The following is a 227,811-nucleotide window of genomic DNA, read 5'->3' on the forward strand; positions in this document are numbered from 1 at the left end:
CCGACACCACTGCCGTCGCCCCAGCGATCTCGATCACGGTGACCGTCTGTCCTGCCTGGATCACCTGCGTCTCGTCCAACGCCCGCGCCGACCACAGGTCGCCGTCGATGCGCACCCTTCCACCGTGGACGTCCACTGTGGATTCGGCCACCGCCCGCTTGCCCACCAGGGCGTCCACACCGGTCTTGATCTCCAGCGGGTGGCTCAGCCGGCGCTTGAGCGCCGGGCGCGCGACGAAGATCAGTCCCAGGCCCAGCACGGCGAAGACCGCGGCGTCCACCACCAACGACGCGCCCAGCGCGGAGGCCGCGGCAGCGCCCAGTGCTGCGGCCCCGAGCATCACCAGGACGAACTCGCCGGAGAGCACCTCGGCAGCGACCAGCAGCACCCCGGCGATCAACCACAGCAACGCGGGCGTCATGCCCCCATGGTGGCAGACCGCGCACCGCGGCGAGAGCAGTCGCGTCCGGCGTGATCAACGCGTGATGCGGTTCAGCGCTCCGGCGAGTCGGCCGTCACGAAGTCGATGAGCCGCTCCACCGCGCCCAGCAACGGCGGCTCGACGTCGCGGAAGCCGGACACCGCGGCCAGCACCCGACGCCACCCGTCGGCGGGCTCGCCCCACCCCAGCTGCGCGCACACCCCGCTCTTCCAGTCGACACCGCGCGGCACCCGGGGCCAGGCGTCGATCCCGAGCACCCGCGGCTTCACCGCCTCCCAGACGTCGACGAACGGGTGGCCGGTGACGAGCACGTGCGGATCGTCGATGGCCTCCACCAGCCGGGACTCCTTGCTCCCCGGCACCAGGTGGTCGACCAGCACCCCGACCCGGCGGCCCGGTCCCGGGCCGAACTCGGCGAGCAGGCCGGGCAGCTCGTCCACGCCGCCCAGCGGCTCCACCACCACGCCCTCCACCCGCAGGTCGTGGCCCCAGATCCGCTCCACCAGCTCGGCGTCGTGCAGGCCCTCCACCCAGATGCGGCTCGCCCGGGCGGTGCGCGCCCGCAGCCCCTCCACGCGCACCGAGCCCGACGCCGAGCGCCCGGGCCCGCGCGGCGCCGCGGCGCGGACCGGGACCAACGTCGCCGGCTTGCCCTCGTGCAGGAACGCCGCCGGGCGCATCGGGAACACCCGCTGGTTGCCGTGCCGGTCCTCCAGCACCACGGTGTCCTTCTCCACCCGCACCACCGCGCCGCAGAACCCGCTGGCGGGGTCTTCGACCACCAGCCCCGGTTCGGCGGGGACCTCGGGCACCTTCGTGCGGCGCGGACCCGCGAGGACGTCCTTGCCGTAGTCAACCGAACGCACGAGGCCTGACGGTAGTCCGATCGGTGGACGTGCGGGGTGCGGCGCGCCGCGCGGAGCGGATCACACTCGCCCTCCCCCGACGAGCGCCGCGCGAGCGGATCCGTACCCTTTCTCCACGTGCCTTGCCCAAGCGCCACGATGGTTGTCTGGACGTCCGCCTGGCTGCACGGTGCAGCCGCCTCGGACGACGTGCTCGACGCCCTGCAGACCTGGGCCGAAGCGCAGGAAGTCCGCGCCGCTGACGAGGACCTGGCCGCGCGCCTGGAGCTCCCCGGCCCCGACGACACCCCCGCCGGTCCCGCGCTGCTGCTGGCCGCGCTGCGCAAGGCCGGGGCGTCCAACGGCGAGCTCGTGCTGCCCATCCCCGGCGACGCCCGCGGACTCGGCGGGTCGAGCCCGTTCGCGAAGCTGGCCATGCGCACCGGCGAGGCCGTGGTGCTGCCCAACGCCGGGCTGGGCCTGGTCCCCGAACGCGTCGCCGAGGGGATCCTGCGCTGGACCGTGTTCGGCGTGGGCGAGCTGCCGCCGTTCGAGCACCTGCCGATCGGCGAGGCCGAGCACGGCATGGCCTCGGCGATGCGCGAAGCCGCCACCGCGCTGATCGAACTCGGTGTCGCCAAGCAGCGCCCGGGGGTGCGCGAGGAGATCGCCGCGACGGTGGCCTCCCGGCCGGCCCCCGACTGGCCCGCGGACGTGCCGCAGCGCACGCTGCGCATCCTGCAGCGCGCCGCCGAGGTCGAGGCGATCCTGTGGGTTGCCACCGACGACTCGCCGGGCGGGGCCCTGTCCGCCTCGGCGATCCGCGCCCGCACCGACGCGCTGCGCCCGCTGTTCGACGCCGTCCGCGCCGCCCGCCGCGCCTCGGTCGCCGAGATGGTCCGCGTGCTGTCCGAGCGCGCCACCCGTTCCTGATCCTCCCGGGGGGGGGGACGACCGACCTCGCGCCCAGGCCCGGCCCGCGCCGCCGAGCGGGCGGGCCGGGAGCGCTCAGAGCAGGAACGAGAACAGCGGCGAGCCCGGCGAGACCTGCTCGATCTGCAGCGGGGAGTCCTTCATCCGCCGCAGCAACCCCTCCAGCTCGTCGACCCGGTCCAGCTCGATGCCCACCAGCGCCGGGCCGGTCTCCCGGTTGTTCTTCTTGACGTACTCGAAGGCCACGATGTCCTGGCCGTCGTCGAGCACGTCGTCGAGGAAGTGCCGCAGCGCGCCCGGCTCCTGCGGGAACGTCACCAGGAAGTAGTGCCGCAGGCCCTCGTGCACCAGGGAGCGCTCCACGACCTCCCCGTAGCGGCTCAGGTCGTTGTTGCCGCCGGAGACCACGCACACCACCGGGCCGCGCACCGGCCGCTCCAGCGGCAGCCGCGCGGCGGCGCTGGCCAGCGCCCCGGCGGGCTCGGCGATGATGCCCTCGGTCTGGTAGAGCTCGATCATCTCGGTGCACACCGCGCCCTCGGGCACGGCCACGACCTCGTCGACCAGCTCCCGCACCACCTGGTAGCCCAGGTCACCGACGCGCCCGACCGCGGCGCCGTCGACGAAGGTGTCCACGCTGGGCAGCGCGATCGGCCCGCCGTGCTCCAGGGCGGCGCGCATGCTGGCGGCCCCGGCCGGCTCGGCGCCGACCACCCGGGTCTCCGGGAAGTGCTCCTTGAGCCACAGCACGATGCCCGCGAGCAGCCCTCCCCCGCCGACCGGCACGATCACCGTGTCCAGCGGGCCCTCGTGCTGCTCGGCGATCTCCAGCCCGACGGTGCCCTGCCCGGCGATGGTGCGCGGGTCGTCGAAGGGGTGCACGTAGACCGCGCCGGTGCGCTCGCTGTCCTCCCGCGAGGCCCGGCTGGCCTCGTCGAAGGAGCTGCCGACGATCACCGGCTCCACCCAGTCGCCGCCGATCTCGGCGATGCGCCGCCGCTTCTGGCGGGGCGTGTTGGCCGGCAGGTACACCCGGCCCTCGATCTCCAGCTGGCGGCAGGCGAAGGCCACCCCCTGCGCGTGGTTGCCGGCGCTCGCGCACACCACGCCGCGCTCCCGCTCCTCGGGCCCGAGCGAGGAGATGAGGTTGTAGGCGCCGCGCACCTTGTACGAGCGGCAGACCTGCATGTCCTCGCGCTTGAAGCGCACCGGGACGCCGAGCTCGCCGCTCAGGCGGGCGCTGAGCTCCAGCGGCGTGCGCTTGACGACGTGTCGCAGGCGGGTACCGGCACGGAAGATCGCTGCGGGGTTCAACTCGTCGGCCACTTGGCGATACTAAAGGCGCAGGTCGCTGCGCGTGCGCTCGGGTGCTGCCGGTCACGCGGGCGCGCACTGGCACCGTGGGGGGAGCCGATGGCCGGGGCAAGGCCCGTCGTGGTGGGCGTGGACGGCTCGCCGCCGTCGCTGCGGGCCGCGCTGTGGGCTGCCGACGAAGCGGCGCGGGTGGGGCGACCGCTGCAGGTGGTGCTGGTCAACGACGCCCCGTCCCGGGAAGCGCGCGCCGAGGTCGACGCCGACGACGCGGCCGAGCGGTGCCGCCGGGCGCACCCCGGGCTGGCCGTCCTCGCCGAGGTCGCCGCCGGCCACCCGGCCCAGGAGCTGGTGCGGCGCAGCGAGGGCGCGTCGGTGCTCGTCGTCGGCTCGCACGGGCACGGGGTGTTCCGCGAGGCCCTGCTCGGCTCGGTGGGCACCTCGGTGGCGACGCACGCCCGCTGCCCGGTGGTGGTCGTGCGCGGCACGCCCCGCTCGGAGGGGCCGGTCACCGTCGGGGTGGACGACTCGCCGGGCAGCCAGGTGGCGCTGCGGCACGCCTTCCGCTGGGCGGCCGACCGGCGCGCCGGGCTCGTGGCGGTGCAGGCCCTGCCGGACGCGCACTTCACCGCCGGGGTCTACCCGCCGCTGGACCCGCAGGAGATCCGCACCCGCGCCGACCTGCACCTCGCCGAGCAGCTCGCGGGCTGGTGCTCCGAGCACCCCGACGTGCGGGTGCACCGCCACGTGGCCAACCAGCACCCGGTCGAGGCGCTGTGCTCGGTCGCGGAGGACGCGCAGCTGCTGGTCGTGGGCCACCGCGGGCGCGGCGGGTTCGCCGGGCTGCTGCTCGGCTCGGTGGCCGGTGGTGTGCTGCACCACGCCCCGTGCCCGGTGGCGGTGGTGCGCACCGGGTGAGGGCGGTCACTCCGGTGGCTGCTGCCGCCAGACCGCTGCGTAGCGCGCGGCGGCGTCGGCGTCGCGCTGCCGGCGCACGGCCGAGCCGTGGCCGGGCGGGAAGCCGTAGCGGACCAGCCGCGCGTCGACGCTGTCCACCGAGTTGGTCAGCACGATGCGGACCACCACGAGCAGCCCCAGCAGCAGGGCCCCGGCCGCGATCGGCCACGCCCCGCCGAGCAGGCCCAGCGCCGCGAACAGCACGATCCCCAGCGGCGCGACCTGGACCAGCCCGCGGACCACCACCCTCAGCACCCAGGTCCGGCAGGTGGCGTCGTGCAGCACCCAGTCGCGGTACTGCTCGGGCAGGCGGCCGCCGAACTGGTAGGACAACCACCGCACGGGGCCGGGACGCTTGACGGACACGCGGACAGCTTACGTGTCGCGCTCGCCGGCTCCAGCAGCGCGGTCCGGCCGCACCGCTGTCCACACTGGAGCCCGCGAGGGCTTCCGCGCGCCCGTTCGACGTGGCATATTCGCGCGGTCATCGAGCCGACCGCGGGTCAGCGCGGGGGAAGGATCAGCTGCATGTTCAACGTCGATGCGGTCCGGTTGGTCGGAGGCGACATCGAGCTGCCCAGGATGATCCCGGTCGAGCAGCGGTTCGCCTCGACGGTGGTCGAGGACCTCGAGGGCACCATCCGCAGCCAGGTCGCCGAGCACGACCGCACCCACCCGGTGAGCGGCAAGCGGATCGCCATCACCGCGGGCAGCCGCGGCATCGCCCAGCTCGACCGGATCGTCGCCACCCTGGTCGACGCGCTGGCCGGCTGCGGCGCCAAGCCGTTCGTGGTGCCCGCGATGGGCAGCCACGGCGGGGGGACGGCGGCCGGCCAGCGGAAGGTGCTCGCCGAGTACGGCGTGACCGAGGAGCGCATCGGTGCGCCGATCGTGTCGTCCATGGAGACCGTCGTGGTCACCGAGCTGCCGGACGGCACGCCGGTGCACATCGACGCCGAGGCGGCGCAGGCCGACGGGATCGTGGTGCTCGGCCGCGTCAAGCCGCACACCGACTTCCGCGGCACCCACGAGAGCGGCCTGGCCAAGATGATCGCCATCGGGCTGGGCAAGCACCGCGGGGCCACCACCCTGCACGCGCACGGCTTCGAGAACTTCCACTCCCTCATCCCAGCGGTGGCCGAGGCGGCGCTGCGGGTGGTGCCGGTCGAGTTCGGCATGGCGGTGGTGGAGAACGCCTACGAGCAGGTGGCCCGGCTGGAGCTGGTGCCCACCGACGTGCTGCTGGAGCGCGAGGCGGAGCTGCTGGTCGAGGCCAAGCGGCTGATGCCGAAGCTGCTGGTGTCCGACATCGACGTGCTGGTGGTCGACGAGATCGGCAAGGACATCAGCGGGGCCGGGATGGACCCCAACATCACCGGCCGCGCCCCGGTCAACTCCGAGCACTTCCGGACCGTGCCGATCAAGCGCGTGGTGGTGCTGGGGCTGACCGAGCACACCGGCGGCAACGCCTGCGGGCTCGGCATGGCCGACGTGACGACCCAGCGCTGCCTGGACCAGATCGACTTCGGCTCCTTCTACACCAACTCGCTGACCTCCGGGGTGCCCGACGGCGCCCGGATCCCGATGGCGCTGGCCAACGACCGGGACGCGATCGTGGCGGCGCTGCACATGTCCCGCGGCCCGCACGACCGCCCGGCGAAGGTGGTGCGCATCCGCAACACCCTGACGATGCCGCGCATCGAGGTCTCCGAGGCCTACGCGCAGGAGGTCGCCGACCACCCGGACCTGACGGCGCTCGGGGAGCCCCGCGACTGGGAGTTCGACGCCGACGGGCGGCTGGAGCCGCTCCCCGCCCTGCACTGACCGGCCGCGTGCCTCGGCCCCCTGTCCGCGCCGCGGGGGATTGATTTCGCTCTACACTGAAGCCACAGAGCCCACGAAACGGTCGCTGCTCGTCGACCCGCCGACGGGCAGCGACCGCCCTAGAATCGAGAGGTTCTCCCTCGGCGCGAAGGAGAGGACCGCCATGCCTCCGCTGACCACCGAGCGACTGGTCATCCGCGAGTGGACGACCAGCGACTCCGACGTGCAGGCCGCGCTGGCGCTCTACGGCCGACCAGAGGTGACCGAGTGGCTCACCCCGGCCGTCTCCAACGTCGCCGACCTCGCCGCGATGCGTGCCGTGGTGCACGCGTGGACCGAGGCGCAGCCCAACCTCGTCCCACCGACCGGCCGGTGGGCGATGCAGCGCCGGTCCGACGACGTCGTGGTCGGCGGGCTGGTGCTGCGGATGCTGCCGCCCTACGACCACGACCTCGAGCTGACCTGGCAGCTGCGCCCCGAGGCGTGGGGCCACGGCTACGCCACGGAGGCCGCGACCGCGCTGCTGCGCTGGGCCTTCACCTACGACATCGACGCGGTGTTCGCGCTGACCCGCCCGGACAACACGCGGGCGATCTCCACCGCGCAGCGCATCGGCATGGAGTGGGTCGGCGAGACGACGAAGTACTACGACACCCTGCTGCAGGTCTACCGGATCCGGAAGAGCGACCTGCCCGGCGCCGCCGAGGAGGACTAGCGCCGGTCACGACCAGGTGATCACGGCGCGTCGCCGGAACACGCCGCGATCGGATGATCTGCTCGCGGCCGCGAACGGTGAGACCCTGAGGCGGATCATGCCCCACCGCCTGGACCACTCCGCCGGAGGGACCGTGCCGCCCCAGACCAGGACGCCCGACCGCCGCCCGCACCCGCCGCGCCGACCGGTCGCACGGCGGCCGGGTTCCGGGGCGCGCGTCGCGGTGACGGTGCTGTCGCTGCTCGTGCTGGCGGTGACCGGGTACGGCTGGAGCCACTACCGGGACCTGCTCAACGGGCTGGCCACCAGCGACGTCACCGACGGCGCCGGGGCCGACGGGGCCACCGACATCCTGCTGGTGGGCATGGACAGCCGCACCGACGCGCACGGCAAGCCGCTGCCCGCGGAGGTGCTGCGCGAGCTGCACGCCGGGGCGAACGACGCGGCGCTGACCGACACGATCATCCTGCTGCACATCCCCAACGACGGCTCCAGCGCGGCCGGGTTCTCCTTCCCCCGCGACTCCTACGTGTCCATCCCCGGGCACGGGCAGCACAAGATCAATTCCGCGTACTCCCGCGGCAAGCAGGCCGCCATCGCGGAAGCGACCCGGCGCGGCACCACCGACCCGGCGCAGCTGGCGCGCGAGGGCGACGACGCCGGCCGCAAGCTGCTGGTGCGCACCGTCGAGCGGTTGACCGGCGTGTCGATCGACCACTACGCCGAGGTCAACCTGCTCGGCTTCGCCCGCATCACGGAAGCCGTCGGCGGCGTCCCGGTGTGCCTGCGGGCGCCGACGCGGGACAGCTACTCGGGAGCGGACTTCCGCGCCGGGCCGCAGACCATCTCCGGCCCCGAGGCGCTGGCCTTCGTCCGGCAGCGGCACGGGCTGCCGCGCGGGGACCTCGACCGCGTGGTGCGCCAGCAGGCCTTCCTGTCCGGGCTGACGCAGTCGATGCTCTCCGGCGGGGTGCTGGCCAACCCGGCGCGGCTGCAGGAGCTCATCGACTCGGTGCAGGACTCGGTGGTGCTCGACCGCGACTGGGACGTGCTGGCCTTCGCCGAGCGGATGCGCGGGCTGGCCGGGGGCGCGGTCCGGTTCACGACCATCCCGATCGAGGACGCCGACCACGACACCCCGGACGGCCAGGCGATCCTGGTGGACCCGCGCGCGGTCCGCGCGGCGGTCACCCGCAGCACCGACCCCTCCGCGGCACCACCGCCGCCGTCCGAGGTCGCCGGGCCGGCCACGGTGGACGTGCTCAACGCGACGCGGAACCCGGGCCTGGCCAAGCGGGTGCGCTCGGAGCTGTCAGGTCGCGGCGTGGAGGTGGGCCGGGCAGGCAACACCGGGGCCCGTGCGTCCTCAGTGGTCCGCTACGCGCCGGGGGCCGCGGCCACCGCCGACCAGGTCGCCGCGCTGCTCGGCGGGCTGCCCACCGAGCGGGACGCGTCCCTGCCGCGTGGTCGCGTCCAGGTGCTCCTCGGCAGCGACTACCGGGGTCCCGGGGCACCGCGGTTCGCCCCGCCTGCCGCGGTCGCGCTCGACGGCCCGGCCCGGCAGCAGAGCACCAGCACCCCACCGGATCCCGGGACGATCACCGCGGACGGGATCCCCTGCGTGAACTGAGGCGGGTCGGTGGTGAGGCAGCCCCCTCGCCCGTCCCACCACCGACCAGCCGACTGGTGGCTCCCCTCAGCGGCCCGGCCGCCGGTCCGTCGGCACGCGCACCGCGAACGGCACCGGTGCTGCCCGGTCCACGGACAGCCCGCGAGGGTGTCGCCCAGACCTCTGCGCCAGCGGCGCGGTGCCGGTCGTCTCCCGGACCGGCGGCTGGGAGCTCGACGGCCCCAGCACGGTCCAGCGCCCTCGTGCGCTGGGGTCTGGAACGTCCCACCGCTGGTGAGACTACGCGGCGCCCCGGAGCCCCGCGACCCACCAACGCGCCTGCGCTGGGCGGCCGCGCAGGGGGAATCACCGGTCCGTGGCGCCGGTTTTCACTCGATGCGTCGACTCGAGTGGCGCTGCTCTCATCTGACCACATCGGAGCCTGCGGACGCGTCGGTGCGAGCCGGGCTGCGGTAGCGTGCTCGCGTGCCCGAACCACCACCCTCCCCCGCAGCCGCCTTCCAGATGCTCCTGGAGGGCAACCGGCGGTTCGTCCACAACGACGTCCAGCACCCGAACCAGGACGCCGACCACCGCGCGTCGCTGGCCCCGGGCCAGCGCCCGTTCGCCGTGCTGTTCGGCTGCTCCGACTCCCGGCTGGCCGCCGAGATCATCTTCGACCGCGGCCTCGGTGACCTGTTCGTGGTGCGCACCGCCGGTCAGATCACCGGCCCGGAGGTGCTGGGCAGCATCGAGTACGGCGTCGGTGTGCTCGGCGCGCCGCTGGTGATCGTGCTCGGCCACGACTCCTGCGGCGCGGTGACCGCGGCCCGCCAGACCGTGATGGAAGGCTCGGCACCGCCGGGGTTCCTGCGCGACATCGTGGAGCGGGTGACGCCGAGCGTGCTCGCCGCCCGCGCCGACGGCAAGACCGAGGTCGACGAGATCGTCGACGTGCACATCCAGCGCACCACCGACCTGCTGCTGGAGCGGTCCACGTTGCTGGCCAAGGAGGTCGAGGCGGGACGCTGCGCGGTCGTCGGGCTGTGCTACCGGCTCACCGACGGCACCGTCCGGGAGGTCGGCCACCACGGGCCCGTCGCTCACCGCACCGGGTCGTAGGGCGTCAGGTCGATCCCCGGGGCGGCGCCGCGGGCCAGCCGGGCCGCGACCGCGCCCGCCCAGGGGCCGACCGTCAGTCCGGAGGCGCCCAGGCCGTTGACCACGACCAACCCGGCGACCTGCGGCACCGCGCCGAGCAGCGGGCGGTCGTCGGGGCCCACCGGGCGGAACCCGATCCGGGTCTCCACGTGCGTGGCGTCGGCCAGCCCGGGTGCCACGGCCAGCGCTTCGCCGAGCACCTCCGCCACCCCGGCGGCGGTGACCCGGTGGTCGAAGCCGGTTCCGTCCTCGCGGGTCGCGCCCACCACGACCCGGGAGTCGTCGAAGGCCAGCAGGTAGTGGCGCGTGCGCGGCAGCACGACCGGCCAGCGGGTGGTGTCCACGCCGGGCAGCCGCAGGTGCACGATCTGGCCGCGCTGCGGCGCCACCCGGACCCGCACGCCCAGCGGCTCCAGCAGCTGCGGTGACCAGGCCCCGGCGGCGGCGACCACGGCGTCCGCCCCGACGAACTCCTCGCCGACGCGCACACCGCGGACCGCGCCGTCGGCGACCACCGAGGCGGTGCCGTTGACGAGCCGGGCACCGCGCCGGAGCGCCGCGCGCCGCAGCGCATCGCGCACCGCCCGGCCGTCCACGCGCGCCGCCCCGGGGATGTGGACCGCCGGGCCGTCGTGCCGCAGGGGCGGGAACATCTCCCGCGCCCGCCGGGCGTCGACCAGCTCCACCGCACCGGCCACCTCAGACCCCGCGGCCCGCCGCGCCACGTGCTCCACCGCCTCGTCGGCCTCGGCCCGCGAGACCAGGCGCAGCGCGCCCACCCGGCGGTAGCCGAGATCAGTCTCGCCGTCGGCGGCCAGCGCCGCGACGAGCTCCGGGTAGTGCTCGGCCCCGGCGGTCGCGATCCGCAGCCAGTCCGGGTCGTCCACCCGGGACGACCACGGGCAGATGATGCCCGCGCCCGCCGAGGTCGCGCGGCCGGGCGCGGGTGAGTCCACCAGGACCACCTCGACCCCGGCCCGGGCCGACTCGTACGCCGCTGCCGCACCGGCGATGCCGCTGCCGACGACCACCACGCGCATGTCGCGCTCCTCCTCCGGTCACCGCCCCACTGGGGCCACGACCAGGGAACCAGACGCGATCTCCCCGGAACACCGCCGGTGCGGGCGCTTCGAGCGGCCGGAACGGGCTGGTCACGTTAGCCTTCGGGGGCACGATCCGGGCGAAGGGAATCCAGCCGCGTGACCGTCGAGCCGCGTCGAGTGCTGCTGATCAGCGCGACCATCGGTGAGGGGCACAATGCGACCGGCCGGGCCGTGGCCGAAGCGGCCGGCCGGGTCTGGCCGGGGTGCGAGGTCGGCTGGGTGGACGCGCTGCGCGCGATGGGCCGCTGGGTGCCCGCCGCGTTCAACTGGATCTACGTCACCAACGTCGAGTCCACCCCGTGGCTGTACGACTTCTTCTACGACTCGCTGTGGCGGTACCGGTGGTTCGCCAACGCCTCGCGCCGCTTCGTCGGCGCCTGGAGCGGGCGGGCGCTGCGGCGCACGATCGACGAGCACGACCCGGACCTGGTCGTGTCGACCTACCCGCTCGGGACCGCGGGGCTGGACTGGCTGCGCCGCCGTGGTGGGCTCGACGTCCCGGTGGCGGCCGTGGTCTCGGACTTCTCCCCGCACCCGTTCTGGGTCTACCCCGAGATCGACCTGCACTACGTGATGAGCGAGGCGAGCCTGCGGGAGATGCGGCGGGCCGAACCGGACGCGGTGGGCGCGGTGTGCGTGCCCCCGGTGGTCTCGGCGTTCCGGCCCGGCGACCGGGGTGCCGCGCGCCGCAGGCTCGGGCTCGACGAGTCGGGCTTCACCGTGCTGCTGTCCTGCGGCTCGCTCGGGTTCGGTTCGGTGGAGCGGGCGGTGGACGCCGCGCTGCGGGTGGAGGGGGTCGGTCAGGTCGTGGTGGTCTGCGGGCGCAACGAGGCGCTGCGGCAGCGGTTCGCCGGCCGCGCCGAGGACCGGCTGGTCGCGCTGGGCTGGGTGGAGGACATGCCGGCGCTGGTGGCCTGCGCGGACGTCGTGGTGACCAACGCGGGCGGGGCGACGGCGCTGGAAGCGCTCGCGTGCGGGCGGGCGGTGGTGATGTTCGAGCCCATCGCCGGGCACGGGCGGGCCAACGCCGAGCTGATGGCCGACGCGGGCCTGGCCGAGCTGTGCCCGCGCGCGGACGACCTGACCGCGACGTTGCGCCGCTGGGTCGCCGCACCCGAGGAGCTCGCGCAGCGGGAGCACCAGGCGCTCAAGCACTGCCAGGTCGCGGACTTCGACGACCAGGTCGCCGCGCTGGCGCACCTCCCCCGGCACCGCGGTCGCCGGCCGCTGCGGCCGCAGGACGCCTTCTTCGCCCACGCCACCACACCCGTGGTGCCGCAGCAGACCGGTGCCGTCCTGCTGCTCGAGGGCGACGACCGCTCCGCGCACGACTGGTGCGAGCTCCTCGCCGACCGGATCGAACGGCGGGCCGGGCGGTTGCCGATGCTCACGCGGCGCCTGGTGCGGCGCCGGGCCCGGTGGCCGCAGTGGGTCCAGGACGCGGCCCTCGACCCCGCCGACCACCTGCGCTGCCGCGAGGTCCGCGACGAGCGCGCCGCGGCCGCGGCCCGCGAGGAGTTCTTCCGCACGGCGGTGCGCACCGACCGGCCCCCGTGGGAGCTGGAGGTGCTGCGCGAGACCGGGTCTGGCCGGGTGTCGGTCCTGGCGAAGCTGCACCACGCGCTCGGCGACGGCGTCGCGGTCACCAGCACGCTGCTGCGGTTGCTCACCGACGGTCCGCACCCGGTGCCGGCTGCGGACCGCGGGGACCGGCCGAGGTGGGTCCGGCGCGCGGGGACGGTGGCGCGCGGACTGGTCAGCTTGGCCGCGGCCGGTCCGGCACCGGCCAGCCCCTGGAGCGGGCGCAGCACGGCCGCCCGGTCGTTCAGCGGCCTGGAGCTGCCCGCCGCTGAGGTCCGCGCGTGCGCGCGGGCTCGCGGTGTGAGCAGCACGGCCCTGCTGCTCGGGGTGCTGGCCGAGGCGCTGCACCGGGCGCTGCCCGCTCCGGCGCCGGGCCAGCGGTTCCGGGTGATGGTGCCGCGCACCGCGCGCACCGGGCGGGGTGGCGTGGGCACCGAGGCGCCGGGGAACCACACCGCGTCGCTGGCGCTGGACCTGCCGGTCGGTCCGATGCCGGTCGAGCAGCGGCTCGCCGCGGTGGCCGCGGAGCTCGGCAGGCCGGACCGGACCGGTCAACCCGCCGCGGCCACGGCCGTGCTCGCCGCGCTGGGCCTGCTGCCCGCGCCGCTGCACGCCTGGGTGGTGCGCCGGATCTACCACCGCCGGTTCTTCAGCGCCGTGGTGTCGGTGCTGCCCGGGCAGCGCCGGCCGGCGCGCATCGGGTCGGCGCGCATCGCCGGGGTGCTGCCGGTGCTGGCGCTGGCCGACGGGGTGGGACTGGCGGTGGGGGCGATCGGCTGGGGCGACCGCATCGGGTTCGGGGTCACCACGGACACCGGACTGGCCCCGCCCGCCGAGGTGCTCACCGAGCACCTGCGCGCGGTCTGCACCGAAGTGCGGGCAGGTGATCCGCGGTGAGCACGGACGCCACGGTGCTGGCCATCGCCGTTCCGACCGCGGTCGTCGGGGCGGCCAGCTTCGGCTTGGCCAGCGCGATCCAGCACCGCGTCACCAAGCAGGTGCCCCGGGTGCGCACCCTCAACCCGCGGATGCTGCTGGCGCTGGTCCGCAAGCCGATCTGGGTGCTGAGCATCCTCACCGTGATCGTCGGGCTGTCGCTGCAGGTGGTGGCGCTGGCGTTCGGGCCGCTGGTGCTGGTGCAACCGCTGCTGGTGACCTCGGTGCTGTTCGGTGCCGCGTTCGCGGCGTGGATGGCGCACCGCAAGATGGACCTGGTGCTGGCGCTCGGCGGGCTGGCCTGCGTCGGTGGGCTGTCGGCGTTCCTGGTGCTGGCCCGGCCCTCGGGGCACAGCAGCGACTTCACCGGGGCGCCGGTGCTGCCGCTGGCGCTGGCGCTCGGCCTGCTGGTGCTGGTCTCGCTGGTGGCGTCCTGGCTGGTGCCCGGTGAGGCCGGGGTGATCGGCATGGCGGTGGCCACCGGCGTGTTCTACGGGGTGACCGCCGGGTTGATCAAGGTGGTGGCCGGGCAGGTCCGCTCCGGCGGGGTGGTGGAGCCGTTCCAGCACTGGACGCTGTACGCGGTGTGCGTGATCGGGCCGATGGGCTTCCTGCTCAGCCAGCAGACCTTCCAGCGCGGCCGGTTGATCTCGCCGTCGCTGGCGGTGATCACCACGGTGGACCCGCTGGTCGCGGCCGCGATCGGGGTGAGCTGGCTCGGCGAGACCCTCGAGTCCTCCCCCGCCATCCTCACCGGCGAGCTCGTCGCGGTGGTGGTCATCGTCGTCGGCATCGTGGTGCTGACCCGGCGCGGCGAGCAGCTGCGGCGGGCGCTCGACCGCAGCGACGGGGGCTCGGAGGAGCCGACGTGGGGATGACGCTGCGCGGGCGGACCGCGCTGGTCACCGGCGCGTCCTCCGGCATCGGCGCGGCCACCGCGGCCGAACTGGCCGCCGCCGGGTGCCAGGTGGTGCTGGTCGGCCGCGACCAGCGCCGGCTGGCCCAGGTCACCGCGCGCACGGGCGGGCTGGCCCTGGCCGCCGAGCTGACCGACGCCTCCGGGCTGGACCGCGTGGTCACCGCGGCACGGCGGGTGGACCTGCTGGTGCACTGCGCGGGGATCGGGTGGTCCGGTGACCTGGCGTCGATGTCCGCCGAGCAGGTGGAGGCGCTGACCGCGGTGAACCTGACCGCGCCGGTGCTGCTGACCAGCGCGGTGCTGCCGGAGCTGCGGCGCAGGCGCGGCCACGTCGTGTTCGTCTCCTCGATCGCGGCCGTCGGGGTCCGCGGCGAGGAGGTCTACGCGGCGACGAAGGCCGGGGTGCGGGCGTTCGCCGAGAGCCTGCGCCGCCTCGACGGCCTCGGGGTGACCACGGTGCTGCCGGGCGCGGTGCGCACCCCGTTCTTCGCGGGCAGGCGCTACGACCGGCGGTTCCCGCGCGTGCTCGCCCCGGAGGAGGTCGCCGCGGCGCTGGTCCGGGGCGTGCAGCGCGGCCGGGCGGAGGTGTTCGTGCCCGGGTGGCTGGCGGTGCCCGCCCGGTTGCAGGGCGCGCTGCCCGGGGTGTTCCGGGCGCTGGCCCGCCGGTTCGGCTGAGCGTCAGCTGCGCAGCGCCCGGATGGACTCGCGCAGCGACGCCGTGGTGGCCAGCACCGCGGTCGGTTCGTAGCCGCAGTGGGCCATGCAGTTGGCGCAGCGCGGGTCGTTGCCGCGCCCGTAGCGCGACCAGTCGGTCTCCTCCAGCAGTTCGCGGTAGGTGGCGGCGTAGCCGTCGCTCATCAGGTAGCAGGGCCGCTGCCAGCCGTAGAGCGAGTACGACGGGATGGCCCACGCGGTGCAGCGGAAGTCGACCTTGCCCTCCAGGAAGTCCAGGAACAGCGGCGAGTGGTTGAACCGCCACCGCCGTCGGCGGCCGTCGGCGAAGACCTTGCCGAACAGCTCGCGGGTCTCGGCGACCCCCAGGAAGCGCTCCTGGTCCGGGGCCTTGTCGTAGGCGTAGGCCGGGGACAGCATCATCCGGTCGACCTGGAGGTCGTTGTTGAGGAAGTCCAGCACCTCGATCACCGACTGCGGGGTGTCGGAGGTGAAGAACGTGGAGTTCGTGGTGACCCGGAACCCGCGCCGCTGGACCTCCTTGACGTTGTCCACCGCCTGCGCGAACACGCCCTTCTTGCACACCGAGGCGTCGTGCCGCTCCTCCAGCCCGTCGATGTGCACCGCCCACGCGAAGTACGGCGAGGGCCGGAACCGGTCGATCTTGCGGGGCAGCAGCAGCGCGTTGGTGCACAGGTAGACGAACTTCTTGCGCTTGACCAGCTCCTCGACGAGGGTGTCGATCTCGGGGTGCATCAGCGGTTCGCCCCCGGCGATCGACACCACCGGGGCGCCGCACTCCTCCACCGCGGCGAGGGCCTGCTCGACCGGCATCCGCTGCTTGAGCACGTCCGCCGGGTGCTGGATCTTGCCGCAGCCGGCGCACTTGAGGTTGCAGGCGAACAGCGGCTCCAGCTCCAGCGTCAGGGCGAACTTCTCGCGGCGGGCCAGCTTCTGCTTGAGCAGGTGGGCCCCGACCCGGACGGCTTGGCGCAGCGGGATGCCCATTCAAGACACCTCCTCGGGTGCGTGGTGGTTCTCCGGGGCCGCGGTGCGGCTCCACCGGGACAGGCAGGCGCCGACGGCGTGCAGCCGGGCGAGCGCGGCCAGCGCCCGCCGCGGTGTACCCGGGCTCAGCAGCGGCTGGTCGGCGGTGTCGAGCACGACCCGCACCACGGCGGTGCCCCGCGGGCCCGCGGCGCGCGCGAGCACCGCGGACTCCATGTCGACCGCGAGCGCGCCGGTGCGGGCCGCCTCCGCCCGCTGCGGGCCGTGCACGAGGTGCCGGGTGGTGAGGACCGGTCCGCAGCGGACCGGGAACCCCGCGCGGTGCAGTTCCGCGGCCAGCACCGGGGCGGCGTCGCAGTGCACCGTCCCGTCCTCGCCGCGGACCTCGTCGGCGACCACCACGTCGCCGCTGCGGATCCCGGCGCCGACGCCGCCGGCGAGGCCGGCCACCACGAGCAGGTCGAAGTCCGCGGCGGCGAGCTCGGCGGCGCGGCGCGCGCTGCGCCGCGGGCCGGGACCGGTGCGGTGGACGAGTTCGCGGCCGAGCGCCGCCCGCAGCGCGCGGGCCTCGCACCGCAGCGGGGCGCAGACCACCAGACGTACCGGCATCGTCACTCCCCCGCCCGGACGTACCTGCCGAGGGCGGTCAGCGGGAAGATCACCCGGTACAGGTGGTAGTTGATGTAGAAGTCGCCGGGGAACCCGGTCCCGGTGAACTGCGGCTCGTCCCAGCCGCCGTCGGCCCGCTGGGTCCGGGCGAGGTAGTGCAGCCCGCGCTGGACCGCGTCGGTCCGGTGCCGCCCCAGCGCCAGCAGCGCCATCAGCGCCCACCCGGTCTGCGACGGCGTGGAGTCGCCGCGGCCGATCCACGCGGGGTCGTCGTAGGAGCGCAGGTCCTCGCCCCAGCCGCCGTCGGTGTTCTGGTGCCGCTCCAGCCACCGCGCCGCGCGCCGCAGCGCCCGGTGCTCGGGGGTGAGCCCGGCCTTGACCAGCGCCGGGACCACGGCGCCGGTGCCGTAGACGTGGTTGGCTCCCCAGCGGCCGAACCAGGAACCGTCCTTCTCCTGGTGCCGCAGCAGCCACGTCACGCCGCGCCGGACCACCTCGTCGTCGTGGCCCAGCGTGGCCAGCGCCTCGACCACGTGCGCGGTGACGTCGGCCGAGGGCGGGTCGATCACCTCGCCGAAGTCGCAGAACGGCAGCTTGCGCACCAGCTGCCGGGTGTTGTCGGCGTCGAACGCGCCCCAGCCGCCGTCCGCCGACTGCATGCCGCGCAGCCAGCGGGCTCCGCGCTCGATCGCGGCCTGCACCGCCTCCCGGTTCGGGTGGTCCACGCGGTTGAGCGCCAGCAGCACCTCGGCGGTGTCGTCGACGTCCGGGTAGCGGTCGTTGTCGAACTCGAACGCCCAGCCACCGCCCGGGGGCAGGTCGGGGCGGCGCACCGACCAGTCGCCCTCGATGCGGATCTCCTCGGCCAGCAGGAAGTCGGTGGCCCGGCGCAGCGCCGGGTGCGCGCTGGGCACGCCCGCGTCGCGCAGCGCCTGCACGCCGAGCACGGTGTCCCACACCGGGGACTGGCAGGCCTCCAGCCGGCGCACCACGCCGTCCGGGGTCTGCTCCCGGACCAGGAAGCGCTCCAGGCCGTCCAGGCCCTGGCGGACCACGGGGTGGTCCAGCGGGTAGCCGAGCAGGTGCAGCGCGAGCAGCGAGTACACCCACGGGGGCTGGATGCCGCCCCAGGAGCCGTCGGCCTCCTGCCGCGCCACGATCCACTCGGCGGCGCGCAGCATCGCGTGCCGGCGCAGGGAGCGCAGCGGGCGCCGGTGGTAGCGGTGCAGCAACCGGTCCAGCACGGTGAACGCGTAGTTCCAGGACCACGCGGGGCGCGTGGACGGGCGGGGGCGGCCGGTGCGCAGCTCGCGCACCGTGATGCCCAGCTCCCGCTGCGGCCGCAGCGTGCACACCACGGTCAGCGGCACCACGGTCTGGCGGGCCCAGCACGCCCAGTCCGCCACGTTGAGCGGGAACCAGCTGGGCAGCAGCACCACCTCCGGGGGCATGGCGGGCAGCTCGTCCCAGGACCACTCACCGAACAGCGCCAGCCAGATGCGGGTGAACACCCGGGTGGCCTCCAGCCCGCCGTGCTCCAGGATCCAGGCGCGCGCGGTGGCCATGTGCTCGGCGTCGACGTCGTCCCCGGCCAGCTTGAGCGCGGTGTAGGCCTCGACCGTGGTGGACAGGTCGCCCGGCCCGCCGTGGAAGGTGGCCCACGTGCCGTCGCGCCGCTGCTGGGAGCGGATCCAGCGGGCCGCCTGCTCGGTCTCCACCGCGGTGCGGATGCCGAGGAACTGCCGCAGCAGCAGGTCCTCGACGTCCATGGTCACGTTGGTCTCCAGCTCCCCCTTCCACCAGCCGTCGGGGTGCTGCAGGGACAGCAGGTGGTCGCGGGCGGCGACCATCGCGGTCCGCGGGTCGGGGACCACCACCGCGCGGGTGGGCTGCTGCAACTGGTCGGTCAAAGCTTCCTCCGTACGACGAACTCGGCGAGTGAGGTCAACGCCTCGGTGACGTCCTGCGGGCCGCGCGGCAGGTGCTCAGCGGCCGCGTCGAGCCGGCGCCGGCACTCCTGGCGGGTCCAGTCCGCCGAACCGGCGCGCTGCACCATGTCGGCGGCTTCGCGCAGCTGCTGCTCGGTGAGCGGTCCGGGTTGGGCGTAGAGCTCGCGCAGCCGGTCGCCGGCGCTGGTGCCGGAGTTCAGCGCGTGCACCACGGGCACCGACTTCTTGCGGGCGCGCAGGTCCGACAGCACCGGCTTGCCGGTGACCTCCGGGTCTCCCCACAGGCCGAGCAGGTCGTCGACCAGCTGGAACGCCATCCCCAGCTCGGTGCCGAAGGCGCGCAGGCCGACCACGGTGTCCTGCGGGGCACCGGCGGTGAGCGCGCCGATGGAGCTCGCGCAGGCCAGCAGCGCGGCGGTCTTGTCGTGCGCCATGAGCAGGCACTCCTCCAGCGAGACCTGGTCGCGGTGCTCGAAGTCCAGGTCCGCGGCCTGCCCGGCGATGAGCACGCGGGTGGTGGCCGACAGCGCGCGGGCCGCCGCGGCGGCGTGCGGGGAGCTGGACCCCAGCAGGACCTCGGTGGCCAGCGACAGCAGCGCGTCGCCGGCCAGCAGCGCGGCGGGTCTGCCGAAGACGGTCCAGGCGGTGGGCCGGTGGCGGCGGGAGGTGTCGCCGTCCATCACGTCGTCGTGCAGCAGGGAGAAGTTGTGCACCAGTTCCACCGCCGCGGCGGCGGCCACCGCGTGGTCGGGGGCGCCGGGCGGGCGCGCGCACTGCGCCGACAGCAGCACCATCGCCGGGCGCAGGGCCTTGCCACCGCCCCCTTCCGCGGTGCCGTCCACCCCGCGCCAGCCGAAGTGGTACTCGCACACGCGGCGGGTGTCCGGGTCGAGCCGGCCGATCGCCTCGCGCAGCACGGGGTCGACCGCCTCCCGGGCGGTGAGCAGGACGGGCGGCAGGACGGTCGTCATGCGGTCACCTCCACGCTCTGTCGCCGGTGCAGGTCCGCGGCCACCACCGCGGCGGCGCGCGCACCGCTGCGCACCGCGCCCTCGGTGGTGTCCGGCCAGCCCGTGCCCGTCCACGCCCCGGCCAGCACCAGGCCCGGCAGCGGGGTGCGGGAGTCCGGGCGCAGCGCCGCGGTGCCCGGTGCCTGGCGGAAGGTGGCGTGGGGTTCGCGGGTGACGAAGAAGTCGAGCAGCCGCGCCTGGCGGGCGCGCGGGAAGAGCTGCTGCACCGCGGGGACGAACCGCGCGCGCAGGTCGGCGGTGCGCACGTCGAGGTGCTCGTGGGCGGCCGACAGCGACACCGCGAGGTACTGGCCCCGCGGTGCCCCGGCGACCGCGGTGCGGTCGAAGACCCACTGCAGCGGGGAGTCCAGCACGGCGGCCATCCGCAGCCCGGTGACCGGGCGGTCGTAGTGCAGGTGCACGTTGACGATCGGCGCGGCCGACAGCCGCCGCCACTGCGCGACCCCGGGCACCGGCAGTTCCGCGAGCAGCGCGGCGGCCGCCTGGTGCGGCACCGCCACGACCACCGCGTCCGCGGCGAACTCCTGGCCGCGGTCGCCTTCCTTGGCCAGCACCCGGTAGCCGGCTCCAGCGCGCCGGACGGCCCGGGCGCGGCACCGCACGCGGACCTCGGCGCCGGCGGCCCGCAGCGCCCGGTGGGCGGCCTCGCCGTGCAGCTGCGCCAGCGGGGCCCGCGGGACGCCGATGTCCGCGCTGTCGCTGCGGTCCAGCACTCCGGTGCGGAAGACCTTGGCGGCCAGCGACATCGAGGCCTCGTCCGGGACGGCGTTGAGCGCTGCCACGCCGAGCAGTCCCCACAGCGCGGTCACCGCGCGCGGTGATTCCCCGTGCCGGCGCAGCCAGTCGCCGAGGCTGAGCTGGTCCAGGGCGGGGTCGTCGGGGTCGAGCGCGCGCAGGGCGGTCGCGGTCCGCGCCACCCGCGCCCGCTGTCGCGCGCTCAGCTGCCGGTACCCCAGCAGCACGGGCAGCAGGTGGCCGGGCGCCGGCAGGTCCCAGCGGCGCAGCAGCGCGCCGCGGCCGCCGGGGCTGAGCACCGGGACCTCGAAGCGGCGCTGCAGGCTGACCATGTCCTGCGCCCCGATCCGGCGCAGCAGGTCGCGGTAGGCGGTGTAGCAGCGCAGGAAGACGTGCTGCCCGGTGTCGACGACCAGCTCGCCGCGCTGGAAGGAGTAGGTGGCGCCGCCGAGCCGCGAGCGGGTCTCCAGCAGCTGGACGGCGAAGCCCGCCTCGGCCAGGTCCAGGGCCGCGGTCACCCCGGCCAGCCCGCCGCCGACCACCACCACGCGCCCGCGGTTCACGGTGCCATCCCCGCCAGGGAACGTGCCGCGACCCCGGCCTTGCGCCATCCCGACAACGAGGTCCGCTGGTCCAGCGCCGCCGCCGGGTCGGCGGCGATCCGCGCCAGCAGCTCGTGGTAGATGCCCGCCATCGAGGCGCAGCACGCGCGGCTGCGCCGGTCGAGCATGGGCAGCAGGCGCATCCCCTCGCCGTACCACTGCTCGGCCCGCGCGGCCTGGAAGCGGATGAGCGAGGCCCAGCGCTGCCGGTCCTCGACCAGCCCGTCGCCCGGTTCCAGGCGCACCCCGAAGCGCTCCAGGTCCTCGGCGGGCAGGTAGACGCGCCCGTTGAGCTGGTCCTCCCGGACGTCGCGCAGGATGTTGGTCAGCTGCAGCGCGACGCCGAGGGCGTCGGCGCGCCGTTCGGCGGTGGCCCGGTCCTGCGCGCCGAACACCCCCAGCGAGAGCCGGCCGATGGACCCGGCCACGCACCGGCAGTAGTGCAGCAGCTCGTCGAAGGTGCGGTAGCGCGCACCGCGCACGTCGGCCTCGCAGCCGTCGATCAGCTCGTCGAAGGCCGCCAGCGGCAGCGGCATCCGGGTGGCCGCGTCGGCGAGCGCGACCAGCACCGGGTCGCTCGAGCCGGTGCCCGCCGCGTGGACGTCCGCGCGTGCCTGGGCGAGCCGCCGCAGCTTCTCCTCGCGGGGCAGGTCGCCGTCGCCGATGTCGTCGACGCGGCGGGCGAAGGCGTACACCGCCGACAGCGCCCGCCGCTTCGGGCCGGGCAGCAGGCGGATGCCGTAGGAGAAGTTGCGCGCCTGCTCCCGGGTGATCCGCTCGCACTCCAGGTAGGCGTCGCGGACGCGCGTCGACCCGGTCACCACGCGCCTCCCATCGCGAACAACCGCCCCCACTCGGCGAAGGTCCGCCGCTTGCTCGGTCGCACGCCGTGCCCCAGTGGGTCGTGGTGGGCCGCGGCGAAGGCCGCCGCGGTGGCCCGCCCGCCGGCCACGTACCCGGCCACGGCGATGCGGGCGGTGCCGGACAGGCGGCCGACCAGCGGGGCCCCGGCCTCGAGCATCCGCCGCGCCCGGTCCACTTCGTACTTCACCAGCCCGCGCAGCCGGGTCGGGGCGCGGGTGGCGACGAGGTCCTCCTCCGTGCAGCCGAACAGCCGCAGGTCGTCGGTCGGCAGGTAGACCCTGCCCTGGCGGTGGTCCTCGGCGATGTCCTGGCAGTGCTCCAGCAGCTGCAGGGCGCTGCAGATGCGGTCGGAGAGCTCGATGAGCGCGGGCTCGGCCCGGCCGAAGACGTGCAGCACGGCCTCGCCGACCGGGTTGGCCGACAACGCGCAGTAGTCGAGCAGGTCCTCGAAGGTCTGGTAGCGGCGCACCTGCTGGTCCTGCCGGTTGGCCTCGATGAGCTTGACCAGCACGTCGAACGGGATGCCGCACTCGGTGACGGTGCCGGTCAGCTGGCGCAGGATCGGGATGCGCGCGGCGCCCTGGTAGGCGCGGCGGAGGTCGACCTCCAGCAGGTCCAGCAGCGCGTAGCGGTTGCCCGGCGCCTCGTCCCCGGCGAAGTCGACGACGCGGAAGAAGCCGTAGAGGGCGCGCAGGTGCCGTCGCAGGCCGCGCGGCAGGATCCGGGAGGCGACCGGGAAGTTCTCCGACCGCATCCGCGCGAGCACCGCCGCACTGCGCGGGAAATCACCCGAACGTGCGACATCGTTCGGGTGGCTCGGTTCCTCCCCGGACAACGTGCCGTCGGGCAGCGACAGGACCATCGACCCTCCTCCTATCCGTCGGTCAGGAGGCGCAACCGGCATCGTATGAGCAGCGGTGGTGCACCGCAGGGCGAGTGACCGCGGGACGAAATCCCCTTCATCGAGCCGGTGTTCGAACCCGGACCGCGCTGCCGAGATCCACAGTGGACGAGTGATCGAACCGGCCACAGTGGACCAGCTTCGCGCCCTGCCGGACCGCGCGCCGCGCCGCCGGGACGACTCCCGCGCACCGGCACGGCATTCGGGTGGCGGGCATTGACATCCGGTCACGGGTGCCCAGACCGTTGATCCCGCAATCACGGTCCGCAGGTCCACGACGAAGGGAACGCGCCGTGATCGGAGCCGGCCAGACGCCGGACCCGCCCTCCCCTCCTCCGGCACACCCCCGCGCCACCCCGCCGCTCGGCGGCCGAACCGGCCCGCCGCGGGGACCGGTCTGAAGGAGTCGACGGGCTGCGCCGCGCGAGTGCCCGGCGGTCCGGTCCCGGCGCGCGGCCCGGCTCGGCCGATCGGGTTCTCCTCACCACCGCCCGCACCGACCCCGGCCGTGCGCTCGTTCGTGGACCTGCAGGCACCTCGACGCCGGAGGGATGCCGGATGCACCGGGAACCGCCCGCCGCACGCGGCCCGATCGCCGACGCGCTGCTGCAAGCCGGACTGCTGGTGGACTTCGCGGTGCGCACCGCCGGGGCCGCCGCCCGGACCGTCCGCCGGGCGCGGTTCAACGTCGGGGAGTTCCTGCGGCAAGCGACGTTCCTGGCCTCGGTCACCACCCTGCCGGCGCTGCTGGTGACCATCCCGCTGGGCGTCGTCGTGGCGCTCAACGTGGGTTCGCTGGCCGGGCAGCTCGGCGCCCAGGGCTACGGCGGCGCGGTGGTGGCGTTCGTCATCGTCGGCCAGGCCGCCCCGCTGATCTGCGCGCTCATGATCTCCGGCATCGGCGGCTCGGCGATGTGCGCGGACCTCGGCGCCCGCACGATCCGCGAGGAGGTCGACGCCCTGGAGGTGATGGGGCTGCCGGTCGTGGAACGGCTGGTCGTGCCCCGGGTGGTCGCCGCGGTCGTGGTCAACGCCCTGCTGGCCTGCATCGTGCTGCTCGTCGGCATCAGCACCACGTTCCTGTTCCAGGTGCTGGTGCTCGGCGACGCGCCGGGGGCGTTCCTGCGCACCCTGACCCAGTTCTCCCGCGTTCCGGACTTCGTCGTGGCGCTGGTCAAGGCCGCGGTGTTCGCGGTGCTGGCCGCGCTGGTGTCCTGCTTCAAGGGGCTCACCACCAAGGGCGGCCCCGGCGGGGTGGCCACCGCCGTCAACGAGGCCGTGGTGATCTCGTTCGTGCTCGTCTTCGTCGCGAACGCGGTCATCACCGAGCTCTACCCGGTCCTGGTCCCGGCGAAGGGCGACTACTGATGGCGGCTCGGCAACGCACGAGGTTCGCGGTGGACCTGCTGGCCGCCGCGGGTCTGCACTTCACCTGCTACCTCAAGGCCCTCTCCGGTGTCCCGCACGCGCTGGCGCGCTACCGGCGCGACGTGGCGCGATTGGTCGGCGAGATCAGCCTCGGATCGGCCTCGCTGCTGGCCGGGGGCGGCACGATCGGCGTGGTGTTCGCGATGTCGTTCGTCTCGAGCACCCAGGTCGGCCTGGAGGGCTACCGCGGGCTGGACCTGCTCGGCCTGTCGCCGATGACCGGCCTGGCCGCCGCCGTGGTCAACACCCGCGAGATCGCGCCGCTGGTGGCCAGCATCGCGCTCGCCGCCAAGGTCGGCACCGGCTTCACCGCGCAGCTGGGGGCGATGCGCATCTCCGAGGAGATCGACGCCCTGGAGGTGATGTCGGTGCGGTCGCTGCCCTACCTGGTCAGCACCCGGGTGGTGGCGGCGTTCCTCTCCGTGGTCCCGCTGTACCTGGTGGGCCTGTTCGCCTCCTACCTGGCCACCGGGGTCGCGGTGGTGCAGCTCAACGGCGTCTCCGAAGGCACCTACAACTACTGGTTCCGGCTCGTGCTCACCGCCGACGACGTGTTCTTCTCGCTGGTCAAGGCCGTCGCCTTCGCGGTCGTGGTGACGCTGGTGCACTGCGCCCACGGCTACTTCGCCAGCGGCGGCCCGGACGGCGTGGGCAAGGCGGCCGGGCGCGCGCTGCGGACCAGCATCGTGACCATCACCGTCGCCGACGTGCTGCTGAGCATCGCGTTCTGGGGCGTGCGGCCGACCGTGCCGGCGTTGGGGACGTGACCATGATCGAGCCGCTGGGGACCCGAGCACGCCGGACGCTCGCACTGCGCGGGACGGCGGGCCTGCTGGTGCTGGCCCTGGTGGCGGTGCTGATCGTCCTCGGCGGGGCGGGCGCGCTGCGCGCGAAGCCCGAAGTCACCACGGTGCTGCCGGCCGAGGCCGGGCTCATCCGGCCGGACACCCCGGTGCAGTTCCGCGGGGTGCGGGTCGGCCGGCTGGCGGCGGTCGAGCCCAGCCTCCACGGCTCCCGGCTGACGCTGCGGGTGGAACCGGACAGCGTCGCCCGAGTCCCGAGCGGCGTGCGGGTCCGGCTGATGCCGCGCACCGTGTTCGGCGACCAGTACCTCGACCTCGTCGCCCCGGCGACCCCCGACGGCACGACGCTGGCCCCCGGCACCGAGCTCGCCGCCGACGACTCCCGGCCGACGATGCAGCTCTACCACGCCTACAGCCGCCTCCACGAGCTCGTCGACTCGCTGCGCCCGGCGCAGCTGCAGGTCGCGCTCGCCGCCCTCGCCGAGGCGCTGCGCGGACGCGGCGAGCAGCTGGGCGACGTCCTCGACGACGCTGCGCAGCTCACCGCGGACCCCCCGCTGACCGGCGACGACCTGGCCGACCTCACCGCGCTGGCCGAGGACGTCGCCGCCGCGGCACCGGACGCGGTGCGGGCGCTGGACGACGCCGTCGCGCTGTCCCGCACCGTCGTGCAGCGGCAGCAGGACATCGGCGACCTGCTCGGTGCCGGGCTGGCGCTCACCGAGCAGGCGCAGCGGTTCGTCGACGCCAACGGCCGGCGGGTCGTCCAGCTGGTGCGCTCGACCGACCCGGTCGCCGGCGTGCTGGGTCGCCACCCGGACGCGGTGCGCCGGAGCGTGGACGGGGTGGACGCCTTCCTCGACGGGGCGAACCGCGCGCTGTCCAGCGGGCGCTTCCGGATCCGGCTGTCCCTGACGCTGCACCGGCCGTACCCCTACGGACCCGAGGACTGCCCGCGCTACCCCGGCGCCGCCGGGCCGAACTGCCGCGACGCCCGACCGCGCGGGCCCATCGGCCCGGTCGGCGGGCCGCAGGAGCGCGAGGCGCTGCGCCGGCTCGCGCCGCTGCTGCCCGGACGACCGCCCGCCACCGACGCGCTGGGGCTGCTGCTCGGCCCGATCGTGCGCGGAACGGAGGTCGTCACGCCGTGAAGCCCGCTCTCCAGTTCGCCGCCTTCGTCGTCGTGTCGCTGTTCTGCGGCGTGGTCGTGCTCAACACGCTCACCGACCCGGTGACCGGCCGGACGGTGCCCTACCGCGCGGTGTTCACCGACGTCACCGGGCTGCAGCCGGGAAGCGAGGTGACCGTGGCCGGGGTCCGGGTGGGGACGGTGACCGCGGTCGCCGCGCGCGACGGGCTCGCCGAGGTCGACTTCGAGGTCCTCGCCGAGCAGCCGGTCCCGGCCACCGGGCTCGCCGTGATCCGCTACGCCGACCTCACCGGAGCTCGCGCGCTCACCCTGACACCCGGGCGGGGCGGGCCGCCGCTGCCGCCGGGCGCGACGATCCCGCTCGAGCGGACCCGGCCCGCCCTGGACCTCACCGCGCTGCTCAACGGGTTCAAGCCGCTGTTCGACACGCTCGAACCCGCGCAGGTCAACCAGCTGGCCGGCGAGATCGTCGCGGTCTTCCAGGGCGAGGGCGGCACCGTGTCCGCGCTGCTGAGCAGGATCGTGTCGCTGACCAGCACGGTGTCCGCCCGCGACCAGGTGCTCCGAGAGGTGGTCGACGACCTGGGCGCGGTGCTGGGCACGCTGCAGCAGCGGCGCGAGGACCTGCGCGCGCTCGTGGACGGGCTCGGGCGGCTGGCGGCGGAGACGGCGGCCAGCCGGGAGTCGATCGCCGCCGCCGTCGACAGCGGCGCCGAGGTGGCCGGCTCGCTCGCGGACCTGCTCGACGGCCTCGGGCCGGAGCTGTCCCGCGACGTGCGCTCGGCGCGGGAGGTCACCGCGATGCTGGTGCGCGAGCAGGCCCAGATCGACGGCGCCGTGCAGGAGCTGCCCGCGTTCCTCAACACCCTGGGCCGGGCGGCGAGCTACGGGTCCTGGGTCAACGTCTACCTCTGCAACCTCAGCGTGTCCGTCGACCGCGTGCAGGTCGACCTCGGCGCGGGCCCGCACTCGGGGGTGTGCCGATGAGGAAGGTCCTGCTCAACGGCGCGGTCGGGGCGGTCGTGGTGCTGCTCGTGCTGGCGGCCTCGGCGACCGTGCCCCGGCTGCTGTTCCGGTGGCGGACCGACGAGTACCACGCCGAGTTCGCCAACGCCGCCGGGCTCACCGAAGGCACCCAGGTGGTGCTCGCCGGGGTGCCGTCGGGCCGGGTGACCGAGGTCGCGCTGGCCGGGGACCGGGTGCGCGTCACCTTCCGGCTCGACGACGCGCACACCCTGGGCGGGGCCACGCGGGCCGCCGTCAAGCTGCGCACCGTGCTGGGCACCCGGTACCTCAGCGTGGACACCGCCGGCCCCGGCCGGCTCGCCCCCGGCGGGACGATCCCGCTGGAGCGGACCTCGGTGCCCTACAGCCTCGACGAGCTGCAGGCCGACGCCCAGTCCACCGCCGACGGCCTCGACCTGACGGCGCTGCGCGCCATGATCCGCTCGGTGGAGGAGGTGACGCCGCAGGACCCGGAGCTGCTGGGGCGCGCCCTCGACGGGGTGGCGGCGGCCTCGGCGGTCCTCGGTGACCACCACGCGCAGCTGCAGGGCCTGCTGCGCAGCACCCGCACCCTGACCACGACGCTGGTCGAGCAGCAGGACACCCTGGTGGCGCTGCTCGGCGACGCGCAGCTGGTGGTCGACACGCTCCAGCAGCGCCGGGCCGTGGTGCGGCAGCTCATCACCGACGTGCACACCGCGGTCGACCACCTGCACCGGCTGGCCGTGGACAACCGCGACGTCCTGGACCCGCTGCTGGCCGACCTGCACGCGCTCACCGACTCCCTGGAGCGCAACGACCGGGCCATCGACGCAAGCCTGCAGCGGATCGGCCCGGTGGGCCGCTACCTGGCCAACGCCAGCGGGAACGGGCCGTGGGTCGACGTCTCGGCCCCGCTGGGCCCGGTCCCCGACAACGTGCTGTGCGCCGCCGGACTGCTCGAGGGGTGCCGATGACCCGTCAGGCCGTGATCGTCTGCTGCGTGCTCGCCGTGCTGGTCACCGGCGGGTGGTTCACGCTGCTCGGGCCGCGACCCCGGCTCGAGGTGGCCGCCGACTTCACCTTCGCCGACGGGATCTTCCCCGGCAGCCGGGTGGCGATCCTCGGGGTGCCGGTCGGGCGGGTGGAGTCCGTGGAACCGCGGGGCGCGACGGTGCGGGTGCGGATGAGCGTGCCCGCCGACACCGCGCTGCCCGCCGACGCGCACGCCCACATCATGAGCCCGGCGATCATCAGCGACCGCTACGTCGAGCTCGGGCCGGCACACACCGGCGGTCCAAGGCTGGCCGACGGGGCGCTGATCCCGGTGGAGCGCACCCACTCCCCGATCCGCTTCGACCAGCTGGCCGCGTCGCTGGACACGCTGCTGGCCGCGCTCGGCCCCACCGCGGGGGACCCCGGGGTGCTCGACCGGCTGCTGCGCAGCGGGGCGGACTCGCTCGGCGGGCGCGGGCCGCAGCTGCGCGCTGCGATCACCGAGCTGTCGCGGGCCAGCGAGGTGCTGGCCGACGGCAGCGGCGACCTGGGGCCGGTGCTGGACGACCTCGACCAGCTGGTCCAGCTGCTGGTGCAGCACCAGGACACGGTGGACGCGCTGGCCGCCGCCACCGCGCAGGCCGGGGCGGACTTCCGGGAGCAGCAGGCCGAGACCGGTGACGCGCTCACCCGGCTGTCCGAGGTCTTGGTCGTCGTCGACGACCTCGTGCGGCGGCACGGTGACCAGCTCGGCGGCGACGTCGAGCAGCTGAACCGCCTCGCCGGCACCCTGGCGTCGCGGCAGCAGGAGCTCGCCGAGGCGCTGGACACGATGCCGCTGGCGATGGACAACTTCACCCGCGCCGTCACGCCGGACGAGCGGCTGCGGCTGCGGTTGTCGGTCTCCAGCAACCTCAGCCAGCTGGACGCCACCGCCCGGCTGTGCCGCGCGCTGCCGCTGCCGCTGTGCACCGGGGCGGGCATCACCAACCCGGTCTCGTTCCCGCCGGACATCGATCCGCTGCGCGCGTTGCTCGGAGGTGACCGGTGAAGCGCCTGGCGTTCGGGGCCGTGCTGCTGACCACCTCGTGCGGGCTCGGCCTGCAGGACCTGCCGCTCGGGGCGGGCGGGTCCGGCTACCAGGTCACCGCGGTGTTCAGCGACGTCGGCCGCCTGCCGATGGGCGGCGCGGTGCGGCTGGGCCAGGCCGTGGTGGGCCGGGTGTCCGGCATCAGCACCGAGGACTTCCACGCGCTCGTCGAGCTCGACCTCGACCCGGGGGTGCGGTTGCCGGCCGGCACCACGGCGCGGCTGGAGCTCTCCTCCCCGCTGGGCGAGGAGTTCGTGGTCCTGCGCCCACCGGCCACATCGGACGGACCGGTGCTCACCGACGGCTCGGTCATCCCGCTCGAGCAGACCGCGCGCGGCCCGGACGTGGAGAACGCGCTGGCCGCGGCGAGCACCCTGCTCAACGGCGCCGGGCTCGACCAGGCCCGCACCGTCGTCACCGAGCTGAACACCGCGCTCGGCGGCCGCGAGCAGCAGGTCCGCGACCTGCTGGAGCAGTTGGAGGGCGACCTCGGCTCCCTGGACCGGCACCGGGCCGAGATCACCCGGCTCATCGACTCGGTGCACGCGACCTCGCAGCACCTGGCCGAGGCCCAGGCCTCGCTGGACGAGGCGATGACCGGGGCGCGGCCGGCGATCGACGTGCTGCTGGCCGAACGGGACCGGTTCACCGCGCTGCTGGACAGCACCGCCAGGCTGAGCACCGCCACCGCCGCGCTGGTGGACGCCACCGACGAGTCGCTGACCCGGCAGGTCGAGCAGGTCCGGCCGGTGCTGGACGACCTGCGCTCCCTCGACCAGGACCTGGCCACCACCACCGGGTCGCTGCGCCGCTTCTTCGACCTGCTCCAGCAGGCCACGCCCGGCGACCACGTGCTGTTCGACGGGGCGCTCGACGTGCCGGGCACGGTGGCGCAGCTGCTCGCCCCCGGGACGCCCCTGCCGCCGCCCGCCTCCGGCGGCGTCGACTCGATCCTGCGCGGAGGGACCCGGTGAACCGCCGCCTCGTCCTGGCCCAGCTGGCGCTGTTCCTGGTGATCAGCGTCGCCTGCACCTCCTACGTGATCACCAACGTCGCGGGGCCGGGAGCGCTGCGCAGCCCGGTCCGGGTCACCGTGCGCACGCCCGACGCGGCCGCGATCGCGCCGAGCTCGCAGGTCACCTACCGGGGCGTGGTCGTCGGCACCGTCTCCGAGGTGCGCCTGGACCCCGGCGGGGCTGCGGTGGAGCTCGCGCTGCACCCCGGCACGCTGGTCCCGGCCGACAGCACCGCGGTGATCAGCACGGCCACTCCCCTGGCGCTGCAGACCGTGGACCTGCAACCCGCCAGCGACTCCGGGCCGTACCTGCACGACGGCAGCACCATCGACGCCGCGCGCACCCGGCGCCCGGTCCCGCTGGACACCCTGCTGGTGCACTTCACCGAGCTGAGCGAGCAGCTCCGCCCGGACGACGTCGCGGCGGTCACCGAGGCGCTCGCCACCGGGCTGGCGGGCACGGGTCCCGAGCTGACCCGCATCCTGGACGGCACCGCGGTCCTGCTCGACACCGTCCGCGAGCACCGACCGCAGCTGGACCGGCTGGTCAGCAGCAGCCGCCGGCTGACCGGGCCCGACGGCGACCGGATCCGCGAGCTCGCCGCCGGGCTGCGCTCGCTGGCCGGGCAGGTCCGCGAGCACCAGCCGCAGGTCGAGCAGCTCCTCGACACCGCACCCAGCACCACCCGGCGCCTCACCGACCTGTTCGCCCGCACCGACCCGGCCACCACGGCGCTGCTGGGCAACCTGGTCACCACCGGCCAGATCGTCACGGTCCGCGGCCCCGCCCTGGACCAGCTGCTCATCTCGCTGCCGCAGGCGCTGTCCGGCCTGGGCGGGGTGGTGCACGGCGACGCCGCGGACCTCCACCTCGTCGCCACCCAGGGCCCGATCTGCGCCAGCGGGACGGAACGCCGCTCGCCCACCCGCGTGGAGCCGCGCGAGGCGGACCTGCGCTGGCACTGCCCGGCGGACCGACCGGACCTCAGCCAGCGCGGCGCGGCGAACGCCCCGCGCCCGGCGATGACCACCTACGACCCGGCCACCGGCGACACCCCGGCAGGTCTGCAGCTCGGCACCGCGGGCGGCCAAGCCACCGTCCTCGGCCCGCGATCCTGGTATTCCGTTCCGCTGCAAGGAGTCCGCTGATGACCGACAGCTCCACCGGCACCACGCTGCTCCGCACGCTCGTCCGCCACCGCGGGGTGCTGACCGCCCTCGTCCTGGGCCTCGCCGTCGTCGCCGCGCTGGTCGTCTCCGTGGTCCAGCTGCAGCAGGCCCGCGCGGTCGACGAGGCGCGGCGCACCGCGCTGGACGCGGCACGCACCTACGCCGCGGACCTGGCCACCTACGACTTCACCGACCTGGACCGGAACTTCGCCACCGTCACCGCCAACGCGCACGGCCGGTTCGCCGAGCAGTACCGGGAGATCAGCACGAGCCTGACCGAGCTGATCAAGCAGAACCGCGCGGTGTCGAGGGGGACGGTGCTCGCGGCCGGCGTCGCCGAGGCCGATCAGCAGCGCGCCGTGGTGACCCTGTTCGTCGACCAGGAGATCACCAACGTGAACAACCCCGAGCCCCGCATCGACCGCAACCGGATGCAGATGACCCTGCTGCGCGTCGAGGACCGCTGGCGCATCGAGGACATCCAGCTGCTCTAGCCCACCGGTCCACACCGGACCGGTCCAGTGTGGACCGTCCAGGTCCCCGGTCTCAGCAGAGGACGCGGTCGCGGACCCGATCGCGGACGCGGGCGCGGACCGCGCTGATCGCGCGGTGCAGCGTCTCCCGCGTGCCGAAGCCCCCGGCCTTGGTGATCACGTGCCCCGGGTGCGGTTCGGTGCGCGCCAGCACCACGCCCGGTTCGAGCTCGTTGAGCAGCCGCAACCCGGTGACCCCGCGGCGGCTCAGCACCGCCCGGGCGGTCTCGCCACCGGTGAGCACCAGCAGCGACGCTCCGCTGGCCGCGGGCGCGCACACCTCGGCCAGCGCGGTGTTCAGTCTCCGGGCCACGCTGGGGTCCACCGGTCCGTCCACGGTGACCACGACGTCGCCGGTCTCCAGCGCGTCGCGCACCTGCTCGGACATCCGGGCCAGCGCGGCGGCGTTGGCGTCGAGCAGGTTGCGCACCGGCAAGCGCCGGACGTGCGGCACGTGCTCGGCCAGGAACTCGGCCTGCTCGCGCGCGACACCGCTGGCGCTGCCGACCACGGTGAGCGCGTGCCCGTGCACCGGCTTCGGCGGTTCCACCTCGCGCCCCGGCCGCAGGTGCTCGGCGAGGGCGTCGGCCAGACCCGCCGCACCCACCCAGCGCGGCTGGCGCGGTGCGGCCATCCCGGCGGACACGACAGCGTGCAGGTCGCACTCCGCCACGGCGTCGCAGACCACGACGTCGGCCTCGGCGAGCAGGGCGCTCAACCGCTCCCGCAGCGCGCGGACGTCACCCCGGATGGAGGCGAGCGCCACGTGCTTGACCGTCAACGGCTCGAGCGCCGAGGCGATGTCCGCCGGTGGCTGGCCCGGTTCCGCGGCCCACGCCTCGGTGTGGTGCAGGGGGACCCCGTTGACGTGCACGACCCCGCCGAGCACGGTCCGGCCCATCGCCGGCGCGGCCGGGCACACCAGCACCCCGGCGCCGTCGGCGTGCGCCACGAGCTCGCCGACCTCGGCGGCGAGGTTGCCGCGCAGCGTCGAGTCGACCTTCTTGAACACGACCCGGCCGTCGGCGTGGTCGCGCAGCACCGCGGCGACCCGCTCCGCCGCCGTCTGCGGGGCCACGTGCCTGCTGTCGGTGTCGGCGACGAAGACTTCGGCGTCCCCGATGTCCTCCAGCGCCAGCAACGTGCGCATTTCGCGCAACGCGAAGGGGACACCGGAGTCACCGGCACCACTGAGGTCGTCCGCCACCACCAGCACTCGCGATCCCATGGTCACCTGCTCTTCTGTGCGCCACAACCCGTTTCGGCCACCCGCCGCTCCCCCACCGCGCCGACGCGGATCACCATAGACACGTCTGCGCGATTCGCGCAATGCTGCGCCCTGCCGCGTTCGGAACACGCAACGGCAGCGGGGCTGATCGGATCACGCACCTACCCTGCGGTAAGGTCTTGCACCCGGCGGCGGGTCCCCTCCCACGCGGCACGCCTCCGCCGCCTGCAGCGAGGCCCAGCGGGCCTCCGGCCGCGACGCAACAGGAAGAGCTTCGACCAGTCCCACACTGCGCCCACCGTGGAGGCGCCTGACGCGCCGTCCGGTCCCCGCGGCGCTTCCCACCCTCCCCTGACGTCCGGACGTCCAGCGCCCGCAGTCGCGCGCCCGGACCGGGGAGCCACGCTTCTGGAGTTTCCCCACCATGGCGCGAACCAGCTCGCCATCGTCCCCGCCGGACCGCCTCGGCACCGTCTTCTACACCTCGGTCGCGCTGTGCGCGGTCTTCGTGCTGTGGGCGACGCTGTTCACCGACAGCCTCGGCGCGGCCACCCAGGCCGCGCTGGACTGGATCACCGGCACCTTCGGCTGGGTGTACCTGCTGGCCAGCCTCGCCGTGTTCGGGTTCCTGCTGGTGCTGGCGTGCAGCCGGTACGGGCGGATCCGGCTCGGCGCGGACAGCGACCGCCCGGAGTTCGGCACGGTCAGCTGGCTGTCGATGATCCTCGCCGCCGTGATGGGCATCGGGCTGGTCTCCTACGGCGTGTCCGAGCCGATCACGCACTTCGTCGACCCGCCGCACGACCTGGCCGAGCCGGGCAGCAAGCACGCGGCCGTGGTCGCCATGCAGTACTCGTTCTTCGACTGGGGCCTGCACGCCTGGGCGATCTTCGCGGTGTTCGGCATCGCGCTGGGCTACTCGACCCACCGCAAGGGGCGCACCGGCCTGATCAGCCCGATGCTGCGGCCGCTGTTCGGCGCCCGCGTCGACGGCCCGCTCGGGAAGACCGTGGACGTGCTGGCGATCTTCGCGACGCTGTTCGGCACCACCACCTCGCTCGGCCTGGGCGCGCTGCAGATCAACGGCGGCCTGGCCCGCGTGTTCGGCCTGCCCGGCGGGACCGCCACCGAGATCGTGATCATCGCCGTGGTCACCCTGCTGTTCACGCTCTCCGCGATCACCGGCCTGCACAAGGGCATCCGCTTCCTCAGCGAGTCGAGCATGGGACTGACCGCGGTGCTGTTCGGCTTCGTGCTCGTGCTCGGGCCGACCGGGTTCGTGCTCAACCTGCTCGCGGAGTCGCTGGGCCAGTACGTCGGCGACTTCGTCCCGATGAGCCTGCGCACCGGGACCTTCGGCGAGCTCGGCTGGATGCAGAGCTGGACCTACTTCATGCTGGCCTGGTGGATCTCGTGGGGCGCCTTCGTGGGCGTGTTCCTGGCACGCATCTCGAAGGGCCGCACCATCCGGGAGTTCGTGCTGGCGGTGCTCGGCGTGCCCAGCGCGGTGTTCTTCCTCTGGTTCGCCACCTTCGGCGGGGCGGCGATCTTCCACGACTCCTTCGAGGGCGGGCAGATCGCCCAAGCCGCGGCCGCCGACTCGAACAACGCGATCTTCGCCATGCTGGAGACGCTGCCGTGGCCCGCGGTGACCTCGGTGATCGCGATGCTGCTGGTGGTGCTGTTCTTCGTCTCCGGCGCCGACGCCAACACCTACGTGCTGAGCATGCTCTCCTCCGGCGGCGCGGCGCGGCCCCGGACGTCGGTGCTGGCGCTGTGGGGCGGGCTCACCGGGCTGACCGCGATCGTCCTGCTGCTCGCCGGGGGCCTGGACGCGCTGCAGGACACGGTGATCGTCATGGCGGCGCCGTTCGTGCTGGTGATGGTCGGCCTGGCGGTGTCGCTGTGGAAGGAGCTGCGGCAGGACCCGCTGGTCTCTCCCGAGCGGGAGCCGGAGCTGGTCGCGCCAGGGCCGAAGGACCCGACGATGTGATTTCCACCGTGCGCACCGTGCCCGGCGGGACCGGACAGCGCCCCGCCGGGCACGTGCGCCACAGCGGCCCCGGAGGTCACGGAACCGCCGGATCCCGCCGTTCCGCCGGGGTCTATCGTGGGTCGGGCAGCCTGCGAGCAAGCGACGTTGGGAGCCGCCATGGCTGAACCGCACGGCATCGACCACTACGACGCGACCTTCGTGCGCGACCTGGTGTGGGCGCAGCGCTTCCGCGAGCAGCTCGCGGACCTGCCGACCACCCCCTGCGAGGAGTCCGAGCAGGTCGACTGAGCGTGCTCACCCGGACTCGGGCGGTTCCTCGTCTGCGGTGATACCGGCGGGCAGGTGCTCGGAGAGCAGCTCCAGCAGCTGGTCCACGTCGACCGGCTTGGTCAGGCACTCAGTGGCACCGGCGGCCAGGCTCTGCTCCCGGTCGCCCTTCATCGCCTTCGCCGTCACCGCGATGATCGTCAGGTCCCGGTAGCGCGGCATCTCCCGGATGAGGCGGATCGTGGCGTTGCCGTCCATGTCCGGCATCATCACGTCCATCAGCACGATCATCACGTCGCCGTGCTGCTGCAGCGCGTTGAGCCCGGCCACGGCGTTGTCGGCGTGCACCACCTGCAGCCCGTGCTGCTCCAGCAGGGTCCGGATCGCCTGCACGCTGCGCTGGTCGTCATCGACCACCAGCACCTTCTCCCCGTTGAAGCGCGGTGCGGTGTGCTGCTCGGGCTCGCTCGGGCGCCGCCGGTGGTGGGGGCGCTCCTGCCGGAGCAGTTCGGTGGAGCGCATCGGTGGGTCGATGCCCTCCGCGGAGACGTCGATGCTGATCTCGGCTTCGCTCGGCGGGTGCGTCCGGGTGACCGGCCGCTCCGGAGCCGCCGAGCCCGTCGTCGCGGGGGCCCCGTCCTCGACCGGCAGGTAGAGGGTGAAGGTGCTGCCCTGGCCGGGTTCGCTGCGCACCTGCAGCTCCCCGCCCAGCAGCGCGGTGAGCTCCCGGCTGATCGACAGGCCCAGCCCGGTGCCGCCGTACTTGCGCACCGTCGTGCCGTCCACCTGCTGGAACGCCTCGAAGATCAGGTTGAGCTTGTCCGACGGGATGCCGATGCCGGTGTCGCGGACCGAGAACGCCAGCCGCTGCTTGGCCCGCCGCAGGTCCTTCTCGGTGACCTCGGTGGGCTGGGCCAGCCGGATCCGCAGCTCGACCCGACCCTTGTCGGTGAACTTCACCGCGTTGGACAGCAGGTTGCGCAGGATCTGCTCCAGCCGGCTGCGGTCGGTGCGCACCGTGGGCGGCGCCGACGGCGACACGACGACCTCGAAGTCCAGTCCCTTGTCCGCCGCCAGCGGCTGGTACAGCGACTCGACGTGCGCGGCGAGGTCGGCCAGCTCCACGTCCTCCGGCAGCAGGTGCATCTGCCCGGCTTCCACCTTGGACAGGTCGAGCACGTCGTTGATCAGCTGCAGCAGGTCCGACCCGGCCTGGTGCACCGTCTTGGCCAGGTCCACCTGCTGCGGGGTGAGGTTGCCCTCCATGTTGTCGGCGAGCAGCTTGGCCAGGATCAGCACGCTGTTGAGCGGGGTGCGCAGCTCGTGCGACATGTTGGCCAGGAACTCGGACTTGTAGGCCGAGGCCTGGGACAGCTGCCGGGCGCGCTCCTCGAGCTCCTGCCGGGCCTGCTCGATCTCGATGTTCTTGAGCTCGATGTCGCGGTTGCGGCTGGCCAGCAGCGCGGCCTTCTCCTCCAGCTCGGTGTTGGACCGCTGCAGCTCGGTCTGCTGCTGCTGCAACTGCTCGGAGCGGGCCCGCAGCTCGGCAGCCAGGTGCTGGGACTCGGCCAGCAGCGCCTCGGTGCGCGAGTTGACCAGGATGGTGTTGACGTCGACGCCGATGGTCTCCTTCAGCCGCTCCAGCAGGTCCAGGTGCAGCGCGGTGAACTCGGTGACCGAGGCGAGCTCGATGACGCCGAGCACCTCGCCCTCGAACAGCACCGGCACGATCGCCACGTTGCTCGGCGACATCTCGCAGAGCCCGGTGCTGATCCGGATGTGGTCGGGTGGCGCGCCGTTGACCACGATCGACTTGCGGTCGACCGCGACCTGGCCGACGAGCGATTCGCCCAGCTCGAAGCGCGGTGGGGCGTCCTCGCCCCGCGGGCGGCCGTAGGTCGCCGTGCGCTCCAGGACGTCCCGGCCGTCCTCGTCGGTCCGGCGCAGGAAGAACCCGGCGTACTGGGCCGACACCAGCGGTGCCAGCTCGCTCAGGATCAGCCGCGCGAGGGCGTCCAGGTCGTGCTGGCCCTGCATCAACGCCGACACCCGGGCCAGGTTGGTCTTGAGCCAGTCCTGCTCCTGGTTGGCCCGGGTGGTCTCCTTCAAGGTGTTGATCATCGCGTTGATGTTGTCCTTGAGCTCGGCGACCTCGCCGGAGGCGTCCACGGTGATCTGCCGGGTCAGGTCGCCTTCGGTGACCGCGGTGGCCACCTGCGCGATGGCGCGGACCTGGGTGGTGAGGTTGCCGGCGAGCCGGTTGACGCTCTCGGTGAGCCGCCTCCAGGTGCCGGAGACGTCGGCCACCTCGGCCTGGCCGCCGAGCTTGCCCTCGGTGCCGACCTCGCGGGCCACCCGGGTGACCTCGGAGGCGAAGGCGGAGAGCTGGTCGACCATCGTGTTGATGGTCGTCTTCAGCTCCAGGATCTCCCCGCGGGCGTCCACGTCGATCTTCTTCGACAGGTCGCCCCGCGCCACCGCGGTGGTCACCTGGGCGATGTTGCGCACCTGGTTGGTCAGGTTGCGGGCCATCAGGTTGACGTTGTCGGTGAGGTCCTTCCAGGTGCCCGCGACGTTGGGCACCCGGGCCTGGCCGCCGAGGATGCCCTCGGTGCCGACCTCGCGGGCCACCAGGGTGACCTGCTCGGCGAAGGCGCGCAGCGTCTCGACCATCCCGTTGATCGTCTCGGCCAGCGCGGCGACCTCGCCCTTGGCCTCCACGGTGATCTTCTTGGACAGGTCGCCCCCGGCCACCGCGGTGGCCACCTGCGCGATGCTGCGCACCTGGTTGGTCAGGTTGTCGGCCATGATGTTGACGTTGTCGGTCAGGTCCTTCCAGGTGCCGGCCACGCCGTGCACCCGCGCCTGGCCGCCCAACTTGCCCTCGGTGCCGACCTCGCGGGCCACCCGGGTGACCTCGTCGGCGAACGCGGAGAGCTGGTCGACCATCGTGTTGATGGTGTTCTTCAGCTCCAGGATCTCCCCGCGGGCGTCCACGTCGATCTTCTTCGACAGGTCGCCCCGCGCCACCGCGGTGGCCACCTGCGCGATGCTGCGCACCTGGTTGGTCAGGTTGCGGGCCATGAAGTTGACGTTGTCGGTGAGGTCCTTCCACGTGCCCGCGACGTTGGGCACCTCCGCCTGACCGCCCAGCCGCCCCTCGTTGGCCACCTCGCGCGCCACCCGGGTGACCTCGCCGGTGAACGCGGAGAGCTGGTCGACCATCGTGTTGATGGTGTTCTTCAGCTCCAGGATCTCGCCCGAGACCTTGACGGTGATCTTCTTGGACAGGTCGCCGGCGGCGACGGCCTTGGCCACGTGGGAGATGTCGCGCACCTGCCCGGTGAGGTCGGAGGCCATGCCGTTGACCGCGTCGGCCATCTCCCGCCACGTGCCCCGCAGACCGGGCACCTCCACCTGGCCGCCGAGCTTGCCCTCGGTGCCGATCTCCCGCGCGATGCGGATGATCTCATGGGAGAACACCGAGAGCTGGTCGAGCATCTCGTTGACCGCGGCGCTCAGCCCGGCCATCTCGCCGGGCAGCTGGCCGTCGGTCCCACGGCGCGGCATCCGCTGCGTGAGGTCACCGCGGGTCAGCGCGGCCAGCACCCGGTTGAGCTCGGCCATCGGGGCCAGCAGGTTGCCCAGCACGCCGTTGACCGAGTTCGCCGCCACCGCCCACCCACCCTGGCCGAGCCCGTCGAGGTCGATCGGCTCGATCGGCCAGTCGCCGCGGTCGGCGGCGGCGCTGACCCGCTGGAGCTCGCTGACGAGCACCTGGTTGCGCTCGGCCAGTTCGTTGAACACCGTGGCGATCTCACCGACCAGACCGCCACCGGCGGGCAGCAGGCGGCGCCGGAAGTTGCCGTCCCGCAGCTCCCGCATGGCCATGACGAGCCTGGTCAGCATCGCGTCTTCGCTCATCCGCGGCGCGGCCACCAGTTCCGCGGCCGCGGCCTCCGGCGGTCGTGTCGACATCACGGCCCTCCCCGCCGCGCTCAGCGCTTGCCGCGCGAATCCCGGTCGAGTCGCAGTTCGGTCGCCAGCACGGCCGCTTCGCTGCGGTGCCGCATCGACAGCTTGGCCAGCATCTGTGACACGTAGTTCTTGATGGTCTTCTCCGCCAGGAACATGCGCTTGGCGATCTCGCGGTTGGTGAGCCCCTCACCGATGAGCTCCAGGACCTCACGTTCGCGCGAGGTCAGCACGCGCAGCGGGTCCGCCTTCTCCTGCTCCTTGCGCAGCCAGGCCAGCATCGCCTCGGTCTTCTGCGGGCTCAGCAGCGACTCGCCGGCACCGGCGGTGCGGATGGCCTTGACCAGGTCCTGGCTGACCACGCCCTTGAGCACGAACCCCGCGGCACCGGCCATGATCGCGTCCATGAGGGCGTCGTGGTCGTCGAACGAGGTGAGCATGAGGCAGCGCAGCCCGGGCAGCTGCGACTGCAGTTCCCGGCACAGCTCCACCCCGTTGCCGTCGGGGAGACGCACGTCGAGCACCGCGACGTTCGGGTCGGCCTTGGGCACCCAGGCCAGCGCCTCGGCGACGCTGGCGGCCTCGCCGACCAGTTCCAGGTCGTCCTCCGCGCCGACCAGCGCAGCGATGCCGCGGCGGATCACGTCGTGGTCGTCGACCACGAACACCCGTGTCGTCATCTCGTTCCCCCCTTCGCCCTGGTCACCCGAGGAGGGCACTGACCAGGATAGAGAGCGCGCCGGGCGGGCGCTCCCCGAAGCGCAGGGCGCAGCGCCCGGCCGCACCGGCCGGGTGCTGCGCCTCGGTCGTCATCGGGCCGCGTAGACGCTCTCGACGAAGTGCGCCAGCTGGTCGTCGGTGAGGTGGCGGGCCAGGTCGGCCTCGCTGATCATGCCGACCAGCCGGTGCGCGTCGATCACCGGGACCCGGCGGATCTGGTGCTGCTCCATCATGTCCAGCACCGCACTGACGTCCGATCCGGCCTCGACCCAGTACGGCTTGCCCTGGGCGAGTTCACCGGCCTTCACCTCGGCCGGGTTGCGGCCTTCCGCGCAACACCGCACGACGATGTCGCGGTCGGTGATGATGCCGTGCAACCGGTCGTCCTTCCCGCAGATCGGCAGCGATCCGACGTTGAGGTCGCGCATCATCCGCGCGGCCGTGTACAAGCTGTCGTCCTCGTTCACGCACTGGGCGCCTGCGTGCATGATGTCGCGCGCGGTGGTCATGTCGATCCCTCCGGAGACGGGGCAGGGTGCCCTCGCTGTACCCCGCCCCGCCGGAGACCGAAACCGCTCCGCCGGCGCCGGTCAGAACCGGTCCGGCGAGAGGAAGGCGCGGTCCGGGTGGGCGGCCCCGGACAGCACGTCGGCCACCACCGCCGCCATCCCCGGCGCGTACTTGAAACCGCGCCCGGAGTGCCCGGTGGTCACCACGACCCGGTCGCTGACGCGCCCGACGAGGGGACGGCCGTCGGTGGTGTAGAGGTCGGTGAAGGCGTCGGTGCGGATCGGCTCCGGGTGCAGGCCGGGCAGCAACTCCCCCACCGCTGCGGCGATCCGGTGGACCTCCTCCGCGCTGTGCCGCCGCTCCACGGCGTCCGGCGCGGGCACCGGGTGCGCGGTGACCGCACCGGCGACCTTGACCATGACGTCGTCGACCGTCGGCACGCCGTAGACGTGCAGCGCGCCGCGGTGGTGGATGAAGATCGGGAACCTCTCGGGCCGGTAGGCGTCGATGTCGTCGGTGCCGAACCAGCTGAGCAGCACGCGGTGCGACTGGACGACACCGGCCAGCCGGTCCGGCAGGAACCGCCCGGACCACGACCCGGCGGCGACCACGACCTGCCCGACCCGGTGCGTCGCGCCGCCCGCGGTGCGCACCTGCACCCCGTCGTCGTGCTCGACGAGGTCGGTGACCTCGGTGTGGCGCAGCACCGCGGCCCCGGCCCGCTCGGCGACGCGGGCGGCGCTGAGCACCGCCTGCTCGCAGCGCAGGAACCCGGCCTGCTCGTCGAGCACGGCGACCTCGCCGTCGCCGAGGGCGTGCTGCGGGTAGCGCTCGGCAGCTTCGGCGGCGCTGAGCACGCGCACCGGCACCCCGGTGGCGCGGGCGTTGGCGAGCAGCCCGGCGATGTAGTCGCCGTCGGCGTCGCCGATCGCCAGTCCGCCGCACTGGGTCAGGATCCGCGCCCCGGACTCGTCCTCGAGCTCCCGCCACAGCCGCAAGGAGTCCCGCAGCAGCGGCACGTACTCGCGTCCCTCGGCGTAGGCCAGCCGGAACAACCGGGTCTCGCCGCCGACCGCGCCCCGGTCGTGCCCGGGCGAGAACTGCTCGAACGCCAGCACCGGGACACCGCGCCGGGCGAGCTGCCAGGCGAGCATGCTGCCCATCGTGCCGGTGCCGACGATGCCGACCTCGGCGTCCAGTCCGACTGCGCTCATGTGCCGCCTCTCCTCCGGGTTGGGTGCTGCGTGTCGGTCGGGGTGCGGTCAGAGCACCTTCGACAGGAACGACCTGGTGCGCTCGTGCTGCGGTGCGGCGATGACCTCGCGCGGGTCGCCGCGCTCGACGACGGTCCCCTCGTCCATGAACACCAGCGTGCCCGCCACTTCCCGGGCGAATCCGATCTCGTGCGTCACCACCAGCATGGTCATGCCGTCCGCGGCCAGGTCGCGCATGGTCGCCAGCACCTCGCCGACCAGCTCCGGGTCCAGCGCCGAGGTCGGTTCGTCGAACAGCATCACCTTGGGCCGCATGGCCAGCGCCCGGGCGATGGCCACGCGCTGCTGCTGCCCGCCGGACAGCTGCGCGGGATAGGCGTCCTCCCGCGCGGCGAGCCCCACGCGGTCGAGCAGGCCGCGCGCCCGCTCGACCGCCTCGTCGCGCGGTTCGCCCCGCACCCGGCAGGGCGCTTCCACGAGGTTCTCCAGCACCGTCAGGTGCGGGAAGAGGTGGAACCGCTGGAACACCATGCCGATCTCGGCGCGCTGCCGGGCGATGTCGCGTTCGGGCAGTTCCACCAGCTTGGTGCCGTTGCGGCGGTAGCCGATCCAGTCACCGTCCACCCGGACCTCGCCGGCGTCGACGCGCTCGAGGTGGTTGATGCAGCGCAGCAGGGTGGACTTGCCGCAGCCGCTGGGGCCGATGAGGCAGCAGACCTCGCCCCGCTCCACGGTCAGGTCGACGCCGCGCAGCGCCTGCACCGGGCCGAACGACTTGCGGACGCCCTTGAGCTCGACCAACGGGCTCATGCCGTCGCTCCCTTGCCGTAGTGGCGTTCCACGTAGTGCTGGACGACGGTGAGCACCGACGTCATCGCCAGGTACCACAGCGCGGCGACGATGAGCAGCGGCATGGTCTGGTAGGTGCGGGAGTAGATCACCTGCGCGCTGTGCATCAGGTCCATCGCGCCGAGGACGCTGACCAGCGAGGTGTTCTTCAGCGTGGCCACCGTCTGGTTCGCCGTCGGCGGGACGATGATCCGCATGGCCTGCGGCAGGACGATCCGGCGCAGGATGTGCAGCTTCCCCATGCCCAGCGCCTGCGCCGCCTCGGTCTGCCCGCGGTCGACGCCCAGCAACCCGCCGCGCACGATCTCGGCCATGTAGGCGCCCTCGTTGAGCGCCAGGCCGAGCAGCGCGGCGACGAACGGGGTGATGATGACGTTGGCGTTGCCGGACAGCAGCACCGGCCCGAACGGGACCTTCAGCTCCAGCACCGGGTACAGCGCGGAGAGGTTGAACCAGAAGATCAGCTGGATCAGCAGCGGGGTGCCGCGGAAGAACCAGGTGTAGGCGGCTGCGGCGCCGCTGATGAGCGTGCTGGTGGACAGCCGCATCACGGCCAGCACGATGCCCAGCAGCAGGCCCAGGACCATGGTGAGCGCGGTGAGCTCCACGGTGAGCAGCGCGCCGGCGGCGATGGAGCGCGCGGTGAGGTACTGGGCGACGACGTCCCACTCGTACTGCTCGTTGGTCAGCAGGCTGTGCACCAACCCGGCCGCGAGCAGCACGAGCACGGCGGTGCCGACCGCCCGCCAGGGCCGGCGGCGCTTGACGATCACCAGGTCGGGGCCACCGACCGCGGAGTCCACTGTGGTCATCGGTGCTCCTGGCTCTCGGGGACTTCCAGGACCGGCTCGGGCACGGCGTTGGCGGTCATGCCCCACCGGAAGAAGATGTGCTGGTAGCTCCCGCCCGCCATGAGCGCGCGCAGCGCGGCCTGCACGGCCGGGGTGAGGTCGGAGCCCTTCGGCAGGCCGATCGTGATCGGGCTGCGGTTGAGCTCGCCGATCACCTCGAAGGAGTCCGGCGCCTGGGTCCGGGCGTAGGCCAGCACGGGCGAGTCGGCGAACACCGCGTCCACCCGGCCGCTGTCGAGCTGCAGCAGGGCGTCGTTCTGGCTGGGCAGCACGACCGGTTCGATGGGGTCCTCGCCGCGGCAGGTGGCGGCGTCGAGCTCCGGCAGCCGCTGGGACTCCTGGATCGACCCCTGCTGCACGGCGACCTTGGAGCCGCACAAGCGGTCCGGTGCCAGCCCGAGCGGGTTGCGGGCCTTGACCGCGACGCTGCTGCCCCAGCTGCCGTAGCGCACCATGTCCAGCGCCTCCAGCCGCTTCGCCGTCGGCGACATGCTGGAGATCGTCAGGTCGTAGCGCCGTGCCTGCAGGCCGGGGATGATCCCGTCCAGCGGGACGTCGTGCAGCACCACCGGGATGTCGAGCACCCGGCCGATCGCGCGGGCCAGGTCCGGGTTGAGGCCGACGATGGTGGTGTTGTCCTCGGCGTAGAACTTCGTCGGCGCGCTGGAGACGTTCATGACCACGTGGAGGGCACCGGCCTCGCGGACGCGGGCCGGGAGCAGCGCGGCGGCGACCGGATCGGGGGCGAGGCCCTCGAAGGTCTCCAGCACGGGCCCGGCGGCGGTGCCGGGGGCGTTCTCGTCCGGGGTGCTGCACCCGAGGACGGACAGCACCGCGAGCAGCGCGACGAGGACCCGGAGACGGCCGGTCGACGCGTGCGGCATGCGGGCTCCCGGAGGCCGGTGGTGCCTGGGTGGCGAAGGTGCCCGAATGCTCGCCGCGCGGACAGGCGGAAGCAAGGCCCGCCAGCACCACTGATCTCGGCGGCGTGCCCCAGCAGGTCTTGCGCTCGGCTCCTGGACAGCGCGGTCAGAAGGTGCGCATGAACCGGTCGAAGGCGGCGTTGGCCGAGGCCCACTCCAGGGTCAGCATCTCGGTCGGCACGCCCGGGCGCGGCTCGGCGTCGACCGTGACCGCGAAGCCCGGCCCGGAGACCCGGCGGCGCAGTTGCACCAGGTGCCCGCCGGCGGAGCGGCCCAGCCGCTCGCCGTTCTCCTTGGTCCGGACCTCACCTGGCTGCAGGTCGGCCGCGTTGAACTCCGCCATGCCCCTGTTGTAACCCACTCCGCGCCCCGCGGCACTCCCCCGCACGCGGCGGTGCCCGCCGGACACGGGGTCCGACGGGCACCGGACGGGGACTCGCGCTAGTCCTGCGGCGCGGCGGGGATGCCGCTGCGGAAACCGCGCAACCGCAGGCTGTTGCCGACCACGAACGCCGAGCTGAACGCCATCGCCGCGCCGGCGATCATCGGGTTGAGCAGCCCGGCGGCGGCCAGCGGCAAGGCGGCCACGTTGTAGACGAACGCCCAGAACAGGTTGCCCCGGATGGTGCGCAGGGTCCGGCGGGACAACCGGATGGCGTCGGCCGCCAGCCGCAGGTCGCCGCGCACGAGGGTGAGGTCGCTGGCCTCGATCGCGACGTCGGTGCCGGTGCCCACGGCCAGGCCGAGGTCGGCCTGGGCGAGGGCGGCGGCGTCGTTGACCCCGTCGCCGACCATCGCCACCACCTTGCCCTCGGACTGCAGGCGCTTGACGACGTCGACCTTGTCCGCGGGCAAGACCTCGGCGACGACCTCCTCGATGCCGACCTCGTCGGCCACCGCGCGGGCCACGGCCTCGTTGTCGCCGGTGAGCAGCACCGGGGTCAGGCCCAGCTCGCGCAGCTGCGCGACGGCCTCGGCGGAGGTGGGCTTGACGGTGTCGGCGACGACCAGCACGGCGCGGACGGCACCGTCCCAGCCGACGGCGACCGCGGTGCGACCCCGCTCCTCGGCCGCCGCCTTCGCCCCGGCCAGGTCCGCGGGCAGCTGCAGGCTCCACTCGGCCAGCAGCGCGGCGCGTCCCACGAGCACCGCCCGCCCGTCCACGACGCCCTGCACGCCGAGGCCCTCGACGTTGCTGAAGTCCTCGACCGCGGGCAGCTCGCCCACGCGCTCCTGCGCCCCGCGGGCGATGGCCTGGGCGATCGGGTGCTCGGAGGCGTGCTCCAGCGCCCCGGCCAGCCGCAGCACCTCCTCGGCGTCCTCCCCGTCGGCCACGTGCACGTCGACCAGCGCCATCTGGCCGGTGGTGACGGTGCCGGTCTTGTCCAGCACGACGGTGTCGACCCGGCGGGTGGACTCCAGCACCTCCGGCCCCTTGATGAGGACGCCGAGCTGGGCGCCGCGCCCGGTGCCGACCAGCAGCGCGGTCGGGGTGGCCAGGCCGAGGGCGCACGGGCAGGCGATGATGAGCACGGCCACCGCCGCGGTGAACGCCGCCGTCGGTGTCCCGCCGGAGAGCAGCCAGAACGCCAGCGTGCCCAGCGCCAGCACGATCACCGCCGGCACGAACACCGCGGAGATCCGGTCCGCGAGCCGCTGCACGGCCGCCTTGCCGGTCTGGGCCTCCTCGACGAGCGCGGCCATCCGCGCCAGCTGGGTGTCCGCCCCGACGCGGGTGGCCCGCACCACGAGCCGACCGCCCGCGTTGACCGTCGCGCCCACGACGCCGTCGCCGGGCGCGACCTCGACCGGCACGGACTCGCCGGTGAGCATGCTGGCGTCGACGGCCGAGCGGCCCTCCTCGACCACGCCGTCGGTGGCGACCTTCTCGCCGGGGCGGACCACGAACCGGTCGCCCACGGCCAGCCGCTCCACCGGGACGCGCACCTCACGCCCGTCGCGCAGCACCGCGACGTCCTTGGCGCCCAGCTCCAGCAGGGCCCGCAGCGCCGCGCCCGCCCGCCGCTTGGAGCGCGCCTCGAAGTACCGCCCGGCCAGGACGAAGCTCGTCACGCCCGCGGCGACCTCGAGGTAGATCGCCCCGTCCCCGCTCGTCCGCCCGACGGTCAGCTCGAACGCGTGGGTCGTCCCGGGCGTCCCGGCGGTGCCGAACAGCAGCGCGTACAGCGACCACGCGAACGCCGCCAGCGTGCCCATCGAGATGAGCGTGTCCATCGCGGCCGCGCCGTGCCGCAGGTTGGCCCAGGTGGCCTGGTGGAACGGCCACGCGCCCCACAGCACCACCGGGGTGGCCAGCACCAGCGAGGCCCACTGCCAGTGGGGGAACTGCAGCGCCGGGACCATCGCCATCGCGACCACCGGCACCGACAGCACCACCGACACCAGCAGCCGCAGCCGCAGCGAGCGGGTCGGGTCGTCGGCCTCCTCCGCGCCCTCCTCGTCCCGCACGGGCAGGGTGGCGCGGTAGCCCGCGGCCTCGACGGTGTCGACCAGCTGCTGCGGGTCGAGCCCGTCGGGGACGCTGACGGTCGCCTTCTCGGTGGCGTAGTTGACGGTGGCCTGGACGCCGTCGAGCTTGTTCAGCTTCCGCTCGATCCGCGCTGCGCACGAAGCGCAGGTCATCCCGCTGATCGCCAGTTCGACCTGCCGCCCGGCGACGGGAGCGGAGTCGTGCACCTCGGTCATCTGCCAGTCACTTCCTCACGATCAGCGGCCCGCGGCTCACGAGGCCAGCTGGTAGCCGGCCTCTTCGACAGCAGCGCGCACCTGGTCGGCGCTGACCTCCCGGTCACTGGTGACCGTGACCGCCCCGGTGGGCAGGTCGACCTGGACGCCGGTCACGCCCTCGATCGCGCCGACCTCCTCGGTCACCGAGAGCACGCAGTGCTGGCAGGTCATGCCGGTCACGGTGTAGGTCGTCTGGCTCATCCGCGTTCACCTCTCCACGCTCCTGCGCGCCACGGGGCGCGCCCACACGCCCTTTATACCCTAGGGGGGTATGGGGGTCAAAGCCGGGAGCCAGGTGCGACACGGCCCTGACCAGGGCTACCGGCGAGCGCGGGGCGCGGTTGGCATGCTGGGAGCGACCGAGGACGCCGACCGGCGTCGAGCACCACCCGCCCACGGAGGAGCACAGTGAGCACCGAGGCCGAGCACCCGACGCACGATGCCGGTCAGGCCTCCACCCAGCCGTGCCGCACGGCCACCTGGGTGAGCTTCTGCCGCACCTGCAGGATCTGCTCGGCGGTCATCGTCGGCGACGCGCTCAGCAGCGACTCGGTGATCAGGTCGTGGAACTCCTTCGCGGAGAGCACGTCGAAGAGCTCCTCGTCGGCCGACTCACCGGACCGCTCCGCGGCCTGCCGCACGATCCGCACGTGGGACGCCTTCGGGCCGCGGTCGCTCTCCTCCAGGTCGAACTCCACGACCACACCCGGAGCGACCAGCCGCTTGTCGAAGGTCAAGTCGTTGACGTGGATGAACACGTCCTCGCCGCCCACCTCGGGGGCCACGAACCCGTAACCGCGGACCTCGTCGAACCGAACGACCTTGCCCGTAACCATCAACCAGTTCCCACTTCCGCAACGCACCCCGCACCCCGTTCACGGGGACGCGGCATTGTACCGCCGGGGACCACGGCCGCGCACCCAGTCCACAGAGGACGCCGCGGGCGGCGGCAACCGCTCGATCGGCGGATAGGTCCCCCGCGCACGACCGCACACAATGCCTGGGACCTGTCCCGACCGCGGGGAGCTGCTGCATGGACGCCTACGACGTCGTGGTCATCGGTGCCGGGTTCGCCGGACTCGTCGCCGCTCGCGAGCTGGCCCTGCGCGGGCACGCGGTGGTGGTGCTCGAAGCGCGCGACCGCATCGGCGGGCGGACCTGGACCGACGAGCGCTGGGGCCGCCGCCTGGAGCTGGGCGGCACCTGGGTGCACTGGCTGCAACCGCACGTCTGGAGCGAGATCACCCGCTACGGCCAGCGCATCGAGCCGAGCCCGTCGTCGCAGACCGTGCTCTGGGTCGCCGACGGCGCGGTGCACCGGGGCAGCCCGGCGGAGTTCGACGCGCTGATCACCCCCGCCATGGACCGGTTGGCGCAGGACAGCCGGACCTGGTTCCCGCTGCCGTACGAGCCGCTGCACCGCAGCGACCTGGACCGCATCGACCAGCTCTCGGTCGCCGACTACTTCGCCGGGCTCGACCTCTCCCGCACCGAGCGCGAGGTGACCACCGGCGTGTGGGCCGAGCACTTCAACGGCCCGGCCGCGGTCTCCGGGCTCACCCAGGCCATGCGCTGGTGCGCGGCCGCCTCCGGCGACTGGCAGCTGCTGCACCAGGCCACCGCCAGCTACCGGCTCACCGAGGGCACCGCGGCGCTGGCGAGCGCGATCGCCGCCGACGGCGGGGCCGAGGTCCGGCTCGGCACACGGGTCACGGGCGTCTCCCACGACACCGGGGGCGCGACGGTGAGCACCGCCGACGGCGCCCGGTTCTCCGCCCGGCAGGTGATCTGCACGCTGCCGCTCAACGTGCTGGACAGCATCGACTTCCAGCCCGCACTCCCCGCGGCCAAGCTGGCCGCCGGCGCCGAGCGCACCGCCTCGCAGGGGCTCAAGACCTGGATCCGGGTGCGCGGGGAGGTCGCGCCGTTCACCGCGTACGCGCCCGACGTCCACGACCTGACCTGGGTGCGCACCGAGTGCACAGTGGACGGCGACAGCGTGCTGGTCGCCTTCGGTCCCCGCGCCGCCGACCTCGCGCCGGACGACGCCGAGGGCGTCACCCGCGCCCTGCGGACCTGGCGCGACGACCTGGAGGTGTTCGACGTCACCGGGCACGACTGGATGCGTGACGAGTTCTCCCGCGAGACCTGGCCGATGCAGCGGCCGGGCCAGCTGACCCGCTACCTGGCTGCCCTGCAGGAGCCGCACGGCCCGGTCCGCTTCGCCGGCTCGGACGTCGCCACCGGGTGGGCCGGGTTCATCGACGGCGCGATCGAGAGCGGCCTGCGCGCCTCGCGGGCCGCGCACGAGGTGCTGCGCGGCCCGCGAGGCTGACCGCTCACACGCGCGGGAGCGGGATGCCGGGACGCTCCGAGGAGGCAGGTCCGTTCTCGACGTAGTCGGCGGCGAACCGCATGCCCGCCTGGTACGCCTCGACCCGCGCGCGGCCGATCTCGGCTTCGATGTCCTCGGGGTTGAGCTCTTCGGCCAACGATCGCACTTCCGCCAGGCGACGGTTGGTCACCTCGTCCATGTCCGCTCCTGTCCTTCCGCATCGGCTCACCCCTGATCCTCGCCACTCCCGGCCGGGTCTGCACGATCGGGTGGCCGACCGCGGCAGGACCGACCCCGACGGCCCACCGAGAGCGATCGCACGATCGCGCTCGGTGACCGCCAGGGTGTCCGGGCCGGGGTCGGCTGGCGCACACCGTCCTCGATCTCGAGCAGGCGTTCGGCGAGGATGAGGCCGCAAGGCCGAACCGCTGCGGCACCGCGCGTGCCCACGAGCAACGGAAGCGACTGATGAACAACGCCAAGGGCAGGGTGGACCTGGACGTCGTCGGGCACACCGCGTGGATCACCATCGACAACCCGGACCGGCGCAACGCGATGACCGCACGCATGTGGCGGCAGGTCCCGGAGCTGCTGACCGCGGTCGCCGAGGATCCCGCGGTGCGCGTGGTGGTGCTGACCGGCGCCGGGAGCACGTTCTGCGCCGGGGCGGACATCTCCGAGCTGCCGGAGATCGAGGGGGCGGCGGAGAACCCGACGGTGGCCGCCGAGCAAGCCCTGCTGAGCTGCCCGCTGCCGACCATCGCGCTGGTCAACGGGCTGTGCGTGGGTGGTGGCTGCCAGCTGGCCGCGGCGTGCGACATCCGGGTCTCGGCGGCCTCAGCGGAGTTCGGCATCACCCCGGCCAAGCTCGGCATCGTCTACCCGCCGTCGAGCATCGCCCGGCTCACCGAGCTGGTCGGGCCCTCCGCGGCGAAGCTGCTGCTGTTCTCGGCGGACTTCGTCGACGCCGCGCACGCGCAGCGGATGCGCCTGGTCGACGAGGTGGTCGACGACCCGCGGGAGCGCGTGGAGCAGCTCGCGGCGACCATCGCCTCCCGCTCCCAGCTCACCGTGCGCGCCTCCAAGGAGCTGGTCGACCTGGCCCACCGCGGCCTGCCCCTGGACGACGCGGCCGCCCGGTGGCAGCGGACGTCGGCCGAGGCCGGTGAGAGCGCCGAGGGCATCGCCGCGTTCCTGGAACGCCGCCCGCCGGAGTTCCCCTACGGCCGCTGACCGGCGTCCACATCGGACCCGCAGGCGGTACCGTGGTCTCCCGGACCGGCGGCTACGTCGAGGGGAGTAGGCGGATGTCCGCTTCCGAGCCGACTCCCTCCGGGGACGGATCGAGCAGACTCGGGCGCATGCGGGTGGTGCGGGAGTGGAGCGCGGACGTGGCCCTGGCCGCGGAGGTCACGCTGGTCGGGCTGGTGGGCACGGCCGCGGCGGACCGGTGGTCGGGGACCGCGCTCCGGCCGGTGGACGCCCTCGGCTTCGGCCTGGTGGCCGCTGCGGGCGTGAGCCTGGTGCTGCGCCGGCGGCAGCCCGCCGTCACCGCCGGGGCAGTCGCGGTGTTCGTCGCCGCCTACCTGCTGCTGGGCTACACCTACGGCCCGGTCCTGCTGTCGCTGGTCGTGGCGGTCTACTCGCTGGCCCGGCACCGGCCGCTGACCACCTCGGTACCGGTCGCGCTGGGGGTGCTGGCGGTTCTGCTGCTGCACGTGGTCGTCCCCGGCTCGCGCCTGCCGGACCTGCTCGGGGTGGTCCCCGGCTCGGCGTGGGTGGTCGTGCCGTTCGCCGTGGGCAGCGTGGTGCGGGTGCAGCGCGAGGCGGTGGCGCGGGAGCGGGCCGAGCAGCTGCGGCAGCGCGTTGACGACGAGCGGTTGCGCATCGCGCGGGAGGTGCACGACGTCGTCGGGCACGGCCTGGCGGCGATCAAGATGCAGGCCGACGTCGCGCTGCACGTGCTGGCGAAGAAGCCCGAGCAGGCGCAGGTGGCGCTCGAGGCGATCAGCCGCACCAGCAGCGAGGCGCTCGAGGAGCTGCGCGCAACCCTGGCCGTGGTGCGCCGGTCCACCGAGCACGAGCCGGGCCTGGCGCGGCTGGACGAGCTGCTGCGGCGCATGCGCGAGGCCGGGGTGACGGTGGAGTTGAGCACCGTCGGCCCGGAGCGCCCGCTGCCCGCGGTGGTCGACCTGACCTGCTACCGCGTCCTGCAGGAATCGCTGACCAACGTGCTGCGGCACAGCACCGACAAGCGCGCCGAGGTGACCGTCGAGTACGCCGAGGACGCGGTCGTCCTCACCGTCACCAACCCGCTGCCGGGATCGCCGGACGGGGGCGGCGGGCTCGGCCTGCCCGGCATGCGGCACCGGGTCGAGTCGCTGGGTGGCGAGGTCACGGCCGGACCGACCGCGGACCGCACCTTCACCGTCCACGCCCGCCTGCCCACCGGAGGGAACCCGTGATCTCCGTGCTCATCGTCGACGACCAGGACCTGGTGCGCATCGGGCTGCGCACCCTCATCGACAACGAAGACGACCTGGTCTGCGCCGGGGAGGCTGCCGACGGCCTGGCCGCGGTGGCCGCGGCGCGCGAGCACCGTCCGGACGTGGTGCTCATGGACGTGCGGATGGCCGGGGTCGACGGCCTGGAGGCCACCCGGCGGATCACCGCCGACCCCGACCTCGCCGCGACCAGGGTGATCGTGCTGACCACCTTCGAGATCGACGAGTACGTCTTCAGCGCGCTGCGCGCCGGGGCCAGCGGATTCCTGCTCAAGGACACCACCCCGGTCGAGCTGCTGCGGGCGATCCGGCTCGTGGCCGCGGGCGATGCGCTGCTCGCGCCGTCGGCGACGCGCAAGCTGGTCCGCGAGTTCGTCTCGATGCAACCGCGGACGCGCCGCCCGCACCCCCAGCTGCACACGCTGACCGAACGCGAGCGGGAGGTGCTCGGCTTGGTCGCCGAGGGGCTCAACAACGAGGAGATCGCCGAGCGGCTGGTGGTCAGCCCGGCCACCGCGCGCACCCACGTGAGCCGGGCGATGGTCAAGCTCGGTGCGCGCGACCGCGCCCAGCTCGTGGTGTTCGCCTACCAGTCCGGTCTGGCCGACTAGCGACGGCGTCCACAGTGGACCGATCTCGGGTCGGAGCGGATCGCGGAAACCGGCTGCGCCGCGACGAAGCACGGTGCCAGAATCCGGGCGTGTTCCTGAGCCTGACCACCACGCACCGACCGGCGACCGACCTGGGTTTCCTGCTGCACAAGCACCCCGGGAAGGCGCAAGCGTTCCCGGTGGCCGGCGGCACCGCGCACGTCTTCTACCCCGTCGCCGAGCCGGACGAGTGCACCGCCGCGCTGCTGCTGGACGTCGACCCGGTCGGCCTGGTGCGCCGCAGGCACCACGACTCCTCCGCCCTCGGCCGGTACGTCAACGACCGGCCCTACGCCGCCGGGTCGCTGCTCGCGGTGGCCCTGGGCTCGGTGTTCCGCACGGCGCTGAACGGGCGGTGCGACGCGCGGCCCGAGCTGGCGGCCACCCCGGTCCCGCTGCGGATCAGGGTCCCCGCGCTGCCCTGCCGCGGCGGCGCTGACCTGGCCGTGCGGTTGTTCGAGCCGCTGGGCTGGCAGGTCGAGGCCGCACCGGTCCCGCTGGACCCGCACGTGCCGGCGTGGGGCGACTCGCCGTACGTGGACCTGCGGCTGTCCGGGCAGCTGCGGGTGTCCGAGGCGCTCAACCACCTGTACGTGCTCATCCCGGTGCTCGACGACGCCAAGCACTACTGGGTCGGCAGCGACGAGGTGGACAAGCTGCTGCGGGCCGGGGACGGCTGGCTCGCCGAGCACCCGGAGCGGGAGCTGATCAGCGAGCGCTACCTCGCGCACCGCCGGTCCTACGTCCGCTCCGCCCTCGCGCAGCTCGCCGACGAGACCGGCGACGCCGAGACCGAACTGGACAACGCGCTGGCCGACCCGGTGGTGACGGCCCTGGACGACGGTGCGCCGCTGGCGGCGCAGCGGCGCGGCAGCGTGCTCGCGGTGCTCAAGACCAGCGGTGCGCGCCGCGTGCTGGACCTGGGGTGCGGCGGTGGGGCGCTGCTGGCCGACCTGCTCCGGGAGCCCTCGTTCACCGAGGTCGTCGGCGTGGACGTCTCGGCGCGGGCCCTGGAGGTGGCCGACCGCCGGTTCCAGCGGTTGCCGGAGCGCCAGCGCGCACGGCTCGTGCTGCGCCAGTCCGCGCTCACCTACGTCGACCCCGAGCTCGCCGGTTACGACGCCGCGGTGCTCATGGAGGTCGTCGAGCACGTCGACCCCACCCGGTTGCCCGCGCTGGAGCACGCGGTGTTCGCCGCCGCCCAGCCGCGCACCGTCGTGGTGACCACCCCGAACGTGGAGTACAACGTGCGGTTCGAGAGCGTGCCCGCCGGGCGGTTCCGGCACCCCGACCACCGCTTCGAGTGGACCCGGGCGCAGTTCCAGCAGTGGTGTGCCCGCGTCGCCGAGCGCCACGGCTACACCGTCGAGCAGCTGCCGGTGGGTCCGGTGGACCCACAGGTCGGCGCGCCGACGCAGCTGGCCGTGTTCACCAGGGCGGAGGTGTCCGCATGAGACTGTCCATCCCGGACATGTCGCTGGTGGTGCTCATCGGTGCCTCGGGGTCGGGCAAGTCGACCTTCGCCCGCACCCACTTCGCGCCGACCCAGGTGCTCTCCAGCGACTTCTTCCGCGGCCTGGTCGCCGACGACGAGAACGACCAGTCGGCCACCGCCGCGGCCTTCGACGCGCTGCACCACGTCGCGGGCAAGCGGCTGGCCGCCGGCCGGCTGACCGTGGTCGACGCGACGAACGTGCAGCGCAGCGCGCGGGCCGGCTTGGTCGAGCTGGCCCGGAAGCACCACGTGCTCCCGGTGGCGATCGTGCTCGACCTGCCCGAGTCGGTGTGCCGGGCGCGCAACGCCGAGCGCCCGGACCGCGACTTCGGGCCGCAGGTCGTGCGCAGGCACCGCGCCGAGCTGCGGCGGTCGCTGAAGTCCTTGCCGCGCGAGGGTTTCCGGCGGGTGCACGTGCTGCGCAGCGTCGAGGAGGTCGAGGCGGCCCGCGTCGAGGTGGAGCCGCTGCTCAACGACAAGCGGTCCGAGACCGGGCCGTTCGACGTGATCGGCGACGTGCACGGATGCCGCGCGGAGCTGGAGGCGCTGCTCGGCGAGCTGGGCTACGTCATCGAGCGGGACGCCGAGCAGCGTCCGGTCGGCGCCCACCACCCGGACGGCCGGCGGGCGGTGTTCGTCGGCGACCTGGTCGACCGCGGCCCGGACACGCCCGGCGTGCTGCGCCTGGTGATGGGCATGGTCGCGGCCGGCACCGCGCTGGCGGTGTGCGGCAACCACGACGACAAGCTGGCCCGCGCGCTGCGCGGACGCGACGTCAGCACCGGCCACGGGCTCGCCGAGTCGCTCGCGCAGCTGTCGGCCGAGCCGCCGGAGTTCCGCGAGCAGGTCCAGCGGTTCTGCGGCGAGCTGGTCGCGCACTACGTGCTCGACGGCGGCAAGCTCGTCGTCGCGCACGCCGGGCTCCCCGAGCGCTACCACCGCCGCGCGTCCGGCACCGTGCGCAGCTTCGCGCTCCACGGCGACACCACCGGCGAGACCGACGAGTTCGGGTTGCCCGTGCGCCACCCGTGGGCCGAGGAGTACCGCGGCGAGGCGACGGTGCTCTACGGCCACACGCCGGTGCCCGAAGCCGAGTGGGTCAACGGCACGATGTGCCTGGACACCGGCTGCGTGTTCGGCGGCAAGCTCACCGCGCTGCGCTACCCCGAGCGCACCGTGGTGTCCGTGCCCGCCCAGCACGTCTGGTACGAGCCGGAGCGACCGTTCCTGCCCGCTGACGCGCTGCCGCCGTCCGCGGAACCGGCGTCCCGGCGCGAGCCGCACGTGCTCCACCTCGACGACGTCGCCGGGCGGCGGACCGTGCAGACCCGGCACCACGGGCGGATCACCGTCCAGCCCGAGCGCGCTGCCGCGGCGCTGGAGGTGATGAGCCGGTTCGCCATCGACCCGAGGTGGCTGGTGTACCTGCCGCCGACGATGGCCCCGGTCGCCACCTCGAAGCGTCCCGGCGTGCTGGAGCACCCGGAGGAGGCGTTCGCCGGGTACCGGGCGGCCGGGGTGCAGGAGGTGGTGTGCGAGGAGAAGCACATGGGCTCCCGCGCGGTCGTCCTCGCCTGCCGGGACGACGCGAAGCACCGGTTCGGGATCGAGGGCACCGGGACGGTGCACACCCGCACCGGGCGGCCGTTCTTCGCGCCCGAGCAGGAGGCCGAGCTGCTCGCCCGGGTGCGCGCGGCGGTGGGCTCCGCAGGGCTGTGGGACGAGCTGGGCAGCGACTGGCTGCTGCTCGACGCCGAGCTCATGCCGTGGAACGCCAAGGCGGAGGCGCTGATCACCGACCAGTACGCCGCGGTCGGGGCGGCGGCGGAGGCGGCGCTCCCACCCGCGCTGGAGGCGCTGTCGGCCGCGGCCGAGCGAGGCGTCGACGTGTCCGCGCTGCTGGAGAAGACTCGGGCTCGCGCGGACAACGCCGCCGCCTACCGCGAGGCCTACCGCCGCTACTGCTGGCCCACTGACGGTGTGCGCGGGGTCCGGCTGGCGCCGTTCCAGCTGCTGGCCACCGAAGGCCGGACCTACCACGACCGCGACCACCGCTGGCACCTGGAGCTGGCGGACCGGCTGGTGCGCGCCGACCCGGAGCTGTTCAGCCCGACCCGCTGGATCGCGGTGGACACCACCGACCCGGAGTCCACCGCCGCCGGGATCGCCTGGTGGGAGGAGCTCACCGGCGCCGGCGGTGAAGGTGCGGTGGTCAAGCCGGCGGCCGGCCTCGTCCGCGGGCAGCGCGGTCTCGTGCAGCCGGGGGTGAAGGTGCGCGGGCGGGAGTACCTGCGGATCATCTACGGCCCCGACTACACCGAGCCGGACCACCTCGACCGGTTGCGGCAGCGGGACCTCGGCCGCAAGCGCGGCCTGGCGACCCGTGAGCACGCGCTGGGGCTGGAGGCGCTGGAACGGCTGGCGCGCGGCGAACCGCTGTGGCGGGTGCACGAGTGCGTCTTCGCTGTGCTGGCCCTGGAGTCCGAGCCGGTGGACCCCCGGCTGTGACCACCGGCTAGTGGAGGTCGCGCAGCAGGCGCTTGAGGACCTTCCCGGAGGGGTTGCGCGGCAGTTCGGTGCGGAACTCCACCTGCCGGGGCCGCTTGTAGTTCGCCAGGCGGTCCCGGCAGTGCGCCAGCACCTCCTCCGCGGACAGCTCCCCGTTGGCGACCACGAAGGCCTTGCCCACCTCGCCCAGCCGCTCGTCGGGCACGCCCACGACGGCCACGTCCGCGACCCCCTCCAGCCGGGCCAGCACCTGCTCGACCTCGGCCGGGTAGACGTTGAACCCGCCGCAGATGTACATGTCCTTGAGCCGGTCGGTGATGGTGAGGTACCCGCGCTCGTCCAGCCGCCCCACGTCGCCGGTGTGCAGCCAGCCGTCGCGGTCGATCGCCTGCGCGGTGGCCTCCTCGTCGTCGAGGTAGCCGAGCATCACGTTGGGCCCGCGCACCTGGACCTCGCCCGCTTCCCCGGGCGGCAGCGGGGTCCCGTCGCGGTCGACGACCCGGACCTCCAGCCCGGAGGCGGCGCGACCGCAGGTGCGGGCCACCGTCTCGTCGTCGTCCTCGGGCCGGCACATCGTCGCCACGACCGCTTCGGTGAGCCCGTAGGCGGTGAGCACGGTGTCGAAGCTGAGCTCCTGCTGCATCCGCTCCACCAGGACCACGGGGACGGTGGCCGCGCCGGTCACCGCCAGCCGCAGGCTGGACAGGTCGTGGCGGTCGCGGTCGGGGTGGTCGAGCATCGACTGGTAGATGGTCGGCGGCCCCGGCAGCACCGTGACCCGCTCGGACTCGACGCGGCGGAGCACCTCGGCGACGTCGAAGGTGGCCTGCGGCAGCAGCGCGGCGCCGCGCAGCAGGCAGACGAGGATCCCGGCCTTGTACCCGAAGCTGTGGAAGAACGGGTTGATGACCAGGTAGCGGTCGTCGCTGGTCACCGCGGCGCGCTCGGCCCAGGACCGCGCGACGCCGAGCGCTTGGCGGTGCGCGCTCATCGCGCCCTTGCTGCGCCCGGTGGTGCCCGAGGTGAACAGGACGTCGCTGACGTCGTCGGGCCGCACCGCGGCCGCGACCTCGTCAATCCGCGACGCGGGAACCTGGGCGGCCAGTTCCTCCAGCTCGTCCCAGCGGCGGGTGCCCGCGACCGGTTCCAGCTCGCCCTCGACCGGAACCCGGATCGTGGTGCGCAGCTGGTCGAGCGGACCACCGTTGGCCTCGCGGACCTGCTCCAGCCGGTCGACGCCGAGGAACTCCCCGGCGACCACCAGCGCCCGGGCCCGCGACCGCCGGAGGACGTCGAGGCTCTCCGCGCCGGTGAACCGGGTGTTGATCGGCACCAGCGCCGCGCCCGCGTACAGCGCTCCGAGTGCGGCCAGCACCCAGTGGTGGGTGTTCGGCGCGCACACCGCGACGCGTTCGCCGGGCTGGAGGCCTTCGGCGATGAGGGCGCGCGCGACGGTCCGCACCCGTTCCCGGAGCTCGGCGAAGCCGATCCGGACGGGGCCGTCGAGCACGGCGTCGGAGTCCGGGAAGCGCTGCGCGGCGAGGTCGACGGCGGCGGGGATGGTGAGCGGATCGGTCCCGGGCACGCGATCACCTCCAAGCAGGTGCTTGGTAAGCTAACCTCCCGAGCGCTTGCTTGGCCAGCCACCGCGGTGGATCGCCCGCCAACGGCCCACTCGCCTACTGCCCGATGGGGACGGGGTCGGACCAGGGCGTCTCCGCGATCCTGTTCCTGCCGTCCCAGAGCTCCACCTGGAAGCGCAGCCGGCCCTTCTCGCTCAGGTCCTGGTCGCAGTCGACCGGGTTCCCCGTGGAGTTCGTGTCCTCGCACTCCACGACCTTGCCGCCGACGGCCTTGGCGACCGTCTTGACCCACAGGCCGTCCTTGTTGGTGTCGTGCGCGACCAGGTGGTCCCCGACCGCCTCGAAGCACCCGGTGCCGCGCTGCTCGCCCTGGTAGGTGAGCGTCGTGCACCACCGGGTCTGCACCGGCGTGGCCGGCACGGTCTCGGTGTCCCCGCCCGGTTCGGTCTCCGCCACCGGCTGCTCCGGCGGCGGGGCGGAGGTCGCGGGCGGCGGGGTCGACGCGGGCGGTACGGCCACGGGCGTCGACACCTCGACCGGGACGGGCTGCCCCTGCTCGGTCCGCATCCCGGTCGCGACGGCCACCGCCCCCGCGGCCACCGCGAGCAACCCCACCCGGCGAGGACGTACGGCCAGCGGGCCCGGCGGGGTGCGGCGGCGACCGGCGGCACGGCCGTCACGCTGGTCAGCGCCTGGCGGGCGGCCCGCGCCAGCTGACCGGCGCTGGCGTAGCGGTCGGCGGGCTCCTTCGCCATGCCGCGGGCGACGACGCGGTCGAACTCCCGCGGGACCTCGCCGCGCACCGCCGTGGGCAGCGGCGGCGGCTGGTGGAGGTGCGCGTTGACCAGCGACGCCGCGGTCTCCCCGCTGAACGGCTTGGCGCCCGTGAGGCACTGGTAGAGCACGCAGGCCAGCGAGTACACGTCCGCCCGGTGGTCCACCGGACCGTCGTCGAAGCGCTCCGGCGCCATGTAGGCCAGCGTCCCGACGGCGTAGCCGGTGGAGGTCAGCTTCTCCGAGGCGCGCAGCGACGCGGCGATGCCGAAGTCCACGAGGTAGGCGAAGCCGTTCGGGGCGACCAGGATGTTCGACGGCTTGACGTCGCGGTGCACCAGGCCTTCCGCGTGCGCGGCGTCCAGCGCCTGCGCGACCTGCTCCACGATGGCCACCGCGTCCGCCGGGCGCATCGGACCGTGCGCGGCCAGCAGCGAACCGACGTCGCTGCCTTCGACCAGGCGCATGTCCAGGTAGAGCCGGCCGTCGATCTCGCCGTAGGCGTGGATCGGGATGACGTGCGGTTCGCGGAGCCGGCCGGCCGCGTGGGCCTCCCGCTTGAACCGGTCGCGGAACTCCTCGTCAGCGGCGAGGTCCGCGGCGAGCAGCTTGAGCGCGACGACGCGGTCGTGCCGGGTGTCGTAGGCGCGCAGGATCTCCCCCATGCCGCCCCGGGCGATCGAACCGTCCACCCGGTAGGGGCCGAACTGCCACGTCACGCGCACTCCTCAGACCGACGTCCGGGGCATCCTAGTGGGTCGCCCCACCCATCCCGCACCCTGACGTCCCGTGGCCACCGGTGGTGAACATTCCGCTACGAAATCGGCACCCCTGGTGCGTTCACCGCAACCGACTTGCTACAAGAAGTGGATCATGAACAACCCGGCTGCGGAAAGGACCGGTGCTCCGATGTCGAGCGAGGCGACGGACGCACGCAAGATCGATCGCGGGGAGGAGCTGGGCGGCTGTCCGGTCAGCCGTGGCGCCGACGGGGTCTGGCGGATCCGGGGCCACGCCGCAGCGCGCGCTGCGCTGCGCAGCACCGACACCGTCCAGGCGGGGCTCGGCGTGGAGACCGTGGAGAAGATGCCCGCCAAGATCCGACGCCCGGTGCTCTACCGGGACGGTCCGGAGCACCGTGAGGACCGGCGGCAAACCGCCAAGTACTTCACGCCGCGCCGGGTCGACGAGGCCTACCGGGGCATCATGGAGCAGGTCGCCGACGAACAGCTCGACACGCTGCGCCACCGCGGCCACGCGCAGCTGTCCGAGCTGAGCTTCAACCTCGCCATCAAGGTGGCGTGCGAGGTGATCGGGCTGACCGAGAGCCGCCCGGGGCTGGCGCAGCGACTGGAGCGCTTCTTCCCCGAGGAGTTTGGCGAACCCGGCTTCACCAGCCTCAACGGCCTGTACTGGGTGTGGCGGCAGGCCACCAACTGGTCGAGCATCTACCTCAACGACGTGCGCCCGGCCGTGCGCGCCCGGCGCAAGCAGCGCCGCGACGACCTGATCTCGCACCTGCTCGACCAGGGCTGCACGTCGGCCGAGATCCTCGGCGAGTGCATCACCGTCGCCGCCGCGGGCATGGTCACCACCCGGGAGTTCGTCAACCTGGCGGCGTGGCACCTGTTCACCGACGACGCGCTGCGCGAGCGCTACTGCGCCGCCGAGGAGCCCGAGCGGATCGCGATCCTGCACGAGCTGCTGCGGCTGGAACCGGTGGTCGGACACCTCAAGCGCCGCGCCACCGCCTCGATCGAACTGCCCGGCGAGGACGGCGAGACCGTCACCGTCCCGGCCGGCGAGGTGATCGACATCCAGGTCACCGCCACCAACACCGACCCGAGCGCGTTCGGCGACGAGCCGCTGGCGGTGTGCCCGGGGCGCCCGCTCACCGACGCCACGCCGCCAGGGCTGTCCTTCGGGGACGGTCCGCACAAGTGCCCGGGCTCGAACATCGCGATCCTGGAAACCGACGTCTTCCTCAGCAAGCTGTTCGCCCTGCCCGGCGTCAGCATGCGCACGCCACCGCGCGTGTCGTTCAACGACGCGATCAGCGGCTACGAGCTGCGCGGCATGGTCGTCGAACTCCAGTGACCGGCGCGGTGGGGGCGACCCCGTGCTCGGGTCGCCCCCACCGTCCACTCAGGACTCCTTCGTCTCCCCTCCGGACTCCTCCGCTTCCCCTCCCTCGGGGACGGTGATGGGGCGCAGGCGGGCCCAGGTGAGGAAGGCGGCGGCGAAGACGAGCATGCCGATGCCGGCCCAGAGGTTGATGTTGACACCTGCGGACTTCTCCGCCTCGGGCTGGACGAGGCCGACGGCGACCAGCACCACCCCGTAGACGGCGAACAGCAGCGCGATGACCGAGCGGATGTCGAACGCACCCGCGGTGCGCGCGGAACCTGAAGACATGGCTCGTGGACCTCCCGTGTCAGGCGAAGACGATGTTGAGCACGACCACCAGCACCAGCGCGATCCCGGCCAGCAGCCCGGGCCGCCGGTACCAGCCGGCGTCCTCCCCGCTGGTGGAGGCCTGCAGCTGCGCCTTCGGCGTCAGCGAGTACACCAGCCCGGCCAGCTCCGCCTCCGGCTTCGGCCGGGTGGCCAGGCTGACCACCACACTGACGGCGATGTCGACCACGAACGCCACCCCGGCCCCGACGAAGCTGGCGCCCTGTCCGGGCAGGTCGATCACCCCGGACTCCGACATCGCGAACACCACCACCGCCGCCGCGGTGCCCAGCACCAGACCCGACCAGCCGGCGTGCGGGGTCATCCGCTTCCAGAACATGCCCAGGATGAACGTGGCGAACAACGGCGCGTTGAAGAACGAGAACAACTGCTGCAGGTAGTCCATCAGGTTCGAATACCCCGAGGCGATGAACGCCGTGCCCACCGCCGCCAGCGTGGCCCCCACCGTGACCCACCGGCCCATCCGCAGGTAGTAGCCGTCGGCCCGGTCCCGCACCACGTAGGACTGCCAGATGTCATAGGTGAACACCGTGTTGAACGACGACAGGTTCGCCGCCATCCCCGCCATGAACGACGCCAGCAACCCCGCCAACGCGACACCGAGGATCCCGTTGGGCAGCAGGTCCCGCATCAACAACAGGATCGCGTCGTTGTAGTCCACCGGCGCCCCCTCCGGCGCCCCCGCCTGCTTGTAGGCCCCCAGCTCCGGGATCACCACCGCCGCGACCATCCCCGGGATGATCACGATGAACGGGATGAACATCTTCGGGAACGCCCCGATGATCGGCGTGCGCTGCGCCGCCGACATGCTCTTCGACGCCATCGCCCGCTGCACCTCGACGAAGTTCGTCGTCCAGTACCCGAACGACAGCACGAACCCCAGACCGAACACCAACCCCACCACGCTCCAGAACGGGTTGGCGAACCCGGTCAACTCCGTGCCCGGCCACGCCGACAGCTGCTCACCCCCACCCGGACCGGCCGTGACCTTCTCCACCAGCCCCTGCACACCACCGACCTTGACCAACCCCACGATCGTCAACGGCAACAACGCCGCCACGATCACGAAGAACTGCAACACCTCGTTGTAGATCGCCGCCGACAAACCCCCCAACGCCGTGTAGGACAACACGATCGCCGCCGCGATCAACACCGACACCCACAACGGCCACCCCAGCAACGCGTTCACGATCGACGCCAACAGGTACAGGTTCACCCCCGCGATCAACACCTGCGCCACCGCGAACGAGATCCCGTTGACCAAGTGCGCCGCCCGACCGAAACGCCGCAACATGAACTCCGGGACACTGCGCACCCGCGACCCGTAGTAGAACGGCATCATCACCACGCCCAGGAACAGCATGGCCGGCACCGCACCCACCCAGAAATAGTGCATCGTCGGCATCCCGTACTCCGCACCATTCGCCGACATGCCGATGATCTCGATCGCACCCAAGTTCGCCGAGATGAACGCCAACCCCGTCACCCACGCCGGCAACGCACGACCCGACAAGAAGAAATCCAGACTCGTCGACACCGCACGCCGCGCCAAGTACCCGATCCCCAGCACGAACACGAAGTACAACGCCAACAACACATAATCGACGGCATTCGCGTCCAGCAGCTGGCCTTCGGCCAGCACCGACGCGCTCGCCCACGCGTGAGCGTCCACAGTGGTCCCTCTTTCCAACCGCGACGGCGCCGCGCGATCTCGGACCCCACCGGGAAGCGCGGACCGAGCCGAGCAGCACCATCCGCAATATGTTGTCCGCAGCAACTTAACACCGGGGACTCGCGGGCAACAGCGTCCTGAAACGATCAAGAAAGGGCCGTGACCGCATCGCAACGCGGCCCTGCAGGGGCCGGCTCAGCGGCTGGCGAGGACCTGCTCGAAGGCGAGCTCCGCGGCGCCGAGCAGCTTGCCGTCCGCGCCGAGCGAGGAGGTGACGAGCTTGGTGCCGCCCATCGCGCGGCTGACCAGGCTCCGCTCCACCAGCAGTTCGCCGACGTGGTCCAGCAGCGCGCGCGGCAGCGCGGTGAAGAGGTCGCCCAGCACCACCAGCTGCGGGCTGAGCAGGTTGACCACGTTGCACAGCCCGATGGTCAGCCACTCGGCGAAGTCCCCCAGCCGGTCCAGCACTTCGTCCGGGTGCTGCGCCAGCGCGTGCAGTTCGGCGACGATCACCCCGCGCGGCGAGTCCTCCGGCAGGTCCAGCGCCCGGCTCAGCGCCCGCTCCCCCACCTCGGTCTCCCAGCAGCCCCGGCTCCCGCAGTAGCACTCCATCCCGTCGGGCCGCACCACCATGTGCCCGAGCTCGCCGACGTACCCGCCGCTGCCACGCAGCGGCACGCCGCCGGAGATGATCCCGCCGCCGACCCCCACGTCGGCTCCCACGAACACGGCGTCCGTCGCACCCCGCGCCGCGCCCCGCAGGTGCTCGGCGAGCACGCTGAGCTCGGCGTCGTTGCCGACCTCCACCCGCCGGTCCCCCAGCGCCTCGGACAACCAGGCCCCCAGCGGCACGTCGGTCCAGTGCAGGTTCGGCGCCTCGCGCACCATGCCGTCCGAGCGGCGCACGACGCCCGGCGCGGACACCCCGACCGCGGCGAGCTCGACGCCGGCCTCCTCGATGAGCACCGCGCTGTTGTCCACGATGCGCGTGAAGACCTCGTCCGGCGTGCGCGTGGAGGGGCGCAGGCTCCAGCTGCACCGGTTGAGGATCTCCCCGCCGAAGCCGATGAGGGCCATCGCCACCTGCTCCACCCGCACGTCCACCGCCAGCGCCACCGCGGCGTGCGGCTGCGGCAGCACCAGCAGCGAGGGTCGTCCCGCCCCGCTGCGCCGGGCGGGCAGCCGTTCGACGACCAGCCCGTCCCCGACCAGCTCGTCGACCAGGGTCTTGATGGTGCTGCGGTTCAGGCCCATCTCGGAGGCCAGCGCGGCCCGGGTGCGCGGGCCGCTGATGTGCAGCCGACGCAGCAGCACGGCCCGGTTGTGCTGGCGCACTTCGTCGGGCCGCGCTCCCGCGGTTGGCGTGGTACTCACCTGGGCTGCGTCCTCCGCCTGCTCTTCCTCCACCGTCCGCACAAAGCTCTAGCACAACCTCCGGTCCGGTGGCGCGGAGCGCCGCGGGTGTCAACGGTCCTGCTGCGTCGTCGAGCGGCGCCGGGACAGCGCGTCCACCCCGGCGGCCGCGACCAGCACCAACCCGGTGATGATGTTGACCGGGGCCGCTTGGAAGCCGAGCAGGTTCAGTCCGTTCTGGACGGTGGCCAGCACCGCGCCGCCGAGCACCGCGTCCTGCAGCCGGCCCTTGCCGCCGAACAGCGAGGTGCCGCCGATCACCGCGGCTCCCACCGCGAACAGCACCAGGGTGCCGCCCCCGGCGCTGCCGTCGACCGAGCCGACCTTGGAGGTGTGGACGATCGCGCCGACCGCGGCGACCGCGGAGCAGATGACGAACGCGCTCATCCGGACCCGGGAGACGTCCACCCCCGCCCGCAGGGCGGCGTCGCGGTTGTCGCCGACCGCGCGCAGGTGCCTGCCGAAGCGGGTGCGGTCCAGCACGTGGGTGCCGGCGACCAGCAGGGCCAGCACCAGCGGCACCACCAGCGGCACTCCCCGGATGGAGGCCAGCTCCGGGTGCGGGGAGCGGTCCAGCACCAGCAGGTAGGTGGCCAGCCCGCCGCACCCCAGCACCGCCACGACCTTCGCCACGACCAGCGCGGTGGGCGGGGCGACCAGGCCGTGCCGCAGCCGCACCAGGTGCCGGCGGCCGACGACCGCGGCGTACCCGGCCCCGCAGACCGCGAACAGCGCCCAGCTGGCCACCGGACCGAGACTGCCGTTGGCGACGGCGAACAGCTCGGGGCTCTCGCGGACCGAGATCGTGCCGTCCGGCCCGACCAGCTGCAGCACCACGCCGGACCAGGTGATGAACAGCCCGAGGGTGACGATGAACGACGGGATGCGCACCTTCGACACCGCGAAGCCCGTCACGCACCCGATCGCCGCCCCCGTGCTCACCGCGAGCAGCACCTCCAGCCACGGGTTCGCCCCGAACCCGCCGACGAGCAGCACCAGCGCCACCGCGGACAGCGCCGCACCGAGCCAGACCCGCAGCAGCAGGGCGAGCAGCGCCGCCCCGGCCAGCGCCAGCGCGAAGGCGGCGAACACCGCCGGGCCCATCGCGCCGAGCAGGTTCCCGTCGTGCTGGAAGTGCAGCGCGAGCACGGCCGCGGCCACCCCGGAGGCGGTGCCGGCGGACAGGTCGATCTCGCCGATCAGCAGGACGTGGACCAGCCCCATCGCGATGATGGTCTGCCCGGCGCCCTGCTGCAGCAGGTTCGCCAGGTTGTGCAGCGTGAGGAAGTCCTCCGACGACGCGGCGAACAGCACCAGCAGCACGACCAGCACGACCAGCGCGGGCAGGCGACCGAGCTCGCCGCGGCGGACCCGCGCGACGTAGTCGCGCACCGCCTCCCGGGTGTCGCGGGAGGTGGTGTCGATGCCGAAGTCGGTGGCCGGGCCCAGCGTGCGTTCCGTGGTCATGATCGCTCCTCAGACGGCGGCACCGGGGCGGGCCAGGCCGAGGTCGCCGGAGCGCCCGGCGGTCATCAGCTCGACCACCTGGCCGTGGGTCAGGTCGCGGGCGGGCAGTTCGGCGGCCATCCGGCCCAGGTACAGCACCGCGATGCGGTCGGCGACCTCGAACACGTCGGACATGTTGTGGCTGATCAGCACCACGCCGAGACCTTGCTCGGCCAACCGGCGGACCAGGTCGAGGACCTGCCGGGTCTGCGCGACGCCGAGCGCGGCGGTGGGCTCGTCGAGCAGCACGACGCGGCTGTTCCACAGCACGGCCCGGGCGATGGCGACCGCCTGCCGCTGGCCGCCGGAGAGCGTGCCGACCTTCGCGCGCACCGATCCGACGGTGCGCACCGACAGCGACCGCAGGGTCTCCCGGGCGGCCAGCTCCATCGCGGTCTCGTCGAGCAACGCGCTCGGACCGCGCTCGCGGCCGAGGAACATGTTCTGCACGACGTCGAGCTCGTCACACAGCGCGAGGTCCTGGTAGACGGTCTCGATGCCCAGCTCCACCGCGTCACGCGGTCGCCGGACCTGCACCGGGCGGCCCTCGAACAGCACCTCGCCGCGGTCGATGCGGTAGACACCCGCGATGCAGCCGACCAGTGTGGACTTCCCGGCGCCGTTGTCGCCGATGAGCGCGGTGACCTCACCGGCCCGCACCGTGAAGTCCACCTCGCGCAGCGCGCGGACCGGCCCGAAGCTCTTGTCGACCCCGCGCAGGGCCAGGATCGGTTCGTGCATCCCGCGCTCCTCTCAGCTCGCGATGCCCAGCTGCCGGCAGGCTCCCGCCAGCTCGCCGCGGCAGATGTCCTCGGCCCGCACGCGGCCGGGGCCGAGCACGGACCTGATGTCGTCCCGCGTGATCAGCTGCGGAGCCAGCAGCACGGCCTTGACCTCGCGCCCGGTCGCCGGGTCGCGCACGCGGTGCCCGGCCAGCGCGTCCGCCGCGGCGCGGTCGCCGCGGACCAGGGCACCGGCCAGCTCGGCGGTGACCTCGGCCTCGGTGTGGATCGGCTTGAACACGGTGGCCGCCTGGTGGCCCTGCAGGATCGCGCGCAGCCCGTCGACGGTCATGTCCTGGCCGGTGACCGGCACCGATCCGGCCAAGCCGTGCTTCTGCAGCACGGTGATCACCGAGGCGGCCAGGCCGTCGTTGGCGGCCAGCACCCCGTCCACCCGCCCGCCGTTGGCGGTGAGCAGCTGCTCGAAGACCTGACCGGCGGCCTGGTTGTCCCAGCCCTCGACGAACCGGCTGCTCACCAGCCGCAGGTCGCCCGCGGCGTAGCGGGGTCCGAGCTCCTCGACCTGGCCGCGGTGCACCAGCGCGGCGTTGTGGTCGGTGGTGGAGCCGCCGACCTCGATCACCTGCGCGCCGGGGCGGTCGCGCAGCGCGTCGGCCAGGGCGCGGGCCTGGAGCCGGCCGACCTCCTCGTGGTTGAAGCTGACGTAGTAGTCCGCGCTGCCGCCGACGCTGAGCCGGTCGTAGTCGATCACCGGCACCCCGAGCTGCTCGGCGCGCTGCTCCACAGTGGCCCCGGCGTCGCCGGACGGTGCGGCGATGACCAGCACCCGGACCCGCTGGCTGAGCATGCCGTCGGCGATCTGGGCGAACTTCTGCGCGTCGCCCTGCGCGTTCTGCACGATCGGTTCCAGGCCGCGCTCGCGCAGCTCCTCCTCGAGCACCGGCTGGTCGACGTGCGCCCAGCGCGCGGACGTGGCGGTCTCGGGCAGGATCACACCGACGCGGGGCGCGTCGGCGGCGACCGGCGCGCTCGCCGGGGACGGGGGCAGGGCGTTGTTGCCGCAGGCGGCGAGCAGCAGGCCGAGCCCGCAGGCCGCAGCGGTCCACACCGCAGGCGTTCTCCGCATCGAGAAGCCTCTCCCACACCCGGTCCAACCCAGCACCCCCGAACGTCGCGGGTGCGGGCACGCCGCACAACACCGGGCACCGCGAAGTTGACCTGATCGATGCAGCCCGGTGACTTGATCGATCGAGGAGATCTTCCCCTCCCTCGATCCACTGCTATGTTGTCGGCTGCAACATATCCGGTGCGCCTCCTCTCCCGCCACCGGACCGCCGCTCACCGCACGGCGGCGCACCGCCTCACGCCCCTGATCCGGAGTGATCCGCACGCAGAGGAGTACGTCCATGACACGTCTGTTGCGCAGCAGACCCCGCAGAGCCGGGTTGCTGCTCACCGCAGTGGCCTGCGCCGCCGCGGCCGCCACCCCGGCCGTCGCCGAGCCGACGCCGGTCTACCGCGACGCGAGCCGGCCGGTGGCCGACCGGGTCGAGGACCTGCTGTCCCGCATGTCCCTGCAGGACAAGATCGGCCAGATGACGCAGGCCGAGCGGGAGGCCGCCGACCCGGCCGCGGCCGCCGAGGCCGGGATCGGCTCGATCCTCAGCGGCGGCGGGTCGGCCCCCACGCCCAACACCGCCGAGTCGTGGGCCGACATGTACGACGCCTACCAGCGCGCGGCGTTGAACACCCCGCTGGGCATCCCGATCCTCTACGGCGTCGACGCGGTGCACGGCCACAACAACGTGCACGGCGCCACGATCTTCCCGCACAACATCGGGCTCGGCGCCGCCAACGACCCCGAGCTCGTGGAGCGGATCGGCCGGGCCACCGCCGAAGAGGTCGCCGGCACCGGGATCGACTGGGACTTCGCGCCCTGCCTGTGCGTGGCGCGCAACGACCGGTGGGGGCGCACCTACGAGTCCTTCGGCGAGACCCCGGAACGCCCGACGGCGATGGCCTCCCTCGTCACCGGCCTGCAGGGGTCGTCGCTGGACGGTCCGGCGTCGGTGATGGCCACCGCCAAGCACTACATCGGTGACGGCGGCACCACCGGCGGCGAGGACCAGGGCAACACCGAGATCGACGAGGCCGAGCTGCGCGCGGTGCACCTGCCGCCGTTCAAGGCCGCCGTCGAGCGCGGCGTCGGCTCGGTGATGATCTCCTTCAGCAGCTGGAACGGCGTCAAGATGCACGTCCACGACTACCTGATCAACGACGTGCTCAAGGGCGAGCTGGGCTTCACCGGTCTGGTGGTCTCGGACTGGCAGGGCATCGACAAGATCGACGGCGAGGAGGGCTTCACCGCCGCCGAGGTCCGCGACTCGATCAACGCCGGCCTCGACATGATCATGGTGCCCTACGACTACCAGGAGTTCATGGACCTGCTGCGGCAGGAGGTCGAGGCCGGCCGGGTCCCGATGTCGCGCATCGACGACGCGAACCGCCGCATCCTCACCAAGAAGTTCGAGCTCGGCCTGTTCGAGAACCCCTTCACCGACCGCAGCTTCACGCCGACCGTGGGCAGCCCGGAGCACCGGGAGCTGGCCCGCCAGGCGGTGCGCGAGTCGCAGGTGCTGCTGAAGAACGAGGGCGGCGTGCTGCCGCTGCCCAAGGACAGCGGCAAGATCTTCGTCGCGGGCAAGAACGCCGACGACATCGGCAACCAGAGCGGCGGCTGGACGATCAGCTGGCAGGGCGAGAGCGGCCCGATCACCCCGGGGACCACGATCCTGGAGGGCATCCGGCAAGCGGTCGCCCCCGGCACCGAGGTGACCTACGACCGCGACGGCAACGGCATCGACAGCAGCTACTCGGCGGCGATCGCGGTCGTCGGCGAGACCCCGTACGCCGAGGGCGAAGGCGACCGGCCGGAGGGCATGGGCCTCGACGAGGAGGACCGGGCGACCCTGGCCAAGCTGCAGGAGTCCGGCGTGCCGGTGATCGTGGTGATGGTCTCCGGCCGACCGCTGGACATCGCCGCCGAGCTGCCGAACTGGGACGCGCTGGTGGCCGCCTGGCTGCCCGGTACCGAAGGCGCCGGTGTCGCCGACGTCCTGTTCGGCGACCACGAGCCGACGGGCACGCTGCCGATGACCTGGATGGTCAGCGCCGACCAGCAGCCGATCAACGAGGGTGACGGCAAGTCCCCGCTGTTCCCCTACGGCTACGGCCTGACCTACTGATCGGACCGAGCGCGACGGGCACCTCCCGGGCCGGCGGGAGGTGCCCGTTCGCGTGCGCGCCCGCCCGGCACCACGCCCGTTCCACCACGTCCGTGGTGGCGCCCCGGCTGAGCCGGTTCTCAGCTCTCAGCGACATGTCGGTGATGCGCGCCGAGCTGCCGGCGCTCACCGGCACGGTGACGGTGGACAACGCCCTCGGACTGCCCGCGCTGCCGGGCGACGACGCGGCACCGCTGCTCACCGACGGGACCGAGCGGTTCCAGGTGTGGGCCGACGGCCAGGGCCGCCACCGCGTCTCGGCCCCCTCCCCCGTCGGCGAGCAGACCGTGGTCGACGACGGCACGACCACCTGGACCCGGGACTCCAGCGAGCGGTCGGTCCCCCGCACCCCGCACCGGCTGGGTCGTCGGCAGCCTGGCGGGGAACGCGCTGGTGACCTCCGACGGCCGGGTCGCGGTCGGTGCCGTGCCCGTGCAGGTCCTCGTCGCCGCGCTGGGTGAGGCGCGGTGACCGTCGCGGAAGCGGTGGCGTCGCCGGCGGTCGCGGGCGGTGAGCTCGCCGCCCGCACCACCTGGCTCCGCACGACCTACGGGCACACCGTCGCGGTCGCCGGCGTCGACCTCGCGGTAACGCGCGGCGGCGTGGTGGGGGTGCTCGGGCCCCACGGGTCGGGCAAGACCACCACGATCCGGATGCTGCTCGGGCTCACCGCGCCCACCTCGGGGACGGTCGAGCTGCTCGGCCACCGGCTGCCCGAGCACGCCGGCCGGGTGCTGCCGCGGGTCGGCGCGCTGGTGGAGGGGCCGGGCTTCCACCCGTTCCTGTCCAGTCGGGAGAACCGAGCACCCGCTGGTGGTCGTGGTCGCCACGATGAGCGAGCTGATCACCTTCGGCGTGCTGAGCACCGTCCCGGCGCTGGACTGGCTGCGGCCGGTGCTGATCACCACCGACTGGTCGGCGGTGCTCGACGTGCTGCGCGACCCGATCAGCGGGAACGGCATGCTCACCGGTCTGCTGCGCGCCGGGTGCCACCTCGTCATCGGGGTGTCGACGACCGTGGCCCGCGTGGTCACCGAGGACGCCTGAGGGTTCAGCGCAACACCGCGCAGATCTCCAGCCAGGCCGCCTTGAGCAGCAGGCGGGTCGTGCTCGGTCGCCGCCACGAGGTTCGCGTCGAGCGCAGCCGGTGCAGGCGCACGTGAAACCTTCCGTTCGCTGGGTCGAGCGCGCCGGCGCTGGACCCCGTTCCCCGACGCCTGGCAGGACCCCGTTGTCCCGCCAGGCCGCACTCGGCCGGGAACGCGTCCCGTCCGTTCCGTGCGACCGATACCTTGCCCGTTGTCGGCCGGTCGGGCAAGGAGGCACCGCCAGCCGGGTGCCCGTCCTTGCCCGTCCGGGCGCCGCGGGGTCATGCTCGGCTGAGCGATCGTTCAGGGCCGAGGACGACGACGCACCCGCCGAAGCAGAGGAGTGCGACCGGATGGACGAGGACCGCCCGCAACTCGACGCCCTCATCATCGGAGCCGGTTTCGCCGGCATGTACATGCTGAAGACGTTGCGCGACAGGGGTTTCCGGGTGCACGTCTACGAACGCGGCGGCGACGTGGGCGGCACCTGGTACTGGAACCGCTACCCGGGCGCGCGCTGCGACGTCGAGAGCCTCTTCTACTGCTACTCGTTCTCCGAGGAGCTGCAGCAGGAGTGGCAGTGGACCGAGCGGTACCCGGCGCAGCCGGAGATCCTGCGCTACGCCCGCCACGTCGCCGACCGCTTCGACCTGCGGCGCGACATCACGTTCCGCACCGAGGTCCGTTCCGCCGCCTACGACGAGGCGCGCGACCAGTGGGTGGTGCGCACCGACGACGAGGAGCTGACCACGCGGTTCCTCATCACCGCCGTCGGTTGCCTGTCGGCCGCTCAGACGCCCGACTTCCCCGGCATCGACGACTTCCGCGGCGAGGCCTACCACACCGCCGACTGGCCGCACGAGGGCGTGGACCTCACCGGCAAGCGGGTCGGCGTCATCGGGACCGGCTCGTCGGGCATCCAGGCCATCCCGGTCATCGCCGAGCAGGCCGCGCACCTCACCGTCTTCCAGCGCACCGCGCAGTACAGCGTTCCCGCGCACAACCGCCCGCTCACCGACGAGGAGCAGCGGCAGGTCAAGGCCCGCTACGCCCAGCTGCGCGCCGAGGCGCTCCGGACGCAGGCCGGGATCCTCTGCGAGCGGCACGAGGTCAACGCGGTGGACGTGCCGCGCGAGGAGCTACAGGCCGAGCTGGAGCGGCGGTGGCGCCTCGGCGGCCTCACGTTCTGCGCGGCCTACCAGGACACGCTGGTCGACCCGGCCGCCAACGAGCTGTTCGCGGAGTTCGTCCGCGACAAGATCCGCTCCATCGTGCACGACCCGGACACCGCCGAGCTGCTGTGCCCCCGGGACTTCCCGATCGGCACCAAGCGGATCTGCGTGGACACCGGCTACTTCGCCACCTACAACCGGCCGAACGTGTCGCTGGTCGACGTCCGCCGGAACCCCATCTCGGCCATCACGCCGACCGGGTTGCGGGCCGGTGACCGGGAGCACGAGCTCGACGTGATCGTGTTCGCCACCGGCTTCGACGCGATGACCGGGCCGCTGACCCGCATCGACATCCGCGGCTCCGGCGGGCGGCGGCTGGCCGACGAGTGGGACGCCGGGCCGCGCACCTACCTCGGCCTGGCCTGCGCGGGCTTCCCGAACATGTTCACCATCACCGGGCCGGGCAGCCCGTCGGTGCTCAGCAACATGATCGTGTCCATCGAGCAGCACGTGGAGTGGATCGCCGAGCACCTCGAGCACCTGCGGGACAACGGGGTCCGGCGCAGCGAGGCGGACCCGGAGGCGCAGCGCCAGTGGTCGGCGCACGTCGACGAGGTGGCCGCCGAGACGCTCTACCCGCGTGCCGCGTCGTGGTACATGGGCGCGAACGTGCCCGGCAAACCGCGGGTCTTCATGCCCTACGTCGGCGGCGTCGACGTCTACCGGGACATCTGCGACGACGTGGCCGCGAACGGCTACCGGGGGTTCCGGCTGGCCGGTTGACCCGGGTCGCCGCGGTGACGACGTGTGTCCACTGAGGACCAGACCGCGCCGTCCGCCCGAACTCCCCGGGCTGGAGCGGGACGAGCGGACCCTGGTCGAGCGATCTCGTGCTGCCTAGGGTGGGTGCATGACCGACCGATCGACTCCCCCGGTGTTCACGAAGGTGCTGCCGCTGCTGACGTCCGCGCCGGAGCACCCCGACCTCGGCCGCGGCTACCTGGACCTGCTCGGGGGCCAGGAGGGACCGGCGCCCGGGCCGATCCAGTGGTTCTGGGAGACCGGCTTCGGCTCCGCCTTCTACGACCGCCTGCAGCAGCTCGGGCGCCGGGCGCTCCCCGGCTGGTTCCAGCTGCCGGCCCGCACCCGCCCGCCCGCCGGGGGCCGGGTGCTCGACATCGGCTGCGGCCCGGGCAACGTCACCGCCGCGCTGGGCCGCCAGGTCGGCCCGGACGGGCTGGCGATCGGCCTGGACGTCTCCCGCCCCATGCTGGCCCGCGCGGCCCGCACCGAGACCCGGGACAACGTCGGGTTCGTCCGCGCCGACGCACGCGACCTGCCGTTCCCGGACGGGACCTTCGACCTCATCACCAGCATGGCCGCGCTGCAGCTGGTCCCGGGCCCGGAGCACGTGCTGGCGGCGGCGTGCCGCGCCCTCGCCCCCGGCGGCTGGCTGGCGGTGATGACCCCGACCCCGCACGGCGGTCTGCTGCACGCGGCGTCGCGGATGACCGGTGGCCGCCTCGGGTTGCGGTTCTTCGACCCCGACCGGGTCGCCGAGCTGCTCGACGACAACGGGATGCGGGCCGTGCACACCCACCAGAGCGGCCCGGTGCTCTGGATCAGCGCCCAGCGCCGCAGCTGACGGCCTCGCCGCGGTCGCGGACGCGCAGGACCGGGCCGGGTCAGGGCTCCTCGGCGAGCGCGGTGTACCGCTCGATGAGGCCGTGCAGCACGGCGCGGGCCTCCGCTCCTTCGACCGAGGCCGCCAGCAGCACGTCGAAGAGCCGGTGGAAGCGGTCCAGGTCCTCGGGGTCGGTGACGGTCATCTCGGTGTTCACCGTCTCCACCAGGACCAGGTCGTCGATGATGACGAACCCGTGCTGCGGCACCACGCGCAACCGCACGTCCATCGGCAGCACCGCCAGGCGCAGCGTCGACATGCCCGCCAGCGCCAGCAACCGGTCGAGCTGCCCCACCATCACCTCCGGTGGGGCGATCGGGTGCCGCAGCCCCGCTTCCGCGCAGATGACCTCCACCTCGGTCCCCGGGCGGTAGAGCACCTCCTGGCGGGCCATCCGGCGCTCGACCGACTCCGCGACGTCCCGCTGGTTCTGGTGCAGCACCGCCACGGCCTCGAACACGTGCCGCGCGTACTCGGCGGTCTGCACCAGGCCGGGCACCATCGCGATCTCGAACAGCCGGATGCGCTCCGCGTCCTGCTCGAGCTGCCTGCCGTACTCCTGCCGGGCCCGGTTCCCGGAGCGCAGCTGGCGCTTCCAGCTCGCCGCTTCGAGGCGGATCTCGCGCAGCTCCTGCCGCAGCTCGGCCTCGACCGCCTCGTCCGCACCGACCACCCGGCAGTAGACCACCACGTCGGCGTCGGAGACCGATTGGTTGGCCGTCTCGATCCGCGAGACCTTCGACGGGGTCCAGCCGGCCCGCTGCGCGAACTGCTTGCCGGACAGCCCCGCTTCCACGCGCAATCGCCGCAAGGCGTCGCCGAACGCCAAGCGGCGGGTGTCGAAGTCACTCACCGGCGCCTCCCGATCACCTCGTGCCGGTAAGCGAGCAACGGCACCGCGTGCTCGCACGCGGTGCCCCACCATCTGAGGTAGCGGTTCACCTCCTCAGGACTGGCGATGATCTCGCTGCCGGCGAACTGCTGGTCCTCGAAGTGCATCAGCGCGACCCGCGCCTCGTCGAAGATCCAGAAGTCGTGCGTGGGCAGGCCCAGGGAGCGCGCCCGGGACTCGGGGAGCACCCGGACGTCCTCGCCTGCGGCGACGTTGGCCTCCCCGACCTCCAGCTGCCAGCGCTGGTACTCGGTGGGTGGTTCCCGGAAGACCCGCACCCGGGCGATGGACCGGCCCTCCCGGGTCGCCGCCGCCACTTGGTCCAGCCAGGGGCGCAACCACGCCAGGTCGTCCGGTTCCCCGGCCCGCCAGCGCCGCCAGGGTTCGGCCTCGGCCGGTTGGCGGTAGGTGCCCTGGCACTCCCACCGCCACGCCCGACGCCGGAACGAGCGCAGCAGTTCGTCGAACTGCGCGCCCGGTAAGACCCAGGAGGAACTCACGGTGCCGCCTTCGGCACGAAGACGTCGAGCAAGGCCGCCGGTACCTCCACCGCCGTCTCGTGATCGGGCAGGCCCCGTTCGCGCAACGCGGCCAACGCTTCCGGATCGGTGACCTTGTAGCCCTGGACGACGTAGGTGCCCTGGTCTGTGCTGTACAGCGTGGGGCAGGTACCGGCGTGGGACGTCGTTCCCCGGAAGGTCAGCTTCACCCTGTTCCTCCTAGTTCGGAAGATTCCTGCATCGTCCGTGCAATACGTGCATTCGGTCAAGGGTCGGAGCGCGCCGCAACTCGGACAGCCGAACCGGGTGACGCGCGACTGCCGTGATCCACTCGGCCGTTCGGTGGGAATCACGGCGAGATTGCACGAATTGCTTGAAATGCGTCCCGGGGCCTTCCCATACTGATCGTCGTCCGGGGGTGTCAGGAGACTGAGAGGCGGGCGAGCACGTGAACATCAGCCGGTTCCCGATGGGCACGATCCCCCTCCCGCCCGCCTCTCGCCCGGCCCCGCTCACCCGGGGAGCAGCGGCGTGATCGGGCTGCAGCAGGCCGAGCGGCACTACTGGTTGCCCGCGCCGGACCCGGACACGGGCGTCTTCGAGCGGCACGCCTTCCCCGGCCGCCGCTGGGAGGGCCAGCCGACGGGCGTCGCCGTGTGCGGTGCCCAGGTGGCGATGGCCGTGCCCAGCGAGATGGACTGGCGTACGGCGCCGACGTGCATGCCGTGCAACGACGTCCTGCGGAACCGCCCGACCGCGTCCTGACGCGGTCGGCCCACGAGCCTCCGGCCCGGTGTTGAACCCCGACTCGCACCGGGCCGGACCTTCCAATCCACAGTGGACGCCGAACCCGGCGTTCCCCACCTCTGAGCGGACGCCTGCGCGCCTCCGACGGGCGCCCCAGTGCCGCCACACCGTGCGGCTGCCGTCCGAGACGCACGACCGCGCGGGGCCGCCGACCGGCCCGATCAGACATCCAGTCCGAACTGGACGGGAAGGTCGGCCCTCCACCCGAGGAGCCGCCACCTCCGGACGTGCCTCGGCAGCACCATCAGCTTCCCGTGCGCGAGACCGTACGGGAGGGCCGCGATCGCCGTCCTCGACCGCGGCCGCCTCACCCTCGTTTCCCCAGGGGTGCGTCTAATGGGTGATCGCACACTGCGGCCATTAGATCAGTTCCGCCTGTGCGCGTCAAGAAGTCCACTATCATCGGCGGCATGAGACCTCGCTTGCCGCTCATCGGCGAGCCGCTGGCCGTGGACCTGGTCAACACCAGGGCGGTCATCTCGGGCGACCAGATCGACATGATGGGCACGCCCGAGAAGCTCCAGGAGTGGTTGACGCGCCAAGCCGACCGGATGCCCACTCCTCACCAGGCATCGCCCGACGAGGAAGACCTGGCCGCCGTGCACGCGGTGCGCGAGCACGTCGCGCGCACGCTGTCCGCGGTGCGGCGCGGCAAGCGCCCGCCGGCCGACGCGCTGCGCGGGCTCAACGAGGCGCAGCGGGCCGCTCCAGGCATCCGGAGGCTGAGCTGGCGCAACGGCTCGGTGGTCAGCGCCGTCGACCGGCCCGGCAAGCTGGGGCTGCGCGTCGCCGCCGAACTGGCCGAGGCCGCCGCCGAGCTGCTCACCGACCCGATCATCGAGCTGCTCCGCGAGTGCGAGGAGCCGAACTGCGTGATGCTGTTCGTCGCGAGGAACCCCCGGCGCCGCTGGTGCTCGGCCGCCATCTGCGGCAACCGGGTGCGCGTGGCCCGCTACTACCGGCGCCACAAGGCCGCTGTCTGACGACCGGCGTGGTCCGGATCGCCGCCGCGGGCGGCCGTCGGTCGTCCGTGACACCGCCCTCCGGCCAGTAGGCTGCCCCGGCGAGCGACGCAGGAGGGGAGCCGATGCCCAGGACCACCGGCGCCGACGACGCCACCACCGACCGCCTCCCCCGCCCGCTGCCACCGCTGGCGCGGACTCCCGTCCTGGTGCTGGCTTCGCTGGTGGCCCTGCTGCTGGTGCTGCTGGCACCGCGCTACGACCTCGTCACCGACGAGCTCTACTTCCTGGCCGCCGGCGAGTACCACCTGGACTGGGGCTACGTGGACCAGCAACCGCTGGTGCCGCTGCTGGCCGCGGCCCTGGACACCGCGTTCCCCGGATCGCTGGTGGCGTTCCGCTTCCCCGCCGCGCTGGTCACCGCGCTCGGCGTGGTGCTCACCGCGCTGCTCGCGCGCGAGCTCGGCGGCGGTCGCACGTCCCAGGTGCTGGCCGCGACGGCGTACGCGCTCTCACCGTGGCTGCTGGTCAACGGCCACTGGCTCACCGCGTCCACGGTGGAACCGCTGCTGTGGACGGCGGTGCTGTGGCTGGTGGTGCGGTGGGTCCGCTCGCTCGGCCACGGCGTGCACCGCGACCGGCTGCTCCTCGGCGCCGGGGTGGTCGCCGCCGTCGCGATCCAGACCAAGTTCCAGGTCGTGGTGCTGTGCGCGGCACTGCTGCTGGGCGTGGCCATCGCCGGTCCGCGCGCTCTGCTGGCCCGCCCGGCGCTGTGGGTGGCGGCGGCGATCCCCGCGGTGGCCGCGGTGCCCGCGCTGTGGTGGCAAGCCGCCCACGGCTGGCCGGTGCTGGAGATGGGCGCCGCGGTCGACCGCGAGAACGACCGGCTCCTGCTGGTGCCCACCGCGCTGTTCTACGCGGGCGTCGTGCTCGGTGCGGTGCTCTGCTGCTGCGGGCTGGTCCGGCTGCTGCGCTCCCCCGCGTTGCGGCCGTACCGGTTCCTGGGCTGGACGGTGGTGGCGGTGCTGGGGTTCTTCCTGATCACCGGTGGGCGGCCGAACTACCTGGCCGGTCTGTTCGGCGTGCTGTTCGCCGCGGCGACGGCCGGGGCGAAGCACCCCGGTCGCGCGGTCCTGTGGCCGGTCTGCGCCCTCTCCGCGGTGCTGCCGCTGGCGATGCTGCCGATCTACCCGCTGGACCTGCTGGCCCGCCACCCCGAGTTCCCGCACTACCCGCGGCTGTACGAGACCGGTTGGCCGGAGCTGACCGACGCGGTGGCCCGCGCCCACCGCTCGCTGCCACCGGAGCAGCGCCGCCGGGCGGTGGTCGTCGCCGAGACCTACTACCTGGCGGCGGCGCTCGACGTGCGCGGCCGCCAGGCGGGTCTGCCGCGGGTCTACAGCCCGCACCGGGGCTACTGGTTCTTCGGTGCCCCGCCCGCCGACGCCGACGTCGTGCTCTACGTCGGCGGGCGGTCGCTGTCCGGTCTCTTCAGGCGGTCGCAGCGGCTCGGGACCGTCGAGTCGGAGCTGGAGAACGTGGTGCGCGGCACCCCGATCACGCTCTACCAGGACCCCGAGCGACCGTGGCTCGAGCTCTGGCCGCAGCTGCGCACCACCTGACCGCTCACCGCGGCGGCCACGGACCGCTGGGCGGCCCCGGGGGCTGCGGTGGGCGGGGCGCCGCAGACGGCGGCGCGGGCGGACGCGGCGGCTGACCCTGCGGCGGCTGGCCATGCGGCGGTTGTCCCTGTGGCGGCCGGCCGGGCTGTGGAGGCCGTTGCCCGGTCGGCGGCATCGGCTGGCGCACCTGGTAGGTCGGCAGCTGGGACAGTTGCGCCGGCAGCTGGAAGAAGCCGGACTGCTCCTGGCGCGGCGCCCACGGCGGTGGCGGCGGGGTCTGCGGCATCCGCTGGAAGAACGCGTCGCGCGCCATCCGCATCAACGACACGATGGCCTCCCGCCGCGCGAAGAACTTGTCCGGCGGGATCGTCGCCTTCTCGGCGTGCGCGTGCAGCAGCGCCAGCTCGGTGGCGGCCAGCTGGTAGTCACCCATCGCCTGCGCCCCCGTGGTGCCCGCCTGCGAGCGGGCCCAGCGCCGCGCCTGCTTGCGACCGGACATGCTGCCGAGCATCTGCACGTCGTTGGGCTGCACGAGTCCACTCGGGACGTAGGCCGGCAGGTACTTGCCGATCAGCCGCACCAGCCGCTTGCGGTCCTTGACCAGCACCACGACCAGGACGACCAGCACCACGAAGTCGATGGCGTAGGCCAGCAGCATGCCCGCGAAGCCGAGCACCGTCAGGCTGCCGTTCCACAGCGCGTGCAGCATGACCCCGCCGACCCAACCGCCGATCACCGCGACCACGCGCGCCGGTCCGCGGTGCGTGGCGGCGTAGGCGACGCCGAGACCGATCATCGAGGTGTAGAGCGGGTGCCCCAGCGGCGAGATCACCCCGCGCAGCACCACCATGAACGCCAGCGAGCCGTCGTCGATGCCCCGCATGTAGTAGAGGACGTTCTCCACCATCGCGAAGCCGAGCCCGCACATGCTGGCGTAGACGATGCCGTCGGTGGGCCCGTCGATCTCGTGGCGCCGCACCAGCAGCAGGTACAGCAGCAGCGCGCCCTTGAAGCTCTCCTCGACCACCGGCGCCACCACCGAGGCGGTGATCCCGTCAGCGGCCGCGGGTCCCACCGCGGGGGCCAGCAGCGCTCCGGTGACCGAGTTGACGATGAGGGCGCCGAGGATGGCCACGCCCGCTCCCCAGCCGAAGGCCAGCACCAGGTTGACCCGGGGTTCGGGCTCGAGCCTGTCGACCAGCAGGATCAGGCCGACCAGCACGATCGCGGTGGGCAGCGCCAGCAGCGTGCCGACCACGACGTTGACCGGGCCGCCGGTCAACAGGTAGAAGGCGAGCGCCAGCAGCAGGCAGACACCGGAGACCACCAGCCCGATGATGAGCGGCACCGGTGTCCGGTTCGTGCTGTGGCCGTCGAGGACGGATTGGGGCTTGAGCGCGGACATGCGGGTGAGGGTAGGAGATCGCCGGGTCTGGAGTCCCGCGGTCCGGATCATTCGTCGGCCGGATCACCCGGGCGTCGGTCCACGCAGGACTGCGATCACACCGGCGGCCGGGTGCCCGCCAGGATCCCCTCGCCCCCGCACTGCGGGCAGCCGCGCCACTCGGCCAGCGTCATGCCGGTCGTCAGGTCCTCGGTCGCCCTGATCACGTACAGCCGGGGGTCGCTGACCTTCTTGAAGCCCCCGCAGGTGAAGCACATCGCGTTCGGCCCGGCGGAAGGCACCGGTGGCTGTCCCTGGTCGGTCATGCCTCGCTCGATCCTCGCCCCGGCGGCGCCCAGGGGTGGTCCTGTCGGCCCGGCGCCGCCCGGCAGTGCCGGCAACGCGTCCAGCCCATGATGGTGTAGGCCTCACCGGTGTCCGCCGAGAAGAACCCGCGCGGCACCTTGACCTGCCCGCGGCCCTTGCAACCCCGGCAGGTGCCGCCCGGCCCGGACCCAGCGGTCACGTCCGCCTCCACAAGCTCGCACCGGGCACGTACCTCGCCATCGTATCGGCCGGTCGGCCACGGGGTGGACCACCCCGGAGCGGGTCAGCTGGTGGCGGCGTAGACGCGGTCGGCCAGCGCCGCGACGTGTGCCGCCAGGCCCGCAGCGCCACGTCGCGCTGCTCGGCCAGCTCGTCCGGGCCGGAGTGGGTGAGCACGATCCGGGCGCCGCCGCGCCCGTCGGCGAGCTCCCAGCGCACCCGGCCCACGCTGGCCCCGTCGGAGGTCCACTCGTACTCGAGCCGCCGCGGTGGCTGCACGTCCACGACCGCGCCCGCCGGGACCTGCTCGGTGGTGCACGCGGACGGCACCGCACCGCCGACCTCGACGCCGCTCCCCTCGGTCAGCACCGACCAGACCGCGTCGACCGGTCGCTGGATCAGCGGGCGGTGGAACCGCGGCCGCCACCCGTCCGATGTGGACTCCACGGTCGGCTCGTCGAGGCCGAACTCGCGGACGAACCGCTCGTGCCGTTCGACCACGGACTCGGCGGCGCGTGCCGGGCGCCCCGCCGTCACGTCCTCCAGCGCGTCCAGGCAGCAGGTCCAGCCGGTGGCCGTCGCGGCCGCCGCGGAGCGGTCGTCGAAGGTGTGCGTGAAGACCAGCAGGGTGCCCTGCCCGCCGGGGCGCAGCTCGATGCGCAGCAGGTCACCTTCCTCGGTGAAGGCGAACACCCGGTGCGGCTCCAGCTCGGTGACGGTGCCGGAGCTCCGGGTGCCCTCGCCGTCGTCGAAGCCGATCTCCCCGCCGGCGCGCAGGTCGATCCCGGTGACGGGGAACGGGTACCACTCGCTCAACCGCGCGGGCTCGGTGATCGACCGCCACACCTCCTCCGGCGGGTGCGCGAGCTCCCGCTCCAGGCGCAGGACCTGGCGGCCGTCAGCGGTGCTGAGCGTCTCGTTCACGGGCCCTCCTCCTCGGCAGCGCGCTCGGACCGGCGTGCGGGCCAGCCTGCCGCAGGAGGGAACGGGGCGCCAGCACCCGCGCGAACTGCACCGGACCGGGGCAACGGGGCCGGCCGACGCGCGTGCGGGGAGCTCGTCCGGGAGGGCTCCCCGCACGCGTCGAGGTGTCAGCTGCTCTGCGGGAACCCGAGGTCCACGCCGCCGTGCGAGGGATCCGGCCAGCGCGTCGTGACCACCTTGGTGCGGGTGTAGAACTGGACGCCGTCCGGCCCGTAGGCGTGCGCGTCGCCGAACAGCGAGTCCTTCCAGCCGCCGAAGGAGTAGTACGACACCGGCACCGGGATCGGGACGTTCACCCCGACCATGCCGACCTCGACCTCCTCGCAGAACTGCCGGGCCGCGCCGCCGCTCTCGGTGAAGACCGCGGTGCCGTTGCCGTACGGGTTGCCGTCGAGCACCTCCATCGCCGCGTCGTAGCTGGGCACCCGCAGCACCGAGAGCACCGGACCGAAGATCTCGTCGGTGTAGATCGACATGTCGGTGGTGACGTGGTCGAACAGCGTCGGCCCGAGCCAGAACCCGTCGGCCCCGCCGTCGACCTGCACACCGCGGCCGTCCACCACGAGCTTCGCCCCGGCGGCCACGCCCGCCTCGACGTAGGAAGTCACGCGGTCCCGGTGGGCGGCGGTGACCAGCGGCCCCATGTCGCAGCCGCGACGCCCGTCGCCGACGGTGAGCGAGGACATCCGGTCGGCGATCTTGGCGACCAGCTCGTCACCGACCGGGTCGACCGCGACGACCGCGGAGATCGCCATGCACCGCTCCCCCGCCGAGCCGAACCCGGCCGAGACCGCCGCGTCGGCGGCCAGGTCCAGGTCGGCGTCGGGCAGCACCACCATGTGGTTCTTGGCGCCACCCAGCGCCTGCACCCGCTTGCCGTGCGAGGTGCCGGTCTCGTACACGTAGCGCGCCACGGGCGTGGAGCCGACGAACGACACCGCCTTGACCGTCGGGTGGGCCAGCAGGGCGTCGACGGCGACCTTGTCGCCGTGCACGACGTTGAGCACGCCGTCCGGCAGCCCCGCCTCCTGCCACAGCTGGGCGAGGAAGACCGCCGCCGACGGGTCCTTCTCGCTGGGCTTGAGCACCACGGTGTTGCCGCAGGCGATCGCGTTGGGCACGAACCACAGCGGCACCATGGCCGGGAAGTTGAACGGCGAGATCACCCCGACGACACCGACCGGCTGGCGCACCGAGTGCACGTCGACGCTGGTCGAGGCGTTCTCCGAGAACGCGCCGCGGAGCAGGTTGGGGATGCCGCAGGCGTACTCCACGTTCTCCAGGCCGCGCTGCACCTCGCCCGCGGCGTCGGAGAGCACCTTGCCGTGCTCGGCGGTGATGATCTCGGCGAGCTCGGACTTGCGCTGGTTGAGCAGCTCCCGGAAGGCGAACAGCACGTTCGTCCGCTTCGCCAGGGAGGTCCGCCGCCAGGTCCCCAGCGCCTCAGCCGCCTTCCCGACCGCGACGTCCACATCGGACTCGGTCGCGAAGGCGACCCGCTTGGTCACCTCCCCGGTCGCCGGGTCGAAGACCTCACCGGTGCGCTGCGGGGTCGTGTCGTCGAACCTGCCCGCGATCCAGTGCTTGACCAGTTCTGTCATCGGTGGAGCTCCTGCTCGGCCTGCGTGGTGGTCTCGATGAGGACGTGCAGCGCCTGCTCGGCCTCGTCCTCGGTCAGCGTCATGGGCGGCGCCAAGCGCAGCACGTTGCCGTACAACCCGCCCTTGCCGACCAGCAGCCCGCGCTGCTTGGCCAGTTCCATCACCCGCCCGGCCGCGGCCGCGGCGGGCGTGCGGGTGCCGGGCTCGACCAGCTCGACCCCGATCATCAGGCCCTTGCCGCGCACGTCACCGATCAGGGCGCAGCGCTCGGCGTGGGTGCGCAGCCCCTCCAGCAGGCGCCCGCCGAGCTTGGCCGCGTTGCCCTGCAGGTCGTGGTCCAGCAGGTACTCCAGCGCCGCCAGCGCACCGCCGGTGGCGACCGGGTTGCCGCCGAAGGTGGAGATGGAGTTGGCGGTCAGGCAGTCCATCAGCTCGGCCTCGGCCACCACGCCGCCGATGGCCAGGCCGTTGCCCAGCCCCTTGGCGAAGGTCATCGCCGCCGGGGTCACGCCGTGCGCCTGGATGCCCCAGAAGTGCTCGCCGGTGCGGCCCCAGCCGGTCTGCACCTCGTCGGAGATCAGCAGGATGCCGTGCTCCTCGAGCACCTCGGCGAACGCGCCGAGCAGCCCGTCGGGCGGGGTGGCGAAGCCGCCGACGCCCTGGATCGGCTCGGCGATCAGGCAAGCCACGTCCCCGGAGGTGGTGGTCTCGATCACCTCGCGCAGGTCGTCGACGCAGGCCGCGATGTAGTCGGCGTCGGAGAGGTCCCGGAACGGGCTGCGGTACCGGTAGCTGCCCTGCACGTAGCTGACCTGGAACGGCGAGAGCGCGCTGGCCGACCAGCCGCGGTTGCCGGTGACGCCGAGCGCCCCGAAACCACGGCCGTGGTAGGAGTTGCGCAGCGCGAGCACCTGGTGGCTGCGCCGGTACTGGGTGGCCAGCATGAGCGCGGTCTCGTTGGCCTCGGTGCCGGAGTTGGTGAAGAACACCTTGGGGTTCTGCATCCCGGACAGCTCGCCGATCCGCTCGGCCAGCTCCACCTGCTTGCGGATCAGGTACAGCGTCGAGGTGTGCAGCACGCCGGTGTCGACCTGCCGGCGGATCGCGTCGCTGATCTCCGGGATGTCGTAGCCGATGGCGTTGGTCAGCACCCCGGCGAAGAAGTCCAGGTACTCGTTGCCGTCGGCGTCGGTGACGTGCCGTCCCCGACCGCTGACGATCTCGATGGGCTCGTCGTAGTAGAGCGCCAGCCAGCTGGGCAGGGCCGCGCGGTGGCGGGCCAGCAAGGTTTCCGACATAGCTCCCCGTTCCGTCGTGACGATGCGGCCAGTCTCGCCCGCGGAGCGCCCGATGACCTACCGACACCCTGTGCACACCTGCCCGCGTCATCCGTACGGTGTGTGCACCGAGGAGGTGCGATGGATCCGACGACGCCGGACGTGCTGGCGCTGCCGACCGTGTCCGAGGTGCTCGACCTGCCTGTGCTGCGCCGCGGCAAGCCCCGGGTGGTCGCCGGGGCGTCGGGGCTCGACGGCCGGGTGCGGTGGGTGCACGTCGCCGAGATCGCCGACATCGCCCCGCTGCTCAGCGGCGGCGAGCTGGTGCTGACCACCGGCATCGCGCTGCCCGAGGAGCCCGCCGAGCTGGCCCGCTACGTCGACGGGCTCGCCGCCGCCGGGGCGTGCGGGCTGGTGGTGGAGCTGGTGCGCCGCTGGCGCGACCGGGTGCCGGACGCGCTGGTGGACGCCGCCCACCGGCACGACCTGCCGCTGGTGACGCTGTCCGAGGAGACCAAGTTCGTCAGCGTCACCGAGGCCGTGGTGGCGCGCATCCGGGACGCCCAGCTGGCCGAGCTGCGCGCCACGCACGCGATCCACGAGACCTTCACCGCGCTGACCACCTCGGGTGCCGAACCGGCGTCGGTGCTGCGCGAAGCCTCGCGCCTGCTCGAGCGCCCAGTGGTGCTGGAGACGATGGCGCACCAGGTGCTGGCCTACGACGCGGCGGGCCAGGACCCGGTCGCGCTGCTGTCGGACTGGTCGGAGCGGTCCCGCGCCGTGGTGCAGTCCGGGCGGACCTGCTACGACCCGGAGCGGGGCTGGCTGACCACCGTGGTCGGGGCGCGCGGCGACGACTGGGGCCGGCTGGTGGTGCTCGGCCCGGAACCCGCGCACCGGCACGTGGTGGTCGCCGAGCGGGCGGCCTCGGCGCTGGCGGTGAACCGGCTGGTGACGCGGGACCGCGAGAGCCTGGAGCGGCAGACCCACCGCACGCTGATCACCGAACTCCTCTCCGGCGGCGCCGACACCGCCGACCTGGCCGCCCGCGCCGCCGGGGTCGGGGTGCCGCTGGACGGCCCGCTGGTGGGCATCGCGGTGCGGCCGCACACGACCACCACCCCGGCGCCCGCGCTGGAGACCCAGCAGGCGCTGCGAGACCTGGCCGAGGCGACCGCGCTGGCCGCGCGCCGGGCGCGGCTGCCGGTGCTGGTCGGGGTGGTCGACGACGTCACCGTGCACGCCGTGGTGGTGCTGTCCGACGTGGACGCGGACGCCGCGCTGCACCGGCTCGCCGCGGACGTCCGCCGCTCCGCCGCGCTCCCGCTGGTGATCGCGGTGGGCACCGAGGTGGCCTCGATCGCCGGGGCGCGCCGGACGCTCACCGAAGCCGCGCAGGTCGCCGAAGCGGCCCTGCACGTCGACGACGGCACCCGCGCGTTCCACCGGCTCGACGACGTGCGGCTGCGCGGCCTGCTGCACCTGCTGCGCGGTGACGAGCGGCTGACCGCGTTCGCCGAACGCGAGCTCGGGCCGATCCTGGACGACCAGCGGCTGCTCGACGCGCTGCGCGCGCTGTGCCGGCACGGTGGCAACAAGTCCGCCGCCGCCGCGTCGGCGCACCTGTCCCGCACGGCGTACTACGGGCAGCTGGCCCGCATCGAGCAACTGCTCGGAGTCCCCCTCGACAACCCGGAATCACTGGTGTCCCTGCACGTGGCGCTGCTGACGCGGGACATGCACCAGGAGTGACCGGCGCACGCGGCCGAACGGCGTCCGCGGGGAGCGCGAGCGGCCCAACGGGGTGCACCCGGCGCAGCACCGCGCACCCGGCCAACGGGTGAATCCCGCCCGAAGAGCCCAATCTTGCCGAAATCCCGTTCCTGCCAGGGACTTTCCCGCCATACTCCTCTCGTGAGCCAGCTGACCGCAGAACAGATCGCGCAGCACGCCTACGAGGCCGGTTTCCGGGGCAAGGACCTGACCACCGCCGTGGCCATCGCCATGGCCGAGTCCGGTGGCAACACCCGGGCGCACAACGACACCCCGCCGGACGACTCGTACGGCCTGTGGCAGATCAACATGCTCGGCGACATGGGGCCGGCCCGCCGCAAGGAGTTCGGCCTGGACTCGAACAAGGACCTGTTCGACCCGGAGGAGAACGCCAAGGCCGCCTACGAGATCGCCGGCGGGGGCAAGAACTTCGAGCCGTGGTCGACCTACACCAACGGCGCCTACAAGAAGCACCTCGACGAGGCGGAGAAGGCGGCCAAGAAGGTCTCCCGCAACCAGGGCTCCGGCGGCGGCAACCACGGCGGGGGCAACGGCGACGGCTCCAAGGGGGGCGGCTTCACCGCCAACCCGGAGGCTCTGCGCAAGTACGCCAAGGACGCGGAAGGCATCGCCGAGGAGCTCGACTCGATCGGCAAGCGCACCGTGCACTCGGTCACCGGCATCGCCAAGGACAGCTTCGGCAAGGTCGGCGAGGAGACCGGGTTCTCCGACGCGCTGGGGGACTTCAGCAAGAGCCTGGAGAAGCAGGTCCGCACGACCGGCTCCAACGCACGCAAGCTCGCTGCGGGCGCCACGGACGCGGCCAAGGACTACGAAGAGATCGACCAGCGCTCAGCCGCCGAGCTCAAGCGCCTCATGAAGTGATCAGGGGGAACTCAGGTGGATCCACTGGGAGTCGCGACCCGGTTCGCCAACGAGCTGTTGACCCACCAGAGCAAGCTCGAGGGCAAGGCCGGTGAGGTGCAGCGCGCCCAGGCCGCCCTCGAATCGGCGGCCGGCGCCATCCAGGACCAGCGGGAGGCGCACAAGCAGGCCACCGGCGACCTGCTCAAGAGCTGGAAGAGCGAGGCGACCGCGGGCCTGGAGAAGCGCTCGAAGAAGTTCGACGACGACCTCGACGTCACCGCCGGGGCCAGCGCCGAAGCCGCCAAGATCGTCGGCGAGGTCACCAAGGCGCTCGAGGGCAGGCACAGCAACGTCGGCCAGCTCGTCGAGGACTTCATCACCAAGGCCGGCCAGCTCGTGCAGGCCGGCCTGGCGGCCGCCGGGATCGCCGCTCCCGCCGGGTTGATGAAGGCCGTGGCCCAGGTCGCCGACCTGGCCGGCGGCTACATCAAGCAGTCCGGCGGGGAACTGAAGGACGCCCGCGACGAGATGACCGAGGCGGCGAAGAAGCTCCGCTCGCTGCTCAAGGAGCTCGACTCCGACGGCGTGGGCGACCCGAAGGGGGAGGACTCCGGCAAGGGCCAGGGCGGCGGCCCCGGCAAGGACGACAAGCCCGGCAAGGGCAAGGACTCCGGCAAGGTCGAGGACATCCTGGACAACGCCCGCAAGCACCTCGGCTACCACGAGGGCCCCAACAACCGGAACAAGTGGGGACCGACCGGGCAGCCGTGGTGCTCCTACTTCGCCACCTCGATGTGGCGGGAAGCGGGCGTGGACATCCCGAAGTACGGGTTCACCGGCGACGTCTACAAGTGGGGCCAGGAGCACGGCACCGCCTACAGCGCCGACGACCTGGCCCAGAAGGCCCGCCCGGGCGACGCGCTGCTGTTCGGCAGCGGTCCCAGCCAGGGCGCGAGCACGCACATCGGCATCATCGAGAAGGTCGAGGGCAACAAGATCACCACGATCGAGGGCAACTCGGGTGACGAGGTCGCGCGGCGCACCTACACGCTGCCCAAGGACGCCGGCAAGTTCTACGGAGGGGTGCACCCGAAGTGATGATCATCGGACGTGCGCAGCGGGACGGTGTGTCGGTCTCCGTCGCACCGGGCGGCGCGCTCAGGTCGGTGCAGCTGGAACCCGTGGCGCTCGAGCGCGGTGGCGCGGCGCTGGCGCGGACGGTCCTGGCGCTGGTGCGGGAAGCCACCCAGCGCGCCAACCGGGACGCCGAAGCCGCCATCCGGGAGCAGGCGGAGGGGCTGTCCGAGGCCGACGTGGCCGCGCTGGGACTGGCCTCCGGAGCCAGTGAGTCGGGGAGGCCGTGATGCACGACGACCCGCGGACCATCGACGAGCTCATCGAGATCGCCGAGTCGATCACACCGCCCACCGACCTCGCGGGAGGGCTGGACGCGATCCGCGGCACCGCCCGTGGCCAGGGCGTCGCCGTCGAGGTGGACGTGCAGGGGATGCTGGTGGACCTGCACATCGACGACCAGGCGCTCGCGCTCGGCCCGGACCGGCTCGCAGCGGAGATCACCCGCCTCGCCGGCGAGGCGGGCCGGGACTCCCTCCAGCAAGGCGTGGTGGCGATCCAGGCCGGGTGCGGGCCCGACGTGGCCGCCGCGATGGTGGAGTTCCTCAACAGCGTCGAGGAGGAGCCCGAACCCGAACCGGCTCGGCCCGCGGAACCGTCCTGGGAGGACGAGGAGGTCACCGGCGTGAGCATGGAGCGGCGCGGGTGGTGACCCACGCCGCCCCGTGATCGGGTTCTCGGCACGCGAACCGTGGCCGCGATCACAGCGTCGCTCCGGTCGCGTACGCGATCCTGGGCGGCGATGTCCAGCCCCGACCTGACCACGACCGTCCGTTCCCCGTTCTCCGACGCCGACTTCCCCGCTGACCCCTACCCCGGCGCGCGCCCCGGCGTCTCGTTCGTCCACCTCGACGGCGTCGGCCGGGCCGTGCTCCCGGACCCCACCGCGCCGTCGGGCTGGCGCGTCGACGGCGACTGCCTGGACAGCTGGCTCGCCGACCACGGCGCGGCACCGCTGTGCGACCGGCAACCCGTGCTGGCCTACGGGTCGAACGCCTGCCCCGCCAAGATCACGTGGCTGCGCGAGGAGCTGGGGCTCACCGGGCCCGCGGTGGTGATCAGCGCGCGCTGCACCGGCCTCGCCGCGGTCTGGTCCGCCGGGCTGCGGGCCCGCGACGGGCAGCGCCCGGCGGTGCTGGCCGCCGCACCCGGTGTGGTGGAGGACCACGCGGTGTGGTTCGCCACCCCGGAGCAGCGCCGGGTGCTCGACCGGTGCGAAGGGCGCGGCGTGCGCTACCGGCTGGTGCAGCTGCACGGCGCCGAGCGGATCCAGCTGGCGGACGGCAGCGAACCGCAGCGGGTGCTGGCCTACGCCGCGGCGAGCCCGGAGCGCGCCCCGCTGCTGGTCGACGGCCGACCGGTGCGCTGCGCCGACGTCGACCAGCACGCCGCTGTGCGGCTGACCGGCACGCCCGGCTCCGACGGGCTCACCTGCACCGAGGTCACCGGCGAGCCCGGCTGGTGATCACCCCCGGCGCTGCTGCCGGAGCACGAAGCGCTGGACCTTGCCGCTGGGCGTCTTGGGCAGCTGGTCGACGAAGTGCACCGCCCGCGGGTGGGCGTGCGCGGCGAACCGGCGCTTGACCAGCTGCTGGAGCTCGGTCACCAGGCCGTCGTCGCCGGAGCGTCCCGGGCGCAGCACGACGAACGCCTCCACGACCTCACCGCGCAGCTCGTCGGGAACGCCGATCACCGCCGCCTCGGCCACCGCCTCGTGCTCGACCAGCACGCTCTCCACGTCGAACGGCCCGATCCGGTAGCCAGCCATGATGATCACGTCGTCGTCGCGGGAGGAGAAGAAGAACGCCCCGTCCGCGTCGCGCGACCCGGCGTCGCCGGTGAGGTACCAGCGGCCGTCGGCGGTGAACCGCTCCGCGGTCTTCTCCGGCGCGTCGGTGTAGCCGGTGAACCACATCAGCGGGCTGCCCGCCACCTCGATCGCGATCCGTCCGGGAGCGCCGACCGGGGCCGGTTCGTCGCGGTCGTCGGCGAGCACCTCAGCGGACCAGCCCGGCAGCACCGTGCCCATCGACCCCGGCTTGAGGTCGGTGCGGACCTCGTCGGCCCACCCGTTGACGACCACCATGCCGTGCTCGGTCTGTCCGTAGTGGTCGCGGACGGCCACGCCCAGTTCGCGCTCGGACCAGGACACCACGTCCGGGGTCAGCGGTTCACCGGCCGAGGACGCGCGGCGGAGCCGGACCGCGCCGTCCCGGGAGCTGGTGAGCAGGCTGCGGTAGACGGTCGGCGCGGCGGCGAAGTTGGTGACCCCGAACTCGCGCACCACCCGCCAGGTCAGCTCGGCGGAGAACCCGGCGTGCAGCAGGATGCTGCGCCGTCCCGCCGCCAGCGGTCCGAGGATCGCGTAGTACAGGCCGTAGGCCCAGCCGGGGTCGGCGGCGTTCCAGAACACGTCGTCCGCGCGGACGTCCAGCCCGAACTCCAGGTAGGCCTGGAAGGACGCCAGGGCGCGGAGCGGCACCGGGACGCCCTTCGGGGCTCCGGTGGTGCCGGAGGTGAACAGCTGCACCAGCAGGCCGTCCCCGCCCACCGCCACCGCGCGCCCGCCCGGCTCGTCCCCGGTGTAGCGGTCGAGCAGCGCGGCCAGCGACCGCTCGTCGGCGGGATCGCCCGCGACGACGGTCTGCCACGGCGGGTCGGCCGGGATGTCCTCGCCGGGCGCCAGCTTCGCGCGCTGGTCGGCGTCGACCACCACGACCTTCGCGCCGCTGGCGCGCAGCCGCAGGGCGATGGCCGGGGGCGCGAAGGCGGTGAACAGCGGCACGTGCACCGCGCCGCGCCGCCAGATGCCCAGCAGCGCCACCACGAGGTCGGCCGACTTGCCCATGAGCACACCGACCGCGTCACCGGGGGCTACGCCCAGGTCGGCCAGCGCGGCGGCGAACCGCGCCGAGTCGCGACGCAGCCTGCCGTAGGTGATGTCCTGACTGGACAGATCGGGTTCGACGACGGTGAAGGCGACCGCGTCGGCGGGGTGGCGGTCGCAGAGCAGGTCGGCGGCACAGGCGTCCGGGTCGTCGAACCGCGCGAGCAGCTCGGCCACGCGGGCCGCTCCTGGCGCGGTGGGTGTGCTCAGCTCTGTGCTCACGGTCGGCCCTCCCCGGCTCCTTTGCCTCGGCGCTGCCGGGCGCTATGCTCCGCGCCACACAACAGTCCCGGCTACCCCCGGAAAGGGGTGGATGTGCGAACCGGTGGTGACGCGCTCCTACGCCCGGACGACGGCGACGCCTTCCGCCAGGCCGTCCGGGCGGTGCGGCAGGCAGCCGACATGCCCGTGGCGTTCGGCGGACAAGCAGCCGACGGCGTGCTGCGCCTGTCGGAGCACGCCGGGGTGCGCACCAACAGGCTGAAGGGCTTGCGGGTGCGGGCCGCGGCTGGTCTCGGCGGCCAGGTGCTCACCCACCGCCGCCCGGCCGCGGTCAGCGACTACGCCACCGCGCCGACGATCAGCCACGACTACGACGGCCCGGTGCTCGCCGAGGGGCTCAGCTCGATCATCGCCGCGCCGGTGCTGGTGGACGGTTCGGTCCGCGGGGTGCTCTACGGCGCGGTGCGCGGCGTGGCGCGGCTCGGCGACCGGGCGATGGAGCTCGTGGTCGACGCGACGCGGCGACTCGCCGGCGAGCTCGCGGTGCGCGACGAGGTCGACCGGCGCCTGCGTCTGCTGCGCGCGGCGGAGACCGCCGGACCCCGGGAGCAGGTGGCGCTGGAGGAAGTGCGGGAACTGCACGCCGAGTTCCGCGCCATCGCGCAGGGTCTGGCCGACCCCGCCCTCCGGGACCGCCTGCACCACGCCTGCGACCGGCTGGCCGGGCTCACCTCGGCACCGGAGGCGACGCCGCGGGCGAACCTGACCCCGCGCGAGCTCGACGTGCTCTCGCAGGTGGCCTTGGGCTGCACCAACGCCGAGGCCGGCAACCGCCTGTCGCTGCGCCCGGAGACCGTCAAGGCCTACCTGCGCAGCGCGATGCACAAGCTGGACGTGCACAACCGCCACGAAGCGGTGGTGGCCGCCCGCCGCCAGGGCTTGCTCCCCTGACTCCGGGCAGTCCCGGGAATCCGGTCGCGCCCGTGCGGTCCGCCCGGCTGGCCCCCGGCCGGGACTCGACCCACTGGGGGCGGCGGCGCGCGGGTCGGCACCCGTCGACGTCCACTTCGGACTCACGACGGTGCCGCGCTGCACGAGCGCCGGCGGCCCCCCCACCACAGCCCTGGAACACCGGCCCGCGGGCCGAGAACGGACGCACGTGGACGACATCAGGACCGGCACCGTCGAGGTGCCGGGCGCGACCCTGCACCACGAGACCCGCGGCGCGGGACCGGTGTTGCTGCTGATCCCCGGCTGCTCGGGGGACGCCGGGACCTTCGACGCGTTGGCGGCCGAACTCGCCGGTGCGCACACGGTCGTCAGCTACGACCCCCGCTGCTTCTCCCGCAGCCGCGCGGGGTCCGCCCCGCAGCACCAGCGGGTCGAGGAGCACAGCGCCGACGCCCGGCGGGCCTGGACCACGTCGCCCGCCCCGGCGAGCCCACCTTCGTGCTGGGCACCAGCTCCGGGGCGATCGTCGCCCTGGACCTGCTCGCCCGCTTCCCGGACCCACCGCGGCTGGTGCCGCCCCCGAACCGCCCACAGTGGAACCGCTGCCCGACGCGGCCGAGCACCGGGCGTTCTTCCACGAGGTGCGCGAGGCCCACCGGCGGGACGGCGTCGCCGCGGCCCTGCACGTCATGGCGGCTGGGACCGCCGGTGGTGACGACTCCCCACCGCCACCGCGTGCCGCACCGCCGAGGGCCGAGGACCGGACGGCGGCGAACCTGCCGGTCTTCCTGGAGCACGTCCTCACCCAGTTCACCGCCCACCTGCCCGACCTGGACACCCTGCGGGCCCGGTCGGACCGGCTGGTCCTCGCTGCGGGCCGCGACTCGGCGGGGCAGCTGCTGCGCCGTCCCGCCGAGCACCTCGCCCAGCGCACCGGCGCGAGGTTCGCGGAGTTCCCCGGTGGTCACGCCGGCGCGACCCAGCACCCGCGGGACTTCGCGGCGGCACTGCGCCGGGTGCTCGACGCGCAGCGGTGAGGAGGGCCCGGCCACGGCCAGGTGAGGTGCGGCGGCGTCCGCGCTCGCGTCGGCGGTGCCGCACGCCGCCGCACGGATGCCGGGCGTGATCGCAAGGGGACACTCCGCAACGAGGACTGTGGTGTTCGCTACGCCCGAAAACGCCCGTCGACCCCTTGCACAACGGCAGCCCAACCCGCACGCTCGTAACAGCACGCCGCTGACCTGCGAAGACAGCGCGCGTGCGGGTCGGGTGGAGCGTCGGGGGTTCCATCCGTCATCCGGGGAACGGGTGGGCGGCGGTCGGGGCCGCCCACCCCACCCGGGACCGCACACCCCTCGTTCCGCGCGCGGCGGACCCGCCGGTCCGGCACGCTGCCCACTCGGACGCGGGCGGGGCTCTCCCACTCCGCGCAGCTCACCGCGCTGTGTGGCGCGCACGGCACCGGGCCGGTCAGACCCCGCGCGCCCGACTTGGCAGTGCGGAGCGGGACGGGGACGCTGGGAACCGCACCGGCCGCTCGTCGGTGCTACCAGCGGAAGGGGTGATTCGACGATGGCCGGAGAACTGAGCGGACGCCGGGTGGCGGTCCTCGCCGCCGACGGGGTCGAGCAGGTCGAGCTGGTCGAGCCGCGGAAGGCGCTGGACGAGGCCGGGGCCACGGTCGAGCTGCTCTCCACGCACGGCGGTGAGATCCAGGCCATGAACCACGACATCGAGAAGGGCGACACGTTCGCCGTGGACCGCGAGGTGTCCAGTGCCTCGGTGGACGACTACGACGCGCTGGTCCTCCCGGGCGGCACGATCAACCCGGACAACTTGCGCGCCGACGCCGACGCGGTGTCCTTCGTCCGGGACTTCGTCGGCTCCGGCAAACCGGTCGGCGCGATCTGCCACGGACCGTGGACGCTGGTGGAGGCCGACGTGGTGCGCGGTCGCCGCCTGACCTCGTACCCCAGCATCCGCACGGACGTCCGCAACGCCGGTGGCGAGGTGGTCGACGAGGAGGTCGTCGTCGACCAGAAACTGGTGACCAGCCGGAACCCGCACGACCTGCCCGCGTTCAACGCGAAGCTGGTGGAACTGGTCGGCGCCGCCCAACCCGCCGCGCGCGGCTGAGGCGAGTGCCCCGCGTGCGGTCCGGCGACGCTGCACGCGGGGGCTCCCCGCCGGTCGACGACCGACGGCACCGAGCCCCCTCCCCTCCCGCACGCCCGCGTCGGGCACGATCCGGGGGTCGGCCGGGACGAGGAGCGGAGCGGGATGCAGCAGCGGGGAGTCGTCGCCGCGCTGGAGCGGCACCAGGTGGGCGTCTACCTCGCGGCGATGGTGCTCGGGGCCCTGCTGGGCTGGGCGGCGCCGTCGGCGGGCAGCGGACTCGGCCCGCTGATCAACCCGGTGCTGGGTGCGCTGCTGTACGTGACGTTCCTGCAGGTGCCGTGCGCCGACCTGGCGCGGTCGCTGCGCGCCGGGCGGTTCCTCGCAGCGGTGCTGGTGGTGGACTTCGTCGTGGGACCGCTGGTCGTGGCGGCGCTGGTGCCCTCCCTGCCCGCCGACCCGGCCCTGCGGCTGGGCGTGCTGCTGGTGCTGCTCACGCCCTGCGTGGACTACGTGATCGTCTTCTCCAGGCTGGCCGGCGGCAGCAGCCAGCGCCTGCTGGCCGCCACTCCCCTGCTGCTGCTCCTGCAGATGCTGCTGCTCCCGGTGTTCCTGGTGGCGTTCCTGGGGCCGGGCTTGGCGGACGTGGTGGAGGTCGGGCCGTTCGTCGAAGCCTTCCTGGGACTGATCGTCGTCCCGCTCGCGCTGGCGTGGAGCACGCAGGCCTGGGCCGCGCGCCGACCGGCCGGGCAGCGGGTCGCGGACACCGCGGGCACCGCGATGGTGCCGCTCATGGCGGCAACGCTGCTGACCGTGGTCGCCTCCCAGGTCCCGGCGCTCGACGGCCGGGTCGGCGACGTGGCGCGGGTGGTGCCGCACTACGTCGCGTTCCTCGTGGTGATGCCGTTCGCCGGGGCGCTCGTGGCGCGGACGCTCCGACTGGACGTCCCGGACACCCGGGCCGTGGTGTTCACCGGGGCGACGCGCAACTCGCTGGTGGTGCTGCCGCTGGCGCTCGCCCTGCCGGACCACCTGGCCGTCGCGGCGGTCGCGGTGGTCACCCAGACCCTGGTCGAGGTCATCGGCATGGTGGTGTGCGTGCGCGTCGTCCCGCGCCTGCTGCCGCGCTGACCGCTGCGCCCGCCGCGCGCCCGGCGCACCCTGGTGCCAGCACCTCCGATCGGGGCCGTCCATGTCCCACCCGTGTTCGCGGCGGGAGTTCCTGGCCGTCGCCGCCGCGCTGCTCACCGCGTGCGACCAGCAGCCGCGGCACGCCCCGCTGCCCGACTGGATGCTCACCCCGGACGACGCGGCCGACCCGGAGCTGTGGCGCGACGCACAGCTGATCGCGGACCTGCTGGTCCGGCACCGGGAGATCCGGCGCGAGGTCGCGCACCGCTCCACCGGGGTCCGCGCGACCACGACGAGCCCGGCCGCGGACCTCGCCGAGCGCCTCCGCCTGCACGCGGAGCGGATGCGGCAGCGCCTGGTGCGCGGGGCGCCGATCCGGCAGGCCGACCCGCTGTTCGCGGCCCTGTTCGCACACCACCGCGACCTGCACCTGGAGGTGACGCCCGTGCCGGGTGGGGTGCAGGTCGTCGAGACGTCCGCGGACCCGGTCGCGGTGATGCTGCTGCGGCAGCACGCGGTGCACGCGGTGTCGGAGTTCGTCTCCGGCGGGGTGGCCCGCGCGCGTCGACCCACCCCGCTACCGCCTGGATATCCTTCGTGACCATGTCACCCGGTGGAGCGACAGGAACGCAGGCCCCCGCGGACGTGCTCCGCAGCGCCCCGCCGCAGGTGACGTCGTCGTCACCCCTCCTGCGAGGGGTTCACCGGTCTTCGAAGGGATGGCAGGTCAACACGTGGTGGACAACCGAGCGGCAGCAGTGGTGCAAGCCGAGCGGACGGCGGAGGACGCCGTCGGTGGTGTGCCCGACTTCAGCGCGGACCTCTACCGCGCGGTCGTGGACTTCGCCGCCGGCGCGCCCGGGTGGGTGCAGTCCTTCGGCGCGTTCTTCACCGAGGCAGCGCTGGTGCTGCTCTTCGGTGTCTTGCTGCTCGCCTGCTGGCGGGCGTGGCGGACGTCGGCGCGGAGCACGGCGGTCGCGCTGCTCGGCGTGGTGGGTGTGGGGGTCGCCTACGCGCTGAGCGAGGGGATCAAGGTGCTGGTGGAGGAGGGGCGTCCGTGCCGCGCCATGCACGTGGCGACCATCGTGACCTGCCCGCCACCGGGAGACTGGTCCTTCCCCAGCAACCACTCGGTGATCGCCGGCGCCACCGCGTTCGGCGTGCTCGCCGTGTGGCGGTCGGCCGGTGTCCCGGCCATGGTCGTCGCGGCGTGCGCGGCCTTCTCACGGGTGTTCGTCGGTGCCCACTACCCGCACGACGTGCTCGTCGGTCTGCTGTTCGGCGTGCTCGTGTCGGCGGTGCTGGGGGCGCTGCTGCGGAACCAGGTGACGCGGCAGGTCCAGAAGCTGCGCCCGGACCGGAAGCACGAGGGCGCGACCGAGCCGATCGACACCGACGAGGCACCGACCATGCAGATCCCACGGCTCTGACCGGTGCGGGGCCTTCGCCCCTCCGTTCGTCCACTCGGAACTCCGGTGCTCGCCCTCCCGGCGGGCACCGGAGTTCTGTGTTCCGACGGGGTGATCCTCTCTCCGCAGTGGACGCGGCTGACCTGCACCGGGTGGACAGTCCTGTCTGGAACGGCCGCTCGGGTGGACGTCGTGCCCGAGCGTTCCCCTGCCGCTGCCCACCGCGACCGTCCGGCGGTCTGCTCCGGACGGACATACACTCCGTGGAGCGATGGGGGATTCCGCTCGGGTCCAACGGACGCTCGGCAGGTGAACACCGACTCGTTTCCTGGAGCAACCATGGCTGAGCAAGGACAACGCCGTCACGGCTACCGGGAAGGGCTCGGCGGTGAGCTGCTCGCCGAGTTCCTGGGCACGTTCGTGCTGGTCCTGCTGGGCTGCGCCTCGGTGGCGGTCGCGGTCGCCGGGCTGCCCGGCTCCGGCCGCCAGGAGGACGCGTTCGGACCCGGCAACTGGCTGATCATCTCCTTCGGCTGGGGTTTCGCCGTGGTGTTCGGCGTCTACGTGGCCGGGGGCGTCAGCGGCGCGCACATCAACCCCGCCGTGACCCTCGCGTTCGCGGTGCGGCGCGCCTTCCCGTGGCTGAAGGTCGTGCCGTACGTGGTCGCACAACTGGTCGGCGCGTTCGTCGCCGCGGCGCTGGTGTTCGCCACCTACCGGTGGGCGATCGACGCCTTCAACGCCAAGTCCGGGCTGGCCCGCGACCAGTCGCTGGACACCTTCGCCATCTTCGCGACCTTCCCCGCCGAGTACTTCGGCGGGTCGTGGTGGGGCCCGTTGCTGGACCAGGTCGTCGGCACCGGGGTGCTGGTCCTGCTCATCTTCGCGCTCATCGACACGCGCAACACGGCGCCGTCGGCCAACATGGGACCGTTCCTGATCGGCATGGTGGTCACCGTCATCGGCCTGTCCTTCGGCACCAACGCCGGTTACGCCATCAACCCGGCGCGCGACTTCGGTCCCCGGTTGTGGACGTTCCTCACCGGCTGGGGCGACATCGCGCTGCCCGGCAGCTACGAGTGGTTCAGCTGGTACTTCTGGATCCCGATCGTCGGCCCGCTCATCGGCGCGGTGGTCGGTGCCGTGGTCTACGACCTGTTCATCGGCAGCGTCGTCGCCGCCCGCAGCGGCCCGGAACCCGGACGCGCGGGCGACCGGGAGCCCTCCGAGGAGTGACCGGGTTGGCCGCAGGCGCCGACCGGGTACCCACGCGGTGCGTCCGAGTCCCGTCGCCGAGGAGGGCACACCATGAGCAGCATGCTGCCGCGACCGAGCGTGGGGTTGGCAGACATCTTCCAGATGTTCGAGAACGAGTGGCCGTTCGGCGAGCGCCACGCCCTGCGCGTGGAGACGTTCACCGAGGGGGACGAGTACGTCATCCGCTGCGAGCTGCCGGGAGTGAACCCGGACGAGGACATCCACATCAACGTCGAGGGCAACCAGCTGAAGATCGACGCTGAGCGCAAGCACGAGGAACGCAGCGACCAGCACAGCGAGTTCCACTACGGCCACTACAGCCGGTCGATGCTGCTGCCGCAGAGCTGCGACACCGACCAGATCCAGGCCGAGTACGACGCGGGCATCCTCACCATCCGCATGCCCCGCAAGCAGACGCAGGTCAGCAAGGAGATCCCGATCGCCCGCAAGGGCAGGTGACCCGACCGGCCCCGGTGGTGCGGCTCCGCGCGGAGCCGCACCACCGGGGCCGTCGCCCTGGGCACGGGCCGCTGTCCGCGGTGGCCGACCGGGCCGTCCGAGCACGCCGCCGGCACCGGCGCCGCGTGGGCCCGCCACGGCGGCCCCGGGACGTCGCGGCCAAACCGATTAGGCGCCGGTCACGGGCTCGTCACTGTGACGTTGTCGAGGGTGTTCCTGGCCGCCTGTGCGGCTTAGGCTGGCCTCGAACGCTCGCAGCGCGGCGCACCCGGCACGCCGGCGCGGCAGCGTGCGAACGTCGACCAGGACAGGAGTTGCCAACAGTGAGCGAGCCGACGTACTACGCCCCGGAGGGTGGCCTGCCGCCGCAGACGACGCTGCTGACCGACCGCGCCATCGTGAAGGAGGCGTACACCGTCATCCCGCGCGGTGTCCTCCGCGACATCGTCACCAGCAACCTGCCGGGGTGGACCGGCACCCGCTCGTGGATCCTCGCCCGCCCCATCGCCGGGTTCGCCACCACGTTCGCGCAGTACGTCGTCGAGGTCTCGCCCGGCGGCGGCAGTGACCGGCCGGAGCCGGAGCGCGGCGTGGAGTCGGTGCTGTTCCTGCTCACCGGCGACCTCGACGTGGTCATCGAGGGCGAGAAGCACCAGCTGACCCCGGGCGGGTACGCCTACCTCCCGGCGGGCGCGACCTGGTCGGTGGCCAACGAGTCCGACTCGGTGGCCAGCTTCGTCTGGGTGCGCAAGGCCTACGAGCCGGTGGAGGGCATCCCGGCGCCGAAGCCGTTCGCGGTGCAGGAGCAGGACGTCGAGCCGACGCCGATGCCGGACACCAACGGCGCCTGGGCCACCACGCGGTTCGTCGACCCGGACGACCTCGCGCACGACATGCACGTCAACATCGTGACCTTCGAGCCGGGCGCGGTGATCCCGTTCGCCGAGACGCACGTGATGGAGCACGGCCTCTACGTCCTGGAGGGCAAGGCCGTCTACCGGCTCAACGACGACTGGGTGGAGGTCCAGGCCGGTGACTTCCTGTGGTTGCGCGCCTTCTGCCCGCAGGCCTGCTACGCCGGTGGTCCCGGCAAGTTCCGCTACCTGCTCTACAAGGACGTCAACCGCCAGGTGAAGCTGACCTGACCGTGCGGCGGGCGGGGCGGGGTCGTGAGCGGTGGAACCGCCTGGAACCGGTCTGCGCACTCACGACCTGCCGTCCACGCCCGGTGCGGGCGGCTCGGTGCTGCACTGCACGGCTGGGCTGGCGGGCGTGATCGCCGGCACGTTGTTGTGGAGCACGCGCTCCACTACCGTGAGCGCGTGCCTCGACCGCGCGTGCACGACCTGGACCGGGTGCTCGACGTCGCCGAGCGGCTCGTCGCGGACGTGGGCCCGGAAGGGCTCACGGTGCGTCGGCTCTCGGCGGAGAGCGGCGTGCCCAACGGGGCGATCTACCACGCGTTCGGCTCGCTGGCCGCGCTGCGCGGACGGCTGTGGTTGCGGGCCGCCACCGACTTCCTGGCCCTGCAGTCGGAGCTCGTCGACGAAGCGCTGGGCCGAGCCGGGGCGGTCGACGCGGTGGTCGCCGCCGCCGACGCACCGGCGGTGTTCGCGGAGGGTCGCCCGGCGGCCGCGCGGATGCTCATGACGGTGCGCCGGGAGCAGCTGCTCGGCCCGGACCTCCCCGAGGAGCTCGCCGACGCGCTGCTCGGGCTGGACCGGAAGCTGGTGTCCGAGGTGCTGTGCCGCTTGGCGTCCGCGCTGTGGGGCCGGCGCGACGGACCGAGCGTCGAGGTGATCACCACGTGCGTGGTGGACCTGCCGACCGCGCTGCTGCGCCGCCACCTCGGCCGGCTCACCGCGGACGGCGCCGCGCAGGTCCCCGCGGACGCGCGCGCCCGCCTCGCCGCGGCCGTGCGCGCGGTCCTCGACCTCGAGCCCCCGAGGCGCGGTCAAACCGCCTCGGCAGCCACCGAACGACTCGGAAGACGGAGATGAACGACTCGACCCGCCTGCACCTGCCGTCCGACGTCCGCCACGGCGCGAAGGAGGTCGCCGTCGGCCGCGGGCTCACCGGTCTGCTGTGGACCGGCGGGGCCCGGCTCTCCCCCGCGGCTCGGCAGCACCTGCGCAGCACGTTCCCGGCCGTGGCGGTGCAGGCGTTCACCGCCACGACCGAGCAGTACTGGCAGCAGTGGCTCTCCGACGACAACCTCGACGACCTGTCCGGTCTCGTCGTCGTCTTCGACGCCACCGGCCTCCCGGTGGCGTGGGTGGCCAGCAACGACCGCCGGTTCGGCGGCCGCACGTGCTTCTACGCCGCCTCGGCCGGCGTGCACCCGGACCACCAGGGCACCGGCATCTCCAGCACGATCTGGCGCGTCCTGCTGCGTTCGGCGATCGTCCGGGCCGCGCCGCGCAGCCTGTACGCGGTGATGCGCACCGGCAACCCACTGGTGTACGGCGCGTGGTCGTCCGCCACGGGTCGTGACGACGCCACCTGGCCCGCGCCGGGCTTCGCGGTGCCTGAGCACGTCCGGCGCATCGCGGCGGACGCGGCCGCCGACCTCGACCAGGCCGACCGGTTGGACCCCGACACGCTGGTCATCACCGACGCCTACGACGACACCGAGGCCGGGCTGTGGACCCAGCGCCCCACCTCCGACCGCACGGACGTCGACGAGTGGTTCGCGCGGCTGCTCGGGCCGCGCGACGCCGTCGTCCTCGTGGTGAGGTTCAACCCGCTGCAGGTCGTGGTCGACGAAGCGCTGCGCCAGGTGCGCCGCGCCCTGGGGTTGCGCACCAGCCGGTCCTCGCGCAGCTCACGCGCCCGCAGCTGAGCTGCCGCGGACACCGGCGAACAGGTCGTCCTCGGGCACGGTGGTGGGCACCACCGACTTGGCGAGCTGGTCGTCCTCGGTGGGCCACACCTCGCGCTCGATCTCCCGGGGGTGGGCGAAGAACGGGTTGTCCGGGCCCAGCTGCGTGGCGTGCGCGCGAGCGGCCCGGTCCCGGGTCTCGAAGCGACCAGGGACGGGACCGACCAGGCCAGCCCGCACAGCGTCGAGCCCGCGACGAACAGGCCCAGGGACCTCGTCCTCGACATCCACGAGGAGTTCATCGCCCGCCTCGGTGAGGTCGTCGCCGGACGCCGTCCCGGTGAGTCGCCCCTGGCGGCGCTGCGGCGCGCCTGCTTCGAGGACCTGGCCCGCCGCGACGCCATGCTCGGGTTCGCCGGCCCGGACTTCGTCCGCCTGGTCACCGGCAGCCCCACCCTGCGGGCCCGGTTGCGGGAGATCCACGAGGAGCGGGAGGCGGCGCTGGCCGCGGCGCTGGCCGAGGAGTTCGACGAGTTCACCGCCGGTCTGGTCGCCGCGCACGTCGTCGCCGTGCACCGGACGCTGTTCCGCGAGGTGCAGCGGCGGACGCTCGCCGGGCAGGACGCCGACGAGATCGCGGCCGCGCTGGAACCCCGAGCGGTGCAGGCGTTCGACGCGCTGCAGCGGCTGCTCGAGGAGCGCTGAGCGCCGGGGTCAGGCGCGGTCCGGCGTGCGCGCCGTGTCGAGGTGCTCGGCGACCAGGTCCAGCAGCGCGTCGACCTCGACCGGGTCGTACCCGCCCACCGGGACCTGGGGGAACTCGGCGGCGCGCACCTCGGCGGCGGTGAGCCCGTCCGCGCCGCGCAGGGTCGCCGCGACGCGGTCGAGCAGGTCGTCGACCTCGTCCACGTCGTAGCCGGGCGTGCCCTCCGGCGGCTCGTTGAACACCACGCTGCTGATCGCCTCCGCGGTCAGCCCGCGGCCACCGGTGGCCCCCCGCCGGAAGGCCCGGGCGATCGGCATGCGCTGCGCCGGGATCGCGCGGGCGCGCGGCGCCAGGTGCCGGATGCTGGCCGCGGCCATCACCAGGAACGCCACCACGCCGGCCTCCTGGTAGCCGGGGTGGCCCGGCTGCGGCGGGTTGAACCGGGCGGTCAGCAGGTCGTGCGCGGTCAGCGTGTCCTCGCCGCGCAACGTCGCCGCGACGCGGTCCACGAACGCGTCCACCTCGGCCTTGTCCAACGCGCGCTGCTGGGGCCCGGCCGTGTCGAACTCGGCGCGCGGCACCCGCTCGGGCCGCCGCTGCGGTGGATCCGCCTCGCGCCCGGCGGCCTCCGGTACGCCTCGCCGCGGCGGCTCGGCGCGCCGCGCCTCCGCGCGCTCCTGCTGCTGGGACGCCCGGACCTCGCGCTTCATCAAGGTGAGCGCGACCTGGTCCAGGAAGGCGTCGACCTGCTTCTTCTTGTAGGCGCGCCGACCGCGCTTGCGCGGGCTGAACCGGACGGTGAGCACGTCGCGCGCGGTCACCAGCGGCTTGCCGCGCAACGTCGCCACCACGCGCTTAAGGAACGCGTCGACCTCAGCCTCGTCGTACCCGTGGTCGCGCCGCCAAGCCCTGGCGAAGACAACGCTGCGCACGTCGTCGGGGGTGAGCATCGAGGTGCCTCCAGGCGCGCTGGTTCCACCGGACGCATCTCCGGCCACCGCGCCGGACCCCGACTCGCCCGTTCTGCGCGGACAGCTTGCCCGGGCCGCTGCCGGAGATCAAGCCCCCTCCCGGTCCGGTCGGTGCGGCCTCAGGCGGCGTGGCGGCTGACCGACCGGTGCGGGCGGCGCACGGGTTCGTCGTCGTGGTCCGGCGGACCGTCCACCCCGTCGGCGCTCGCCCGCTGCCCGGACCACTCGGCCGCTCCCGGACCGGGGGCGTCGCGGTGGTCGCGACGCACCACGACCAGCAGCACCAGCCCCACCACCAGGACGCCGTGCGAGAGCAGCCGCGCCGCGGGGACGGCCTCGTTGAGCACGTCGACCACGCAGAACCCGGTCAGCACGACGAGGAAGGCCGACAGCACCGGCAGCAGCCCGGCAGCCGCCCTCGGCCGCAGGGCGCTGAGCAGCAGTCCCACGCCCAGCGCCACGTTCCACGCCGTGCTCTCGTTGAACAGGTGCGCGCCCATCGACCCGTCGTGGCCGAGGTGGGCCAGTGCGGTCACCTGCACCAGCCCGAGCAGCAGCTGGCACACCGCCACGCAGCCGAGCAGCGGCCGGGGCCAGCGGTGCTGGCGCGGCCGCCGCGCCAGCACCGCACCGACCAGGTCCGGCGCCGGTTCGGCCGGCCGGACGCGCAACCGCCGGGTCAGCTCGGCGGCGCGACGCTGCCACTCCCGGCAGTCCGGGCAACCCGCTACGTGCTCGTCGAGCTCGGCCCCGGGGACCGGTGGTTCCTCACCGTCCAGCCGCGCCGAGATGGCCTCGCGCATGTGCGAACAGTCCACGTCCCTCCAGTCGTCCCCCGCGTCCCCGCAGTTCCCGGTCTCACCCGGCTTCCTCGGACCGGCCCCGGCGTTCCCCCAGCAGGTCCTCCCGCGCCCGGGCGACCCTGGAGCGCACGGTACCGACAGCACACCCGCACACCTCGGCGGTCTCCTGGTAGGACAGTCCCAGGACCTGGGTCAGCAGCAGCGCTTCCCGCCGCTCCGGGGCCAGGTCGTCGAGCATGACGGTGAGCTCCACGACCTCCTCGAACCGGCCCCGCTGCGGGCGGTCCACCGCCGCCACGTCGACCGGGGAGACCGGTCGCGCGCGCTCGTGGCGCACCCGGTCGGCGGCGACCCGGCGGGCGATCGACAGCAACCAGGTGCGCGCCGAGGCGCGCCCCTCGAACCGGGACAGGCTGCGCATCGCCCGGAGGTAGGTCTCCTGGGCCAGGTCGTCGGCGCTGCCGACGTCGGCGAGGTGCGCCAGGAAGCACCACACGTCGCGTTGCGTGGCGCGGACGAACGCTTCGAGTGCGGCCCGGTCACCGCGCCCCGCGGCGAACGCGAGGTCGGTCAGCCGGGCGTCGTCGGCCGCGGAGCGGTTCATGATCACGAAGGTTACCGGCCGGGCGCGGACCGTCCCGGACTGCGAGATCCACACCACCGGGAACCGGAGCGCGCTCCCGCACGACTGCTCCTGCGGACGACGTCGATCGGGACGAGGAGCAGCATGTCAGTCGAGGAGGCCGGCGTCCGCGAGCGAGCAGCGCAGGTGCGGCGCACCGACGAGCCGTGGTGGCCCGCGCTGCGACCGCTGGTGCGGCGCCTGCACTTCTACGCCGGGGTCTTCGTCGGGCCGTTCCTGGTGGTGACCGCCGTCACCGGGCTGCTCTACGTCTTCAGCCCGCAGCTGGAGCAGGCCCTCTACGACCGCGAGCTGCACGTGCCGCCGGGCCCCACGGTGCACCCGCTGGACGTCCAGGTCGACGTGGCCCGCGACGCGCTGCCCGGCGCGCAGCTCACCGCCGTGCGCCCGGCGCCGACGCCCACCGACACCACGCGGGTGATCTTCGACGACCCCGAGGTGGAGGAGGACAGCCACTACCGCACCGTCTTCGTCGACCCGCACACCGCCGAGGTCCGCGGCGTGCTGCCGACCTACGGCAGCAGCCAGTCGCTGCCGGTGCGCACCTGGCTCGCCCAGCTGCACCGCAACCTGCACCTCGGGGAGGCCGGCCGGGTCTACAGCGAGCTCGCCGCCAGCTGGCTGTGGGTGGTGGCGCTCGGCGGGCTGCTGCTGTGGGTGCGGCGCAAGCGCCGCAGCCGCACGTCGCTGGTCGTGCCCCGGTTCCGCGGCGGGGGTCGGCCCCGGGTGCTGTCCTGGCACGGCGCGGTCGGCCTGTGCGCGTGCGCCGGCCTGCTGTTCCTCTCCGCCACCGGCCTGACCTGGTCGCTGTTCGCCGGGGAGCACGTGACGCAGCTGCGCGGCGCGTTGTCGTGGGAGACGCCGACCGTGTCCACGGCACTGCCGCACCCCCCGACGGGGGACGTCGGCTTCGACCGGGTGCACGCCGCTGCGGTCGCGCACGGCATCACCGGGCCCGTGGAGATCACCGCGCCGCGCGGGGGCGCCTACGCGGTCACGCAGACCGAACGGCACTGGCCGACGCAGCTCGACTCCGTCGCGGTGGACCCGGGCACCGGGCAGGTGGTCGCGGAGCTGCGCTTCGCCGACCACCCGCTCATGGCCAAGCTCGCCCGCTGGGGTGTGGACGCGCACATGGGCCTGCTGTTCGGGCTGCCGAACCAGCTGCTGCTCGCCGCGCTGACCACCGGGCTGACCGCCCTGGTCGGCATGGGCTACCGGATGTGGTGGTTGCGCCGGCCGACACGCGGCTTCGGCTCCCCACCGCAGCGCGGCGCGTGGCGGCGGGTGCCCGGCCGGGTGCTGGCGCCGGTCATCCTCGTCGCCGCGTTCACCGCCTACGCGTTCCCGCTGCTGGGCGCCTCGCTGCTGCTGTTCCTGGTCGTCGACGTCGCGCTCGGCGCGCGCACGGAGGGAGCCTGACCGTGGTGGAACCCCTGCTGCTCCGCTGGGTCCTGACGGTGCTGTTCACCGCTGCCGGGTCGTGGGCGCTGCACCGGCTGGTCCGGGCGGAGCCGATCGCGCCGCTGTCCGGCCGCGCCGCCGCAGCCGGGACGGACCGGGTGACGCCCGGGGGCCCGGTGGTGCGGATCAACGCGGCCTGGCACGTGGTGATGTGCGCGGCGATGCTCGCGATGTGCTGGCCGTGGGGCACCGCGGTGCCCGTCGGCCCGCAGCTGGTGGTGCTCGGGGCGATGGCGGCGTGGTTCCTGCTGCTGACCGCCATCACCCGCTGGTGCCCGGGGCACCGCCGGTGGCAGCAGGCCCACCACGCGGTGATGGCGGCGGCGATGTGCTGGATGCTGGTCGCGATGCCCGCCCCGGCGCCCGGGTCCGGTCACGTCCACCACCACGCGGTGGGAGCCGGGACCCTGGCCGCCGCACCGGTCGCTCCGGCCGGAACGGAGGCCGCCGGGTTCCTGGCGCTGGGCGTGGGTTTCGTCCTGACCGCCCTGCCGTGGCTGTCCGCGGCGGTGGACATCGGCCGGTTCGCACGGACCCGGCCGCAGCGCGCGGCCGCCTACGAGGCGGCCTGCCACGCCGCCACGGCGGTCGGCATGGGCGCGATGTTCCTGGCCGCGGCCTGACCCGACCGGTCCGCACTGGACTCAGGCGGTCCGCAGTGGACTCAGGACACCCGCAGGACCGCGACCGGGCAGGGCGCCCGGTTGACCACCGCGTGGCTGACCGAGCCGAGCAGGCTGCGCCGCACGCGGCCCCGGCCGTGGCTGCCGACGACCGCCAGTCCCGCCTGCGCCTGCTCGACCTCCCGCAGCAGCGCCTGGGTGGGCTTCTCCGGGGTGACCACGCGCCGGACCGAGACGTCCGGGTACTGCTCGCCCCAGCCGGCGATCGCCTCCGCCAGGACGCCCTCGGCCTCCTCGCGGACCTCCGACCACGGCAGCTCCCACCGCGCCACCCGCTCGAACGGGTCCAGCGGCAGGTCGCTCCAGGCGTGCACGGCCACCAGCTCGCAGCGGTTGCGGGAGGCGAAGTCGAAGGCGAACTCGAGCGCGGCGCGACTGCCCGCCGACCCGTCCACGCCCACCACGACCGGGTCCGACCCCGGCTCGTCGCGCCCGCCGCGGACCACCACGACCGGAGCGCCCCCGCGCCGGGCCAGCAGTTCCGCCGAGGTCGCCCCCACCCCGACGGCCGGTTCGAGCCGCGGCCCGCCGAGCACCAGCAGCTCGGCCGTGGCCGCCATGCCCGCGAGCACCTGGACCGGGTCGCCGAACGGCAGCTCGCTGCGCACCGGCAGGTCGGCGTCGATGCGCTTGCACTCGTCGACGAGGTCGGCCAGTTCGCGGCGCAGCGCCTGCACCAGGGGCTCGCTCACGTCGCCCTCCCCCGGCACCCGGATGGCCGTGCGCTCCTCGAACGGCCAGGCGAGCACGTGCACCAGGTGCAGCGGTCGGCCGCGACCAGCGGCTTCCCACGCTGCCCAGCGCACCGCGCGCCGTGACGACTCCCTGAAGTCGAACCCGACCACGACCGCCTCGCTCGACATGCGCACTCCCCCCACTGGCTCCACTCCAGGCTCTCCCCCCACGGGCCCGGGCGTCAGAGCACTTCGTCATCGCCCTGCTGCCGGACAGTGACCATCGGCTCTACCTCCCCCACGATCGCCCGGACAGGCTTGGGGTGCAGCGGGCGACGGAGGAACCACATGAAGACGACCATCACGCCAGTGGGCGCCCTGACCGCCGATCACGTGCGCGACGCCCTGCTCGCGGCGACCGCCGCGCCCTCGCTGCACAACTCCCAGCCCTGGCGGTTCCACTGCACGCCGAGCGCGATCGAGCTGCACGCCGACCGCTCGCGCGCGCTGGAGGTGGCCGACCCGGAGCACCGCGAGCTCATGCTGGCCTGCGGCGCCGCCCTGCTGAACCTGCGCCTGGCGATCCGCGCCAGCGGGACGCTCCCGGACGTCCGGCTGTTCCCCGACCCCGCGCAGCCGGACCTGCTGGCGACGGTGCGGCCGGCCGCGCAGCGCCCCGCGACCCCGGCCGAGCGGGAACTCGCGGCGGCGATCCTGCGACGCCGGACCAACCGCAAGCCGTTCCACCCCGACCCGGTGCCCGCCGCGCTCCAGGCGGCACTGCGGCACGCAGCCGAGGCCGAGCGGGGCTGGCTCGCCGTCCTGGACCCGCCGCAGCGCCTGGTGCTGTGCGGGCTGGCCCGGCAAGCGCACCAGGCGCAGCTCGACGACCCGGCGTTCGTGGCCGAGTGGCGGCGCTGGACCGGCAGGAGCGGCGAGGACAGCGAAGGCGTGCCGGCGCGCAGCAGCGGGCCGATCCCCGAGCCGCAGGACGAGTACGTGCTGCGCGACTTCAGCGGCGGCAGTGCGCGTCCCCGCGTGCCGGGCAAGGACTTCGAGCCGGACCCGATGATCTGCGTGCTCGGCTCCTTCCAGGACTCCAAGCACGCGCAGCTGCAAGCGGGCACGGCCATGCAGCGGGTGCTGCTGACCGCGACCGCCAACGGGCTGGCCGCCTCGTTCCTCTCCCAGGTGGTCGAGGTGCCGGCCACCCGGCGAGAGCTGCGCCACCTCATCGGCGGGGGCCTGTGGCCGCAGATCGTGCTGCGCATCGGCTACGGATCGCCCGTGCCGGCCACCCCGCGGCGGCCCCTGGAGGAGGTCGTGACCGGCGAGCTCGCCCCGCACCGCAGCGGCTGACCGCCGGGGCGCCGACCGGAACCTGCGTCGACGTGCGCGCTGACCACGCTGGTACTGTTTTAAGTCAGTCAGCTGAATTAAGGTCGCGCACCCGCGGCCGCGGTCGATCGCTCCCGTGAGGAAGGCCAGCATGTCGACGCCCCCGCCGCTGCGGATCCCCGACCGACTCGACTTCGACCCCGACGCACTGCGCGAGCGCTACCGCCTGGAGCGCGAGCGGCGGATCCGCCCCGACGGCAGTGGGCAGTACCGGCGCGCGGAAGGCGAGTTCGGCTACTACGCCGACGACCCGTACGTGGAACCGGGCTTCACCCGGGACCCGCTGCGCGACCGGGTGGACGCCGTGGTGATCGGCGGGGGCTTCGGCGGGCTGGTGGCCGGTGCGCGGTTGCGCCAGGCCGGGCTGGAGCGGATCCGGATCATCGAGAAGGGCGGCGACTTCGGCGGCACCTGGTACTGGAACCGCTACCCGGGCGTGCACTGCGACATCGAGTCCTACGTGTACCTCCCGCTGCTCGCGGAGGTGGGCTACGTCCCGGAGTGGAAGTACTCGCCGGGCGAGGAGATCCGCCAGCACGCGATGGCGATCGGCCGCACCTTCGACCTCTACCGCGACGCCTGCTTCCAGACCGCCGTGCGCGACCTGCAGTGGGACGACGGCGAGTGGATCGTGCGCACCGACCGCGACGACGAGGTGCGCGCGACGTACGTGGTGGTGTCCAACAGCACGCTCGACCACCCCAAGCTGCCGGGCATCCCCGGCATCGAGACCTTCACCGGGCACACCTTCCACACCAGCCGCTGGGACTACGGCTACACCGGGGGCGGACCGGACGGCGGCCTCACCGGCCTCGCCGACAAGCGGGTCGCGCTGATCGGGACCGGTGCCACGGCCGTGCAGGTCGTCCCGCACCTGGGGCGCGACGCGCAGCACCTCTACGTCTTCCAGCGCACGCCGTCGACGGTCGACGTGCGCGGCAACCGGCGCACCGACCCGGAGTGGGCGGCCTCGCTCGAACCCGGCTGGCACGCCCGGCGCCGGGAGAACTTCCAGGCCGTGGTCAGCGGCCACGAGGTGGACGAGGACCTGGTGGACGACGCCTGGACCGCCAGCGCCCACGTGCTCGGCACGATCATCGCCACCGACGCCCGCGCGCACCTGCCGCGCGACGAGTGGGAGCGGATCGAGGAGGTCCTGGACTTCCAGAAGATGAACCAGCTGCGCGCCCGGGTCGAGGCGATCGTCGAGGACCCGGCCACCGCCGAGCTGCTCAAGCCCTGGTACCGCTACGGCTGCAAGCGGCCCACCTTCAGCGACGAGTACCTGCAGACGTTCAACCGCCCGAACGTCACCCTCGTCGACACCGCCGACCACGGCGGGGTCGAGCGCATCACCGAACGCGCGCTCGTGGTCGGCGACGCCGAGTACGACGTGGACTGCATCATCTTCGCCACCGGCTTCGAGGTCGGGAAGTCCGACGTGATGACCGGGCGGCTCCCGGTGCGCGGCAGGGACGGCGTCGAGCTGCTGGAGTCGTGGCGCGAGGGCGGGGTGCGCACCCTGCACGGGTTCTGCACCCACGGCTTCCCGAACCTGTTCCACCTCGGGTCGCTACAGAACGCCCCGTCGGTGAACTTCGTGCACGTGCTCGACGAGCAGGCCATCCACATCGGTGCCGTGGTGGCCGAAGCGCGCCGGCGCGGGGTCAAGTGCATCGAGCCGACCCCGGAGGCCGAGCGGGCCTGGGTGGAGACGATCCGGGCGACCGCGCCGGACCAGGAGCGGTTCGCGGCCGAGTGCACCCCCGGCTACTACAACAACGAGGGCAAGCCCCGCGGTCCCCGGCAGACCTACGGCCCCGGGCCGGCCGCCTTCCAGCGGCTGCTGCGGGAGTGGCGCGAGGGCGAGGGCATCAACGAGGTGCTCGGCGATGCGCGCTGATCCCGGGCCCACCCGCTACGACCGCACCGGTCGGCTGCGCCCGCGCAGCGAGCGCTGGCGGATCGAGCGGCTCACCCGGGCCAACCCGCTGTGGGGGTCCAACGGCATCGCGTTCGGCCCGGACGGCCGGCTCTACGTCGCGCAGTACGTGGCGGGCCGCATCAGCGCCGTGGACATCGGCTCCGGGGACGTCGAGGTGGTCGTCGACGTCGACGGCCCGGTCCAGTCGCCCGACGACCTCGCCTTCGGCGCCGACGGCTCGATGTACATCACCGACCTCACCCCGGGCCGGGTGTGGCGGCGCGCCCCGGACGGCACGATCACGCTGGTCGCCGAGGACGTCCTGGCGCCCAACGGGATCGCCTGCGTCGGCGACCGGGTGTTCGTCAACGAGATGCGGCCGGGCGGCCGCGTGCTCGAGGTGACGCCCGGGACCGGACCCGTGGTGCTCGCCGACGGGCTGGCGATGGGCAACGCGATGCAGCTCGGCCCGGACGGCTGCCTGTACTACCCGCACATGGTCACCGGCGAGGTGCACCGCGTGCCGCTGGACGGCGGCGCACCGGAGCTGGTCGCCGAGGACGTGCACGCGCCGGTGGCGGTGCGGTTCGACCGCGGCGGGGTGCTGACCGTGCTCTCGCGCGGCGAGGAGGGCATCGTCACCCGCATCGACCTGTTCGGTTCCGGCGACCGCACGGTCGTCCCCGGCGAGGTGTCCGGGATGGACAACGCCGCGTTCGACACCGAGAACCGCATGTTCGTGTCCAGCTTCGCGGCGGGCGGGATCGCCGAGCTCGCGCCCGACGGCCGGGCGCGCACGGTGGTGCCGAGCGGGCTCGTCGGCCCCTTCGGGGTGGCGGTGCACCGCTCAGGCACCGTGTTCACCGGCGACAACCACCGGCTGGCCACTGTGGACGACGGCGAGCCGGTCACGCGCGAGCTGCTCGTGCACAGCCACGGCGTCGCCGCCGACGACGGCGGGCGGGTGCACCTCACCTCGCAGTTCGGCGACGTGCGCAGCTACGACCCGGACGACCGGGTGCTCACCACCCGCGCCCGGCGGCTGTCCCGGCCGACCGGGGTCGCCGCGCGCGCCGACGGCAGCCTCGTGGTGGCCGAGACCGGCGCCGGTCGCGTGGTCGCCATCGCCGAGGACGACACCCTCACCGTGCTGGCCGAGGGCCTGGGCGCACCGGTCGACGTCGCGGTGGACGAGCGGGACCGCTGCTACGTGACCGACGAGCAGCGCGGCACGGTGTCGCTGGTCGGCGAGGACGGGACCCAGGTCGTCGCCGAGGGGCTCGACGCGCCGCAGGGCATCGCCGCGGTCGGCGAGGAGCTGTTCGTCGTCGAGACCGGCCGGCGCCGGCTGCTCGCCGTCGACCCGGCGACCGGCGAGCGGCGCGTGGAGGCGCAGGACCTCGCCGTCGGCCTGCCCCCGGGCACCGCACGCCCGCAGCCCGCGCTGTCCACCTGCGGACTGCCCGGCGTGCCGGTGCCCTTCGCGGGCGTGGCCGCCGGTCCCGACGGCTCGCTCTACGTCTCCGCCAACGGCGAAGGCAGCGTGCTGCACCTGCGCCGCGGATAGCCCGCGCTGATCACCTCCTCGACAGCCGCGGTTCGGGTGGATCACACCGGTCGTTCGCCCCGGGACGGTGCGGTGATCGAACCGGTAGTGCCCGTCCGGGGGAGGCGATCGGTGCTCGCACCCACCCGACGTGCGCGCCGCGGGGCGTGCACCGCGGTCGCGGTCGGTGTGCTGCTGCTGTCCGCTCCACCGGTGACCACCGCGGAACCGCTGCGCACCGGGACGGTGCTGGCGCCGGGGGCACCTACCGGGCCTTCGCGATGTCCACTGTGCACGGCCCGGTGGTCGGCCACCTGCTCGCTCGACGGGGTCGGCCGCCAGCGCCGGGTTGACCGTGCGCGCCACGGCCGAGCTCCTGCGTTCCGCCGCCGTCGAGGGGGTGGTCCTCGACGGCGCCGGCTCGACGACCGTGGCGGTGCGCGGCCCCGGCCAGGACCGGGCGACGGTGCGGAACGCGCCTTCCGACGGCGTCCCGCGCCCGGCGGCCAACGGGGTGGGCGTCTTGTCCCGCTGACCGGCTACCGGAAGGTGCGGTTGACGTACTCGGCGACCTTCCCGGCGGCGCCGGCCTTGCGGGCGATCTTGTGGTTCGCACCGAGCAGGAGCCGGAGCTGGTAGACGCTCTCCAGGCGGAAGGCCTGCCACGGGGAGACGTGCCGGGTGCGCTGGAACAGGCGCTTGGTCGCGGCGAGCGCGTCCGGGGAGCGGGTCGCGAGCTGCTCGGCCAGCTCCACCGCCGCCGCGCGCGGGTCGTCGGCGACCTCGGTGACCAGGCCCAGTTCGTGCGCCTTGGTCCCGTCGAAGACCTCCGCGGTCATGGCCAGCCGCTTGGCGACGTCCATCGGCAGCAGCTCGCGCAGGGTGGCGGTGCCGCTCATGTCCGGGACCAGGCCCCACTTCGCCTCCATCACGGAGAACTGCGCGTCGGGCTTGGCGAACCGGAAGTCGGCCCCCAGGGCGAGCTGGAGCGCGCCGCCGAAGCAGTGTCCCTGGATCACCGCCAGGACCGGGACCGGCAACCGCCGCCAGGCCCAGCACGCCTCCTGGTAGAGGTTGGTCGAGCGCCACGGGGGCCGGAAGAAGTGGAACATCATCTGGCCCTGGTTCTTGGTCACGGAGGCGAAGTCCAGCCCGGCCGAGAACGAGCGCCCGGCACCGCTGAGGACGACCGCCCGCACCGACCGGTCGGCGCGCACCTCGGCGGCGGCGTCCACCAGCCCGCGCAGCATGGCGAGGTCGAGCCCGTTGAGCCGGTCCTCCCTGGTCATGGTGACGTGGGCCAGCGGCCCGTCGATCTCGACCGACACGCGATCCGACATGGCGACTCCTCGGGTTCCAGCGGTGGACCACCCGATCCTACTGATCGGTAACATCCGCGCGGTCGGCGGCCTCGGTCGACGACGCTCGGTCACCGCTGTGTCCTGCACCGCTGGTGGCGGCCACGGAGTTGACAACCGCAGTGCACCCAGATCACCCTTTCGGGCGTGAACCTGTCTGACAGCCGGACAGCGGGCGTCCGCCGGGTCAGCGCGCAGGAGGCCGTGCTGGCCCACCTCCGCGACGCCATCGTGCGCGGCGAGCACCCGGTCGGCGCGAAGCTGCCCTCCGAGGCGGCCCTCGGCGCGGAGTTCGAGGTCAGCCGGTCGGTGGTGCGCGAAGCGCTGCGCGGTCTGCAAGCGCTCGGGCTCACCGTGTCGCGGTCCGGCAAGGGCACCTTCGTGATCGCCGACCGGCCGGTCGACAACCCGAGGTTCGGCTCCTACTCGGCGCGGGACCTGCTGGAAGTGCGCCGCCACGTCGAGGTGCCGGCGGCCGGCTACGCCGCCGAGCGGCACACCGCCGACGACCTCCGGCAGCTCACCGACCTGCTGGAGCGGATGGCCCGCGAGACCGACGACAGCGCCTGGGTCGCGCTGGACTCGCTGTTCCACGTCACCGTCGCCCGGGCCTCGGGCAACCCGGTGTTCGGCAAGGTCATCGAGGAGGTCCGGGACGCCCTGACTAGGCAGTCGGCGCTGCTGAACCAGCGCGGCGAGCGCCGCGCGGAGTCCGACGCCGAGCACCGCCGGCTCGTCGAGGCCATCGCCAGCGGCAGGCAGGACGCCGCGACCGAGGCGATGGCCGACCACCTGGCGAACGTCGAGCACGCGCTCAGCGACCTCGTCGGACGCCCCCGATGACGCCCGCTGTCCGCACGCGAGGTCCTGTGAGGAGGACTGAGAGGTGAACCCCGCTCCCCCGGTCGCCGTGCCCGCGCACGCCCCGCTGGTGCACGTCCTGCGCGACGGCATGGTGGAGAGCGTGCACCACGGGTCGGTCGTGGTGCTGGCCCCGGACGGCTCGACGCTGTTCCAGGCCGGTGACGTCGATGCCGCCTGCTACCCGCGCTCGGCGGCCAAGCCGGTGCAGGCGGCGGCCATGGCCCGGCTCGGGCTGTCGCTGCCGCCGGAGCTGCTGGCGCTGACCGCGGCCAGCCACTCCGGCGAGCCGTTCCACCTCGAGGGCGCCCAGCGCGTGCTGGCCGCGAGCGGGTCCACCGAGGACGACCTCGGGAACCCGGCGGACCTGCCGTTCGACCCGGTCGAGCGGGACCGCTGGATCGCCGCGGGCCGACCGGCGCGCAAGCTGGCACACAACTGCTCCGGCAAGCACGCGTCGATGCTCCTGACCGCGCGTGAGAACGGCTGGCCTACCGAGGACTACCTGGACCCCGACCACCCGCTCCAGCGCGGGATCGCCGCCACCGTCGAGGAGCTCACCGGGCAGCGGATCGCCCACGTGGCCGCGGACGGCTGCGGCGCACCGCTGTTCGCGGTCTCGCTGCGCGGCCTGGCCACCGCGGTCGGCCGGATCGCCCGCGCACCGGGCGGATCACCGGAAGCAGCCGTCGCGCGGGCGGCGCGGGCCCACCCGGAGATGGTCGCCGGGACCCGCCGCGACGCCACCGCGCTGATGCGGGCCGTGCCGGGCCTGATCGCCAAGGACGGCTTCGAAGCGGTGCAGGTCGCCGCCCTGCCGGACGGCACCGCGGTCGCCGTGAAGATCGCGGACGGCACCGACCGGGCACGGCTGCCCGTCACGGTGGCCGCCCTGGCGCTGGCCGGTGTCCCCCGCGAGGCCCTCGCGCCCTTCACCGACCCGCGGTTCGCGGTGGTCGACGCGCTCGCGGACCCCCGCGGCCCGGTGCCGGTCCACTGAGGACGGAGCGGCTCTCCCGCGGTGGGGACGCGGAAACCGGTGGCGTCGCACCGTGGTTCCGCGCGATCATCGTCGCGTCGCGGGAGGACGGAGGAAGGACGAGCATGCACACGGCAGTCGGCGGCGCCAGGGTGCCGATCCGGATGTGGGCGGACCCGCAGTCCGTGGAGGACGCCGCGATGCGCCAACTGCACGACGTCACGAACCTGCCGTGGGTGCACGGTCTGGCCGTGATGCCCGACGTGCACCACGGCAAGGGCGCCACCGTCGGCAGCGTCATCGCCATGCGCGACGCGGTGTCCCCGGCCGCGGTGGGCGTGGACATCGGGTGCGGGATGAGCGCGGTGCGCACCTCGCTGACCGCCGGCGACCTGCCGGACGACCTGGGCGTGCTGCGGCGGCGCATCGAGGCGGCCGTGCCGGTCGGCTTCGCCGTGCACCGCGACCCCGTCAACCCGGCCCGGGTGCCGGGCACCGGCGGCTGGGACCGCTTCTGGTCCTCCTTCCGGGACCTGCACCCGGGTGTGCAGGACTTGCGGGACCGGGCGCGGGCGCAGCTGGGGACCCTCGGCGGGGGCAACCACTTCATCGAGGTCTGCCTGGAGCAGGGCGGTCCGGACGACGGGCGCGTGTGGCTGGTGCTGCACTCGGGTTCCCGGGGCATCGGCAACGAGCTGGCCAAGCGGCACATCGACATCGCCCGCGGGCTCCCGCACAACGCCGACCTGCCGAACCCCGACCTCGCGGTGTTCGTGGCCGGCACGCCGGAGATGCAGGCGTACCGCCGCGACCTGTTCTGGGCGCAGGAGTACGCGGCGCGCAACCGCGCGACGATGCTGGCGCTGGTGCAGCAGGCGCTGGCCGACACGGTGCCGGGCACGCGCTTCGACGCGCCGATCTCGTGCCACCACAACTACGTGGCCGAGGAGGTGCACGACGGCGTCGAGGTGCTGGTGACGCGCAAGGGCGCGATCCGCGCCGGGGCGGGCGACCTGGGCATCATCCCCGGCAGCATGGGCACCGGTACCTTCATCGTGCGCGGCCTGGGCAACGCTGAGGCCTTCGAGTCCGCCTCGCACGGTGCGGGCCGCCGGATGTCGCGGACGAAGGCGCGCAAGACCTTCACCGAGCAGGACCTGGCGGAGCAGACCGCGGGCGTGGAGTGCCGCAAGGACGCCGGTGTGGTCGACGAGATCCCGGCCGCCTACAAGGACATCGAGTCGGTCATCGCGGCGCAGACCGACCTCGTCGAGGTCGTCACGCACCTGAAGCAGGTGGTCTGCGTCAAGGGCTGACCCCCGGGCAGGGTGCGGGGGACCCGCGGGTGCCCCCGCCCCGCGCTAGTTGCGGGTCTTCGGAGCGTTGGCCTTGGTCAGCGCCGGGTCGCGGACGACGACCGGGTCCAGCACCTCGTCGATCGCGGCCATCAGGTCGGCGTCGAGCCGCACCCCGGCCGCCTTGACGTTCTCCGTGACCTGCTCCGGCCGGGAGGCGCCCATGATGGCGGCGGAGACGTTGTCGTTCTGCAGCACCCACGCCACCGCCAGCTGGGCGAGCGAGAGCCCGGCCTGGTCGGCCAAGGGCTCGAGCTGCTCGACCCGCGTCAGCACGTCGTCGCGCAACCAGCGGGAGACGAAGCCCGCGCCGGTCTCGTCGGTGGCCCGGCTGCCCGCGGGCGGTTCCGCGCCCGGCCGGTACTTGCCGGTGAGCACGCCCTGCGCGATGGGTGACCACACGACCTGCCCGATCCCGAGCTCGGCGCTGGTGGGCACCACCTCGTCCTCGATGACCCGCCAGAGCATCGAGTACTGCGGCTGGTTCGACACCAGCGGGATCCGCAGCTCGCGGGCGAGCTTGTGCGCGGCGCGGATCTGCTCGGCGGTCCACTCCGAGACCCCGATGTAGAGCGCCTTGCCCGCCCGGACCACGTCGGCGAAGGCCTCCACGGTCTCCTCCAGCGGCGTCTCCGGGTCGAACCGGTGCGCCTGGTAGACGTCCACGTAGTCGGTCTGCAGCCGGCGCAGCGAGGCGTCGATCGACTCCGCGATGTGCTTGCGGGAGAGTCCGCGGTCGTTGCGCCCCGGCCCGACCGGGAAGTAGACCTTGGTGAAGATCTCCAGCCCGGACCGGCGTTCGCCGCGCAACGCCCGGCCGAGCACCTCCTCAGCACGCCCTTCCGCGTAGACGTCGGCCGTGTCGAACGTGGTGATCCCGGCGTCGAGCGCCGCGCGGATGCACGCGTGCGCGGCCTCCTCCTCGACCTGCGATCCGTGGGTCAGCCAGTTCCCGTAGGCGATCTCGCTGATCACCAGACCACTGCGGCCGAGATGGCGGAACTCCATCGTTCACCCCCCGCTCGTCGACGTGCCTCTCCGGAGCCCGCGCGGCTCCGGCACGAGTATGGCGCGCGACGCCGACCGCGGCCGGGCGGCCGAGGGCCCGCGACGCGGGGCGATCACGGCGCGTAGCGCGCCACGTAGCGCTTCTGCCAGGGGGTTTCGACCGCGCGCCGGTCGTGGTGGGCGCGCACGAAGGCCACCGCCTCGGCCGCGGGCACCCCGTCGATGACCGCCAGGCAGGCCAGCGCCGTGCCGGTGCGTCCCCGGCCCCCACCGCAGGCGACCTCCACCCGCTCGTGCTCGGCCCGCTCCCAGGCCTCGCGGAACACCCGGCGGGCCTCGTCCCTGTCGGCCGGCAGGCGGAAGTCCGGCCAGCGCAGCCACCGGCTCTCCCACTCCACCGGTGGTGGCTGCGTGCCGAGCAGGTACACCGCGAAGTCCGGGCGGGGCCCTGCCGGCAGCGGTCGCCGCAGGGCCCGCCCGCGGACCATGCGACCCGACGGCAGCTGCAGCACGCCGGGCGCGGTCGGCTCCCACGTGTCGATCACCCCGCCAGGCTACCCACGGCGGGGTCCGCGGCGCACCCGATCACGGCTGCCCACTGCGGTGCGGCACCCTGGGAGCGACGACGTGCGACGACGGAAGGGGGACGGGCATGGTCCAGGTGCCGGGCTCGGACGGCCTCGCGGGCGGGGTCGCGCTGGTGACCGGCGCGAGCGGCGGCATCGGCAGCGGCATCGCACGCCGGTTCGCGCAGGCCGGGGCGCGGGTGGTGGTCCAGTACCACCGCGACGAGGCCGGTGCGGCCGAGGTGGTCCGCGACATCGAGTCGGCCGGCGGCGAGGCCGTGGCCGCCCAGGCCGACCTCCGCACCCCCGAGGGCGCCGACAGCGTCGTGCGGGTCGCCCTCGACACCTTCGGGCAGGTCGACGCCGCGGTGCTCTGCGCCGGGACCCAGCCCGTGCAGCCGCTGGCCGAGATGTCGCTCGCCGACTTCCGCGCGGTGCAGGAATCCAATGTGGACGCGACGTTCCTCGTGCTGCAGGCGGCCCACCGCGCGATGTCCCGGCAGGACGGCGGCGGTGCCGTGGTCGCCATCGGGTCGATCGTGGGCTCCCAGCCGAAGCCGGGATCGGCGCACTACGCGGTGTCCAAGGCGGCGGTCGGCATGCTGGTGCGCGCGGCGGCCCTGGAGTACGCGCGCGACGGGGTCCGGGTCAACCTGGTCTCCCCCGGCCTGGTGGAACGCCCGACGATCCGGACGGACTGGCCGGAGGGCGTGGCGGCGTGGGAGTCAGGCAACCCGATCAGCCGGCTCGGGCGGCCGACGGACGTGGCCGACGCGTGCCTGTTCCTGTGCGGCCCGGCCAGCAGCTGGGTGACCGGGCAGGAGCTGGTCGTGGACGGCGGCGCCTCGGTCCGCCCCACCTGGTGAGCCGCGCGGACCCCGAACACGACGACCCGGGAGGTGGGACGGTGGCACTCGGTGTGCCCGGCGGGGACGACCCGGCCGTCGGGCGAGCGCTGGTCGAACGGCTCGGCCTGGAGCCGCTGGAGGGCGAGGGCGGTCACGTGCGGCGGACGTACGCCGACGGGACCCTGTCCTCCGCGCTGTACCTCATGGTGGCGCCGGACTTCTCCGCCCTGCACAAGCTGGACACCACCGAGGTGTACCACTGGCAGGGCGGAGCTCCGGTCCGGATGCTCGTGCTCGAGCCCGACGGCACCAGCCGCCGGGTGGTGCTGGGGCCCGACCTCGACGCCGGTCAGGTGCTGCAGACCGTCGTCCCGGCCGGCGCCTGGCAGGGCTCCCGGCCGGACGGCGGGTGGTCGCTGGTGGGGCTGACGCTCGCGCCACCGTTCCACGTCGGCGGGTTCACCCTCGGCACGCGCGCCGAGCTCCGCCGCGGCTGGCCCGCGGTCGCCGACGAGATCGACGAGCTGACGCGGGAGTGACCGTCACACGCTGACCTCACCCCGGACGCAGTCCGCCACCGCGCCCCCGACCCAGGTGGTGCCGTGCTCGTCACGGTCGACCGTCACCCGGCCGTCGGCTCCCACCACCGTGCCCTGGCGCGCGACGTAGTGCTCGGGAGCGCGGCCGCTGTCGATGAGCCACTGCGCGAGGCCGGCGTTGAGGCTGCCCGTCACCGGGTCCTCGACCACCTGCCCACCGCCCGGGAAGAACGCGCGCACCTCGAACTGGTGCGCCGCACCCGGTGGTTGCGGGCCCACCACCCCCAGCGGCGGCAGCGTCGCCGGCGGGGTGGGCACCTGCAGCACCTCCTCCGCGCTGCCGAGCAGGACCGCCACCCAGCCGGGCCCGTTGTCCACCCACTGGGCGTCACGCAGCTGCCCCGGCGCCAGGTCCAACCCGCGGGCGAGCGCGGCGCGCAGCCCGTCGTCGACCGGGCCCTGGCGCACCAGCGGCGGGGCGGCGAAGGCGTACCGGCCCTCCGCCACGCGCAGCTCGACGAGGCCGGCGGCGCACTCCTGGACCACGCGCGGCCCGACCGGGCCCGGTTGCCGGGTGGCCCAGGCGTGGCAGCTGCCGAGCGTGGGGTGGCCGGCGAACGGCAGCTCACCGGACGCGGTGAAGATCCGCACCCGGTAGTCGGCCCCCGGGCGGGTCGGCGGCAGCAGGAACGTGGTCTCGGAGAGGTTGGTCCACCGCGCGAAGCGCTGCATCTGCTCGTCGGTCATGCCGTCGGCGTCCAGCACCACGGCGAGCGGGTTGCCCAGGCACGGGGCCGTGCCGAACACGTCGACCTGGGCGAAGGGGCGGCGGTGTCCACGGGATGTCGTCACCGGCCCATGCTCGCAGCGAACCGGCCCGGTGCGCGAGGTCCAATCCCGGCCCGGTGGCCCGGCCGCGGCGCCGGCCGCCGGACGCGACCGGCCACAGTGGACACCCCGGTCGGGCGGCGCGTTCGGTGATGAGCCCTGCAGGCCAACCACGTGCTGTGGGAGGTCCCGGCGCGAGCGGGGTTCCCCGCGGTCTGCGCGTCGCGGCTGCCGTGGGGTGGCGCCTGCTGGTGCCGGTCGCCGTGCTGTGGGTGGTGTGGCGGGTCTTCGAGCCGCTCTACGGCGAGGTCATGTCGGTCGCGGTCGCCGCGCTGCCGGCCGCGCTCATGGTCCCGGCGGTGGACTGGCTGGTGCGACGGGGCTTCCGCGCACCCTGGCCTCCGTGCTGGTGCTCGTCGGCGGCCTGTGCGCGCTCGGCGCGGTGCTCGCCGTGGTGGTCGGCACGCTGGTCGAGGGCTTCTCCGGACTGTCGGCGCAGCTGACCGCGAGCTTCGAGCGGATCCACCGGTGGCTCCTGCGCGGTCCGCTGGACCTCGACCAGCAGCAGCTCGACGAGGTGTTCCGGCAGCTCACGCAGGCGCTGCGGATCGACCAGGGCGGCCTGCCGACGACCGCGCTGGCCACCACCGGCACGCTGCTGCGGGTCCTGGCCGGGACGCTGCTCGGGCTGTTCACCCTGTTCTTCCTCCGCGGCGCCGGCCGGACCTGGTCGTTCGTGGTGGGCGTGCTGGTACCGCGGCACGTCCGCGACCGCGTGCACGTCGCCGGACGGCGCGGGTTCGGCACGCCGGTGGCCCACGTCCGCGCGACGGCGGCGGTGGCGTTCCTCGACGCCGCGCTGATCGGCACCGGCGCGGCGGTGCCCGGCGTGCCGCTGCCGTTCGTGCTGGCCGTGGTGATCTTCCTCTACGCGTTCGTGCCCTGCGTCGGCGCGGTGGTCCCCGGCGGGCTGGCGGTGCTCGGTCGCGCTGGCCGCCGACGGGTTCGTCACCGCGTTGATCATGCTGGCGTCGGAGTGGGCGTGATGCAGGTGGAGGGACACGTGCTGCAGCCGCTGCTGCTCGGCCACGCCGTCCGGCTGCACCCGCTGGCGGTGGTGCTCAGCGTGGCCTCGGGCTCCACCGCCGCCGGAGTGGGCGGTGCGGTGCTGGCCGTCCCGCTGGTGGCCACGGCGAACACCGTCGTGCGCTCGCTGGCGGCCGACTCCCGGACCGCCCCGGGCCCGGGCGCGGACAGCCAGCACCCGTGGGGCCGTCAGGCCCGGAACTGCGCGAGGCGGTGCTCCAGCTCGTCCCCGGCGTTCGGCATGCGGAACGCCGGGGGCAGCACCAGGCCCGGGCTGCGGCCCCGGACCGCCTCGCCCAGGAACTGCCGCACCACCTCCGTGCCCGGCAGGATGTCGCCGCCCAGGAACTGCAGCGCGGTGGTGTCCCCGGTGCCGTCGGTCTCGATCCGCAGCGCCCACCCGCTGACCTCGTCCCAGGTCAACAGCAGCGGGAACTCCAGCAGTGTCGGCACGCGCGAGCGCAGCAGGATGATCGCGGTGGCCAGCCCGTCGTCGAAGTCGACGTCCACCTCCGCCACGTCGTCCCCCAGCGCGTCCGCCACGGACCGGATGTAGTCGACCAGGCCGCTGGCCGCGGGCCCCCTCGTGTCCATCGCCGTCCCCCCTCGGTGCTCGGACATCCGCACCTCACGGGTATCCACGCCGACCTGGGGACAGACGTCCCGAAGGCGTGAACCGTCCGCTGGGGACCGGGGCACGTGCGCCGCAGGCTCCTCAGCGGTCACACCAGCACCGGTCGGCGCCGCACGCAACCGGAACCTCGTCGGATGCATGCACCAGCCGCACAGTGGGTAGTCGGGGAGTCACCAACCCGTTGGAAGGGAGTCCCACCATGGGCGTGCTCAGCTGGATCGTGTTCGGCCTGATCGCCGGTGCGATCGCGAAGTTCATCCTCCCCGGCAAGGACCCGGGCGGGATCATCGTGACCATCCTGATCGGCATCGTCGGCGGGTTCCTCGGCGGCTGGATCGGGTCGCAGTTCACCGGCACCGGAGTGACCGGCTTCAACCTGATGAGTTTCGTGTGGGCCATCGTCGGCGCACTGATCCTGCTGGCGATCTACCGCATGATCTTCCACCGCAGCCACGCCTGACCAGCGCCCTCCGGGGCCGACCACGGGCGTCGACCGAACGGGCGCTTCGCCCCTCCGCGGGAGGTGAGGACCTGCACCGATGAGCGGGGTCTGCGAGAGTTGGACCACCGCGATCACGCCACCGCGACACCTCCGGCCGATCCCGGAGGCGCGATGTCCCGATCACCGTGCCACTCCGCAGGCCCCGACTCACCGGAGGTCTCCATGGCATCCCCGCACGGACGCCGCGTCCACCTGGTCGGTTCGCTGCCGCGCAGCGTCGCCCCCGACGCCGCTTCCGGCGTGCGCTGGGCGCTCCACCACGCCGGGGCCGCCGAGCTCGACGCGCTGCCCAGCGACGTGGACCCGGACTGGATCCTCACCTACCTGCTGTCCCGCGCCGCGGTCCCGGCGTTCGAGGTGGTCAAGCACGGGGACGGCAGCTGCTACGCCCAGCTCCCGGTGCACCGGGTGCGTCCCGGGCACCGGTTGACCGTCGACGACGTCGCGCTGGGCCGACCGCGCGTCGCGGACGCGGCCGTCGCCGCGCGCCGCGAGCTCGGCGTCGCCCCGCCCGTGCAGATCAGCGTGCCGTCCCCCGTGGACCTGGCGGTGTTCACCGTGGGCGTGGCGCAGCTGCCGCGGGTGCTCACGGTCTACGAGCAGATGGTGTGCTCGGAGGTCGCGTCCATCGCGGAGCGGCACGGCGCCGCGGTGACCTTCCAGCTGGAGTCGCCTGCGGTGCTCTACGCCATGCAGCGGGTGCCCGGCGCGGCCCGCCCGGCCGCGGCGCGCGTGCTCGCGCACCAGCTGTCCCGGGTGATCACCGCCGTCCCGCGGTCCACGCGGTGGACGCTGCACCTGTGCTACGGCGACCTCGGGCACCGGGCGCTGTTCCGGCCGGCCGGGTTGCGCCACGCCGTGCTGGTGGTCAACGCGCTGGCGGCGCGGCTGCGGACGACCGGGCACCGGGTGCCCGCCGTGCACGTCCCGATGGCCCACGGCGACCAGCCGCCGCCCTCCTCCGCGTCGGCCTACGTGCCGCTGCGCGACCTCGTCCGCGGCATCGACGTCATCGCGGGCTGCGTCGACGAGCACCACCCGGGGCTGTCCGCGCGGGCGCTCCGGCACACCGAGGCCGCGCTGGGCCAGCCCGTGGCCGGTGTCGCGGCCGCGTGCGGGCTCGGGCGCCGCACGGAGGAGGAGGCCCGGCTCAACGTCGAGCTCGCCGGCCGGCTCGCGCAGCTCGGCCCGGTCCGGCTGCCCGCCGCCGTGTGACCAGCGGCGGCGCTGGGCTCACTCCGTGGTGACGTGGGCCTGCTTCGCCGCGGCGTTGTCGATCCGCCGGAGCTCGGCGAGGTGGGCGCACTGGTCGATCAGGCTCGACAGCGGCTGGGCCGTGCCCGCCTCCCCCGCTCGCCGGTGCTTGGTCGCCGCGGGGACGTGCACCACGCCGTGCGCACCCGCGGCCAGCGGCGAGCTGGGGTCGGTGGTCACGGCGAGCACCCGGCCGCCCGCAGCGCGGGCCACCTCGGCCGCGCGCACGGTCCCCGGCGTGGTACCCGAGCCCGACACCGCCACCAGGGCGTCGCCGGTCGTCATCGCCGGGGCGGTCGCCTCCCCGACGACGTGCGCCCGGGAGCCCAGGTGGACCAGCCGCATCGCGAAGGCGCTGGCCATGAACCCCGAGCGACCGGCGCCGGCGACGAACACCCGCTGCGCCGCGTCGAGCTCGGCCACCGCGGCCTCGAGCCGGGCGCGGTCGGTGCGGGCCAGGACCGCGCTGATCTCGTCCTGGACGGTTGCCACCAGGTCGTTCACCGCTGTGCTCCTCGGATCGCCTCGGACAGCGTCGCTGCCGCCCGCCCCGGGGCCGGGGCCGAGGTGATCGCCGAACCGACGATCACGCGGAGGTCCGGGTGCGCGGCGCGCAGCCGGACCACCTCGGCGAGGCCGAGGCCGCCGGCCACCGCGACCGACCGCCCCCTCGTCCAGGGGCCCAGCGCCGCCTCCACCCCGGCCCCGCCCGCCTGCGCGTCCTTCCCGACGTGCGCGGTGACGACCACGTCGGCGGGCAGCCGGGCGAGCAGCGCGTCGCGGCGCAGGGGCCCGGTCTCCACGAGGTCGAGCACGGTCTCTCCCCCGGCCTCGGTGGCCACCTCGACACAGCGGTCGATGGTGGCGTCGGCCGCCAGGGCCAGGACGGTCGCGCCGCGGGCCCCGGCAGTGAAGGCCATGCCGGACTCGGTGGCCGCGTCGTCGGCGGTCTTGAGGTCGGCGAGCACCGGGGTGGTGCCCGCCGCGGCGACCACCTCGGACACGCTCGCCGTGCCGTACCGCTTGATCAGCGAGGTGCCCACCTCGACCCAGTCGGCGTGCGGCGCGACGTCCCGGGTGGTCCGGACCGCCTCCCAGGCATGCGCGCTCCGCACCACCGGGCAGCGCAGCGCGCCGATCCCGGCGACCTCCGCGGTCACCGACACGCCTGGGCGCAGCGGCGCCGTGGTCCCGGGGGCACCGGTGCGCACCACGTCGCCCGGGCGCAGCCCGACCAGTTCGGACAGGTACGCCACCACCTCGAACGGGCCGCGGGCGAGGTCGGCCGTGCTCGCCGACGCCACCTCGACGTCGTCGAGCCGCAGCGAGATCCGCGCGTCGTCGACGGCCACGTCGGTCTCGATCCACGGGCCGCGCGGGGTGAAGCCGCTGCGGCTCCCCGCCTCCGTCCACAGTGGATCCATTGCTGCGCGTCGCGTCCGGTGACGTCCAGCGCGACGGTGAACCCGCGCAGCGCGGCGGGCACGTCCTCGGCCCGGGCGTGGCGCAGCGGCGCGCCGGCCACCACCGCGAGCTCGGCTTCGGCGTCCACCCGGCCGATCCCGTCCGGGAGCGGGACGGGCTCGCCGGGCCCGACCACGCCGGCCGCGGCCTCGAGGAACGCACCCGGTGGCAGCGCGCGGTCGGCCGGGCCGGTGTGGTGCGCCGTGCCGAACACCGTCCCGGGACCCGCCGGCGCCAGCAGCGTCCCGGGCACCTCCCCGTCGACCGCCTCCGCCGTGGTCGCGCGGGTGCCGTCCCAGTGGCGCACGATCCTCACGCGAAGCTCGCCTGCCGCTCGCGCGCGGCCCGCGTGCCGCCGCCCACCAGCGGGGTGAGCACCGCGGCGAGCACCGTGGCGGCGGCCATCATGACGAACGACGCCGCCGTGCCACCGGTGATGTCGTTGAGCCAGCCGACCAGGTAGGTCCCGACGAACCCGCCGACCGAACCGGCCGTGTTGACGCAGGCCACGCCCGCGCCCGAGAAGTTCTTCGGCAGCACCTCGGCGACGTGCGCGAAGTACGGCCCGTAGGGCGCGTACATGGCGCCACCGGCCACCAGCAGCAGCAGGTAGGCCCACCAGAAGTGGTCCGGTCCGACCACGTAGGACAGCAGGAAGCCGACGCCACCGAGCAGCAACCACGGCCAGACGTACCGGACCCGGTCACCGGCCCGGTCCGACATCCGCGAGTTGAGCACCATCAGCAGCGCCGCGACGCCGAAGGGCACCGCGGACAGCAGCCCGCTCATGCCGATCCCCTGCCCCGTCCCGGCGGCCACGATGCTCGGCAGCCAGAACACCAGGCCGTACACGCCGATGCTCCACAGCAGGTACTGCGCCGACAGCAGCACGACCGGGCGGGAGCGGAACGCCGCCGTGAACGAGCGGGCCGGGGTGGCCTGCTGCCGCTCCGCGTCCAGCGCGGCGGTCACCGCGTCCCTCTCGGCCGCGTTGAGCCACTTCGCTTCGGACGGGTGGTCGCTGACCAGCGCGCGGAAGACGAACGCCCAGACCACCGCGGGCAGGCCTTCGATGATGAACATCTCCCGCCAGCTGGTCAGCTCGATCAGGTACCCGGAGACGGCGTTCAGCCACATCACGGTGATCGGGTTGCCGAGGATGAGGATCGCGTTGGCGCTGCCCCGCTCGCGCTTGGTGAACCAGCGGGCCAGGAACACGACCATCGCGGGGAGCACGGCGGCTTCGACCGCGCCCAGCAGGAACCGCACCACGATGAGCGGCCCGGCGCTGTGCAGCAGGCCCTGCACCGCGGCGAGCACGCCCCACGCGAGGGTGCACCAGAAGATCAGCCCGCGCACGCTGCGCCGCTCGGCGTAGAGCGTGCCGGGGATCTGGAACACGCAGTACCCGAGGAAGAACGACGCTCCGACGAGCGAGGACATCGCGCCGCTGAGGGCCAGCTCCTCCTTCATCCCGCCGGCGACGCCGATCGCGAAGTTCGACCGGTCCAGGTAGGCCAGCGAGTAGGTCACGAACGCCACCGGGAGCAGGCGCAACCAGCGCTGCCGACCCAGCTCGACAGGTGATGCCAAGGCGGACTCCTTCGTCGCCCCTCTTACCACGATGTGGTAAGCTTTTCGCTATCGCGGGAAACAGTAGGAACCGCCGACCGCCGGTGTCAACGCGGCCGGTACCGTCTGCACGACCGCTGGGGAACGGAGGACCGAGTGCCGGAGCCGCGCGACGACATGGTGCGCAAGGCGCTGTGCCTGCTGGTGCTGCTCGGCGAAGCACCGCGCGGGACCACGTTGTCCGAGCTGGCCCGCCGAGCGGGTTACCCGGTCAGCACCACCCACCGGCTGCTGAAGTCGATCGCCCAGGAGAACTTCGCCGCGCTGGACGACGAGAAGCGCTGGCACCTCGGCCTGCGCTTGTTCGAGCTCGGCCAGCGGGTGCTGCACGCCCGGGGTTTCGCCGCCATCGCCGCGCCGGTGCTGGAGAAGGTCACCCAGCAGACCGGGGAACCCACGCTGATGTCGGTCCGCGACGGGCACGACCAGGTCTACGTGCACTACGCCGAAGGCACCCAGCAGGTGCAGATCACCGGCGAACCCGGCCAGCGCGGACCGCTGCACTGCACCTCGATGGGCAAGTGCCTCATCGCCTTCGCCCCGCCGCCCCAGCAGGAACAGCTGCTGGCCGAGCTGGAGCTGCCGGCGCTGGGACCCAAGACGATCACCGACCGCGACCGGTTCGCCGAGGAGATCGAGCGGGTGCGCCAGCAGGGCTACGCGATCGCCGACGAGGAGCACGAATCGGGCATCCTCGCCATCGGTGTGCCGGTGCTCAGCCCGGCCGGGCACGCCGTGGCGGCGCTGTCCACCGCCGCGCCCGCCTTCCGCAGCTCCCTGGAGCAGCTGCACACCTTCCTGGACCCGCTGCGCCGAGCGGCGAAGGAACTGGCCATCGGGCTGCCGCGCCGCTGACGGTCCGGTGTGGACCGGCGGTCCCGGCCCCTGGCGCGGAGCCGCCCCGGTGCGATCGAATGTGATCTCCACACCGATCGCACCGAGGAGGGCTCACGTGCGTCCACTCCGCCGCAGCATCGCGTGCACGGTCGCGTCGGCGACCCTGGCGCTGCTGGCACCCGCCGCAGCGCAGGCAGCACCCGACTGCACCGATCCGACCCGCCCGCTGACCGTCGAGGAGCAGCGGCTCCAGCGGCCCGAACCGCAGGAAGTGCTGGCCAGGAGCGGCTTCGACCGCGCAGGCCCCGCGTTCGCGGCGGCGCTGTGCGAGGTGGACGACCTGGCCGCCGCCGAGCGGCTGGTCAGCGCCGGCGGTGACCAGCTGTGGGAACGGGCGGTCGCCCGCGCCCAGGGCCGCGACGTCACCGGGGACCTGCCCACCGCCGACGACCGCCCGCTGTACTGGGCGCGGCTGAGCATGACCGCCGCACTGCGCCAGTGGGCACCGTCGTTCTCGCTCGACGACGAGCAGCGGGACCAGCTGCTGTGGAGGCTGGAACGCCACTCCCGCGGGCAGACCTCCGCGCGGTTCCCGCGCGGTGACGGCACCAAGCACGTGCTGGTCAGCGGTTTCGACCCCTTCCAGCTCAACGCCGACATCCGTCGCAGCAACCCGTCCGGCGCGTCCGCGCTCGCCCTCGACGGCACCGTGCTGCACACCGAGTCCGGGCCGGTCCGCGTCGAGGCCGTGGTGTTCCCGGTGCTGTGGCGGCCGTTCGAGCGCGGCGTGGTCGAGCAGACCTTCCTCCCGCACCTGCAGCCAGGACCCGACCAGGTCGACGCGTTCGCCACGATCAGCCAGGGACGTCCGGGGCAGTTCGACATCGAGCACTGGAACGGCCGCTGGCACACCGGCGTGGACAACGACGACGAGCAGCGCGAGGGCGTCATCGAGGTGCCGGAGGGCTTCCCGGCGGTGGAACCGCCGCCGGAGTTCGTGCCGACGACCCAGCCCTACGCGGCCATCGTGCGCGCCGACACCGGCCGCTTCCCGGTGTTCCACAACACCGAGGTCACCGAGATCCCGGCCGGCGGGACCGAGCCCGTGGTGCGGCCCGACGGGCCGACGCCGGGGTCGGTCGCCCGCGCGGGCGGCGGCGGCAGCTACCTGTCCAACGAGGTCGCCTACCGGACGACCGCGCTGCGCGACGCGGTCGGTGCGGACCTGCGCGGCGGCCACGTCCACACCCCGGTGCTCACCTTCGCCCCGGACAACCAGGACGAGCTCGTCGACCCGGTCTTCACCCGGGACCTGCAGGACATCGTCGCCCAGGTCACCGCGATCGTCGGGGTCGCAGCCACCGCGGAGGAGGAGGTCTCCACCGCGGACGTGCCCACGACACCGCGCGACCACACCGGACGCGTCCCCGCGCCGTCGATGTGAGGCGCCGCCCGGACCGCCGGCCGCACGCGCCGGCGGTCCGGGACCGGTGTCCGCCAGCGTCTTTCGAGACTCGGCCCCGCGTGCCGGCCCGCTGGACTACGTTGATCAACAATGCCCGTCCTGTTCGGGCAGGTGACGATGGAGGAACCAGCGATGGTCGACGGTTTACGGGTGCCGCGGGCGCGGACGTGCGCTGCGGCGTGGGCGGCGGTGGCCGCGGTCGGTGCGCTCACCGGCACGGCGCACGCCGACGAACCCGAGGGCGACGTGACGCCCACCATCATCGGCGGCGCGCCCGCCGATCAGGTCTACTCGTTCATGGTCTCGCTGCAGTACGAGCGCGAGGGGAACCCGGACTCGCACCGCTGCGGCGGGGCGCTGATCAGCCCGGAATGGGTCGTGACGGCGGCGCACTGCGTCACCGAGTCCAGCGCCGACGGCACGCCCGTCGTGATGGACCCGGCGCTGTTCCACGTCCGGATCGGATCCACGGACCGCACCACGGGCGGCAGCGTCGCCACGCTCCGGGAGGTCGTGGTGCACCCGGACTACCGGGCGCTGCCCGAGCGCTCCGAGGGCGACGACATCGCGCTGCTGCGCCTGGACGCGCCGAGCGACCAGGCCCCGGCGCCGATGGCCGACGAGCTGACCGAACCGGGCACCGCGGTCCGCCAGATCGGGTGGGGCTACGTCTCCAACGACGACGCGGGCGACCCGGAGAAGCTGCCGACGCAGCTCCAGCAGCTGGACACCACGGTCATCCCGCCCAGCACGCCGAAGTGCGTGTCGGACGCGGGGGACGACTCGTGGGGCATCCGCGAGGGCGACGTCTGCACCGACAACCCGGAGGGCGTGCGCGGCCCGTGCGGCGGTGACTCCGGTTCGCCGCTGCTGACCCGGGACGGTGACGGCTGGCGGGTCATCGGCGTGGACAGCCGCGGTGTCGGCTCGGTCTGCGGCGAGTCCCCCGACATCTACACCAGCGTCGGGCACTTCCGCAGCTGGATCGACGGCGTGATCGCCTGATCCGCCTCCGGGCCCTGCGCGCGACGCGCGCAGGGCCCGGAACCGCTGGTCCCCGCGCCGGATCCCGCGAGGCGGCCGAGGAGTTCCCGCACGTGCCGCGAGACCGGCGCTCTCGACGCGCAGGACGACGCGGCGGTCCGCTGTGGACACTGCGCCCCCGCTGGAGAACCGGAACCACTTCCCCCGTTCCGCCCGAACTCGCCGCCACGTTGGTCTAAGCTCCCCTCGGCTCGAGATGGGAGTAGCGGTGGGTGTTGTCGGCAGGGACGAGTCGCTCCGGCTGCTCTCCGACGCGGCCACCGCCGCCCTGGACGGGCGCGGCAGCCTGCTCGTGGTGCGCGCCGATCCCGGTCTCGGCCTGTCCACCCTGCTCGACGCCCACCTGGCGGCGATGCGCGCCGCAGGGGTGCCGACGCGACGGCTCGCGGTGCTGCCCCCGCGCGGCCGCACCGCGCTCTCCGACGGCGTTCCCCCGGAATGGCCGGAACACGGGGTCGTCGTCCTCGACGACCTGCACCTGGCGGACGACGCGACGCTGCTGGCGCTGCACGACCTCGCCCAGCAGCTGCACGACCAGCCCGTGCTGGTCGTCGCCGGACGCCACCGCGGTGCCGAACCGGAGCGCTTCGCCTGCCTCGACCGGGTCGCCGACGTGCACGACCTGCCCCCGCTGGACGACGACGCGGTGCGAGCGCTGCTCGCCGAGCTGACCGACGGGGACCCACCGGAGGACCTGCGGCGGCTGGCCGAGGGGCCTGCGGCAACCCGTGGCTGCTCGCGCAGCTCACCGCGGACGACCGGGCCTCGCGGGTGAGCGCGTGGGCGACCGGGATCGCCGGACCGGACGCACCGCTGCTGCGCTTCGCCGCGGTCCTGGCCGAACCCGCCTCCGTGGCCGACCTCGCGGCGGTGACCGGGTCGTGCCCGGTGGAGGTGCTGGCCGGCGCCGAGCGGCTGGCCGCGCACGGGCTGGTCACGACGACCGGGGGTGCGGTGCGGCTGCGGCACGCGCTGGTGCGCCGCGACCTGGCGACGACGTCGGCCGGACTGCACGGCACCGCGGCGGAAGCGCTGCTCAGCAGCGGAGCCCCCGCCGCGGCGGTCGTCGAGCACCTCGTCCACGCCCCGGTGCGCGACCGGACCGCGTCCTGGCTGGCCCAGCACGCCGCGCAGCTGGCCACCGCACCGTCACCGGCGCTCGTGGAGCTGCTCGAACGCACCACCGCCGGCCTCGCCCCGGGGCACCCGGACCTGCCTGCGCTGCGGGCCGCGCTGGCCGAGGCGCTGCTGTGGTCCGGTCGGCTCCACGATGCGGAGCGCCTCGCCGGCACCACGGTGCTCGCCCACCCCGAACCGCCGGTCCGGCACCGGCTCCGGGCGGTCCTCGCCCAGATCCGCATCGTGCAGATGGACCCCGAAGGCGCGGCGGCAGCGCTGCTCCCGGAGCGGGAGCACGGTGACCTGCCGCCGCGGTTGGCCGCGCTCGACGCCGCGGCCCGCCTGCTCCTCGGGGACCTGGACGGTCTGGAACGCGCGCTCGCGATCGCGGAACCGCGCGCCGCGGACGACCCGGTCGTGGCGTTGTGCCTGCTCAACCTCAAGGCCACCGAACGGTTCGTGTTCCGCGACCTGGTCGGCGCGCTGGACCTGCTGGACCAGGCCGACGCGCTGCTGGAGGTCACCGCCGTCGACCGCGGGCAGCAGCTGATGGCGCGCCTGATGCGCGCGGTGATCCAGGACATGAGGCAGGAGCGGGCGGCGCTGGAGACCATCGAGCGGGCCCGGCCGCTCGCCCGCGAGCTCGGCGCGGGCATGCTGGTGTGGTTGCACACCATCACGGCACTGGCCCTGTTCAACAACGGCCGCTGGGACGAGTCCCTCGCCGAGATCGAGACCGCCACCGCCCTGCCCGACCTGCACGGCTTCGACAGCCCGCTGCACGGCCTGGCCACCACGATCCTGGTGCACCGCGGGGACCTGGCCCGGGCCCGGGAGCACATCGAACGCGCCGAACGCGTGCCACCGCGCGGCATCGCCCTGTTCTACGACCAGATCACCGCGGTGGCCCACGCCCTGCTCGCCGACGCGGAGAACGACCACGAACGCGCGCTGGAGATCGCGCGGACCTTCGCCGGCGGCAACGTCGGCGTCCACCACGGGCACGCCTTCGCCGCGGTGGCCACGCGCATCGTGCGCATCGCGGTCGCCGGCGGCGACCGGGCGCTGGCCGAGCGGATGGTGGCGCAGCTGCAGGACCTGCTCACCGGGGACTCGGTCGCCGAGCGCAACACGCTGCTGTACTGCCGCGGTCTGCTCGACGAGGACGTGGACATGCTGCTCGAGGCGGCGCAGGAGTTCGCCGAGAACGGCTCGCCCGTCAACGCCGCGCGGGCCGCGGACGACGCGGCGCGGTTGCTGGCGGCGTCCGGCAGGCCGGAGGAAGCCCGGGAGGCCTACCGGACGGCGATCGAGCGCTACACGGCCCTGGACGCCGCGGGCGACATCCAGCGCGCCGACGCGCACCTGCGCGCCTTCGGCGTCCGGCGCGGCGCGACCGGGCCGCGCCGCCGGGCCAAGCACGGCTGGGACAGCCTCACCGCCGCCGAACACCGCGTCGCCGAGCTGGTCGCGCAGGGCTTGACCAACCGGGAGGCGGCGGAGCGGCTCATCGTGTCGGTCCGCACGGTCGACTCGCACGTGTCGAGGATCCTGGCCAAGCTGGGCTACGCCTCCCGCGTCGAGATCGTCCTCGGCTACGAGCGCCGCGCCTGACGGGGCCGCGGACACCGGGGTCCCGCGCCGGACCGCCGCCGGCACGCGAACATCCGCGAAACCACCGCCGCAGCACGCCTTCCCACCGGTGGCCCGCGGTGCGCTCCACCGCGACGGCCCGCTCCCTCCCCGGCGTCCCAGCACCACGGTCGTCGCGAACCCGCAGGTCGACCGGAGTCCGCGAAACATCAGTGATGTTGCGGATGATTCGGCTCGGCCGTTCTGGTGATCTTGAGCGTGTGTCCGTCGCTGGGGGTGACGGGCACCGTCGGGCTCGCGGCTCGCCGCGCCCACGCACTCCCCCACCCAGAACTCGTTGGCCGTGGTCGGCGCACCGCAGCGGTGCGCCGCTCTGGGAGGCAGAGAACCGGAGATGAGCGACGAATCCGCAGCGAACCTCATCGACATGGCATCGGCGGGCGTGCAGGACCTGGCTGCCGCCGCCACCTCCACGCTGGAGCAGGCCGGTCCCGCCGGCACGCTGCTGGTGCCGGTCGTGGAGGCCCTGCGCAACGTGTGGGAAGGCTACTTCGGCTCCCCGATCCCGCCGGAGGGCACCAACTGGAACGCCTACTCCCACGAAGAGCTGTACCAGATGCTGTGGCAGAACGCCGATGTCGGTGAGGTCAGCTCGATGGCCGCCGAGTGGGGACGGCACAGCACCGAGCTCGCCGACCACGCCGAGTCCATGCGGCACCACCGCACCGCCATGGAGAGCAGCTGGAGCAGCGAGTCCGCCGGGCTGGCCACCACCCGGCTCGGCGAGCTGGGCGAGCGCACCTCCGGGATCAGCGACCGCGCGAGCACCGTGCAGGGCGCCACCCAGGAGGCGGGCGACGCCCTCGCGGTCGCGCGCAACACGATGCCGCCGCCGCCTGGTGACCCGACCGGGACGGTGGTGACCAGCGCGGCCGCCGGAGCCGGTGCCGGAGCCGTGGTCGGCGGGATCGTCGGCGCGGGCGCCGGTGGTGTCGGCGCCGGTCCCGGTGCGGCGATGGGCGCCGCCATCGGCGCGGTGGCGGCCGGTGGGACCAGCCTGTTCCTGGCCGACGTGACGGCCGCGCAGAAGAAGGCCGAGGCCGTGCACGTCATGCAGCAGTACGAGGCGAGCCTGCGGAACAGCAGCCGGGCGATCGCGCCGCCCGGGGCCACGGAGGCCGCCGGGCCCGGCGCGCCCGCGGCGACCACCGCCGCGGGCCACGGCGGCGCGACCGGCAGCGGCGGTGTGCCGTGGAACCGCCTGGTCGGCGCCGAGCAGCTGGGCGCTGGCGCGCGCAGCGGCGCCGGCGCGCTGGAGGCGGCCCTGGCGCGCTCCGGCGGGCCCGGCGCGCTCGCCGGGCGTGCGGTCGCAGCCGGCGGCGTGGTGCCGCCGGGAGCCGGTGCGCGGCGCGGCCCGGAGGAGGGCGAGCAGGTGCACGAGAACCGGCTGCCCACCATCGACCAGAAGCTCTTCGACGACGACCGGCCGGCCAGCGCCCCGGTCATCGGCTGAGGCGACAAGGAGCGAGAACGTTGACCTCTGACGCAGCGGCGGGGCGCGGCTACCAGGTCGCCCCGCAGGACCTCTCCGCGCAGGTGGAAGCGCTGTCCGGGCTCCGCGAGCGCACCGCCGGGCTGGCGGGCGAGGCCGGCCGGCTGGCCGAGCGGTTGCCGCAGCTCGGCACCGCGCCACCGGCCATCCACCTGGCGCTGCGGCTGCGCGAGGCCGCGGGCCGGTCCGGCCTCAGCGGCGAGATCGGCGCGGCCGACACCGAGCTGGACGACTTCCGCACCGCCCTGGGCGAGACCGTCGCCGGCTACCTGGCCACCGACGACCGCGCCGCGCAGGAGCTGCGCACCACCGGCGGTGATCAGGCATGACCGCGGCGGCGGTGCGACGTGCCCCCGCGACCCTCCACTTCGGACAGGTGGAGCTGGACCTGCTGGCCACGCACGCCGGGGTGCCGATGCCGTTCCCGCTGCGCGTGCCGTCCTTCGGCCGCATCGCCGGGGAGCGGGAGGTGCTGCTGGCCACGGCGGGCCACACCCTGCAGCTGCGCGGGTTGGCCGACGAGGACGGACCGGTGGGCGCGGCCGCCGAGCTGGTCACCGCGCTGCGCGAACACCGCGGGACCGTCGACGTGGTGCTGGAGGACGAGTCGGGCACGACCGCGGTGGTGGCCATCGTCTACCGGTCGTGGGCGCTGGTCTGCGTGCAACCGCTGGACGGCGACGCGACGCGACCGGTCCGGATCCACCGGGTGCCGGCGGACGCGCTCACCGACGCGCTGCTCGACCTGGTCCCCGCCGTGCCCCCGGCGCGGACCATGCCGATCACGCTGCCCGAGCACGCGGTGGTCACCGCGCACCAGGTGGTCGCCGAGGTCGAGGACGACCAGGAGAAGGAGCGGCGGCTGCGCCAGCTCGTCCGCGACTGCGGCGGCGACCCGGACGCGCTCGACCAGCTCGCCGGCCTGCTGTCGACGCCGACCGGTCGCCGGCAGGTCGGGGCGACCCGGCGCGGTGCGCGCGAGAGCGCCCGCGCCGGCGCGGAACTGTCCTGGTTGGACGGTCCTCGCGGACGGGTGCGGGTGGTGCCGGCCAAGCACGGCTGGGTGAGCATCAACCCGATGCGGCAGAACGACGTGCGGTTCGCGGTCGAGGAGCTGGCCAGGACCGCCCGCGCGCCGCGGTGACCGCGGCGCGGAGAGTGCGGAGGAACGACGTGGAAACAGCAGCGCAGTGGCTGGCGGACTACGACGAGCGGCTCGCGAGGGCCGCCGCGGACGCCAAGGCCGCGAACGAGAGCTTGCGGCAGATGAGCGCGACGGTGACCTCGCCGCGCGGTGAGATCACCGTGCAGGTCGGGCCGAGCGGCGCGATGGAGGACATCCGGCTCACGCCCGCGGCGCGGGCGATGGAGGCCGAGAAGCTGGCGCAGCTCATCCTGACGACCTCGCAGGAGGCGCAGCGCAAGGTCGGGGCGCAGGTCGTGGAGATCATGACCGAGTACGTCGGCGAGGGCCCGGCGCTGGACTTCGTCAGGGCGAACATGCCGCCCGCCGCCGGGGTCGAGCCCGGTGCCCGGTCGGGCGGCGACGAGGACGACGACTTCTTCGACGGCCCGGTGGTGATCGTCTGATGGACCTGCAGGTCGACCCCGACCAGATCCGGGCGCACGCCGGCACCGTCAGCGGACTGGCCAGCGGGCTGTCCGACGCGGCGAGGGCGGTCCCGGCCGGCCCCGCGGAGGGTTCGCTGGGCACGTTCCTCCAGTTCCTGACCGCCGGGCTGGGCTCCGCCATGGCCCAGACCGGGCAGACCATCGCCCAGGCCGCCACCACCGTGGAGGCGGTCGGCGAGGCGCTGGTGCAGACCGCCGAGGACTACGAGCGCACCGACGACGAGAACGCGGTGCGGCTGCTCCGGGAGGACCCGCGATGACGGTGCAGATCACGATCGGCGCGACGCTGCCGGAGGTCGGGGAGCTCAAGTCGACGCTCGCCGCGGTCCGCGACCGCGGCTGGCTGTCCGGTGACCTCAGCGGGTCGAACCCCGGCGTCGAGTCCCTCGGGTCGCCGAGCAGCCCGCTGTCGGCGCTGTCGGACTCCGGTTTCGGCTTCATCACCGCGTCGGTGTCCTTCCTCGACGAACCGCTCCAGCAGCTGGCCGGCGACCCCAGCTCGGTCTCCGCCGGAGCGCAGGGCTTCCAGGACGCCGGGCGCGGGGTGTCCTCGATCGCCGACTCCTACCAGCAGTCGGTCGGTCCGGAGACCAGCGGCTGGTCCGGTGACACCGCGGCCAGCTACCTGGCCACCGGCGCGGAGCTGGTGGACAGCATCGCCGGGCTCGGTGACGCCAGCACCGCGCTGGCCGAAGCGGTGACCGGCGCGGGCGAAGCCGCGGCGAAGGCGCTGCAGGAGGTCACGGCGCTGGTCTCCGAGGCCACCGGCAAGATCATCATGATCCTCAACCAGGCGGTGGCCGCAGCGCAGGCCACCTTCGGCGCCAGCGTGGCGGCCGCGATCCCGCAGGCCGTGCAGGTCGCCGCCGAGTACGGCGGCCGGATCGTGGCGGTGATGCAGCAGCTGCTCAGCAGCAACCAGGGCCTGCTGCAGCACGTGGGCGCGACGGCGAAGGCGGTCGCCACCCTGACCGACTCGATGTCGAAGATCACCGAGCTGTGCCAGCGGTCGGCCGGCACGTCGGGCAGCACGACCGGGTCGACGAGCACGCTCGCGTCCACCACGACCCCGACCGCGCGGACCGCGTCGCACGGCACCACACCGACGTACGGCAGCACGCCGGAGGCGACCGGGGACCCGGCGTCGGCGGAGGACTCGCCCGCCGCCACGACGCTCGCGTGGAACACGTCGAGCACCTGAGTCCCGGGGCGTGCCACCGCCCGTCGGTGGCACGCCACTGCGCGTGCCGGGTGAATCCCGCCTCCGGCCGGGCACCGGTCCACTACGGTGGACCTGGAGGTTCCCTGGTCGATGGAGCGGGCACCGTTGGACGGCGTGAGGAGCACCGCAGAACCGCTGACCGACGCGGAGCGCCGGTTCGACGCGCTGCTGGCGCAGGGCCGGACGCTCGGGCCGGACGCCGACGTGCTCCCGCCGCCGAACGGCCTCCCCAGCGGCGAGCAGCGGATCCGCGGCGAGTTCCTCGCGTCGCGGCTCATCGAGTCCTTGGAGGACGGTGGCTGGCGGCCGTTCGCCCGGCGCGGCGCGCAACCGCTCGTCATCGCCGTGGAGGGCGCCACGATCACCGGCCAGCTCGACCTGCGCAACGCCGACCTGCCGTACTTGCTGGAGTTCCTGGGCTGCCGGTTCGAGGAGGCACCCGACCTGCGGCAGTGCCGGCTGGCCGGGCTGGTGCTGTGGCGCTGCCGGTTCCCGGGCATGCACGCGCGCAACCTCGCCGTCGGCAACGACGTGGTGCTGCGCGAGTGCGCCAGCGTCGGCGGGATCCTCGACCTGGCCGACGCCGACCTCGGCGGGTCGCTGCTGCTCAACGACAGCGAGCTGCGCAACCCCGGGCAGCGCTGCGTCTACGCCGACCGGCTGGCGGTGTCCGGCGCCGTGCTCGGGATCCGGTTGCAGACCTCCGGTGAGATCCGCGTCCCCGGCGCGAAGATCGGCGGCAACCTGACGCTGTCCGGCGCCGCGCTGCGCCACCGCGGCCGGAACGCCCTCAACGCCACCGGGATCCGCATCGGCGGGTCGCTGCGGCTGGACGTGGACCCGCTGACCGGCCGGTCGTTCACCGCCGCCGGCACGCTGCGACTGCCCAGCGCCCACATCTCCGGGGACCTGCGGTTGCGGGACGCCGTGCTGGAGCCGGGTGCGCGCCCGCCGCGCCGCGGCGACTCGCACTACGACGACCCGACCGCCTCGCTCATCGCCGACCGGTGCGAGGTCCGCGGCGAGGTGCAGGTCGACCAGGGCTTCCGCAGCGGCGGCACGGTGCGCTTGGTCAGCGCGGTCATCGGCGGCAACCTGCGGATGGCCGAGGCCACCGTCGACGTGTCCTGGCTGCGCCCGGCCCCCGATGCGGTGCTCCACCCGCTGCGCGCGGTGAACATGGACGGGGCGACGGTGTCCGGCAACCTCGACGCCCGGTCCACCACCGTGCGCGGGCAGTGGCGGATGACCGACCTGGAGGTCGGCGGCAGCATCCAGCTCGACCGCGCCCGGTTGACCGGGCCGCGCACCGACGTCCTGGTCGGCAGCAGGATCTCCGTGGGCAGCAGCGTGGAGTGCCGCAGCGCCGAGGTGGTCGGCTCGCTGCAGCTGCCGGGCGCGCAGATCGGCGCGAGCGTCGACCTGCGCGGTGCGCAGCTGACCAAACCGGCCTGGCACCAACACCGCAACCACTACAAGCCGTCGCTGGACCTGCGCGGGGCGCGCATCGAGCGCGACCTGGTGTGCGCCGAGGGCGAGCGGCCGTTCTCCGCCGAGGGCACCGTCCAGCTCCGCTGGGCGCAAGTCGGCAGGCACATCAACTTCTGGGGCTGCGAGCTCGGCGACGGCGCCTCGCGGACCGCGTTCAACGCCTCCGGTGTGCAGACCCAGGAGCTCACGCTGCTGCCGACGACGCCACCGCGCGGGCGGATCACGTTGCGGCAGGCGCAGTGCGAGCTGCTCGCCGACAACGCCGCGGTGTGGGAGTCGTCGGGCGGGGTGGACTGCGAGGACTTCACGTACCAGAACTTCACGGAGTCCTTCGAGCTCGACGACCGGGAGCGGGTGCACCAGCGCCTGGGCTGGCTGCGCGCCACCTCCGGTGGCGCCTACCAGCCCGGCACCTACGACCAGCTCGCCGAGGTCTTCCGCAGCAACGGCCTGGAGGAGCACGCGGTCGCGGTGCTCATCGAGAAGCAGCGCCACCGCTACGCCGCGATCGCCCGCACCGCGCGTCCCGGGCTGCGCTGGCCGGTCCAGCTGTGGAGCTGGTTGCAGCGGGCCACCGTCGGCTACGGCTACCGGCCGCTGCGGGCGGTGGTGTGGCTGGTCGCGTTCGCCGTGGCCGGCACCGCCTGGTTCAGCGCCCACCCGCTGGTGCCGATCAACGAGCAGGACCACCCGGTGTGGAACCCGCTGCTGTACACGTTGGACCAGATGCTGCCGGTGGTCAGCCTCGGCCACGACGACATGTGGCAGGCGCGCGGCGTCTCCCAGTGGGTGATGGTCGCGCTGGTCACCGCCGGGTGGACGCTGGCCACCACGGTGGCCGCGGGCATCAGCCGCGCCCTGCACCGCGAGCACTGACCACCGCTCGTCAGGCGAGCAGGCGGCGGACGGCCAGCGCCGCACCGGTGCACGCGGCCGCGGTGGCCAGCACGAACGCCGCCCAGGGCGCGACCAGGTCCAGCAGGGTGCCCGCTGCCGCCGAACCCAGCGCGTTGCCGACGCCGAACGAGGTGATCATCCAGGCGTGCGCCTCGGTCAGCGTGCCCTCCGGGGCCATCCGCGCGATCAGCGCGAACGCCGACGCCAGCACCGCGGGCAGCGAGCAACCGCTGAGGAACGCGAACACCGCCATCACCGGGACGCTCAGGACCGAGACCAGCGGCAGGTAGCCGAGGGCGAGCAGGGCCAGCAGCACGAGCAGGCGCCGGTCCTCGCGGCGTGCGGCAGGCACGGCGGTGTAGGCGAGCCCACCGACCAGCGCACCGGCCGCGTTGAGCGCGATGAGCCACCCGGCGGCAGTGGAACTGCCCGCCACCTCGGCATGTCCGGTGATGCCCACGGTGAACGCCCCGATGGTGGCCCCGACGCAGACCAGCGCCGCGAACAGCCGGAGCACGCCCGCGCCGCGCAGCGGCCCCGCCCAGTGCCCTGCGGTCGGCGTGCCGCGCCAGGCCCGCGCCGGGCGCGCCGTGGCGAACCAGGTGGTGCCGAACAACCCCACGGCCGCCGCGGCCAGCAGTCCCGCTGGTGGACCGCCGAACGCGGTGGCACCGAGCACGGCCAGCGGGCCGCACACGAAGATCAGCTCTTGGGTGGCCGCGTCCAGCGAGAACGCCGCGCGCACGTGGTGCTCGCCCGCCACGACGTGCTCCCAGAGCACTCGCAGGCACGGTTCCAGTTGCGGCGTCGCAGCACCCGCGACCACGGCGGCGAGCGCGCCGACCACCGCCGAGCGCACCGGGTCGACCAGGCCCAGCGCCAGGAACGCCGCGGTGGAGACCACAGCGCTGGCCAGCAGCACCGGGGCCTGGCGGGTCCGGTCGATGAGCCGGCCGAGCACCGGTCCGCTCACCGCGGCGCTCCCGGCGTACAGGGCGGCGAGCAGACCGGCCAAGCGGTAGTCCCCGCCGTTCCCGCGGACGGTGAGCAGGATCGCCAGCGGCGCCATGCCCGTCGGCAGCCGGCCGATCAGCGAGGCGGACAGCAACCGCGGCACGTGCCGGGACCGCAGCACCGCCAGGACCGAACCCCGCTCGGTGCGGACCTCCGCCCCGGCGCTCACCTGGGCACTCCCGCCGCGCGTTCGCGCGAGGGCGGCGGACCCCCCGGCCCGTCACGGAACTCGGTCGGGTGGCCGGTCCTGGTCACCGCCACCCGCACCCTGGCCTGCAGTCCGGTCTCGCTGACCGCCACGGTGTCCCTCCTCGACGTTCGGTCGCTCGGCAGTCAACCGGACGACCGCGGCGAGGACCAGGGCACCAACCAGGCATCTGCCCGGAGCGGGTCAGCCGTGGGGGTCGAACGGGACGTCCTCGGGCTTGGCCTTGGCCAGGTTGTCCTCGAAGGCACCGTCCTTGATGCCCAGACTGGCCTTGCCGAAGTCGGCCGAGGTCAGCTTGTCGCGGATGCCCTCGGGGTAGTCGTCCCACCCCACCAGCGGCGGGTACTGCCAGGTCCCGTGGTGGTTCTCGGGTTCCTCGTCGGCGCCGGCCAACCGGAAGGCGTGCGTGCTGATGCCGTCCTTGTGGTAGACGATCTTCGGGTGGGTGCCCTCCCAGGAGACCTCCTCGGCCGGGTACGTCGAGTAGTCGCCGTGCGCGGAGGTGGAGACGTACTTCGCCTGGCCCTCGTGCACCCACACCACGACGTGCTCGATGTCGTGCCGGTGCCCGAACGGGTCGTTCACGCCGTCGAGGGCCTGGTCCTTCTCGAAGTACAGGTCGTAGAGGTAGGCGCACCAGCCGCTCGCATCGCACTGGGAACGCGAGTAGGAGTTCGTGTTGTCCAGGTCGGACGGATCGTGGCAGTCGCCGCTGAGCGAGCCGGAGGGATCGAGCCCCTCGGCCACGGTGCCGTCCGGCCCGATCGCCGGCGTCGGGTAGCACCCGTCGCCGTCGTAGTCGAACGCGGGCTGCCAGGTGCGGTCCGCCTCCGGCGCGGAGCCCGGCAGCGCCTGCGGCGGTTCCGCGAACGCGGACCCCGGCAGCACGAGCACCAGCGCCGAGGCCCCGAGGACCGCTCGTGCGGCGAAGCCCCTGGTCGATGTCCGGCGCGCAGCAACCATGTCGGCACCTCTCGGTCGACGATCGGCCCGACACTACGCGCGGCACCCGAAACGCCGGAACACGCTGGCGATTTCTCGCCGCGCGGACCTCCGCACCGACGCACTGCCGAGGCGCCCCGGGCGAGCCCCGACCTGGCACGACCAGGCGCTCCGGAAGGAGCGCGCGGAACACGGCGGATCCACAGTGGACTGGCCAGAGCCGGCGCCGACGCGGGCCGACCGGAGGCTGTTCGCGGAAAGTGAGTCACATTTCGAGTTGTCAAGGCGCGCAACCGGTTCGGCCGGAGCACCGTCCATCCCGCGAGCGCGTCCCGGGCGGCGGTGCGTGATCACTGCCGGCGCTGTCCCCGATCACCCCGTCGGCACCCGCGCCCACGTCGTGATCCGCGAGGCCCCGGCCCGACACCGTCCACAGTGACTGGTCCGGACCACATATCAACAACTTTCGATCGATCGACATCCACCACGATCGGGAAAACATGGCCCGATCAATTTCCGCAAGCCTGGTCGCAATTGCCGATCAGTGCCGCTCCGATCATTTGTCGTCACCCCGCCCACACGCCAGATGACAATGCCGGGAAATTCGATCTACCGAAGTGGACGGGAGGAGATCAGACCGACCGGCAAGGTCACGTTCCGTGACCATGTCACCCGATCCAGATCAACAAATGTCGACAAATATCCTCGATCTCCACCCGTTCTCGACCTTGTTCTCACAATCGGTGATGTTCATTCCCGAATGGACACATCGTCGTTTCCCCGATCGTATGATCATGGATTCCCAGGGCTGCCAACCGCGAATTCGGTGCTTACCGTACGAACAGCCTCCTTTCACATCTCGCGAGGCGATCTGGAAAACGATTTTGAGCGCGGAATTCCCACTCAAACTGATCACAAAAGGAGGTTCAGGTGTCTGCAAAGCTGGTACGCATCGGCGGCATCGCCGCCTTCGTGCTGGGCGCGTCGTTCAGCCTGACACCACTGGCCGCCGGTGCGGCACCTGCGCCAGCGGCGCCGGTGCTCGCGGTCGACCAGGACCAAGACGGGGACAGCGACCCAGACGGCGAGGATGGCCCGGACAGCCAGGGCAGCAACGGCATCGACGGGGACCACGACGGCCAGGACCACGGCCAGTGCGGCCCGGACGGCTGCGTGAAGCCACCGCACTGCAAGCCGAACTGCCCGCCTCCGAAGCCGATCTGCAAGCCGAACGAGTGCCCGAAGCCGAAGCCGCCGGTCGTCGTCCCGCCGGTCGTCCCGCCGGTCGCGCCGCCGCCGGCCGTCGCCCCGCCGGTCGCGCCGCCACCGGCCGTCGCGCCCCAGCCGGAGGCTCCACAGGAGCAGCCGCAGGTGAGCCCGACGCAGGTCGCGCCGACCCAGGCGCCGCAAGCCAGGCCGCAGGTCCAGCAGCCGCAGGTCCAGCAGCGGCCCGTGGGTGGTGTGCAGGCCGGCGGTGGTGCCATGGCTCAGGAGCGCACCGACACCACCGGTCCGATGCTGGCTCTGGGGGGCCTCGCGGCCACCGCGGTGGCCGCTGGGGGTGCCTACCTGCACCGGCGTCGGCACGCCGAGCAGCGCGACTGATCCGAGCGAACCGGTGGTGCGGGCCCGCGAGGGCGCGCACCACCGGTTCGTGTGACGACCGACCGGTGGAGGTGCGTCGTGCGAACCGTGCTCCTGGTGCTGTGGTCCGCTGTGCTCATGACCGTCGTGGTGGCGGCCGACACCCGTCCGGTGGATGCGCGCTCCGCTCCGCCCCCGGCGGCCACCCACGCCGTCGAGGCCGCCGGCCCGGTCCCGGGCGACCCGCGCCCGCGAGCCATCCGCATCCCCAGCATCCCCGTCGAGTCGACCCTCGTGCCGCTCGGACTCAACCCCGACGGCACGGCCGAAGTGCCGCCGGTCGAGGACGCCGAGCAGGCGGGGTGGTACCGGCTCGGCCCGGGCGCCGGTGAGGTCGGCCCCTTCGTGGTGCTGGGCCACGTCGACTCCCACACCGAGGCGGGCGTGTTCTACCGGTTGCGCGACCTGCGTCCTGGCGACCGGGTCGAGGTGGACCGGGTGGACGGTTCGCGGGTCACCTACGTGGTGGACCGCGTGGAGACCGCCCCGAAGGACCACTTCCCCACCGAGGCCGTCTACGGCGACGTGCCGAGACCCGAGATCCGGCTGATCACCTGCGGCGGCGCCTTCGACGAGGACGCGCGCAGCTACGAGGACAACGTGATCGTCTACGGCCACCTCCGGTGAGGCGGCGGTCCGGCGTGGACGCACCCTTGCGCCGCCGGCACCCGGGACGCCACGATGGCGTGACGGGTCGCCGGACCCCGGAGGCACGGTGACCGGTCCGGGATCGCCGGGCTGGGCCACCACCGGGGGACGCGGCGCGTCGCGGTCCCCGGGCCCGTCCGATGTGGACGTGGGACGGACCTGACGCCGGGACCGCACTCGCGGGCCCGGTCCCTGCGCCAGCAGTGCCCGGAACCGCGCGAGGTGGGACGGGGAGAACGCCTGGGAGCACCGCATGTCCGGTCCGGAGCACGCCGTGCTGGTCGACCTGCGCGCCGAGAGCGAGGAGCTCGACGCCCTCGTCGCGGCGCTGGACGCCGACCAGTGGCGCACGCCGACGCCGGCCGAGGGCTGGACGATCGCGCACCAGATCGCCCACCTCGCCTGGACCGACGAGCGAGCGCACCGTGCGGCGACCGACCCCGAGCGGTTCCGGGCGGAGCAGCCCGCCGACGCCGAGCGCCTCGCAGCGCTGGTCGACGAGGCGGCCGCTGCGGGAGCCCGGCTGGCTCCGCCGGAGCTGCTGGAGCGGTGGCGCGCCGGGCGCGCGGACCTGCTGCACGCCCTCACCACGGCTCCCGCCGGAGCGCGCGTGCCGTGGTACGGCCCGCCCATGAAGGTCCCGTCCCTGGCCACCGCCCGGATCATGGAGACCTGGGCGCACGGTCAGGACGTGGTCGACGCGCTCGGCCTGGAGCGCGCCCCGACCCGTCGGCTGCGGCACGTCGCCCACATCGGCGTCCGCACGATGGGTTTCGCGTTCTCGCTGCACGACCTGCCCGTGCCGACCGAGCCGGTGCGGGTGGAGCTGACCGCGCCGGACGGCGAGCTGTGGACCTGGGGCCCGCCGGACGCGGCGGACCGGGTGAGCGGGCCGGCGCTGGACTTCTGCCTGCTCGTCACCCAGCGCCGCCACCGCGACGACCTGGCGGTCACCGCCACCGGGCGCACCGCCGAGCAGTGGCTGCCCATCGCGCAGGCCTTCGCGGGCCGCCCCGGTCCCGGACGGCCGAGCCGGGTCGCCTGAGGTCCGCCGCGGGCGGTGAGAGGTACCGCACGATCGCAGGATCGTCCCGTTCGTCCGGAACCAACCGGCTCCGCGGTCCGTTGCTGATCTTGAGCGGTCCCGGTCGCGGACCGCTCGACGAGGCGACACGGCGAGGAAGGGAACGCCAGGGATGGTCTTCAAGAAGCTCCTGGGCGCGCTCGGGATCGGTGCCCCATCGGTGGACACGGTGCTCCACCAGCCCACCGCGCACCCGGGAGCGGCGCTCACCGGGGAAGTCCGCATCACCGCGGGCAAGCAGGACATCACCGTCGAGCACGTCGCGCTGCGCTTCGCCGCGCACGTCGAGACCGTCGACGGCCCGGTGGCCGTCGAGTTCCACCGCGCCGAGGTGTCCGGGCCCCGCCGGCTGAGCGGCGGGCAGCAGGACGTGGTGCCGTTCGAGGTGGTCCTGCCGTGGACAACGCCGATCAGCACCGTCCACGGCATGGTCCTGGACGGCGTCACCCTCGGCGTGCACACCGAGCTGGGCATCACGGGGAACTCGGACGCGACCGACCTCGACCCGCTGGCCGTCGAGCCGCTGCCCGCGCAGTTGGCCGTCCTGGACGCGCTCGGGCAGCTCGGCCTGCAGTTCCACGGCACCGGGGTGCGCCCCGGCGGGGAGCAGGAACCGCCGACCGTCCAGGAGATCGAGTTCTTCCCGCCGCCGCAGTTCGCCGGGCGGCTCAACGACGTCTGGCTCGCCTTCACCGCGGACGCCGACGGGCTCGGCGTGGTGCTGGAGGCCGACAAGCGCAGCGGGATCCCCACGCCGGGCGGGGACGACCTCGGCCGCTTCCGGGTCGGCCACGGGGAGACCTCGTCCACCGACTGGATCGGGCGCGTCCAGGACTGGCTGGAGCAGGTCGCCGAGCGGCGCGCGGGACTCGGCACCGCGCACGGCCACCTCGACGGTCGCGGAGGCTCCGGGATCGGTGGTGCGGTCGCCGGTGCTGCGCTCGGGGCGGGGGCCGGCCTCCTCGGCGGCATGGTCCTCGGCGAGGTGCTGGACGAGGACGACGAGTTCTGACCACCGCGCGCAGCGGGTGCCGCGCACCCGCTGTGCGTTGCGTGACACTCCGGTCGCCGTGCGCGGCGAGCACCGCAGCCGAACGCTAAGTTGATCACCGATCCCCTCCGTCGAGCACAGTCCTGCCAGGAGCTTTCGGTGAACACGCGTCAACGGGTCCGCCTGCTGGTCGACGCACCGGCGTTCCAGCGAGTCATCATCGCGGTCATCCTCGTCAACGCGCTGGCCCTCGGCTGCGAGACCTCACCGACGCTCATGGCCCACCACGGCTGGCTGCTGCACGCGGTGGACCGGGCCGCGCTCGCGGTGTTCACGGTGGAGATCGCCGCGCGGCTCTACGCCCACGGCTGGCGGTTCTTCCGCGACCCGTGGAACTGCTTCGACGCCGTCATCGTCGGGGTCTCGCTGCTGCCCACGACCGGGACGTTCGGCGTCCTGCGGGCCCTGCGGGTGCTGCGCGTGCTGCGCCTGATCTCCGCGGTCCCCAACATGCGGCGCGTGGTCGGCGCGCTGCTGACGGCGGTGCCCGGGATGGCCTCGATCGCCGCGCTGCTCGTGCTCATCCTCTACGTGGGGTCGGTCATCGGCACCAAGCTGTTCGGCCACATCGCCCCGGAGTACTTCGGCGACCTCGGCGACTCGCTGTTCACCCTGTTCCAGGTGATGACCGGGGAGGCCTGGTCGGAGGTGGCGCGCAGCGTCATGGAGGACGAGCCGCTGGCCTGGGTCTTCTTCGTCGCCTACATCGCGGTCACCACGTTCACCGTGCTGAACCTGTTCATCGCGGTCGCCGTGTCCGCGATGGAGTCGCAGATCAGCGAGGAACGCGACGACAGCGCGGAGACCGTCCAGCAGCTGCTCGGCGAGGTGCGCGGGCTGCGGGCCGAACTGCGCGAGCTCCGCGCCGAGGTCGGGGGCGCACCGACCTCGGTGCGCCCCTGACCTCTCCGTCCTACGGGACCTGGGTGATCCGGTCGGCCGGCGGCGGCGCGAGGTCCGGGTGGGCGCCCAGGTAGTCGATGAACGCGTCCAGGTCCACCGGACCGCCGACGACGTCGGTGCCCTCGGTGAACCCGGTGAACCCGTCGCCTCCGGCGGCCAGGAAGTTGTTCACCGTCACCCGGTAGCTGGCGCCCGGGTCGACCGGCTGCCCGTCGATGGTGATCTCGGTGACCTTCGACCCGACCGGCGCGGAGGCGGAGTAGGTGAAGTGCAGGTTCGCCGACACCTGCAGCATCCGCGTCTCCTCCCCCGACCACTGCTGTTCCAGCACGGCCTTCAGCTGCGCGCCGGTCAGCGTGAGGGTCTGCGTCACGTTGCCGAACGGCTGGACCGAGTACGCCTCGCCGTAGGTGACCACCCCGTCGCCCTCACCGGCCGGCGAGGAGGCGTGCACCAGGCCCGCGCGGATGCCACCCGAGTTGGTCATCGCGACCTGCGCGCCACCGGCCGCGGTCGCCGCCAGCTGCGCGTCGGCGACCACGTCACCGAGCGGGGACTCGCCGGACGGCGCGCCCTGGCGCGGCAGGTCGGCGGTGATGGTGCCGACGGCGCGGTTGGCGATCGGCGCGACCTCCTCGGTGGCTTCGTCGACCAGCTGCTGCACGGCGGGGTCCGGGGGCACGTCGCGGGTGACGACGCGGTTGTGCGCCTCGGTCGCTGAGCGGACCACGTCCTTGCTGACGCGGTCGATGGTCAGGTCGGCCACCGTCAGCAGCCGGCCGAAGGACGCGCCCTGCAGCACGGCGCGCGGGTTGCCCGCCGGGTCCTCGACCACGCAGTTGTACTGCTGGTGGCTGTGCCCGGTGAAGATGACGTCCACCTTCGGCGAGGCGTGCCGTGCGATCTCCGAGGCCGGGCCGGGCGTGACGGCGCACTCGTCGGGGCCGCCGCCCTCGGTTTCGTCACCCTGGTGCACCAGCACGACCTGCGCCTTGACCCCGGCGCGGTCGAGCAGGTCGGCGGTGCGGTCGATCGCCTCGACCTCGTCGCCGAACGCCAGTCCCCGCACGGCTTCCGGGGTGACCAGCGAGGGCAGGTCCTGCAGCGTCACCCCGATGATGCCGATCGGCACGCCCTGGACGCGCTCGACGGTGTAGGGCAGCAGCGCGGGGCGGCCGTCCTCGAAGGTGACGTTGGCGCCGAGGTACGGGAAGCCCGCACCGTCGTAGGGTTCGCGGAACTGGCAGCCGTCCTCGGGGTGGCACCCACCGGACTGGATGCGCTGCAGCTCGGCGTAGCCCTCGTCGAACTCGTGGTTGCCGACGACGGCCGCGGAAACGTCGAGCTGGTCGAGGAACTCGATGGTGGGCTCGTCGTGGAACAGCGCCGAGTTCACCGGCGAGGCACCGATGTTGTCGCCCACCGAGAGCACCAGCGAGTGGTCCGCCTCGCTGCGCGCCTGCGCCACGTGGGTGGCCAGGTAGGCCGCACCACCGGCCTCGACCGTGGTGCCGTCGGGCAGGGTCACCTCCCCCGAGGAACCCGCGGGCGGGTCCAGGTTGCCGTGCAGGTCGTTGAACGCGATCAACCGGACCTCCACGGTGGCGGGCGCCGCGCCCACCGGTGTCCCCGACAGCGCCGCGGTCACCAGCACCGCTGTCCCCAACGCCGCTGCGCAGCGGCCGAACCGACCTGGTCGCACTGCTCTCCTCCATCCCCGTGCTGATCGGACGACACGAGATCTTGCCCGGTGCGGGCGGCGCGATCCAGCAGTTCTGCCGGTTCGGCGGGAACCCGCCCCTCGCCGCCGGAGCGTGGTGCGTCCCGGGTGGCGGGCCGGGTCCACCGAGGACGGTCAGCCGCGGCGTCCGCCGAGGTGCTCGGCCAGGTGCCGCTCGATCGCCCGGTGCAGCCGGACCCGGTCCTCGGGACCGCGGCTGCCGTCGGTGCTGACCTGCTCGACCGGCACGCCGCGCGCCCGCAGGCGTTCCACGACGGTGTCGGACTCGACCTCGTCGGCCGACCGGACGAGCAGCAGCGGGGAGCGGATCCGGTCGAGCATGGTGATCGGCGAGCGGGCCAGCAGGTCGGCTTCCTGCTCGGGGTCCGCGGGGTCGCCGACGTAGCGGAACCAGCTGTGGGCCAGCGCGGGCCGGGTGAACGGCGGCGAGGTGCGCAGGAAGTGCGCCAGGTCCAGCAGTCCCCCGCGGGCGACCGCCGCGGCGAAGCGGTCCGGGCTGAGCGCGGCGCCGACCAGCGCCGCGTGGCCGGCGTAGGGGTCCTCGTCCCCGACGAGGGCGACCCGGCTCGGGTCGGCGTGGCCCTGCGCCACCGCCCAGTCGAGCGCGTCGAGGAGGTCGTCGTGCACCTTCCCGGCGAACTCGCCGATCGCGGCGGTGGTGTACCGCTTGCCGCAGCCGGTGGAACCGCGGACGTTCACCTGCAGCACCGCGTACCCGCGGTTGGCCAGGAACTGCACCGTCGGGTGGTAGCCCCACGAGTCGTGGGACCACGGGCCGCCGTGCACCAGCAGCACCAGCGGCCCGGTCGCGCCGTCGACCGGCAGGGTCAGGAACGCGTGCAGCGGCAGTCCGTCGCGGGCCGGGAAGCGCACCGCCGACATCGGGGCCAACTGCGCCGGGTCCAGCTGCGGGTGCGCCCGGAACAGCAGCCGGCTCTCCCCCGTGCTGTGGTCGTAGAACCAGGTCGCACCGGGTTCGCGGTCGTGGACGAAGGAAGCGACCCAGCGCTGCTCGGTCTCGTCCGAGGACACCTCGTCCAGCACGCCGTCGGAGAGCGCGGACAGCGCGGCGTGCACCTCGGCGAAGTGCGGGTCCAGGACCTCGATGTGGGGGCGGTCCCCGGTGAAGCGGGCCGCGATGACCGCACCGGTCCGCCGGCTGGTGAACACGGTGGGCGGCCGCGCGCCCGGAGCCGCCAGCCCGGCGGTGCACAGGCTGCGCCCCGCCACCGCGGCGACCGTGGTCTCCGCACCGGAACGCCGGTCGATGCGGACCAGCCGGAGGTCGTCCGAGTCCTGGTAGTCGCCGACGAGCAACCCGGTGCCGTCGGGCGTCACCCGCTGCAGCGGCGGACCCAGCGGGTGTTCCGGCCCGCCGACGCGCCACAGCAGGCGCCTCCGGCCGCCGGGGTCGATCGCGGAGAACTCCCAGGTGCCGTCCTCGGTCAGCGCCGCGTGGAAGGCGGGTTCACCGCGCCCGTCGAGCAGCACGGTGCCGCCCGGCTCGGGCCGGCTCTGGTGCGGTGTCCGCTCGCCGGTCGCGACGTCGACCCGGACGGCGTCGATGGACGCGGGGCGCTGGTTCATCCAGACCAGCACGCTGCCGGCCCCCGGTCTCGTCGGGTCGACGGCGAACACGCGCTGCCCCGGCGGCAGCGGGGTCAGGTCGACCGCCGGTGCACCCGGTGCGTCCAGGTCGACCCGGAACAGGTGCCAGTCCTCCTCGCCGTCGGTGGCGTGCAGGTACAGCAGCCAGCGCGGGTCATCGGTCCACCAGTGGTGCTCGACACCGCGCCGGTCGTCGTGCGTGAGGCACACCGCGTCCTCGTGCCCCTCGTCGACCCGGCGCACCCACAGGTTGAGCTTGCCGCGCTCCGGAGCCAGGTAGGCGATCCTCGCACCGTCCGGCGAGAGCGAGGCACGGGAGAACGCAGGGTCGGCGAAGAACTCCTCGGCCCCGACCAGCGTCGAGGCCCCCCGGTCCGGTGCTGCGGTCATCCAGTTCTCCGATCGGGCTCCCAGCGAGAGGAGTGCGCGCGGCGTCCAGCACGGGCTCGCCGGGGCGCAGGTTCGATGCAACACCGCGCCGGCGGTGCGCGGTCAGCCGCCGTTCGGTTGATGCACGCGCCGACGGCTCCGCGCAGTTCACCGCCCGTCGAAGTAGACCTCGAGCTCGGCGATCGAGGTGAACGCCGCGGAACCGCCCGGGACTCCGGTGATCCGCACCCCGTCACCGGTGGTCGGGGCGAAGGTCAGCGCGTAGCTGCGGTGCGGACCCGCGGTGCGGTCGTGGGGGTAGGGCGGGGTGATCACCAGACCGCTGACGTCGACCCAGCCGTCCGCCTGCCGCACCTGCACCCTCAGGTCTCGGGCGAACCAGCCGCCGTCGGGGAACGTGGTGCCGGTGGTGTAGACGACGCGGTCCACCCAGCGCTGCTCGCGCCAGGTGTAGCCCCAGGAGTCGGTCTGCTTGCGGGTGCCGTCGTAGCTGTCCTCGCTCTGCTCGAGGACCCCGTCGTTGAGGTAGTCGCCGCGCCCGTGGTGGGCGGTCTTCTCGACCGGGAAGACGTCCGGTTCGCGGGCGAGGTTGCGCGCCGGGTCGGGCCGGTTGACCGCCGGATCGCCCCACTGGCGGGGGAAGGCCCGGAACTGCCGCAGCGAGAAGCAGTAGTTCGGCAGACCGCACTGCAGACCCTGGAACCAGTTGGACTGCAACCACATCCGCGTGCCGTCGGCTGAGACGAACTTGGACGGCAGGGTGCAGGCGTAGCCTCCGTTCTTCGGCCCGGCGCACGCGGGTCGCGGTTCCCCGGCCTCCGGCAGCGGGATGTCGTGACCGCCCGGCACGGGGTCGAACCGGATCCGGCCGGGCCGGCCGAACCAGGGCTGGCAGCCGAAGTCCTTGGACAGGAACAGCCGCCACGGTCCCCACGGTGCCGGTGCCTCGTAGAACTCGAAGGTGTACTCGCTCCAGGAGGTGTAGAGGTAGCGGCGCAGCGGGGCGTTGTAGAGCACTCCGCCCTGGGACAGCACGCTGAGGTCGCGCCGCCCGGTGACGACCAGGTCGGTGTAGAGCCGTCGCTCGTCGGTGAGCACCGGCGCCTTCTCCTCGATCCGTGCGGTCCACTTCGGACCGTCCGGACCGCTCCCGGCCCAGAACCGCCACGCGTCGCGCTGCTGGACGCTGTCGCGCGGCACCCGCGCCAGGTAGAGGCCGGTGGGGGACGGCACCGTGCCGCTGTAGGAGGTGCGCCAGTTGTGGTCCAGGCCGTAGGCGTAGACGTGACCGGCGTCCTGCGGCCCGAGGGTGCGCGCGTGCTCCTGGCTGCGACCGAAGTCCAGGAACATGATCGTGGTGAACACGTGGTCGGTGAACATCGGCTCGGCCGGTTGCTGCCAGGTCCGCCCGTGGTCCTCCGACTTCACGACCGTCGCGTTCGGGGCGTCGTCGAACGCCTGCCCGGCCGGCGCGGAGCGCAGGTCCTGCACGGCCAGGTACAGCTCGTCACGCCCGTCGCCGTTGCCGTCGACGGCGACGATCCCGGTGGGTTTCGGGTTGTACTGCGCGGGGTCGGCGTGCGCCCGGGCGATCGCATCGCCCGCGGCGAGCCGTTCGCCGCGCAGGCCGGTCTCCGGCGTCCCGGCGATCCGGTTCGCCACGATGGGAGCCATCGGCTGGTCGCCGAAGCCCCGTCCGTCGCCGTTGGCCGTGTAGACCAGGTCGTCGTCCGCCCAGCACGTCGGCCACAGGTCGCCCGAGCTCTCGGTGCTCACCGTCGAGGCGTAGTCGGTGAACGCGGTCACGAAGAAGCCCCCGGCGGGCTCGGCGGCCCGCACCGGCGCCGCGCGCGGCAGTCCCCCGAGCAGGGCCGCTCCCGCACCGGCCAGGACGAGACCGCCGAACTGCCGGCGGTTCACCGCGCACATCGGCCACCCGCCGGACCACGCTCCAGCGCCGCCACGCGTCGCCGCCCGGCCCACCGCACCCGGCCGGCGGCCGGGCCCGCGGCACCCGTCCTCGCGCTGATCCCCATCCCCACTCGGCTTACCCGGCCGGGTGGCCGGGAATGCCTGCGACTCGGCCCGGCAACCCACGTTGCACGGGCGGCGACAGGGCCACCCGCGCCTGGGGCGCAGTGGAAGAACAGACACGCAGCGTGTTCGAGGAGCAATGATTTGCTACGCAACGTGTCCAGGGCGAAAGTCTCTCACACGGCATGTTGCCCGGTCCTATCGTGGGGTGTGCGCAGGTGGAAGCGCATCCGGCTGGATCCAGAAGCAACGCGACCGCGCGCTCGCGACCGTCCACCCCGGACGGACTCGGTGAGCTGCGCCGGTGCTGCGGACTCCCCCGCAGCGCAGTTCTCGACGGAATTTCGATGACGCTCGTCCTGATCTACAGGAGACCGACATGAAGGTCAGCGCAGTCTTCAGCAACGACTACCGGCGCAACGGCGGCTGGGGTTGGGGCTGGGGTTGGGGCCACTGGGGTGGCTGGGGCTGGGGCGGCGGCTGGTGGGGACACTGGCGCCGTCGTGGCCACTGGGGTCGCTGGTGATCGACCTCCCAGCACAGGAGCCCCAGGCGGGGTTGCGATGAGCAGCCCGAGAGCCTGAACCCTCGCCCGAGCAGCTCCCGCGTGCGCGCGGGAGCTGCTCGCACGTGCGCCACGGCCGCAGTGCACCTGACGAGCGCGGCGAGCGGGCTGGAGAGCCGCCGGAGCGACTACCGTTGCCCCTGGTCAGACGACCACCCCACCCCCGATTTTATAATCATGCAGTCCATCGCATACTCTTGAACCATGTCCAAGGTTCTGACGAGTCTCCCGGTCGGCCAGCGGGTCGGCGTCGCCTTCTCCGGAGGTCTCGACACCTCCGTCGCGGTGGCCTGGATGCGCGAGAAGGGCGCGATCCCGTACACCTACACCGCCGACATCGGGCAGTACGACGAGACCGACATCGCCTCCATCCCGGGGCGCGCCGAGTCCTACGGCGCCGAGGTGTCCCGCCTGGTGGACTGCCGGGAGGCGTTGGTCGAGGAGGGCCTGGCCGCGCTGACCTGCGGGGCGTTCCACATCCGCTCCGCGGGGCGCACGTACTTCAACACCACCCCGCTGGGCCGGGCCGTCACCGCCACCCTGCTCGTGCGGGCGATGCTCGAGGACGGGGTGGAGATCTGGGGCGACGGCTCCACCTTCAAGGGCAACGACATCGAGCGGTTCTACCGCTACGGGCTGCTCGCCAACCCGCGCCTGCGGATCTACAAGCCGTGGCTGGACACCGACTTCGTCGGCGAGCTCGGCGGTCGCCAGGAGATGTCGGAGTGGCTGCAGGAGCGCGGCCTGCCCTACCGCGACAGCGCGGAGAAGGCCTACTCCACCGACGCCAACATCTGGGGCGCCACCCACGAGGCCAAGCAGCTGGAGCACCTCGACACCGGGGTGGAGATCGTCGAACCGATCATGGGCGTGCGGTTCTGGGACGAGTCGGTCGAGATCCCCACCGAGGACGTCACGATCTCGTTCGCGCAGGGCCGCCCGGTGGCGATCAACGGCAAGGAGTTCGACTCCCCCGTCGACCTGGTGCACGAGGCCAACGCGATCGGCGGCCGGCACGGCCTCGGGATGAGCGACCAGATCGAGAACCGGATCATCGAGGCCAAGAGCCGCGGCATCTACGAGGCGCCGGGCATGGCCCTGCTGTTCATCGCCTACGAGCGGCTGGTGAACGCGATCCACAACGAGGACACCATCGCCAACTACCACAACGAGGGCCGCAAGCTGGGCCGCCTGATGTACGAGGGGCGCTGGCTGGACCCGCAGGCGCTGATGCTGCGCGAGTCGTTGCAGCGGTGGGTCGGCTCGGCGGTGACCGGCGAGGTCACCCTGCGGCTGCGGCGCGGCGAGGACTACTCGATCTTGGACACCTCCGGTCCGGCGTTCTCCTACCACCCGGACAAGCTGTCCATGGAGCGCACCGAGAACGCCGCCTTCGGCCCGACCGACCGGATCGGCCAGCTGACCATGCGCAACCTGGACATCGCCGACTCCCGCGCCAAGCTGGAGGGCTACAGCCAGCTCGGCCTGGTCGGCCCGGCCCACACCGAGCTGGTCGGCACGCTGCAGGCCGGCGGCGCGGAGGCGATCGCCTCGGTGGGCGCCGACGACGAGACCGAGTCCGGCTACCTGGACCGGGCCGCGATGGAGTCCGGCACGGACTGACCGCTTCCCGGACCGAGGGCCGCTGCGGGAGCGCTCCCGCGGCGGCCCTCCGTCGTGTCGGACCGGCCGAGCCGCCTCCGGCGGTGCGCGGCAGGATGGTCGGGTACCGCTGAGAGCTCACCAGGAGGTCCCACGATGCCCCAGATCGCCACCAACACGACGGTGGACCTCGCCGGTCTGCTGGACTTCGTCCGGCCGCGGCACCGCGCCATCCTGATCACCACACGCACCGACGGGCGCCCGCAGGCCTCGCCGCTGACCTGCGGGGTGGACGACGCCGGGCGGCTGGTGATGTCGACCTACCCGGAGCGCGCGAAGACCCGCAACGCCAAGCGCGATCCGCGGGTGAGCGTGGTCGTGCTGTCCGATGACTGGAACGGCCCGTGGGTGCAGGTCGACGGCTCGGCCGAGGTGATCGACGCACCGGACTCCGTGGAGCCGCTGGTCGAGTACTTCCGCACCATCTCCGGCGAGCACCCGGACTGGGACGAGTACCGCGCGGCGATGGTGAAGCAGGGCAAGTCCCTGATCCGCGTCACCCCCGAGCGTTGGGGCCCGATCGCCACCGGGGGCTTCCCGGCCCGCCTCGTCGAGCAGGGCTGATCCTGCGCCGGAGGGTCAGGCCGGCTGGTAGGTCAGGCAGTCCACGAGGCTCTGCTCGTGGCCGACCGTGATGCCGGGGGCCTGGCACTCGAGGTGCGAGTTGTAGCGGCAGTCCGCCATCTTGCAGGCCCCGACGTGCGCGACCGCGTTCGGGTCGCCGCCGTCGACGGACGTGGTGACGTAGGTGTCGCACACCGCGTGCTGCGGCTCGCCGATGGTGATGGCCAGGGCGTGGCAGCTCTGGTGGTCGTTGAAGGCGCATTCGGTGGCGGTGCAGCTGTTGACCAGCGGCATCTCCATCATGATCACCCCTTGCGTCAGTTCGGTGTGGTGCCCCTACCGTCGCGCTCGCCGGTGGTGGTCACCAGGCGTGGCCCACCACCATCACCTGATGGGGTCCCCCGGGCCCCGCGGCTCCACACCCGGGCTCCCGCACGCGGCAGGGCCAGGCCGTCACCTCCGGGGGCGGCTGATGAGCAGCCCGACGACGATGCCGACGACCAGCATCCCGGCCAGCGCCGTCCACAGCGGCATGGTCACCTGCGGGACGAGGAGCCGGATCTCCACGAGCGCCCGGTTCTCGACAGCGAGCACCACGGCGAGGGCTCCCAGCACGAGGCCGGTCACCGCGCGGGCCGACACCCGGTGCCGGCCCGCCGGTGTCGCCGCTGGTCCCTGTCGCGCCACCTGCACCACCCCTTGCTCGACACCCTGAGCGTGCGAGCGCACCGGGTGCGGCCCCCAGAGCACAACGTCCCGCTGGTCGAGCGACCGGGACCTTCGCCCGGTGACAGCGCGCCGACCGTGCCGCGACCGTCGAGGCATCCACTCCAGCTACGTGGGAGGACACGATGCGCAACGGCCACGAGATGCGCTGGGGCGGGCTGGCCGGAGCGGCTTCGCTCGTGCTCGCCGTCATCGCGAGCATCCTGCTCCGCGGCGCCCCGCAGGCCGGCGAGTCCACCACCGCCATCGCCAGTTACCTGTTCTTCTCCCGCGGCGCGATCATGACCGCGGTGGTGCTCGCGGCGGCGGCCGTGGTGCTGTTCATGTGGTTCGGCGCCACGCTGGCCACCGCGTTCCGGCTGGCCGACCCGGACAGCGACGCGCCGGCGGTCGTGCTCGGCGGGTTCGCGATCAGCGCTACCACCGGGTTCCTCACCACCGCGGTCTTCGGCGGCGTGGTGCAGACGCTGGCCACCTACCCGGTGCTGCTCAGCCTGGCGTCCGTGCCCTACTCGGCGCTCGTGGTGGTGCGGACGCTCGCCGGGCTGACCCTGGCACTGCCGCTGGCCGCCTGCGCGGTGGCCGTGCTGCGCACCGAGGCGTTCCCGAAGTGGGTCGGCTGGTTCAGCGGCTTCGTCGCCCTGGTCCGGGTGCTCGGCGCACTCACGGTGATCAGCGGGGCCGGGGTGCTGGCGCCGGACAGCGTGCTGGCCTCCTCCGTCCCCAACGCGCTGACCGCCGTGTGGCTGCTGGTCATGAGCGGGCTGCTGGTCCGCGAGCACCTGCCCGTCCTCGGCCCGCAGCGCCGGGGCGCGGTCGTGTGACGGCGTCCCGGCGGGTCAGCCGAGGTCGACCTTCGGGTCGAAGGTGTTGCAGGAGCTCGGGTCGCCGGTGCGCAGACCGGTGGTGAACCACTTCTCGCGCTGCGCCGAGCTGCCGTGGCTGAAGGCGCTCTCGTCCACCCGGCCGCCGCCGAGCTGGGCCTGGATGTAGTCGTCGCCGATCCGCTCCGCGGCGTCCACGGCGCGGCTGATGTCGTCCTGGGTGACCTCGGAGATCAGCGGCGCACCGGAACGGGTGGGCACCGTCGTGGCGTGGTGGGCCCACACCCCCGCGTAGCAGTCGGCCTGCAGCTCCAGCCGCACCGAGCCCGAGGTGGGCCCGGTCTTCCGGGGATCGACCTGGGAGCTGGTGCCGAGCAGGTTCTGCACGTGGTGGCCGTACTCGTGGGCCAGCACGTAGGCCTCCACGAAGGTGCCGCCGCGGGCGCCGAACCGGGTCTGCAGCTCCTTGAAGAAGTCCAGGTCGATGTAGACGTCGGCGTCGGCCGGGCAGTAGAACGGGCCGACCTCGGACGTGGCACCGCCGCACGCGGTGCGCACCGCTCCGCGGAAGAACTTCGTGGGCGCCTCCTGGTACCGGCCGCCGGAGCGCGCGAACTGGTCCCGCCAGTAGCCCTGGATGGAGTTGATCGACGCCACCAGCGCGCACTCCTCGCGGCGGTTGGCGTCCGCCCCGGTGCGGCACTCCTGCGCCAGCCGGTGGTCGTCGGCCTGCTGGCCGGCGGGCAGCTGGTCGAGGCTCAGCGGCAGCTGCGGCTGCCCGCCGCCACCGCCGAGGACGTTGCTGAGCAAGAAGAAGAGCACGACACCGACGACGGCCAGTCCACCGCCACCGATCGCGATCGTGCCACCACCGATCCCGCCGCCGGGACCACCGACCTCCTCGACCTGCGAGGCGTCCAGCTCCGCGTCCTCGTTGAAGCGCACCGAATCCTCCCGGGCAGCCGCGCGCCGACCGGCGTGCGGAAGGTTTCCTCCACTGGAGAAGATATCCGGGTCCGCGAGGAGGTTGATCTCGTGCGCCGGGCCGGTGTTGCGCGCGCAACACCGCGACCGGGACCCGCCGCGCACCGCGCCCGGGCCTGGTTGGATGGAGGCGTGGACATCCTGCTGCTTCACTCCACGTTCGGGCTGCGACCCGCGGTGCACGCCGCCGCCGACCTGCTGCGCGACGCCGGCCACGAGGTGCACGTGCCGGACCTGTTCGGCGGGCGCACCGCGGAGACCGTCGAGGACGGCATGCGCATCAACGAGGAGATCGGGCGCGACGAGCTGCTGCGCCGGGCGGTGCAGGCCGCCGCCCCGCTCAGCGAGCGGGGCCTGGTGTACGCCGGCTTCTCCCTGGGCGCGGCACTGGCGCAGAACCTCGCGCTGGCCGACGAGAAGGCCCGGGGACTGCTGCTGTTGCACGGCACCTCGGACATCGCGCAGGGTGCCACCGTCGACGACCTGCCCGTGCAGCTGCACGTCGCCGAGCCGGACCCGTTCGAGTCCGAGGACTGGCTCAACTCCTGGTACCTGCAGATGCGGCGCGCCGGCGCGGACGTCGAGGTCTACCGCTACCCCGGCGCCGGGCACCTCTACACCGACCCGGACCTGCCGGACCACGACGCCGAGGCCGCCCGGGCGACCTGGACCACCGCACTCGGCTTCCTCGACTCGCTCTGACCGCCCCGGCGGCTCGCGGGTCAGTCGTCGTACGGGTCGTCGTTGCCCGATGAGCCGTAGTCGGTGGCCTGGGAGGGGTCGACGAGGGCGAAGCGCGCGCCCAGCGGGTCGCGCAGGACCGCGACGCGGCCGAGGCTGGAGTCGTGCGGGTCCACGCGGATCCGGCCGTGGTGGGCCACCGCCGTCCGCACCATCTCGTCGGTGCCGACCTCCTCGTCCACCCCGAGGTAGAGCAGCCAGTGCGCGTGCGCGCCCGGGCTGATGTGGCCGCGGATCATGCAGACGCGGGCGAGCACCGAGTCCGCGCCCAGGTACCAGACCTCGTAGTCGGACACGTGTTCGGTGCCGAACTGCTCGCTGGTGTAGCCGAAGAGCCCGCCGTAGAACTGGTCCGCGGCCTGCGCCTTGATGGTCACCAGCTCCGCCCACACCAGGGTGCCCGGCAGGCCGACGTCGAACTGCCACGCCGGGTCCGGTTCCAGCAGGCCGAACTCGTCGTCGGACGGGCTGACCAGCACCAGCTTCACGCCCAGGCCCGGCACCCGGCTCCGGGGCACGGTGATCACACCGCCGAGCTTCCCCGCTTCGGCCGCGGTGGCCGCGCAGTCCTCGGTCGCCAGGAACAGCCGCCACCGCGATCGGCCGTCCGCCGACTCGCGGACGCTGGCCACCGGGTACCCGTCCCGGTGGGCGATGACGTGCGCGCCCTCCCGCGGGTCGTCGTGCCGTTCGAACTCCCAGCCGAACAGCGCGCCGTAGAAGTCGCAGGCCACCGGCACGTCGGTGGTCACCAGCTCGATCCAGCAGGGTGTTCCGTTCGGGACGTCCCCGCGCGCCCCTCCCCCGACGGACATGTCTCGCCCCCAGTGCCTCTGCCAAGATCACTCGCCGGTTCCCATTGTGCGGCCGCGCCCCCGGCGCGGGAATCCGCCATCGGCTTCCACTGCCGGGACGACCACCTGGACAGAGCACCACGTCCAGGGGCGAACCGGACGAACCCGCCGAACCGCTCCGGCGGGTCCACATCGGACAGCCGGCACGTCGGCGCCGGAGAGGCCTGCACCGATCAGGAACGGCTCGTGGGCCGAGACACCGCACCAGAGCCGGGAGGCGACGACCGGGACCGCGCGGAGCACCCCGGCCGTGACGGCAACACCCGACGTCGTCGCCGCTCAGGCCGGTGCGGTGCCATCGCCCTGGGGGGTGGACACCCCCGCCGGACGGCGTCCACCATGCGATGGGCCGCCCCCTGTGCGCCGCACCTCTCGCCCACCCCGGCCCCACGAAGCTCCGGGGAGAGCCTTGACGGCCCCGGAGAAGCGGTTTAGCGTTTTCGAACCACAAACGTATACTTCCGCATAACGAAAACCCTGTTCCGCGCTGTCGGCCCGGCGACTCCGCACCACCCCCTGCGGCGGAGCCGGTCGCACGCAGCCACCGGAGCGCACCCCGTCCTCGCCGAGCACCCGGCACCGCACTGCTCGCCCCGGGGACGCCCGCTCCCGCAGCACCCCACGCCGGACGCCCGGCACGAGGAGCCGACAGCCGCGCACAGGACGCCTGGAGGCCAGATGACCGCCACGGACAACGGGTCCACCGTGGACACCTCCGCCACGAGCTCCCGGCTCTACACCTACGACCTCGCGCCCACGAAGAAGGAGGGGCGTCGCTGGGGCGCCTACAACGTCTTCACGCTCTGGGGCAACGACGTGCACAGCCTCGGCAACTACGCCTTCGCCATCGGCCTGTTCGCGCTCGGGCTGAACGTGTGGGGCATCCTGGCCGCCTTCCTCCTCGCCTCGGTGCTGCTGTTCCTGCTGCTGACGCTGTCCGGGTACATGGGGCACAAGACCGGCGTGCCGTTCCCGGTCATGAGCCGGATCGCGTTCGGCACCAAGGGCGCGCAGATCCCGGCCGCGGTCCGCGGCGTGGTCGCCATCGCCTGGTTCGGCATCCAGACCTACCTCGCCTCCGAGGTGCTGAGCACCCTGCTGGTGGCGCTGTTCCCGTCGCTGCAGCCGCTGGAGGAGCAGTCCGCGCTCGGGCTGCCGCTGCTCGGCTGGATCACCTTCCTGGCGCTGTGGGTGGTGCAGGTCCTCATCGCCAGCTACGGCATGCACGTGATCCGCAAGTACATGGCGGTGGCCGCGCCGACCATCCTGATCACCATGTGCGCGCTGGCGGTCTGGATGTTCGTCCGCGCCGGCGGCTCGATCGCGCTGTCCACCGCCCAGCCGTTCACCGGCGGTGAGATGTGGCTGCAAATCGTGCAGGCCGCCGCGCTGTGGGTGGTCATCTACGGGACGTTCGTGCTCAACTTCTGCGACTTCACCCGCTCCGCCAAGAGCCGGGCGTCGATCATCCGCGGCAACCTGGTCGGGATCCCGGTGAACATGCTGTTCTTCGCCGGCATCGTGGTGGTGCTCAGCGGAGCGCAGTTCAAGCTCGACGGCACGGTGATCACCAGTCCGACCGACATCGTGCAGACCATCCCGAACGTGGTGCTGCTGGCCGCCGCCTCGATCGCGCTGATCGTGCTGACCATCGCGGTGAACCTGCTGGCCAACTTCGTGGCGCCGATCTACGTGCTGGTCAACCTGTTCCCGCGGCAGCTGGACTTCCGCCGGGCCGCGGTGGTGAGCGCCCTCATCGGCCTGGTCATCCTGCCGTGGAACCTCTACAACAGCCCGGTCGTGGTGAACTACTTCCTGGGCGGTCTCGGCGCGCTGCTCGGCCCGCTGTTCGGCGTGATCATGGCCGACTACTGGCTCGTCCGGAAGGCCCGGGTCAACGTCCCGGCGCTGTACAGCGAGGACGTGCACGGGGACTACCACTACCGGCGCGGGTACAACCCGCGGGCGATCTGGGCGTTCCTGCCCGCTGCGGCGATCTCCGTCGTGGTGGCGCTGGTGCCGGTGTTCAGCGCGGTCGCCGGGTTCTCCTGGTTCATCGGCGCGATCCTCGGTGCGGTGATCTACGCCGTGGTCGCCGACCGCTCGGTCGTGGCCACCGACGTCGACGGCGAGTCGATCGCCGTGGCCGCACAGTGACCCCTGCCCCGCCCGGTGCCCACGATCCCGATGGGGATCGGACGTGCGATCTCCCTCGGGGCCGCGTTCCCCGCTCGGCGACGAGTCCTCCCCTGGAAGAAAGGCAACGATGCGCATCCTGGTCGTGAACGTCAACACCACCGCCACCATCACCGAGGCCATCGGTGCCCAGGCCGCCGGTGCGGCGTCTCCCGGCACCGAGATCGTCCCGCTCACCCCGGCCTTCGGCGCGGAGTCCGTGGAGGGCAACTACGAGAGCTACCTCGCCGCGGTCGCGGTCATGGAGACGGTGCGGGCCTACCGGGAACCGTTCGACGCCGTCATCCAGGCCGGCTACGGCGAGCACGGCCGGGAGGGGTTGCAGGAGCTCGTGGACGTGCCGGTCGTCGACATCACCGAGGCCTCCGCGAGCACCGCCCAGTTCCTGGGCCGCACCTACTCGGTGGTGACGAGCCTGGACCGCACGGTGCCGCTGATCGAGGAGCGGCTGCACGTCGCCGGGCTCAGCGCGCGGTGCGCCTCCGTGCGCGCCAGCGGCATGGCGGTGCTGGACCTCGAGCGCGAACCGGCCGCGGCGGTGGAGGCCATCGCCGAGCAGGCGGTGCGCGCGGTGGAGGAGGACCGCGCCGAGGTCGTCTGCCTGGGCTGCGGAGGCATGTCGGGCCTCGCCGAACGGGTGGTCGAGCGCACCGGCGTCCCGGTGGTGGACGGCGTGAGCGCCGCGGTCACCGTCGCGGAATCGCTCGTCCGGCTGGGGCTGACCACGTCGAAGGTGCGCACCTACGCCACGCCGCGCCCGAAGAAGCTGGTCAACTGGCCGCCGAAGCCGGCCTGACCCCGTGGCGGCGGCGCGGACGGACCCGCACCCGTCGTCCACAGTGGAGCGATCGGGTCATCGGGTCCGTCAGCGCTCCGCCCCTGCGGGCACCCGGGCCGGCCCACGGCGCCGCCCGCACGGCTACTGACCGCCCTTCTGCACGTACGAGCGGACGAAGTCCTCCGCGTTCTCCTCCAGGATGTCGTCGATCTCGTCCAGGGTGGCCTCGGTGTCGTCGCTCAGCTTCTCCCGCCGCTCGGTCCCGGTCGGCACCGGCTCCTCGGGCGGAGCGTCCTCCTCGGCCGGCCGCTGGCGGTTCTTCTCCTGTCGCATCACGCTCTCCCTGGTCGGAACGTCGTCCTCCACCCCTGTACCCGGCGCCCCGCCAGGAGAATCCGGGACCTCCGAGACGTTTTCGACTCCGCCGCCGCCGGGTACCGCTGAGGCACAACGTTCGGCCTCGAACCGGTGGGGGATGGTCCCAGTGGATCCGCACGAGGAAACCGCGAGCTCGGATGACGCCCCGCAGCCTGGGGAGCCGGAGGACGACGACGTGATCACCCGCGGCTACGACTGACGGGAGCGGGCGGGGACGGCGGTCACCCGGTGACCACCCGTCCTGGCCCCGGAGGCGACCGAGCGGTGCGCAGACGGCCGCGGTGGTCACCGCACGACGGCGACCACCGCGGCCGGTGGTCGGCTGCGGCCCCGGGCGGCACATCCTCGGGCCGCCCAGCGGCCACCCACGACGCCGGGGACCGACGCGTTCAGGCTTCGCGTTCGCGCTCTTCCTCGACGCGCTCGCGGGCCTCCTGCCGGTCGGTGGCGGTGGGCTTCGCCCCGGGCAGCGCGCGCCCGGCCGGCTCACGGGTGGCCCACACCGCCAGCAGGCCCACCACGCCCGCGACGACCAGCAGCAACGCCGGCACCGTCGGCATCCCGGTGGCCGCCACCAGCGCCTCCGCGATCAGCGGCGTGGTGCCGCCGAACAGCGCCACCGAGATGTTGAACCCCACCGACACCGCGCCGTAGCGGATCTCGGTGGGGAACAGCGCGGGCAGCGTCGCGGGCATGGTGCCGCTGAAGCAGATCAGCGACAGCCCGATCACCAGCAGGCCGCCGACCACCGCGGCGGTGGTGCCCAGGCCGATCAGCAGGAAGGCCGGGAAGGACAGCAGGATGAGGGCCACGCTGCCCACCCCCGCGATCGGCAGCCGCCCGAAGCGGTCGGAGTAGTGCCCCAGCACCACGATCAGGCCCATCACCAGCAGCATCGTCACCAGCACCATGGCCAGCGCGGCGGTGTGCGGGAACCCGATCACCGCCGTCAGGTAGGTCGGCATGTAGGCGGTGAGCATGTAGTTGGTCACGTTGAACACCAGCACGAGCCCGATGCACTTGAGCATCGGGCGCCAGTGGCCGCGGAAGATCGTGCGGAAGCTGCGCACCGCGGCCCGCGGCTCCCCCTGCTCGGAGCTGTCCTGGTACGCCGGGCTCTCCTCGAGCCGGAACCGCAGGTACAGGCCGATGATGCCGAGCGGTCCGGCGACCAGGAACGGGATCCGCCAGCCCCAGGTGAGCAGGTCGTCCTGCGACATCGTCACGGTCAGCACGGTGACCAGCGCCGCGCCCAGCGAGTAGCCGGTCAGGGTGCCGAACTCCAGCCAGGAGGCCATGAAACCGCGACGCCGGTCGGGCGAGTACTCCGCGACGAAGGTGGCCGCCCCGCCGTACTCCCCACCGGTGGAGAACCCCTGCACCAGCCGCGCCACCAGCAGCAGCACCGGTGCCCAGACGCCGATGGTCGCGTAGCTGGGGATCAGCCCGATCGACAGCGTGCCCAGCGCCATCGTCACCATCGTGGTGGCCAGCACCGTGCGCCGTCCGATGCGGTCGCCCAGCGGGCCGAAGAAGAACCCGCCCAGCGGCCGCACCAAGAACGCCACCGCGAAGGTGGCGAAGGTGGACAGCAGTTGCGCGGTCGGGTTCGCGGCGGGGAAGAACACCTGGCTGATCACCACGGCGGCGTAGCTGTAGACGCCGAAGTCGAACCACTCCATGGTGTTGCCGATCGCGGCGGCGGCGACCGCACGTCTGACCTGGCGTTCGTCCACAATGGTCGCTTCGGACGCGGGGTCCCGGTCCCGGTGACGCTTCCCCACCATCGAACCCACTCCCGTCACACCGGCCACACCCGCCTCGGCGCAGCGCCGAGGCGCGTCTTCCGACGAGCACGCCAGCGGTTACCCGCTGGCGCGAGGTCAAAACGGTGTGGGTCGAGGCCTGGACAGGAGGTCCCGTGGGGCCACGTGCGACGACCGCGCTTCCCGCGAGTCCGCCGAAAGCTGCGCGGGTTTCGGAGGCGCAGGGCAGGCCACGACCCGTCGCCGCACACGGGTTCGCGGACACCACCCGACACGCCGGAGCGCCGCCGGTCAGAGCGCGGCGCTCACTGCTGGCGCGGTCGGTCGGCCCGGGGCCTCCCGGGCTGGCCGACCATCCCGTGCCGAGGCGGGTGCATCGGCTCGGGCGAGCCGCCGGGGCCGACCGGTGAGCCGGCCGGGGTGTTCTCGGCCTCCACCGGCCCGGTGTCCTGCGTCCCGCCGGAAGGTTCGGCGCCCGCGCGCAGCTCGTCGAGCCGGTTCTCCAGGACCTCGCACACCTGCACCCGGTCGTTGTGCGTGCGTTCGTGGTCCAGCAGCTGCTCGATCTCCTCCGCGCTGAGCGACCGGATCCGGTGCTGCAGCGACCCGACCGGGACGGTGTCGTAGTCGATGATGGGGAGTTCCTGGGGGGACATCTCGCCTCCTGGGTAGGTGGGCCGCCCCACGGCATTCCCCGCGCCGCGGGAGACCATGCCCGCGCCGGCCGACGGGCGAGCGCCCGGGACGCGTGCCAGCCTGGGGCCATGGTCCGATTCGGGTGCACGCTGCTGACCGAGCAGTCCGGACCCCGCGAGCTGGTGGCGCAGGCCGCAGCGGCCGAGCGGGCGGGCTTCGACTTCGAGGTGATGAGCGACCACTACTTCCCCTGGCTGGTGGAGCAGGGGCACGCGCCGTACGCCTGGAGCGTGCTCGGCGCGGTCACGCAGGTCACCGAGCGGGTCGAGCTGATGACCTTCGTCACCGCGCCGATCATGCGCTACCACCCGGCGGTCGTCGCGCAGAAGGCCGCCACCGTCGGCCTGCTGTCCGGGGACCGGTTCGTGCTGGGCGTCGGCGCCGGGGAGAACCTCAACGAGCACGTCGTCGGCCGCGGGTGGCCACCGGTCAACGTGCGGCACGAGATGCTCGTCGAGGCCCTGCACATCATCGGCGCGCTCTTCGACGGCGGGCACGTCAACCACGTCGGGCGGCACTACCGGGTCGACTCGGCGAAGCTGTGGGACCTGCCGGCGCGGCGCGTCCCGGTGGCCACCGCCGTGTCCGGCGCGCAGTCCGTCGAGCTGTTCGCCGGGCTGTCCGACGCGATGATCGCGGTGGAGCCCCGCAGCGAGCTCTGCCAGGGCTGGGACCGCGCCGCGGGCGGTGGGGAGGCGCGCAAGATCGGGCAGCTGCCGATCGCCTGGTCGACCGACCGGGACGCCGCGGTCGAGCGGGCCTGGCAGCAGTTCCGGTGGTTCGCCGGCGGGTGGAAGGTCAACGCGGAACTGCCCGGCCCGGCCGCGTTCGCCGCGGCGACCCAGTTCGTGCGCACCGACGACATCACGGCCTCGATCCCCTGCGGGCCCGAGGTGGCGCCGATCGTCGACGCCGCGGCGGAGTTCTGGAAGGCCGGCTTCACCGACCTCGCGGTCGTGCAGATCGACGTGGACGCCGACCGGCAGGGCTTCTTCGACTTCGCGCAGCGCGAACTGCTGCCCGCGTTGCGCGACGCCGCGCCCTGACGCTCCACTTCGGACGGTTCACGCGGTCCTGCGGGCGTTCGCCCGGCCGACCAGGAACCACAGCGCGCTGCCCAGGAACGGCGCGACGCACACGAACACGATCCAGACGACCTTCATGCCGAAGGTCTGCGGCGAGCCGAGGATGCTGATGACCGCGCCGATGAGCAGCGCCAGGTAGGCGACCAGCGGGAGGACCACCAGTGCGGCGAGGACGGGGACGGCGATCTCGTCCCCGACGGCGAGGGAAGCCTGCTGGACCCATGCGTGCATGTTCTGTGCTCTCCTGTCCGCGCCCGCGGCGCGAGTCGTCCTCGGTCGTGGCAGCCCCACGACCACCGTCGAGCACGACGCTAGCGACGCGGCGCGTGCGCGGGCGTCATCCGCCGCGCTGGTTCCGCGGTGGTCCACGAGTCGTACGCCGCATCGACCTCAGGTCGTACGCACCCGGAACCGATCCACAGTGGACCAGGTCTCGCGCGGCTCCGGACGCCCGGTCCGCTCGGCGTGACCGCACCGGCGACCACCGGGCGGGGACGTCGGAGCACGCCGCTCCCCCGCCCGCCCCGGGGCCCTGACCTCGGGTTATGGTGCGGGGGGCACGGCCGGGCGGCAGGAGGAGCGCATGACCACCGAACGGACCTGGCTGCCGAGCAGCTCGCACTGGGGCGCGTTCCGCGCCACGACCGACGCCGACGGCACCCTCCACGTCGCGCCGCACCCCGCCGACCCCGCACCGTCGCCGCTGCTGGACAACCTGCCGGACACCGTCCGGCACCGCACGCGCGTCCGGCGGCCCGCGATCCGCCGCGGCTGGCTGGAGGGCGGGCCCGGCCCGACCGACCGGCGCGGCACCGAGGAGTTCGTGGAGGTCTCCTGGGACACCGCACTGGACCTGGTCGCCGAGGAGCTGGACCGCACCCGCCGCGAGCACGGCAACGAGGCGATCTTCGGCGGCTCCTACGGCTGGTCCAGTGCCGGCCGGTTCCACCACGCGCAGAGCCAGCTCCACCGGTTCCACAACACCATCGGCGGCTACACCTCCTCGCGCGGCAACTACAGCGTCGGCACCTCCCAGGTGCTGCTGCCGCACCTGGTCGGCAGCAGCGGCGTGCTGTTCGCGCACGCCGACAGCTGGCAGACCATCCGCGAGCACACCGACCTCCTGGTGGCCTTCGGCGGGCTGCCCCGCAAGAACCTCTCGATCGCCCCCGGCGGGGTCACCCGCCACACCAGCGCCGCCGCGCTGCGCGACCTGGGGACCGAGCTGGTGGTGATCAGCCCGCTCGCCGACGACGTCCCGACCGGCTCCCGCTCCGCGTGGTGGCCCGTCGCGCCCGGCACCGACGTGGCCCTGCAGCTCGGCCTGGCCCACACCCTGCTCACCAGCGGCCTGCACGACCGGGAGTTCCTGGAGCGCTGCTGCACCGGGTTCGAGGTGTTCGCCGACTACCTGCTCGGCAAGCCGGACGGCACCGCGAAGACCGCCGAGTGGGCTGCCGGGATCTGCGGCGTGGACGCCGCCGACGTGCGGGCCCTCGCCGAGCGGATGGCCGCCGGGCGCACGCTCATCACGGTCTCCTGGTCGCTGCAGCGCACCGAGCACGGCGAGCAACCGGTGTGGGCGGGCTTGGCGCTGGCCGCGATGCTCGGCCAGATCGGGCTGCCCGGCGGCGGTTTCGGGCACGGCTACGGCTCGATGGCCGACATCGGCGACGACGGTCCGCTGCTGCAGCCGCCGACCCTGCCGATGGGGCAGAACCCGGTGTCGACGTTCATCCCGGTGGCCCGCATCGCCGACCTGCTGCTCCACCCCGGCCGGCAGTACGACTACGACGGGCAGCGCCTGACCTACCCCGACGTCCGGCTGGTGCACTGGGCGGGCGGCAACCCGTTCCACCACCACCAGGACCTCAACCGGTTGCGCCGGGCGTTCGGCCGCCCGGACACCGTCGTGGTGCACGAGACGCACTGGACGGCGACGGCGCGGCACGCCGACGTGGTGCTGCCGGCGACGGTCCCGCTGGAGCGGGAGGACATCGGCGGCGGCTTCCGCGACAGCCACCTCATCGCGATGCACCAGGTGCTCGAGCCGTACGGCGAGGCCCGCGACGACCACGCCATCCTGGCCGGGCTCGCCCGGCGGCTGGGCACGCACCGCGAGTTCACCGAGGGCCGCTCGCCCCGCGAGTGGCTGGTGCACATGTACGAGCGGTGGCGCGGCGGCCTGGCCGCGCAGGGCCACGACGTCCCGCCGTTCGACGAGTTCTGGGCGGCCGGGGAGCTGCGGTTGCCGCGGGTGTCCCACCCATCACCGCTCGCCCCGTTCCGGGCGGACCCGCAGGCCAACCCGCTGCGCACGCCCAGCGGCCGGATCGAGCTGTTCTCCGCGGAGATCGACTCCTTCGGCTACCCGGACTGCCCCGGCCACCCGGTGTGGCTGCCCGCGCGGCAGCGGCGCGGCGGACCGCTGCACCTCATCGCCAACCAGCCGGCGACCCGCTTGCACGGGCAGGGCGACGTGGGGGCGGTCAGCCGGCGCGCCAAGGTCGCCGGGCGCGAACCGCTGCGCATCCACCCGCGGGACGCCGCCGAGCGCGGCATCTCCGACGGCGACGTCGTCCGCGTGTCCAACCACCTCGGCGCCTGCCTGGCGGGGGCGCGGGTCAGCGAGGACGTCCGGCCCGGTGTCGTCGTGCTGGCCACCGGGGCGTGGTTCGACCCGCAACCCGACCCGGTCCGCCCCGGGGAGTCGTTGTGCGCGCACGGCAATCCCAACGTGCTCACCGCCGACGTGCCCGCCTCCCGCCTGTCCCAGGGGTGCGCCGGGCAGCACGCGCACGTCGAGGTCGAGCGCTACGACGGTCCGGTCCCTCCGGTGCGCACCGGCGAACCACCACCGCTGGCCGAAAGGTGAGGGCACGGCCCGGTTTTCACGGTCGCGCGCCAGCACGGGCCGCTGGTGCTGACCACTTCGCCGAGTGGTCCTGGTCCGTTGCGGTGAGGTCGTTCCGGGCGTCTTGACCGGGTTTCACGCCGCTCATTATGGTCCAGACCACTCCTGGCGGGAGGCGGGTCGACCGGCGGTCGCCGACCACGCCGCCGCACCAGGAGGTTCCCAGACCGCCACTTCCGGGGGGCTCGCTCGGCCTGGCCGGTCCAGGCCGGATCGACAAGGGAGTCGACCATGACATCGAAGCGCAAGCTCGCCGCAGCAGCGGTCGGCGCGGCGATCACGCCCTTCCTGGTGGCCATCCCCACCGCAACCGCCAACGCGCACGGCTACATCGACTCACCACCGAGCCGCCAGGCGCAGTGCGCCGCGGGCACGGTGTCCTGCGGCGACATCAAGTACGAGCCGCAGAGCGTCGAAGGCCCCAAGGGCCTGACCAGCTGCAGCGGCGGCAACTCCCGGTTCGCCGAACTCGACGACGACAGCAAGGGCTGGACGGCCACGAAGGTCGGCAGCTCGGTGACGTTCAACTGGACGCTCACCGCCCCGCACGCCACCAGCACCTGGGAGTACTTCATCGGTGGCAACCGGGTCGCGGTCTTCGACGACGGCGGCGCCAAGCCCCCGAACTCGGTGTCGCACACCGTCGACCTCGGCGGCGTCACCGGCAAGCAGAAGCTGCTGGCGGTGTGGAACATCGCCGACACCGCCAACGCCTTCTACGCCTGCGTCGACCTCGACGTCGGCTGACCAGGCTCGCGCGCCACGCGCGCCACGCCCCCGACCGCACCGGACGGCAGGGTCCGGTGCGTCGACCCCGCGGAGACCGGCGGCGCCGGCCGGCCCCCGCGGGGTCCCCGGCGCATCAGCCCAGCAGCGCGGTGACGGTGAACAGCACCGGCACGGACAGGATCGTCGACAGCAGGATCGACTCGCGGGCCAAGCGCACGCCCACGTCGTAACGGGAGGCGTACACGAAGAGGTTCTGCGCCGCAGGCAGCGCGGAGATCACCACGGCCGCGAACAGCGAAGCGCCCTCGAGCCCGAACAGCCCCGCGCCGATCGCCCACGCGATCACCGGGTGCACCACCGACTTCAAGCCCACCGACAGCAGCACCGGCCCGCGCTCGGCCCCGCCTGCGGGCAGCGCGCTGCCGTGCAGCGAGATGCCGAAGGCGAGCAGCACCGTCGGCACCGACAGGTGGCCCAGCAGCGTGAGCGGCTCCAGCACCGGTTCGGGGATCCGCCAGCCGCCCAACGAGAGCCCGACCCCGATCAGGGAGCAGATGACGATCGGGTTGCGGAACGGCGCGAGCACCCGCGTCCACACCGAGCCGTGCTCGCCGGACTGCGCGTAGTCGATGACGGTCAGCCCGATCGGCGTCATGACCAGCAGCTGGAACAGCATCACCGGGGCCACCAGGGTGGCGTCGCCGAGCACGTAGACCGCGATCGGGATGCCCAGGTTGCCCGCGTTGACGTAGCTGGAGCACAGCGCCCCGATGGTGGTGCGGCGGACGTTCCACCGGCGCAGCACGCCCACCAGCACGAACAGCCCGGCCGCCGCGAACGTGCTCAACGCCGTGACCAGCAGCGGGATCGAGAAGAGCACCGTGACGTCGGACTCCGACAGCATCTTCAGCAGCAGAGCCGGGGTGCCGACGTAGAACGACAGCTTGGTCAGCGCCTCGCGCCCGGCACTGCCGAGCGCGCCGGTGCGGCCGAGCACGTAGCCGACCAGCACGATGGCCGCGATGACGCCGAAGCCCTGGATCACACCGGACACGGGACCTCCGCGGGACCGGCACCGCACCGTCCACTGCGGACCGCCGGGCGGCTTCCTCGTCGGGCGCGCAGCATCGATCCCTTCCGTGGTCGGGGGTTTCGCCACAGGGGGTCGCGCCGCGTGCGCGCCACCCGTACGCTTGGCGATCCTAAGCGATCAGCGCGGCGTCCCGGGCATGGCGATGCTCACAGCCGGTCAGGTCTTGCCCCCGGTCTCCGCGGGCTCCAGCGGCCGCAGGTCGGTGCGGCCGTGGGAACTGGGCGGACCGCCCGGCAGCTTGACCGCCTTGGGCAGCGCGCCCGGGCTCCACGTGCCCCAGTGCGTCTCCCGGTGCACCTCCACCGCCTCGCTCGCCGGCAGCGCGTCCGGTTCGTAGGCGTCCACCACGTAGAACACGCCCCAGTCGCGGTGCAGGTCACCGCGGAGGTAGCTCGGCATCGCCCGCACGCTGGCGGCCACGTTGAGCCAGCCGAACGGCCCGCCGCCGGACGAGCCCGACCAGCTCTGCCCCATGTCGCGCAGCATCCCGCCGCCGGCCACCCGGAACCGCGGCAGCTCCACGACACCGTGGTGCAGGCTCGCCGGGGACAGGCACGGGTGCACCAGGGCCGCGGGCCACTCCACGAACGTCGGCGCCCCGCCGACCACGGCGGTCATGGTGGTCAGCCGCGGCACCCGCGGGATGCTGAACGCCAGCCACCCGCCCTCGTCCACCTTGTGGTCGGCCGCCAGCACCCGGAGCTTGGTGGCGCCCGCCACGGTGAACCGCAGGTCGCGCCAGGTGACGCTGTTCTGCACCAGGTCCCGCCGACCGATGATCTGGAAGCCGCCCGGGACGTCCCGCCCGAGCTCGACGCGCAGCGAGTTCGCCCCGGTCGCCGACCCCGCGAACTGCAGCACCACCGGCAGCTCCCCCGCGGTGGCCTCCGGCGGCAGGTCGTACCAGGGGGTGCGCAGCTCACCGGTGCCGGTGGCGTCCCGGTCGTAGCTGCCCCACACCGGCGCGTCGTCGCCGCCGAACCCGAACGGCGGCGTCCAGTGCTCGGTGCGCGGGTAGCCGAAGCGGTGGAAGCCGCGCGAGGTGGCCGACAGGTAGTCCGCGCCTTCCGCGACCCCGGTGACCAGGTCATCGGCGCTGCGCGGCTGTTCCGCGGCCACGGCGAGCACGCCCTGCCGGGGGTCGGTCTCGATGTCGACGTGGTCGGACAGCCCGCAGCTCCGGCCGGCCAGCTGCTCGACGTTGTCCGCCCCGAGGCTGTAGCCGCCGCGGTGGACCCCCGACGCGTACAGCGCCACCTCGCCGGTCAGCAGCACCGCGCAGGTGACCGTCAGCGGTGCCGCGGCCAGCCGGGTCCACCGCCGCGGCGCGGTCCGGGCGGCCACCGGCCGCTCGTCGTGGCGCAGGTGCTCGACGACGGCGACGACCCCGGCGACCACCGCGGCGAGCAGGAAGCAGTCGCTGAGGTCCCGGCCGTCCAGGCTGGGTGGGCGGTCGAACCAGGGCACGCCCCAGCTCGAGACGTACCACCACGAGTTCGTCCCGGTGACCGAGAACGCGCACACGACCATCAGCCCGGCGAAGAACGCGGCGCGGTTGCGGCGCGAGCGCAGCACCGCGGCGCTGGTGGCCAGCGCGGTCAGCGCCGCGACCGCGGCTCCCGCGCCGGCGAGGACGCCGAAGTGGTGGGTGTGCTTGGTCGGGGTCGCCGCGAGCACCACGAAGCACAGCGCGACCACCGCGAGCAGCCGGCGGCTCGGGCCGAGCGCCGCGCCCCGGATGCGGCCCCGGCGCAGCAGCACCATCCCGCAGGCCAGCGCGCACAGCACCACCAGCAGCACCGGGAAGCGCCGCGCGAGCGCGCCGTCCGGCCACGGCCCGAACAGCTTGTCGTAGCGGACGAGCTCCTCGTACCAGGACTCGTTCGGGCCGAACTCCGTCTTCAGCGCCACCGAGTCCAGCACCGACTGCAGCGTCTGGTCGTAGAACACCCCGGTGAGCACCACCAGCCCGGCCGCGGCGACCGGCGCCAGCACCGGCAGGGCGCCGCGCTCGCGCACCCGCTGCCGCAGCAGCCGCAGCAGCGGCTTGGCGGCCACCACGAACGGCAGCGCCGCGACCATGCCGTGCGGGTTCGCCGCCACGCCCAGCGCCGCGGCCACCAGCCCCAGCGCGGCCGGGGTCAACCGCCGGGTCGCCACCGCGCGCTCCACCGCGCACAGCGACAGCAGTGAGAACGCCACGACCACCGGCTCGGGGCGCAGGCCGTTGTTGTACGGCAGCCAGAACGCCAGGAACACCGCCGCAGCGGCCCAGCCCGCGGCGGCGCTGCGCCGGACCCGCTGCCCCATCCGGGGCAGCACCCCGCGGCTGATCAGCAGCCAGCTGAGCACGCCGAGCACCAGCGCGGGCACCCGGACCCACGGCGTCGCCGGCGACACCTGCACCCACAGCGCGTAGAGCTCGTAGAACCAGCCGAACGGCGACTCCGGGTTGGCGAACCAGCGGAAGTAGTTGGTCACGTACCCGGCGTCCCCGGCGGTGCGCAGCATGGTGAGGATGTAGCCGTCGTCGGCGGTCATCGCGCCGATCAGCCACCACACGCCGAGCACCCCGACGACCACCACGTCGCGGGAGGTCGGCCGCCACCAGCCCGAGCGCAGGACCGCGGGCGGACCCCGCACCTCCAGCCGGCTCAGGGCGACCACCGAGCCCAGGAACGCCACCACCGCCAGCACCAGCCCCGCGACCTTGAGCGGGCTCGGCGAGCTGGCGAACCGGTCGTCCACCCGGGCCTGGAAGGACAGGCCGCGCACGTCGTCGGTCGCCGAGTCCAGCTGCGAGAAGATCCCGGTCAGCTGCGGGCGCCGGTCTCCGTCGACCGAGGCCAGCTCGACGCCGCCGACGGCGGCCCGGGTGCCGGACTCGTCCGCGCGCACCGTGATCGCGCAGTCACCGGCGGGCACCGCGGTGCTGCCGAGGTGCCGCCCCCGCGACCACAGCGCGACCTCGCCGTCCTCGACCTGCAGGCTCAGCCCGGTCACCCCGCCGTACTGCGACGACGGCGGGTTCGTCGCGACCAGCACGGCGGGGCCGTGGGTGCGCGCGTCGAGGCTGCGCGCGGACGCGCACGGGACCTCGGCCCGCAGCCACAGCGGCACGTGGGTGGCCAGCGGCGCGGACACCGGGGCGGTGCCCCGCGCGGTGGGCCAGGTCAGCGTGGTGATGTCGTGCCGCACCGGCAGCAGCGGCACCGCCAGCGCCGCCAGGGCCGACAGCAGACCGAGCACCACGGCCCAGCGCCGGGCGGCTCTCGGCACGCGAGCGCGATGCGTGATCACGCCCGATCGCTGAGCCACGCGATCGCCACCTCATCCTCGCCGTCGACGGACAATCCCACTGAGCTTAGAGAGCGGCGCGCGCGGGCCCACAACCGGAGCCGACGACGTCACCCCACGCGGTCGACCCCGCACTCGGCGCGTCCGGGTGAACCTGCGGACGGAGCAACGGGTGGTGCCACGCGGGGCCGCGGCGTGATGAGATGGCCCGGTCGAAGGACGGGGGTGCGATGACCGACCGCGGCCCGACGGTGGCCTCCCGGCTGTTCCGGATCCTGGAGACCTTCTCCCCGGAGCGGCCGTCGTTGACGCTGTCGGCGATCAGCCGACACAGCGGCCTGGCCCTGACCACCACCCACCGGCTGGTCGGCGAGCTCACCGGGTGGGGCGCGCTGGAGCGCGCCCCGGACGGCAGCTACCGGATCGGGCTACGGATCTACGAGCTGGCGACGCTGGCACCGCGCGCCACGCTGCTGCGCGAGGTGGCGATGCCGTTCCTCGGCGACCTCTACGAGGCCACCCGGCAGAACGTGCATCTCGGGGTGCGCGACGGCGACGAGGTGGTCTACGTCGAGCGCATCTCCGGCCGCGATGCGGTGCCGGTGGTGTCGCGGCCCGGCGGTCGGCTGCCGCTGCACGCCACCGGCGTCGGACTGGTGCTGCTCGCGCACGCCGACCCCGAGGAGCAGGAAGAGGTGCTCGCGCGCCCGCTGAAGCGGTTCACCGAGCGGACCCTCGCCGACCCGCGGCAGCTGCGCCGGGTCCTCTCCGACGTGCGCCGGCAGGGCTTCGCCATCAGCGACCGGCAGATCGAGCTGTCGACGCTGTCGGTGGCCGCCCCGGTGCAGGACGGCACGGACGCGGTGGTCGCGGCGCTGTCCATCGTGGTCCCCGCCGAGCGCACCGACCCGATGGCGCTGGTCCCGGCGGTCCGGGCCGCCGCCCGCGGGCTCTCCCGGGCGCTGGGCTCCCCCAACGCCCGCGCCTTGCCGCCCACCGCCCACCTCGAGCAGCCCTGAACGCAGATCGTCTTCCGGTGAACGGAAAGGGCCGTTCCCCATCGCGGGTCCCGCGTTGATCGTGGTGGGCGAGGCTGCGGCGGCGGTCACAGCGGGGTGCACCGCGCGCAGCAGGTCCGAGGGAGGGAACCGGTCGATGCGCACCCAGGTCGGGATCGTCGGGGCGGGGCCCGCGGGGCTCATGCTCTCGCACCTGTTGCACCAGCACGGCGTGGAGTCGGTCGTGCTCGACATCCGGACCCGTGAGGAGATCGAGGGCACCATCCGGGCCGGGGTGCTGGAGCAGAGCACCGTGGACCTGATGGTCGAGACGGGGGTCGGCGAGCGCGTCAAGCAGGTCGGGATGGTGCACCACGGCATCGAGCTGCGGTTCGGCGGCCGGGGGCACCGCATCGACTTCGCCGACCTCACCGGTGGCCGCGGGGTCACCATCTACCCGCAGCACGAGGTGCTCAAGGACCTGATCGCCCAGCGGCTGGCCGACGGCGGCGACATCCGCTTCGGCGTCTCCGACGTCCAGGTCGAGGACGTCACCAGCGACCGGCCCCGCGTGCGGTTCACCCAGGACGGCGTGGCGCAGCAGCTCGAGTGCGACCTGGTTGCCGGCTGCGACGGGTCGCGGACCACCACCCGCGCCCTGGTCCCCGCCCCGAACCCGCGGCAGGACCACTTCCGCCAGTACCCGTTCGCCTGGTTCGGCATCCTGGCCGAGGCCCCGCGGTCGTCGGACGAGCTCGTCTACGCCCACCACCCCAACGGGTTCGCGCTGGTCAGCACCCGGTCGGAGACCGTCCAGCGGCTCTACCTGCAGGTCGACCCGCAGGACAGCGTCGAGGACTGGTCCGACGACCGGATCTGGTCGGAGCTGCGGACCCGCGTGGCGGGCGTGGACATCAAGGACGGGCCGATCTTCGACAAGTCGGTGCTGCACTTCCGCAGCTTCGTGTGCGAGCCGATGCAGTACGGCCGCCTGTTCCTGGCCGGCGACGCCGCGCACACCGTGCCGCCCACCGGCGCCAAGGGCATGAACCTCGCGATCGCCGACGTCCACGTGCTCTCCCGCGCGATGGCGCGGTTCTTCGCCACCGGCGACCGCAGCGGGCTCGACGCCTACACCGAGACCGCCCTGCCCCGGGTGTGGCGCGCGCAGCACTTCTCCTGGTGGATGACCTCGATGCTGCACCGGATCCCCGGTGCCTCCGGGTTCGACCTGCACCGCCAGCTCGCCGAGCTCGACACCGTCACCCGCTCCCGCGCGGGCCGCACCCTGCTCGCCGAGAACTACGTCGGCACGCCGTTCGACTGAGCCGTCCTCCTCGGCCGAACCACCGTCCGCCGCCCGGGGCGGCGGGCATACTCGGCGGGAGGTCCACGCAGCGGCGCGTGGTGGGGTCTGCGAGGTGGCGATGGCGTTCCGGTACTACCTCTACATCAGCGACAGCAAGGTCGACATGCTGCTGTCGCAGATCGACCCGAGGTTCGCCGCGCCGCGCACGACCGAGTTCGGCGTGGACCTGCGCCTGGTGTCGGCCAAGCGCAGCGCCGACCGGGCGGCGACCGACCGCTTCGCCCGGCTCGACCGGGTCGTGCGGCACCTGCAGGACTTCGGTGACCTCGGGACGGTCGACGAACCGGGCCAGTTCTTCGGCGGTGTCCTGCCGATGCGGTGGGCCGCGATGCCCGGCGAGGCGGACCCCTCGCTGGTGTTCCTGGGCGGCTGGAGCGACCGGACCGTGGTGGGGCTCGGCGGGTCCGCCCGGCACCTGCTGGGCGCGGCGCCCGGCACGTCGCAGCCGTCTTCGTCGTCGTTGGCGCCGACCATGCTCGACCAGTTGGGCGCGACCTCCGACCTGGAGGACGAACTCGTCGTCGACGCGGTCGGCGACGACCTCGACCGCTCAGACCGCGCGGCGCTGACGACCGTGTGCCGAGCCGTGCGGGACCTGCGGGCTCCCGCGCAGAACGTCGAGTTCCTCGCCAAGCGGCTGCTGCACGGACCGTGTCCCGGCGGGGACACCGGCCCGTGCGGCGGCCGGTCCGTGCTGCTCGGTTCACCGGTCTACGTGGCGCTGGCCGACTAGACCCGGCGCGGGGGTGGAGGCTGCGGTGGCGGACCCGCGGGAGCGCACCGGGAGACCGACGGCGTGGCGCGTCGGGGACGTGGTCGACGGTCGCTACGAGGTGGTCGAGGTCATCGGCCGCGGTGGCATGGGCGTGGTGCACCGGGTGCGCCACCTCGGGTGGGGCGTCGACCTCGCGGTGAAGTCCCCGCGGTCCGCCCTGGTCCGGCACGAGGCCGCGCGGGAGCTGTTCCGCGCCGAAGCGGAGACGTGGGTGTCGCTCGGCTCCCACCCGCACGTGTGCACCTGCCACTACGTGCGCACGGTGGACGGCGTCCCCCGGGTGTTCGCCGAGTACGCGCCCGGCGGCAGCCTCCGCGGGTGGATCGACGACGGGCGGCTGCACCGGGGCGACCGGCGGGAGGTGCTGGCGCGGCAGCTCGACCTGGCCGTCCAGCTGGCCTGGGGGCTCGAGCACGCGCACCGCCGGGGCCTGGTGCACCAGGACGTCAAGCCGGACAACGTGCTCCTCGACGGCTCCGGCACCGCCAAGATCACCGACTTCGGCCTGGCCCTGGTGCGCGAGGGGATCGCCGCGCTGCCCGGCGCGAGCACCCCGGTGCCGGGTGGCGGCGGCACGCCGCGGTACGCCTCGCCGGAGCAGGCGGAGGGCCGCCCCGTGGGGCGGCGCACCGACGTCTACAGCTACGCGGTGTCGGTGCTGGAGGTGTTCACCGGCGGCGCCACCTGGGACAGCGGTCCGGACGCCGGTGCGGCGCTGGAGCGCTACCGGACCGACGGTGGCCCGATCCCGTCGGTGGTGGCCGACCTGCTGGCCGAGTGCCTGCGCTCGGACCCCGCGCGGCGACCGGGGTCCATGGCCGACATCGCCGCCGCCCTGACCGAGGCCTACCGGGACGTCGTGGGGGTGCCGCACCCGCGCCGGGCTCCCCGGGAGGCGGAGCTGCGCGCCGACGAGTTCACCAACCGCGCACTGTCCCTCGTGGACCTCGGCCGGGGCGAGGACGCCGAGGCGGCGCTGGCGGAAGCGCTCGCCGCCGACCCCCAGCACGTCCCGGCCCGCTACAACGCGGGTCTGCAGCGGTGGCGGCGGGGCGACATCACCGACGTGGAGCTGGTCACCGAGCTCGAGGCGCTCCGGGCGGACCGGGGCGAGCCGTGGGAAGCGACCTTCCTGCTCGCCCAGGTGCACACCGAACGCGGGGACCTGGCAGCGGCTCGCGCCCTGCTGGAGGGCCTGCCGCCGGAGTGGGCCGAGGAACCGGACGTCCGGGCGACGCTGCGCGCGGTGGACGAGCTGCCCGACGCGCGGTGCACCGACGAGTGGCGGATCGCGTGGCCGCCGTACCCGGACGGCGGTCCGGCCGGTGGCCCCGCCACCGAGGACCCGGCCACGCTGGAGGCCGCCCGCCAGGCCCTGCTCTCGGCGCCTCCGGGCTTGGACGCCCTCCCCGCGCGGCCCCACGACGACGCCGCGCTCGCCCTCACCCCCCGACGGGCGGTGGGCGCTGACCGGGACGTGGGACGGGGCGGTGCGGGTGTGGGACGTCCGCACCGGCGGGTGCCTGCGGGTCCTCGACGGGCACCGGGACGCGGTCCGCTCCGTCGACCTCACCCCGGACGGGAGGTTCGCGGCGTCGCTGGACGTCTCGGGCACGGTGTGCTTCTGGGACCTGGCCGACGGCCGCGGCGCGCTGCGGTGCCCAGCCCCCTCGCCGCACGGTGGTTCCGGCACGCAGCTGGCGCGGGTCGGGGTGCGCCCGGACGGCCGCACCGCGTGCTGGACGAGCTCGGACGGCACCGTCACCGTGCTGGACACCCGGGAGCGGCGGCTGCGGCGGGGACGACCGCCGCACCTCGCGCACGCGCGCCAGGTCCGGCCGAGCCCAAGCGGGGACGTGCTGCTGGTCAGCGGCGGCGTCGGCGGCCGGGCGGAGTCCGTCGTGGTGTGGGACCCGGTCAGCGACACCTGCCACCACGTCCTCACCGGCCACACGTCGTACGTGACCGCGATCTGCGTGACCGCGGACGGGCGCTTCGCGGCCACCGGCAGCCACGACCGGACCATCCGGGTCTGGGATCTGGCCGACGGCAGCTGCGTCCGCGTCCTGTCCGGGCACACCGCCGACTCGCTGTCGCTGAGCGGGGATGCGCGCTCCCTGCTCTCGGGGGACGCCTTCGACGGCACCGTCCGGTTCTGGGACGTCGGCACCGGCCGGTGCGTGCGGACCTTCCCGGGCCACGCCACCCGGACCGGCGCCGTGGTCCTGGACCCCGAGTGCGCGTTCGCGCTGTCCGCGGGGCAGGACCGCACGGTGCGGCGGTGGCGGTTGCCCGCGGAGCACCGCGCCGCACCGAGCCTGGCCCGGCCGCGCCCGCACACCGAGCTGACCAGGCTGGGCGAGCGGGTCCGGTCACTCGTCGCGGACGCCGAGCGGGCGGTGGCGGACCAGCGCTTCGCCGCGGCCCTCGACCTGCTCTCCCGGGCCAGGACCGTCTCCGGTCACCAGCGGGAGCCGCGGGTCCTGGCCGCGTGGTGGGCGTTGAGCCGGCACTGCCCCAAGGTGGGGCTCCGCGCCGCGTGGACGTCCCGGGTGCTGGCCGGGCACGACGGGGCGGTGGAGGCGGTCGACGTCTCCGCTGACGGGCGGACCGCGGTGTCCGGCGGTGCCGACGGCACCGTCCGGGCGTGGTCGGTGGCCACCGGCGCCTGCACGCGGGTGTTCCATGGCCACGAGCACCTGGTGGAGTCGGTGAGCCTGAGCCCCGACGGCCGGCAGGTCCTCTCCGGCAGCAGGGACGGCACGGTGCGCTGGTGGTCCGTCGAGGACGGCGAGTGCCTGGGGGTCCTCGGCGCACCCAGGGGGCTCGGCGACTCGCCGCGCGTCCGCTTCACCGCCGACGGCGAGCGGGCCGTCGTCGCGCACCCCGACGCCGCGGTCCGGGTCTGGGAGCTGGGCACCGGCCGGGAGCGGGGATCGCTGCGCGCGTCGTCCGTCTCCGACATCGCGCTGTCGTCGACCGGTCTCGTCGCCGTGGCCGAGGGCAGGGCGGTGCAGTTGTGGGACCCGCGCACCGCCGGGTCGCGGATGCTGCACGCCGAGTTCCTGCACACCATGCGGTCGGTGTGCCTGAGCGCGGACGGGCGGCTCGCGCTGACCGGCGAAGCGGAGGGCATCCGGCTGTGGGACACGGCGTCCGGGCGGCTGGTGCGGGTGTTCGGCACGGGAGACCTGCTCACCGACACGGACCGCCACCACTTCCTCCGCACGACCGCGACGGCCGACTTCGCGGTCTCGGCCGGTTTCCGGGCACCGCCCGTGGTCTGGGACGTCACGACCGGGCGCCGCCTGCGCACCCTGGACGACCACGAGCAGGGCGTGACCGCGCTGGCCATGACACCGGACGGCCGCTTCGTGCTGACCGCGAGCGGGGGCGGGACGGTCCGGGTCCGCGAGCTGGACTGGGACCTCGCGGCCCCGCGAGCCACGTCGTCCCCACCCCGATATGTCCACTGAGGACCGTTCAGGCGGCGACCCCGTCCGGTGCGCTCTCCGCGGAGTGGCGCCGGAGGTCCAGCAGGTAGCCGATCCAGAACCCGACCACACCCGCACCGACGACGACCAGCGTTCCGACCGCACGCACCACGGCACTCCCCTCCTCCCCGACGCCCGGACCCCGGGCAGTGCGACCCGTCTCGATGGTGGGCCCGCTGGATGACAGCGCCGTTGCCCCCGTGGCAACGCCGGGTGACACGCGGCGCTCCACTGCGGACAGTGGCGTCAGCTCAGCTCGATCCGGCCGGTGGAGGTGTCGATCTCGGCCCGCAGCGCGGGAACGTCCCCACGCGTGACGTCGAGGTGCGCGCCGACCGCCCGCAGGTCCGCGCGCACGGGCTCGGGGTCCGGGTGCTCGCCGCGCAACGAGCGCAGCCGGACCTGCGGCAGGTCCGAGTCCGCCGGGTGCGGCGTGCCGCCCCAGTCGATGAGGAACGGCACGAGGCCGTGCCGCGGGTTGGGTTCGCGCTTGGCGAGCCGCCACTCCAGCAGCTTCCCGTCCGGGGTGCGCCGCGACATCGACAGGGCCTCCCCCGGGTCGTGGCCGGCGGCGCGCGCCTCGGACACCGCGCGGTCCAGACCGTTCGCGCGGATCGCCCAGGTCAGCAGGCGCGGGACGGTCAGCGTGGCCAGGCCGAACACGGTCGGCGGCCGGGTCGCCGCCGGGTCCGGGCCGATGATCTCCAGGTACGCCCGGCCGCCGAGCCCGACGAGGTAGTTCTGCGTGCCGTTGTCCGGGTGGCGACCACCGGGGACCGGGGCGACGCCGAGCAGGTCCGCGACCGCCCGCACTCCGGCGAGCAGGTCGGGCACTCCGTAGACGAGGTGGTCCAGCCGCGGCTCGACGTTGGTCATCGGCACCTCCCGAGCGCTCCTGACGATCACACCACCTCACGGGGGAAAGATCAACACACCTGCCCCGCACCGCCTACGCTGCCACGCATGAGCTCCCCGGACAGCGCACCCGTTCCCGCCCCCACCACGGACCTGCGCAGCGGGCCGCCGCTGCACGAGGCGTGCCGACCGCTGAGCGCGCTGGTGGGCGTGTGGCGCGGCAGCGGCGAGGTCGACTACCCGACGATCGACGGGCCGTACCGCTTCGGCCAGCAGCTCACGCTCGCCCACGACGGTCGGCCGTTCCTGCGCCACGAGGCGCGGGCCTGGCTGCTCGACGCCGACGGCGCGGTGCTCCGCCCGGCCGCGTGGGAGCTCGGCTGGTGGCGCCCGCAGCCCGACGGGACCGTGGAGCTGCTGCTGTCGCACAGCACCGGCATCCAGGAGCTGTTCTCCGGCACCACCACGGGGCAGCGCTGGGAGCTGGCCACCGACTCCGTGGTCCGCACCGCGACCGCGAAGGACGTCCAGGCCGCGCGCCGCAGCTACGCGCTCGGTCCCGACGACGTCCTCGAGCTCACCGAGCACCGCGCCATGGTCGGCGTGGCGATGACCCAGCACGTGACCGCGCGGCTGCACCGCGTCCGCTGACCGCCGGAAGCGCCCCGGGCGGCCGGTCACGGCCGCGAGATGGACAGCTATGCTGAAGACATGAGCCGGCACGACCCCGAGACCGAGACCACCACCGGGGTCGCCGACGCAGCCGCCGACGTGCGCAACGGCGTGATGCGGCTGGCGCGTCGGCTCCGGGCCGAGCGCGATCCCGGCGAGCTCACGCTGGGCCGCCTGGCCGTGCTCGGCCGGCTGGAGCGCGACGGGCCCGCCACCACCAGCGCGCTCGCCGTGGCCGAACGGGTCACGCCGCAGTCGATGGCCCGCATCGTGCAGCACCTGATCTCCGCCGGACTGGCCGAACGCGCGCCTGACCCGGACGACCGCCGCGCCGCGATCGTCCGCATCACCGACGCCGGCCGCGAGCAGGTGCAGCAGGACCGGCAGCGCCGCGAGGCGTGGCTGGCCCGAGCGATGTCCGAACTCAGCGATGTGGAGCGCGACCTGCTGGTGCTGGCCGCCCGGCTGCTGGACCGGCTGGCCGACTCCTGATCCGCGCGCCGCGGGAGACCCATGCCTCGAACGCACGATCCGAAGAAGGACAGCGATGCTGAACACCTGCCGGTGAGCGGTGCCGACGCCCCGGAGCTGCCCGGCAGGTTCATCGCACCCATCGCCTTCGGCACCGTCCTGCAGCCGCTGAACTCGTCGATGATCGCGGTCGCGCTGGTCAGCATCCGCGAGGTGTTCGACGCGGGCACGTCGGTGACCTGGCTGGTCTCCGCCCTGTACCTGGCCACCGCGGTGGCCGCGCCCGCGATGGGCCGCGTCGCCGACGTGCTCGGGCCCCGCCGCACCAGCCTCGCCGGGCTGCTGCTGGTCGGCGCCACCTCGGCGCTGGCGCCGTTCGCGCCCGACGTCCCGACCCTGGTGGTCTGCCGCATCCTCATCGGCATCGGCACGGCCGCGCAGTACCCGTGCGGGGTGGCGATGGTCCGCCACGCCGCCGACCGGCTGCGCGCCCGCCCCAACAACGCGCTGGCCGCGCTGGCGGTCTGCTCGCAGGTCACGGCCGCCCTGGGTCCCACCCTCGGCGGCCTGCTGGTCGGCGCGTTCGGCTGGTCCGGGGTGTTCTGGGTGAACGTGCCGCTGACCGTGGTCGGTGCGCTGGTGATCCTCTGGCGGGGGCCGGCGGACCCGTCGGCGCGGCGCGACCGCGGGCGCCTGGCCGCGCTGTGGCGGGTCGACCCGGTCGGCATCGTGCTGTTCGCCGCGGCGATCACCGCGCTGATGTTCTGGCTGCTGTCGCTGGGCGAGACCGTCCAGTGGTGGTGGCTGGCGGTCGCGGTGCCCGCCGCCGCGCTCACCGCCTGGTGGGGCCTGCGCGCTCGCGACCCGTTCCTCGACGTGCGACTGCTGGGCAGGCGGGCGCTGTCGTTCACCTACGTGCGCACGATCGTGACCTACACGGCGTTCTACTGCGTGTTCTACGGGTTCCCGCAGTGGCTGGAGGAGAGCCGCGGCCTCGGTCCGGTCGGCGCCGGGCTGGTGGTGCTGCCGGTCTCCGCGGTCGGTGTGGTCTCGACGCTGCTGGCCAACCGGCTGCAGCGCCGCCGCGGCCCGCGCGCGGCGCTGGTCGTCGGCACGGCCGCGCTGTGCGCCGCCGGGCTGCTGCTGACCGTGCCCGGGGCGGGCTCGCCGGTCCTGCTCCTGCTGCTGGTCTCCGCCGTGCTGGGCGTGCCGAACGGCTTCAACAACATGGGCAACCAGCGCGCGATGTACGCGGTGACCCCGGCGGAGCGCATGGGCGCGGCGTCCGGGCTGTACCGCACGTCGCAGTACGTCGGGGCGAACCTGGCCGCCGCGCTGCTGGCGCTGGTGATCGGCGAGAACGCCACCGACCTCGGCCTGCACCGGATGGGCCTGTCGATCGCCGCGCTCGCGGCGGTGCTGCTGGCGACCTCGCTGGTCGCCGCGCTCCGCGAGCGCCGCGCCTGACGGCCCCGGACGTGCGAGAAGGCCCCGCACCGGAGTGCGAGGCCTTCGTCAAGAAGCGGTGCTACTGCCCCGTGCCGCGGTGCGGGACGGGCCGGTCCACCTTCCTCAGACGGCGCGGACGCCCGCGGCCTGCGGACCCTTCGGCCCCTGGCTGACCTCGTAGGTGACCTTCTGGTCCTCCTCGAGGGTGCGGAAGCCGCGCGCGTCGATGGCCGAGTAGTGGACGAACACGTCCGGGCCGCCGTCGTCCGGAGCGATGAAGCCGAAGCCCTTCTCCGAGTTGAACCACTTCACGGTTCCCTGTGCCATGCTCTTCTCTCCTTCTGGGAGCCGGTACTACTTCAGGCGGTCACACTGCGCGACTGCCTGGGTCGCGGATCTCGAACGGCGACTCCTCCGGCTACGACCAGAAAGCAGCACGCTCGCATCACCATCCTGCGAGTGTGCGCGAACACGACCCCAGAAATACGACCGAGGCTGAGCGTACACGTCTTCGCCGCGACGCGCCCCCGCGAGTGCGCCCGCGTGTCGCAGCCGACAAGGCACCGCGCACCGACCCGACCGCGCGTTCCCCGAGGTCGAGGGCTCGCGGCCGGTCCAGCGGACCACCCGGCCGGGCGAGGGCGGCTCTTCAGCTCTGGGCGAAAGTCCTCACTCGAAGCGCGAGGGGTCGCCCGCGCCGTACCGGACGACCTCGGGTTCGGGCCCGGAGAAGTCGACCACCGTGGTCGGCTCGGTGCCGCAGTCCCCGGAGTCGATGACCGCGTCCAGCACGTGGTCGAGCTCCTCCTTGATCTCCCACCCCTGGGTCATCGGCTCCTCCTGGCCGGGCAGCAGCAGGGTGCTCGACAGGATCGGCTCCCCGAGCTCGGCCAGCAGCGCCTGCACGACCACGTGGTCCGGGATGCGCACGCCGACGGTCTTCTTCTTCGGGTGCAGCAGCCGGCGCGGCACCTCCTTGGTCGCGGGCAGGATGAAGGTGTAGCTGCCCGGCGTCGAGGCCTTGATCGCGCGGAACACGGCGTTGCTGATGACCACGAACTGGCCGAGCTGAGCGAAGTTCTGGCACACCAGGGTGAAGTGGTGCCGGTCGTCGAGGTTCCGGATGCTGCGGATGCGGTCCATGCCCTCCTTGTTGCCCAGCTGGGCGCCGAGGGCGAAGCACGAGTCGGTCGGGTAGGCGATCAACCCGTCCTGGCGGAGGACCTCCACCACCTTCCCGATCGCGCGCCGTTGCGGGTTCTCCGGATGCACGTCGAAGTACTTCGCCATGCGCAGAGCTTAGTGGCTCCGGCCGCCGACCAGCCGCAGGAGAGCACCGTTCGGAGCAGTCGGCGGACCGCCGGCTCGGTCCGGGGCGGGTGCGACCACCCGCGGTGGACGGCCGCGCGAGCCGACCGGGGTCAGAGCAGGCCGCGCTTGGCCGCCTGGACCCCGGCCTGGAACCGCGTGGTGGCGCCGAGCTGGTCCAGCAGGGCCGCGATGCGGCGCACCACCGTCCGGCGGGAGAGGTTGAGCCGACGGGCGATCGCCTCGTCGGTGGCGCCCGCCGCCATCAGCGTGATGATGCTGCGGTCCCGGTCGGAGAGCTGGTCCTGCTCCCGCTTCACCGAGACCGGCAGCGCCAGCGTCCACAGCGTCTCGAACAGCCCGCACAGCGCGTTGAGCAGCCCGGAGGAGTGCACCACGAGCGCGCCTTCCAGGCCGGTGCGGTCGGGTTCGGGCACCAGCAGGGCGATCTCGTCGTCGCCGATGGTCAGCTTCACCGGCAGTTCCGACAGCAGGCGGACGTGCTCGCCGAGCTCGGCCATCCTCGTCATGGCCGCGAACAGGCCCGGGTCGTCGTAGACGTTCTGGCTGTAGACCGTCCGGTAGCGCACGCCCTCGGCCATCCGGCGGGCCTGGATCTCCTCCTGCGCCTGGAAGTGGCGCGGTGTGCTGCTGTAGGGCGGGCGGTCCAGCCAGCGGACCTGTTCGGCGGCGCGTTCCTGCAACCGGGCGGTGAGCATGATGAGCCGGGCCGGGTGCTCGACGGGTTCGACGTGCCGGGAGAACCCGGCACCGCGCTGCGCCTGGTGGTAGAGGCGGTCCAGTTCCTCACCGGCCCGCCACAGCTCGCGCCGCCGGTCCTCCTCCGCGCGCAACGCGGCCGCCACCGCCCGTTCCGGCGGCGCCGCTTCCCACAGGTCCGCGCCGACCTCGGCGACCAGGTCCACTTCGGACAGTTCCGCCAGCACCCCGTCCACCGCCTCGGCGCTGAGCCCGGTGTCGCGCACCAGCAGGTCGCGGGGCAGCCGCCCCCGCGCGGTGAGCGCGCGGTACACGCGCCCCTGGTCGCTGTCGGCAGCGAGGACGTCGAGCACGTGGACCTTCCGGCGGGGCGGGACGACCTTCGCGGCGAAGCCTAGAACGTCTGGTCGAACGCGGTCAACGCGACGCCGCGGACCGCAGCACCGCCGGAGAAGCGCCGGATTGGCGCAGTTGTGCGATGGCCCAGGTGAGCCAGCCCCAGACCTGGCGCAGCGCGGTTCGATCTTGGCAGGATCCGTGCCGAATTCCAACATCATGTGCGCGCAACGCGTTGCTCGTTCACCGGCCGCGTCGACAAGGCCTGTGCCGCAACGACTTCCAGCGGAGCGTGCGCACGACCGGGGGGCTCGTCGTGCAGGAGGCAGGATGTTCTCTTCGAAGTGGGCGGCCTCAGCGGCAGCCCTCACGCTGCTGGTCACCGGTGCCGCCGCCGCACCCGCCGCGGCGTTGTCGCCCGCGTCGTCCCCGACCCCGGCCGCGCCCGTCGTCCGACCGTCCGGCGAGCACGTGCTCCACGTGGACTACCAGGTGCAGGAAACGGGCTACTGGTGCGGGCCCGCGGCCACGCGGATCGCGCTGTCCGCGCGCGGGATCTACCGCAGCCAGGCCGACCTCGCGGCCGAGCTGGGCACGCACACCGGCGGCACCGACTGGATCGGGCAGGTCACCCGCGTGCTGAGCAGCTACGTCGGCTGGTACGAGACCAAGGAAATGCCCGACGACCCGCCCACGCAGGCCCAGAAGGACCTGCTGTGGAACGACATCGTGCTGGACATCGACAACGGCTACCCCATCGTCGCCAACATCGTCGCGCCGCCCGGCAACCAGCCGCCCGGCTACCCGCCGGACCAGACGATCTACCACTACTTCACGGTGATCGGCTACAACGACACGGACCGCACCGTGCTCATCGCCGACCCGGCCTCGTTCAGCGGCAACCAGATCTACTGGCTCTCCTTCGACCAGCTGGCCTCGCTGATCCCGCCCAAGGGCTACAGCGCCTGATCCCCGCCCCGCTGGACGAGGAGGAAACCTGATGCGCACACGCAAGAACACGGCCCGTCTGCTGGGTGCTGCGGCCGCCGCCGTCGCGATCGGCGCCGCCGCCCTCCCCCTCGCGACCGACTCGGCCGCCGAGGCGTGCCCGGACACCGCGGTCTTCGAGGTCGACGGCTACGGGCACGGGGAGACCCTGACGAACTGGAACAGCTCGGCGTTCAACGCCTCGCCACCGGCCGGGTGGCAGATCGTGCAGGTGCCCTACTACGCCGGTGTCTTCCCGGTGAAGGACCGCATCGCCCTGGACGAGTCGGTCGCGCAGGGCGCCGCCGAACTGGAGCGCGCGGTGCGCGACTTCCACGCCGGCTGCTCCGGGTCCCGCCTGGTGCTGGCCGGGTACTCGGAAGGCGCGCTGGTGGCCGGAGAAGTGCTGCAGACCCTCGCGCGGGACGGCTCCATCCCGCACGAGCAGGTCAACGGCGTGCTCTACGGCAACCCGCGGCGCGCGTTCGGGGACGGCGGGATCGGCGGTGTGGCCGGTGGCATCGAGACCAACGTGCCCACCATCCTGCCCGGCGTGACGATGCGCGGCGGCCACGACTTCGGTGACCTGGCGGTGCACGAGATCTGCAACGTCAACGACGGGATCTGCAACTCCAACAACATGATCACCAACCTGGCCGCGTTCGCCAACGGCCTCGTCGGGTACGCCAGCGGCGACCACGGCTACGACCTGAACCCGGCCCGCGACCTGGGTTCCGGCCTCACGCTGCACCCGCAGCCGCAGCGGGTCCCGCACGGGCCGCCGCTGCCGATCGACATCGGCACGCCGTGGCAGCTCCAGCAGGAGCTGGGCCAGGACGCGGCGGCCCGGCAGGCCGTGGTCGAGGCCCGCGAGCAGCTCGGCCGGTTCATCAGCCCGGACGTGCTGGAGCGGCTGCAGGCCGAATCACCCTGGTTCGCAGTCCTCGACGCGACGTGACGCCCTAGGAGCAGGTGGCCAGCATCTCCCGCAGCGCCTGCTTCTCGGCCTGGGTCACGGTCAGCTCGTACGCGTGCTTGACCGTGACCCACTTCGTCGCGTAGTCGCACCACGCGGCGCGTTCCGGCTTCCACTGCGACGGGTCCTGGTCGCCCTTGCTGCGGTTGGAGCTGGCGTCGACGGCCACCAGCTGCGGCAGCCGCACGTCGTTGGCGAACTGCTCGCGACGCGCGTCGTCCCAGGCGCTCGCGCCGCTGCGCCAGGCGTTGGCGAGCGGGACCATGTGGTCGATGTCGATGTCGGAGGGGTCGGTCATCGTCTCGCCGGTGTAGGCCGAGGTCCAGGTGCCGGACACCGCTTCGCAGGCGTTGTTGGTCCGGACGTCGACGCCGTCGCGGGCGAGCACCGCTTCCCTGGTGTTGCAGTTCTTCCCCGCCTGGGGCTGGGCCTTCCAGTGCGGGAACCGCTCGCGGGAGTAGCCGTCCATCGAACCCGACGGCGCCACGCGGAGTTCCTCGAGCTGCTCGGCGGCCGTCCCGGTCGCCTGGCTGCTGCTGCCGCTGTCCAGCAGCCCTGACTCGAACACCACCCACATCAGCGCGAGCAGCACCGCTGCCACGACCGACGTCCAGGCCGACTTCTTCACAGCTCCGCCTCTCCAGACCACCCGTGGTGCGGGGACTTCGTCCTCCGCGAGCATTCGATCATCCGGTGCGGTGCGGGTTCACTCCGCCGGGTGGGCGGTGTGGCCTGGCACACGGGCGGTCTCAGCGACCGGCCACGGCCCGGCGGGGGACGTACCGGGGGACGTAGCGCAGCAGCATCCCGGCGCCGAGCAGGCCCAGCACCCCCATGCCGGCGCCGGCCAGGCCGACGCCCAGCAGCGCGGTCAGCCCGGAGACGGTGACCGGGCCGACCGCCTGCCCGAAGTCGGCGGTGAAGCGCCACGCCCCGAGGAACGGCGCGGGTCCCGGTTGCGGCGCGAGGTCCGCGCCGAGCGTCATCAGGATCCCGCTGCTGGTGCCGTTGGCCAGCGCCAGCAGCACCGCGACGGCGGCGAAGGTGGGCACGTCGCTCACCACGAACAGCAGCAGGTGCCCCACGCCCAGGCCCACCATGGACGGCACCGCCGCCCACAGCCGCCCGAACCGGTCCATGATCTGGCCCGAGCTGTAGGACAGGGCGAAGTCGATGCCGCCTGCGACGCCGATGATGACCGCCGTCGTCGACGACGGCAGCCCGGTCGCGACCGCCACCAGCGGCAGCACCACCATCCGCGAGGCGCGCAAGCCGCCGATCAGCGCCGCGCAGGTGCCCATCCGCAGCAGCACGCCCCGGTGCCGGACCAGCGTGGCGACCAGCCCCTGGTGCGCCTGCTCGCTGCCGTCCCCCGGCCCCGTGCCGAGGTCCGCGGTGCACAGCAGCAGCACGACCGTGGCGAGGGCGAAGGCGATGTGCAGCAGGAAGACCGCGCGCTCGTCCGGGGTCACCAGCAGCACCAGCGCCGCGAGGAACGGGCCGATGAAGTAGCCGGCCCGGAACAGCCCGCCCAGCACGCTCAACGCCCGGGCCCGGTAGCGCACCGGCACGGTGGTGGTGATGAACGCGTGCCGGGCCAGCGCGAAGACCGCCGTGGCCAGGCCGACGACGAACACGCTCGCGCCGAACACCCACGGGTTCGGGGAGAAGTAGCAACCGAGCAGGCCCAGCACGGAGACGACCGCGGCGGTGATCATCGCGGTGCGTTCGCCGAGCCGCTGCACGAGGACCCCGCTGGGCACGTCACCGACCAGCTCACCGACCATGAGCAGCGCGGCGATCAGCCCTTGCATCCCGAGGCCGGCGCCCTGGTCGGCGGCGATGAGCGGGATCATCGGGATGATGGCGCCCTCGCCGGTGGCGAACAGCAGGGTCGGGCCGAAGGCGGCGAGCGCCACGGTCCGCAGCGCGAAGGGCCGGTCGTCCACCTGCACTCGTCGCACCACTCCTCGCCGCGCACGCCCCGGGTCACGAGCTCCTACAGCTTCGCAGACCGGTGGCCGGTCGCAGGCGAGAGATCCGTCACTGCACGGTCAGACCTGCAGCAGGTCGGCCAGGCGCGCGCGGTTCTGGTCCGGGGTGCCCAGCAGCAGCTCGGAGGTCTTGGCCCGCTTGTAGTACAGGTGCGCGTCGTGCTCCCAGGTGTAGCCGATCCCGCCGTGCAGCTGCACGGTGTCGGCCGCGGCCTGGAAGGTGGCCGGTGCGACCAGGACCTGCACCAGGGCCGCCGCGAGCGGCAGTTCCTCGGCGGCGGCGTCGGCCGCCCACGCCGCGTAGCGCACCGCGGCCTCGGCTTGCTCCAGCGCGCAGCACATGTCGGCCAGGCGGTGCTTGACGCCCTGGAAGGAGCCGATGGCGCGGCCGAACTGCACCCGGACCTTCGCGTACTCGGCGGTCATCTCCAGCACCCGCGCCATGCCGCCCAGCTGCTCGGCGGACAGCGCCACGGCGGCGAGGTCGCGCACCCGCGCGCGCACCGCGTCCGGGTCCGATGTGGACAGCGGCTCGGCGGGCGCGGCCGCGAAGTCCAGGTCCACCAGGCGGCGGGTCGGGTCGAGGGTGCGCAGCGGGGTCCGCGCGACGTGCTCGCCGCGCACCCGGAACCACGCGGTGCCCTGCCCGGTGGTGGCCTGCACCAGCACGACGTCGGCGATGTCGCCGGACACCACCCGCCGCGCACGCCCGTCCACCACCCACGCACCGTCGCGCCGGGTCGCGCTCGGCACCGACTCCTGGTCCCACGCCACCGCCGCGACGAGCTCCCCGGAGACCATGGCGGGCAGCAGCTCCGCCTGCGCCGCCGTGTCGTCGAGCGCGAGCAGCACGTCGGTGGCCAGCACCGCGGAGGCCAGGAACGGCACCGGCGCCAGCGCACGGCCGAGTTCCTCCAGCACGACCGCCCGTTCCACGTGACCGGCACCGGCTCCCCCGTGCTCCTCGGGCACGACCAGGCCGGTCACCCCGAGCTCGGCCGACAACCGCCGCCACAGCCGGGCGTCGTGGCCGTCGGCCTCGGCCAGTTCCCGCACCCGCTGCGGCGGTGCGTGCTCGGCGAGGAGACCGCGCACCGCGGACCGCAGTTCCTGCTGCTCCTGGTCCAGCACCAGCTGCATCGCACACTCCTGGAGGTCGGTGGTCGGGCAGGTCGGTCCGGGCGGGTCACGGGGTCCGTTGGGTGCCCACCTTCAGCTCGCGGAAGGGGACGTCGCGGTCCACCTGGGGTTCCTTGGGCAGGCCGAGGAGGCGCTCCCCGATGATGTTGCGCTGCACCTGGTTGGAGCCGCCGGCGATGCTCGACGCGGGGGTGCCGTTGATGGCCACGGCCATCTCCTCGGCGGCCGCGTCGCCCTCCTCCCAGGAGGTCAGCGCCGGCCCGGCGATGAGCCCGGCGGTGTCCACCGCCCGCCACAGCAGCTCGGCTCCGGCCAGCTTGGCGATCGAGCCGCGTGCCCCGGGCGAGGCACCGGCTTCCGCTTCCTGCCGCAGCTTGGTGTTGAACAGCGCCAGGGCCCGTTCGTGCGCGTAGAGCTCGGCGAGCCGGTCACGCACCACCGGGTCGTCGGCGCGGTCCCGGCGGCGGGCCAGGTCGACGAGGTTGTCGAAGGCCAGCGGGTCGCTGCCGCGCCGGACCGAGCCGCCGATGGAGACGCGCTCGTGGCCGAGCATGGTGAGCGCCGCCAGCCAGCCGCCGCCGACCTCACCGATCACCGCGTCGGCCGGGAGGCGCACGTCGTCGAAGTAGACCTCGTTGAACGGGGCACGCCCGGTCATGTCCCGCAGCGGCCGCACGGTCACGCCGGGGCTGTGCATGTCCACGATGAACATGGTGATCCCGCGGTGCTTCGGCACGTCCGGGTCGGTGCGGGCCAGCAGCGCGCCGAAGTCGGCGAACTGCGCACCCGAGGTCCACACCTTCTGGCCGTTGACCACCCACTCGTCGCCGTCGCGCACCGCTCGGGTCTGCAGGCTGGCCACGTCCGACCCGGCGCCGGGCTCGGAGAACAGCTGGCACCAGATCTCGTCGCCGCGCAGCAGCGGTGGCACGTAGCGGGCCTTCTGCTCGTGGGTGCCCAGGTCCAGCAGGGTCGGCCCGCACATGCCCATGCCGACCATGAACACCCCGGTGGGCAGGTCGTGGTGCGCGGCTTCCTCGTCGTAGGCCTGCTGTTCCGCGGCGGTGAGCCCCTGGCCGCCGTACTCGGCCGGCCAGGTGATGCCGATCAGCCCCGCGTCGTAGGCGGCGGCCTGGAACCGCTTGGCGATGCGCAGCTGCTCTGCCGCGTCCAGCCCCTCCATCGGCCCGGGCGCGTGGCGGGCCAGGAACTCGCGGGCCTTGGCGCGGAAGCCGTCGTCGGCCGGCGGCGGGGTCGCGTCCCCTGAGCTGCGGTGGTGGTCCCGGGCCGGTGACTCAGGGGTGCTCATGCGGTCTCCCTCCGGTTCGGCGGCAACCGATCAGTCAACGCTGACTGTAACCGATCGGACGCGCTCCGAACACCCTTCGCGCCCCACCGTCCACAGTGGAGCACCTCGCGACGGGTACCCTGCTGGGGTGGACAGGACCCGGAACGACCAGCGCAGCCGGCAGGAACGGGCGGCCGACAGCCGCACGCTGATCCTCGAGGCCGCCGTGGAGTGCTTGGTGGAGCACGGCTACTCGGGCGCCTCCACGCTGGCCATCCAGGCCAGGGCCGGGGTCTCCCGGGGACGCCTGCTGCACCACTTCCCGTCCCGCGACGAGCTGCTGGTCGCCGCCGCGCAGCACCTGGCGCGGGACCGGTTGGCGCAGACCGAGCGGCGGGTCGCCGAGCAGCTCGCCGGCATGCCCGACGGCCCGCGCCGCGTCGACCGCTGCATCGACCTGCTGTGGGAGACCTTCCACGAACCGCACTTCTGGGCCGCGATGGAGCTGTGGACCGCCGCCCGGACCAACCCGGCGCTCAGCGCTGCCCTCCGGCCGGAGGAACGCGAGCTGCGCCGGGCGATCCGCGCGGTCTCCGACCGCATCTGGGGCCCGGAGGTGTGCGCCCACCCGGTGTACCCGCAGCTGCGCGAGATGCTGTTCACCAGCATGCGCGGCGCGGCGATGGCCTACGCGTTCGAGGACCGCACCCCGTCCCGATCACCGCACCTGGCGGTGTGGAAGTCCATCACCCGGCGCCTGCTCTTCGACGGCTGACGCGCGGCAGTCAGGGTTGACCGCCACCGACGGGCCAACGCAGTATGAGGCACGTCACGCCGCTCTCACCGACGAGGTAGCGATGCCAGCACCCGCGCTGTCCAGCCGAGGCATGACCACCAGCGACCAAGTCGCCCGCCACGCTCGCAAGATCCCCGACGAGATCGCCGTGCGCTCCAACGGGAAGAGCACCACCTACCGCGAGCTCGACGAGCGCGTCACCCGGCTGGCCAACGCCCTGGCCGAACGCGGTGTCGCGCCAGGCGACCGGATCGCGGTGCTCGGCCGCAACCGCCCGGAGGTCATCGAGTCCTACCTCGCCGCGGCCCGGCTCGGCGCGATCTGCGTACCGGTCAACTTCCGGCTGGTCGCCGACGAAGTCGCCTACGTGCTGGCCGACAGCGGTGCCCGCGCGGTCGTCGTCGAGGACGCCTTCACCGAGGTCGTCAGCAAGGCGCGGGAGAAGGCGTCCGATGTGGACTGCCAGCTCGTCTTCGGCGGGTCGGGCGACTACGAGGACGCGCTGGCCGCGGCCTCCCCCGTGCACGACGAGATCGCCGTGGACGAGCGCTCCCCGGCCTACATCATGTACACCTCCGGCACCACCGGTCGGCCCAAGGGCGCGGTGCTGACCCACCACAACCTGCTGATGCACACCTTCAGCTCCGCGGTGCACCACGGCATCAGCGGCGACGACCGGGTGTGGCTGGTGGGCGTCCCGCTGTTCCACATCGCCGGGGTCTCCGGGATCCTCCCCTACCTGCTGCAGGGCGGGCGGATCGTGATCGCCCCCTCCGGGCGGTTCGACCCCGCGGAGACGGTGGCGCTGCTGAAGCGCGAGCGGGTCACCGCCTGCTTCCTGGTCCCCGCGCAGTGGCAGGCGATCTGCGACCTGCCCGACCTCGCCGACCACGACCTCTCCGCGCTGCGGCGGATCACCTGGGGCGCGGCTCCCGCCTCCACCACGTTGCTGCGGACGATGTTCGAGAAGTTCCCGGGCACCGACATCACCACCGCGTTCGGGCAGACCGAGTGCTCGCCGGTGACGACGATCCTGCGCGGGGAGGACGCGCTGCACAAGATCGGTTCGGTGGGCAAGCCGATGCTCAACGTCGAGGTGCGCATCGTCGACGACGACATGAACGACGTGCCGCAGGGCGAGGTCGGCGAGATCGTCTACCGCGGACCGACGGTGATGCAGGAGTACTGGGGCAAGCCCGAGGAGACCGCCGAGGCCTTCCGCGGCGGCTGGTTCCACTCCGGCGACCTGGTGCGCGAGGACGAGGACGGCTTCCTCTACGTGGTCGACCGCAAGAAGGACATGATCATCTCGGGCGGCGAGAACATCTACTGCGCCGAGGTGGAGGACGTGCTCGCGGCCCACCCCGGGGTCGCCGAGGTCGCCCTGATCGGCGTGCCGGACGAGCGGTGGGGCGAGGCGCCGCTGGCGGTCATCGCCCCGCGCGACCCCGCCGACCCGCCGACGCTCGCCGACGTCACGGACTGGTGCCGGGACCGGCTGGCCGGCTACAAGCGCCCGCGCCGCATCGCCGTCGTCGACGCGCTGCCGCGCAACCCCAGCGGCAAGGTCCTCAAGACCCAGCTGCGCACCGAACACGCCGCAGGCCAGCTCACCGTGCAGGAGTGACATGTCGGGCAACCCCTTCGACCTCACCGGCCACGTCTCCGTCGTCACCGGCGGCAACTCCGGCATCGGCCTGGCCATGGCCGACGCCCTGGCCGCCGCCGGGGCGGACGTGTGCATCTGGGGCACCAACGCCGACCGCAACGAGGCGGCCGCCGAGAAGCTGGCGCAGCACGGCGGCCGGGTGCGCGCGCTGCGCTGCGACGTCGCCGAGGAGGACCAGGTCGAGCAGGCGATGGAGCAGGTCGTCACCGAGTTCGGGCGGCTGGACTCCTGCTTCGCCAACGCCGGGGTCGGCGGCGCCGGGACGCGGTTCACCGAGACCGACCTCAGCGAGTTCCGCCGGGTCACCCGCGTCAACCTGGACGGCGCGTTCCTCACCCTGCGCGCCGCGGCCCGGCGCCTGCTCGCGCAGGGCGAGGGCGGCAGCCTGGTCGGCACCTCGAGCCTGGCCGCCCAGCAGGGCCAGCCGCGCGGCCAGGCCTACGCGGCCTCGAAGGCCGGGCTGATCTCCATGATCAAGTCGATCGCGGTGGAACTGGCCCGGCACGGCATCCGCGCCAACGCCGTGCTGCCCGGTTGGGTGAGCACGCCGCTGGCCGATCCGGCGCTGCAGTCGGAGCCGTTCCAGCGCAAGGTGCTGCCCCGCGTCCCGGTCGGCCGCTGGGGCACTCCGTCGGACTTCGGCGCGCTCGCGGTGTACCTGGCCAGCCCGGCCAGCTCCTTCCACACCGCGGACGCCATCACGGTCGACGGCGGCTACGTCTCGTTCTGACCCGCCTCTCTCCTCCCGGGAGCGGTGCGGCGCGGCCCTCTATGCAACTCGTTGCATTGCAACTGGGTGCATAGTACGGTCGCGGGCGCAGCACCACGGGAGGGGAGTGTCATGGGCAGCTTGCGGACCAGGTTCACCGAGGAGTTCGGCGTCGAGCACCCCATCGTGCAAGGCGGCATGCAGTGGGTCGGCCGGGCCGAGCTGGTCGCCGCCGTCGCCGAGGCCGGTGCGCTCGGCATGATCACCGCGCTCACCCAGCCCACGCCCGAGGACCTGGTCAAGGAGATCGCCCGCTGCCGCGAGCTGACCGACAAGCCCTTCGGCGTCAACCTCACCATCCTGCCGGCCATCACGCCGCCGCCCTACGCCGAGTACCGGCAGGCGATCATCGAGTCCGGCGTGCGGATCGTGGAGACCGCCGGGTCCAACCCGGCCGAGCAGGTCGCGGCCTTCAAGCCCGCCGGGGTGAAGGTGCTGCACAAGTGCACCAGCGTCCGGCACGCGCTCAAGGCGCAGCAGCTCGGCGTCGACGCGGTGAGCATCGACGGCTTCGAGTGCGCCGGGCACCCGGGCGAGGACGACGTGCCCGGGCTCGTGCTCATCCCCCGCGCCGCCGACGAGCTGGACATCCCGATCATCGCCTCCGGCGGGTTCGCCGACGCGCGCGGCCTGGTCGCCGCGCTCGCGCTCGGCGCCGACGGCATCAACATGGGCACCCGCTTCATGTGCACCGTCGAGTCGCCGATCCACGAGGAGGTCAAGAAGCGCATCGTCGCGGCCGACGAGCGGGACACCGAGCTCATCTTCCGGCCGCTGCGCAACACCGCCCGGGTGGCCAGCAACTCGGTCAGCCGCGAGGTGGTGGCCCGGCTCGACGCCGGGGGGAGCTTCGAGGACGTGCGCGAGCTGGTCGCCGGGTCGCGCGGGCGGCAGGTCTACGAGCAGGGCGACACCGAGCTGGGCGTCTGGAGCGTCGGCATGGTGCAGGGCCTGATCGACGACGTCCCCACCGTCGACGAGCTGGTGCAGCGCATCGTGCGCGAGGCGACCGAGCTGGTCCGGGGCCGGCTCGGTTCCCTGATCAGCCCCACCGCCTGATCCACGCGTCCACAGCGGACTATCGTCGGCACCGGCAGTGCCCACCCGAGCCCGAGGAGTCGATCGGTGTCGTTGGAGTACGCGATCCTGGTGTCGTTGCAGGAGCGCGCGGGATCCGGGTACGAGCTGGCGCGCCGGTTCGACAAGTCCATCGGGTACTTCTGGGGCGCCAGCCACCAGCAGATCTACCGCAGCCTCAAGCGGATGGTGGAGCTGGGCTGGGTGTCCTGCGACGAGGTGGCGCAGGAGAAGCGGCCGGACAAGAAGGTCTACCGGGTCAGCGACTCCGGCGCCGCCGAGCTGGCCCGCTGGCTCGCCGAGCCGGCGGCCGACCCACCGGCCATCCGCAACGAGCTGTCGGTGAAGATCCGCGGCGCCTCCTACGGCGACGTCGGCCAGGTCCTCGCCGAGGTCCGCAGGCACCGCCGCAGGCACGCCGAGCGGCTCGCGGTGTACCAGGCGATCGAGCAGCGCGACTTCCCGGACCCGACCGGGCTGACCGGCCAGTCCCTGCACCAGTACCTGGTGCTGCGCGGCGGGATCGGCTACGAGCGGTCGATGGTCGACTGGTGCGACGAGGTGGCGCGCGCGCTCGAGGCCGACAGCCCCCGCTGACCCGCCGGAGGGGCCGGCGCCGGCCCCTCCGGCGCGGTCTCACCAGATCTCCTCGACCCACTCCGGGTGGTCGATGAACGGGTTCCGGTTGTGCTGGAACTGGTCGAAGATCACCTGGTTGCGGCGCTGCTCCGCGGCGTCCGGCGGGTCCTGCTCGTGCCACTGCTTGAGCACCGAGAGCCGGCCGATGTTCGGGGCGCTGCCGTTGTCGACCTCGTCGTTGACCTCCAGGTCGGCGAAGCCGTCGTCGCCCTCGTAGCGCACCGACATGTAGAAGACCATCCGCGCGATGTCGCCCTTGACCTCGTCGCGCGGTTCCCAGGAGTCGTCGTCGGTGAAGTTGCCGGGCGCCTCCGCGACCTCGTCGCCGCCCGCGTCGAAGTCCTTGTTGCCGCGCTCGGCGTTGACCGAGACGTCGGTGGCGCGCAGGTGGTGCACGTCGGTGCCCGGGCCGGGCGCGGTGCCGAAGTCGCCGTGCGACTTGGCCCAGACGTGCTCGCGGTTCCACTCGTCGGCGCCGCCGCCGTTGCTGTCCTTGCTCTGCGACCGTCCGCTGTAGAGCAGCACGACGTTGTTCGGGTTGTCCGGGTCCTCGTCGGTGGCCTTGAGGGCGTCCCACACCTCGTCGTAGGTCAGCGTGGTGGTCCCGCTGCTGATGATCTCGTGCAGCGCGGCTTCGAGCTCCGGGCCGGTCTTGCCGAGCGCGCCCTCGTAGTAGTCGTCGACGGTGGACGCGCCGGCCGACGGTACCGGGACCGCCACCAGGGCGATGCCGAGCGCCAGGGTCAACGGCTTCCATCGGGTGGTTTTCATCAGTGTGGTCCTCTCCCCGTGTACAACCGCGGGGAAGCGTGCCACACGAACGATCACCATTGGGTAAACCGAACGGGGACGCGCGATTTCGGAGAGTGATCACGCGCGCCGTCGTCACCGGCGCCCGCGGGCGCTGGACGGCGCACTGCCTGGGAGAACGGCCGAGGACCCGGCGGTCACGCGCGGTCCCGACGCGGCCACCAAACGGAAACAACGGGAACGGTCAGCACCAGCAGCAGTGCCGGGACGAGGAAGCCCAGCGCCGCGTCGTGGCGGTAGAGCCCGGTGAACGCCGCCGGCGAGGCGGCCATGCCCAGGAAGCGCAGCGCGGTCACCACCGAGATGACACCGCCGCTGCCGGAGGTTCCGCCGCCGAGCACCGTCGTGTGCAGCCCCACCAGCACCAGCTGCCCGCAGATCCCGCCGACGGCCCACGCCGCCGTCACCGCCGGCAGCCAGCTGACCAGCCCGATCGAGCCGACCGCGACCGCGGCCAGCAGCAGGCCCGACGCCACGACGGCGCGCGGACCGAACCGGTCCACCGCTCCCCCGGTCAGCCGAGCGGTGACCGCCCCGGCGACGCCGAACCCGGTCAGCACCAGCCCCCGCGCGCTCGGGCTCAGGGCGAACGCGTCGTCGAGCCGGAAGGCGACCAGGAACGGCAGGCCCGCCAGCGCCGCCCAGGACACGAACGCCACCCCGCCCGCCAGTGGCACCGGCGGCCGCCACGCCTCGCGCAGCGGCACCGGGCGCCGCCGCTCGCCGGCGGGCTCGTCAGGGGGCATCGGGCTGAGCGCGAGCACCGTCGCGACCGCGGCGATCCCGACGAACGCCCACTGCCAGGCCCCTTCGGCCGCCAGCCCGCCGACCAGTGGCGCCGAGGTCTGGCCGATCGACTGCATCGCGCCGTAGGTGCCCAGCGCCCGGCCCAGCCGCTCCTTCGGCGTCACCGCGGCGAGCTTGGCCAGCAACAGCGGGGTGGTGAAGGCGTTCGCGACGCCCTGCAGTGCGCGGCTCACCTGGAAGGCCCAGAACCAGGGCGCCACCGCCGCGAGCAGCGCAGCCAGCGCGTAGGCGACGTAGGCGGCCCGGATGGTGCGCGCCATCCCCCAGCGCTCGCCGAGGCTGCCGGAGACGAGCATGACGGAGGCGAACGGCAGCAGGAAGGCGGTGAGCGAGCCGGCCGCGACCTCCTGCGGGACGTCGAAGCTCGCGCCCAGCTCCGGCAGCATCGCGGCCACCACACCACCGCCGAACGGACCGAGCAGACCTCCCAGGTACAGCGCGATCCGCGAGTTCACCGCGCGAACCCCGCAGCAGCGCCCCGGCTCCCGCGCATCACCCGAACCTTTCGCCGTGCGAACTACCTGCCCGGGCAGTGGACCACACCGCACCAGCGAAGTCGAGAGGACTCCGTGCCACGTCACGGTCGACCGGGGACCGCCGAGACCTCCACTGAGGACACGACGAGCGGCCCCGCCTCCGGGGGCGGGTCAGCGTCCGACGTCGACGCGGTGGTCGGCGACGAGGTCCCGCGCGCGGGCGAGCACGTCCTCCGGCAGCGCAGCGGGCTCCAGGCCGTAGCGGGCGTCGTAGGCGGCGACCACCTCCGCTTCCAGCTCGTCCAGCTGCAGGCCCGGGGCCTCGTCCACGACCGATCCGACGGAAGCGCCGTCGAAGGGCAGCTCCAGCAGCCGGTAGACCTCGCTGAGCAGCGGGCGCAGCACCTCGGTGTCGTCGAAGACCACCACCGCGCTGAACAGCCACGCACCGCGCACCAGCCGCTGCGCGGTGCCGACCAGCTTCACCTCGCCCCGCGCGTTCACGCTGTGCTCACCGGGGCAGTACTCGCCGGGCACCGCACCGATCTGCGCCTCGACGCCGTGCTTGCGCAGCACGTCGGACCACAGCTCGGCGTAGCCGGTGAACCGCTGCTCCATCCCGGACAGGTACCCGGGGTCCGGGCCGACGTGGTCGACGACCAGGGACCGCCCGGTGTAGGCCACCGCCCGGCCGCCGGGGGCGCGCACGACCGGCGTGAACCCGGCCTCGCGCACGGCCCGGACGGCGTCCGGGAACCCCGGCAGCAGGGTGTCGCGCCGCCCGAACGCCACGACTCCCCCGCCGGGCCGGTAGACCCGCACGGCGGCACCCGCCTCACCGGTGCTGACCCGGCGCAGCATGGCGTGCGCGACGGCGACCTCCTGCGCCTGGTCGGCACCCGCTCCGAGCGCCCCGCGGTAGAGCTCCACGGGCCGATCCTAATCCGTCCCCGACCAGCCGGATCCCACGTCCAGTGTGCGTGGTTCGCCGGGTCTAGGACCCGCCGTAGGTGCCGAACTCGACCCGCCCGGTCGGCTGGTAGGTCTGCAGCGCGAGACCGCCGGGGGTCACCTCGCTGCTGACCAGCCGCAGCCCGACCGGCTCCCCGCCGTCGGGGAACAGCCGCCTGCCCTGTCCCACCACGACGGGCGCGACCACCAGCCTCAGGGTGTCGACCAGCCCTGCCGCCAGCAGGGACCAGACCAGCCGCGCGCTGCCGTGGACCTGCAGCTCCCGACCGGGCCGCTCCTTCAGCTCGGCGACCCGGGCCACGACGTCGCCGACGAGGATCGTGGTGGGTTCCCACTCCGCGGCGCGCAGGCTGTTCGAGGCGACGTACTTGGGCAGGCGGTTCATCGTCGCGGCGAACGGGTCGTCCGGGTCGGTGTGCTGCGGCCAGTCCCGCGCGAAGGCCTCGTAGGTCCGCCGGCCGAACAGGAACGCGTCGGCCCGCTCGTTCCACGCGACCACGCGCTGGACGAACTGCTCGTCCAGGTACGGCACGAACCAGCCGCCACGGGTGAACCCGCCGCTGGTGTCCTCGTCCGGCGCCCCGGGCCCTTGCGTGACCCCGTCCAGGGACAGGAACTCCATCACCGTCAGTTCCACCGTGCACCCTCTCGGTCGATCCACTCGGACGACTGGGTAGACACGGTCGCGCCGCGAAACTCAACGGTCCGCCGCCCGCCACGCCCGGAAACCCGCGTTGCCACCGGCCAGGTGATCGGCGCAGGTGGTCCCGGTCGGCCACCCGCGCCCGCCGCCCACGGTCGTGGACGCGGCCCTCGCCGACCACCCGCGGGTCTGGGCCGCGGCGGGCACGCCCGCACGGTCCCGCCCACCACGGCGGCCGGACTCCGCCGGATCACCGGCGGAACCGAACTGCCGGTGGACTGACCAGCGGGACGCCCCGCCGACTCGTCGTCCACTTCGGACTTCTGGGAGGCACCGGCCCCGGGATCACCAGTGCGGGCTCACAGCGAGGTGGGGAGGGTCGGGTGGCGTTCGACGGCGATCGTGCCCCGGACGATCGCCTCCTTGTACAGCGCCGCCAGGCGGCCGGTGAGGACCGCTCCCCGCGGGCTGTCGTCGGTGTGCACGAACTGGACCAAGCCGTCCGCGCGGCCCAGGCTGATGCACTGGTTGAGGTAGCGGAACCGCAGCGGCCGGGGCTCGCGCCCGGCCAGGCGGTCGGCGATCGCGCGCACCGCGTGCTGGGCGGAGGGGAACCCCGTCGCGCAGGCCATGCGGAGCTCCAGCCCGGTGCGCGTGCGACCGGCCGCGGCGTCACCGACCGCGGTGACCTCCGGGTGGGAGACCGAGCGGAACTCGTCGTCGACGACCACGCGCCCGTCCTCGTCGACCGCCAGGCCCGCGCGCTGGGCCAGGTCCGGCACCCGGAACCCGGTCGCCCACACCACGGTGTCGGCCGCGACGTGCGCGCCGTCGGCCAGCAGCACCCCGTCCGGGCGCACCTCCCGCACGTCCGCGCCTTCCCGGAGCTCGACGCCCAGGCGGGCGAAGGCGCGCCGCAGGTGCTCCCGCCCCCGCTCGGACAGGCCGGCGCCGAGCTCACCCTTGGTGACCAGCCGGACCTTCAGCGCCGGGTTCGACTCGGCCAGCTCCGCCGCGGCCTCGATGCCGGTCAGCCCACCGCCGACGACCGCGACCACCTCCGCGGTGGCGAGGCGCTGGTGCAGGCGCAGGGCGTCGTCGTGGGTGGCGACGCTGAAGGTGTGCTCGGCGCCGCGGACCGTCCGGTCCGCCGCGCTGCCCACCGCGTGGACCAACCGGTCGTAGTGCACCTCGCGGGACGTGCCCGCCAGCCGCACGGTGCGTGCCCCGGGGTCGATCTCGGTGACCCGGTCGACGACCAGCTCCACCCCGCTGCCCCGGAGCAGGTCCGCCAGCGGCAGGTCGCGCAACCGCTGGCCGGCCGCCAGCTGGTGCAGGCGGACCCGCTCCACGAACCGGTCCCGCGGGTTGATCAGCGTCACCCGGGCCGGCGTCCAGCGCGCGGCCAGCTTGGCCGCGACCAGCCCTGCGTAGCCCGCTCCGACGACCACGATCCGTTGCGTCATCGTCCGTCCTCCCTCTCGTCGCGTTGCTGGTCGTGGAGCGGAACGGACCGCCGAAGTGTGACAGCATGTGTCGCACGTCACGGTTCGAGGGAGGGGAGCGTGGCCGAGGAGCGGCTGGCGAAGTACCGGGGGATGCGGGACTTCACCCGCACCGCCGAGCCGCGCGGCGCCGGGACCTCCTCCGGGACGGGCAACCGCTTCGTGGTGCAGCGGCACCGGGCCCGGCGCCGCCACTACGACCTCCGGCTGGAGCTGGACGGGGTGCTGGTCAGCTGGGCGGTGCCCAAGGGCCCGACGCTGGACCCCACGGTGCGCCGGATGGCCGTGCACGTCGAGGACCACCCGCTGGAGTACGCCGACTTCGAGGGCACGATCCCGGCCGGCGAGTACGGCGGCGGGGACGTCATCGTCTGGGACCGCGGCACCTGGACCCCCGGGGAGGAGGACCCGGCCGCCGCGATCGAGGCCGGCACGCTGCACTTCGACCTGCACGGCGAGAAGCTGGCGGGCCGGTTCGTGCTGGTGCGGCGCGGCGAGACCCAGTGGCTGCTGCTGCACAAGAAGGACGAGCACGCCCAGCCCGGCTGGGACCCCGAGCAGCACCCGCGCTCGGTCAAGAGCGGCCGCACCAACGAGGAGGTCGCCGCCGCACCGGAGGCGATGTGGCGCAGCGACCTCCCGCCCGACCAGGCCGAGGTCCCGCTCGGCCGCTGGAGAGCGCCCAGCGACGACGAGATCGCCGCGCTGGACGCGCTCGGCACGAAGGGCCGCTGGCGGGTGGACGGCCGCGACCTGAGGCTGACCAACCTGGACAAGGTGCTGTTCCCGGGCCGCGACGGCGAACCCCCGGTGACCAAGCGCGACCTGGTCCGCTACCACGCGCTGATCGCGCCGGTCATGCTGCCCTACCTGGAGGGCCGACCGCTGAACTCGCACCGCTTCCCGAACGGCGTCGACGAGCCCGGCTTCTGGCACAAGGCGGTGCCGAGCCACGCGCCGGACTGGTTGCAGCGCTGGCGCTACCCCGACGCCGGCCCGGACGACACCCAGTGGTACCTGATCCCGGACAGCGTCGCCGCCCTGGTCTGGCTCGCCAACTTCGCGGCGCTGGAGCTGCACGCCTGGACCTCGCGCGCCGACGACGTGGAGCACCCGACGTGGGCGCTGTTCGACATCGACCCGGGCGAGCGCACCACCTTCGAGGAGGTGCTGGTGCTGGCCCGGCTGCACCGCACCGCGATGGAGCACCTCGGCGTGGAGGCCCGGCCGAAGGTCACCGGCCAGCGCGGCATCCAGATCTGGGTCCCGGTGGAGCCGCGCTACAGCTACGCCGAGACGCGCGCGTGGGTGGAGAAGGTGTCGCGGGCGGTCGGCGCCACGGTGCCGGACCTGGTCAGCTGGGCGTGGTCGAAGTCCGAGCGCCGGGGCCTCGCGCGCTTGGACTACACCCAGAACGTGATCAACAAGACCCTGGTCGCGCCCTACAGCGCCCGCCCGCACCCGGGCGCCCCGGTGTCGGTCCCGCTGGAGTGGGACGAGCTCGACGACCCGGAGCTGGCGCCGGACCGCTGGACGATCCGCACGGTGCTGGACCGCGTGGCGCAGGTCGGTGATCCGTTCGCCCCGCTGCTCGAGGTCCAGCAGCAGCTCCCACCGGTCTGACCGCCCCGCCGCACGGCGGTGACCGGGTCTCGCCGACGGCGGCGGACCCGGTCCGCGCGCGGGAAAAACGGGAACGTGCTTGGGAAAAACGCGTCGTGGTTCCGCGGTGCGCATTCCTTGACCCCGAGCGAGCGACCCGCATATGGTCCAGACCACGGTCCGCCCGGTGCGCACACCGGAGGGCCAACGGTCGTCGGAGTGCCCCTCTCCCCTTCCTCGGCCAGTTCGACCAGCGCCGCGCCCCGGGAACGCCGGTGTCCGGCGGGCGCGGCACCCTCCCCCGAAGGAGCTGAGATGAACACGAAGCCGAAGTTCGCCGCTGCCGCGGTCGGTGCTGCGATCGCACCGTTCCTGGTGGCCATCCCGACCAGCACGGCCAGCGCGCACGGCTACATCGACTCCCCGCCGAGCCGGCAGGCGCAGTGCGCGGCGGAGACCGTGTCCTGCGGCGCGATCAAGTACGAGCCGCAGAGCGTCGAGGGCCCCAAGGGCCTGACCAGCTGCAGCGGCGGCAACGAGGCGTTCGCCGAGCTCGACGACGACAGCAAGGGCTGGGAGGTGACCCCGGTCGGCAACTCGGTGACGTTCAACTGGACGCTCACCGCGGCCCACGCCACCAGCACCTGGGAGTACTTCATCGGCGGCAACCGGGTCGCCGTGTTCGACCAGGGCGGCGAGCAGCCGCCGAACCAGCTGTCGCACACCGTGGACCTCAGCGGTGTCAGCGGCCCGCAGAAGGTCCTGGCGGTGTGGAACGTCGCCGACACCGCCAACGCCTTCTACGCCTGCGTCGACGTCAACGTGGGCGCGGCGGAGTGACTCACCACTCCCGGTGAACCGGTGGGCCCGCCTCCGGCCTCGGAGGCGGGCCCACCGCTGTCAGCGCCCGCCGAGCACGCCGAAGCGTGCGTCCACTCTGGACGCCGCGAGCGCCACCGCCCCCTGCGGCGCCGGCAGGCCGAACCCGGTGACCAGACCGTCGTCCACACAGGACAGCAGGTCCGCGGCGCGCAGCGCCCACGGCTCGTGCTCGACCGGGATCCGCAACGGGAGTCCGTACCACGTGGACATCAACCGCCAGCGCGCGGTGACGAACCGCTCGGCCTCGCCCGCCGCGATGCGCGGTCCGCACCGCACCCGCAGCTCCACCCCGACGTCGCCGCGGCGGACCCGGTAGCCGAGCTCGTTGCCGTCGCGGGAGGACTCGATGTCGGCGAACCGGTACGGCAGGCCCGCCACGGTGCGCGCGGCCCGCACGAACGCCCGGTTCGACGCCTCCAGGGTCGGGAACACCAGCCCGCGCCGGCCCCGCTCGTCGACGGCGTAGATCCGCACGTTGACCTCGGCGAACTCGCGCAGCCCACCCGGGGTCGGCACGCCCAGCACGGTCGGGACCGCCATCCGCAAGCCGACCAGGCCGATCCAGCCGGAACCGGCGAACACGTCGGGCCGGGTCCCGCGCGGCAGCAGCGGCCGCAGCACGGCGGGGTCGCACGGCCAGTGGACGAACACGACGTCGCGCCAGACCTGCTCGGTCAGCGGCCAGCGGACCCGGTGCGGCGCGGTGAGCGTCAGCGGCTCGGTCACCGGGACCCACCTCCTCCGGCGCGGCGTGCACGGCACCACACCCGAGGTTGGCACACCCGGCTGCGCGCAGCACGCGCTTCCCCACTGCCGGACGCCGCTGGGGCGGGGGACGTGCGCGCCCCCACGGGGATCGGACGTCTGGTCCCCGTGGGGGCGCACTCCTCCACGCCCCGAGCCGGGGTCATCCACCTCGGACAGTTCCGGTGAACGTGGCGAAGGCGATGATGTTGTCCCGGTAGCTGCGCGCCTCGCGGTCGAACGGCCCGCCGCAGGTGATCAGCCGCAGCTGCGGGTCAGGGGTGTCGCCGTAGACCTCGTCGCTGGGGAAGCCGGACTTGGGTTCCTGCGCCATGCGGTGCACCACGAACCGGGCCACCTGCCCGTCCGCGCGCCCGATCCGGACCTCGTCACCGGGCCGGAGCTCGTGCAGCCGCGCGAAGACCCCGTCCTGGCCGTCGCCGTTGACGTGCCCCAGCACCACGGCGGGCCCCAGCTCGCCCGGGGTGGGGCTGTAGCGGTACCAGCCGGCCTGCATCGGCTCGTGCACCGACGGGACGGCGACCGTCCCGTCCGGGTTGAGCCCGAGCGGGACCAGCGACGACCGCGCGGCGATCCGCGGGATCTCGATCCAGGTCGGCGGCGACGGCGCCAGCGCGGCCGCGGCCTGCACCGGCTGGGACGCGGGAGCCGGGGCGTCGAGGTGCAGGGGCCGGTCCGCCGGCGCCGAACAGGCCGACAACGCCAGCGAGAGCGCTGCGGCCACGAGGACCGGGGCGGTCGCGACCGCGCGACCGCCCCGGCTCCCCCGCGCGCGGGCAGGCACGGGCACCTCGACTGCCTCAGCGCGCACCCGCACGTCGGCGCCACGCCACCGCGGCGCCGCCCCCGACCAGGACGACCGCTGCCGCACCGCCGAGCACCGCCGGGCCGAACCCGGTCTCCTCCGGGCCACCCCCGGTCTCCGGCGCGCCGACCGGTCGCTGCGACACCTGACCGCGGCCGTCCGTCCGCGGTTCCGCCGGCCGCACGTCCGGTAGCGCGGGCCTGCTCTCCACCGGCCGCGCCTCCGGCGGCGCGGGAACGGTCTCCGCGGGCTGCGCCACCGGCTCCTGGGCAGGACGCTCCGGAGCCGGCGCGACGTCGGGCGCGTCCGCCCAGCTCACCGCCGCCGTCAGCGGCAGCGCCGCGGCCCCGGCCAGTGCGGCAGCCGCGAGGGTCCGACCAACATCCATGAGATCGCTTCCTCTCCGTTCGATCGGTCCGGGAGCTCCGGACGCCGACCAGCATGGAGAGCGGTTCTCAAGATCCCGTTCGCTCGATGTGAAGGACCTGTTCGATTCCCGGCCCGCCGCAGCAGTTGTGAAGATCCTGTACAGGTGCGACGCGAAAACCGCTCGGACGGCGCCGGCGGAGGCCATGATGTGCGCGTGAGCGCACACGTGCTGGTCGCCGAGGACGACCCCAAGCAGGCCGAACTGATCCGGCGCTACCTGGAGCGCGACGGCCACCGGGTGGCGCTGGTCGCCGACGGACGGGCCGCGATCGACGAGACCCGCCGACGCCGGCCCGACCTCATCGTGCTCGACGTGATGATGCCCAAGGTGGACGGACTGGACGTCTGCCGCGTGCTGCGCGCCGAGTCCGACGTGCCGATCGTGCTGCTCACCGCGCGGAGCACCGAGGACGACGTGCTGCTGGGCCTCGACCTCGGCGCGGACGACTACATCACCAAGCCCTACAGCCCGCGCCAGCTGGCCGCCCGGGTGCGGGCGATCCTGCGCCGGGTGCAGCGGGTCCGGGACCGCGGGCAGCAGCCGCTGCGGGTGGGCGACCTGGTGGTGGACGAGCAGCGCCACGAGGTGACGCTGGCCGACGCCCCGGTCGACTGCACGCCCGCGGAGTTCCGGGTGCTGGCGGCGCTGGCCGCCGAACCCGGCCGGGCGTTCACCCGCGGGCAGCTGCTCAGCCAGGCGTTCGGGGTGGACAAGTTCATCACCGAGCGCACCATCGACGTGCACGTGATGAACCTGCGCCGCAAGCTCGAACCCGATCCCCGCCGGCCGGTCCGGCTGCTCACCGTCTACGGCGTCGGCTACAAGCTGCAGGACTGCCCCGATGGCGCGTCGGCATAGCCTGCTGGCCCGGCTGCTGGCCATGTCCGTGGTGGTCGCCGGGTGCTCGATCGGGGCGACCGCCTGGCTGGCCGCGCAGAGCACCAGCGGGGCCATCAACCAGGAGATCGGCGAGAGCCTGGCCACCGACGCCACGATCTACGACGAGCTGCTCGGCTACGCCGCCCGGCACCCGCAGTGGTCCGGGGTCCAGCAGGTGGTGGCCGAGCTGTCCGAGCGCACCGGTCGCCGCATCGCGCTGACCACCCCGGCGCGGGAGGTGATCGCCGATTCCGGCGGGCCGCAGGACCCGCCGCTGCCGCGGACGCCGTCGGCGGTGGTCGACCCGCTCGCCGTCGACCCGGTGCTCAAGCCCGGGGTCGACGGCTCGGGCATCGACCCGCGGGCCGTGGGCCCCTACCAGCTGACCCCCGCCGAGCGCGCGGAGCTGACCGCCGCCGCGCAGCGCCAGGTCAGCTGCCTGCGCCGGGCCGGCGCGGACGGCCGGATCGTCGAGCTGCCCAACGGGCGCGCGACGGTCGAGGTCGTCTCCGGCGCACCGACGCAGGAGCAGACACCCTCGGAGCCGACGCCCCAGCAGCCACCGGCACCGGACCTGCTGCCGCCGGGCCGCCTGCCGTGGGCGGTGCCCGTCGAGACACCGGAGTCGTCGGCCCCCGCTCGCCCGCCGGCGGAGTCCTGCACGGCATCCCAGGTCATCACCGAGACCGAGCGCAAGGCCAACACCGAACTGCTGGCCCTGGTGAACGCCTGCCTGAGCAGGCAGGGCGCCGACCCACTGCCCGCTGAGGCCGCCGAGACCACGTGGCCCAACGGGCTGCGTGCCACGCCGGAGGACCAGCGCTGCGTGGACGCGGCGCGCCGGGAGCAGCTCGGCGCCCACGTCTCCCCCGCCGCGCAGCTGTTCATCACCAGGCCCGGCGACGACCGCGCCGCACCCGACCTGTCCACCGTGGGCGCCGCGCGCATCGCGTGGACCGCGCTGGTGGTCCTGGTGCTCACGGTGGGGGTGACCGCCCTGGCCGCCAGCCGACTGGTCCGGCCGATCCACGCGATCACCGCGGCGGCCCGGCGGATGGGCGGCGGCGACCGCTCCGCGCGGGTGCGCACCAGCGCGCGCGGCGAGATCGGCGAACTCGCCGCGGCGTTCAACGCCATGTCCGAGCAGGTCGAGCGCACCGAGCGGCAGCGCAAGACGATGGTCAGCGACGTCGCGCACGAACTGCGCACCCCGCTGGTGAACGTGCGCGGCTGGCTGGAGGCGGCGCAGGACGGGGTGGCCACCCTGGACCAGCCGCTGGTGGCCTCGCTGCTGGAGGAGACGCTGCTGCTGCAGCGGCTCGTCGACGACCTGCAGGACCTCGCCCTCGCCGACGCCGGCATGCTGCGCGTCCACCCCGAGCCGGTGCACCTCGGCGCGGTCCTGGAGCAGGTCGCCGCCGCGCACCGCGGCCGCGCCGAGGCCGGTGGCGTCGAGCTGGTCGCCGTCGTCGAGGGCGACCCGGACCTGTCCGCCGACCCGACCCGGCTGCGGCAGGCGCTGGGCAACCTGGTGTCCAACGCGCTGCGCCACACGCCCGCGGGCGGGCGCGTCTCGCTTCGGGGACGGCGGGCGGCCGACGAGGTGCTCATCGACGTCAGCGACACCGGGACCGGCATCGACCCCGACGCGCTGCCGCACGTGTTCGACCGGTTCTGGCGCGCGGAGAAGTCGCGCGGCCGGCACGGCGGCGGCAGCGGGCTCGGCTTGGCGATCACCCACCACCTGGTGGCCGCGCACGGCGGCAGCATCGACGTGCGCAGCACCGTCGGGGTGGGCACCACGTTCACCTTGCGCCTGCCCGCCGCGGGGCCCGCCGATCAGGACCGGGACGGCTAGCCGCGGCCCGGAGACGGCGGGCGGCGCCCCGGCGGGGCCGGGGACGCCTCGACGCTCAGCAGCCCGGGGCGCAGGGCTCGCCGTTGGTGGTGGAGCCGGCCGCCGGGAGCTCCGAGAGCTTGCGCGGCGGCGCGCCGTCGGTGTGCTCGGCGATGAGCTCGACGATCATCTTCGCGAACCGCGGGTCCGGGCCCGCCGTGCCCGCCCGGGCGAAGCCCATGCCCAGCTCGTCCGCCTTCTCCTTGGCCTCGTTGTCCAGGTCCCAGATGACCTCGAGGTGGTCGGAGACGAACCCGACCGGGCTGACCACCACCGACCGCACCCCCTTGGCGTGCAGGTCGTCCAGGTGGTCGCAGATGTCCGGCTCCAGCCACGGCACCTGCGGCGGGCCGGACCGCGACTGCCACACCACGTCGTAGCCGTCCACCCCGACCGCCTCGGCCACCAGCCGCGCCGCCTCGGCGACCTGGCGGGAGTACCACTGCGGCCGGCCGTCCGGGCCCTCCTGCTCGTCGGCCCGCAGCGGGACGGAGTGCGCGGTGAACACCAGCCGCGCCTGCTCGCGCTGCGCCGGGTCCAGCTCCTCGAACGCGCGGCGCACCGCGTCCGCGTTGGCCTCGACGAACAGCGGGTGGTCGAAGAACTGCCGCAGCTTCACCAGCTCCGGCGCCCGCTCACCGACCGACTCGCGCGCCCGCGCGATGTCCTCGTGGTACTGCTTGCACCCCGAGTAGCCGCCCCAGGCCGACGTGGCGAACACCAGCGCGCGCCGCACCCCGTCGTCGGCCATCCTCGCGACGGTGTCCTCGACCATCGGGTGCCAGTTGCGGTTGCCGAAGTAGACCGGCAGCTCCCGGCCCTGCGCCGCGAGCTCGGCCTCGAGCGCGGCGATGATCTCCTTGTTCAGCCGGTTGATCGGCGACACCCCGCCGAAGTGGTGGTAGTGCTCGGCGACCTCGTCGAGGCGTTCCGGCGGGACCCCCCTGCCTCTGGTCACGTTCTCCAGGAACGGCCGGACCTCATCGGGTCCCTCCGGACCGCCGAACGACAGGAACAGCAACGCGTCAAAGCTCACCCGACCATGATGGCCGCGCCGAGCCGAGCGCGCGCAGCCGGGGCCGCCGGCTGCGCGCGAGGACACACCTCAGACGCCCAGGGCGTGCACGCCGCCGTCGACCATGATCATCGAGCCGGTGGTCTTGGGCAGCCAGTCCGACAGCACCGCGCAGATCGACTTGGCGACCGGCGTCGGGTCGTCGACGTCCCACGGCAGCGGCGAGCGGTCGCTCCACCCGGCCTCGACGAGGTCGGTGAAGCCCGGGATGGACTTGGCCGCCATGGTCCGCACCGGACCGGCCGCGACCAGGTTGACCCGGATGCCCTTCGGACCCAGCTCCCGCGCCAGGTACCGGGTGGTGGACTCCAGGGCCGCCTTCGCCACGCCCATCCAGTCGTAGGACGGCCACGCGACGCGGGCGTCGAAGTCCATCCCGACGATCGAGCTGCCCTCGCCCAGCAGCGGCAGGGTGGCGGTGGCCAGCGACTTCATCGAGTACGCCGAGACCTCCAGCGCGGTGGCCACGTCCGACCACGGCGCGTCCAGGAAGCCGCCGCCCAGGCACGAGGCCGGGGCGAACCCGATGGAGTGCAGCACGCCGTCGAGGCCGTCGACGTGCTCCCGGACCCGGTCGGCCAGGCTGTTGAGGTGCTCCTCGTCGGTCACGTCCAGCTCGATCACGGGCGCGGGCTCGGGCAACCGGCCCGCGATGCGCTGCACCAGGCTCAGCCGGCCGTACCCGGTCAGCACCACCTCGGCACCCTGCTCCTGAGCGACCTTGGCCGCGTGGAACGCGATCGACGCGTCGGTGATCACCCCGGTGATCAGGATCCGCTTGCCTTCGAGCAAACCGCTCACGACTTCCTCCGCTGTGCTCCTCCCCGGGTGCGCGGGCGCCCGAGGCATCCATCGAAAACTGGTCTGGTCCCCGTGCCGCGACAGGCGCTCCGGCGACCGTCGCGCACCGGCGGGCGGTTCGGGCAGGCTGGTTCCGACGTCCGGCTACCCGCACCGGCGCGCGACGAGGACCCTGCGCGCGTCGAACGCGGGTCAGTGGCCCATCCCGAGACCGCCGTCGACCGGGATCACCGCACCGGTGATGTAGGCGGCCGCGTCCGAGGCCAGCCACTGCACGGTGCCCGCGACCTCCTCCGGCGAGGCGAACCGGGCCAGCGGGATCTGGCCGAAGATCTCCTTCTTGCGCTCCTCGGACAGCGCCTCGGTCATGTCCGTGGTGACGAAGCCGGGAGCGACCACGTTCGCCGTGATGCTGCGCGAGCCCAGCTCGCGGGCGATCGAGCGGGCCAGGCCGACCAGGCCCGCCTTGCTCGCCGCGTAGTTGGCCTGCCCGGCGCCGCCGGAGAGCCCGACCACCGACGAGATGAAGATCATCCGGCCCTTGCGGTTGCGCAGCATGCTGCTGGCCGCGCGCTTGGCCACCCGGTAGGACCCGGCCAGGTTGGCGTCGATGACCCGGCCGAACTGCTCCTCGCTCATCCGCAGCAGCAGGGTGTCGTCGGTGATGCCCGCGTTGGCCACCAGCACCTCGACCCGGCCGTGCGCCTCCTCGACCTCGTCGAAGGCCGCCGCCACCTGGTCCGGGTCGGTGACGTCGCACTGGACCCCGAACAGCCCCTCCGGCGCACCCGATCCGCGGTGCGTGACCGCAACCTTGTCCCCGGCGGCCTGGAACGCCTTCGCGATGGCCAGGCCGATGCCGCGGTTCCCGCCGGTCACCAGTACGGACCGTGCCACTGTGGATCCTCCCTCGACGAGCAAGATTCGGTTCAGCCGCGACATTATCCGTTCGGTGATCGCCGCCGCTCGTCGCCTCCATACAGAAAACGAGGCACTGTGTCGTGGTACGCCTACACCCGCGATGACGGGCAGACTGCGCTGTGCGGCCGATCACCACCGACCCGGGAGGCGCTCCGATGGCCAACCCGACCGCTGACCTCGCTGCCGAGCTGCGCGCCGCGCTGTCCGGCCACGCGCGCTTCGACCCCGGCACCCGCGCGCTGTACTCCACCGACGCCTCCAACTACCGGCAGGTGCCGACCGGGGTGGTCTTCCCCCGCGACGAGGACGACGTGGCCGCCACCGTCGCCATCGCGCGCCGCCACGGCGTCCCGGTCACCACGCGCGGAGCCGGGACCAGCATCGCGGGCAACGCGATCGGCACCGGCCTGGTGCTCGACTTCGCCCGGCACCTCGACCGGGTCCTCGACGTCGACCCCGACCGGCGGCTGGCCCGGGTGCAGCCCGGCGTGGTGCTGGACTCGCTGCGCTCGGCGGTGGCCGGGCACGGGCTGACCTTCGGCCCCGACCCGTCCACGCACAGCCGCTGCACGCTCGGCGGGATGATCGGCAACAACTCGTGCGGGACGCACTCGGTCGCCTGGGGCAAGACGGTGGACAACGTGCACTCCCTGGACGTGCTGCTGTCCGACGGCACCCGGCTGGAGGTCGGGGCGACCTCGCCGGAGGAGCTGGACGCGCTGTGCGCCCGCGAGGACCGGGTCGGTCAGCTGCACCGGGACCTGCGGGCGCTGCGGGACGACGTCGGCGACCTCGTCCGCCGCTCCTTCCCGCGACTGGCGCGCCGCGTCTCGGGCTACAACCTCGACCAGCTGCTCCCGGAGCACGGCTTCCACCTGGCCCGCGCCCTGGTCGGCACCGAGGGCAGTTGCGCGGTGGTGCTGGGCGCGACCGTGGAGCTGGTGCCGTCGCCGGCGGCGCGGGCGCTGACCGTGCTCGGGTTCTCCGACACCTACGCGGCCGCCGACGAGGTGCCCCGGCTGCGCGGGCTGGGAGCGCTGGCCATCGAGGGGCTCAGCGCCGAACTGGTCGACGTGGTGCGGCTGCGCAACCCCGCCTCGCCCGCGCTGCCGCTGCTGCCCGGCGGGCGCAGCTGGCTGCTGGTGGAGACCGGCGGAGCCGACCTCGGCGAGGCGCAGGCCGCCGCCGACGCCATCGTCCGCGCGATGGGCGAGCGCGCCGAGCACGTCGTGCACACCGACCCGGCGCGCATCGCGGCGCTGTGGAAGATCCGCGAGGAGGGCTCCGGGTACTCGACCCGGATGGCCGGCTCGGAGCGCTGGTCGGGCTGGGAGGACGCGGCCGTCCCGCCCGAGCAGCTGGGCGCCTACCTGCGCGAGTTCGACGCGCTGCTGGCGCGGTTCGGCCGCCGCGGCGTGACCTACGGCCACTACGGCGACGGGTGCATCCACGTCCGCATCGACTTCGACCTGCTGACCCGCCCCGGCACGGCCGAGTACCGCTCCTTCCTCGAGGCAGCGGCGGACCTCGTGGTGGCCCACGGCGGCTCGATCTCCGGCGAGCACGGCGACGGCCAGGCCCGCTCCGCGCTGCTGTCCCGGATGTACCCGCCCGAGGTGGTCCGGGCGTTCGAGCGGTTCAAGACCGCCTTCGACCCCGATGGGCTGCTCAACCCCGGCCAGGTCGTCCACCCGCGACCGGTCGACGCCGACGTGCGGCCACTGGTCGCCCCCGCCCGCATCCCGACCCGCACCACGCTGGCGCTGCACGCCGACTCCGGTGACCTCGCCGCCGCGACCCGCCGCTGCGTCGGCATGGGCAAGTGCCTCAACACCACGGGTGGGGTGATGTGCCCGAGCTACCGGGTGACCCGGGAGGAGAAGCACTCCACCCGCGGGCGGGCCCACCTGCTGTTCGAGATGCTGGCCAGCCGCGTCATCGAGGGCGGCTGGCGGTCCCCGGAGGTCCGCGAGGCGCTGGACCTCTGCCTGTCCTGCAAGGGCTGCAAGTCGGACTGCCCGGTGGACGTCGACATGGCCACCTACAAGGCGGAGTTCCTGCACCAGCACTACCGGCACCGGCCGCGCCCGGCCGCGCACTACTCGATGGGCTTCCTCCCGCTGTGGCTGCAGCTCGGCAAGCACGCCCCGGGCCTGGTCAACCGGGTGTTCTCCGGCCCGCTGGCGCCGGTGCTCAAGCGGCTGGGCGGGATCGACGCGCGGCGTTCGGTGCCGCCGCTGGCGCCGCAGACACTCCAGGCGTGGTGGTCCGCGCGGACCCCGCGCACCGGCACCACCGCCCGCGTGGTGCTGTTCCCGGACACCTTCACCAACCACTTCGACCCGCACATCGGGCGCGACGCGGTCACCGCGCTCGAAGCGCTGGGCCACGCCGTGGAGGTCCCCCGGTCCCCGGTCTGCTGCGGGCTGACCTGGCACTCCACCGGCCAGCTCGGCACCGCCCGCCGCGTGGTCCGCCGCACCGCCCGCCTGCTGCGCCCGCAGCTGGACCGGGGCATGCCGGTGGTCGGCCTGGAACCCAGCTGCACCGCGTTCCTGCGCCACGACGCGCTGGAGCTCGCCCCGGACGACCTCGACGTGGCGGCCCTGGCCGCCGCCACCCGCACCTTCGCCGAGTGGGTGGAGCCGACCCGCGAGCGGTGGCAGCGCCCCGCGCAGGACCGGCAGGCGCTGGTGCAGGTGCACTGCCACCAGCACGCCGACCTCGGGTTCACCGCCGACCGGGCCACGCTGGACGCCACCGGCACGCGGGCCCGCGTGCTCGACGCCGGCTGCTGCGGGCTGGCCGGCAACTTCGGCTTCGAACGCGGCCACCACGAGGTCTCGGTCGCCTGCGCCGAGAAGGGCCTGCTGCCCGCGGTGCGCGCCGCCGAGCCCGGCACCGACGTCGTCGCCGACGGCTTCAGCTGCCGCACCCAGCTGCGCCAGACCGCCGGGGTCGAGCCCGTCCACCTGGCCACCCTCGTCGCCCGCGCCCTCACCGAGGACTGACGCCGACCCAGCGCGTCAGGTCGCGGGAATGCCGGAGCGGGGGTGGGGTGTTCTCCCGAGACCTACCACCGTACTGAGGAGCCTCCATGGCAACGGTCGAGCTGACCAAGGACAACTTCGAGGAGCACGTCACCGACGACAGCTTCGTGATCATCGACTTCTGGGCGTCCTGGTGCGGCCCGTGCACGCAGTTCGCCCCGGTCTTCGAACGCGCTTCCGAGAAGCACGACGACATCGTCTTCGCCAAGGTGGACACCGAGGACCAGCCGGAACTGGCCGGCGCGTTCAACGTGCAGTCCATCCCGACGCTGGCCGTCATCCGCGACAACGTGCTGGTCTTCCAGCAGGCCGGCGCGCTGCCGGAGAACGTGTTCGAAGAGCTCGTCGGCCAGGCCCGCGGGCTGGACATGGACGAGGTCCGCAAGAGCGCGGAATGAGCGGGAGCGCGGCGGCGCGGCGCGCGCTGCCGCGCACCTAGAAGCTCGGGTCGACCGCCTCCCCGACGGCGGCGTGCAGCACGCCCGGCAACGCGCTGATCTCCTCCACCAAGGACGCGACCGGCGCCTTGCCGCGCAGTCGCAGCGCGACGACCGCGGTGCGCTGCTCCTCGTCGTCGGTGTCCTCGCGCTCGACCTCCAGGTCCATCACCGTCCACCCGCGACTGGTGCACAGCGTCAGCACGCTGCGCAGCACCCCGTGGCCGTCGAGGTAGCCGATGCGCATCACCTGCGGCTCGCGCAGCGCCCTGCGCAGCAGCCGCAGGAACCTCGGGTAGCCCACCACGACCAGGAAGTGCACCGCCGTGGTGGCGGCGGCCAGCACCACCAGCCCGCTGCCGCAGGCCATCCCCACCGCGGCCACCACCCACACCGTGGCCGCCGTGGTCAGCCCGCGCACCGCGTCGCGGCGCACGAAGATCAGCCCGCCGCCGATGAAGCCGATGCCGGAGACGATCTGCGCCGCCACCCGGGAGGGGTCCAACGACACCTGGTCGAAGACCAGCAGGTCGCCGAAGCCGTACTTGGACACCAGCATGAACAGCGCCGCACCGACCCCCACCAGGGCGTGCGTGCGCATCCCGGCGCTCTTGGCGCGGAACTCCCGCTCGAGCCCGATCAGGCTGGAGAACAGCAGCGCCGTCCCCAGCTCGACCAGCAACGGCACCTCGCGGAGCCCGGTCACCACCGCATCCGAAGACACTCCTGGAACGTAGCACCCCGGCCGGGCCACGATCACGGCAGCGCTCTGACCAGGCAGAACCTGCAGGCAGCGGGGCGCGGGGGGCGGTCGCTCAGGGCAACCGCCGCCCGGTGAACACCGAGATCCCGGACGCGATGACCGCGGTGAGCGTGCCCAGCACCAGCCACGGCTTGCTGGCGTCGGTGTGCTTGGTCTCGTAGCCGATCTGCTCGCCCAGGGTGTCGTAGACCTCGCGGAGCTGCTCGGCGCTGGCCGCCTTGTGGAACTCGCCGCCGGAGAGCCTCGCGATCTCCTGCATGGCCTCGTCGTCGACCTCGACCAGCTCCTGCTGGCCCTGGATCTCGATGCTGCCGTGCCGGGTGCCGAAGGAGATCGTGGAGATCGGGACGCCGGCCTTCCGGGCCTCCCTGGCCTTCGTGTAGGCACCGCGCGGGGCGTCCATGTCGCGCGGGATCGTCTGGCCGCCGTCGGCCATGAGGACGATCCGCGCGGGCGGCGCACCGCTCGGGCCGCCGACCATCTTGCCGAAGGAGTCGATCGCCTGCATCGAGGCGTTGATCCCGTCACCGGTGGCGGTGGCCTCGGCCAGCTTCAGGCTGTCGATGGCCTGCTTGACGCTGGCGCGGTCGGTGGTGGGCATGACCAGCACGGTCGCGGTGCCCGCGAACGACACCAGGCCCAGGTTGATGCCCGGGGTGAGCTTGTCGGCGAACTCCTTGGCCGCGACCTTCGCCGCCTCCAGCCGGCTGGGCTCGACGTCGGTGGCCTTCATCGACAGCGACACGTCGATGGTCAGCATCACGGTGGCCCGGTTGCGCGGGATGCGCTGCTCCGCGGTGGGGCCCATGAGCGCCACGGTGAGCATGATCAGCGACACCGCCAGCAGCGCCGGGGGCACGTGCTTCCACCAGCCCTGGCGCTGGGAGGCGACCCGGTCCAGCACCTCCAGGTTGCTGAACCGCAGCGTGTCCCGGCGGCGCCGCCGCATCAGCCACAGGTAGCCGGCGACCAGCGCCGCGACCACGAACAGCAGCAGGAACCACCACGGAGCGGTGAATCCCGACAGACTCAACATCAAGCAGCTCCTCCGGACCAACCGCGCTTGCGGGCCACCACGAACCGCACGACGTCGGCGATCCAGTCCGAATCCGTCCGCAACACCAGGTGAGCGCACCCGGCGCGGCGCAGCACCGAGGCCACCTCCTCGCGGTGCGCCGCGGCGGCCGCGGCGAACTCCTTGCGCAGCACCGGGGTGGTGTGCACCTCCCGCTGCTTGCCGGTCTCCGGGTCCGACAGCAGCACCGTGCCCACGTCGGGCAGCTCCAGGTCGCGGGGGTCCACCACCTCGATGGCCAGCAGCGAGTGCCGGGCGCCCAGGCCCCGCAGCGCGCGCTGCCAGTCCGTCGGGCCCACGAAGTCCGAGATCACCACCGCGAGCCCGCGGCGCCGCGGCGGGCGGCGCAGCGACTCCAGCAGACGGCCGAGGTCACCGCGGGTGCCCTCCTCGGCGCGCGGCGCCTCGGCCACCTTCCGCAGCAGCGCCCGCGCGTGCGCCGCGCCCCCGCGCGCCGGGTAGCGCACCGGGCCGGTCCCGTTGTCCAGCACCGCGCCGACCCGGTTGCCGCCGCCGGTGGTCAGGAACACCACGGCGGCCAGCGCCGCGACCGCCAGCTCGCGCTTGTCGCAGGCCGCCGACCCGAAGTCCAGGCTCGGCGAGAGGTCCATCGCGACCCAGGTCTCCAGCTCCCGGTCGGCGACGGTCTGCCGGATGTGCGGCTCGGCGGTGCGGGCAGTGACCGCCCAGTCCATCCGGCGCACGTCGTCACCGGGCTGGTAGACCCGCGCCTCCCCCGGTTCGGTGCCCGGGCCGGGCACCAGGCCGAGGTGGTTGCCCTGCAGCAGGCCGTCCAGCCGGCCCCGCACGCTCAGCTCGAGCGAGCGCAGCGCGGCTTCCATCCGCCCGGCGTCCAGCGCCGGGGGCGCCCAGCTCGGGCGGCCCGTCGGGTGCGCGGTTGCCGACACAGCCCGGCTCCTCACTGGTGCGGGTTGGGCCCGTGCTGGGGCTGGCCGTAGCCGGCGGGACCGCCGACCGGAGCCGGCGTGGGCGGGCCGGCCTGCGGGCGGGCCGAGACCTGCGGCAGCGGCACGGTCTGCAGCACCCGGTTGACGATGTGCTCCACCGGGATGCCGTCGGCCAGGGCGTCGTAGGACAGCACCAGCCGGTGCCGCAGCACGTCCGGCACCACGTCCACCACGTCCTGCGGCAGCACGTAGTCGCGCCCGCGCACCAGCGCCAGCGCCCGCGCCGCGGCGATGATGCCCAGGCTGGCGCGCGGCGAGGCCCCGTAGGACACCCAGCCGGCGATGTCCGAGAGCCCGTGCTCGTTGGGCGAGCGGGTGGCCACCACCAGGCGCACCACGTAGTCGACCAGCGCGTGGTGCACGAACACCGAGGAGGCGACCTCCTGCAGCCGGATCAGCTCGTCCGGGTTGAGCACCGCGTTCGGCTCCGGGGACGCCACGCCCATCCGGTAGATGATCTCCCGCTCCTCCTCGGCGGAGGGGTACTCGACCGGGAGCTTGAACAGGAACCGGTCGCGCTGCGCCTCCGGCAGCGGGTAGACGCCCTCGTTCTCGATCGGGTTCTGGGTCGCCAGCACCAGGAACGGGGCGGGCATCGGGAAGCTCTCGCCGCCGATGGAGACGTGCCGCTCGGCCATCACCTCCAGCAGCGCCGACTGGACCTTCGCGGGGGCGCGGTTGATCTCGTCGGCGAGCACGAAGTTGGCCAGCACCGGGCCGAGCTCGACGTCGAAGCGCTCGCTGCCCTGCCGGTAGATGCGGGTGCCGAGGATGTCCGCGGGTACCAGGTCGGGGGTGAACTGGATCCGGGAGAAGCTGCCACCGACGACCCGCGCGAAGGTCTCCACGGCGAGCGTCTTGGCCACGCCGGGCACACCCTCCAGCAGGATGTGGCCCTTGGCGAGCAGCCCGGTCAGCACCCGCTCCACGAGCCGGTCCTGCCCGACGATCACCCGCTTGACCTCGAACACGGTCCGCTCCAGCAGCTGCGCATCGCGCGCCGGAGTGCTCACCTGGTCCGCCGGACGCGCCGCCGCGGCTCCGGCGCCCCCGCTCTCACCGTTGCCGGCCTCGGTCACTTCTCCCAGCCTCCTGTCGTCGATCTGGCCGTTCCGGCCGATCAAGATCCTGGCACGCCCCCGTCGCGCGACCACGCGGGGGCACTGAGCCCACTCCACCCAACCGCACGGCCGGTGTGACCCGCGTGAAGCCACCGACCGGATTGATTTCACTCGGCACTGAAGCCATAGACATCGCTGACGGGATGGGTGACGCCCACCCCCTCACCAGCGTCCCTCAGCCGTCCGTGGCGCGGGCCTCGCGAAGGTCCTCCGGGGTGTCCACATCGGAGGCTTCGAGCCCGCTCGCCGGGACGCGCACCGGGGCGAGCGGGTCCAGGACCGCGCGGAGCGGGCGGTCCCGGGCGTCGGCGGGCACGGCGTCCCGCAGCGCGCTCGCGCGCCAGAGCCCCACCAGCCACTGCGGACGGTCGTCGGAGTCGACGAGGACGGCGCCGCCGGCCGGGGGAGCCGCGCGCAGCGCGGTGCGGAGCCGGTCGACCGTGGCCGGGGTCAGGTGCGGGTGGTCCCCGGCGAGCACCGCGACGGTGCGGGTGTCCGGTGGGAGCAGCGCGAGCCCCGCCTGCAGCCCGGCGAGCGGCCCGCCGCCCGGCGGGTCCTCGGCGGTCCAGCGCACCGGGCGCTCCGTGGGGCGCGGCGGGCCGACCACGACCAGCGGGTCGGCGTCGGCGACCGCGTCCAGTGTCCGGTCCAGCAGCGTCCGCCCGCCGACCGGCAGCAGGACCTTGTCCACCCCGCCCAGCCGACGCGCCCGACCACCAGCCAGCACCACCGCCGCGAACTCCACACCGCGATGCTTCCAGCCGCACGCACCGCTGGACCACCAGGGGGCGGAGGACCGCCGAGCCGTCGTTCGGTTCGCCACAGACCGGGAAGGCGGCAGGCGGCTGCCTCGCGGACGCGGCTCTCCGCGCACGATCCCGACGGGAACCAGCGCCCCCCGGGTCAGAGCAGGCGGACCGCGTACGGGGCGATGCCGCCGTAGCGGACCGAGGTCACCCGGACCTTCGCGCCCGAGTACGGGGCCTCCACCATCGTGCCGTCGCCCAGGTAGAGGGCCACGTGGTGGATGCGGCCACCGGTCTGCCAGAAGAGCAGGTCACCGCGGCGCGCCTGCGCCAGGGGCACCCGGCGCCCGGACTGGTACTGGTAGCCGCTGTAGTGGTCGAGCGAGACGCCCGCGCCGGCGAAGGCGTAGATCATCAGTCCCGAGCAGTCGAAGCCGATCTTGGCGTAGTCGCCGTGCGCGTCGGCCACTCCCCCGTCGCGGATGCCCCGGGTCGGCCCGCGGGAGTTGCCGCCACCCCAGGCGTAGGGCACGCCCAGCTGGGACAGCGCGCGGCTGACCACCACCTCGACCGACCGACCGCTGACCGGACGCGCCGGGCCGCCGGAGCCGGTCGACTGCGGGGCGGCCTGCGCCGCGGCCGCCTCCTCGCGCTCCTTGGCCGCCAGCCACTCCTGGTACCGGTCACGCTGCTGCTCCAGACCGGACACGTGCGACCGCGCCTCGGCCAGCTGCGCCTCGACGGCGGCCTTGCCGGCCTCCAGCCGCCGCGCCTGCGCGGCCTGGGTGTCCTGCGCGGCGATCGCGGCCCGCTCAGCCTGGGCGGCCGCGCGGCGCGCCTCGTCAGCGGCCCGCCGCGTGGCCTCGGCCTCGGCGAGCGCGGCCCGGGCCAGCGAGTCCTTGTTGACCTTCTCCACGCGGGCGCGCTGCAGGTCCTCCAGGACGTCCAGCTCGGACCTGCTGATCACGTCCAGGTACAGCGCCCGGTCGAGCACCTCCTCCGGGTCGCGGGAGCCGACGAACGCCGTGGCCGAGCCGATCTGGCTGCCCTGGCGGTAGCTGCCCGCGACGAAGCGGTCCAGGCGCTCGCGGTGCTGCTCGATGCGCTGACCGGCCACCTCGGCCTCGGCGCGGGCGGCCTCGGCGGCGCGGCGGGCCTCGGCGTGCGCGGCCTCCGCGCGGACCAGGTCGACCCGCGCCTTGTTCGCGTCCTCCATCGTCAGCTCGACCTGGGCCTGCAGCTCGAGGAGCTTCGCCTCCGCCTCGGCCAGCTGGTTCGCGAGCTCGCCGACGCGCCCGGCCACCTGCTGCGACCTCTCGCGTCCGGCCTGCAGCTCGGCGTCGCTGGGGTTCGGCGGGGGTGGCGGCACGGCAGCGACCACGCCCGGGGACGCCAGGCCGACCGCGACGAGCAGCGTGATGGCGGCGGTTCTGCGCACGCCTGGTCTTCCGGGCACGACCGTCACCTCCGCTGAGTACGCCATCCAGCGGTCATCCGATGAGCTGAATGGAGTCACACGACGGTCTTGAACACTGCCACTGGTGTCCCAATCGCACCACTCGACTCCGGCGCGCGCGTCCGCAACATCAGCCACACGTGTTACACGATCTCCCACGGGGTGAGATCGACACGCCTTCAGCGAGGGTGAAGGAGGTTCAGGACCAGGTGCTCGGGTCGCCCCACGTGCGCAGCGGCTGGGGCGGCTCCGTGAGCGGCGCCGCGACCAGCTCGGGCAGCACCTCGTCCAGCGGGCCGCGCAGCACCGCGGCGGCCAGCTCGTCGTAGGGCGTCGGCTCGGCGTTGCAGATGACCAGCTGCGCCCCGGCCTTGACCGCCAGCTCGGCGAGCCCCGCCGCCGGGTGGACCGTCAGGGAGGTGCCCGCCGCGACGAACAGGTCGCAGTCCAGCGCGGCGCGCTGCGCGGCCCGGACCACCTCGGGGTCCAGGGCCTGGCCGAAGGAGATGGTGGCCGACTTGAGGATGCCGCCGCAGGACCGGCAGGGCGGGTCGGCCTCGCCGGCCGCCACCCGCTCCAGCGCGGCGCGCATCGGGGAGAGCTCGCCGCAGTCCAGGCACACCACCTGGTGGATCGTGCCGTGCAGCTCCAGCACCCGGTCGGGGTCCAGGCCCGCGCGCTGGTGCAGCTCGTCGATGTTCTGGGTCAGCAGCGCGCGCAACCGCCCGGCGCGGTCGAGGTCGACGAACGCGCGGTGCGCGGCGTTGGGCTGGGCGGTCCACGCCGGGTGCTCGGCACGGCTGCGCCACGCCTGCTCGCGCACGGCCGGGTCGGACACGTAGCTGTCGATGTCGCTGAGCCGCTGCGCGGTGGGGTCCTTGGTCCACACCCCGTTGGGGCCGCGGAAGTCGGGGATGCCCGACGCCGTGGACACCCCGGCCCCGGTCAGGGCGGTGATCCGGCGCGCCCCGCCGAACAGCTCTCGGGCCTGCTGCCAGTCGCGCTCGCCTCGTTGCACCACACCTACACGGTCCCACGAGCACCGGGCCGCTGCGTCACCGCCCGCTCACACCGCCGTCGCCGGGCGCGTGAAGCCGGGTTCTCACCCAGGTAACGCGACGAGAGCCCAGGCGCAACACCCGGTTCGTACGTTCGGGCCAACCGACGGAGGGAGCCGAGTTGATCGTGCGAGCACCGGCAGGCAGGACCCGCTGGATCGAGGACTGGGACCCCGAGGACGAGGCGTTCTGGGAGTCCACCGGCAAGCGGGTGGCGCGGCGCAACCTCGTCGTCTCGATCGTCTCGGAGCACATCGGCTTCTCCGTCTGGAGCATTTGGTCGGTGCTGGTGCTGTTCATGTCGCCGGAGATCGGCCTGCCGTTCACCGCGGCCGAGAAGTTCCTGCTGGTGATCACGCCGAACCTGGTGGGTGCGGCGCTGCGGCTGCCGTACGCGGCGGCGGTGACCCGCTTCGGCGGCCGGAACTGGACGATCGCCAGCACCGCGGTGCTGCTGGTGCCCGCCGCGCTGGCCTGCTTCTTCGTGCAGCAGCCGGGCACCCCGCTGTGGGTGTTCGCGCTCGTCGGCGCCACCGCGGGCCTCGGCGGCGGGAACTTCTCCTCGTCGATGACCAACATCACCACCTTCTTCCCGCAGCGCCACCAGGGCTGGGCGCTGGGGCTCAACGCCGGCGGCGGCAACCTCGGGGTGGCGGCGGTGCAGGTCGTCGGGCTGCTGGTGATCGCGTTCGCGGGCGGCACCCACCCGGCCCTGGTGGCCGGGTTCTACCTGCCGCTGATCGTGCTGGCCGCGCTGTGCGCGGCGCTGTTCATGGACAACGTGGCGGCGGTGCGCGCCCGGCCCGGCGCGCTGCGCGAGGCCGCCGCGGACAAGCACACCTGGTGGCTGTCGGCCCTCTACGTGGGCACCTTCGGGTCGTTCATCGGCTACAGCTTCGCCTTCGGCCTGGTGCTGCAGACCGAGTTCGGCTTCACCCCGCTGCAGGCGGCGGCCTGGACCTCCCTCGGGCCGCTGCTGGGCTCGCTCGCCCGGCCGCTCGGCGGCTGGGTGGCCGACCGGCTCGGCGGTGGCCGGGTGACGCTGTGGACGTTCGCGGGCATGGCGGCCGGGACCGCGGCGCTGCTGCTGGCCTCGTCGCTGGGCTCCTTCGCGGCCTACGTCGCGGCGTTCATCGCGCTGTTCGTGCTGACCGGGGTCGGCAACGGCTCCACCTACAAGATGATCCCGGCGGTCTTCACCCGGGAGGCCGAGCGCGAGGTGGCCGAGGGCGGTGAGCCGGTCGCGGCCTTCGCCCGGGCCCGCCGGACCTCGGGTGCGGTCATCGGCATCGCCGGCGCGGTCGGCGCGCTCGGCGGCGTGGGGATCAACGTGGCCTTCCGGGCCTCCTACAGCGGCGAGGCGGCCAACGGCGACGCGGCGCTGGTGGCGTTCCTCTGCTACTACCTGCTGTGCGTCCTCATCACCTGGGCGGTGTACCTGCGGAGCACGCCCGCCACGGCGCCGGCGGAGGCGGAGGCCGTCAGTGCCTGAGCTGCGGACCGTCGCCACCCACTGCCCCTACTGCGCCCTGCAGTGCGGCACCCAGCTGACCCGCGAGCGGCGCGGCACCACGGTGCGGCCCACGGACTTCCCGGTCAACCGGGGCGGGCTGTGCCAGAAGGGCTGGACCGCGCCGACCCTGCTGGACGTGCCGGACCGGTTGCGGCACCCGCTGGTGCGCCGGGACGGGGAGCTCGTCGCGGTCGACTGGGACACCGCGCTGCGCACCGTCGCCGACGGTCTTCGGGACACCGCCGCCGCGCACGGGCCGGACGCGGTCGGGGTGTTCGGCGGGGGTGGGCTGACCAACGAGAAGGCCTACCTGCTGGGCAAGTTCGCCCGGCTCGCGCTGGGCACCAGCCAGGTCGACTACAACGGCCGGTTCTGCATGTCCTCGGCCGCGGCCGCCGGGAACGCCGCCTTCGGCGTCGACCGGGGGCTGCCGTTCCCGGTCACCGACCTGCGCGGGGCCGACGTGGTGCTGCTGGCCGGGGCCAACCCGGCGGAGACCATGCCGCCGCTGATGCAGCACCTGCGGTCCGCGCAGCTGGTCGTGGTCGACCCGCGCCGCACCGCCACCGCCGAGCGCGCCGCGCTGCACCTGCAGCCCGCACCCGGCACCGACCTGGCGCTGGTGCTGGGGCTGCTGCACATCGCGGTGGTCGAGGGCTGGACCGACGGCGACTACATCGCCGCGCGCACCACCGGGTTCCAGGAGGCCTGGCAGCGGGCGACGACCTGGTGGCCGGAGCGGGTCGAGCGCGTCACCGGCGTGCCGGTGGCCGCGCAGCGCCGGGCGGTGCGGATGCTCGCCGAGGCCCGCAGCGCGTACGTGCTCACCGGTCGCGGCGCCGAGCAGCACAGCAAGGGCACCGACACCGTCGCGGGCTTCATCAACCTGGCGCTCGCCCTGGGCCTGCCGGGGCGGCCCGGGCGCGGCTACGGCTGCCTGACCGGGCAGGGCAACGGCCAGGGCGGGCGCGAGCACGGGCAGAAGGCCGACCAGCTGCCCGGGTACCGGTCCATCACCGACCCCGCGGCCCGGGAGCACGTCGCCGGGGTGTGGGGCGTGCCGCCCGAAGCGCTGCCCGGTCCGGGCCGCAGCGCCTACGAGCTGCTGGACGCGCTGGGCACCCCGGACGGTCCGCGCGCGCTGCTGGTCTTCGGGTCCAACCCGGTGGTCTCCGCCCCCAACGCCGCGCACGTCACCGAGCGTCTGTCCACGCTGGACCTCCTGGTGGTG

Annotated in this window: 209 protein-coding genes and 5 pseudogenes (2 of these 214 only partly in view); 118 read left to right on the forward strand and 96 right to left on the reverse strand. The window is 73.7% G+C overall.

Annotated features, from left to right (window positions below; translation table 11 throughout):
* Window positions 1–421, reverse strand: partial view of an NfeD family protein gene (locus tag HNR68_RS16675; RefSeq protein WP_179722196.1) — the 5' portion only. It extends 11 nt beyond the left edge of the window; 421 of the gene's 432 nt are visible here — the first part of the coding sequence; its start codon is at window positions 419–421; its stop codon lies beyond the left edge, outside the window.
* 71 nt (window positions 422–492) lie between these two features.
* On the reverse strand, window positions 493–1,308 hold the full coding sequence (locus tag HNR68_RS16680) for a DUF3097 family protein (protein WP_179722199.1): 816 nt from the start codon (window positions 1,306–1,308) through the stop codon (window positions 493–495).
* 138 nt (window positions 1,309–1,446) lie between these two features.
* Between HNR68_RS16680 and HNR68_RS16685 the strand changes: the two genes are divergently transcribed.
* Window positions 1,447–2,220: a hypothetical protein gene (locus tag HNR68_RS16685; protein ID WP_179722202.1), complete on the forward strand. Its 774-nt coding sequence runs from the start codon at window positions 1,447–1,449 to the stop codon at window positions 2,218–2,220.
* Window positions 2,221–2,295: 75 nt separating this feature from the next.
* On the opposite strand, the gene ilvA is transcribed toward HNR68_RS16685, so the two are convergent.
* On the reverse strand, window positions 2,296–3,546 hold the full coding sequence (ilvA, locus tag HNR68_RS16690) for a threonine ammonia-lyase IlvA (RefSeq protein WP_179722205.1): 1,251 nt from the start codon (window positions 3,544–3,546) through the stop codon (window positions 2,296–2,298).
* 87 nt (window positions 3,547–3,633) lie between these two features.
* On the opposite strand from ilvA, the gene HNR68_RS16695 reads away from it, so the two are divergent.
* Window positions 3,634–4,449: a universal stress protein gene (locus HNR68_RS16695; RefSeq protein ID WP_179722208.1), complete on the forward strand. Its 816-nt coding sequence runs from the start codon at window positions 3,634–3,636 to the stop codon at window positions 4,447–4,449.
* A 6-nt stretch (window positions 4,450–4,455) separates the two neighbouring features.
* Here the strand turns inward: HNR68_RS16695 and HNR68_RS16700 are convergent, their stop codons facing one another.
* Window positions 4,456–4,854 (reverse strand): DUF5313 family protein, encoded by a 399-nt coding sequence (locus HNR68_RS16700; RefSeq protein WP_179722210.1) that lies wholly within the window; start codon window positions 4,852–4,854, stop codon window positions 4,456–4,458.
* 162 nt (window positions 4,855–5,016) lie between these two features.
* Here HNR68_RS16700 and HNR68_RS16705 point away from each other — a divergent pair, with 162 nt between their 5' ends.
* The 4 genes from HNR68_RS16705 (at window position 5,017) to HNR68_RS16720 (ending at window position 9,758) form a co-directional block, all read left to right on the forward strand.
* On the forward strand, window positions 5,017–6,312 hold the full coding sequence (locus tag HNR68_RS16705) for a nickel pincer cofactor-dependent isomerase, group 22 (protein ID WP_179722213.1): 1,296 nt from the start codon (window positions 5,017–5,019) through the stop codon (window positions 6,310–6,312).
* A 163-nt stretch (window positions 6,313–6,475) separates the two neighbouring features.
* Window positions 6,476–7,027, forward strand: coding sequence for a GNAT family N-acetyltransferase (locus HNR68_RS16710; RefSeq protein WP_179722216.1), 552 nt, complete (start codon window positions 6,476–6,478; stop codon window positions 7,025–7,027).
* Window positions 7,028–7,124: 97 nt separating this feature from the next.
* Window positions 7,125–8,657 carry an LCP family protein gene (locus tag HNR68_RS16715; RefSeq protein ID WP_179722219.1) on the forward strand — a complete coding sequence of 511 codons (1,533 nt, stop codon included), beginning with the start codon at window positions 7,125–7,127 and terminating at the stop codon, window positions 8,655–8,657.
* A gap of 465 nt (window positions 8,658–9,122) precedes the next feature.
* Entirely contained in the window at window positions 9,123–9,758 is a 636-nt protein-coding gene (locus HNR68_RS16720; protein WP_343050190.1) for a carbonic anhydrase, read from the forward strand.
* Here the strand turns inward: HNR68_RS16720 and HNR68_RS16725 are convergent.
* Entirely contained in the window at window positions 9,740–10,837 is a 1,098-nt protein-coding gene (locus HNR68_RS16725) for an NAD(P)/FAD-dependent oxidoreductase (RefSeq protein WP_179722222.1), read from the reverse strand. The genes HNR68_RS16720 and HNR68_RS16725 overlap by 19 nt on opposite strands.
* A 159-nt stretch (window positions 10,838–10,996) precedes the next feature.
* On the opposite strand from HNR68_RS16725, the gene HNR68_RS16730 reads away from it, so the two are divergent.
* Genes HNR68_RS16730 through HNR68_RS16740 form a run of 3 tightly spaced genes read left to right on the forward strand, consistent with a single transcriptional unit; the run spans window position 10,997 to window position 15,011 of the window.
* The gene (locus tag HNR68_RS16730; RefSeq protein WP_179722225.1) at window positions 10,997–13,378 is read left to right on the forward strand and encodes a wax ester/triacylglycerol synthase domain-containing protein; all 2,382 of its coding nucleotides are present in this window, start codon (window positions 10,997–10,999) and stop codon (window positions 13,376–13,378) included.
* Complete coding sequence (locus tag HNR68_RS16735) at window positions 13,375–14,295, forward strand: DMT family transporter (RefSeq protein ID WP_343050191.1); 921 nt, start codon at window positions 13,375–13,377, stop codon at window positions 14,293–14,295. The genes HNR68_RS16730 and HNR68_RS16735 overlap by 4 nt, the downstream gene beginning before the upstream one ends.
* Window positions 14,292–15,011 (forward strand): SDR family NAD(P)-dependent oxidoreductase, encoded by a 720-nt coding sequence (locus HNR68_RS16740; protein ID WP_179725133.1) that lies wholly within the window; start codon window positions 14,292–14,294, stop codon window positions 15,009–15,011. The genes HNR68_RS16735 and HNR68_RS16740 overlap by 4 nt, the downstream gene beginning before the upstream one ends.
* 3 nt (window positions 15,012–15,014) lie before the next feature.
* On the opposite strand, the gene hpnH is transcribed toward HNR68_RS16740, so the two are convergent.
* The 7 genes from hpnH to hpnC are packed head-to-tail and all read right to left on the reverse strand — an operon-like array spanning window position 15,015 to window position 22,668.
* A complete protein-coding gene (hpnH, locus tag HNR68_RS16745; protein ID WP_179722228.1) occupies window positions 15,015–16,016 on the reverse strand; it encodes an adenosyl-hopene transferase HpnH in 1,002 nt (333 codons plus the stop codon).
* Complete coding sequence (locus HNR68_RS16750) at window positions 16,017–16,625, reverse strand: phosphorylase family protein (protein WP_179722231.1); 609 nt, start codon at window positions 16,623–16,625, stop codon at window positions 16,017–16,019. It lies immediately after the preceding gene.
* A gap of 2 nt (window positions 16,626–16,627) precedes the next feature.
* The gene (shc, locus tag HNR68_RS16755) at window positions 16,628–18,535 is read right to left on the reverse strand and encodes a squalene--hopene cyclase (protein ID WP_179722234.1); all 1,908 of its coding nucleotides are present in this window, start codon (window positions 18,533–18,535) and stop codon (window positions 16,628–16,630) included.
* Window positions 18,532–19,545, reverse strand: a complete 1,014-nt coding sequence (locus HNR68_RS16760; protein WP_179722237.1) for a polyprenyl synthetase family protein — start codon at window positions 19,543–19,545, stop codon at window positions 18,532–18,534. The genes shc and HNR68_RS16760 overlap by 4 nt, the downstream gene beginning before the upstream one ends.
* Complete coding sequence (gene hpnE, locus HNR68_RS16765) at window positions 19,542–20,903, reverse strand: hydroxysqualene dehydroxylase HpnE (protein WP_343050192.1); 1,362 nt, start codon at window positions 20,901–20,903, stop codon at window positions 19,542–19,544. The genes HNR68_RS16760 and hpnE overlap by 4 nt, the downstream gene beginning before the upstream one ends.
* A complete protein-coding gene (hpnD, locus tag HNR68_RS16770) occupies window positions 20,900–21,766 on the reverse strand; it encodes a presqualene diphosphate synthase HpnD (RefSeq protein WP_380574564.1) in 867 nt (288 codons plus the stop codon). Before hpnD ends, hpnE begins: the two co-directional genes overlap by 4 nt.
* Window positions 21,760–22,668: a squalene synthase HpnC gene (hpnC, locus tag HNR68_RS16775; protein ID WP_179722246.1), complete on the reverse strand. Its 909-nt coding sequence runs from the start codon at window positions 22,666–22,668 to the stop codon at window positions 21,760–21,762. The genes hpnD and hpnC overlap by 7 nt, the downstream gene beginning before the upstream one ends.
* Before the next feature lie 597 nt (window positions 22,669–23,265).
* Between hpnC and HNR68_RS16780 the strand changes: the two genes are divergently transcribed.
* From HNR68_RS16780 to HNR68_RS16820, 9 genes are read left to right on the forward strand one after another with little or no spacing between them, the layout of a single operon-like run.
* Window positions 23,266–24,075, forward strand: a complete 810-nt coding sequence (locus HNR68_RS16780) for an ABC transporter permease (protein WP_179722248.1) — start codon at window positions 23,266–23,268, stop codon at window positions 24,073–24,075.
* The gene (locus HNR68_RS16785; protein ID WP_179722250.1) at window positions 24,075–24,902 is read left to right on the forward strand and encodes an ABC transporter permease; all 828 of its coding nucleotides are present in this window, start codon (window positions 24,075–24,077) and stop codon (window positions 24,900–24,902) included. Before HNR68_RS16780 ends, HNR68_RS16785 begins: the two co-directional genes overlap by 1 nt.
* Window positions 24,903–24,904: 2 nt before the next feature.
* Window positions 24,905–26,089 carry an MCE family protein gene (locus HNR68_RS16790; RefSeq protein ID WP_179722252.1) on the forward strand — a complete coding sequence of 395 codons (1,185 nt, stop codon included), beginning with the start codon at window positions 24,905–24,907 and terminating at the stop codon, window positions 26,087–26,089.
* Window positions 26,086–27,075: an MCE family protein gene (locus HNR68_RS16795; RefSeq protein ID WP_179722254.1), complete on the forward strand. Its 990-nt coding sequence runs from the start codon at window positions 26,086–26,088 to the stop codon at window positions 27,073–27,075. Before HNR68_RS16790 ends, HNR68_RS16795 begins: the two co-directional genes overlap by 4 nt.
* Window positions 27,072–28,049: an MCE family protein gene (locus HNR68_RS16800; protein ID WP_179722256.1), complete on the forward strand. Its 978-nt coding sequence runs from the start codon at window positions 27,072–27,074 to the stop codon at window positions 28,047–28,049. The genes HNR68_RS16795 and HNR68_RS16800 overlap by 4 nt, the downstream gene beginning before the upstream one ends.
* Entirely contained in the window at window positions 28,046–29,119 is a 1,074-nt protein-coding gene (locus tag HNR68_RS16805) for an MCE family protein (RefSeq protein ID WP_179722258.1), read from the forward strand. The genes HNR68_RS16800 and HNR68_RS16805 overlap by 4 nt, the downstream gene beginning before the upstream one ends.
* Window positions 29,116–30,132, forward strand: coding sequence for an MCE family protein (locus tag HNR68_RS16810; protein ID WP_179722261.1), 1,017 nt, complete (start codon window positions 29,116–29,118; stop codon window positions 30,130–30,132). The genes HNR68_RS16805 and HNR68_RS16810 overlap by 4 nt, the downstream gene beginning before the upstream one ends.
* Complete coding sequence (locus HNR68_RS16815) at window positions 30,129–31,322, forward strand: MCE family protein (protein ID WP_179722263.1); 1,194 nt, start codon at window positions 30,129–30,131, stop codon at window positions 31,320–31,322. Before HNR68_RS16810 ends, HNR68_RS16815 begins: the two co-directional genes overlap by 4 nt.
* A complete protein-coding gene (locus HNR68_RS16820) occupies window positions 31,322–31,837 on the forward strand; it encodes a hypothetical protein (protein WP_179722265.1) in 516 nt (171 codons plus the stop codon). Before HNR68_RS16815 ends, HNR68_RS16820 begins: the two co-directional genes overlap by 1 nt.
* Window positions 31,838–31,889: 52 nt before the next feature.
* On the opposite strand, the gene HNR68_RS16825 is transcribed toward HNR68_RS16820, so the two are convergent.
* Window positions 31,890–33,104, reverse strand: a complete 1,215-nt coding sequence (locus tag HNR68_RS16825) for a four-carbon acid sugar kinase family protein (RefSeq protein WP_179722267.1) — start codon at window positions 33,102–33,104, stop codon at window positions 31,890–31,892.
* A 424-nt stretch (window positions 33,105–33,528) separates the two neighbouring features.
* On the opposite strand from HNR68_RS16825, the gene HNR68_RS16830 reads away from it, so the two are divergent.
* Together HNR68_RS16830 and HNR68_RS27230 are read left to right on the forward strand one after the other, a co-directional pair.
* Complete coding sequence (locus tag HNR68_RS16830) at window positions 33,529–35,097, forward strand: BCCT family transporter (RefSeq protein WP_179722269.1); 1,569 nt, start codon at window positions 33,529–33,531, stop codon at window positions 35,095–35,097.
* 159 nt (window positions 35,098–35,256) lie between these two features.
* The gene (locus HNR68_RS27230) at window positions 35,257–35,388 is read left to right on the forward strand and encodes a hypothetical protein (protein ID WP_281377461.1); all 132 of its coding nucleotides are present in this window, start codon (window positions 35,257–35,259) and stop codon (window positions 35,386–35,388) included.
* A 6-nt stretch (window positions 35,389–35,394) separates the two neighbouring features.
* On the opposite strand, the gene HNR68_RS16835 is transcribed toward HNR68_RS27230, so the two are convergent.
* The 11 genes from HNR68_RS16835 to HNR68_RS16885 form a co-directional block, all read right to left on the reverse strand.
* Window positions 35,395–39,345 (reverse strand): HAMP domain-containing protein, encoded by a 3,951-nt coding sequence (locus tag HNR68_RS16835; protein ID WP_179722271.1) that lies wholly within the window; start codon window positions 39,343–39,345, stop codon window positions 35,395–35,397.
* Between the two features lie 20 nt (window positions 39,346–39,365).
* Window positions 39,366–40,022, reverse strand: coding sequence for a response regulator (locus HNR68_RS16840; RefSeq protein ID WP_179722273.1), 657 nt, complete (start codon window positions 40,020–40,022; stop codon window positions 39,366–39,368).
* A gap of 129 nt (window positions 40,023–40,151) precedes the next feature.
* On the reverse strand, window positions 40,152–40,571 hold the full coding sequence (locus tag HNR68_RS16845; RefSeq protein ID WP_179722275.1) for a CBS domain-containing protein: 420 nt from the start codon (window positions 40,569–40,571) through the stop codon (window positions 40,152–40,154).
* A gap of 81 nt (window positions 40,572–40,652) precedes the next feature.
* Window positions 40,653–41,786 carry an N-methyl-L-tryptophan oxidase gene (solA, locus tag HNR68_RS16850; protein ID WP_179722277.1) on the reverse strand — a complete coding sequence of 378 codons (1,134 nt, stop codon included), beginning with the start codon at window positions 41,784–41,786 and terminating at the stop codon, window positions 40,653–40,655.
* Between the two features lie 48 nt (window positions 41,787–41,834).
* The gene (locus HNR68_RS16855; RefSeq protein ID WP_218888329.1) at window positions 41,835–42,596 is read right to left on the reverse strand and encodes an amino acid ABC transporter ATP-binding protein; all 762 of its coding nucleotides are present in this window, start codon (window positions 42,594–42,596) and stop codon (window positions 41,835–41,837) included.
* Window positions 42,593–43,447, reverse strand: a complete 855-nt coding sequence (locus tag HNR68_RS16860) for an amino acid ABC transporter permease (protein ID WP_179722279.1) — start codon at window positions 43,445–43,447, stop codon at window positions 42,593–42,595. The genes HNR68_RS16855 and HNR68_RS16860 overlap by 4 nt, the downstream gene beginning before the upstream one ends.
* Window positions 43,444–44,370 carry an ABC transporter substrate-binding protein gene (locus tag HNR68_RS16865; protein ID WP_179722281.1) on the reverse strand — a complete coding sequence of 309 codons (927 nt, stop codon included), beginning with the start codon at window positions 44,368–44,370 and terminating at the stop codon, window positions 43,444–43,446. The genes HNR68_RS16860 and HNR68_RS16865 overlap by 4 nt, the downstream gene beginning before the upstream one ends.
* Window positions 44,371–44,515: 145 nt before the next feature.
* Window positions 44,516–44,752, reverse strand: a complete 237-nt coding sequence (locus HNR68_RS16870) for a hypothetical protein (protein WP_218888330.1) — start codon at window positions 44,750–44,752, stop codon at window positions 44,516–44,518.
* 98 nt (window positions 44,753–44,850) lie between these two features.
* Complete coding sequence (locus HNR68_RS16875) at window positions 44,851–47,115, reverse strand: heavy metal translocating P-type ATPase (RefSeq protein ID WP_179722285.1); 2,265 nt, start codon at window positions 47,113–47,115, stop codon at window positions 44,851–44,853.
* Window positions 47,116–47,151: 36 nt separating this feature from the next.
* Window positions 47,152–47,358, reverse strand: coding sequence for a heavy-metal-associated domain-containing protein (locus HNR68_RS16880; protein ID WP_179722287.1), 207 nt, complete (start codon window positions 47,356–47,358; stop codon window positions 47,152–47,154).
* Window positions 47,359–47,603: 245 nt separating this feature from the next.
* Window positions 47,604–47,993 (reverse strand): cold-shock protein, encoded by a 390-nt coding sequence (locus HNR68_RS16885; protein ID WP_179722289.1) that lies wholly within the window; start codon window positions 47,991–47,993, stop codon window positions 47,604–47,606.
* A gap of 197 nt (window positions 47,994–48,190) precedes the next feature.
* Here HNR68_RS16885 and HNR68_RS16890 point away from each other — a divergent pair, with 197 nt between their 5' ends.
* Entirely contained in the window at window positions 48,191–49,492 is a 1,302-nt protein-coding gene (locus HNR68_RS16890; RefSeq protein WP_179722291.1) for a flavin monoamine oxidase family protein, read from the forward strand.
* A gap of 4 nt (window positions 49,493–49,496) precedes the next feature.
* Here the strand turns inward: HNR68_RS16890 and HNR68_RS16895 are convergent, their stop codons facing one another.
* Window positions 49,497–49,691, reverse strand: coding sequence for a hypothetical protein (locus HNR68_RS16895; RefSeq protein WP_179722293.1), 195 nt, complete (start codon window positions 49,689–49,691; stop codon window positions 49,497–49,499).
* A 269-nt stretch (window positions 49,692–49,960) separates the two neighbouring features.
* On the opposite strand from HNR68_RS16895, the gene HNR68_RS16900 reads away from it, so the two are divergent.
* The 5 genes from HNR68_RS16900 (at window position 49,961) to HNR68_RS16920 (ending at window position 56,649) form a co-directional block, all read left to right on the forward strand.
* Window positions 49,961–50,725 carry an enoyl-CoA hydratase/isomerase family protein gene (locus HNR68_RS16900; RefSeq protein ID WP_179722295.1) on the forward strand — a complete coding sequence of 255 codons (765 nt, stop codon included), beginning with the start codon at window positions 49,961–49,963 and terminating at the stop codon, window positions 50,723–50,725.
* 128 nt (window positions 50,726–50,853) lie between these two features.
* Entirely contained in the window at window positions 50,854–51,957 is a 1,104-nt protein-coding gene (locus HNR68_RS16905) for a sensor histidine kinase (protein ID WP_179722297.1), read from the forward strand.
* Window positions 51,954–52,607: a response regulator gene (locus tag HNR68_RS16910; RefSeq protein ID WP_179722299.1), complete on the forward strand. Its 654-nt coding sequence runs from the start codon at window positions 51,954–51,956 to the stop codon at window positions 52,605–52,607. Before HNR68_RS16905 ends, HNR68_RS16910 begins: the two co-directional genes overlap by 4 nt.
* An 89-nt stretch (window positions 52,608–52,696) precedes the next feature.
* The gene (locus HNR68_RS16915; protein ID WP_179722301.1) at window positions 52,697–54,100 is read left to right on the forward strand and encodes a 3' terminal RNA ribose 2'-O-methyltransferase Hen1; all 1,404 of its coding nucleotides are present in this window, start codon (window positions 52,697–52,699) and stop codon (window positions 54,098–54,100) included.
* A complete protein-coding gene (locus tag HNR68_RS16920) occupies window positions 54,097–56,649 on the forward strand; it encodes a polynucleotide kinase-phosphatase (protein ID WP_179722303.1) in 2,553 nt (850 codons plus the stop codon). The genes HNR68_RS16915 and HNR68_RS16920 overlap by 4 nt, the downstream gene beginning before the upstream one ends.
* 7 nt (window positions 56,650–56,656) lie before the next feature.
* Here HNR68_RS16920 and HNR68_RS16925 read toward each other — a convergent pair whose 3' ends face one another.
* Together HNR68_RS16925 and HNR68_RS16930 are read right to left on the reverse strand one after the other, a co-directional pair.
* A complete protein-coding gene (locus HNR68_RS16925; protein WP_179722305.1) occupies window positions 56,657–58,234 on the reverse strand; it encodes a FadD3 family acyl-CoA ligase in 1,578 nt (525 codons plus the stop codon).
* A gap of 192 nt (window positions 58,235–58,426) precedes the next feature.
* Window positions 58,427–59,725 (reverse strand): protein kinase domain-containing protein, encoded by a 1,299-nt coding sequence (locus HNR68_RS16930; RefSeq protein WP_179722307.1) that lies wholly within the window; start codon window positions 59,723–59,725, stop codon window positions 58,427–58,429.
* Window positions 59,726–59,915: 190 nt separating this feature from the next.
* On the opposite strand from HNR68_RS16930, the gene HNR68_RS16935 reads away from it, so the two are divergent.
* Window positions 59,916–61,103, forward strand: a complete 1,188-nt coding sequence (locus tag HNR68_RS16935) for a cytochrome P450 (protein WP_179722309.1) — start codon at window positions 59,916–59,918, stop codon at window positions 61,101–61,103.
* Between the two features lie 48 nt (window positions 61,104–61,151).
* Here the strand turns inward: HNR68_RS16935 and HNR68_RS16940 are convergent, their stop codons facing one another.
* The 6 genes from HNR68_RS16940 to HNR68_RS16965 form a co-directional block, all read right to left on the reverse strand.
* Window positions 61,152–61,421 carry a hypothetical protein gene (locus HNR68_RS16940; protein ID WP_179722311.1) on the reverse strand — a complete coding sequence of 90 codons (270 nt, stop codon included), beginning with the start codon at window positions 61,419–61,421 and terminating at the stop codon, window positions 61,152–61,154.
* A 19-nt stretch (window positions 61,422–61,440) separates the two neighbouring features.
* Entirely contained in the window at window positions 61,441–63,153 is a 1,713-nt protein-coding gene (locus HNR68_RS16945; protein WP_425502888.1) for a sodium:solute symporter family protein, read from the reverse strand.
* Window positions 63,154–63,348: 195 nt separating this feature from the next.
* Window positions 63,349–64,527 carry an ROK family protein gene (locus HNR68_RS16950; protein WP_179722313.1) on the reverse strand — a complete coding sequence of 393 codons (1,179 nt, stop codon included), beginning with the start codon at window positions 64,525–64,527 and terminating at the stop codon, window positions 63,349–63,351.
* A gap of 90 nt (window positions 64,528–64,617) precedes the next feature.
* Window positions 64,618–66,033: a sugar ABC transporter permease gene (locus HNR68_RS16955; protein WP_179722315.1), complete on the reverse strand. Its 1,416-nt coding sequence runs from the start codon at window positions 66,031–66,033 to the stop codon at window positions 64,618–64,620.
* Window positions 66,034–66,042: 9 nt separating this feature from the next.
* A complete protein-coding gene (locus tag HNR68_RS16960) occupies window positions 66,043–66,813 on the reverse strand; it encodes an ATP-binding cassette domain-containing protein (RefSeq protein ID WP_179722317.1) in 771 nt (256 codons plus the stop codon).
* 12 nt (window positions 66,814–66,825) lie between these two features.
* Window positions 66,826–67,941 (reverse strand): sugar ABC transporter substrate-binding protein, encoded by a 1,116-nt coding sequence (locus HNR68_RS16965; protein ID WP_179722319.1) that lies wholly within the window; start codon window positions 67,939–67,941, stop codon window positions 66,826–66,828.
* 280 nt (window positions 67,942–68,221) lie between these two features.
* On the opposite strand from HNR68_RS16965, the gene HNR68_RS16970 reads away from it, so the two are divergent.
* The 6 genes and pseudogenes from HNR68_RS16970 to HNR68_RS16995 all read left to right on the forward strand — a co-directional run bounded on the left by HNR68_RS16970 (window position 68,222) and on the right by HNR68_RS16995 (window position 74,004).
* Window positions 68,222–70,060 carry a glycoside hydrolase family 3 protein gene (locus tag HNR68_RS16970; protein ID WP_179722321.1) on the forward strand — a complete coding sequence of 613 codons (1,839 nt, stop codon included), beginning with the start codon at window positions 68,222–68,224 and terminating at the stop codon, window positions 70,058–70,060.
* 143 nt (window positions 70,061–70,203) lie between these two features.
* On the forward strand, window positions 70,204–70,560 hold the full coding sequence (locus HNR68_RS16975; protein ID WP_218888332.1) for a hypothetical protein: 357 nt from the start codon (window positions 70,204–70,206) through the stop codon (window positions 70,558–70,560).
* 6 nt (window positions 70,561–70,566) lie between these two features.
* Window positions 70,567–70,899 (forward strand): annotated as a pseudogene (locus HNR68_RS27660) (ATP-binding cassette domain-containing protein); the annotation flags it as partial.
* 31 nt (window positions 70,900–70,930) lie between these two features.
* The gene (locus HNR68_RS27665) at window positions 70,931–71,146 is read left to right on the forward strand and encodes a hypothetical protein (protein ID WP_179716375.1); all 216 of its coding nucleotides are present in this window, start codon (window positions 70,931–70,933) and stop codon (window positions 71,144–71,146) included.
* Between the two features lie 394 nt (window positions 71,147–71,540).
* Window positions 71,541–73,142: a flavin-containing monooxygenase gene (locus HNR68_RS16990; RefSeq protein ID WP_179722325.1), complete on the forward strand. Its 1,602-nt coding sequence runs from the start codon at window positions 71,541–71,543 to the stop codon at window positions 73,140–73,142.
* Window positions 73,143–73,269: 127 nt separating this feature from the next.
* Entirely contained in the window at window positions 73,270–74,004 is a 735-nt protein-coding gene (locus HNR68_RS16995; protein WP_179722327.1) for a class I SAM-dependent methyltransferase, read from the forward strand.
* Window positions 74,005–74,044: 40 nt separating this feature from the next.
* Here the strand turns inward: HNR68_RS16995 and HNR68_RS17000 are convergent, their stop codons facing one another.
* The 3 genes from HNR68_RS17000 to HNR68_RS17010 are packed head-to-tail and all read right to left on the reverse strand — an operon-like array spanning window position 74,045 to window position 75,644.
* Complete coding sequence (locus HNR68_RS17000) at window positions 74,045–74,896, reverse strand: Scr1 family TA system antitoxin-like transcriptional regulator (protein ID WP_179722329.1); 852 nt, start codon at window positions 74,894–74,896, stop codon at window positions 74,045–74,047.
* The gene (locus tag HNR68_RS17005; RefSeq protein WP_179722331.1) at window positions 74,893–75,435 is read right to left on the reverse strand and encodes a DUF6879 family protein; all 543 of its coding nucleotides are present in this window, start codon (window positions 75,433–75,435) and stop codon (window positions 74,893–74,895) included. Before HNR68_RS17005 ends, HNR68_RS17000 begins: the two co-directional genes overlap by 4 nt.
* Window positions 75,432–75,644 carry a hypothetical protein gene (locus HNR68_RS17010; RefSeq protein ID WP_170301671.1) on the reverse strand — a complete coding sequence of 71 codons (213 nt, stop codon included), beginning with the start codon at window positions 75,642–75,644 and terminating at the stop codon, window positions 75,432–75,434. The genes HNR68_RS17005 and HNR68_RS17010 overlap by 4 nt, the downstream gene beginning before the upstream one ends.
* Before the next feature lie 322 nt (window positions 75,645–75,966).
* On the opposite strand from HNR68_RS17010, the gene HNR68_RS17015 reads away from it, so the two are divergent.
* The 3 genes from HNR68_RS17015 to HNR68_RS17025 all read left to right on the forward strand — a co-directional run bounded on the left by HNR68_RS17015 (window position 75,967) and on the right by HNR68_RS17025 (window position 78,826).
* Window positions 75,967–76,200 (forward strand): hypothetical protein, encoded by a 234-nt coding sequence (locus HNR68_RS17015; protein ID WP_343050195.1) that lies wholly within the window; start codon window positions 75,967–75,969, stop codon window positions 76,198–76,200.
* A 452-nt stretch (window positions 76,201–76,652) separates the two neighbouring features.
* On the forward strand, window positions 76,653–77,225 hold the full coding sequence (locus HNR68_RS17020) for a CGNR zinc finger domain-containing protein (RefSeq protein ID WP_179722333.1): 573 nt from the start codon (window positions 76,653–76,655) through the stop codon (window positions 77,223–77,225).
* Between the two features lie 104 nt (window positions 77,226–77,329).
* On the forward strand, window positions 77,330–78,826 hold the full coding sequence (locus tag HNR68_RS17025; protein ID WP_179722335.1) for an ArnT family glycosyltransferase: 1,497 nt from the start codon (window positions 77,330–77,332) through the stop codon (window positions 78,824–78,826).
* Window positions 78,827–78,830: 4 nt separating this feature from the next.
* On the opposite strand, the gene HNR68_RS17030 is transcribed toward HNR68_RS17025, so the two are convergent.
* From HNR68_RS17030 to HNR68_RS17050, 5 genes are all read right to left on the reverse strand, one after another.
* Window positions 78,831–80,231, reverse strand: coding sequence for a PrsW family intramembrane metalloprotease (locus HNR68_RS17030; RefSeq protein WP_179722337.1), 1,401 nt, complete (start codon window positions 80,229–80,231; stop codon window positions 78,831–78,833).
* Window positions 80,232–80,326: 95 nt separating this feature from the next.
* Window positions 80,327–80,536 carry a hypothetical protein gene (locus HNR68_RS17035; RefSeq protein WP_179722339.1) on the reverse strand — a complete coding sequence of 70 codons (210 nt, stop codon included), beginning with the start codon at window positions 80,534–80,536 and terminating at the stop codon, window positions 80,327–80,329.
* 196 nt (window positions 80,537–80,732) lie between these two features.
* Window positions 80,733–81,680: an SRPBCC domain-containing protein gene (locus tag HNR68_RS17040; protein ID WP_179722341.1), complete on the reverse strand. Its 948-nt coding sequence runs from the start codon at window positions 81,678–81,680 to the stop codon at window positions 80,733–80,735.
* Between the two features lie 167 nt (window positions 81,681–81,847).
* Window positions 81,848–83,341, reverse strand: coding sequence for a CoA-acylating methylmalonate-semialdehyde dehydrogenase (locus HNR68_RS17045; RefSeq protein WP_179722343.1), 1,494 nt, complete (start codon window positions 83,339–83,341; stop codon window positions 81,848–81,850).
* The gene (locus HNR68_RS17050; RefSeq protein ID WP_179722345.1) at window positions 83,338–84,639 is read right to left on the reverse strand and encodes an aspartate aminotransferase family protein; all 1,302 of its coding nucleotides are present in this window, start codon (window positions 84,637–84,639) and stop codon (window positions 83,338–83,340) included. The genes HNR68_RS17045 and HNR68_RS17050 overlap by 4 nt, the downstream gene beginning before the upstream one ends.
* Before the next feature lie 120 nt (window positions 84,640–84,759).
* Here HNR68_RS17050 and HNR68_RS17055 point away from each other — a divergent pair, with 120 nt between their 5' ends.
* From HNR68_RS17055 to HNR68_RS17080, 6 genes are all read left to right on the forward strand, one after another.
* Complete coding sequence (locus tag HNR68_RS17055; RefSeq protein WP_179722347.1) at window positions 84,760–86,370, forward strand: PucR family transcriptional regulator; 1,611 nt, start codon at window positions 84,760–84,762, stop codon at window positions 86,368–86,370.
* A 162-nt stretch (window positions 86,371–86,532) separates the two neighbouring features.
* On the forward strand, window positions 86,533–87,276 hold the full coding sequence (locus HNR68_RS17060; RefSeq protein ID WP_179722349.1) for a transglycosylase SLT domain-containing protein: 744 nt from the start codon (window positions 86,533–86,535) through the stop codon (window positions 87,274–87,276).
* 15 nt (window positions 87,277–87,291) lie between these two features.
* Window positions 87,292–88,356 carry a CHAP domain-containing protein gene (locus tag HNR68_RS17065; protein WP_179722351.1) on the forward strand — a complete coding sequence of 355 codons (1,065 nt, stop codon included), beginning with the start codon at window positions 87,292–87,294 and terminating at the stop codon, window positions 88,354–88,356.
* Window positions 88,356–88,622 carry a YbaB/EbfC family DNA-binding protein gene (locus tag HNR68_RS17070; RefSeq protein WP_179722353.1) on the forward strand — a complete coding sequence of 89 codons (267 nt, stop codon included), beginning with the start codon at window positions 88,356–88,358 and terminating at the stop codon, window positions 88,620–88,622. The genes HNR68_RS17065 and HNR68_RS17070 overlap by 1 nt, the downstream gene beginning before the upstream one ends.
* Window positions 88,622–89,044 (forward strand): hypothetical protein, encoded by a 423-nt coding sequence (locus HNR68_RS17075; RefSeq protein WP_179722355.1) that lies wholly within the window; start codon window positions 88,622–88,624, stop codon window positions 89,042–89,044. The genes HNR68_RS17070 and HNR68_RS17075 overlap by 1 nt, the downstream gene beginning before the upstream one ends.
* A gap of 90 nt (window positions 89,045–89,134) precedes the next feature.
* On the forward strand, window positions 89,135–89,857 hold the full coding sequence (locus tag HNR68_RS17080) for a hypothetical protein (protein WP_179722357.1): 723 nt from the start codon (window positions 89,135–89,137) through the stop codon (window positions 89,855–89,857).
* Here HNR68_RS17080 and HNR68_RS17085 read toward each other — a convergent pair whose 3' ends face one another.
* The gene (locus HNR68_RS17085; RefSeq protein WP_343050196.1) at window positions 89,858–91,501 is read right to left on the reverse strand and encodes an AMP-binding protein; all 1,644 of its coding nucleotides are present in this window, start codon (window positions 91,499–91,501) and stop codon (window positions 89,858–89,860) included. It lies immediately after the preceding gene.
* A gap of 93 nt (window positions 91,502–91,594) precedes the next feature.
* Here HNR68_RS17085 and HNR68_RS17090 point away from each other — a divergent pair, with 93 nt between their 5' ends.
* From HNR68_RS17090 to HNR68_RS17145, 12 genes are all read left to right on the forward strand, one after another.
* On the forward strand, window positions 91,595–92,452 hold the full coding sequence (locus tag HNR68_RS17090) for a helix-turn-helix transcriptional regulator (protein WP_343050197.1): 858 nt from the start codon (window positions 91,595–91,597) through the stop codon (window positions 92,450–92,452).
* Between the two features lie 593 nt (window positions 92,453–93,045).
* Entirely contained in the window at window positions 93,046–93,489 is a 444-nt protein-coding gene (locus tag HNR68_RS26515) for a hypothetical protein (protein WP_218888334.1), read from the forward strand.
* 535 nt (window positions 93,490–94,024) lie between these two features.
* Window positions 94,025–94,588: a type 1 glutamine amidotransferase domain-containing protein gene (locus HNR68_RS17100; RefSeq protein ID WP_179722359.1), complete on the forward strand. Its 564-nt coding sequence runs from the start codon at window positions 94,025–94,027 to the stop codon at window positions 94,586–94,588.
* A gap of 144 nt (window positions 94,589–94,732) precedes the next feature.
* Window positions 94,733–95,698, forward strand: coding sequence for an arsenic resistance protein (locus tag HNR68_RS17105; RefSeq protein WP_179722361.1), 966 nt, complete (start codon window positions 94,733–94,735; stop codon window positions 95,696–95,698).
* A 61-nt stretch (window positions 95,699–95,759) separates the two neighbouring features.
* Window positions 95,760–96,299: a hypothetical protein gene (locus tag HNR68_RS17110; RefSeq protein WP_179722363.1), complete on the forward strand. Its 540-nt coding sequence runs from the start codon at window positions 95,760–95,762 to the stop codon at window positions 96,297–96,299.
* Between the two features lie 133 nt (window positions 96,300–96,432).
* Window positions 96,433–97,128 carry a phosphatase PAP2 family protein gene (locus tag HNR68_RS17115; protein WP_179722365.1) on the forward strand — a complete coding sequence of 232 codons (696 nt, stop codon included), beginning with the start codon at window positions 96,433–96,435 and terminating at the stop codon, window positions 97,126–97,128.
* A 318-nt stretch (window positions 97,129–97,446) separates the two neighbouring features.
* Complete coding sequence (locus HNR68_RS17120) at window positions 97,447–98,343, forward strand: MIP/aquaporin family protein (RefSeq protein ID WP_179722367.1); 897 nt, start codon at window positions 97,447–97,449, stop codon at window positions 98,341–98,343.
* A gap of 72 nt (window positions 98,344–98,415) precedes the next feature.
* Window positions 98,416–98,823, forward strand: coding sequence for an Hsp20/alpha crystallin family protein (locus HNR68_RS17125; protein ID WP_179722369.1), 408 nt, complete (start codon window positions 98,416–98,418; stop codon window positions 98,821–98,823).
* Window positions 98,824–99,146: 323 nt separating this feature from the next.
* Window positions 99,147–99,968: a bifunctional allantoicase/(S)-ureidoglycine aminohydrolase gene (locus HNR68_RS17130; RefSeq protein ID WP_179722371.1), complete on the forward strand. Its 822-nt coding sequence runs from the start codon at window positions 99,147–99,149 to the stop codon at window positions 99,966–99,968.
* A 177-nt stretch (window positions 99,969–100,145) separates the two neighbouring features.
* Window positions 100,146–100,823 (forward strand): helix-turn-helix domain-containing protein, encoded by a 678-nt coding sequence (locus tag HNR68_RS17135; protein ID WP_343050198.1) that lies wholly within the window; start codon window positions 100,146–100,148, stop codon window positions 100,821–100,823.
* Complete coding sequence (locus HNR68_RS17140; protein WP_179722373.1) at window positions 100,820–101,665, forward strand: GNAT family N-acetyltransferase; 846 nt, start codon at window positions 100,820–100,822, stop codon at window positions 101,663–101,665. The genes HNR68_RS17135 and HNR68_RS17140 overlap by 4 nt, the downstream gene beginning before the upstream one ends.
* A gap of 150 nt (window positions 101,666–101,815) precedes the next feature.
* Complete coding sequence (locus tag HNR68_RS17145) at window positions 101,816–102,349, forward strand: TetR family transcriptional regulator (protein ID WP_179722375.1); 534 nt, start codon at window positions 101,816–101,818, stop codon at window positions 102,347–102,349.
* 9 nt (window positions 102,350–102,358) lie between these two features.
* Here the strand turns inward: HNR68_RS17145 and HNR68_RS17150 are convergent, their stop codons facing one another.
* From HNR68_RS17150 to HNR68_RS17160, 3 genes are all read right to left on the reverse strand, one after another.
* Window positions 102,359–103,300: a DivIVA domain-containing protein gene (locus HNR68_RS17150; protein ID WP_179722377.1), complete on the reverse strand. Its 942-nt coding sequence runs from the start codon at window positions 103,298–103,300 to the stop codon at window positions 102,359–102,361.
* A 140-nt stretch (window positions 103,301–103,440) separates the two neighbouring features.
* Entirely contained in the window at window positions 103,441–104,124 is a 684-nt protein-coding gene (locus tag HNR68_RS17155) for a zf-HC2 domain-containing protein (protein ID WP_179722379.1), read from the reverse strand.
* 55 nt (window positions 104,125–104,179) lie between these two features.
* On the reverse strand, window positions 104,180–104,728 hold the full coding sequence (locus HNR68_RS17160) for a sigma-70 family RNA polymerase sigma factor (RefSeq protein ID WP_179722381.1): 549 nt from the start codon (window positions 104,726–104,728) through the stop codon (window positions 104,180–104,182).
* A 123-nt stretch (window positions 104,729–104,851) separates the two neighbouring features.
* Here HNR68_RS17160 and HNR68_RS17165 point away from each other — a divergent pair, with 123 nt between their 5' ends.
* Both HNR68_RS17165 and HNR68_RS17170 read left to right on the forward strand, forming a co-directional pair.
* The gene (locus HNR68_RS17165) at window positions 104,852–106,189 is read left to right on the forward strand and encodes a PepSY-associated TM helix domain-containing protein (protein ID WP_179722383.1); all 1,338 of its coding nucleotides are present in this window, start codon (window positions 104,852–104,854) and stop codon (window positions 106,187–106,189) included.
* Window positions 106,190–106,191: 2 nt separating this feature from the next.
* Window positions 106,192–106,854 carry a DUF5134 domain-containing protein gene (locus HNR68_RS17170; protein WP_179722385.1) on the forward strand — a complete coding sequence of 221 codons (663 nt, stop codon included), beginning with the start codon at window positions 106,192–106,194 and terminating at the stop codon, window positions 106,852–106,854.
* 41 nt (window positions 106,855–106,895) lie between these two features.
* Here HNR68_RS17170 and HNR68_RS17175 read toward each other — a convergent pair whose 3' ends face one another.
* Window positions 106,896–107,777, reverse strand: coding sequence for a universal stress protein (locus HNR68_RS17175; protein WP_179722387.1), 882 nt, complete (start codon window positions 107,775–107,777; stop codon window positions 106,896–106,898).
* Window positions 107,778–107,936: 159 nt separating this feature from the next.
* Between HNR68_RS17175 and HNR68_RS17180 the strand changes: the two genes are divergently transcribed.
* From HNR68_RS17180 to HNR68_RS17195, 4 genes and pseudogenes are all read left to right on the forward strand, one after another.
* Complete coding sequence (locus HNR68_RS17180) at window positions 107,937–108,947, forward strand: Acg family FMN-binding oxidoreductase (RefSeq protein WP_179722389.1); 1,011 nt, start codon at window positions 107,937–107,939, stop codon at window positions 108,945–108,947.
* Between the two features lie 130 nt (window positions 108,948–109,077).
* The gene (locus HNR68_RS17185) at window positions 109,078–110,889 is read left to right on the forward strand and encodes a flavin-containing monooxygenase (protein ID WP_179722391.1); all 1,812 of its coding nucleotides are present in this window, start codon (window positions 109,078–109,080) and stop codon (window positions 110,887–110,889) included.
* Window positions 110,879–112,477 carry an outer membrane protein assembly factor BamB family protein gene (locus HNR68_RS17190; protein ID WP_179722393.1) on the forward strand — a complete coding sequence of 533 codons (1,599 nt, stop codon included), beginning with the start codon at window positions 110,879–110,881 and terminating at the stop codon, window positions 112,475–112,477. Before HNR68_RS17185 ends, HNR68_RS17190 begins: the two co-directional genes overlap by 11 nt.
* Window positions 112,478–112,802: 325 nt before the next feature.
* Window positions 112,803–112,991: pseudogene (locus HNR68_RS17195) on the forward strand (phosphodiester glycosidase family protein); the annotation flags it as partial.
* Between the two features lie 4 nt (window positions 112,992–112,995).
* Here the strand turns inward: HNR68_RS17195 and HNR68_RS17200 are convergent.
* Window positions 112,996–113,796 carry a crotonase/enoyl-CoA hydratase family protein gene (locus tag HNR68_RS17200; RefSeq protein ID WP_179722397.1) on the reverse strand — a complete coding sequence of 267 codons (801 nt, stop codon included), beginning with the start codon at window positions 113,794–113,796 and terminating at the stop codon, window positions 112,996–112,998.
* A gap of 165 nt (window positions 113,797–113,961) precedes the next feature.
* On the opposite strand from HNR68_RS17200, the gene HNR68_RS17205 reads away from it, so the two are divergent.
* The 3 genes from HNR68_RS17205 (at window position 113,962) to HNR68_RS17215 (ending at window position 116,970) form a co-directional block, all read left to right on the forward strand.
* Window positions 113,962–114,657: an FCD domain-containing protein gene (locus tag HNR68_RS17205; RefSeq protein WP_179722399.1), complete on the forward strand. Its 696-nt coding sequence runs from the start codon at window positions 113,962–113,964 to the stop codon at window positions 114,655–114,657.
* A 109-nt stretch (window positions 114,658–114,766) separates the two neighbouring features.
* Window positions 114,767–115,675, forward strand: coding sequence for an asparaginase (locus HNR68_RS17210; protein WP_179725149.1), 909 nt, complete (start codon window positions 114,767–114,769; stop codon window positions 115,673–115,675).
* A 104-nt stretch (window positions 115,676–115,779) separates the two neighbouring features.
* Window positions 115,780–116,970, forward strand: a complete 1,191-nt coding sequence (locus HNR68_RS17215; RefSeq protein ID WP_179722401.1) for an RtcB family protein — start codon at window positions 115,780–115,782, stop codon at window positions 116,968–116,970.
* A 45-nt stretch (window positions 116,971–117,015) separates the two neighbouring features.
* Here the strand turns inward: HNR68_RS17215 and HNR68_RS17220 are convergent, their stop codons facing one another.
* A complete protein-coding gene (locus HNR68_RS17220; RefSeq protein WP_179722403.1) occupies window positions 117,016–118,017 on the reverse strand; it encodes an aldo/keto reductase family protein in 1,002 nt (333 codons plus the stop codon).
* 113 nt (window positions 118,018–118,130) lie between these two features.
* The gene (locus HNR68_RS17225) at window positions 118,131–118,562 is read right to left on the reverse strand and encodes a phosphatase domain-containing protein (protein WP_179722405.1); all 432 of its coding nucleotides are present in this window, start codon (window positions 118,560–118,562) and stop codon (window positions 118,131–118,133) included.
* A 107-nt stretch (window positions 118,563–118,669) separates the two neighbouring features.
* Here HNR68_RS17225 and HNR68_RS17230 point away from each other — a divergent pair, with 107 nt between their 5' ends.
* Window positions 118,670–119,449 carry an SDR family NAD(P)-dependent oxidoreductase gene (locus HNR68_RS17230; RefSeq protein WP_179722407.1) on the forward strand — a complete coding sequence of 260 codons (780 nt, stop codon included), beginning with the start codon at window positions 118,670–118,672 and terminating at the stop codon, window positions 119,447–119,449.
* Between the two features lie 41 nt (window positions 119,450–119,490).
* The gene (locus HNR68_RS17235) at window positions 119,491–119,970 is read left to right on the forward strand and encodes a cupin domain-containing protein (protein WP_218888336.1); all 480 of its coding nucleotides are present in this window, start codon (window positions 119,491–119,493) and stop codon (window positions 119,968–119,970) included.
* A 3-nt stretch (window positions 119,971–119,973) separates the two neighbouring features.
* Here HNR68_RS17235 and HNR68_RS17240 read toward each other — a convergent pair whose 3' ends face one another.
* On the reverse strand, window positions 119,974–120,822 hold the full coding sequence (locus HNR68_RS17240; protein ID WP_179722409.1) for a PhzF family phenazine biosynthesis isomerase: 849 nt from the start codon (window positions 120,820–120,822) through the stop codon (window positions 119,974–119,976).
* Between HNR68_RS17240 and HNR68_RS17245 the strand changes: the two are divergent.
* A pseudogene (locus HNR68_RS17245) lies at window positions 120,716–121,951 on the forward strand (AI-2E family transporter); the annotation flags it as partial. The gene HNR68_RS17240 and the pseudogene HNR68_RS17245 overlap by 107 nt on opposite strands.
* A 122-nt stretch (window positions 121,952–122,073) precedes the next feature.
* On the opposite strand, the gene HNR68_RS26870 reads toward HNR68_RS17245, so the two are convergent.
* Entirely contained in the window at window positions 122,074–122,658 is a 585-nt protein-coding gene (locus HNR68_RS26870) for a DUF6292 family protein (RefSeq protein ID WP_343050201.1), read from the reverse strand.
* A 59-nt stretch (window positions 122,659–122,717) separates the two neighbouring features.
* On the opposite strand from HNR68_RS26870, the gene HNR68_RS17250 reads away from it, so the two are divergent.
* Together HNR68_RS17250 and HNR68_RS17255 are read left to right on the forward strand one after the other, a co-directional pair.
* Window positions 122,718–122,978 carry a GlsB/YeaQ/YmgE family stress response membrane protein gene (locus HNR68_RS17250; protein WP_179722413.1) on the forward strand — a complete coding sequence of 87 codons (261 nt, stop codon included), beginning with the start codon at window positions 122,718–122,720 and terminating at the stop codon, window positions 122,976–122,978.
* Between the two features lie 204 nt (window positions 122,979–123,182).
* Window positions 123,183–124,235 (forward strand): hypothetical protein, encoded by a 1,053-nt coding sequence (locus tag HNR68_RS17255; RefSeq protein ID WP_179722415.1) that lies wholly within the window; start codon window positions 123,183–123,185, stop codon window positions 124,233–124,235.
* 18 nt (window positions 124,236–124,253) lie between these two features.
* Here the strand turns inward: HNR68_RS17255 and hxlB are convergent, their stop codons facing one another.
* From hxlB to HNR68_RS17275, 4 genes and pseudogenes are all read right to left on the reverse strand, one after another.
* Window positions 124,254–124,778 carry a 6-phospho-3-hexuloisomerase gene (hxlB, locus tag HNR68_RS17260; protein ID WP_179722417.1) on the reverse strand — a complete coding sequence of 175 codons (525 nt, stop codon included), beginning with the start codon at window positions 124,776–124,778 and terminating at the stop codon, window positions 124,254–124,256.
* A complete protein-coding gene (locus HNR68_RS17265) occupies window positions 124,775–125,698 on the reverse strand; it encodes an orotidine 5'-phosphate decarboxylase / HUMPS family protein (protein WP_218888337.1) in 924 nt (307 codons plus the stop codon). Before HNR68_RS17265 ends, hxlB begins: the two co-directional genes overlap by 4 nt.
* Window positions 125,699–125,706: 8 nt before the next feature.
* Window positions 125,707–126,054: pseudogene (locus HNR68_RS27670) on the reverse strand (fumarylacetoacetate hydrolase family protein); the annotation flags it as partial.
* On the reverse strand, window positions 126,051–127,331 hold the full coding sequence (locus tag HNR68_RS17275) for an MFS transporter (RefSeq protein WP_179722424.1): 1,281 nt from the start codon (window positions 127,329–127,331) through the stop codon (window positions 126,051–126,053). The pseudogene HNR68_RS27670 and the gene HNR68_RS17275, both read right to left, overlap by 4 nt.
* A 135-nt stretch (window positions 127,332–127,466) precedes the next feature.
* Between HNR68_RS17275 and HNR68_RS17280 the strand changes: the two genes are divergently transcribed.
* From HNR68_RS17280 to HNR68_RS17335, 12 genes are all read left to right on the forward strand, one after another.
* On the forward strand, window positions 127,467–128,225 hold the full coding sequence (locus tag HNR68_RS17280) for an IclR family transcriptional regulator (protein ID WP_343050202.1): 759 nt from the start codon (window positions 127,467–127,469) through the stop codon (window positions 128,223–128,225).
* A 97-nt stretch (window positions 128,226–128,322) separates the two neighbouring features.
* Entirely contained in the window at window positions 128,323–129,651 is a 1,329-nt protein-coding gene (locus HNR68_RS17285; RefSeq protein WP_179722426.1) for a pyroglutamyl peptidase, read from the forward strand.
* Between the two features lie 111 nt (window positions 129,652–129,762).
* Window positions 129,763–130,677, forward strand: a complete 915-nt coding sequence (locus HNR68_RS17290; protein ID WP_246330474.1) for a S1 family peptidase — start codon at window positions 129,763–129,765, stop codon at window positions 130,675–130,677.
* Between the two features lie 247 nt (window positions 130,678–130,924).
* Entirely contained in the window at window positions 130,925–131,491 is a 567-nt protein-coding gene (locus HNR68_RS17295) for a hypothetical protein (RefSeq protein WP_179722427.1), read from the forward strand.
* Window positions 131,488–133,449, forward strand: a complete 1,962-nt coding sequence (locus tag HNR68_RS27455) for a LuxR C-terminal-related transcriptional regulator (RefSeq protein ID WP_179722429.1) — start codon at window positions 131,488–131,490, stop codon at window positions 133,447–133,449. The genes HNR68_RS17295 and HNR68_RS27455 overlap by 4 nt, the downstream gene beginning before the upstream one ends.
* A gap of 373 nt (window positions 133,450–133,822) precedes the next feature.
* On the forward strand, window positions 133,823–134,941 hold the full coding sequence (locus HNR68_RS17305) for a hypothetical protein (RefSeq protein ID WP_179722431.1): 1,119 nt from the start codon (window positions 133,823–133,825) through the stop codon (window positions 134,939–134,941).
* Between the two features lie 83 nt (window positions 134,942–135,024).
* Window positions 135,025–135,309, forward strand: coding sequence for a hypothetical protein (locus HNR68_RS17310; RefSeq protein ID WP_425502921.1), 285 nt, complete (start codon window positions 135,025–135,027; stop codon window positions 135,307–135,309).
* On the forward strand, window positions 135,306–136,124 hold the full coding sequence (locus HNR68_RS17315; RefSeq protein WP_179722434.1) for an ESX secretion-associated protein EspG: 819 nt from the start codon (window positions 135,306–135,308) through the stop codon (window positions 136,122–136,124). Before HNR68_RS17310 ends, HNR68_RS17315 begins: the two co-directional genes overlap by 4 nt.
* Before the next feature lie 29 nt (window positions 136,125–136,153).
* Complete coding sequence (locus HNR68_RS17320) at window positions 136,154–136,570, forward strand: YbaB/EbfC family nucleoid-associated protein (RefSeq protein WP_179722436.1); 417 nt, start codon at window positions 136,154–136,156, stop codon at window positions 136,568–136,570.
* Window positions 136,570–136,872: a type VII secretion target gene (locus HNR68_RS17325; RefSeq protein ID WP_179722438.1), complete on the forward strand. Its 303-nt coding sequence runs from the start codon at window positions 136,570–136,572 to the stop codon at window positions 136,870–136,872. The genes HNR68_RS17320 and HNR68_RS17325 overlap by 1 nt, the downstream gene beginning before the upstream one ends.
* Window positions 136,869–137,813, forward strand: a complete 945-nt coding sequence (locus HNR68_RS17330) for a WXG100 family type VII secretion target (protein ID WP_179722440.1) — start codon at window positions 136,869–136,871, stop codon at window positions 137,811–137,813. Before HNR68_RS17325 ends, HNR68_RS17330 begins: the two co-directional genes overlap by 4 nt.
* Window positions 137,814–137,948: 135 nt before the next feature.
* A complete protein-coding gene (locus HNR68_RS17335) occupies window positions 137,949–140,201 on the forward strand; it encodes a translocation/assembly module TamB domain-containing protein (RefSeq protein WP_343050203.1) in 2,253 nt (750 codons plus the stop codon).
* 10 nt (window positions 140,202–140,211) lie between these two features.
* Here the strand turns inward: HNR68_RS17335 and HNR68_RS17340 are convergent, their stop codons facing one another.
* Both HNR68_RS17340 and HNR68_RS17345 read right to left on the reverse strand, forming a co-directional pair.
* Entirely contained in the window at window positions 140,212–141,405 is a 1,194-nt protein-coding gene (locus tag HNR68_RS17340; protein WP_179722444.1) for an MFS transporter, read from the reverse strand.
* A gap of 222 nt (window positions 141,406–141,627) precedes the next feature.
* Complete coding sequence (locus HNR68_RS17345; protein ID WP_179722446.1) at window positions 141,628–142,407, reverse strand: NPP1 family protein; 780 nt, start codon at window positions 142,405–142,407, stop codon at window positions 141,628–141,630.
* 909 nt (window positions 142,408–143,316) lie between these two features.
* Here HNR68_RS17345 and HNR68_RS17350 point away from each other — a divergent pair.
* The 5 genes from HNR68_RS17350 to HNR68_RS17370 all read left to right on the forward strand — a co-directional run bounded on the left by HNR68_RS17350 (window position 143,317) and on the right by HNR68_RS17370 (window position 147,716).
* Window positions 143,317–143,991 (forward strand): hypothetical protein, encoded by a 675-nt coding sequence (locus HNR68_RS17350; protein WP_179722448.1) that lies wholly within the window; start codon window positions 143,317–143,319, stop codon window positions 143,989–143,991.
* Window positions 143,992–144,069: 78 nt separating this feature from the next.
* On the forward strand, window positions 144,070–144,657 hold the full coding sequence (locus HNR68_RS17355; RefSeq protein ID WP_343050204.1) for a class F sortase: 588 nt from the start codon (window positions 144,070–144,072) through the stop codon (window positions 144,655–144,657).
* 274 nt (window positions 144,658–144,931) lie between these two features.
* Entirely contained in the window at window positions 144,932–145,723 is a 792-nt protein-coding gene (locus HNR68_RS17360; protein ID WP_179722450.1) for a TIGR03084 family metal-binding protein, read from the forward strand.
* Window positions 145,724–145,874: 151 nt separating this feature from the next.
* The gene (locus tag HNR68_RS17365) at window positions 145,875–146,774 is read left to right on the forward strand and encodes a sporulation protein (protein ID WP_179722452.1); all 900 of its coding nucleotides are present in this window, start codon (window positions 145,875–145,877) and stop codon (window positions 146,772–146,774) included.
* A 138-nt stretch (window positions 146,775–146,912) separates the two neighbouring features.
* Window positions 146,913–147,716: an ion transporter gene (locus HNR68_RS17370; RefSeq protein ID WP_179722454.1), complete on the forward strand. Its 804-nt coding sequence runs from the start codon at window positions 146,913–146,915 to the stop codon at window positions 147,714–147,716.
* A gap of 10 nt (window positions 147,717–147,726) precedes the next feature.
* On the opposite strand, the gene HNR68_RS17375 is transcribed toward HNR68_RS17370, so the two are convergent.
* The 3 genes from HNR68_RS17375 to HNR68_RS17385 all read right to left on the reverse strand — a co-directional run bounded on the left by HNR68_RS17375 (window position 147,727) and on the right by HNR68_RS17385 (window position 153,375).
* Window positions 147,727–149,382 carry a bifunctional metallophosphatase/5'-nucleotidase gene (locus HNR68_RS17375; RefSeq protein WP_218889337.1) on the reverse strand — a complete coding sequence of 552 codons (1,656 nt, stop codon included), beginning with the start codon at window positions 149,380–149,382 and terminating at the stop codon, window positions 147,727–147,729.
* 189 nt (window positions 149,383–149,571) lie between these two features.
* Complete coding sequence (locus HNR68_RS17380; protein ID WP_179722458.1) at window positions 149,572–151,455, reverse strand: S9 family peptidase; 1,884 nt, start codon at window positions 151,453–151,455, stop codon at window positions 149,572–149,574.
* A 147-nt stretch (window positions 151,456–151,602) separates the two neighbouring features.
* Window positions 151,603–153,375, reverse strand: a complete 1,773-nt coding sequence (locus HNR68_RS17385; RefSeq protein ID WP_179722460.1) for a DUF4185 domain-containing protein — start codon at window positions 153,373–153,375, stop codon at window positions 151,603–151,605.
* Window positions 153,376–153,868: 493 nt separating this feature from the next.
* Here HNR68_RS17385 and HNR68_RS17390 point away from each other — a divergent pair, with 493 nt between their 5' ends.
* The 3 genes from HNR68_RS17390 (at window position 153,869) to HNR68_RS17400 (ending at window position 156,280) form a co-directional block, all read left to right on the forward strand.
* On the forward strand, window positions 153,869–154,015 hold the full coding sequence (locus HNR68_RS17390; protein WP_179722462.1) for a hypothetical protein: 147 nt from the start codon (window positions 153,869–153,871) through the stop codon (window positions 154,013–154,015).
* A 243-nt stretch (window positions 154,016–154,258) separates the two neighbouring features.
* A complete protein-coding gene (argG, locus tag HNR68_RS17395) occupies window positions 154,259–155,677 on the forward strand; it encodes an argininosuccinate synthase (RefSeq protein ID WP_179722464.1) in 1,419 nt (472 codons plus the stop codon).
* A 135-nt stretch (window positions 155,678–155,812) separates the two neighbouring features.
* Window positions 155,813–156,280, forward strand: coding sequence for a PPOX class F420-dependent oxidoreductase (locus HNR68_RS17400; RefSeq protein ID WP_179722466.1), 468 nt, complete (start codon window positions 155,813–155,815; stop codon window positions 156,278–156,280).
* A gap of 15 nt (window positions 156,281–156,295) precedes the next feature.
* On the opposite strand, the gene HNR68_RS17405 is transcribed toward HNR68_RS17400, so the two are convergent.
* Together HNR68_RS17405 and HNR68_RS26880 are read right to left on the reverse strand one after the other, a co-directional pair.
* The gene (locus HNR68_RS17405) at window positions 156,296–156,583 is read right to left on the reverse strand and encodes a DUF1540 domain-containing protein (RefSeq protein ID WP_343050205.1); all 288 of its coding nucleotides are present in this window, start codon (window positions 156,581–156,583) and stop codon (window positions 156,296–156,298) included.
* A 150-nt stretch (window positions 156,584–156,733) separates the two neighbouring features.
* On the reverse strand, window positions 156,734–156,967 hold the full coding sequence (locus HNR68_RS26880; RefSeq protein WP_246330475.1) for a lipopolysaccharide assembly protein LapA domain-containing protein: 234 nt from the start codon (window positions 156,965–156,967) through the stop codon (window positions 156,734–156,736).
* 164 nt (window positions 156,968–157,131) lie between these two features.
* Between HNR68_RS26880 and HNR68_RS17415 the strand changes: the two genes are divergently transcribed.
* On the forward strand, window positions 157,132–157,830 hold the full coding sequence (locus HNR68_RS17415; RefSeq protein ID WP_179722470.1) for a hypothetical protein: 699 nt from the start codon (window positions 157,132–157,134) through the stop codon (window positions 157,828–157,830).
* Window positions 157,831–157,845: 15 nt separating this feature from the next.
* Here HNR68_RS17415 and ypfJ read toward each other — a convergent pair whose 3' ends face one another.
* Window positions 157,846–158,775: a KPN_02809 family neutral zinc metallopeptidase gene (gene ypfJ / locus HNR68_RS17420; RefSeq protein ID WP_179722472.1), complete on the reverse strand. Its 930-nt coding sequence runs from the start codon at window positions 158,773–158,775 to the stop codon at window positions 157,846–157,848.
* A gap of 171 nt (window positions 158,776–158,946) precedes the next feature.
* Here ypfJ and HNR68_RS17425 point away from each other — a divergent pair, with 171 nt between their 5' ends.
* Window positions 158,947–159,516: a dienelactone hydrolase family protein gene (locus HNR68_RS17425; protein WP_179722474.1), complete on the forward strand. Its 570-nt coding sequence runs from the start codon at window positions 158,947–158,949 to the stop codon at window positions 159,514–159,516.
* 20 nt (window positions 159,517–159,536) lie between these two features.
* Here HNR68_RS17425 and HNR68_RS17430 read toward each other — a convergent pair whose 3' ends face one another.
* Complete coding sequence (locus tag HNR68_RS17430) at window positions 159,537–160,307, reverse strand: VOC family protein (RefSeq protein ID WP_343050206.1); 771 nt, start codon at window positions 160,305–160,307, stop codon at window positions 159,537–159,539.
* 780 nt (window positions 160,308–161,087) lie between these two features.
* Between HNR68_RS17430 and HNR68_RS17435 the strand changes: the two genes are divergently transcribed.
* Together HNR68_RS17435 and HNR68_RS17440 are read left to right on the forward strand one after the other, a co-directional pair.
* A complete protein-coding gene (locus HNR68_RS17435) occupies window positions 161,088–162,566 on the forward strand; it encodes an NCS1 family nucleobase:cation symporter-1 (RefSeq protein WP_179722478.1) in 1,479 nt (492 codons plus the stop codon).
* Between the two features lie 109 nt (window positions 162,567–162,675).
* Window positions 162,676–163,401: an aspartate/glutamate racemase family protein gene (locus HNR68_RS17440; RefSeq protein ID WP_179722480.1), complete on the forward strand. Its 726-nt coding sequence runs from the start codon at window positions 162,676–162,678 to the stop codon at window positions 163,399–163,401.
* Window positions 163,402–163,524: 123 nt separating this feature from the next.
* On the opposite strand, the gene HNR68_RS17445 is transcribed toward HNR68_RS17440, so the two are convergent.
* The 3 genes from HNR68_RS17445 to HNR68_RS17455 form a co-directional block, all read right to left on the reverse strand.
* Complete coding sequence (locus tag HNR68_RS17445) at window positions 163,525–163,716, reverse strand: ubiquitin-like protein Pup (protein WP_179722482.1); 192 nt, start codon at window positions 163,714–163,716, stop codon at window positions 163,525–163,527.
* Between the two features lie 434 nt (window positions 163,717–164,150).
* The gene (locus HNR68_RS17450) at window positions 164,151–165,548 is read right to left on the reverse strand and encodes an MFS transporter (RefSeq protein ID WP_179722484.1); all 1,398 of its coding nucleotides are present in this window, start codon (window positions 165,546–165,548) and stop codon (window positions 164,151–164,153) included.
* A 284-nt stretch (window positions 165,549–165,832) separates the two neighbouring features.
* Window positions 165,833–166,183 (reverse strand): DUF8129 domain-containing protein, encoded by a 351-nt coding sequence (locus HNR68_RS17455; RefSeq protein ID WP_179722486.1) that lies wholly within the window; start codon window positions 166,181–166,183, stop codon window positions 165,833–165,835.
* Between the two features lie 108 nt (window positions 166,184–166,291).
* Between HNR68_RS17455 and HNR68_RS17460 the strand changes: the two genes are divergently transcribed.
* Window positions 166,292–167,269 (forward strand): TIGR03557 family F420-dependent LLM class oxidoreductase, encoded by a 978-nt coding sequence (locus HNR68_RS17460; RefSeq protein ID WP_179722488.1) that lies wholly within the window; start codon window positions 166,292–166,294, stop codon window positions 167,267–167,269.
* Window positions 167,270–167,287: 18 nt separating this feature from the next.
* On the opposite strand, the gene HNR68_RS17465 is transcribed toward HNR68_RS17460, so the two are convergent.
* Window positions 167,288–167,539 carry a PLD nuclease N-terminal domain-containing protein gene (locus tag HNR68_RS17465; RefSeq protein WP_179722490.1) on the reverse strand — a complete coding sequence of 84 codons (252 nt, stop codon included), beginning with the start codon at window positions 167,537–167,539 and terminating at the stop codon, window positions 167,288–167,290.
* 352 nt (window positions 167,540–167,891) lie between these two features.
* Here HNR68_RS17465 and HNR68_RS17470 point away from each other — a divergent pair, with 352 nt between their 5' ends.
* Together HNR68_RS17470 and HNR68_RS17475 are read left to right on the forward strand one after the other, a co-directional pair.
* Window positions 167,892–170,183 (forward strand): molybdopterin-dependent oxidoreductase, encoded by a 2,292-nt coding sequence (locus HNR68_RS17470; RefSeq protein ID WP_179722492.1) that lies wholly within the window; start codon window positions 167,892–167,894, stop codon window positions 170,181–170,183.
* A gap of 270 nt (window positions 170,184–170,453) precedes the next feature.
* On the forward strand, window positions 170,454–170,969 hold the full coding sequence (locus HNR68_RS17475; RefSeq protein WP_179722494.1) for a lytic polysaccharide monooxygenase auxiliary activity family 9 protein: 516 nt from the start codon (window positions 170,454–170,456) through the stop codon (window positions 170,967–170,969).
* Window positions 170,970–171,084: 115 nt separating this feature from the next.
* Here HNR68_RS17475 and HNR68_RS17480 read toward each other — a convergent pair whose 3' ends face one another.
* Window positions 171,085–172,005: an AEC family transporter gene (locus HNR68_RS17480; protein ID WP_179722496.1), complete on the reverse strand. Its 921-nt coding sequence runs from the start codon at window positions 172,003–172,005 to the stop codon at window positions 171,085–171,087.
* A gap of 195 nt (window positions 172,006–172,200) precedes the next feature.
* Window positions 172,201–175,323: an arabinosyltransferase domain-containing protein gene (locus HNR68_RS17485; protein ID WP_343050207.1), complete on the reverse strand. Its 3,123-nt coding sequence runs from the start codon at window positions 175,321–175,323 to the stop codon at window positions 172,201–172,203.
* 248 nt (window positions 175,324–175,571) lie between these two features.
* Between HNR68_RS17485 and HNR68_RS17490 the strand changes: the two genes are divergently transcribed.
* The 5 genes and pseudogenes from HNR68_RS17490 (at window position 175,572) to HNR68_RS27460 (ending at window position 181,959) form a co-directional block, all read left to right on the forward strand.
* Window positions 175,572–176,360, forward strand: coding sequence for an IclR family transcriptional regulator (locus tag HNR68_RS17490; RefSeq protein WP_179722498.1), 789 nt, complete (start codon window positions 175,572–175,574; stop codon window positions 176,358–176,360).
* Between the two features lie 136 nt (window positions 176,361–176,496).
* Entirely contained in the window at window positions 176,497–177,666 is a 1,170-nt protein-coding gene (locus tag HNR68_RS17495) for a 4-hydroxybenzoate 3-monooxygenase (protein ID WP_179722500.1), read from the forward strand.
* A 100-nt stretch (window positions 177,667–177,766) separates the two neighbouring features.
* Window positions 177,767–178,441, forward strand: coding sequence for a DUF7019 family protein (locus HNR68_RS17500; protein ID WP_179722502.1), 675 nt, complete (start codon window positions 177,767–177,769; stop codon window positions 178,439–178,441).
* A gap of 100 nt (window positions 178,442–178,541) precedes the next feature.
* Window positions 178,542–179,291: pseudogene (locus tag HNR68_RS27675) on the forward strand (serine/threonine-protein kinase); the annotation flags it as partial.
* Window positions 179,292–179,808: 517 nt separating this feature from the next.
* A complete protein-coding gene (locus HNR68_RS27460; RefSeq protein ID WP_179722504.1) occupies window positions 179,809–181,959 on the forward strand; it encodes a WD40 repeat domain-containing protein in 2,151 nt (716 codons plus the stop codon).
* Window positions 181,960–182,223: 264 nt separating this feature from the next.
* On the opposite strand, the gene HNR68_RS17515 is transcribed toward HNR68_RS27460, so the two are convergent.
* On the reverse strand, window positions 182,224–182,853 hold the full coding sequence (locus tag HNR68_RS17515) for a VOC family protein (RefSeq protein ID WP_179722506.1): 630 nt from the start codon (window positions 182,851–182,853) through the stop codon (window positions 182,224–182,226).
* 87 nt (window positions 182,854–182,940) lie between these two features.
* On the opposite strand from HNR68_RS17515, the gene HNR68_RS17520 reads away from it, so the two are divergent.
* The 3 genes from HNR68_RS17520 to HNR68_RS17530 are packed head-to-tail and all read left to right on the forward strand — an operon-like array spanning window position 182,941 to window position 185,442.
* A complete protein-coding gene (locus HNR68_RS17520; RefSeq protein WP_179722507.1) occupies window positions 182,941–183,483 on the forward strand; it encodes a heme-binding beta-barrel domain-containing protein in 543 nt (180 codons plus the stop codon).
* Window positions 183,484–183,543: 60 nt separating this feature from the next.
* Entirely contained in the window at window positions 183,544–183,996 is a 453-nt protein-coding gene (locus HNR68_RS17525) for a MarR family winged helix-turn-helix transcriptional regulator (protein WP_218888340.1), read from the forward strand.
* A gap of 21 nt (window positions 183,997–184,017) precedes the next feature.
* Window positions 184,018–185,442, forward strand: a complete 1,425-nt coding sequence (locus HNR68_RS17530; protein WP_179722509.1) for an MFS transporter — start codon at window positions 184,018–184,020, stop codon at window positions 185,440–185,442.
* A 105-nt stretch (window positions 185,443–185,547) separates the two neighbouring features.
* On the opposite strand, the gene HNR68_RS17535 is transcribed toward HNR68_RS17530, so the two are convergent.
* The 3 genes from HNR68_RS17535 to HNR68_RS27465 form a co-directional block, all read right to left on the reverse strand.
* Window positions 185,548–185,751 (reverse strand): cold-shock protein, encoded by a 204-nt coding sequence (locus HNR68_RS17535; protein ID WP_179722511.1) that lies wholly within the window; start codon window positions 185,749–185,751, stop codon window positions 185,548–185,550.
* 342 nt (window positions 185,752–186,093) lie between these two features.
* A complete protein-coding gene (locus HNR68_RS17540; protein WP_179722513.1) occupies window positions 186,094–186,714 on the reverse strand; it encodes an L-threonylcarbamoyladenylate synthase in 621 nt (206 codons plus the stop codon).
* A 131-nt stretch (window positions 186,715–186,845) separates the two neighbouring features.
* Window positions 186,846–187,805, reverse strand: a complete 960-nt coding sequence (locus HNR68_RS27465; protein ID WP_179722515.1) for a LuxR C-terminal-related transcriptional regulator — start codon at window positions 187,803–187,805, stop codon at window positions 186,846–186,848.
* 313 nt (window positions 187,806–188,118) lie between these two features.
* Between HNR68_RS27465 and HNR68_RS17550 the strand changes: the two genes are divergently transcribed.
* Together HNR68_RS17550 and HNR68_RS17555 are read left to right on the forward strand one after the other, a co-directional pair.
* Window positions 188,119–188,757 (forward strand): C39 family peptidase, encoded by a 639-nt coding sequence (locus HNR68_RS17550; RefSeq protein ID WP_179722517.1) that lies wholly within the window; start codon window positions 188,119–188,121, stop codon window positions 188,755–188,757.
* Window positions 188,758–188,788: 31 nt separating this feature from the next.
* Complete coding sequence (locus HNR68_RS17555) at window positions 188,789–189,733, forward strand: cutinase family protein (protein ID WP_179722519.1); 945 nt, start codon at window positions 188,789–188,791, stop codon at window positions 189,731–189,733.
* Window positions 189,734–189,737: 4 nt separating this feature from the next.
* On the opposite strand, the gene HNR68_RS17560 is transcribed toward HNR68_RS17555, so the two are convergent.
* From HNR68_RS17560 to HNR68_RS17575, 4 genes are all read right to left on the reverse strand, one after another.
* Window positions 189,738–190,379 (reverse strand): HNH endonuclease family protein, encoded by a 642-nt coding sequence (locus tag HNR68_RS17560; RefSeq protein WP_343050208.1) that lies wholly within the window; start codon window positions 190,377–190,379, stop codon window positions 189,738–189,740.
* A 121-nt stretch (window positions 190,380–190,500) separates the two neighbouring features.
* The gene (locus HNR68_RS17565; protein ID WP_218888341.1) at window positions 190,501–191,715 is read right to left on the reverse strand and encodes an MFS transporter; all 1,215 of its coding nucleotides are present in this window, start codon (window positions 191,713–191,715) and stop codon (window positions 190,501–190,503) included.
* A gap of 90 nt (window positions 191,716–191,805) precedes the next feature.
* Complete coding sequence (locus tag HNR68_RS17570; RefSeq protein WP_179722521.1) at window positions 191,806–192,885, reverse strand: acyl-CoA dehydrogenase family protein; 1,080 nt, start codon at window positions 192,883–192,885, stop codon at window positions 191,806–191,808.
* Between the two features lie 46 nt (window positions 192,886–192,931).
* Entirely contained in the window at window positions 192,932–194,194 is a 1,263-nt protein-coding gene (locus HNR68_RS17575; protein WP_179722523.1) for an acyl-CoA dehydrogenase family protein, read from the reverse strand.
* Window positions 194,195–194,321: 127 nt separating this feature from the next.
* Between HNR68_RS17575 and HNR68_RS17580 the strand changes: the two genes are divergently transcribed.
* From HNR68_RS17580 to HNR68_RS17600, 5 genes are all read left to right on the forward strand, one after another.
* Window positions 194,322–194,948 carry a TetR/AcrR family transcriptional regulator gene (locus HNR68_RS17580; protein ID WP_343050210.1) on the forward strand — a complete coding sequence of 209 codons (627 nt, stop codon included), beginning with the start codon at window positions 194,322–194,324 and terminating at the stop codon, window positions 194,946–194,948.
* Window positions 194,949–195,030: 82 nt separating this feature from the next.
* Complete coding sequence (locus HNR68_RS17585; RefSeq protein WP_246330476.1) at window positions 195,031–196,596, forward strand: long-chain-fatty-acid--CoA ligase; 1,566 nt, start codon at window positions 195,031–195,033, stop codon at window positions 196,594–196,596.
* Window position 196,597: 1 nt separating this feature from the next.
* Window positions 196,598–197,368, forward strand: coding sequence for an SDR family NAD(P)-dependent oxidoreductase (locus HNR68_RS17590; protein ID WP_179722527.1), 771 nt, complete (start codon window positions 196,598–196,600; stop codon window positions 197,366–197,368).
* 111 nt (window positions 197,369–197,479) lie between these two features.
* Complete coding sequence (locus HNR68_RS17595; RefSeq protein WP_179722529.1) at window positions 197,480–198,466, forward strand: NAD(P)H-dependent flavin oxidoreductase; 987 nt, start codon at window positions 197,480–197,482, stop codon at window positions 198,464–198,466.
* Window positions 198,467–198,532: 66 nt separating this feature from the next.
* Window positions 198,533–199,081, forward strand: a complete 549-nt coding sequence (locus tag HNR68_RS17600; protein ID WP_179722531.1) for a helix-turn-helix transcriptional regulator — start codon at window positions 198,533–198,535, stop codon at window positions 199,079–199,081.
* A 39-nt stretch (window positions 199,082–199,120) separates the two neighbouring features.
* Here HNR68_RS17600 and HNR68_RS17605 read toward each other — a convergent pair whose 3' ends face one another.
* From HNR68_RS17605 to HNR68_RS17625, 5 genes are all read right to left on the reverse strand, one after another.
* Window positions 199,121–199,894: an endonuclease I family protein gene (locus tag HNR68_RS17605; protein ID WP_179722533.1), complete on the reverse strand. Its 774-nt coding sequence runs from the start codon at window positions 199,892–199,894 to the stop codon at window positions 199,121–199,123.
* A 176-nt stretch (window positions 199,895–200,070) separates the two neighbouring features.
* On the reverse strand, window positions 200,071–201,195 hold the full coding sequence (locus HNR68_RS17610) for an MFS transporter (RefSeq protein ID WP_179722535.1): 1,125 nt from the start codon (window positions 201,193–201,195) through the stop codon (window positions 200,071–200,073).
* A gap of 192 nt (window positions 201,196–201,387) precedes the next feature.
* The gene (locus HNR68_RS17615; RefSeq protein WP_179722537.1) at window positions 201,388–202,146 is read right to left on the reverse strand and encodes a lipoate--protein ligase family protein; all 759 of its coding nucleotides are present in this window, start codon (window positions 202,144–202,146) and stop codon (window positions 201,388–201,390) included.
* Window positions 202,147–202,210: 64 nt separating this feature from the next.
* Complete coding sequence (locus HNR68_RS17620; protein ID WP_179722539.1) at window positions 202,211–202,825, reverse strand: dihydrofolate reductase family protein; 615 nt, start codon at window positions 202,823–202,825, stop codon at window positions 202,211–202,213.
* Window positions 202,826–203,190: 365 nt separating this feature from the next.
* Window positions 203,191–204,297 carry an NAD(P)/FAD-dependent oxidoreductase gene (locus tag HNR68_RS17625; RefSeq protein ID WP_179722541.1) on the reverse strand — a complete coding sequence of 369 codons (1,107 nt, stop codon included), beginning with the start codon at window positions 204,295–204,297 and terminating at the stop codon, window positions 203,191–203,193.
* A gap of 99 nt (window positions 204,298–204,396) precedes the next feature.
* Here HNR68_RS17625 and HNR68_RS17630 point away from each other — a divergent pair, with 99 nt between their 5' ends.
* Both HNR68_RS17630 and HNR68_RS17635 read left to right on the forward strand, forming a co-directional pair.
* Window positions 204,397–205,959 carry a non-homologous end-joining DNA ligase LigD gene (locus HNR68_RS17630; RefSeq protein ID WP_179722543.1) on the forward strand — a complete coding sequence of 521 codons (1,563 nt, stop codon included), beginning with the start codon at window positions 204,397–204,399 and terminating at the stop codon, window positions 205,957–205,959.
* Between the two features lie 294 nt (window positions 205,960–206,253).
* Window positions 206,254–206,778 carry a lytic polysaccharide monooxygenase auxiliary activity family 9 protein gene (locus HNR68_RS17635; protein WP_179722545.1) on the forward strand — a complete coding sequence of 175 codons (525 nt, stop codon included), beginning with the start codon at window positions 206,254–206,256 and terminating at the stop codon, window positions 206,776–206,778.
* A gap of 60 nt (window positions 206,779–206,838) precedes the next feature.
* Here HNR68_RS17635 and HNR68_RS17640 read toward each other — a convergent pair whose 3' ends face one another.
* The 3 genes from HNR68_RS17640 to HNR68_RS17650 form a co-directional block, all read right to left on the reverse strand.
* Window positions 206,839–207,546 carry a DUF2071 domain-containing protein gene (locus tag HNR68_RS17640; protein WP_179722547.1) on the reverse strand — a complete coding sequence of 236 codons (708 nt, stop codon included), beginning with the start codon at window positions 207,544–207,546 and terminating at the stop codon, window positions 206,839–206,841.
* 181 nt (window positions 207,547–207,727) lie between these two features.
* Complete coding sequence (locus HNR68_RS17645) at window positions 207,728–208,369, reverse strand: class F sortase (protein WP_343050211.1); 642 nt, start codon at window positions 208,367–208,369, stop codon at window positions 207,728–207,730.
* Between the two features lie 16 nt (window positions 208,370–208,385).
* A complete protein-coding gene (locus HNR68_RS17650) occupies window positions 208,386–208,778 on the reverse strand; it encodes a Tat pathway signal sequence domain protein (RefSeq protein ID WP_179722549.1) in 393 nt (130 codons plus the stop codon).
* A 195-nt stretch (window positions 208,779–208,973) separates the two neighbouring features.
* Between HNR68_RS17650 and HNR68_RS17655 the strand changes: the two genes are divergently transcribed.
* Window positions 208,974–209,678: a response regulator gene (locus HNR68_RS17655; RefSeq protein WP_179722551.1), complete on the forward strand. Its 705-nt coding sequence runs from the start codon at window positions 208,974–208,976 to the stop codon at window positions 209,676–209,678.
* Complete coding sequence (locus HNR68_RS17660) at window positions 209,662–211,557, forward strand: sensor histidine kinase (RefSeq protein WP_218888342.1); 1,896 nt, start codon at window positions 209,662–209,664, stop codon at window positions 211,555–211,557. The genes HNR68_RS17655 and HNR68_RS17660 overlap by 17 nt, the downstream gene beginning before the upstream one ends.
* A 55-nt stretch (window positions 211,558–211,612) precedes the next feature.
* Here HNR68_RS17660 and HNR68_RS17665 read toward each other — a convergent pair whose 3' ends face one another.
* From HNR68_RS17665 to fabG, 3 genes are all read right to left on the reverse strand, one after another.
* Window positions 211,613–212,632 (reverse strand): ferrochelatase, encoded by a 1,020-nt coding sequence (locus tag HNR68_RS17665; protein ID WP_179722553.1) that lies wholly within the window; start codon window positions 212,630–212,632, stop codon window positions 211,613–211,615.
* 69 nt (window positions 212,633–212,701) lie between these two features.
* Entirely contained in the window at window positions 212,702–213,472 is a 771-nt protein-coding gene (gene fabI, locus HNR68_RS17670) for an enoyl-ACP reductase FabI (protein WP_179722555.1), read from the reverse strand.
* Window positions 213,473–213,664: 192 nt separating this feature from the next.
* Window positions 213,665–214,369, reverse strand: a complete 705-nt coding sequence (gene fabG / locus HNR68_RS17675) for a 3-oxoacyl-ACP reductase FabG (RefSeq protein ID WP_343050212.1) — start codon at window positions 214,367–214,369, stop codon at window positions 213,665–213,667.
* 179 nt (window positions 214,370–214,548) lie between these two features.
* On the opposite strand from fabG, the gene HNR68_RS17680 reads away from it, so the two are divergent.
* On the forward strand, window positions 214,549–217,404 hold the full coding sequence (locus HNR68_RS17680; protein ID WP_179722559.1) for an FAD-binding and (Fe-S)-binding domain-containing protein: 2,856 nt from the start codon (window positions 214,549–214,551) through the stop codon (window positions 217,402–217,404).
* 86 nt (window positions 217,405–217,490) lie between these two features.
* The gene (gene trxA, locus HNR68_RS17685; RefSeq protein ID WP_179722561.1) at window positions 217,491–217,841 is read left to right on the forward strand and encodes a thioredoxin; all 351 of its coding nucleotides are present in this window, start codon (window positions 217,491–217,493) and stop codon (window positions 217,839–217,841) included.
* A 37-nt stretch (window positions 217,842–217,878) separates the two neighbouring features.
* Here trxA and HNR68_RS17690 read toward each other — a convergent pair whose 3' ends face one another.
* From HNR68_RS17690 to HNR68_RS17720, 7 genes are all read right to left on the reverse strand, one after another.
* Window positions 217,879–218,604, reverse strand: a complete 726-nt coding sequence (locus HNR68_RS17690) for an MgtC/SapB family protein (protein WP_179722563.1) — start codon at window positions 218,602–218,604, stop codon at window positions 217,879–217,881.
* A gap of 91 nt (window positions 218,605–218,695) precedes the next feature.
* Window positions 218,696–219,676 carry a VWA domain-containing protein gene (locus HNR68_RS17695; RefSeq protein WP_179725175.1) on the reverse strand — a complete coding sequence of 327 codons (981 nt, stop codon included), beginning with the start codon at window positions 219,674–219,676 and terminating at the stop codon, window positions 218,696–218,698.
* A gap of 2 nt (window positions 219,677–219,678) precedes the next feature.
* Window positions 219,679–220,560 (reverse strand): DUF58 domain-containing protein, encoded by an 882-nt coding sequence (locus HNR68_RS17700; protein WP_246331216.1) that lies wholly within the window; start codon window positions 220,558–220,560, stop codon window positions 219,679–219,681.
* A gap of 77 nt (window positions 220,561–220,637) precedes the next feature.
* Window positions 220,638–221,765 carry an AAA family ATPase gene (locus HNR68_RS17705; protein ID WP_179722567.1) on the reverse strand — a complete coding sequence of 376 codons (1,128 nt, stop codon included), beginning with the start codon at window positions 221,763–221,765 and terminating at the stop codon, window positions 220,638–220,640.
* Between the two features lie 217 nt (window positions 221,766–221,982).
* A complete protein-coding gene (gene mobA, locus HNR68_RS17710) occupies window positions 221,983–222,552 on the reverse strand; it encodes an NTP transferase domain-containing protein (protein WP_179722568.1) in 570 nt (189 codons plus the stop codon).
* Between the two features lie 158 nt (window positions 222,553–222,710).
* Complete coding sequence (locus HNR68_RS17715; RefSeq protein WP_343050214.1) at window positions 222,711–224,009, reverse strand: NlpC/P60 family protein; 1,299 nt, start codon at window positions 224,007–224,009, stop codon at window positions 222,711–222,713.
* Window positions 224,010–224,208: 199 nt separating this feature from the next.
* Window positions 224,209–225,030 (reverse strand): SIR2 family NAD-dependent protein deacylase, encoded by an 822-nt coding sequence (locus HNR68_RS17720; RefSeq protein WP_343050215.1) that lies wholly within the window; start codon window positions 225,028–225,030, stop codon window positions 224,209–224,211.
* A gap of 158 nt (window positions 225,031–225,188) precedes the next feature.
* Between HNR68_RS17720 and HNR68_RS17725 the strand changes: the two genes are divergently transcribed.
* Both HNR68_RS17725 and HNR68_RS17730 read left to right on the forward strand, forming a co-directional pair.
* Window positions 225,189–226,559 carry an MFS transporter gene (locus tag HNR68_RS17725; protein ID WP_179722572.1) on the forward strand — a complete coding sequence of 457 codons (1,371 nt, stop codon included), beginning with the start codon at window positions 225,189–225,191 and terminating at the stop codon, window positions 226,557–226,559.
* Window positions 226,552–227,811 carry the 5' portion of a molybdopterin-dependent oxidoreductase gene (locus tag HNR68_RS17730; RefSeq protein WP_179722574.1) on the forward strand. It continues 816 nt past the right edge of the window, so the window shows 1,260 of its 2,076 coding nt (coding positions 1–1,260); it begins with the start codon at window positions 226,552–226,554; the stop codon falls past the right edge of the window. Before HNR68_RS17725 ends, HNR68_RS17730 begins: the two co-directional genes overlap by 8 nt.

The organism is Saccharopolyspora hordei, from assembly GCF_013410345.1.
Taxonomy (GTDB): domain Bacteria; phylum Actinomycetota; class Actinomycetes; order Mycobacteriales; family Pseudonocardiaceae; genus Saccharopolyspora; species Saccharopolyspora hordei.

Excerpts from the sequence above, each read along its gene's own strand:
- HNR68_RS16685 (WP_179722202.1), top strand. The coding sequence starts at position 1,447 with ATGGTTGTCTGGACGTCCGCCTGGCTGCACGGTGCAGCCGCCTCGGAC.
- HNR68_RS16695 (WP_179722208.1), top strand. The coding sequence starts at position 3,634 with ATGGCCGGGGCAAGGCCCGTCGTGGTGGGCGTGGACGGCTCGCCGCCG.
- HNR68_RS16705 (WP_179722213.1), top strand. The coding sequence starts at position 5,017 with ATGTTCAACGTCGATGCGGTCCGGTTGGTCGGAGGCGACATCGAGCTG.
- HNR68_RS16710 (WP_179722216.1), top strand. The coding sequence starts at position 6,476 with ATGCCTCCGCTGACCACCGAGCGACTGGTCATCCGCGAGTGGACGACC.
- HNR68_RS16715 (WP_179722219.1), top strand. The coding sequence starts at position 7,125 with ATGCCCCACCGCCTGGACCACTCCGCCGGAGGGACCGTGCCGCCCCAG.
- HNR68_RS16725 (WP_179722222.1), bottom strand. The coding sequence starts at position 10,837 with ATGCGCGTGGTGGTCGTCGGCAGCGGCATCGCCGGTGCGGCAGCGGCG.
- HNR68_RS16740 (WP_179725133.1), top strand. The coding sequence starts at position 14,292 with ATGACGCTGCGCGGGCGGACCGCGCTGGTCACCGGCGCGTCCTCCGGC.
- hpnH (WP_179722228.1), bottom strand. The coding sequence starts at position 16,016 with ATGGGCATCCCGCTGCGCCAAGCCGTCCGGGTCGGGGCCCACCTGCTC.
- HNR68_RS16750 (WP_179722231.1), bottom strand. The coding sequence starts at position 16,625 with ATGCCGGTACGTCTGGTGGTCTGCGCCCCGCTGCGGTGCGAGGCCCGC.
- HNR68_RS16760 (WP_179722237.1), bottom strand. The coding sequence starts at position 19,545 with ATGACGACCGTCCTGCCGCCCGTCCTGCTCACCGCCCGGGAGGCGGTC.
- hpnC (WP_179722246.1), bottom strand. The coding sequence starts at position 22,668 with ATGGTCCTGTCGCTGCCCGACGGCACGTTGTCCGGGGAGGAACCGAGC.
- HNR68_RS16780 (WP_179722248.1), top strand. The coding sequence starts at position 23,266 with ATGCACCGGGAACCGCCCGCCGCACGCGGCCCGATCGCCGACGCGCTG.
- HNR68_RS16785 (WP_179722250.1), top strand. The coding sequence starts at position 24,075 with ATGGCGGCTCGGCAACGCACGAGGTTCGCGGTGGACCTGCTGGCCGCC.
- HNR68_RS16790 (WP_179722252.1), top strand. The coding sequence starts at position 24,905 with ATGATCGAGCCGCTGGGGACCCGAGCACGCCGGACGCTCGCACTGCGC.
- HNR68_RS16800 (WP_179722256.1), top strand. The coding sequence starts at position 27,072 with ATGAGGAAGGTCCTGCTCAACGGCGCGGTCGGGGCGGTCGTGGTGCTG.
- HNR68_RS16805 (WP_179722258.1), top strand. The coding sequence starts at position 28,046 with ATGACCCGTCAGGCCGTGATCGTCTGCTGCGTGCTCGCCGTGCTGGTC.
- HNR68_RS16820 (WP_179722265.1), top strand. The coding sequence starts at position 31,322 with ATGACCGACAGCTCCACCGGCACCACGCTGCTCCGCACGCTCGTCCGC.
- HNR68_RS16825 (WP_179722267.1), bottom strand. The coding sequence starts at position 33,104 with ATGGGATCGCGAGTGCTGGTGGTGGCGGACGACCTCAGTGGTGCCGGT.
- HNR68_RS16830 (WP_179722269.1), top strand. The coding sequence starts at position 33,529 with ATGGCGCGAACCAGCTCGCCATCGTCCCCGCCGGACCGCCTCGGCACC.
- HNR68_RS27230 (WP_281377461.1), top strand. The coding sequence starts at position 35,257 with ATGGCTGAACCGCACGGCATCGACCACTACGACGCGACCTTCGTGCGC.
- HNR68_RS16835 (WP_179722271.1), bottom strand. The coding sequence starts at position 39,345 with ATGTCGACACGACCGCCGGAGGCCGCGGCCGCGGAACTGGTGGCCGCG.
- HNR68_RS16840 (WP_179722273.1), bottom strand. The coding sequence starts at position 40,022 with ATGACGACACGGGTGTTCGTGGTCGACGACCACGACGTGATCCGCCGC.
- HNR68_RS16845 (WP_179722275.1), bottom strand. The coding sequence starts at position 40,571 with ATGACCACCGCGCGCGACATCATGCACGCAGGCGCCCAGTGCGTGAAC.
- solA (WP_179722277.1), bottom strand. The coding sequence starts at position 41,786 with ATGAGCGCAGTCGGACTGGACGCCGAGGTCGGCATCGTCGGCACCGGC.
- HNR68_RS16855 (WP_218888329.1), bottom strand. The coding sequence starts at position 42,596 with ATGAGCCCGTTGGTCGAGCTCAAGGGCGTCCGCAAGTCGTTCGGCCCG.
- HNR68_RS16860 (WP_179722279.1), bottom strand. The coding sequence starts at position 43,447 with ATGACCACAGTGGACTCCGCGGTCGGTGGCCCCGACCTGGTGATCGTC.
- HNR68_RS16865 (WP_179722281.1), bottom strand. The coding sequence starts at position 44,370 with ATGCCGCACGCGTCGACCGGCCGTCTCCGGGTCCTCGTCGCGCTGCTC.
- HNR68_RS16870 (WP_218888330.1), bottom strand. The coding sequence starts at position 44,752 with ATGGCGGAGTTCAACGCGGCCGACCTGCAGCCAGGTGAGGTCCGGACC.
- HNR68_RS16875 (WP_179722285.1), bottom strand. The coding sequence starts at position 47,115 with ATGACCGAGGTGCACGACTCCGCTCCCGTCGCCGGGCGGCAGGTCGAA.
- HNR68_RS16880 (WP_179722287.1), bottom strand. The coding sequence starts at position 47,358 with ATGAGCCAGACGACCTACACCGTGACCGGCATGACCTGCCAGCACTGC.
- HNR68_RS16885 (WP_179722289.1), bottom strand. The coding sequence starts at position 47,993 with ATGGTTACGGGCAAGGTCGTTCGGTTCGACGAGGTCCGCGGTTACGGG.
- HNR68_RS16890 (WP_179722291.1), top strand. The coding sequence starts at position 48,191 with ATGGACGCCTACGACGTCGTGGTCATCGGTGCCGGGTTCGCCGGACTC.
- HNR68_RS16895 (WP_179722293.1), bottom strand. The coding sequence starts at position 49,691 with ATGGACGAGGTGACCAACCGTCGCCTGGCGGAAGTGCGATCGTTGGCC.
- HNR68_RS16900 (WP_179722295.1), top strand. The coding sequence starts at position 49,961 with ATGAACAACGCCAAGGGCAGGGTGGACCTGGACGTCGTCGGGCACACC.
- HNR68_RS16905 (WP_179722297.1), top strand. The coding sequence starts at position 50,854 with ATGCGGGTGGTGCGGGAGTGGAGCGCGGACGTGGCCCTGGCCGCGGAG.
- HNR68_RS16920 (WP_179722303.1), top strand. The coding sequence starts at position 54,097 with ATGAGACTGTCCATCCCGGACATGTCGCTGGTGGTGCTCATCGGTGCC.
- HNR68_RS16935 (WP_179722309.1), top strand. The coding sequence starts at position 59,916 with ATGTCGAGCGAGGCGACGGACGCACGCAAGATCGATCGCGGGGAGGAG.
- HNR68_RS16940 (WP_179722311.1), bottom strand. The coding sequence starts at position 61,421 with ATGTCTTCAGGTTCCGCGCGCACCGCGGGTGCGTTCGACATCCGCTCG.
- HNR68_RS16955 (WP_179722315.1), bottom strand. The coding sequence starts at position 66,033 with ATGACCACGGAACGCACGCTGGGCCCGGCCACCGACTTCGGCATCGAC.
- HNR68_RS16960 (WP_179722317.1), bottom strand. The coding sequence starts at position 66,813 with ATGCACGAACCGATCCTGGCCCTGCGCGGGGTCGACAAGAGCTTCGGG.
- HNR68_RS16965 (WP_179722319.1), bottom strand. The coding sequence starts at position 67,941 with ATGCGGAGAACGCCTGCGGTGTGGACCGCTGCGGCCTGCGGGCTCGGC.
- HNR68_RS16970 (WP_179722321.1), top strand. The coding sequence starts at position 68,222 with ATGACACGTCTGTTGCGCAGCAGACCCCGCAGAGCCGGGTTGCTGCTC.
- HNR68_RS16975 (WP_218888332.1), top strand. The coding sequence starts at position 70,204 with ATGCGCGCCGAGCTGCCGGCGCTCACCGGCACGGTGACGGTGGACAAC.
- HNR68_RS27665 (WP_179716375.1), top strand. The coding sequence starts at position 70,931 with ATGAGCGAGCTGATCACCTTCGGCGTGCTGAGCACCGTCCCGGCGCTG.
- HNR68_RS16990 (WP_179722325.1), top strand. The coding sequence starts at position 71,541 with ATGGACGAGGACCGCCCGCAACTCGACGCCCTCATCATCGGAGCCGGT.
- HNR68_RS16995 (WP_179722327.1), top strand. The coding sequence starts at position 73,270 with ATGACCGACCGATCGACTCCCCCGGTGTTCACGAAGGTGCTGCCGCTG.
- HNR68_RS17020 (WP_179722333.1), top strand. The coding sequence starts at position 76,653 with ATGAGACCTCGCTTGCCGCTCATCGGCGAGCCGCTGGCCGTGGACCTG.
- HNR68_RS17025 (WP_179722335.1), top strand. The coding sequence starts at position 77,330 with ATGCCCAGGACCACCGGCGCCGACGACGCCACCACCGACCGCCTCCCC.
- HNR68_RS17030 (WP_179722337.1), bottom strand. The coding sequence starts at position 80,231 with ATGTCCGCGCTCAAGCCCCAATCCGTCCTCGACGGCCACAGCACGAAC.
- HNR68_RS17035 (WP_179722339.1), bottom strand. The coding sequence starts at position 80,536 with ATGACCGACCAGGGACAGCCACCGGTGCCTTCCGCCGGGCCGAACGCG.
- HNR68_RS17045 (WP_179722343.1), bottom strand. The coding sequence starts at position 83,341 with ATGACAGAACTGGTCAAGCACTGGATCGCGGGCAGGTTCGACGACACG.
- HNR68_RS17050 (WP_179722345.1), bottom strand. The coding sequence starts at position 84,639 with ATGTCGGAAACCTTGCTGGCCCGCCACCGCGCGGCCCTGCCCAGCTGG.
- HNR68_RS17055 (WP_179722347.1), top strand. The coding sequence starts at position 84,760 with ATGGATCCGACGACGCCGGACGTGCTGGCGCTGCCGACCGTGTCCGAG.
- HNR68_RS17070 (WP_179722353.1), top strand. The coding sequence starts at position 88,356 with ATGATCATCGGACGTGCGCAGCGGGACGGTGTGTCGGTCTCCGTCGCA.
- HNR68_RS17075 (WP_179722355.1), top strand. The coding sequence starts at position 88,622 with ATGCACGACGACCCGCGGACCATCGACGAGCTCATCGAGATCGCCGAG.
- HNR68_RS17080 (WP_179722357.1), top strand. The coding sequence starts at position 89,135 with ATGTCCAGCCCCGACCTGACCACGACCGTCCGTTCCCCGTTCTCCGAC.
- HNR68_RS17100 (WP_179722359.1), top strand. The coding sequence starts at position 94,025 with ATGGCCGGAGAACTGAGCGGACGCCGGGTGGCGGTCCTCGCCGCCGAC.
- HNR68_RS17105 (WP_179722361.1), top strand. The coding sequence starts at position 94,733 with ATGCAGCAGCGGGGAGTCGTCGCCGCGCTGGAGCGGCACCAGGTGGGC.
- HNR68_RS17110 (WP_179722363.1), top strand. The coding sequence starts at position 95,760 with ATGTCCCACCCGTGTTCGCGGCGGGAGTTCCTGGCCGTCGCCGCCGCG.
- HNR68_RS17120 (WP_179722367.1), top strand. The coding sequence starts at position 97,447 with ATGGCTGAGCAAGGACAACGCCGTCACGGCTACCGGGAAGGGCTCGGC.
- HNR68_RS17125 (WP_179722369.1), top strand. The coding sequence starts at position 98,416 with ATGAGCAGCATGCTGCCGCGACCGAGCGTGGGGTTGGCAGACATCTTC.
- HNR68_RS17140 (WP_179722373.1), top strand. The coding sequence starts at position 100,820 with ATGAACGACTCGACCCGCCTGCACCTGCCGTCCGACGTCCGCCACGGC.
- HNR68_RS17150 (WP_179722377.1), bottom strand. The coding sequence starts at position 103,300 with ATGCTCACCCCCGACGACGTGCGCAGCGTTGTCTTCGCCAGGGCTTGG.
- HNR68_RS17155 (WP_179722379.1), bottom strand. The coding sequence starts at position 104,124 with ATGCGCGAGGCCATCTCGGCGCGGCTGGACGGTGAGGAACCACCGGTC.
- HNR68_RS17160 (WP_179722381.1), bottom strand. The coding sequence starts at position 104,728 with ATGAACCGCTCCGCGGCCGACGACGCCCGGCTGACCGACCTCGCGTTC.
- HNR68_RS17165 (WP_179722383.1), top strand. The coding sequence starts at position 104,852 with ATGTCAGTCGAGGAGGCCGGCGTCCGCGAGCGAGCAGCGCAGGTGCGG.
- HNR68_RS17175 (WP_179722387.1), bottom strand. The coding sequence starts at position 107,777 with ATGTCGAGCGAGGCGGTCGTGGTCGGGTTCGACTTCAGGGAGTCGTCA.
- HNR68_RS17180 (WP_179722389.1), top strand. The coding sequence starts at position 107,937 with ATGAAGACGACCATCACGCCAGTGGGCGCCCTGACCGCCGATCACGTG.
- HNR68_RS17185 (WP_179722391.1), top strand. The coding sequence starts at position 109,078 with ATGTCGACGCCCCCGCCGCTGCGGATCCCCGACCGACTCGACTTCGAC.
- HNR68_RS17190 (WP_179722393.1), top strand. The coding sequence starts at position 110,879 with ATGCGCGCTGATCCCGGGCCCACCCGCTACGACCGCACCGGTCGGCTG.
- HNR68_RS17200 (WP_179722397.1), bottom strand. The coding sequence starts at position 113,796 with ATGTCGGATCGCGTGTCGGTCGAGATCGACGGGCCGCTGGCCCACGTC.
- HNR68_RS17210 (WP_179725149.1), top strand. The coding sequence starts at position 114,767 with ATGGTGGAGAGCGTGCACCACGGGTCGGTCGTGGTGCTGGCCCCGGAC.
- HNR68_RS17215 (WP_179722401.1), top strand. The coding sequence starts at position 115,780 with ATGCACACGGCAGTCGGCGGCGCCAGGGTGCCGATCCGGATGTGGGCG.
- HNR68_RS17220 (WP_179722403.1), bottom strand. The coding sequence starts at position 118,017 with ATGGAGTTCCGCCATCTCGGCCGCAGTGGTCTGGTGATCAGCGAGATC.
- HNR68_RS17230 (WP_179722407.1), top strand. The coding sequence starts at position 118,670 with ATGGTCCAGGTGCCGGGCTCGGACGGCCTCGCGGGCGGGGTCGCGCTG.
- HNR68_RS26870 (WP_343050201.1), bottom strand. The coding sequence starts at position 122,658 with ATGCATCCGACGAGGTTCCGGTTGCGTGCGGCGCCGACCGGTGCTGGT.
- HNR68_RS17250 (WP_179722413.1), top strand. The coding sequence starts at position 122,718 with ATGGGCGTGCTCAGCTGGATCGTGTTCGGCCTGATCGCCGGTGCGATC.
- HNR68_RS17255 (WP_179722415.1), top strand. The coding sequence starts at position 123,183 with ATGGCATCCCCGCACGGACGCCGCGTCCACCTGGTCGGTTCGCTGCCG.
- HNR68_RS17265 (WP_218888337.1), bottom strand. The coding sequence starts at position 125,698 with ATGGATCCACTGTGGACGGAGGCGGGGAGCCGCAGCGGCTTCACCCCG.
- HNR68_RS17290 (WP_246330474.1), top strand. The coding sequence starts at position 129,763 with ATGCCCGTCCTGTTCGGGCAGGTGACGATGGAGGAACCAGCGATGGTC.
- HNR68_RS17305 (WP_179722431.1), top strand. The coding sequence starts at position 133,823 with ATGAGCGACGAATCCGCAGCGAACCTCATCGACATGGCATCGGCGGGC.
- HNR68_RS17315 (WP_179722434.1), top strand. The coding sequence starts at position 135,306 with ATGACCGCGGCGGCGGTGCGACGTGCCCCCGCGACCCTCCACTTCGGA.
- HNR68_RS17325 (WP_179722438.1), top strand. The coding sequence starts at position 136,570 with ATGGACCTGCAGGTCGACCCCGACCAGATCCGGGCGCACGCCGGCACC.
- HNR68_RS17330 (WP_179722440.1), top strand. The coding sequence starts at position 136,869 with ATGACGGTGCAGATCACGATCGGCGCGACGCTGCCGGAGGTCGGGGAG.
- HNR68_RS17345 (WP_179722446.1), bottom strand. The coding sequence starts at position 142,407 with ATGGTTGCTGCGCGCCGGACATCGACCAGGGGCTTCGCCGCACGAGCG.
- HNR68_RS17360 (WP_179722450.1), top strand. The coding sequence starts at position 144,932 with ATGTCCGGTCCGGAGCACGCCGTGCTGGTCGACCTGCGCGCCGAGAGC.
- HNR68_RS17365 (WP_179722452.1), top strand. The coding sequence starts at position 145,875 with ATGGTCTTCAAGAAGCTCCTGGGCGCGCTCGGGATCGGTGCCCCATCG.
- HNR68_RS17380 (WP_179722458.1), bottom strand. The coding sequence starts at position 151,455 with ATGACCGCAGCACCGGACCGGGGGGCCTCGACGCTGGTCGGGGCCGAG.
- HNR68_RS17390 (WP_179722462.1), top strand. The coding sequence starts at position 153,869 with ATGAAGGTCAGCGCAGTCTTCAGCAACGACTACCGGCGCAACGGCGGC.
- argG (WP_179722464.1), top strand. The coding sequence starts at position 154,259 with ATGTCCAAGGTTCTGACGAGTCTCCCGGTCGGCCAGCGGGTCGGCGTC.
- HNR68_RS17400 (WP_179722466.1), top strand. The coding sequence starts at position 155,813 with ATGCCCCAGATCGCCACCAACACGACGGTGGACCTCGCCGGTCTGCTG.
- HNR68_RS17405 (WP_343050205.1), bottom strand. The coding sequence starts at position 156,583 with ATGATGGAGATGCCGCTGGTCAACAGCTGCACCGCCACCGAATGCGCC.
- HNR68_RS17415 (WP_179722470.1), top strand. The coding sequence starts at position 157,132 with ATGCGCAACGGCCACGAGATGCGCTGGGGCGGGCTGGCCGGAGCGGCT.
- HNR68_RS17435 (WP_179722478.1), top strand. The coding sequence starts at position 161,088 with ATGACCGCCACGGACAACGGGTCCACCGTGGACACCTCCGCCACGAGC.
- HNR68_RS17440 (WP_179722480.1), top strand. The coding sequence starts at position 162,676 with ATGCGCATCCTGGTCGTGAACGTCAACACCACCGCCACCATCACCGAG.
- HNR68_RS17445 (WP_179722482.1), bottom strand. The coding sequence starts at position 163,716 with ATGCGACAGGAGAAGAACCGCCAGCGGCCGGCCGAGGAGGACGCTCCG.
- HNR68_RS17450 (WP_179722484.1), bottom strand. The coding sequence starts at position 165,548 with ATGGTGGGGAAGCGTCACCGGGACCGGGACCCCGCGTCCGAAGCGACC.
- HNR68_RS17455 (WP_179722486.1), bottom strand. The coding sequence starts at position 166,183 with ATGTCCCCCCAGGAACTCCCCATCATCGACTACGACACCGTCCCGGTC.
- HNR68_RS17460 (WP_179722488.1), top strand. The coding sequence starts at position 166,292 with ATGGTCCGATTCGGGTGCACGCTGCTGACCGAGCAGTCCGGACCCCGC.
- HNR68_RS17465 (WP_179722490.1), bottom strand. The coding sequence starts at position 167,539 with ATGCACGCATGGGTCCAGCAGGCTTCCCTCGCCGTCGGGGACGAGATC.
- HNR68_RS17470 (WP_179722492.1), top strand. The coding sequence starts at position 167,892 with ATGACCACCGAACGGACCTGGCTGCCGAGCAGCTCGCACTGGGGCGCG.
- HNR68_RS17475 (WP_179722494.1), top strand. The coding sequence starts at position 170,454 with ATGACATCGAAGCGCAAGCTCGCCGCAGCAGCGGTCGGCGCGGCGATC.
- HNR68_RS17490 (WP_179722498.1), top strand. The coding sequence starts at position 175,572 with ATGACCGACCGCGGCCCGACGGTGGCCTCCCGGCTGTTCCGGATCCTG.
- HNR68_RS17495 (WP_179722500.1), top strand. The coding sequence starts at position 176,497 with ATGCGCACCCAGGTCGGGATCGTCGGGGCGGGGCCCGCGGGGCTCATG.
- HNR68_RS17500 (WP_179722502.1), top strand. The coding sequence starts at position 177,767 with ATGGCGTTCCGGTACTACCTCTACATCAGCGACAGCAAGGTCGACATG.
- HNR68_RS17515 (WP_179722506.1), bottom strand. The coding sequence starts at position 182,853 with ATGACCAACGTCGAGCCGCGGCTGGACCACCTCGTCTACGGAGTGCCC.
- HNR68_RS17520 (WP_179722507.1), top strand. The coding sequence starts at position 182,941 with ATGAGCTCCCCGGACAGCGCACCCGTTCCCGCCCCCACCACGGACCTG.
- HNR68_RS17525 (WP_218888340.1), top strand. The coding sequence starts at position 183,544 with ATGAGCCGGCACGACCCCGAGACCGAGACCACCACCGGGGTCGCCGAC.
- HNR68_RS17530 (WP_179722509.1), top strand. The coding sequence starts at position 184,018 with ATGCCTCGAACGCACGATCCGAAGAAGGACAGCGATGCTGAACACCTG.
- HNR68_RS17535 (WP_179722511.1), bottom strand. The coding sequence starts at position 185,751 with ATGGCACAGGGAACCGTGAAGTGGTTCAACTCGGAGAAGGGCTTCGGC.
- HNR68_RS17540 (WP_179722513.1), bottom strand. The coding sequence starts at position 186,714 with ATGGCGAAGTACTTCGACGTGCATCCGGAGAACCCGCAACGGCGCGCG.
- HNR68_RS17550 (WP_179722517.1), top strand. The coding sequence starts at position 188,119 with ATGTTCTCTTCGAAGTGGGCGGCCTCAGCGGCAGCCCTCACGCTGCTG.
- HNR68_RS17555 (WP_179722519.1), top strand. The coding sequence starts at position 188,789 with ATGCGCACACGCAAGAACACGGCCCGTCTGCTGGGTGCTGCGGCCGCC.
- HNR68_RS17570 (WP_179722521.1), bottom strand. The coding sequence starts at position 192,885 with ATGCAGCTGGTGCTGGACCAGGAGCAGCAGGAACTGCGGTCCGCGGTG.
- HNR68_RS17575 (WP_179722523.1), bottom strand. The coding sequence starts at position 194,194 with ATGAGCACCCCTGAGTCACCGGCCCGGGACCACCACCGCAGCTCAGGG.
- HNR68_RS17585 (WP_246330476.1), top strand. The coding sequence starts at position 195,031 with ATGCCAGCACCCGCGCTGTCCAGCCGAGGCATGACCACCAGCGACCAA.
- HNR68_RS17590 (WP_179722527.1), top strand. The coding sequence starts at position 196,598 with ATGTCGGGCAACCCCTTCGACCTCACCGGCCACGTCTCCGTCGTCACC.
- HNR68_RS17595 (WP_179722529.1), top strand. The coding sequence starts at position 197,480 with ATGGGCAGCTTGCGGACCAGGTTCACCGAGGAGTTCGGCGTCGAGCAC.
- HNR68_RS17605 (WP_179722533.1), bottom strand. The coding sequence starts at position 199,894 with ATGAAAACCACCCGATGGAAGCCGTTGACCCTGGCGCTCGGCATCGCC.
- HNR68_RS17625 (WP_179722541.1), bottom strand. The coding sequence starts at position 204,297 with ATGACGCAACGGATCGTGGTCGTCGGAGCGGGCTACGCAGGGCTGGTC.
- HNR68_RS17635 (WP_179722545.1), top strand. The coding sequence starts at position 206,254 with ATGAACACGAAGCCGAAGTTCGCCGCTGCCGCGGTCGGTGCTGCGATC.
- HNR68_RS17650 (WP_179722549.1), bottom strand. The coding sequence starts at position 208,778 with ATGGATGTTGGTCGGACCCTCGCGGCTGCCGCACTGGCCGGGGCCGCG.
- HNR68_RS17660 (WP_218888342.1), top strand. The coding sequence starts at position 209,662 with ATGGCGCGTCGGCATAGCCTGCTGGCCCGGCTGCTGGCCATGTCCGTG.
- HNR68_RS17680 (WP_179722559.1), top strand. The coding sequence starts at position 214,549 with ATGGCCAACCCGACCGCTGACCTCGCTGCCGAGCTGCGCGCCGCGCTG.
- trxA (WP_179722561.1), top strand. The coding sequence starts at position 217,491 with ATGGCAACGGTCGAGCTGACCAAGGACAACTTCGAGGAGCACGTCACC.
- HNR68_RS17700 (WP_246331216.1), bottom strand. The coding sequence starts at position 220,560 with ATGGAAGCCGCGCTGCGCTCGCTCGAGCTGAGCGTGCGGGGCCGGCTG.